Origin of the sequence: Kitasatospora sp. NPDC092948, assembly GCF_044754805.1 — a bacterium.
In the GTDB taxonomy this organism is placed as follows: Bacteria; Actinomycetota; Actinomycetes; order Streptomycetales; family Streptomycetaceae; genus Kitasatospora.
In genome coordinates this window covers 225,852-448,651 of the sequence record NZ_JBIVPU010000003.1, presented here as the reverse complement: position 1 = coordinate 448,651, position 222,800 = coordinate 225,852, and the positions used below count along the sequence as shown (strand labels likewise).

204 protein-coding genes, 4 tRNA genes, 3 pseudogenes and 1 riboswitch (2 of these 212 cut by a window edge) are annotated in these 222,800 nt (G+C 72.6%); of the genes and pseudogenes, 69 read left to right on the top strand and 142 right to left on the bottom strand.

What is annotated here, in order from left to right; all coding sequences use genetic code 11:
• Both ACIQF6_RS11570 and ACIQF6_RS11565 read left to right on the top strand, forming a co-directional pair.
• A protein-coding gene (locus ACIQF6_RS11570; RefSeq protein ID WP_400893149.1) for an ABC transporter ATP-binding protein crosses the window boundary here: on the top strand, positions 1-602 show its 3' portion. Its footprint begins 472 nt before the window's first position; the window shows 602 of its 1,074 coding nt (coding positions 473-1,074); its start codon lies off the left edge, out of view; its stop codon occupies positions 600-602.
• 10 nt (positions 603-612) lie between these two features.
• Positions 613-1,674, top strand: a complete 1,062-nt coding sequence (locus tag ACIQF6_RS11565; RefSeq protein WP_400893147.1) for an ABC transporter ATP-binding protein — start codon at positions 613-615, stop codon at positions 1,672-1,674.
• 51 nt (positions 1,675-1,725) lie between these two features.
• Here the strand turns inward: ACIQF6_RS11565 and ACIQF6_RS11560 are convergent, their stop codons facing one another.
• The 17 genes from ACIQF6_RS11560 to ACIQF6_RS11480 all read right to left on the bottom strand — a co-directional run bounded on the left by ACIQF6_RS11560 (position 1,726) and on the right by ACIQF6_RS11480 (position 23,775).
• On the bottom strand, positions 1,726-2,808 hold the full coding sequence (locus ACIQF6_RS11560) for an ABC transporter ATP-binding protein (protein WP_400893144.1): 1,083 nt from the start codon (positions 2,806-2,808) through the stop codon (positions 1,726-1,728).
• A complete protein-coding gene (locus ACIQF6_RS11555; protein WP_400893140.1) occupies positions 2,798-3,850 on the bottom strand; it encodes an ABC transporter ATP-binding protein in 1,053 nt (350 codons plus the stop codon). Before ACIQF6_RS11555 ends, ACIQF6_RS11560 begins: the two co-directional genes overlap by 11 nt.
• A 17-nt stretch (positions 3,851-3,867) precedes the next feature.
• The gene (locus ACIQF6_RS11550; protein ID WP_400893138.1) at positions 3,868-4,881 is read right to left on the bottom strand and encodes an ABC transporter permease; all 1,014 of its coding nucleotides are present in this window, start codon (positions 4,879-4,881) and stop codon (positions 3,868-3,870) included.
• Positions 4,874-5,800 (bottom strand): ABC transporter permease, encoded by a 927-nt coding sequence (locus tag ACIQF6_RS11545; protein WP_400893135.1) that lies wholly within the window; start codon positions 5,798-5,800, stop codon positions 4,874-4,876. The genes ACIQF6_RS11550 and ACIQF6_RS11545 overlap by 8 nt, the downstream gene beginning before the upstream one ends.
• Before the next feature lie 76 nt (positions 5,801-5,876).
• Positions 5,877-7,502: an ABC transporter substrate-binding protein gene (locus tag ACIQF6_RS11540; RefSeq protein ID WP_400893132.1), complete on the bottom strand. Its 1,626-nt coding sequence runs from the start codon at positions 7,500-7,502 to the stop codon at positions 5,877-5,879.
• 242 nt (positions 7,503-7,744) lie between these two features.
• Entirely contained in the window at positions 7,745-8,761 is a 1,017-nt protein-coding gene (locus ACIQF6_RS11535; RefSeq protein WP_400893130.1) for an ABC transporter ATP-binding protein, read from the bottom strand.
• A complete protein-coding gene (locus ACIQF6_RS11530; protein WP_400893127.1) occupies positions 8,754-9,806 on the bottom strand; it encodes an ABC transporter ATP-binding protein in 1,053 nt (350 codons plus the stop codon). Before ACIQF6_RS11530 ends, ACIQF6_RS11535 begins: the two co-directional genes overlap by 8 nt.
• 16 nt (positions 9,807-9,822) lie before the next feature.
• Entirely contained in the window at positions 9,823-10,752 is a 930-nt protein-coding gene (locus tag ACIQF6_RS11525; protein ID WP_400893125.1) for an ABC transporter permease, read from the bottom strand.
• Positions 10,745-11,671, bottom strand: coding sequence for an ABC transporter permease (locus tag ACIQF6_RS11520; RefSeq protein WP_400893122.1), 927 nt, complete (start codon positions 11,669-11,671; stop codon positions 10,745-10,747). Before ACIQF6_RS11520 ends, ACIQF6_RS11525 begins: the two co-directional genes overlap by 8 nt.
• Before the next feature lie 138 nt (positions 11,672-11,809).
• Positions 11,810-13,438, bottom strand: a complete 1,629-nt coding sequence (locus tag ACIQF6_RS11515; RefSeq protein ID WP_400893120.1) for an ABC transporter substrate-binding protein — start codon at positions 13,436-13,438, stop codon at positions 11,810-11,812.
• Between the two features lie 346 nt (positions 13,439-13,784).
• On the bottom strand, positions 13,785-15,689 hold the full coding sequence (gene typA / locus ACIQF6_RS11510; RefSeq protein ID WP_043915881.1) for a translational GTPase TypA: 1,905 nt from the start codon (positions 15,687-15,689) through the stop codon (positions 13,785-13,787).
• A 238-nt stretch (positions 15,690-15,927) separates the two neighbouring features.
• Positions 15,928-18,468 carry a SpoIIE family protein phosphatase gene (locus ACIQF6_RS11505; RefSeq protein ID WP_400893116.1) on the bottom strand — a complete coding sequence of 847 codons (2,541 nt, stop codon included), beginning with the start codon at positions 18,466-18,468 and terminating at the stop codon, positions 15,928-15,930.
• A 75-nt stretch (positions 18,469-18,543) separates the two neighbouring features.
• The gene (locus tag ACIQF6_RS11500) at positions 18,544-21,333 is read right to left on the bottom strand and encodes a SpoIIE family protein phosphatase (RefSeq protein WP_400893113.1); all 2,790 of its coding nucleotides are present in this window, start codon (positions 21,331-21,333) and stop codon (positions 18,544-18,546) included.
• 267 nt (positions 21,334-21,600) lie between these two features.
• Positions 21,601-22,002: an NUDIX domain-containing protein gene (locus tag ACIQF6_RS11495; RefSeq protein ID WP_400893110.1), complete on the bottom strand. Its 402-nt coding sequence runs from the start codon at positions 22,000-22,002 to the stop codon at positions 21,601-21,603.
• A gap of 57 nt (positions 22,003-22,059) precedes the next feature.
• Complete coding sequence (locus ACIQF6_RS11490) at positions 22,060-22,530, bottom strand: CYTH domain-containing protein (protein WP_400893107.1); 471 nt, start codon at positions 22,528-22,530, stop codon at positions 22,060-22,062.
• Positions 22,531-22,616: 86 nt separating this feature from the next.
• Positions 22,617-22,889, bottom strand: coding sequence for a hypothetical protein (locus tag ACIQF6_RS11485; protein WP_400893104.1), 273 nt, complete (start codon positions 22,887-22,889; stop codon positions 22,617-22,619).
• 82 nt (positions 22,890-22,971) lie between these two features.
• Complete coding sequence (locus ACIQF6_RS11480) at positions 22,972-23,775, bottom strand: methyltransferase domain-containing protein (RefSeq protein WP_400893101.1); 804 nt, start codon at positions 23,773-23,775, stop codon at positions 22,972-22,974.
• 137 nt (positions 23,776-23,912) lie between these two features.
• Here ACIQF6_RS11480 and ACIQF6_RS11475 point away from each other — a divergent pair, with 137 nt between their 5' ends.
• From ACIQF6_RS11475 to ACIQF6_RS11465, 3 genes are all read left to right on the top strand, one after another.
• Positions 23,913-24,500 (top strand): pyridoxamine 5'-phosphate oxidase family protein, encoded by a 588-nt coding sequence (locus ACIQF6_RS11475; protein ID WP_400893098.1) that lies wholly within the window; start codon positions 23,913-23,915, stop codon positions 24,498-24,500.
• A gap of 57 nt (positions 24,501-24,557) precedes the next feature.
• Entirely contained in the window at positions 24,558-25,004 is a 447-nt protein-coding gene (locus ACIQF6_RS11470; protein WP_400893095.1) for a deaminase, read from the top strand.
• A 74-nt stretch (positions 25,005-25,078) separates the two neighbouring features.
• Positions 25,079-25,735 (top strand): HAD-IA family hydrolase, encoded by a 657-nt coding sequence (locus tag ACIQF6_RS11465; RefSeq protein ID WP_400893093.1) that lies wholly within the window; start codon positions 25,079-25,081, stop codon positions 25,733-25,735.
• Between the two features lie 30 nt (positions 25,736-25,765).
• On the opposite strand, the gene ACIQF6_RS11460 is transcribed toward ACIQF6_RS11465, so the two are convergent.
• From ACIQF6_RS11460 to ACIQF6_RS11445, 4 genes are all read right to left on the bottom strand, one after another.
• Positions 25,766-26,461 (bottom strand): alpha/beta hydrolase, encoded by a 696-nt coding sequence (locus tag ACIQF6_RS11460; protein WP_400893090.1) that lies wholly within the window; start codon positions 26,459-26,461, stop codon positions 25,766-25,768.
• A 20-nt stretch (positions 26,462-26,481) separates the two neighbouring features.
• Entirely contained in the window at positions 26,482-26,865 is a 384-nt protein-coding gene (locus ACIQF6_RS11455) for a VOC family protein (RefSeq protein ID WP_400893088.1), read from the bottom strand.
• A gap of 138 nt (positions 26,866-27,003) precedes the next feature.
• Complete coding sequence (locus ACIQF6_RS11450; RefSeq protein WP_400893086.1) at positions 27,004-28,335, bottom strand: MFS transporter; 1,332 nt, start codon at positions 28,333-28,335, stop codon at positions 27,004-27,006.
• Complete coding sequence (locus ACIQF6_RS11445; protein WP_400893083.1) at positions 28,332-28,913, bottom strand: TetR/AcrR family transcriptional regulator; 582 nt, start codon at positions 28,911-28,913, stop codon at positions 28,332-28,334. The genes ACIQF6_RS11450 and ACIQF6_RS11445 overlap by 4 nt, the downstream gene beginning before the upstream one ends.
• 53 nt (positions 28,914-28,966) lie before the next feature.
• Between ACIQF6_RS11445 and ACIQF6_RS11440 the strand changes: the two genes are divergently transcribed.
• A complete protein-coding gene (locus tag ACIQF6_RS11440) occupies positions 28,967-29,542 on the top strand; it encodes a Uma2 family endonuclease (protein ID WP_400893080.1) in 576 nt (191 codons plus the stop codon).
• Positions 29,543-29,557: 15 nt separating this feature from the next.
• Here the strand turns inward: ACIQF6_RS11440 and ACIQF6_RS11435 are convergent, their stop codons facing one another.
• Positions 29,558-29,995: a MarR family winged helix-turn-helix transcriptional regulator gene (locus ACIQF6_RS11435; protein ID WP_400893892.1), complete on the bottom strand. Its 438-nt coding sequence runs from the start codon at positions 29,993-29,995 to the stop codon at positions 29,558-29,560.
• Between the two features lie 122 nt (positions 29,996-30,117).
• On the opposite strand from ACIQF6_RS11435, the gene ACIQF6_RS11430 reads away from it, so the two are divergent.
• Positions 30,118-30,948 carry an alpha/beta fold hydrolase gene (locus ACIQF6_RS11430; protein ID WP_400893078.1) on the top strand — a complete coding sequence of 277 codons (831 nt, stop codon included), beginning with the start codon at positions 30,118-30,120 and terminating at the stop codon, positions 30,946-30,948.
• A 58-nt stretch (positions 30,949-31,006) separates the two neighbouring features.
• Here ACIQF6_RS11430 and ACIQF6_RS11425 read toward each other — a convergent pair.
• The 3 genes and pseudogenes from ACIQF6_RS11425 to ychF form a co-directional block, all read right to left on the bottom strand.
• Positions 31,007-31,108: pseudogene (locus ACIQF6_RS11425) on the bottom strand (type II toxin-antitoxin system YoeB family toxin); the annotation flags it as partial.
• A 28-nt stretch (positions 31,109-31,136) separates the two neighbouring features.
• Positions 31,137-31,391 (bottom strand): annotated as a pseudogene (locus tag ACIQF6_RS11420) (type II toxin-antitoxin system Phd/YefM family antitoxin); the annotation flags it as partial.
• A gap of 178 nt (positions 31,392-31,569) precedes the next feature.
• Positions 31,570-32,643: a redox-regulated ATPase YchF gene (gene ychF / locus ACIQF6_RS11415; protein WP_400893076.1), complete on the bottom strand. Its 1,074-nt coding sequence runs from the start codon at positions 32,641-32,643 to the stop codon at positions 31,570-31,572.
• A gap of 179 nt (positions 32,644-32,822) precedes the next feature.
• Between ychF and ACIQF6_RS11410 the strand changes: the two genes are divergently transcribed.
• The gene (locus ACIQF6_RS11410; protein ID WP_400893073.1) at positions 32,823-33,398 is read left to right on the top strand and encodes a DUF6542 domain-containing protein; all 576 of its coding nucleotides are present in this window, start codon (positions 32,823-32,825) and stop codon (positions 33,396-33,398) included.
• Positions 33,399-33,461: 63 nt separating this feature from the next.
• On the opposite strand, the gene ppgK is transcribed toward ACIQF6_RS11410, so the two are convergent.
• Positions 33,462-34,223: a polyphosphate--glucose phosphotransferase gene (gene ppgK / locus ACIQF6_RS11405; protein WP_400893070.1), complete on the bottom strand. Its 762-nt coding sequence runs from the start codon at positions 34,221-34,223 to the stop codon at positions 33,462-33,464.
• Positions 34,224-34,402: 179 nt separating this feature from the next.
• Positions 34,403-35,377 (bottom strand): 4-hydroxy-3-methylbut-2-enyl diphosphate reductase, encoded by a 975-nt coding sequence (locus ACIQF6_RS11400; protein ID WP_400893068.1) that lies wholly within the window; start codon positions 35,375-35,377, stop codon positions 34,403-34,405.
• 74 nt (positions 35,378-35,451) lie between these two features.
• On the opposite strand from ACIQF6_RS11400, the gene ACIQF6_RS11395 reads away from it, so the two are divergent.
• Together ACIQF6_RS11395 and xseA are read left to right on the top strand one after the other, a co-directional pair.
• Positions 35,452-36,822 carry an APC family permease gene (locus ACIQF6_RS11395; protein ID WP_400893065.1) on the top strand — a complete coding sequence of 457 codons (1,371 nt, stop codon included), beginning with the start codon at positions 35,452-35,454 and terminating at the stop codon, positions 36,820-36,822.
• Between the two features lie 98 nt (positions 36,823-36,920).
• Complete coding sequence (xseA, locus tag ACIQF6_RS11390) at positions 36,921-38,135, top strand: exodeoxyribonuclease VII large subunit (protein WP_400893063.1); 1,215 nt, start codon at positions 36,921-36,923, stop codon at positions 38,133-38,135.
• Positions 38,136-38,142: 7 nt separating this feature from the next.
• Here the strand turns inward: xseA and ACIQF6_RS11385 are convergent, their stop codons facing one another.
• On the bottom strand, positions 38,143-38,622 hold the full coding sequence (locus ACIQF6_RS11385; protein WP_400893061.1) for a GNAT family N-acetyltransferase: 480 nt from the start codon (positions 38,620-38,622) through the stop codon (positions 38,143-38,145).
• 61 nt (positions 38,623-38,683) lie between these two features.
• Between ACIQF6_RS11385 and ACIQF6_RS11380 the strand changes: the two genes are divergently transcribed.
• Both ACIQF6_RS11380 and ACIQF6_RS11375 read left to right on the top strand, forming a co-directional pair.
• Positions 38,684-38,914 (top strand): exodeoxyribonuclease VII small subunit, encoded by a 231-nt coding sequence (locus ACIQF6_RS11380; protein ID WP_380487730.1) that lies wholly within the window; start codon positions 38,684-38,686, stop codon positions 38,912-38,914.
• 125 nt (positions 38,915-39,039) lie between these two features.
• Positions 39,040-39,633, top strand: a complete 594-nt coding sequence (locus ACIQF6_RS11375; RefSeq protein WP_400893057.1) for a malonic semialdehyde reductase — start codon at positions 39,040-39,042, stop codon at positions 39,631-39,633.
• Positions 39,634-39,771: 138 nt separating this feature from the next.
• Here ACIQF6_RS11375 and ACIQF6_RS11370 read toward each other — a convergent pair whose 3' ends face one another.
• Positions 39,772-40,299, bottom strand: a complete 528-nt coding sequence (locus tag ACIQF6_RS11370; protein ID WP_400893055.1) for a DUF4245 domain-containing protein — start codon at positions 40,297-40,299, stop codon at positions 39,772-39,774.
• A gap of 182 nt (positions 40,300-40,481) precedes the next feature.
• Here ACIQF6_RS11370 and glpX point away from each other — a divergent pair, with 182 nt between their 5' ends.
• The gene (glpX, locus tag ACIQF6_RS11365) at positions 40,482-41,522 is read left to right on the top strand and encodes a class II fructose-bisphosphatase (protein ID WP_400893052.1); all 1,041 of its coding nucleotides are present in this window, start codon (positions 40,482-40,484) and stop codon (positions 41,520-41,522) included.
• Positions 41,523-41,679: 157 nt separating this feature from the next.
• Here the strand turns inward: glpX and ACIQF6_RS11360 are convergent, their stop codons facing one another.
• Together ACIQF6_RS11360 and ACIQF6_RS11355 are read right to left on the bottom strand one after the other, a co-directional pair.
• The gene (locus tag ACIQF6_RS11360; RefSeq protein WP_400893049.1) at positions 41,680-42,033 is read right to left on the bottom strand and encodes a WhiB family transcriptional regulator; all 354 of its coding nucleotides are present in this window, start codon (positions 42,031-42,033) and stop codon (positions 41,680-41,682) included.
• Positions 42,034-42,274: 241 nt separating this feature from the next.
• The gene (locus ACIQF6_RS11355) at positions 42,275-43,015 is read right to left on the bottom strand and encodes a DUF1707 domain-containing protein (RefSeq protein ID WP_400893046.1); all 741 of its coding nucleotides are present in this window, start codon (positions 43,013-43,015) and stop codon (positions 42,275-42,277) included.
• A 200-nt stretch (positions 43,016-43,215) separates the two neighbouring features.
• Here ACIQF6_RS11355 and ACIQF6_RS11350 point away from each other — a divergent pair, with 200 nt between their 5' ends.
• A complete protein-coding gene (locus tag ACIQF6_RS11350) occupies positions 43,216-44,877 on the top strand; it encodes a fumarate hydratase (RefSeq protein ID WP_400893044.1) in 1,662 nt (553 codons plus the stop codon).
• A 66-nt stretch (positions 44,878-44,943) separates the two neighbouring features.
• Here the strand turns inward: ACIQF6_RS11350 and ACIQF6_RS11345 are convergent, their stop codons facing one another.
• Positions 44,944-45,162 carry a hypothetical protein gene (locus ACIQF6_RS11345; RefSeq protein WP_400893042.1) on the bottom strand — a complete coding sequence of 73 codons (219 nt, stop codon included), beginning with the start codon at positions 45,160-45,162 and terminating at the stop codon, positions 44,944-44,946.
• Between the two features lie 209 nt (positions 45,163-45,371).
• Between ACIQF6_RS11345 and ACIQF6_RS11340 the strand changes: the two genes are divergently transcribed.
• The 3 genes from ACIQF6_RS11340 to ACIQF6_RS11330 all read left to right on the top strand — a co-directional run bounded on the left by ACIQF6_RS11340 (position 45,372) and on the right by ACIQF6_RS11330 (position 51,285).
• Positions 45,372-48,344 carry a BTAD domain-containing putative transcriptional regulator gene (locus tag ACIQF6_RS11340; RefSeq protein WP_400893040.1) on the top strand — a complete coding sequence of 991 codons (2,973 nt, stop codon included), beginning with the start codon at positions 45,372-45,374 and terminating at the stop codon, positions 48,342-48,344.
• 427 nt (positions 48,345-48,771) lie between these two features.
• Positions 48,772-49,509: a class I SAM-dependent methyltransferase gene (locus ACIQF6_RS11335; RefSeq protein ID WP_400893038.1), complete on the top strand. Its 738-nt coding sequence runs from the start codon at positions 48,772-48,774 to the stop codon at positions 49,507-49,509.
• Between the two features lie 57 nt (positions 49,510-49,566).
• On the top strand, positions 49,567-51,285 hold the full coding sequence (locus ACIQF6_RS11330) for a SpoIIE family protein phosphatase (protein ID WP_400893035.1): 1,719 nt from the start codon (positions 49,567-49,569) through the stop codon (positions 51,283-51,285).
• 18 nt (positions 51,286-51,303) lie between these two features.
• On the opposite strand, the gene ACIQF6_RS11325 is transcribed toward ACIQF6_RS11330, so the two are convergent.
• The 3 genes from ACIQF6_RS11325 to ACIQF6_RS11315 form a co-directional block, all read right to left on the bottom strand.
• Positions 51,304-52,029: an HNH endonuclease gene (locus ACIQF6_RS11325; protein WP_400893033.1), complete on the bottom strand. Its 726-nt coding sequence runs from the start codon at positions 52,027-52,029 to the stop codon at positions 51,304-51,306.
• Positions 52,026-52,895 carry an AAA family ATPase gene (locus ACIQF6_RS11320; RefSeq protein WP_400893030.1) on the bottom strand — a complete coding sequence of 290 codons (870 nt, stop codon included), beginning with the start codon at positions 52,893-52,895 and terminating at the stop codon, positions 52,026-52,028. The genes ACIQF6_RS11325 and ACIQF6_RS11320 overlap by 4 nt, the downstream gene beginning before the upstream one ends.
• Positions 52,896-53,039: 144 nt before the next feature.
• The gene (locus tag ACIQF6_RS11315; protein WP_400893028.1) at positions 53,040-53,981 is read right to left on the bottom strand and encodes a LysR substrate-binding domain-containing protein; all 942 of its coding nucleotides are present in this window, start codon (positions 53,979-53,981) and stop codon (positions 53,040-53,042) included.
• A 167-nt stretch (positions 53,982-54,148) separates the two neighbouring features.
• Here ACIQF6_RS11315 and ACIQF6_RS11310 point away from each other — a divergent pair, with 167 nt between their 5' ends.
• Positions 54,149-54,700: a peroxiredoxin gene (locus ACIQF6_RS11310; protein WP_400893026.1), complete on the top strand. Its 552-nt coding sequence runs from the start codon at positions 54,149-54,151 to the stop codon at positions 54,698-54,700.
• A gap of 5 nt (positions 54,701-54,705) precedes the next feature.
• A complete protein-coding gene (locus ACIQF6_RS11305; RefSeq protein ID WP_400893023.1) occupies positions 54,706-55,236 on the top strand; it encodes an alkyl hydroperoxide reductase in 531 nt (176 codons plus the stop codon).
• A gap of 137 nt (positions 55,237-55,373) precedes the next feature.
• Here ACIQF6_RS11305 and ACIQF6_RS11300 read toward each other — a convergent pair whose 3' ends face one another.
• The 4 genes from ACIQF6_RS11300 to ACIQF6_RS11285 all read right to left on the bottom strand — a co-directional run bounded on the left by ACIQF6_RS11300 (position 55,374) and on the right by ACIQF6_RS11285 (position 60,618).
• A complete protein-coding gene (locus tag ACIQF6_RS11300; RefSeq protein WP_400893021.1) occupies positions 55,374-56,807 on the bottom strand; it encodes an AI-2E family transporter in 1,434 nt (477 codons plus the stop codon).
• 391 nt (positions 56,808-57,198) lie between these two features.
• On the bottom strand, positions 57,199-57,873 hold the full coding sequence (locus tag ACIQF6_RS11295) for a transglycosylase SLT domain-containing protein (RefSeq protein ID WP_400893019.1): 675 nt from the start codon (positions 57,871-57,873) through the stop codon (positions 57,199-57,201).
• Positions 57,874-58,280: 407 nt separating this feature from the next.
• The gene (locus tag ACIQF6_RS11290) at positions 58,281-59,612 is read right to left on the bottom strand and encodes a PhoH family protein (protein ID WP_400893017.1); all 1,332 of its coding nucleotides are present in this window, start codon (positions 59,610-59,612) and stop codon (positions 58,281-58,283) included.
• Between the two features lie 211 nt (positions 59,613-59,823).
• Positions 59,824-60,618, bottom strand: coding sequence for an isoprenyl transferase (locus tag ACIQF6_RS11285; protein WP_400893015.1), 795 nt, complete (start codon positions 60,616-60,618; stop codon positions 59,824-59,826).
• Positions 60,619-60,960: 342 nt separating this feature from the next.
• Between ACIQF6_RS11285 and ACIQF6_RS11280 the strand changes: the two genes are divergently transcribed.
• Positions 60,961-62,568 (top strand): chitinase, encoded by a 1,608-nt coding sequence (locus tag ACIQF6_RS11280; RefSeq protein ID WP_400893013.1) that lies wholly within the window; start codon positions 60,961-60,963, stop codon positions 62,566-62,568.
• 131 nt (positions 62,569-62,699) lie between these two features.
• On the opposite strand, the gene ACIQF6_RS11275 is transcribed toward ACIQF6_RS11280, so the two are convergent.
• On the bottom strand, positions 62,700-63,365 hold the full coding sequence (locus ACIQF6_RS11275) for a prepilin peptidase (protein WP_400893010.1): 666 nt from the start codon (positions 63,363-63,365) through the stop codon (positions 62,700-62,702).
• Positions 63,366-63,484: 119 nt separating this feature from the next.
• Here ACIQF6_RS11275 and ACIQF6_RS11270 point away from each other — a divergent pair, with 119 nt between their 5' ends.
• Positions 63,485-64,699, top strand: a complete 1,215-nt coding sequence (locus tag ACIQF6_RS11270) for a pyridoxal phosphate-dependent aminotransferase (RefSeq protein ID WP_400893007.1) — start codon at positions 63,485-63,487, stop codon at positions 64,697-64,699.
• A gap of 205 nt (positions 64,700-64,904) precedes the next feature.
• Here ACIQF6_RS11270 and ACIQF6_RS11265 read toward each other — a convergent pair whose 3' ends face one another.
• A complete protein-coding gene (locus ACIQF6_RS11265; RefSeq protein WP_400893004.1) occupies positions 64,905-66,731 on the bottom strand; it encodes a phosphoenolpyruvate carboxykinase (GTP) in 1,827 nt (608 codons plus the stop codon).
• Between the two features lie 264 nt (positions 66,732-66,995).
• Between ACIQF6_RS11265 and ACIQF6_RS11260 the strand changes: the two genes are divergently transcribed.
• Positions 66,996-67,664 (top strand): hemolysin III family protein, encoded by a 669-nt coding sequence (locus ACIQF6_RS11260; protein ID WP_400893001.1) that lies wholly within the window; start codon positions 66,996-66,998, stop codon positions 67,662-67,664.
• Positions 67,665-67,723: 59 nt separating this feature from the next.
• Here ACIQF6_RS11260 and ACIQF6_RS11255 read toward each other — a convergent pair whose 3' ends face one another.
• On the bottom strand, positions 67,724-67,996 hold the full coding sequence (locus ACIQF6_RS11255; protein ID WP_400892998.1) for a hypothetical protein: 273 nt from the start codon (positions 67,994-67,996) through the stop codon (positions 67,724-67,726).
• Positions 67,997-68,210: 214 nt separating this feature from the next.
• On the opposite strand from ACIQF6_RS11255, the gene ACIQF6_RS11250 reads away from it, so the two are divergent.
• Both ACIQF6_RS11250 and ACIQF6_RS11245 read left to right on the top strand, forming a co-directional pair.
• Positions 68,211-69,764 carry an MFS transporter gene (locus ACIQF6_RS11250; protein WP_400892995.1) on the top strand — a complete coding sequence of 518 codons (1,554 nt, stop codon included), beginning with the start codon at positions 68,211-68,213 and terminating at the stop codon, positions 69,762-69,764.
• A complete protein-coding gene (locus ACIQF6_RS11245) occupies positions 69,761-70,405 on the top strand; it encodes a TetR family transcriptional regulator (protein ID WP_400892993.1) in 645 nt (214 codons plus the stop codon). Before ACIQF6_RS11250 ends, ACIQF6_RS11245 begins: the two co-directional genes overlap by 4 nt.
• A gap of 7 nt (positions 70,406-70,412) precedes the next feature.
• Here ACIQF6_RS11245 and ACIQF6_RS11240 read toward each other — a convergent pair whose 3' ends face one another.
• Positions 70,413-71,357, bottom strand: coding sequence for an NADP-dependent oxidoreductase (locus ACIQF6_RS11240; RefSeq protein ID WP_400892991.1), 945 nt, complete (start codon positions 71,355-71,357; stop codon positions 70,413-70,415).
• Positions 71,358-71,414: 57 nt separating this feature from the next.
• On the opposite strand from ACIQF6_RS11240, the gene ACIQF6_RS11235 reads away from it, so the two are divergent.
• Positions 71,415-72,431 carry a GlxA family transcriptional regulator gene (locus ACIQF6_RS11235; RefSeq protein WP_400892989.1) on the top strand — a complete coding sequence of 339 codons (1,017 nt, stop codon included), beginning with the start codon at positions 71,415-71,417 and terminating at the stop codon, positions 72,429-72,431.
• Here ACIQF6_RS11235 and ACIQF6_RS11230 read toward each other — a convergent pair.
• Both ACIQF6_RS11230 and ACIQF6_RS11225 read right to left on the bottom strand, forming a co-directional pair.
• Positions 72,428-73,243, bottom strand: coding sequence for a hypothetical protein (locus ACIQF6_RS11230; protein ID WP_400892987.1), 816 nt, complete (start codon positions 73,241-73,243; stop codon positions 72,428-72,430). The genes ACIQF6_RS11235 and ACIQF6_RS11230 overlap by 4 nt on opposite strands.
• 11 nt (positions 73,244-73,254) lie before the next feature.
• Positions 73,255-73,908, bottom strand: a complete 654-nt coding sequence (locus ACIQF6_RS11225; protein ID WP_400892985.1) for a papain-like cysteine protease family protein — start codon at positions 73,906-73,908, stop codon at positions 73,255-73,257.
• Between the two features lie 240 nt (positions 73,909-74,148).
• Between ACIQF6_RS11225 and ACIQF6_RS11220 the strand changes: the two genes are divergently transcribed.
• Positions 74,149-75,081 (top strand): hypothetical protein, encoded by a 933-nt coding sequence (locus tag ACIQF6_RS11220; protein ID WP_400892983.1) that lies wholly within the window; start codon positions 74,149-74,151, stop codon positions 75,079-75,081.
• Between the two features lie 260 nt (positions 75,082-75,341).
• On the opposite strand, the gene ACIQF6_RS11215 is transcribed toward ACIQF6_RS11220, so the two are convergent.
• The 3 genes from ACIQF6_RS11215 to ACIQF6_RS11205 all read right to left on the bottom strand — a co-directional run bounded on the left by ACIQF6_RS11215 (position 75,342) and on the right by ACIQF6_RS11205 (position 79,230).
• Entirely contained in the window at positions 75,342-76,193 is an 852-nt protein-coding gene (locus tag ACIQF6_RS11215; protein ID WP_400892981.1) for a GNAT family N-acetyltransferase, read from the bottom strand.
• A 66-nt stretch (positions 76,194-76,259) separates the two neighbouring features.
• Complete coding sequence (locus ACIQF6_RS11210) at positions 76,260-78,293, bottom strand: thioredoxin domain-containing protein (RefSeq protein WP_400892978.1); 2,034 nt, start codon at positions 78,291-78,293, stop codon at positions 76,260-76,262.
• A gap of 76 nt (positions 78,294-78,369) precedes the next feature.
• Positions 78,370-79,230: an IclR family transcriptional regulator gene (locus ACIQF6_RS11205; RefSeq protein ID WP_400892976.1), complete on the bottom strand. Its 861-nt coding sequence runs from the start codon at positions 79,228-79,230 to the stop codon at positions 78,370-78,372.
• 396 nt (positions 79,231-79,626) lie between these two features.
• Between ACIQF6_RS11205 and ACIQF6_RS11200 the strand changes: the two genes are divergently transcribed.
• Positions 79,627-81,039: a phenylacetate--CoA ligase family protein gene (locus tag ACIQF6_RS11200; protein WP_400892974.1), complete on the top strand. Its 1,413-nt coding sequence runs from the start codon at positions 79,627-79,629 to the stop codon at positions 81,037-81,039.
• Positions 81,036-81,992 (top strand): hypothetical protein, encoded by a 957-nt coding sequence (locus ACIQF6_RS11195; protein WP_400892972.1) that lies wholly within the window; start codon positions 81,036-81,038, stop codon positions 81,990-81,992. Before ACIQF6_RS11200 ends, ACIQF6_RS11195 begins: the two co-directional genes overlap by 4 nt.
• Before the next feature lie 240 nt (positions 81,993-82,232).
• Here ACIQF6_RS11195 and ACIQF6_RS11190 read toward each other — a convergent pair whose 3' ends face one another.
• From ACIQF6_RS11190 to mca, 3 genes are all read right to left on the bottom strand, one after another.
• Positions 82,233-82,877: a hypothetical protein gene (locus ACIQF6_RS11190; protein WP_400892970.1), complete on the bottom strand. Its 645-nt coding sequence runs from the start codon at positions 82,875-82,877 to the stop codon at positions 82,233-82,235.
• Positions 82,878-82,941: 64 nt separating this feature from the next.
• Positions 82,942-83,133 (bottom strand): hypothetical protein, encoded by a 192-nt coding sequence (locus ACIQF6_RS11185; protein ID WP_400892968.1) that lies wholly within the window; start codon positions 83,131-83,133, stop codon positions 82,942-82,944.
• Between the two features lie 55 nt (positions 83,134-83,188).
• Positions 83,189-84,058, bottom strand: a complete 870-nt coding sequence (gene mca, locus ACIQF6_RS11180; RefSeq protein WP_400893890.1) for a mycothiol conjugate amidase Mca — start codon at positions 84,056-84,058, stop codon at positions 83,189-83,191.
• Between the two features lie 158 nt (positions 84,059-84,216).
• Here mca and ACIQF6_RS11175 point away from each other — a divergent pair, with 158 nt between their 5' ends.
• Positions 84,217-84,642: a DUF4307 domain-containing protein gene (locus ACIQF6_RS11175; RefSeq protein WP_400892966.1), complete on the top strand. Its 426-nt coding sequence runs from the start codon at positions 84,217-84,219 to the stop codon at positions 84,640-84,642.
• A 245-nt stretch (positions 84,643-84,887) separates the two neighbouring features.
• Positions 84,888-85,385 (top strand): transcription elongation factor GreA, encoded by a 498-nt coding sequence (gene greA, locus ACIQF6_RS11170; protein ID WP_400892964.1) that lies wholly within the window; start codon positions 84,888-84,890, stop codon positions 85,383-85,385.
• Positions 85,386-85,521: 136 nt separating this feature from the next.
• On the opposite strand, the gene ACIQF6_RS11165 is transcribed toward greA, so the two are convergent.
• The 3 genes from ACIQF6_RS11165 to ilvA form a co-directional block, all read right to left on the bottom strand.
• Complete coding sequence (locus tag ACIQF6_RS11165; protein WP_400892961.1) at positions 85,522-86,382, bottom strand: ABC transporter permease; 861 nt, start codon at positions 86,380-86,382, stop codon at positions 85,522-85,524.
• Position 86,383: 1 nt separating this feature from the next.
• Positions 86,384-87,394 (bottom strand): ATP-binding cassette domain-containing protein, encoded by a 1,011-nt coding sequence (locus ACIQF6_RS11160; RefSeq protein ID WP_400892958.1) that lies wholly within the window; start codon positions 87,392-87,394, stop codon positions 86,384-86,386.
• Positions 87,395-87,562: 168 nt separating this feature from the next.
• A complete protein-coding gene (gene ilvA, locus ACIQF6_RS11155) occupies positions 87,563-88,774 on the bottom strand; it encodes a threonine ammonia-lyase (protein WP_400892955.1) in 1,212 nt (403 codons plus the stop codon).
• Between the two features lie 253 nt (positions 88,775-89,027).
• On the opposite strand from ilvA, the gene ACIQF6_RS11150 reads away from it, so the two are divergent.
• Entirely contained in the window at positions 89,028-89,468 is a 441-nt protein-coding gene (locus tag ACIQF6_RS11150) for a MarR family winged helix-turn-helix transcriptional regulator (protein WP_400892952.1), read from the top strand.
• Between the two features lie 174 nt (positions 89,469-89,642).
• Here the strand turns inward: ACIQF6_RS11150 and ACIQF6_RS11145 are convergent, their stop codons facing one another.
• Positions 89,643-90,797, bottom strand: coding sequence for a cystathionine gamma-synthase (locus tag ACIQF6_RS11145; protein ID WP_400892949.1), 1,155 nt, complete (start codon positions 90,795-90,797; stop codon positions 89,643-89,645).
• A 192-nt stretch (positions 90,798-90,989) separates the two neighbouring features.
• Between ACIQF6_RS11145 and ACIQF6_RS11140 the strand changes: the two genes are divergently transcribed.
• Positions 90,990-91,355, top strand: coding sequence for a cupin domain-containing protein (locus ACIQF6_RS11140; protein ID WP_400892946.1), 366 nt, complete (start codon positions 90,990-90,992; stop codon positions 91,353-91,355).
• Positions 91,356-91,371: 16 nt separating this feature from the next.
• Here the strand turns inward: ACIQF6_RS11140 and ACIQF6_RS11135 are convergent, their stop codons facing one another.
• The 5 genes from ACIQF6_RS11135 to ACIQF6_RS11115 form a co-directional block, all read right to left on the bottom strand.
• Positions 91,372-91,854, bottom strand: coding sequence for a DUF1203 domain-containing protein (locus ACIQF6_RS11135; protein WP_400892942.1), 483 nt, complete (start codon positions 91,852-91,854; stop codon positions 91,372-91,374).
• 137 nt (positions 91,855-91,991) lie between these two features.
• Complete coding sequence (locus tag ACIQF6_RS11130) at positions 91,992-93,341, bottom strand: hypothetical protein (protein ID WP_400892939.1); 1,350 nt, start codon at positions 93,339-93,341, stop codon at positions 91,992-91,994.
• A 143-nt stretch (positions 93,342-93,484) separates the two neighbouring features.
• Positions 93,485-94,750 (bottom strand): Ig-like domain-containing protein, encoded by a 1,266-nt coding sequence (locus ACIQF6_RS11125; protein WP_400892937.1) that lies wholly within the window; start codon positions 94,748-94,750, stop codon positions 93,485-93,487.
• 147 nt (positions 94,751-94,897) lie between these two features.
• Entirely contained in the window at positions 94,898-95,224 is a 327-nt protein-coding gene (locus ACIQF6_RS11120; RefSeq protein ID WP_400892932.1) for a hypothetical protein, read from the bottom strand.
• Between the two features lie 412 nt (positions 95,225-95,636).
• The gene (locus ACIQF6_RS11115; RefSeq protein WP_400892930.1) at positions 95,637-97,037 is read right to left on the bottom strand and encodes a cystathionine beta-synthase; all 1,401 of its coding nucleotides are present in this window, start codon (positions 97,035-97,037) and stop codon (positions 95,637-95,639) included.
• Positions 97,038-97,378: 341 nt separating this feature from the next.
• On the opposite strand from ACIQF6_RS11115, the gene ACIQF6_RS11110 reads away from it, so the two are divergent.
• The 3 genes from ACIQF6_RS11110 (at position 97,379) to ACIQF6_RS11100 (ending at position 100,948) form a co-directional block, all read left to right on the top strand.
• Entirely contained in the window at positions 97,379-98,476 is a 1,098-nt protein-coding gene (locus ACIQF6_RS11110; protein ID WP_400892928.1) for an SGNH/GDSL hydrolase family protein, read from the top strand.
• 56 nt (positions 98,477-98,532) lie between these two features.
• On the top strand, positions 98,533-99,753 hold the full coding sequence (locus ACIQF6_RS11105; protein ID WP_400892926.1) for an acetyl-CoA C-acetyltransferase: 1,221 nt from the start codon (positions 98,533-98,535) through the stop codon (positions 99,751-99,753).
• A gap of 289 nt (positions 99,754-100,042) precedes the next feature.
• Complete coding sequence (locus ACIQF6_RS11100) at positions 100,043-100,948, top strand: hypothetical protein (RefSeq protein ID WP_400892924.1); 906 nt, start codon at positions 100,043-100,045, stop codon at positions 100,946-100,948.
• A 79-nt stretch (positions 100,949-101,027) separates the two neighbouring features.
• On the opposite strand, the gene ACIQF6_RS11095 is transcribed toward ACIQF6_RS11100, so the two are convergent.
• Positions 101,028-101,366, bottom strand: a complete 339-nt coding sequence (locus ACIQF6_RS11095) for a hypothetical protein (protein WP_400892921.1) — start codon at positions 101,364-101,366, stop codon at positions 101,028-101,030.
• Positions 101,367-101,458: 92 nt separating this feature from the next.
• On the bottom strand, positions 101,459-102,322 hold the full coding sequence (locus ACIQF6_RS11090) for a Bax inhibitor-1/YccA family protein (RefSeq protein ID WP_400892918.1): 864 nt from the start codon (positions 102,320-102,322) through the stop codon (positions 101,459-101,461).
• A gap of 172 nt (positions 102,323-102,494) precedes the next feature.
• Between ACIQF6_RS11090 and ACIQF6_RS11085 the strand changes: the two genes are divergently transcribed.
• On the top strand, positions 102,495-103,022 hold the full coding sequence (locus ACIQF6_RS11085; protein WP_400892916.1) for a peptidylprolyl isomerase: 528 nt from the start codon (positions 102,495-102,497) through the stop codon (positions 103,020-103,022).
• A gap of 78 nt (positions 103,023-103,100) precedes the next feature.
• Here the strand turns inward: ACIQF6_RS11085 and ACIQF6_RS11080 are convergent, their stop codons facing one another.
• The gene (locus tag ACIQF6_RS11080; RefSeq protein WP_400892913.1) at positions 103,101-105,659 is read right to left on the bottom strand and encodes an ABC transporter permease; all 2,559 of its coding nucleotides are present in this window, start codon (positions 105,657-105,659) and stop codon (positions 103,101-103,103) included.
• 46 nt (positions 105,660-105,705) lie between these two features.
• Positions 105,706-106,479 carry an ABC transporter ATP-binding protein gene (locus tag ACIQF6_RS11075; protein WP_043915787.1) on the bottom strand — a complete coding sequence of 258 codons (774 nt, stop codon included), beginning with the start codon at positions 106,477-106,479 and terminating at the stop codon, positions 105,706-105,708.
• Between the two features lie 337 nt (positions 106,480-106,816).
• Here ACIQF6_RS11075 and ACIQF6_RS11070 point away from each other — a divergent pair.
• Positions 106,817-106,901 (top strand) — tRNA-Leu (locus ACIQF6_RS11070).
• A gap of 102 nt (positions 106,902-107,003) precedes the next feature.
• Here the strand turns inward: ACIQF6_RS11070 and ACIQF6_RS11065 are convergent.
• The 3 genes from ACIQF6_RS11065 to ACIQF6_RS11055 form a co-directional block, all read right to left on the bottom strand.
• Positions 107,004-107,468: a GNAT family N-acetyltransferase gene (locus ACIQF6_RS11065; RefSeq protein ID WP_400893888.1), complete on the bottom strand. Its 465-nt coding sequence runs from the start codon at positions 107,466-107,468 to the stop codon at positions 107,004-107,006.
• Positions 107,469-107,681: 213 nt separating this feature from the next.
• Positions 107,682-108,461, bottom strand: coding sequence for a hypothetical protein (locus ACIQF6_RS11060; RefSeq protein WP_400892910.1), 780 nt, complete (start codon positions 108,459-108,461; stop codon positions 107,682-107,684).
• 8 nt (positions 108,462-108,469) lie between these two features.
• Positions 108,470-108,676 (bottom strand): hypothetical protein, encoded by a 207-nt coding sequence (locus tag ACIQF6_RS11055; protein WP_400892908.1) that lies wholly within the window; start codon positions 108,674-108,676, stop codon positions 108,470-108,472.
• Between the two features lie 132 nt (positions 108,677-108,808).
• Between ACIQF6_RS11055 and ACIQF6_RS11050 the strand changes: the two genes are divergently transcribed.
• A complete protein-coding gene (locus ACIQF6_RS11050) occupies positions 108,809-109,240 on the top strand; it encodes a DNA-binding protein (protein WP_400892906.1) in 432 nt (143 codons plus the stop codon).
• Positions 109,241-109,403: 163 nt separating this feature from the next.
• Here ACIQF6_RS11050 and ACIQF6_RS11045 read toward each other — a convergent pair whose 3' ends face one another.
• The 7 genes and pseudogenes from ACIQF6_RS11045 to ACIQF6_RS11015 form a co-directional block, all read right to left on the bottom strand.
• A complete protein-coding gene (locus ACIQF6_RS11045; RefSeq protein ID WP_400892903.1) occupies positions 109,404-110,768 on the bottom strand; it encodes an NAD(P)/FAD-dependent oxidoreductase in 1,365 nt (454 codons plus the stop codon).
• A gap of 400 nt (positions 110,769-111,168) precedes the next feature.
• Positions 111,169-112,104, bottom strand: a complete 936-nt coding sequence (locus ACIQF6_RS11040; protein ID WP_400892900.1) for an exopolyphosphatase — start codon at positions 112,102-112,104, stop codon at positions 111,169-111,171.
• A gap of 134 nt (positions 112,105-112,238) precedes the next feature.
• Positions 112,239-112,733, bottom strand: a pseudogene (locus tag ACIQF6_RS11035) (DUF501 domain-containing protein); the annotation flags it as partial.
• A gap of 42 nt (positions 112,734-112,775) precedes the next feature.
• On the bottom strand, positions 112,776-113,213 hold the full coding sequence (locus tag ACIQF6_RS11030) for a septum formation initiator family protein (RefSeq protein WP_400892897.1): 438 nt from the start codon (positions 113,211-113,213) through the stop codon (positions 112,776-112,778).
• A 104-nt stretch (positions 113,214-113,317) separates the two neighbouring features.
• A complete protein-coding gene (gene eno / locus ACIQF6_RS11025; RefSeq protein WP_380467468.1) occupies positions 113,318-114,607 on the bottom strand; it encodes a phosphopyruvate hydratase in 1,290 nt (429 codons plus the stop codon).
• 225 nt (positions 114,608-114,832) lie between these two features.
• Entirely contained in the window at positions 114,833-115,540 is a 708-nt protein-coding gene (locus ACIQF6_RS11020) for a transglycosylase family protein (RefSeq protein WP_400892894.1), read from the bottom strand.
• A 3-nt stretch (positions 115,541-115,543) separates the two neighbouring features.
• A riboswitch (cyclic di-AMP (ydaO/yuaA leader) is annotated at positions 115,544-115,727 on the bottom strand.
• Between the two features lie 252 nt (positions 115,728-115,979).
• On the bottom strand, positions 115,980-117,224 hold the full coding sequence (locus ACIQF6_RS11015; RefSeq protein ID WP_400892892.1) for a cytochrome P450: 1,245 nt from the start codon (positions 117,222-117,224) through the stop codon (positions 115,980-115,982).
• Between the two features lie 155 nt (positions 117,225-117,379).
• On the opposite strand from ACIQF6_RS11015, the gene ACIQF6_RS11010 reads away from it, so the two are divergent.
• Positions 117,380-117,799 carry an SDR family NAD(P)-dependent oxidoreductase gene (locus tag ACIQF6_RS11010; RefSeq protein ID WP_400892890.1) on the top strand — a complete coding sequence of 140 codons (420 nt, stop codon included), beginning with the start codon at positions 117,380-117,382 and terminating at the stop codon, positions 117,797-117,799.
• A gap of 7 nt (positions 117,800-117,806) precedes the next feature.
• Here the strand turns inward: ACIQF6_RS11010 and ACIQF6_RS11005 are convergent, their stop codons facing one another.
• The 8 genes from ACIQF6_RS11005 to ACIQF6_RS10970 all read right to left on the bottom strand — a co-directional run bounded on the left by ACIQF6_RS11005 (position 117,807) and on the right by ACIQF6_RS10970 (position 123,133).
• Positions 117,807-118,805: a MazG family protein gene (locus ACIQF6_RS11005; RefSeq protein WP_400892888.1), complete on the bottom strand. Its 999-nt coding sequence runs from the start codon at positions 118,803-118,805 to the stop codon at positions 117,807-117,809.
• Positions 118,806-118,856: 51 nt separating this feature from the next.
• Positions 118,857-119,732 carry a JmjC domain-containing protein gene (locus ACIQF6_RS11000; protein WP_400892886.1) on the bottom strand — a complete coding sequence of 292 codons (876 nt, stop codon included), beginning with the start codon at positions 119,730-119,732 and terminating at the stop codon, positions 118,857-118,859.
• A gap of 40 nt (positions 119,733-119,772) precedes the next feature.
• Positions 119,773-120,642, bottom strand: a complete 870-nt coding sequence (locus tag ACIQF6_RS10995; protein ID WP_400892882.1) for a JmjC domain-containing protein — start codon at positions 120,640-120,642, stop codon at positions 119,773-119,775.
• Positions 120,643-120,743: 101 nt separating this feature from the next.
• The gene (locus ACIQF6_RS10990; protein WP_400892879.1) at positions 120,744-120,944 is read right to left on the bottom strand and encodes a hypothetical protein; all 201 of its coding nucleotides are present in this window, start codon (positions 120,942-120,944) and stop codon (positions 120,744-120,746) included.
• A gap of 50 nt (positions 120,945-120,994) precedes the next feature.
• Positions 120,995-121,195, bottom strand: a complete 201-nt coding sequence (locus tag ACIQF6_RS10985) for a hypothetical protein (RefSeq protein ID WP_400892879.1) — start codon at positions 121,193-121,195, stop codon at positions 120,995-120,997.
• Positions 121,196-121,245: 50 nt separating this feature from the next.
• Positions 121,246-121,443 carry a hypothetical protein gene (locus tag ACIQF6_RS10980; RefSeq protein ID WP_400892876.1) on the bottom strand — a complete coding sequence of 66 codons (198 nt, stop codon included), beginning with the start codon at positions 121,441-121,443 and terminating at the stop codon, positions 121,246-121,248.
• 84 nt (positions 121,444-121,527) lie between these two features.
• Entirely contained in the window at positions 121,528-121,926 is a 399-nt protein-coding gene (locus tag ACIQF6_RS10975; RefSeq protein WP_400892874.1) for a hypothetical protein, read from the bottom strand.
• Positions 121,927-122,104: 178 nt separating this feature from the next.
• Positions 122,105-123,133, bottom strand: coding sequence for a response regulator transcription factor (locus ACIQF6_RS10970; protein ID WP_400892872.1), 1,029 nt, complete (start codon positions 123,131-123,133; stop codon positions 122,105-122,107).
• A gap of 161 nt (positions 123,134-123,294) precedes the next feature.
• Here ACIQF6_RS10970 and ACIQF6_RS10965 point away from each other — a divergent pair, with 161 nt between their 5' ends.
• Positions 123,295-123,468: a hypothetical protein gene (locus ACIQF6_RS10965; RefSeq protein ID WP_400892870.1), complete on the top strand. Its 174-nt coding sequence runs from the start codon at positions 123,295-123,297 to the stop codon at positions 123,466-123,468.
• Between the two features lie 17 nt (positions 123,469-123,485).
• Here the strand turns inward: ACIQF6_RS10965 and ACIQF6_RS10960 are convergent, their stop codons facing one another.
• Entirely contained in the window at positions 123,486-124,115 is a 630-nt protein-coding gene (locus tag ACIQF6_RS10960) for a SurA N-terminal domain-containing protein (RefSeq protein WP_400892868.1), read from the bottom strand.
• A 358-nt stretch (positions 124,116-124,473) separates the two neighbouring features.
• On the bottom strand, positions 124,474-128,082 hold the full coding sequence (gene mfd, locus ACIQF6_RS10955; protein WP_400892865.1) for a transcription-repair coupling factor: 3,609 nt from the start codon (positions 128,080-128,082) through the stop codon (positions 124,474-124,476).
• Between the two features lie 528 nt (positions 128,083-128,610).
• Between mfd and ACIQF6_RS10950 the strand changes: the two genes are divergently transcribed.
• Positions 128,611-129,918 carry a nucleotide sugar dehydrogenase gene (locus ACIQF6_RS10950; RefSeq protein ID WP_400892863.1) on the top strand — a complete coding sequence of 436 codons (1,308 nt, stop codon included), beginning with the start codon at positions 128,611-128,613 and terminating at the stop codon, positions 129,916-129,918.
• Between the two features lie 4 nt (positions 129,919-129,922).
• On the opposite strand, the gene ACIQF6_RS10945 is transcribed toward ACIQF6_RS10950, so the two are convergent.
• The gene (locus tag ACIQF6_RS10945) at positions 129,923-130,495 is read right to left on the bottom strand and encodes a copper resistance protein CopC (protein WP_400892861.1); all 573 of its coding nucleotides are present in this window, start codon (positions 130,493-130,495) and stop codon (positions 129,923-129,925) included.
• 132 nt (positions 130,496-130,627) lie between these two features.
• On the opposite strand from ACIQF6_RS10945, the gene ACIQF6_RS10940 reads away from it, so the two are divergent.
• Together ACIQF6_RS10940 and ACIQF6_RS10935 are read left to right on the top strand one after the other, a co-directional pair.
• On the top strand, positions 130,628-131,191 hold the full coding sequence (locus tag ACIQF6_RS10940) for a copper chaperone PCu(A)C (RefSeq protein WP_400892858.1): 564 nt from the start codon (positions 130,628-130,630) through the stop codon (positions 131,189-131,191).
• Positions 131,192-131,198: 7 nt separating this feature from the next.
• The gene (locus tag ACIQF6_RS10935) at positions 131,199-132,434 is read left to right on the top strand and encodes a Dyp-type peroxidase (protein ID WP_400892856.1); all 1,236 of its coding nucleotides are present in this window, start codon (positions 131,199-131,201) and stop codon (positions 132,432-132,434) included.
• A 71-nt stretch (positions 132,435-132,505) separates the two neighbouring features.
• On the opposite strand, the gene ACIQF6_RS10930 is transcribed toward ACIQF6_RS10935, so the two are convergent.
• The 7 genes from ACIQF6_RS10930 to ACIQF6_RS10900 form a co-directional block, all read right to left on the bottom strand.
• Entirely contained in the window at positions 132,506-133,918 is a 1,413-nt protein-coding gene (locus tag ACIQF6_RS10930; RefSeq protein WP_400892854.1) for a hypothetical protein, read from the bottom strand.
• A 158-nt stretch (positions 133,919-134,076) separates the two neighbouring features.
• Positions 134,077-136,500 (bottom strand): SUKH-4 family immunity protein, encoded by a 2,424-nt coding sequence (locus ACIQF6_RS10925; RefSeq protein WP_400892852.1) that lies wholly within the window; start codon positions 136,498-136,500, stop codon positions 134,077-134,079.
• Between the two features lie 25 nt (positions 136,501-136,525).
• Entirely contained in the window at positions 136,526-137,527 is a 1,002-nt protein-coding gene (locus ACIQF6_RS10920; protein WP_400892850.1) for an SMI1/KNR4 family protein, read from the bottom strand.
• A gap of 119 nt (positions 137,528-137,646) precedes the next feature.
• The gene (locus ACIQF6_RS10915) at positions 137,647-138,753 is read right to left on the bottom strand and encodes a DegT/DnrJ/EryC1/StrS family aminotransferase (RefSeq protein ID WP_400892847.1); all 1,107 of its coding nucleotides are present in this window, start codon (positions 138,751-138,753) and stop codon (positions 137,647-137,649) included.
• A 154-nt stretch (positions 138,754-138,907) separates the two neighbouring features.
• On the bottom strand, positions 138,908-140,038 hold the full coding sequence (locus ACIQF6_RS10910; RefSeq protein ID WP_400892845.1) for a DegT/DnrJ/EryC1/StrS family aminotransferase: 1,131 nt from the start codon (positions 140,036-140,038) through the stop codon (positions 138,908-138,910).
• 36 nt (positions 140,039-140,074) lie between these two features.
• Positions 140,075-141,169: an NAD-dependent epimerase/dehydratase family protein gene (locus ACIQF6_RS10905; RefSeq protein WP_400892842.1), complete on the bottom strand. Its 1,095-nt coding sequence runs from the start codon at positions 141,167-141,169 to the stop codon at positions 140,075-140,077.
• Positions 141,166-142,275 carry a Gfo/Idh/MocA family protein gene (locus ACIQF6_RS10900; protein ID WP_400892840.1) on the bottom strand — a complete coding sequence of 370 codons (1,110 nt, stop codon included), beginning with the start codon at positions 142,273-142,275 and terminating at the stop codon, positions 141,166-141,168. Before ACIQF6_RS10900 ends, ACIQF6_RS10905 begins: the two co-directional genes overlap by 4 nt.
• Positions 142,276-142,593: 318 nt before the next feature.
• On the opposite strand from ACIQF6_RS10900, the gene ACIQF6_RS10895 reads away from it, so the two are divergent.
• Together ACIQF6_RS10895 and ACIQF6_RS10890 are read left to right on the top strand one after the other, a co-directional pair.
• A complete protein-coding gene (locus ACIQF6_RS10895) occupies positions 142,594-143,049 on the top strand; it encodes a YwqJ-related putative deaminase (RefSeq protein WP_400892837.1) in 456 nt (151 codons plus the stop codon).
• A 43-nt stretch (positions 143,050-143,092) separates the two neighbouring features.
• Positions 143,093-143,596 (top strand): SUKH-3 domain-containing protein, encoded by a 504-nt coding sequence (locus ACIQF6_RS10890; protein ID WP_400893886.1) that lies wholly within the window; start codon positions 143,093-143,095, stop codon positions 143,594-143,596.
• 107 nt (positions 143,597-143,703) lie between these two features.
• On the opposite strand, the gene ACIQF6_RS10885 is transcribed toward ACIQF6_RS10890, so the two are convergent.
• A complete protein-coding gene (locus tag ACIQF6_RS10885; RefSeq protein ID WP_400892834.1) occupies positions 143,704-144,975 on the bottom strand; it encodes a sensor histidine kinase in 1,272 nt (423 codons plus the stop codon).
• A 219-nt stretch (positions 144,976-145,194) separates the two neighbouring features.
• On the opposite strand from ACIQF6_RS10885, the gene ppc reads away from it, so the two are divergent.
• Positions 145,195-147,993 carry a phosphoenolpyruvate carboxylase gene (gene ppc / locus ACIQF6_RS10880; protein WP_400892831.1) on the top strand — a complete coding sequence of 933 codons (2,799 nt, stop codon included), beginning with the start codon at positions 145,195-145,197 and terminating at the stop codon, positions 147,991-147,993.
• Between the two features lie 96 nt (positions 147,994-148,089).
• Here ppc and ACIQF6_RS10875 read toward each other — a convergent pair whose 3' ends face one another.
• From ACIQF6_RS10875 to ACIQF6_RS10850, 6 genes are all read right to left on the bottom strand, one after another.
• Positions 148,090-148,338 (bottom strand): hypothetical protein, encoded by a 249-nt coding sequence (locus ACIQF6_RS10875; protein ID WP_400892829.1) that lies wholly within the window; start codon positions 148,336-148,338, stop codon positions 148,090-148,092.
• A gap of 143 nt (positions 148,339-148,481) precedes the next feature.
• On the bottom strand, positions 148,482-149,057 hold the full coding sequence (pth, locus tag ACIQF6_RS10870; RefSeq protein WP_400892826.1) for an aminoacyl-tRNA hydrolase: 576 nt from the start codon (positions 149,055-149,057) through the stop codon (positions 148,482-148,484).
• Between the two features lie 117 nt (positions 149,058-149,174).
• A complete protein-coding gene (locus tag ACIQF6_RS10865) occupies positions 149,175-149,780 on the bottom strand; it encodes a 50S ribosomal protein L25/general stress protein Ctc (protein WP_400892824.1) in 606 nt (201 codons plus the stop codon).
• 267 nt (positions 149,781-150,047) lie between these two features.
• The gene (locus ACIQF6_RS10860) at positions 150,048-151,028 is read right to left on the bottom strand and encodes a ribose-phosphate diphosphokinase (RefSeq protein WP_400892822.1); all 981 of its coding nucleotides are present in this window, start codon (positions 151,026-151,028) and stop codon (positions 150,048-150,050) included.
• A gap of 155 nt (positions 151,029-151,183) precedes the next feature.
• The gene (gene glmU / locus ACIQF6_RS10855) at positions 151,184-152,629 is read right to left on the bottom strand and encodes a bifunctional UDP-N-acetylglucosamine diphosphorylase/glucosamine-1-phosphate N-acetyltransferase GlmU (protein ID WP_400892819.1); all 1,446 of its coding nucleotides are present in this window, start codon (positions 152,627-152,629) and stop codon (positions 151,184-151,186) included.
• 91 nt (positions 152,630-152,720) lie between these two features.
• Positions 152,721-152,791 (bottom strand) — tRNA-Gln (locus ACIQF6_RS10850).
• 241 nt (positions 152,792-153,032) lie between these two features.
• On the opposite strand from ACIQF6_RS10850, the gene ACIQF6_RS10845 reads away from it, so the two are divergent.
• The 3 genes from ACIQF6_RS10845 to ACIQF6_RS10835 are packed head-to-tail and all read left to right on the top strand — an operon-like array spanning position 153,033 to position 155,622.
• Positions 153,033-153,995, top strand: a complete 963-nt coding sequence (locus ACIQF6_RS10845) for an acyl-CoA desaturase (protein WP_400892817.1) — start codon at positions 153,033-153,035, stop codon at positions 153,993-153,995.
• 26 nt (positions 153,996-154,021) lie between these two features.
• Positions 154,022-154,714 carry a TetR family transcriptional regulator gene (locus ACIQF6_RS10840; protein WP_400892814.1) on the top strand — a complete coding sequence of 231 codons (693 nt, stop codon included), beginning with the start codon at positions 154,022-154,024 and terminating at the stop codon, positions 154,712-154,714.
• Positions 154,715-154,770: 56 nt separating this feature from the next.
• On the top strand, positions 154,771-155,622 hold the full coding sequence (locus ACIQF6_RS10835) for a DMT family transporter (RefSeq protein ID WP_400892811.1): 852 nt from the start codon (positions 154,771-154,773) through the stop codon (positions 155,620-155,622).
• Positions 155,623-155,650: 28 nt separating this feature from the next.
• Here the strand turns inward: ACIQF6_RS10835 and ACIQF6_RS10830 are convergent, their stop codons facing one another.
• Positions 155,651-156,445, bottom strand: coding sequence for a methyltransferase domain-containing protein (locus ACIQF6_RS10830; RefSeq protein ID WP_400892809.1), 795 nt, complete (start codon positions 156,443-156,445; stop codon positions 155,651-155,653).
• 117 nt (positions 156,446-156,562) lie between these two features.
• On the opposite strand from ACIQF6_RS10830, the gene ACIQF6_RS10825 reads away from it, so the two are divergent.
• Entirely contained in the window at positions 156,563-157,057 is a 495-nt protein-coding gene (locus ACIQF6_RS10825; protein WP_400892806.1) for a MarR family winged helix-turn-helix transcriptional regulator, read from the top strand.
• A gap of 203 nt (positions 157,058-157,260) precedes the next feature.
• On the opposite strand, the gene ACIQF6_RS10820 is transcribed toward ACIQF6_RS10825, so the two are convergent.
• The 5 genes from ACIQF6_RS10820 to ACIQF6_RS10800 all read right to left on the bottom strand — a co-directional run bounded on the left by ACIQF6_RS10820 (position 157,261) and on the right by ACIQF6_RS10800 (position 161,961).
• Positions 157,261-158,796 (bottom strand): polysaccharide biosynthesis protein, encoded by a 1,536-nt coding sequence (locus tag ACIQF6_RS10820; RefSeq protein WP_400892804.1) that lies wholly within the window; start codon positions 158,794-158,796, stop codon positions 157,261-157,263.
• A gap of 56 nt (positions 158,797-158,852) precedes the next feature.
• Complete coding sequence (locus ACIQF6_RS10815; protein WP_400892801.1) at positions 158,853-159,761, bottom strand: LuxR C-terminal-related transcriptional regulator; 909 nt, start codon at positions 159,759-159,761, stop codon at positions 158,853-158,855.
• A gap of 142 nt (positions 159,762-159,903) precedes the next feature.
• On the bottom strand, positions 159,904-160,863 hold the full coding sequence (gene galE, locus ACIQF6_RS10810) for a UDP-glucose 4-epimerase GalE (protein ID WP_400892799.1): 960 nt from the start codon (positions 160,861-160,863) through the stop codon (positions 159,904-159,906).
• 187 nt (positions 160,864-161,050) lie between these two features.
• Positions 161,051-161,710, bottom strand: a complete 660-nt coding sequence (locus ACIQF6_RS10805) for a LuxR C-terminal-related transcriptional regulator (RefSeq protein ID WP_400892796.1) — start codon at positions 161,708-161,710, stop codon at positions 161,051-161,053.
• Between the two features lie 178 nt (positions 161,711-161,888).
• Positions 161,889-161,961 (bottom strand) — tRNA-Thr (locus tag ACIQF6_RS10800).
• 181 nt (positions 161,962-162,142) lie between these two features.
• Here ACIQF6_RS10800 and ACIQF6_RS10795 point away from each other — a divergent pair.
• On the top strand, positions 162,143-164,041 hold the full coding sequence (locus ACIQF6_RS10795) for an FUSC family protein (RefSeq protein ID WP_400892794.1): 1,899 nt from the start codon (positions 162,143-162,145) through the stop codon (positions 164,039-164,041).
• A 36-nt stretch (positions 164,042-164,077) separates the two neighbouring features.
• Here the strand turns inward: ACIQF6_RS10795 and ACIQF6_RS10790 are convergent, their stop codons facing one another.
• The 9 genes from ACIQF6_RS10790 to rsmI form a co-directional block, all read right to left on the bottom strand.
• A complete protein-coding gene (locus ACIQF6_RS10790; RefSeq protein WP_400892791.1) occupies positions 164,078-165,892 on the bottom strand; it encodes an ABC-F family ATP-binding cassette domain-containing protein in 1,815 nt (604 codons plus the stop codon).
• A gap of 75 nt (positions 165,893-165,967) precedes the next feature.
• Entirely contained in the window at positions 165,968-166,954 is a 987-nt protein-coding gene (locus ACIQF6_RS10785; RefSeq protein WP_400892788.1) for an aldo/keto reductase, read from the bottom strand.
• A gap of 83 nt (positions 166,955-167,037) precedes the next feature.
• Entirely contained in the window at positions 167,038-167,964 is a 927-nt protein-coding gene (locus ACIQF6_RS10780; RefSeq protein ID WP_400892786.1) for a 4-(cytidine 5'-diphospho)-2-C-methyl-D-erythritol kinase, read from the bottom strand.
• Entirely contained in the window at positions 167,964-168,845 is an 882-nt protein-coding gene (gene rsmA / locus ACIQF6_RS10775; protein WP_400892783.1) for a 16S rRNA (adenine(1518)-N(6)/adenine(1519)-N(6))-dimethyltransferase RsmA, read from the bottom strand. The genes ACIQF6_RS10780 and rsmA overlap by 1 nt, the downstream gene beginning before the upstream one ends.
• Before the next feature lie 16 nt (positions 168,846-168,861).
• Positions 168,862-169,437: a Uma2 family endonuclease gene (locus ACIQF6_RS10770; RefSeq protein WP_400892780.1), complete on the bottom strand. Its 576-nt coding sequence runs from the start codon at positions 169,435-169,437 to the stop codon at positions 168,862-168,864.
• A gap of 54 nt (positions 169,438-169,491) precedes the next feature.
• The gene (locus tag ACIQF6_RS10765; protein WP_400892777.1) at positions 169,492-170,379 is read right to left on the bottom strand and encodes a TatD family hydrolase; all 888 of its coding nucleotides are present in this window, start codon (positions 170,377-170,379) and stop codon (positions 169,492-169,494) included.
• The gene (gene metG, locus ACIQF6_RS10760; RefSeq protein WP_400892774.1) at positions 170,379-172,013 is read right to left on the bottom strand and encodes a methionine--tRNA ligase; all 1,635 of its coding nucleotides are present in this window, start codon (positions 172,011-172,013) and stop codon (positions 170,379-170,381) included. The genes ACIQF6_RS10765 and metG overlap by 1 nt, the downstream gene beginning before the upstream one ends.
• An 84-nt stretch (positions 172,014-172,097) precedes the next feature.
• Complete coding sequence (locus ACIQF6_RS10755; protein WP_400892771.1) at positions 172,098-172,520, bottom strand: hypothetical protein; 423 nt, start codon at positions 172,518-172,520, stop codon at positions 172,098-172,100.
• 188 nt (positions 172,521-172,708) lie between these two features.
• Positions 172,709-173,554, bottom strand: coding sequence for a 16S rRNA (cytidine(1402)-2'-O)-methyltransferase (rsmI, locus tag ACIQF6_RS10750; RefSeq protein WP_400892768.1), 846 nt, complete (start codon positions 173,552-173,554; stop codon positions 172,709-172,711).
• 105 nt (positions 173,555-173,659) lie between these two features.
• Here rsmI and ACIQF6_RS10745 point away from each other — a divergent pair, with 105 nt between their 5' ends.
• The gene (locus tag ACIQF6_RS10745) at positions 173,660-175,483 is read left to right on the top strand and encodes a dolichyl-phosphate-mannose--protein mannosyltransferase (protein WP_400892765.1); all 1,824 of its coding nucleotides are present in this window, start codon (positions 173,660-173,662) and stop codon (positions 175,481-175,483) included.
• 129 nt (positions 175,484-175,612) lie between these two features.
• Positions 175,613-177,319 carry a penicillin-binding transpeptidase domain-containing protein gene (locus ACIQF6_RS10740; RefSeq protein ID WP_400892763.1) on the top strand — a complete coding sequence of 569 codons (1,707 nt, stop codon included), beginning with the start codon at positions 175,613-175,615 and terminating at the stop codon, positions 177,317-177,319.
• 66 nt (positions 177,320-177,385) lie between these two features.
• Here the strand turns inward: ACIQF6_RS10740 and ACIQF6_RS10735 are convergent, their stop codons facing one another.
• The 8 genes from ACIQF6_RS10735 to ACIQF6_RS10700 all read right to left on the bottom strand — a co-directional run bounded on the left by ACIQF6_RS10735 (position 177,386) and on the right by ACIQF6_RS10700 (position 186,925).
• Positions 177,386-178,879 (bottom strand): N,N-dimethylformamidase beta subunit family domain-containing protein, encoded by a 1,494-nt coding sequence (locus ACIQF6_RS10735; protein WP_400892760.1) that lies wholly within the window; start codon positions 178,877-178,879, stop codon positions 177,386-177,388.
• Positions 178,876-180,138: a hypothetical protein gene (locus ACIQF6_RS10730; protein WP_400892758.1), complete on the bottom strand. Its 1,263-nt coding sequence runs from the start codon at positions 180,136-180,138 to the stop codon at positions 178,876-178,878. The genes ACIQF6_RS10735 and ACIQF6_RS10730 overlap by 4 nt, the downstream gene beginning before the upstream one ends.
• A 261-nt stretch (positions 180,139-180,399) precedes the next feature.
• Entirely contained in the window at positions 180,400-181,827 is a 1,428-nt protein-coding gene (locus tag ACIQF6_RS10725; RefSeq protein ID WP_400892756.1) for an APC family permease, read from the bottom strand.
• An 81-nt stretch (positions 181,828-181,908) separates the two neighbouring features.
• Positions 181,909-183,330 (bottom strand): penicillin-binding transpeptidase domain-containing protein, encoded by a 1,422-nt coding sequence (locus ACIQF6_RS10720; RefSeq protein ID WP_400893884.1) that lies wholly within the window; start codon positions 183,328-183,330, stop codon positions 181,909-181,911.
• A gap of 86 nt (positions 183,331-183,416) precedes the next feature.
• Positions 183,417-184,730: an FtsW/RodA/SpoVE family cell cycle protein gene (locus tag ACIQF6_RS10715; protein WP_400893882.1), complete on the bottom strand. Its 1,314-nt coding sequence runs from the start codon at positions 184,728-184,730 to the stop codon at positions 183,417-183,419.
• 105 nt (positions 184,731-184,835) lie between these two features.
• Positions 184,836-185,339: a DUF1269 domain-containing protein gene (locus ACIQF6_RS10710; RefSeq protein WP_400892754.1), complete on the bottom strand. Its 504-nt coding sequence runs from the start codon at positions 185,337-185,339 to the stop codon at positions 184,836-184,838.
• 105 nt (positions 185,340-185,444) lie between these two features.
• A complete protein-coding gene (locus ACIQF6_RS10705) occupies positions 185,445-186,095 on the bottom strand; it encodes an ABC transporter (protein WP_400892752.1) in 651 nt (216 codons plus the stop codon).
• Positions 186,092-186,925, bottom strand: a complete 834-nt coding sequence (locus ACIQF6_RS10700) for an ATP-binding cassette domain-containing protein (protein WP_400892750.1) — start codon at positions 186,923-186,925, stop codon at positions 186,092-186,094. Before ACIQF6_RS10700 ends, ACIQF6_RS10705 begins: the two co-directional genes overlap by 4 nt.
• An 87-nt stretch (positions 186,926-187,012) precedes the next feature.
• Between ACIQF6_RS10700 and ACIQF6_RS10695 the strand changes: the two genes are divergently transcribed.
• Both ACIQF6_RS10695 and ACIQF6_RS10690 read left to right on the top strand, forming a co-directional pair.
• Entirely contained in the window at positions 187,013-188,341 is a 1,329-nt protein-coding gene (locus ACIQF6_RS10695) for a VWA domain-containing protein (protein ID WP_400892748.1), read from the top strand.
• Positions 188,342-188,343: 2 nt separating this feature from the next.
• Entirely contained in the window at positions 188,344-189,216 is an 873-nt protein-coding gene (locus tag ACIQF6_RS10690; protein WP_400892746.1) for a peptidase, read from the top strand.
• 63 nt (positions 189,217-189,279) lie between these two features.
• On the opposite strand, the gene ACIQF6_RS10685 is transcribed toward ACIQF6_RS10690, so the two are convergent.
• Positions 189,280-191,472: a germacradienol/geosmin synthase gene (locus ACIQF6_RS10685; protein ID WP_400892744.1), complete on the bottom strand. Its 2,193-nt coding sequence runs from the start codon at positions 191,470-191,472 to the stop codon at positions 189,280-189,282.
• Between the two features lie 197 nt (positions 191,473-191,669).
• Here ACIQF6_RS10685 and ACIQF6_RS10680 point away from each other — a divergent pair, with 197 nt between their 5' ends.
• Entirely contained in the window at positions 191,670-191,990 is a 321-nt protein-coding gene (locus ACIQF6_RS10680) for a hypothetical protein (RefSeq protein WP_400892742.1), read from the top strand.
• Between the two features lie 42 nt (positions 191,991-192,032).
• Here the strand turns inward: ACIQF6_RS10680 and ACIQF6_RS10675 are convergent, their stop codons facing one another.
• The 5 genes from ACIQF6_RS10675 to ACIQF6_RS10655 form a co-directional block, all read right to left on the bottom strand.
• Complete coding sequence (locus ACIQF6_RS10675) at positions 192,033-192,530, bottom strand: hypothetical protein (protein ID WP_400892740.1); 498 nt, start codon at positions 192,528-192,530, stop codon at positions 192,033-192,035.
• Positions 192,527-193,219: a hypothetical protein gene (locus ACIQF6_RS10670; protein ID WP_400892738.1), complete on the bottom strand. Its 693-nt coding sequence runs from the start codon at positions 193,217-193,219 to the stop codon at positions 192,527-192,529. Before ACIQF6_RS10670 ends, ACIQF6_RS10675 begins: the two co-directional genes overlap by 4 nt.
• Entirely contained in the window at positions 193,216-194,514 is a 1,299-nt protein-coding gene (locus tag ACIQF6_RS10665; protein ID WP_400892736.1) for a hypothetical protein, read from the bottom strand. The genes ACIQF6_RS10670 and ACIQF6_RS10665 overlap by 4 nt, the downstream gene beginning before the upstream one ends.
• On the bottom strand, positions 194,511-194,810 hold the full coding sequence (locus tag ACIQF6_RS10660; RefSeq protein ID WP_400892734.1) for a WXG100 family type VII secretion target: 300 nt from the start codon (positions 194,808-194,810) through the stop codon (positions 194,511-194,513). Before ACIQF6_RS10660 ends, ACIQF6_RS10665 begins: the two co-directional genes overlap by 4 nt.
• A gap of 310 nt (positions 194,811-195,120) precedes the next feature.
• Positions 195,121-195,549 carry a hypothetical protein gene (locus tag ACIQF6_RS10655; RefSeq protein ID WP_400892732.1) on the bottom strand — a complete coding sequence of 143 codons (429 nt, stop codon included), beginning with the start codon at positions 195,547-195,549 and terminating at the stop codon, positions 195,121-195,123.
• Positions 195,550-195,938: 389 nt separating this feature from the next.
• On the opposite strand from ACIQF6_RS10655, the gene ACIQF6_RS10650 reads away from it, so the two are divergent.
• The 7 genes from ACIQF6_RS10650 to ACIQF6_RS10620 all read left to right on the top strand — a co-directional run bounded on the left by ACIQF6_RS10650 (position 195,939) and on the right by ACIQF6_RS10620 (position 202,184).
• Entirely contained in the window at positions 195,939-196,148 is a 210-nt protein-coding gene (locus ACIQF6_RS10650) for a hypothetical protein (RefSeq protein WP_400892730.1), read from the top strand.
• A 32-nt stretch (positions 196,149-196,180) separates the two neighbouring features.
• The gene (locus ACIQF6_RS10645; protein WP_400892728.1) at positions 196,181-196,396 is read left to right on the top strand and encodes a response regulator transcription factor; all 216 of its coding nucleotides are present in this window, start codon (positions 196,181-196,183) and stop codon (positions 196,394-196,396) included.
• A gap of 146 nt (positions 196,397-196,542) precedes the next feature.
• A complete protein-coding gene (locus ACIQF6_RS10640; RefSeq protein ID WP_400892726.1) occupies positions 196,543-197,307 on the top strand; it encodes a lysostaphin resistance A-like protein in 765 nt (254 codons plus the stop codon).
• Positions 197,304-198,581, top strand: a complete 1,278-nt coding sequence (locus tag ACIQF6_RS10635; RefSeq protein ID WP_400892724.1) for a histidine kinase — start codon at positions 197,304-197,306, stop codon at positions 198,579-198,581. Before ACIQF6_RS10640 ends, ACIQF6_RS10635 begins: the two co-directional genes overlap by 4 nt.
• On the top strand, positions 198,533-199,177 hold the full coding sequence (locus ACIQF6_RS10630) for a response regulator (protein WP_400892722.1): 645 nt from the start codon (positions 198,533-198,535) through the stop codon (positions 199,175-199,177). Before ACIQF6_RS10635 ends, ACIQF6_RS10630 begins: the two co-directional genes overlap by 49 nt.
• A gap of 84 nt (positions 199,178-199,261) precedes the next feature.
• The gene (locus ACIQF6_RS10625) at positions 199,262-200,335 is read left to right on the top strand and encodes an acyltransferase family protein (protein WP_400892720.1); all 1,074 of its coding nucleotides are present in this window, start codon (positions 199,262-199,264) and stop codon (positions 200,333-200,335) included.
• Positions 200,336-200,456: 121 nt separating this feature from the next.
• The gene (locus ACIQF6_RS10620; RefSeq protein WP_400892718.1) at positions 200,457-202,184 is read left to right on the top strand and encodes a hypothetical protein; all 1,728 of its coding nucleotides are present in this window, start codon (positions 200,457-200,459) and stop codon (positions 202,182-202,184) included.
• Between the two features lie 271 nt (positions 202,185-202,455).
• Here the strand turns inward: ACIQF6_RS10620 and ACIQF6_RS10615 are convergent, their stop codons facing one another.
• From ACIQF6_RS10615 to ACIQF6_RS10605, 3 genes are all read right to left on the bottom strand, one after another.
• Positions 202,456-204,579, bottom strand: a complete 2,124-nt coding sequence (locus ACIQF6_RS10615) for a tetratricopeptide repeat protein (protein ID WP_400892716.1) — start codon at positions 204,577-204,579, stop codon at positions 202,456-202,458.
• Between the two features lie 796 nt (positions 204,580-205,375).
• Positions 205,376-205,954 carry a PASTA domain-containing protein gene (locus tag ACIQF6_RS10610; RefSeq protein ID WP_400892714.1) on the bottom strand — a complete coding sequence of 193 codons (579 nt, stop codon included), beginning with the start codon at positions 205,952-205,954 and terminating at the stop codon, positions 205,376-205,378.
• Complete coding sequence (locus tag ACIQF6_RS10605; RefSeq protein WP_400892712.1) at positions 205,951-206,499, bottom strand: SigE family RNA polymerase sigma factor; 549 nt, start codon at positions 206,497-206,499, stop codon at positions 205,951-205,953. Before ACIQF6_RS10605 ends, ACIQF6_RS10610 begins: the two co-directional genes overlap by 4 nt.
• A 443-nt stretch (positions 206,500-206,942) precedes the next feature.
• On the opposite strand from ACIQF6_RS10605, the gene ACIQF6_RS10600 reads away from it, so the two are divergent.
• Positions 206,943-207,083 carry a hypothetical protein gene (locus ACIQF6_RS10600; protein ID WP_400892710.1) on the top strand — a complete coding sequence of 47 codons (141 nt, stop codon included), beginning with the start codon at positions 206,943-206,945 and terminating at the stop codon, positions 207,081-207,083.
• A 259-nt stretch (positions 207,084-207,342) separates the two neighbouring features.
• On the opposite strand, the gene ACIQF6_RS10595 is transcribed toward ACIQF6_RS10600, so the two are convergent.
• The 8 genes from ACIQF6_RS10595 to ACIQF6_RS10560 all read right to left on the bottom strand — a co-directional run bounded on the left by ACIQF6_RS10595 (position 207,343) and on the right by ACIQF6_RS10560 (position 213,638).
• Positions 207,343-207,416 (bottom strand) — tRNA-Ala (locus tag ACIQF6_RS10595).
• A gap of 202 nt (positions 207,417-207,618) precedes the next feature.
• On the bottom strand, positions 207,619-208,644 hold the full coding sequence (glpR, locus tag ACIQF6_RS10590) for a gephyrin-like molybdotransferase receptor GlpR (RefSeq protein WP_400892708.1): 1,026 nt from the start codon (positions 208,642-208,644) through the stop codon (positions 207,619-207,621).
• Between the two features lie 163 nt (positions 208,645-208,807).
• Positions 208,808-209,395 (bottom strand): GNAT family N-acetyltransferase, encoded by a 588-nt coding sequence (locus ACIQF6_RS10585; protein WP_400893880.1) that lies wholly within the window; start codon positions 209,393-209,395, stop codon positions 208,808-208,810.
• Between the two features lie 35 nt (positions 209,396-209,430).
• Entirely contained in the window at positions 209,431-209,922 is a 492-nt protein-coding gene (locus ACIQF6_RS10580; protein WP_400892706.1) for a molybdenum cofactor biosynthesis protein B, read from the bottom strand.
• Positions 209,919-210,356: a cyclic pyranopterin monophosphate synthase MoaC gene (gene moaC, locus ACIQF6_RS10575; protein ID WP_043916743.1), complete on the bottom strand. Its 438-nt coding sequence runs from the start codon at positions 210,354-210,356 to the stop codon at positions 209,919-209,921. Before moaC ends, ACIQF6_RS10580 begins: the two co-directional genes overlap by 4 nt.
• Before the next feature lie 116 nt (positions 210,357-210,472).
• Positions 210,473-211,795, bottom strand: a complete 1,323-nt coding sequence (gene glp / locus ACIQF6_RS10570; protein ID WP_400892704.1) for a gephyrin-like molybdotransferase Glp — start codon at positions 211,793-211,795, stop codon at positions 210,473-210,475.
• Positions 211,796-211,821: 26 nt separating this feature from the next.
• Positions 211,822-212,742, bottom strand: a complete 921-nt coding sequence (gene galU / locus ACIQF6_RS10565; protein WP_400892702.1) for a UTP--glucose-1-phosphate uridylyltransferase GalU — start codon at positions 212,740-212,742, stop codon at positions 211,822-211,824.
• A gap of 56 nt (positions 212,743-212,798) precedes the next feature.
• Positions 212,799-213,638, bottom strand: a complete 840-nt coding sequence (locus ACIQF6_RS10560; protein ID WP_400892700.1) for a GGDEF domain-containing protein — start codon at positions 213,636-213,638, stop codon at positions 212,799-212,801.
• A gap of 60 nt (positions 213,639-213,698) precedes the next feature.
• On the opposite strand from ACIQF6_RS10560, the gene ACIQF6_RS10555 reads away from it, so the two are divergent.
• A complete protein-coding gene (locus tag ACIQF6_RS10555) occupies positions 213,699-214,295 on the top strand; it encodes a 5-formyltetrahydrofolate cyclo-ligase (protein ID WP_400892698.1) in 597 nt (198 codons plus the stop codon).
• A gap of 140 nt (positions 214,296-214,435) precedes the next feature.
• Here ACIQF6_RS10555 and ACIQF6_RS10550 read toward each other — a convergent pair whose 3' ends face one another.
• A complete protein-coding gene (locus ACIQF6_RS10550; RefSeq protein WP_400892696.1) occupies positions 214,436-217,180 on the bottom strand; it encodes a penicillin acylase family protein in 2,745 nt (914 codons plus the stop codon).
• A 217-nt stretch (positions 217,181-217,397) separates the two neighbouring features.
• On the opposite strand from ACIQF6_RS10550, the gene ACIQF6_RS10545 reads away from it, so the two are divergent.
• The 4 genes from ACIQF6_RS10545 to mscL all read left to right on the top strand — a co-directional run bounded on the left by ACIQF6_RS10545 (position 217,398) and on the right by mscL (position 221,843).
• Positions 217,398-218,918, top strand: coding sequence for a potassium/proton antiporter (locus ACIQF6_RS10545; protein ID WP_400892694.1), 1,521 nt, complete (start codon positions 217,398-217,400; stop codon positions 218,916-218,918).
• A gap of 210 nt (positions 218,919-219,128) precedes the next feature.
• Positions 219,129-220,424 (top strand): MFS transporter, encoded by a 1,296-nt coding sequence (locus ACIQF6_RS10540; RefSeq protein ID WP_400892692.1) that lies wholly within the window; start codon positions 219,129-219,131, stop codon positions 220,422-220,424.
• A 94-nt stretch (positions 220,425-220,518) separates the two neighbouring features.
• Positions 220,519-220,821 (top strand): FmdB family zinc ribbon protein, encoded by a 303-nt coding sequence (locus tag ACIQF6_RS10535; protein WP_400892690.1) that lies wholly within the window; start codon positions 220,519-220,521, stop codon positions 220,819-220,821.
• Positions 220,822-221,429: 608 nt separating this feature from the next.
• Positions 221,430-221,843, top strand: coding sequence for a large conductance mechanosensitive channel protein MscL (gene mscL / locus ACIQF6_RS10530; RefSeq protein ID WP_400892688.1), 414 nt, complete (start codon positions 221,430-221,432; stop codon positions 221,841-221,843).
• Between the two features lie 18 nt (positions 221,844-221,861).
• Here the strand turns inward: mscL and ACIQF6_RS10525 are convergent, their stop codons facing one another.
• Both ACIQF6_RS10525 and ACIQF6_RS10520 read right to left on the bottom strand, forming a co-directional pair.
• The gene (locus ACIQF6_RS10525; protein ID WP_400892686.1) at positions 221,862-222,026 is read right to left on the bottom strand and encodes a hypothetical protein; all 165 of its coding nucleotides are present in this window, start codon (positions 222,024-222,026) and stop codon (positions 221,862-221,864) included.
• 59 nt (positions 222,027-222,085) lie between these two features.
• Positions 222,086-222,800 carry the 3' portion of a sigma-70 family RNA polymerase sigma factor gene (locus tag ACIQF6_RS10520; RefSeq protein ID WP_400892684.1) on the bottom strand. Its footprint extends 257 nt past the window's final position, so 715 of the gene's 972 nt are visible here — the last part of the coding sequence; the start codon falls outside the window, past its right edge; its stop codon occupies positions 222,086-222,088.

Sequence of the window (222,800 nt, the reverse complement as noted above, 5' to 3'; positions counted from 1 at the left end):
TCCCGCAGCCCACCACCCGGGTCGACGACTACCCGCACCAGTTCTCCGGCGGTATGCGCCAGCGCGCCATGATCGCCATGTCGCTGGTCTGCGACCCCAAGCTGGTGATCGCCGACGAGCCGACCACCGCGCTGGACGTCACCGTCCAGGCCCAGATCCTCGACCTGCTGAAGGACCTGCAGCAGGAGATGGGCACCGCGATCATCCTGATCACCCACGACCTGGGCGTGGTGGCGCGCACCGCGCAGCAGGTCATGGTGATGTACGCGGGCCGGGCCGTCGAGCGCGGCACCATCCGCGAGGTGCTGAAGGCCCCTCAGCACCCCTACACCTGGGGCCTGCTGTCCTCGATGCCGAGCCTGACGGGCGACGTGAACGTGCCGCTGCGGCCGGTTCGCGGCACCCCGCCGAGCCTGATCAACCTGCCGACCGGCTGCCCGTTCAACCCCCGCTGCGACTACAAGGAGCAGGTCATCGGCGGCGGCTGCACCTCGGAGCGTCCGGCGCTCTCCCCGGCCACCGGGCACGCCGCCGCCTGCCACCTGAGCCCGGCGCAGCGGCAGGACATCTTCATCGACCAGATCAAGCCGCGGCTCGGCTGAGAGGGACACCATGAGCAACGAACAGACCCTCAAGAAGCCGGCCGGCGCCGCTGCCGGCTCCGGTGAAGCGCTGCTGACCATCAAGGGCGTGCAGAAGCACTTCCCGGTGACGGACGGCTTCCTGTTCAAGCGTCAGGTCGGCGCGGTGCACGCGGTGGACGGCGTCGACCTGGAGGTCTTCGGCGGCGAGTCGGTCGGCCTGGTCGGCGAGTCCGGCTGCGGCAAGTCGACCCTCGGCCGGCTGGTGACCCGCCTGCTGGAGCCGACCGCCGGCGAGATCCGCTACAACGGCCAGGACATCACGCACGCCTCCCGCAAGGAGCTGGCGCCGATCCGGTCCGAGATCCAGATGATCTTCCAGGACCCGTACTCCTCGCTGAACCCGCGGCACACCGTCGGCTCGATCATCGGCGCGCCGATGGAGATCAACGGGATCAACCCCAAGGGCGGCATCCAGCGCCGGGTGCAGGAGCTGCTGGAGACCGTCGGTCTCAACCCGGAGCACTACAACCGCTTCCCGCACGAGTTCTCCGGCGGCCAGCGCCAGCGCATCGGCGTGGCCCGCGCGCTGTCGCTGAACCCGAAGCTGATCGTCGCGGACGAGCCGGTCTCCGCGCTGGACGTCTCCATCCAGGCGCAGGTGGTCAACCTGCTCCAGGAGCTGCAGCGCGACCTGGACATCGCCTTCCTGTTCATCGCGCACGACCTGTCGGTGGTGCGCCACTTCTCGCAGCGCGTCGCGGTGATGTACCTCGGCAAGATCGTCGAGATCGCCGACCGCAAGTCGCTGTACGAGTCGCCCCGCCACCCGTACACCCACGCGCTGCTGTCCGCCGTGCCGGAGGCCGACCCGGACGACGACCGCGAGCGGATCCGGCTGACCGGTGACGTCCCGTCGCCGCTCAACCCGCCGTCGGGCTGCCGCTTCCGCACCCGGTGCTGGAAGGCGCAGGAGAAGTGCTCGACGGTGGAGCCGCCGCTGATCCAGCTGTCCGGCAACGCCGAGGGCCACCTGACGGCCTGCCACTTCCCCGAGGGGGACACGGTTCCGGCGCCGCGCGCCGAGGCCTGAGCTTCGTGAAGAGGGCCCCCACCGATCCGGTGGGGGCCCTTTCGCGTCCGGTCAGACGTTCTCCCGCTCGGCGGCGAAGTGGCAGGCCGAGTCGTGCCGGGCCCGGCCCTCCAGCCACTCCCGGACGGTCAGCGCCGGATCCTCCCGCTCGCACTTCTCCTGGGCCTTCCAGCAGCGGGTGCGGAACCGGCACCCGGACGGCGGGTTCGCCGGGGAGGGCACGTCGCCGGTCAGCACGATCCGGTCCCGGGACTCCCGCGCGGTCGGGTCGGGCACCGGGACGGCCGACAGCAGCGCCTGGGTGTAGGGGTGGGTGGCGTGGTCGTAGATCTCCAGGTCGGTGCCGATCTCCACGATCCGTCCCAGGTACATCACGCCGACCCGGTCGGAGATGTGCCGGACGATCGACAGGTCGTGCGCGATGAACATGTAGGAGAGCTCGAACTCGCTCTGCAGCTTCTCCAGCAGGTTGATCACCTGGGCCTGCACCGAGACGTCCAGCGCCGAGACCGGCTCGTCGCAGATGATGATCTCCGGCTTGAGGGCGAGGCCGCGGGCGATGCCGATGCGCTGGCGCTGGCCGCCGGAGAACTGGTGCGGGTACCGGTTGATGTACTCGGGGTTGAGGCCGACCACGTCCAGCAGGTCCTGAACGGCCTTGCGCCGGTCGCCCTTCGGCGCCACCTCGGGGTGGATCTCGAACGGCTCCCCGATGATGTCGCCGACCGTCATCCGCGGGTTCAGCGAGGTGTACGGGTCCTGGAACACCATCTGGATGTTGCGCCGCACGGCCTTCAGCGCGGAGCCGGACAGGCGCGAGATCTCCTCGCCCTTGTACTTCACCGACCCGGTGGTCGCGGGCTCCAGGTTCATCAGCACCTTGGCCAGCGTCGACTTGCCGCAGCCGGACTCGCCGACGACGCCGAGGGTCTCCCCCTGCATCAGGTCGAACGACACCCCGTCGACGGCCTTGACCGCGCCGACCTGCTTCTTGAACAGCACGCCCTTGGTCAGCGGGAAGTGCTTGCGCAGGTCGCGCACCTCCAGGATGGGTTCGCCGCGCCGCACCTCCTGGGCGAACGCGGCCTCCTCGGGGGTGGTCGCCCCGAGCGGTGTGGCGCCGTTAACCGTCATGGAGGGTCTCCTTCCAGAAGAAGCACGCACTTCCCCGCCCGGCCAGCGGCGTCCCGTCGTCCTCGGTCACCTGCGCCAGCGGCGGCACCTCCTGCCGGCAGATCTCCTGCGCCCGCGGGCAGCGCGGGTTGAACGCGCAGCCGGCCGGGATCCGCAGCAGGTTGGGCGGCAGGCCCTTGATCGCGTAGAGCTCCTGGCCCTTCTGGTCGAGGCGCGGGATGGAGTCCAGCAGGCCGCGGGTGTAGGGGTGGGCGGGGCGGGCGTACAGCTCGTGCACGGGGGCGGTCTCGACGATCCGGCCGGCGTACATGACGGCGATCTTGTCCGCGACGTCGGCGACCACGCCCAGGTCGTGGGTGATCAGGATCAGGCCCATGTGGTACTCGGCCTGAAGCTCCGCCAGCAGGTCCATCACCTGCGCCTGGACCGTCACGTCCAGCGCCGTGGTCGGCTCGTCCGCGATGATCAGGTCCGGCTCCAACGCCAGCGCCATCGCGATCATGATGCGCTGCCGCATACCGCCGGAGAACTGGTGCGGATAGTCCCCCACCCGTTCCTTGGCGGCCGGGATGCGCACCCGCTCCATCAGGTCGACGGCCTTCTCCCTGGCCTCCTTGCGGCTGCTGCCGCGGTGCGCCCGGAACATCTCGCCGAGCTGGTAGCCGACCGGGAGCACCGGGTTCAGCGAGGACAGCGCGTCCTGGAAGATCATCGCGATCTTCTGGCCGCGGATCCTGCGCCGCTCCTCCTTGGACATCTTCAGCATGTCCTGGCCGCAGAACAGGAGCTCCCCCTCGGGGATGGCGGCCGGCGGCATGTCGAGGATGCCCATCACGGCCTGCGCGGTGACGGACTTTCCGGAACCGGACTCGCCCAGCACCGCGAGGGTCTCGCCCGCGCTGACGCTGTAGTTCACGCCGTTGACGGCCCGGACCACGCCGTCCCTGGTCCGGAACTCCACGTGCAGGTTCCGCACGTCCAGCAGCGGCCCGGTGAACGGCTCCTCGTGGGCCGGTCGGCTCTGGTCGGCGACGGTGCTCATCTGTCTGCTCCCCTCGCTCAGCGCAGCTTCGGATCGAGGGCGTCGCGCACCGCGTCGCCCAGCATGATGAAGGCCAGCACGGTGATGGAGAGCGCCGCGGCCGGGAAGAACAGCACGAACGGCGCCTGCCGGATCACCTTCTGCGCGGAGGAGATGTCCACGCCCCAGGAGATGGTCGGGTCCTGGAGGCCGATGCCGAGGAAGCTCAGCGTCGCCTCCGCGGTGATGTAGCCGCCCAGCGCGATGGTGGCGACCACGATCACCGGGGCGATCGCGTTCGGCAGGATGTGCCGGAACATCAGCCGCCCGGTCCCGGCGCCCAGCGCCCGCCCGGCCACCACGTAGTCGGCCTGCTTGACGGTGATCACCGAGCCGCGCATCACGCGGGCCAGCTGGGTCCAGCCGAGGAACGCCAGCGCGATCACCACCGACCACACGTTGCGGGTGGCGAACGCGTTCAGCAGCACCAGCGCGCCGAGCAGCAGCGGGATGCCGAAGAAGATGTCGGTGATCCGGGAGATCACCGCGTCCAGCCAGCCGCCGAAGAACCCGGCGGCCATCCCGGCCAGCCCGCCCAGCAGGGTCACCGCCAGGGTGACGCAGATGCCGACGGTGATCGAGGCCCGCGCCCCGTAGATCACCCGGGCGTAGATCGACCGGCCCTGCCCGTCGTAGCCGAACCAGCCGCCCCCGAAGAAGTCGGTCCAGTTCGGCCGCCGCAGGTAGTTGTTGAGCAGGTCGGACGCCCGCGGGTCGGTGCTGGTGAACAGCTGCGGGAAGATCGCGATCAGGATCAGCAGCACGATCAGCACCGCCGACAGGATGAAGATCGGCCGCCGCCGCAGGTCCCGCCAGGCGTCGCCCCACAGGCTGCGTGCCTGCTCCCGCTTGCCCGGGTCCGGTTCGAGCAGCGTCTGCTGCTCCACCGCCAGGCCCTGCTGTCCGACGTAGTCCAGGTGGTCGCTGTCGGTGGGGTTGATGTTCCGCAGCGGGTCGTGGTCGTCCGGGATGGACTCGTTCCGGTCAGGCATAGCGGATCCTCGGGTCGAGGACGGCGTACAGCAGGTCGACGACCAGGCTGGCGACCAGGTACACGATCACCAGCACGGTGACGATGCCGACCACCGTCGGGCCTTCCTTCTGGTTGATCGCCTTGTAGAGGACGTTGCCGACGCCGGAGATGTTGAAGATGCCCTCGGTGACGATCGCACCGCCCATCAGCGCGCCCAGGTCGGTGCCCAGGAACGTCACCACCGGGATCAGCGAGTTGCGCAGCAGGTGCCGGCCGACGACGGTCCGCCGCGGCAGGCCCTTGGCCACCGCGGTGCGCATGTAGTCGGCGCGCAGGTTCTCGCCGATCGACGTCCGGGTCAGCCGGGCCACGTACGCCAGCGACAGGGACGCCAGCACCAGGCCGGGCAGGATCAACTGGCTGATGTCCCGGGAGTCCTGGACCGTCGCCGTCACCCAGCCCAGGTTGATCGCGAACACCGTCTGCGCGATGTAGCCGAGCACGAACACCGGGATCGAGATCACCACCAGGGTCACCACCAGCACCCCGGTGTCCCAGACGCTGCCCCGCTTCAGACCGGCGATCAGGCCCAGCGGCAGGCCGATCACGATCTCGAAGAAGAACGCGACCAGGGCGAGCCGGATGGTGACCGGGAAGGCGTCCTTCATGATCTCGGAGACCGGGCGGCCGGTGAAACTGGTGCCGAAGTCCAGGTGGAAGATGTTGTTCATGTAGTGCAGGTACTGCTTCCACAGCGGCTGGTCGAGGTAGTACTGGTGCTTCAGGTGGGCCACGGTCGCCGGGTCGGCGGCCTTGTCGCCGAACATCGCGGCGATCGGGTCGCCCGGCAGGCTGTACACCATCAGGAAGATCAGCAGCGTGGCGCCGAAGAACACCGGGATCATCTGGAGCACGCGCCGCAGGATGTAATGGCCCATCAGGGCCCTCCCTCCGAGAGGTGACTGACGTGGCCCCGCCCTCCGTGCGGGGAGGGCGGGGCCGACATCGGACGGATCAGCTCTTGACCTCGACCTGGGTCCAGGCCGGGTTGCCGAAGGAGTCGAACGACACGTTCTGCACCTTGGTGGAGTAGCCGGAGTTCGTCCGGTAGTACCAGAGCGGAATGGCCGGCATGTCCGTCGCCAGCTGCTCCTCGGCCTTCTGGTAGCCGGTCGCGGTGTCCTGGATCGAGGCGGCCTCGTCGGCCTGGCCGGCGAGCTTGTCGAACTCCGGGCTGGAGTAGCCGGTGTCGTTGGACGCCGCGCCGGTGCGGTACACGTCCGCCAGGAAGTTCGCGTTCAGCGGGTAGTCCTGCACCCAGCCGGTGCGGAACATGCCGTTGAGCTGGTGCCCGGTGATCGCCGCCCGCGCCGTCTTGAAGTCGGTCTTCGGGTCACCGGCGCAGTTCACCCCGGTCGCCTGCCGGATCGAGTTGCAGACCGCGTCCACCCACTCCTTGTGGCCGCCGTCCGCGTTGTAGGTGATCTTGACGGAGTTCCCGGGAACGCCGCCGCCCTGCTGGATCAGCTGCTTCGCCTTGTCCGGGTTGTAGGTGCAGAAGTCCCCGCAGGTCCCCGCCTTGTAGCCCTCCACCCCCTCGGCGACCCACGCCGACGCCGGCGCCCGCGAGCCCTGCAGCACCGTCTTGGTGATGGTGTTCCGGTCGATCGCCATCGACAGGCCCTGCCGGACCAGGTTCTTGTTCGCCCCCTGCCAGTCCGGCTGGTACAGCGTGAAGCCGACGTTCTGGATCGCACCCTGCGGAGCGTCGATCGCCCGGTCGCCCAGGTCGCTCTTGTAGTTCGCCAGATCCGACGGCGGCACCTGGTCCATCACGTCCAGGTTGTTCGACTGCAGGTCCGCGTAGGCCGCCTCCGCCGTGGTGTACATCTTGAACACCACGCCGCCGTTCTTCGGCTTGTCCACACCCTGGTAGTTGGCGAACGTCTTGGTGACCACCTGCGAGTTGTGGTCCCAACTGACGAACTGGTACGGCCCGTTGCCCACCGGCTTCTGCCCGTAGCCCGCCGGGTCCTGGTAGAACCCCTCCGGAAGCGGCGAGAAGGCGATGTACCCCAGCTTGTACGGGAAGTACGAGACCTTGTTCTTCAGCTTGATCGTGAAGTGCGTGTCGTCCTGGACGCTCAGCCCCGACATGGTGTCCGCCGTCGGGCTGCCGCTCTGCGGGTGGACGTCCGAGTAGCCCTGGATGTCCTCGAACCACGAGCTGTTGATCTGGTTGTTCTTGGTGTCCGCCGCCCAGTTCCACGCGTCCACGAAGCTCTTCGCCGTGACCGGCGTCCCGTCGTGGAACGTCCAACCCGACTTCATCGTCACGTTGTACGTCTGCGCGTCACTGGTCTCGATCTTGTCCGCGACCTGCATCCGGAGCTTGCCGTTGGACGGGTCGTAGTCCGCGAGGCCCTTGAACAGGTTCTGCACGATGCGCCCGCCGCCGACCTCGTTGGCGTTCGCCGGCTGCAACGGATTCTGCGGCTCGCTGCTCTGATACGTGAACGACTTGCCGGCGTCCGACGGTCCGCCACCTGAGCTGCTGCCGCCCCCACCACAACCCGTGGCCATCAGGGCCACGGACGTCGCACTGACAACGGCCCAGCGCACACGGGTACCTGTGGGCATGGAGCCTCCTCCTCGAGGGCGTATGACGGCATCTCACCTCATGAGAAGTGCGAGGCCGCTCCGACGCGACCGAGAGGGGGCCGTCCGGCCCAAGGGGGCGGCGGCCGGGAGAGCACCGGCAGGGGCGCGGGGAACCGCGCGAAACGGAAGGCACCCGCCGGCCGGATCGCGATGCGGGCAATGACTTGCCGTTGATCGCGACCTGGCCGGCGGGTGCCCGGTTGCTCGCCCCCTGGTTCGCGCTAGGCGGCAGCGACCTGACGCTCCGCCGCGAAGTGGCACGCCGAGTCGTGCTTGGCCCCTCCGGTGAGCAGCGTCGGCGCGGCCAGCAGCGGCACCTCCGTCGCGCAGCGCTCCTCCGCCTTCCAGCAGCGGGTGCGGAACCGGCACCCGGACGGCGGGTTCGCCGGGGAGGGGATGTCGCCGGTCAGGATGATCCGCTCGCGGCCCTCGCGGCCGGTCGGGTCGGGCACCGGGACGGCCGACAGCAGCGCCTGGGTGTACGGGTGGGTGGCGTGGTCGTAGATCTCCAGGTCGGTGCCGATCTCGACCATCTTGCCGAGGTACATCACGCCGACCCGGTCGGAGATGTGCCGGACGATCGACAGGTCGTGCGCGATGAACATGTAGGAGAGCTCGAACTCGCTCTGCAGCTTCTCCAGCAGGTTGATCACCTGGGCCTGCACCGAGACGTCCAGCGCCGAGACCGGCTCGTCGCAGATGATGACCTCCGGCTTGAGGGCGAGGCCGCGGGCGATGCCGATGCGCTGGCGCTGGCCGCCGGAGAACTGGTGCGGGTACCGGTTGATGTACTCGGGGTTCAGGCCGACCACGTCCAGCAGGTCCTGAACGGCCTTGCGCCGGTCGCCCTTCGGCGCCACCTCGGGGTGGATCTCGAACGGCTCCCCGATGATGTCGCCGACCGTCATCCGCGGGTTCAGCGAGGTGTACGGGTCCTGGAACACCATCTGGATGTTGCGCCGCACGGCCTTCAGCGCGGAGCCGGACAGCCGGGAGATGTCCTCGCCCTTGTAGAGGACCTGGCCGGCGGTCGCCCGCTCCAGGTTCATCAGGACCTTCGCCAGGGTGGACTTGCCGCAGCCGGACTCGCCGACGATGCCGAGGGTCTCGCCCTTTTCGAGGGTGAAGGAGACGCCGTCGACGGCCTTGACCGCGCCGACCTGCTTCTTGAAGAGGATGCCCTGGGTGAGCGGGTAGTGCTTGACCAGGTCGCGGACCTCCAGGATGGGCTCAGCCATGGAGGGTCTCCTTCCAGAGGTGGCAGGCGCTCTTGCGGCCGGCGAGCTCGGCCCCGTCCCGGTCGGTGACCTGGTGCAGGGCGGGGATCTCGGTGCGGCACCGGTCGGTGGCGACGTCGCAGCGCGGGTTGAACGCGCAGCCGGCCGGGACCTTGTAGAGGTTGGGCGGCAGGCCCTTGATCGCGTAGAGCTCCTCGCCCTTCTGGTCCAGTCGCGGGATCGACCGGAGCAGGCCCTTGGTGTAGGGGTGGGCGGGGCGGGCGTACAGCTCGTGCACGGGGGCGGTCTCGACGATCCGGCCGGCGTACATGACGGCGATCTTGTCCGCGACGTCGGCGACCACGCCCAGGTCGTGGGTGATCAGGATCAGGCCCATGTGGTACTCGGCCTGAAGCTCCGCCAGCAGGTCCATCACCTGCGCCTGGACCGTCACGTCCAGCGCTGTGGTCGGCTCGTCCGCGATGATCAGGTCCGGCTCCAGCGCCAGCGCCATCGCGATCATGATGCGCTGCCGCATACCGCCGGAGAACTGGTGCGGATAGTCGTTCACGCGCTGCGCGGCGGCGGGGATGCGGACCCGGTCCATCAGCTCGATGGCCTTGGCCTTGGCCTCCTTGCGGGAGGCGCCCTGGTGCACGCGGAACATCTCGCCGAGCTGGTAGCCGACGGAGAGCACCGGGTTCAGCGAGGACAGCGCGTCCTGGAAGATCATCGCGATCTTGCGGCCGCGGATCTTCCGGCGCTCCTCGCCGGACATCTTCAGCATGTCCTGGCCGCGGAACAGGATCTCGCCGGCGGTGACCCGGCCGGGGGGCATGTCGAGGATGCCCATGATGGTCTGCGCGGTGACGGACTTTCCGGAACCGGACTCGCCGAGGACGGCGAGGGTCTCGCCGGCCGCGACCGAGTAGTTCACGCCGTTGACGGCCTTGGCGACGCCGTCGCGGGTCTTGAACTCGACGTGCAGGTCGCGGACGTCGAGCAGCGGGGTGCCGGGGACCAGGCGGTCCTTGCCGGCTGCGGTCTTCTCGGGTGCGGTGGTCATGTGCGGGCCGCCTCTCTCAGCGCAGCTTCGGGTCGAGGGCGTCGCGCACCGCGTCGCCGAGCATGATGAACGCCAGCACGGTGACGCTGAGCATGCCGGCCGGGAAGAACAGCGCGAACGGCGCGGAACGGATGACCTTCTGGGCCGAGTTGATGTCGATGCCCCAGGAGATGGTCGGGTCCTGGAGGCCGATGCCGAGGAAGCTCAGCGTCGCCTCGGTGGCGATGTAGCCGCCGAGCGCGATGGTGGCGACCACGATCACCGGGGCGATCGCGTTCGGCAGGATGTGCTTGAACATGATCCGGCCGGTCCCGGCACCGAGCGCCCGGGCCGCGGTCACGTAGTCGGACTGCTTGACGGTGATCACCGAGCCGCGCATCACGCGGGTCATCTGGGTCCAGCCGAGGGCGACCAGGGCGAACACCACGGACCAGACGGTGCGGGTGGTGAAGGCGTTCAGCACGACCAGCGCGCCGAGCAGCAGCGGGATGCCGAAGAACATGTCGGTGACCCGGGAGATCACCGTGTCGACCCAGCCGCCGTAGTAGCCGGCGACCATGCCGGCCAGGCCGCCGAGGATCGTGACGCCGGCGGTGACGCAGATGCCGACCACCACGGAGGCGCGGGCACCGTAGATCATCCGGGCGTAGATCGAGCGGCCCTGGCCGTCGTAGCCGAACCAGTCCGCCTGGAAGAGGTGCAGGTAGTTCGGCTTGGACAGGTAGTGGTGCTGGAGGTCGCCGGCCCGCGGGTCCACCGAGGTGAACAGGCTGGGGGCGATCGCGAAGGCGATCAGCAGCACGATCAGCGCCGCCGAGATGATGAAGACCGGGCGCTTGCGCAGGTCGTGCCAGGCGTCCACGCCGAGGCTGCGGGGCTTCTCCGGCTTCGGCTCGGCGGAGCCGGCGGCCTGCGCGGGGGTGTTCGTCTCGATCAGGTCAGGCATACCGGATCCTCGGGTCCAGGACCGCGTAGAGCAGGTCGACGATCAGGCTGGCGGCCAGGTACACCAGCACCAGCACGACGACGAAACCGGAGACGGTCGCGCCCTCGTTGAGGTTGATGGCGTGGTACAGCGCGTTGCCGACGCCCTTGACGTTGAAGATGCCCTCGGTGACGATCGCGCCGCCCATCAGCGCGCCGAGGTCGGTGCCCAGGAAGGTCACCACCGGGATCATCGAGTTGCGCAGCAGGTGGGTGCCGATCACCTTGCGGCGGGGCAGGCCCTTGGCGATCGCGGTGCGCATGTAGTCCGACTTGATGTTCTCCGCGATGGAGGTACGGGTCAGTCGGGCGACGTAGGCGAGCGAGATCGAGCCGAGCACGATGGCGGGCAGCATCAGCTGGCCGAGGTTCATCGAGTCCTGAACGGTCGGGGTGATCCACTTGAGCTGGATCGCGAAGATGTTCTGGAAGATGAAGCCGAGCACCGGGACCGGGATCGAGATCAGCAGCAGGGTGAGGACCAGGGCGGTCTTGTCGAAGGCCTTGCCGCGGCGCAGGCCGGAGAACAGGCCGATCGCCACACCGACGACCACTTCGAAGACGAAGGCCAGCAGGGCCAGCCGGATGGTGACCGGCAGGGCCTCGCCGATCACGTCGATGACCTTGCGGCCGGCCATGGTCTCACCGAAGTTTCCGGTGAACAGGTTCCCCATGTAGTTCAGGTACTGCTGCCCGGTGGAGACGTCGAGTCCCATCCGGTGCTTGAACGCGGCCAGCTGGGCCGGGTCGGCGGCCTTGTCTCCCCACATTGCCGCCGCCGGGTCGCCGGGCAGCATGCGGGTCATGAAGAAAATGATCGTGACCGTGCCCAGGAACACCGGGATCATCTGGAGCAGTCGCCTAACGACAAAGCGCCCCATTGTGCCTCCAATTTACTGCTCTGACGGGCCGTCATCCCGATCAGAGTTCTTGGCGTGACAACGGCCGGTGCCGGTCCGCCCGGTGGGGCGGGGACGGGCACCGGCCGTGTCGGTTCGAGCCGTGCGGTGCCGGCTCGGTTACTTCTGCTTGACCTCGACCTGGGTGAAGACCGGGTCGCCGAACGAGTCGTACTTCACGTTCTGCACGTTCTTCGAGTAACCGGCGGTGGTCTTGTAGTACCAGAGCGGGATGGACGGCATGTCCTTGGCCAACTGCTCCTCGGCCTGCTGGTACAGCTCGGCGGTCTTCTCCACGGTGGTGGCCTTGTCCGCCTCGGCCGCCAGCTTGTCGAACTCCGGGCTGGAGTAGCCGGCGTCGTTGGCCGCGGCGCCGGTGCCGTACACGTCGCGCAGGAAGTTGGCGTTCAGCGGGTAGTCCTGCACCCAGCCGGTCCGCATCAGGCCGTCGGCCTTCTTGTTCTTGACCAGGTCACGGGCCGACTTGAAGTCCGGCTTCGGGTCGCCGACGCACTCCACGCCGGTGGCCTGACGGATGGAGTTGCAGACCGCGTCCACCCACTCCTTGTGGCCGCCGTCCGCGTTGTACAGAACGGTGATCTTGTTGCCGGGGACGCCGCCGCCCTCGGCGATCAGCTGCTTGGCCTTGGCCGGGTCGTAGCTGCAGGCCTCGCCGCAGGTGTTGTCCTTGTAGCCCATGGCGCCCGGAGCGACCCAGGAGTTGGCGGGCTGGCGGGAACCCTGGAGCACCGTCTTGGTGATGGTGTCGCGGTCGATCGCCATCGACAGGCCCTGGCGGACCTTGGCCTTGTCCTGGCCCTTCCAGGAGTCCTGGTAGAGCGAGAAGGAGATGTTCTGGATGGCGCCCTGCGGCTGGTCGACGGCGCGGTCGCCCAGGTCGCTCTTGTAGGAGGACAGGTCGCTCGGGTCGACCTGGTCCAGCACGTCCAGGTTGTCGGAGACCAGGTCCTTGTAGGCGGCCTCGGCCTGCGAGTAGTTCTTGAAGACGATGCCGGCGTTCTTCGGCTTGTCGAGGCCCTCGTACTTGTCGTACGCGGCGACGGTGATCGCCTTGTTGTGCTCCCACGAGACGAACTTGTAGGGGCCGTTGCCGATCGGCGACTGGCCGTACTTCGCCGGGTCGGTGAAGAACACCTTCGGCAGCGGCGAGAAGGCGGTGTAGCCGAGCTTGTACTCGAAGTACGACACCGGGCCGGTCAGCGCGATGGTGAAGTGGGTGTCGTCGACGACCTTCAGGCCGGACATGGTCTCGGCGGTCGGGTCGCCCTTGTCCGGGTGGACCGCGTCGTAGCCCTGGATGTCGGAGAACCAGTCGGAGTTGATCTGGTTGTTCTTGATGTTGGCGGACCAGTTCCAGGCGTCCACGAAGGACTGCGCGGTCACCGGGGTGCCGTCGTGGAAGGTCCAGCCGGACTTCAGGGTGACGGTGTAGTTCTGCGCGTCGGTGGTCTCGATCTTGTCGGCGACCTGGTTGCGCAGCTTGCCGTCGGCCGGGTCGTAGTCCACGAGGCCCTTGAACAGGTTCTTCAGGACGCGACCGCCGCCGACCTCCATGGCGTTGGCGGGCTGGAGCGGGTTCTGCGGCTCGGAGCTCTGGTAGCTGAACGTGCCCTGGGCGTTGACCGGACCGTCCGAAGCGCCGTCCGACGAGCTGCTGCCGCAAGCGGTAGCGGCGAGGGCGACCGCGACGGCTGCGACAACCCACTTGGCCTGGCTGGCACCGCGCATGGGTGTGCCTCCTGAAATCGTGTTGCAGATCGCTCGCGGCCTGGCGCGCACCCCTGCGCTGAAGCCTCGACCCGAGCTCGACTGCACCCACTATCGGTCACCCACGGACACGGAATTGACCAATCCGGATTTCAATTTGGTCACATGAACGGTGTATGAATCTCAAAAATCGGACATTGCAGACATACCCAGACAGGGGCGAAACGGACAGTTGTCACACATGACGATCGGTGACGTCCGATTAACGAACATCCGCCCTCCAGCTATTTGTGACGGAGCGTCACCAAAAAGCCGACCGGCCGGTACCCCGAAGGGCACCGGCCGGTCGGCCGAAAACAGGCGGGCGTCAGCTCTTCTTGGCGCGCGACGCGGTGCGGCCGCGCTCCTTGGCGTCCAGCACGACCTTGCGGATGCGCACGGTCTCCGGGGTCACCTCGATGCACTCGTCCTCGCGGCAGAACTCCAGCGACTGCTCCAGCGAGAGCTTGCGCGGCGGGACGATCGACTCGGCCACGTCAGCGTTCGAGGAACGCATGTTGGTGAGCTTCTTCTCCTTGGTGATGTTCACGTCCATGTCGTCGGAGCGCGAGTTCTCGCCGACGATCATGCCCTCGTACACCTCGGTGCCGGGGTCGGTGAACAGCACGCCGCGCTCCTGCAGGTTGGTCATCGCGAAGGCGGTGACCACGCCGGAGCGGTCGGCGACCAGCGAACCGTTGTTACGGGTCGTCAGGTTGCCGAACCACGGCTCGTAGCCCTCGTGGATCGAGTGCGCGATACCGGTGCCGCGGGTGTTGGTGAGGAACTCCGTCCGGAATCCGATCAGGCCGCGGGACGGCACCACGAACTCCATCCGGACCCAGCCGGAACCGTGGTTGGACATGTTGTCCATCCGGCCCTTGCGGATGCCCATCAGCTGGGTGACGGCGCCCATGTGCTCCTCGGGGACGTCCACCGTGAGGCGCTCGACCGGCTCGTGGGTCTTGCCGTTGACCTCGCGGGTGACGACCTGCGGCTTGCCGACGGTCAGTTCGAAGCCTTCCCGGCGCATGGTCTCGATCAGGATGGCCAGCGCCAGCTCACCGCGGCCCTGCACCTCCCAGGCGTCGGGACGCTCGGTCTCCAGCACGCGCAGCGAGACGTTACCGATCAGCTCGCGGTCCAGGCGGTCCTTGACCTGACGGGCCGTCACCTTGCGGTCGACCTTGCCGGCGGACTTGGCGTCCGCGCCCTTGCCGGAGCCGCCCTTGCCGACCAGCGGCGAGGTGTTGGTGCCGATGGTCATCGAGATCGCCGGCTCGTCGACGGTGATCAGCGGCAGCGCGATCGGATTCTCGGTGTCGGCGAGGGTCTCGCCGATCATGATGTCGCCGATGCCCGCGACGGCGCAGATGTCACCGGGGCCGGCCACCTCGGCGGGCTTGCGGGTGAGCGCCTCGGTCATCAGCAGCTCGGAGATGCGGACGTTCTGGATCGAGCCGTCGCGCTTGATCCAGGCCACCGTCTGGCCCTTGCGCAGCTCGCCCTGCTCGACGCGGAGCAGCGCGATGCGGCCGAGGAAGTTGTCGGCGTCCAGGTTGGTGACGTGCGCCTGCAGCGGGGCGTCCTCGTCGTAGGTCGGGGCCGGGACGTGCTCCAGGATGGTGGAGAAGAACGGCTCCAGGTTCTCGGAGTCGGCCGGCACGGTGCCGTTCTCCGGCTTGGTCAGCGAGGCGACGCCGTCACGGGCGCAGGCGTAGACGATCGGGAACTCGATCTGGTCCTCGTCCGCGTCCAGGTCCAGGAACAGGTCGTAGGTCTCGTTGATGACCTCGTCGATCCGGGCGTCCGGGCGGTCGGTCTTGTTGATGCACAGGATGACCGGCAGGCGGGCGGAGAGCGCCTTGCGCAGCACGAAGCGGGTCTGCGGCAGCGGGCCCTCGGACGCGTCGACCAGCAGGACGACCGCGTCGACCATCGACAGACCGCGCTCGACCTCGCCACCGAAGTCGGCGTGGCCCGGGGTGTCGATGATGTTGATGGTGATCGGCGCGCCGCCGTCCTTGGGGTGGTACTTGACCGCCGTGTTCTTCGCGAGAATGGTGATGCCCTTCTCGCGCTCCAGGTCGTTCGAGTCCATCATGCGGTCGTCGAGCTGCTGGTGGGCCGCGAAGGCGCCGGCCTGCTTGAGCATGGCGTCGACCAGGGTGGTCTTGCCGTGGTCGACGTGGGCGACGATGGCGACGTTGCGGATGTCGTTGCGCGTGGGCATGCGGCGCTGATTCTCCCGGAATCGTGGGTCACGGTGCCCGGCCCGCGTCAGCATTCACCGGTCCACCCGCCGGGCACGGCACATGCCTCGGCTTCTCCCCATCGTACGGGGAAGGCCGCAATGGAGCCGAAACGGGCGTCCGGTGGCGGTGAAGATCACAACTGCGCAACCGGCCGAAGCCACTGCTGCACGCGTTCGGGGTCGGCCGCCGCCGGTCCTCGTGGTGGACCGGCCGGCCCTAGAGCGACAGCTCGAACCAGACGATCTTGCCCTTGGGGGTGCGGCGGCTGCCCCAGCGTTCGGCCAGCAGGGAGACCAGTTGGAGGCCGCGGCCGCCCTCGTCGGTCTCCTGGGCGCGGCGCTGGCGGGGCTGGGCGTAGGCGTCGTCCCAGACCTCGCAGACCATGGTCTTGTCGCGCAGCAGGCGCAGCCGGATCTCGCCGCGGCCGTGCCGCAGGGCGTTGGTGACCAGTTCGCTGACCAGCAGTTCGGAGGTGTCGACGAGTTCGTCCAGGCCGCGTTCCAGCAGCCAGCCGCAGGCGGCCTCGCGGGCGCGGGCGACCGAGGTCGGCTCGGGCGGCAGCCGCCAGTCGCCGACCGAGCCCTTGGGCAGGCCCTTGACCTTGGCCATCAGCAGGGCGATGTCGTCCTCGCCGTGGTGCGGGTTGAGCTCGTCCAGCACCTGGTCGCAGAGCTCCTCCAGGCGGTCGGAGCCGTTGGTGAGGGCGGTGCGGAAGGCGTTCAGGCCCTCGTCGAGCTGGTGCTTGCGGGACTCCACCAGGCCGTCGGTGTACAGGCCGAGGACGGCGCCCTCGGGCAGGTCGACGGTGACTTCCTCGAACGGTTCGCCGCCGACGCCGAGCGGCAGGCCGGGCGGCACGTCGAGCATCCGGGCGCTCCGGCCGGGGGCGAGCAGCACCGGCGGGAGGTGGCCGGCGTTGGCGAAGGTGCAGCGCTGCTTGACGGCGTCGTACACGGCGTACACGCAGGTGGCGAGGTAGACCTCGGCGCCGGAGCGGTCCGGTTCGGCGTCGTCGTTGCCCAGGCCGCGGGCGATCTCGTCGAGGGCGGTGAGCACTTCCTCCGGGTCCAGGTCGAGCATGGCGAGGGTGCGCACGGCGGTGCGCAGCTGACCCATCGCGACGGCGGCGCGCAGGCCGCGGCCCATCACGTCGCCGATCACCAGGGCGGTGCGGCTGCCGGGCAGCGGGATGACGTCGAACCAGTCGCCGCCGACCTCGGTGTTGTTGTTGCTGGGCAGGTAGCGGCGGGCGATCTCCAGGCCGGAGGCGGCCGGGTTGCCCGGGGGCAGCAGGCTGCGCTGCAGGATCAGGGCGCGCTCGTGCTCGCGGCGGTACAGCCGGGCGTTGTCGACGCAGACGGCGGCGCGGGCGACCAGCTCCTCGGCGATCGCGACCTCGCGGGCGTCGAACGGTTCGCTGCCGATCGCCCGGGACAGCTGCACCAGGCCGAGCACCTGGTCGCGGGCGACCAGCGGCACCACCAGGGTGGAGCGCAGCAGCGGGTCGGGCCCGGGCTGCGGGACGACGCTGCGGCCGGTGCGCAGCGCGCGGGCGTGCGGGGAGCGCGGCGGGTAGCAGAGCGTGCCGCCGGCCTCGGCGACCCGGACGCCGCCGCGTTCGGTGCCGAGCACCGACGGGGCGTTGCCGACCACGCTGGAGACCGCGACCCGGCGGAGTTCGCCGTTCTCCGGGTTGGCGGTGAGCGAGGAGTCGCCGGTGAGCAGCGCGGTGTACAGGTCGACGGTGGCGACGTCGCAGAACTGCGGGACGATCACGTCGAGCAGTTCCTTGGCGGTGGTCTCCAGGTCGAGGGTGGAGCCGATGTGGGTGGACGCCTCGTTGAGCAGGGCGAGGCTGCGGCGCACTCCGGCGGCCTCGCGTTCGGCGATGTTCCGGCTGGTGACGTCCTGGACCTGCCCGGCGACGCCGATCGGGCGTCCGCCGGCGGCGGTGAGGCGGTACAGCGAGACGGCCCAGGTGCGTTCGTCGTCGCGGCCGGCCGGGCGGCCGGGGCGGGTGGGGCCGGACAGCCGCAGGTCGAGGATCGGCTCCTGGCCGGTGAGGACCTTGCGCAGGGCGAGCAGCAGCCGGTCCGCGTCGGAGGGCCGGAACACGTCGCCGGGGGCGAGGCCCTGGAGTGCGGCGGGGCTGCGGCCGACGCCGGTGGCGAAGGCGGCGTTGACGCGCTGCAGCTTCAGGTCGGTGTCGAACAGGAAGAACCCGGTCGGGGTCTGGCCGATGACGGCCTCGGAGGCGGCCAGGTCGGTCTCGATGGCGCGCAGCCGGCCGAGGTCGACGGCGAGGCAGGTGGCCGAGCCGTCGGCGCTGTCGGGCATCGCGTAGACCTCGGCGAGGCTCTCCGCGCCGGACAGGTCCCGGTAGGGGGCGGTGCCCACCCACTCCTCGCCGGCCAGGATGCGCTCCAGCCGGGCCCGGCCGCGCTGCCAGAGTTCGCGCGGGACGAACGCGGTGATCGGGTCCGCGCCGACCGCCTCGGCGGCGGGCACTCCGAAGAACCGGGCGGCCCGGTCGCTCCACTGCGCGATCCGGCCGTCGGGGCCGATCGCGAAGGTGGCGACCCGGATGTAGTCGTAGATGGTGCCCGAGGAGCCCTGTTCCCAGCCGTCCGGGAGGGTGGCAGGCACCGTCGGGGCACCCGGCTGCTCCGGCAGCGCGGCCCGGCCGCTGCTGCCGTGCGTCGTGTTCCGTGCCGGGAAGCTGTTCAACGGACCGACCCCTCCAACCCGCGCGCCCATCCGGTGTCGAGACGACCGAGTATTTCGATGTCCGAGTATTCATCATCCGGGCGTGGGCGCACACGCCCTTCAACGTCACAACATCGACTCGGGTGGTTGAACGTCCGAGTCTGCCAGTTCGAACCAGACGACCTTGCCGAGCCCCTCCGCCCTGGTTCCCCACCGCAGGGCGAGCCGGCGGACCAGTTCGAGGCCGCGGCCGCCCTCGTCGCCGGCGCTCGCGTGCCGTTCCCGGGGCGGGTCGGGCAGCGGGTCGGAGATCTCCACCAGCAGCAGGTCGCCGAGCGTGAGGCGGACCCCGATCGGGGCGCTGGCGTACCGGACGGCGTTGGTGACCAGTTCGCTGACCAGCAGCTCCGCGGTGTCGGTGAGGGCTTCGGCGCCCCAGTCGGCGAGCGTGTGGCGGACCAGTCGGCGGGCCCGGGAGACCGCGGTCGGTTCGGCGGGCAGCGTCCAGCCGGCGGTGGGGGCGTCCTCCCGTTCGCGGCCCAGCCGGGCCAGCAGCAGGGCCACGTCGTCGGGCTCGCGGCCCTGCTCCATGGTGTCGAGGACGGCCTCGCACGCCTGCTGGATCGAGGCGTACGGCTGTTCGAGCACGCTGATCAACCTCCCCAGTCCCACGTCCAGATCCTTGTCCCGGGACTCCACCAGCCCGTCCGTGCACAGGGCGAGCAGGCTGCCGTCCGGGATCTCCATCTCGATGGACTCGAACGGCACCCCGCCGACGCCGAGCGGCGCGCCGGAGGGCAGGTCGAGCACCTGGCCGGCGCCGCCGGGCAGCGGGCCGCCGGAGCGGGCCGGCTCGGCGTCGGCGCCGGGCACCACCAGGACCGGCGGGATGTGGCCGGCCTTGGTGACGGTCAGGCTGCGCCGCGCGGGGTCGAACACCGCGTAGACGCAGGTGGCGAGCAGGGCCTCGTCGGGGCCCTGGGCGAGGTCGTCGGCCAGTTCGTGGACGTGCCGCAGGACCACCTCGGGCGCCAGGTCGAGGGCCGCCAGCACCCGGACCGCGGTGCGCAGCCGGCCCATCGTGGCGGCGGCCCGCAGGCCGTGGCCCATCACGTCGCCGACCACCAGCGCGGTGCGGTCGCCGGGCAGCGGGATGACGTCGAACCAGTCGCCGCCGACCTCGGTGCCGCTGGAGCCCGGCACGTACCGGTAGGCGACCTCGACGCCGGCCGGCTGCGGCACCTGTTGGGGCAGCAGGGTGCGCTGAAGGGTGAGCGCGGCCGTCCGCTCCCGGGCGTACAGGCGGGCGTTGTCCAGCGAGCTGCCGGCCCGGTCGGCGAGTTCGACGGTGAAGGCCAGGTCGTCGCGGTCGAAGCCCTCCCGGTAGCCGGCCCGGCTGACCACCAGCAGGCCGATCACGATGCCGCGGGCCCGCAGCGGCACCACCAGCCGGGAGTGGATGCCCAGGTCGCGGGCGGCCTCGACCTTGGGGTCGTCGGGGAAGGACAGCGCGTCCAGCTCGCTGCCGGTGAGCAGTTCGGGCACGCCGCGGCGCAGCACCCGGCCGAACGCCGAGTCGTCCTCGAAGGTGATCCGGGCGCCGTGCCGGAGCATGGTCTCCACCGCCGGGCCGTCCTGGACGGCGGCGACGCCGAGTTGCAGCAGCGAGGTGCGCCGGTCGTGGGCGTGCCGGGGCAGGTCGTCGCCGTGCGCGACGGCCTGCAGCAGGATCACCGCGGCGTAGTCGGCGAGCCGCGGGACCACCGCGCCGGCCAGCTCCTGGGCGATCATCGAGGCGTCGAGCAGGTCGCCGACCCGGGAGCCGAACTCGTTCAGCAGCGAGAGCCGCCGCCGGGCGCCCTCGACCTTGGCCACCGCCCGGTAGCGCTCGGTGACGTCCATCGCGGTGCCGGAGATGCCGAGCACCCGGCCGGACCGGTCGGTCATCCGGCTGAACGAGATCGACCGGAAGCCGGCCCGGCCGGACGGCGAGGCCAGCGTGACGTCGATGACGGGCTCGCCGGTGGCCAGCACCTGGCGCTGCAGGGCGGTGATCTCGTCGGCGGAGCGCTCCGGGAGGGTCTCGCCGGTGGTGCGGCCGATGTGCGCCTCGGCGGGCAGGCCGTTCATCTCGGCCAGCGTGCGGTTGACCGCGGTGTAACGCAGGTCGGTGTCCAGCACCGCGATGCCCAGCGGGGACTGCTCGAACAGGGCGTCGCGGACCGCCAGGTCGCGTTCGACGGCGCGCAGCGCGGCGGCCTCGGTGAGCGCGGCCTGCACGTACGGGGCGCCGTCGCCGTCGACCAGCAGCGACAGCCGGACCTCCACCTCGACCGGCACGCCGTACCGGTCGCTGATCCCGGTGAAGCCGTGCCAGGAGCCGCGGCGCAGCGTCTCCTGGAGCGCGGCCCTGGCCCGCTGCCGGTCGTCCGGGTCGGCGAGCAGCTCCTCCAGCGCGCGGCCGACCAGCACCTCGCTGGGCCAGCCGAGCATCTCCTCGGCGGTCGGGCTCCACAGCACCACCCGGCCCGCGGTGTCCAGGATGACGACCGCCACCCGCACCACGTCCAGCAGGCTGCCGCCCTCGGTCCGACGGCTGGGGTGCAGGGTGGTCGGCGCCGTGTCGGAGCGGGCGGCCGGGTGCAGGCCGGGCCCGCCGGGGAACGCCCGGGCCGGGCGGCCGCGCGTCCCCGGGGTGCCCTGGACGTGCGGCTCGGGGGGCTCGGGCCCGGCGGACGGCCCCGGGGTGGGGGGCGGCGGTTCGTGGCCGGGGCGGCGGCGCAGACGGGCGCGGGCGGCCGCGCTGCCGGACCGGCCGGCGCCTATGGGCAGCGAGGGGCCGCTCGGCCGACCCGGCCCGCGCGGGGACAGGCCGGACGCCTCGCGCTCTCCCCCGCCGTCACCCGGCTTCGCCACCTACGGGGCCTCCGGCCGTCGCTGGAACGCGCCGCCGGCGGGCCGCCGGGGCGCGGGCCGTCGCCACGTCGCGCCGTGCCCGGCTACTGATGGTGACGAATGCTGCCGGACACTGCCATACCCAGGGAAACGCGAAGCTATCCCGACATACGGGTCGTCTGTCCGATTGGCGTACAGAACGGGCATTTTCGGGGGGCGGGGCGGTCTGGCTTCGGGCTTCGCGGCTTCGGGGGCTGGGGTACCGGTGACCGTCAGCGCAGGTGACCGTCAGCGCAGGTGACCGTCGCGGTGCAGGTCGTCGAAGAGCAACTGGTCGACCGGGGGGACGCGGTCGCGGTCGGCGTAGCCGAACCACTCGACGTCCTCGATCTCGCTGCTGGCGGCGAGGGTGCCGGTGTACTCGGCGCGGTAACAGGCCATCCGGACGGTCGGACCGCCGCCGGTCGGGTGGGCGTCGGCGTGGTAGGTGCCGACGTGGGCGACGGTGTCGGGGCGGATGGCGACGGTGAGTTCCTCGGCGATCTCGCGGGTCAGCGTCTGCAGATCGGTCTCGTCGCCCTCGCGCTTGCCGCCGGGGATGTAGAACACGTCCTTGCCGCGGGGGCGCGCGCAGAGGATCCGGCCGCCCTCCAGTCGGACCCACGCCACCGTGTCGATCAGCTCTGCCATGTGCCGCCCTGCCGCCCTTGCCGTTTCGCGTTCCGCCCGTCGGCTCCCGACCCTATGTCAGGGGCGGGGCGGCTCGGCGGCGGTGGCGAGGCGCTGGTTCTTCAGGTCGGGACGGTCGGTGACCTCGGGTCCGAACCAGGGCGGCGGGGTGAAGGCGGCGGCGTCCTGCCGGTCGGTGAACTCGACCTCGACGGTGCGCAGGCCGGCCAGCCGGCCGTGGAAGGTGTCGACCACGGCCTCGTACCGGCCGAGTTGCACCACCCGGCGGGTCTTGGCGATGCGGGCGGGCTCGGTGGCGGGCCACAGCGCCTCGAACTGCTCGGCGGCGAGCGGGGTCTCCCACTCGCCGCGGACGAGCCCGGTGCCGCGCTTGACGGTCAGCGAGCACGCCCCGCCCTGGTCCCGCACCCGGGCCTCGGCCCCGTCCGGCCCGATCGCCAGATACCCCTGCCGGACCTCGAACTCCCGCCCGTCGGGGACGGTTTCGCCGTCCGGGACCAGGAACTTGCGCTCGATCTCCACCGCCATCGCGGGTCCTCCTCGCTCGGCACGCCTGCCCCGCCACGCTACGCGGCTGCGGGCGGGCCGGCGCGGAACCGTTGCGCGCGTGCGGCCTACTGCGCGCGGTTCCCCTCGGACTGTGCGGGCCGTCCGGGCTCCCCGGAACCCTCGGGCTCTCGGGACGCTTCGAGTTCCTCGGGCGGTTCGGGTGCTTCGGGCTCTTCGGGCTCGACCCAGTACAGCTGCTTGTGGCCGCGGGCCTCGAACTCGGCGGCCAGGGCCTCGGCGGCGGGGCGGGTGAGGCCGCGGGCGAGCAGGAAGCGGTTGCCGTTGTCGTCCTGTCGCATCACGCGGTGGGCGCGGGGCGTGCGGTCCGGGTGCTCCATGGCAGCACACAGTAGCGGTCCGGCCCGATGGGGGGCGGGCCGGACCGGGCCGCGGCCGGCAGAGCTGGCCGCAGCGGGCCAACTAGCTTACGCGCAGCAGTAGTTCACCGTGCAGGACGGCGAACCAGGCGTCCGGGTGGGCGGCCCAGCGGGGCCAAACGGCGGCGATCCGGGCCAGGTCGGCGGGGGTGGCGAGCCCCTCGGCCACGGCGGTGGCGGCGGTGTTGGAACGCACCGTCCGCTCGGCCCAGCTCTCGGACCACCAGGCGCGCTCCTCGTCGGAGGCGTACGTCCAGGCGGCGGAGGACGCCCGGACGTCGGTCAGGCCGGCGGCGCGCGCCCAGGACAGCAGGCGGCGGCCGGCGTCGGGTTCACCGCCGGAGGCCCGGGCGGTCTTCCGGTAGAGCGCCAACCATTCGTCCAGTTCCGGCAGTTGCGGATACCAGGCCATCGCGGCGTAGTCGGCGTCGCGGACCGCGATCACCCCGCCGGGGGCGGTGACCCGGCGCATCTCGCGCAGCGCGGCGACCGGGTCGGCGAGGTGCTGGAGCACCTGGTGGGCGTGCACCACGTCGAACGAGGCGTCGGCGTACGGCAGTCGGTACACGTCGGCGGCCTCGAAGGTCAGCTGCTCCAGGCCGCGTTCGGCGGCGAGCGCGGCGGCCTCGGCGAGCACCTCGGTGGACGGGTCGATGCCGATCACCCGGCCGGTCGGGCCGAGCCGGTCGGCCAGGTCGGCGGTGATCGTGCCGGGCCCGCATCCGACGTCCAACAGCCGCTGGCCGGGCCGCAGTTCGGGCAGCAGGTAGGCCGCGGAGTTGGCGGCGGTGCGGGTACGGTGCGAGCGCAGGACGGCGGCGTGATGCCCGTGGGTGTAACCGGCCACAGTGGTTCCCTCTTCCTCGAAGGCGACCCGCCCAGCATAGGAACTCGTTCCACTGCTCGGACAAACATGTCTTGCCTATTGAGACGCTGGCGAAACCCCCTCGCCCGCCGACCCGGCCCGGGCGCAGAATCACCGCCATGGGAAAGACCTACGAACGCATCGACGACCGGCTGCGCGCGTTCATCGACAGGCAGCCCGTGTTCTTCGTGGCCACCGCCCCGCTGTCGGGCGACGGGCACGTCAACCTCTCCCCCAAGGGCCGCTCCGGCACCCTCGCGGTCCTCGACGAACTCACCGTCGCCTACCTGGACTTCGGCGGCTCGCACGCCGAGACCATCGCCCACCTGCGGGAGAACGGCCGGATCACCCTGATGTGGTGCGCCTTCGAGGGCCCGCCGACCGTCCTGCGGGTGCACGGCCGGGGCGAGCCGGTGTTCCGCGACGACCCGCGGTTCGCCGACCTGCTCGGCCGCTTCGACCCGGCGGCCGACGGCACCGCGCTGCGGGCGATCGTCCTGGTGCGGGCCGAGAGAATCAGCGACTCCTGCGGGTACGCCGTCCCGTTCATGGACTACCGCGAGGACCGGGAGATCCACCGGCAGTACTTCGACCGCAAGGGCGAGGAGAACTTCAGCGCCTACTGCGAGGGCAAGGACCACGTCGCCGTCAGCATCGACGGCCTGCCCTCGCTGCCGCTTCCGCTGGCGCCGCGCTCCGGCGCCTGAACCCGCGGACCCGCCCGTACCGTGGGAGCGTCGCCCCGTCTCCGAAGGAGCCCCACGATGACCACCGACCACGAGTGGCTGCGCCGCGCGATCGAGCTGTCCCGGCGCTGCCCGCCGTCGCGGACGGCGTTCTCGGTGGGCGCGGTGATCGTCAGCGCGGACGGGGAGGTGTTGTCCGAGGGCTTCAGCCGGGAGGTCGACGCGGTGAACCACGCCGAGGAAGCCGCGCTCGGCAAGCTCCCCGCCGGTGATCCGCGCCTGCGCACCGCCACCGTCTACAGCACCTTGGAGCCGTGCGGGCAGCGCGCCTCCCGCCCGCACCCCTGCGCCGAGCTGATCGTCGCCGCCGGGGTGCCGCGGGTGGTGGTGGCCTGGCTGGAGCCCGCGCTGTTCGTCGAGGACTGCCGGGGCGTCGCGCTGCTCACCGCGGCGGGCATCGAGGTGGTGGAACTGCCGGAGCTGGCCCCGGAGGCCCGGGCGGTCAACGCGCACCTGCTGGGGTGAGCCCCCTCGGCGGGCACGACGGGTTTTGTACTCTTGTGGAACAAACACTCGCCCGAGGCCCCCGAGGAGCCCCGATGCCCGTCCTCACCCCGCCGGTCCGGGCCGTCCTGCTCGACATGGACGGCACCCTGGTCAACTCCGACGCCGTGGTCGAACGCTGCTGGCGCGCCTGGGCCCACCGGCACGGCCTCGACGGCGACACCGTGATGCGGACCGTCCACGGCCGGCAGGGCCACCTCTCCATGGCCCTGCTGCTGCCCGACCGCCCGATGGAGCAGAACCTCGCGGAGAACCGGCAGATGCTCGCCGAGGAGACCGCCGACACCGACGGCGTGGTCGAAGTCCCGGGCGCCCGACGGCTGGTCGAGTCGCTGGCCGGACTGCCGCACGCCCTGGTCACCTCCGCCGACGAACGCCTCGCCCGGGTCCGGATGGCCGCCGCCGGCGTCCCCCTGCCGCCACTGATGATCACCGCCGAGCAGGTGTCCGCCAGCAAGCCCGACCCCGAAGGCTTCCTGAAGGCCGCCGCCGAACTCGGCATCACCCCCGCCGAGTGCCTGGTCCTGGAAGACTCCGAAGCCGGCATCACCGCCGCCCGCACCGCCGGCATGCCAGTACTCGGCATCGGCCCCCGCGCCGCCGCCCACCGACCCGACCACCTGGTGGACGACCTCACCAACGTCACCATCACCGCCGGCCCGAACGGTGAACTGGTCGTCCAACTGCCCTGACGGCCGCCAGGGGCGCTGTCGCGCGGGCGTTCAGGCCTCGGCGAGGAGTGCGGCGGCCACCAGGGTGCGGTGGTCCGGGTGGGTGGCCAGCCAGTGGCCGAGTTGGTGGTCGGCGCCCGGCAGGACGAGGCGGGTGTACGCGGCGCGGGTGCGCAGGGCGGCGTCCACTGTGTCCGTCACCTCCGCCGGGATCACCGCGTCCGTCTCCGGCAGCACCAGCACCGCCCGGCCGTCGAACGCCGCGAAAGCGTCGAACGCGGTGCTGCTGCGCCAGCTGCCCGGGGTGCGCAGGGTGGCGGTGAACTCCGGCTCGGCGAAGGGGAGTTCCCGCACCTCGCGGGCGTACGCGGCCGGTGCGCCGAGTGCCACCGCCCGGACCCGGCCGCCGATGTCCGGCTCGCCGAGCAGGTCCGCGACGGTCTGGCCGCTCATCGAGAACCCGACCAGCAGCAGCGGCCCGTCCGGCACGTACCGGTCCAGCACGGCGCGGGCCTGACGCGAGCGGCGCGCCAGCGAGAGCCGCCCGAGTTCGCCCGTGCTGGCGCCGTGCCCCGCGAAGTCGAACACCACCGCCCGGCAGCCGGCCGCCGCCAACTCCCGCGCCAGCGGCAGACACCGGCCCCGGTCGGCGTCCCCCGCCCCGTGCAGCAGCAACGCCGTACCGGGGCGGGCCGGCCCGGCGGGTTCGACCACGGTGCACGCCAGCCGCTCACCGTCCGCGTCCACGCGCGTGTCCGCGGCCGTCGTCACTCCGGGATCGCCAGGCAGAACGGGTGCCCGTCCGGATCGAGCAGCGTCACCCAGTGGTCGCCGCCCGCCTGTTGCTCCGGCTTCGTCGCCCCCGCCGCCAGCAAATCGGCCACCGCCGGCCCCAACTCCGGTACCGTGAAGTCGAGATGCGCCCTGGCGCCGTCGGACGGCCAGGCGGGCGGGCGGAACCCGCCGACCCGCTGGAACCCGATCCGCACCGGCCCGTCCCCGATGAACACGTACGCCTCGCTGCGGTACGTCACCTCCCAGCCCGTCAGCCGCCGGTAGAACGCCGCCAGCCGCTCCGGGTCCGGACAGTCCAGCACCGTCGAACTCAGCACCCCGATCGGCCGACGCACCGCCGTTGTCTCTTCTGCCATCTGTCGCTCCGTCACCGCTCCAGCCTGCCAGCCGCCGGTGACACCGGCTTCGCGGGGCGGCGCGTGTCGCGCGGCGGGAGCCCACCGGCCTGACGGCAGCACCTTCCGGGCGCGACAAGTTCGGCGCCCCGGCCCGTCTCACCCGTTGGCGGCAACAACTCCCCGGCGCTTCACCGGCCGCGCGGCCGGGAGCGTGGCGGCCGGGAGCAGGCCGACGGCCGCCAGCACCGCCAGGGCCGGGAGGGCTCCGTGCGGGCCGGTGCTGGAGGCGGCGGCGATGCCGAGGGTGGGGCCGATGTTCATCGCGGTCTGTTTGAGGCCGCCGACGGCGCCCGCGTGGCCCGGCGGGGCGTCGCCGACCACGCTGCCGGTGGCCGTCACCATCACCGCCGCGAATCCCGCCCCCAGCAGGGCGGCGGCCACCGCCGTGGCGACCGGTGCCGACCCGCCGCCGCCCGGGCCGGCGAGCGCGGCAACTCCCGCCACCAGCAGCAGGGTTCCGGCGAGTGCGGTGCGGCGCGGACCGTACCGGCGCAGTGCCCGTTCGGCGGCCGGGGCGCCCAGCACCATCAGCGCGGTGAGCGGCAGCATCCGCAGCGCGGCGCTCAACGGGCCGAGGTGCAGGGCGTCCTGGAGGCGGAAGGTGGTGCTGAACAGCGTGCCGAACAGTCCGGCGGAGGACGTCAGGAGCAGCACCAGCGAGGCGATCACCGGACGCGACCGGGCCACCGGGCGCGGCACCACCGGTTCGGGGGTGCGCCGCTCGTGGCCGATCAGGACCGCCAACAGCCCGGCGCCGAGTGCGAGTTCGGGACCGTTCCAGCCGTCGTCCGGCACCCGGGCGAGCGCGTGCACCAGGACGGCGAGCGCGGCGGCGAGCAGCACCGCGCCCGTCAGGTCGAGCCTTTGGCGGATCCGTTCGACCTCGGGCGGGCGCAGCGCGACGGTCATGGCCGCGATCAGGACGGCGACCGGCACGTTGATCCAGAACACCGCCCGCCAGCCGAACTGCGCCACCAGCACACCGCCGAGCAGCGGGCCCGCGCCGGCCGCGACCGCGATCGCGCCGGTCCGCACCGCGATCGCCCGGCCGAGCCGCTCCGGCGGGCAGCACAGCCGCAGCAGCGCGAGCGTCCCGGGCTGAAGCAGCGCGCCGAACGCGCCCTGGACGACCCGCAGTCCGATCACCCAACCGACCGTGGGAGCGAGCGCGATCCCGGCCGACGCGGCACCGAACCCCAGCACCCCGGCCAGCAGCGTCCCCCGGTGCCCGTACCGGTCGCCGAGCCGGCCGGCCACCACCAGCAGGGCGGCGACCGCGACCAGGTAGCCGGTGCTGGTCCACTGCAACGCGGCTGCGCCGGCCCCGAGTTCGCGCCGCATACTGGGCTGGGCGATCAGCAGCACCGTGCCGTCCAGCGCCACCAGCATCGCGGCGGCGGCGCTCACCGGCAGCGCGAACCGGCTCACCGCTCGCCCAGGTGTGCCGTCAGAACCGCCTCCAGCAACGCGTCCTCGCGCCCCGCCCCCAGCATCAGCTCGACGCTCCCCCACCCCTGCAACTGCGCCAGCCCGTGCAGGTTCGCCCACAGCGCCGCCGCCACCACCGGCGCCCGCTCCCCGTCCCCCGTGCACTCCCCCACCAGTCGCGCCATCTCCCCGAACAGCGGCCCCGTCGCCTCCCGCAGCCTCGGACCGTCCGTCTCCCGCCCGTCGCTGCTCAACAAGTCATGACGGAACATCAACTCGAACATCCCGCGCCACTCCCCCGCGAACGCCAGGTACTCCCGCGCCACCCCCTCCAACCGTCCCCGGGCCCCCTCCGCCCGCACCCCCGCGAACCGCCGCCCCAGCTCCTCGAACCCCCGCCGCGCCACCGCCGACAGCAACTCCCGATGCGTCACGAAATACCGCCGCGGCGCCCCGTGCGACACCCCCGCCCGCCGCGCAATCTCCCGCAACCCCACCGCCCCCGACCCCTCCGCCAGCACCAACTCCACCCCGGCATCCACCAGGCGCTCGCGCAGGGACGTCTGTTCGTCATCCATAGACAGTGTCTACCAGCCCCGAGTAGACAGCGTCTACCCACTACCCTGAGGACGTGACCTCACTGCCCGACTGGATGCGCCCGCCACGCGCGGAGGGCTGGTTCGCGGAGGATCTCGACCGCCTCCCCGAGGCGCCCCGGCACACCGAACTGATCGACGGAGCGCTCGTCTTCACGATGTCGCCGCAGCGGTGGCGGCACGGCCACCTCGTCACCATGCTCACCGTCGCCCTGATGGGCCAGTGCCCGCAGGGGTTCAAGGTGGGCAGAGAGATGACCGTCCGGCTCGACTCCCGCAACCGGCCCGAGCCGGATCTGGTGGTGACCGACGCCCCGGTCGACCGCGACCGCACCTGGCTCGCCCCCGAAGAGGTCGTCCTGGCGGTCGAAGTGGCCTCCCCCGAGTCCGCCCACCGCGACCGCACCGTCAAGCTCCACAAGTACGCCCAGGCCGGCATCCCGCACTACTGGCGGATCGAGGACGAGGACGGCCACCCCGTCGTGCACGTCTACGAACTCGACACGCCGACGCGAACCTACGTCCCGACCGACATCTTCCGGGGCACGCTCACCCGCCCGGTGCCGTTCAGCATCGACCTCGACCTCGACCAACTCGTGGCCGACCTCTGACCAGGAGCGACAGCGCTAACAGGGCGGCTCCGCGCCCGTCAGATCCACGTCCTCGAACAGCTCCAGCATCCGCCCGAGTACCCGGACGGTGGTCGCCAGGTCGGCGTCGGTGAGGTCGCCGCCGGCCTGACGCAGCAGCGCGTGTTCGCGGGTGGTCACGGCCTCGATGGCGGCGCGGCCGGCGTCGGTGAGCCGGATCAGCGAGGAGCGCGCGTGGGCCGGGTTGGGGACGGCCTCGACCAGGCCGGACGCGGCGGCGTCGTTCACCATGCGCTGGACGAACTGGCGACTGAGCGACTGGGCCCGGCCCATCTGCGGCACCGTCATGGGGCCGTGCTGACTCAGCAGGTCCAGCACGGCGCGCACGCCGACGGAGAGGCCCTGGGCGGCGTCCAGTTCGATCCGGCGCTGGACGCGGCGGTACAGCGGGCCGACGAGGGCGAAGACCTCCATGAGACGCCCCGGCAGCTCTTCGGGGGTCAGCGGGACGGGCGCGGCGGGGGAATCGGTCACCACACCACTATGGCATGACAACTCAGTTGCCATTCTTTTCGGACTATGACAACTTGGTTGTCATGATTGATTCCGGGTCCAAGACCTTCCAGTCCTCCGACGGCCTGCTCGCCTACCGCGACGAGGGCCCGCGCGAGGCCGAGACCCTGGTGCTGCTGCACAGCGTCTTCGTCGACCACACCCAGTTCGACAACCTGATCCCCGGCCTGGTCGAGCTCGGCCACCGGGTCGTCGCACCGGACGCCCGCGGGCACGGCTGGTCCGCGAACGCGAGCGGGCCGTTCCGGAACGCGGACGACCTCGCGGAGCTGCTGCGGCACCTGGGCCTGCGTCAGGTCACGCTGGTGGGCGTGTCGATGGGCGCGACGATCGCCGTCGACACGGCCGTCGAGCACCCGGAGCTGGTGCGGGCCCTGGTCGTCAGCGGCCGCGGGCTCGGCGAGCCGGACCTGACCGACGCCTGGTCCGTCCGCACCGCCGAGCAGCAGGCCGCGGCACTGGCCGGCGGCGACCTGCCGGGCTACCTCGACGGCTTCGTCCAGTGGATCGCCGGCCCCACCCGGAGCCTCGACGAGATCGACCCGGCCATCGTGGCCCACGTCCGCGAAATGGCCCTGCGCACCCTCATGAAGCACACCCCGGACGAGCCGGACCACCGCATCCCGGTCGAGAATCTCGCCGCCCGCGCCAAGGAGATCGCCGTACCGGTCCTCGCCATCAACGGCGCCCTCGACGCCCCCGCCCTGCTCGCCACCGCCGATGCCCTGATCCGGACAGTCCCGAACGGCCGCACCGTCCTGCTCCCGGATGTCGGCCACTACACGACGCAGGAGGCCCCGCAGGAGTTCACCCGCGCCCTGGTCGCCTTCCTCCGCGAGATCGACGCCGCTTGAGCGGACGGAAAGCAGAACGGGCCCGCCCCGGGGGAGGCGGGCCTGTTCTGTCCGGCCGTCAGTAGTGGCAGCGGGCGGCCAGAACGATGATCTCCCGGTCCGTCACCAGGTGGACGAGGCGGTGCTCGCCGTCGATCCGCCGCGACCAGGCACCGGGCAGGGCACTCGGCACCCTTCTCGCCGTCCGCCGCGTCAGGGTCGATGAGCTCTCGCTCGGAAAGCCCTGTGCCGCCGAGGGCGTTCTCGTACGCCTTGAGCAAGCGGCGGGCGTTCACCGGCGAGCGCAGCAGGTAGGAGCCTTCGCGCAGAGCGGCATAGTCCTCGGCCGAGACGAGTACGGCATTTCCATGCTTGGAGACGATCTCGATGGCCTCGTGATCGTCATTGACCTTCTTGATCAATGGAAAGAGAGCCTTGTGCGCCTCGCCGGCAGTGATCGACATCGACTGAACTCCCTCCGCGACCGGTACCGCATGACGTACCGGTCAGGCGAGCACGGCGGGCCGGAGAAGTCAGCACCGAGTCAGCACGGAAAAAGAAGTCGGGGCCCGCCTCAAGGGAGGCGGGCCCCGCACGACCTGCACATTTGACAGATCAATCCATCTCAAAGCAATCAAACGATCACACGTTGAAGCGGAACTCCACCACGTCGCCGTCCTGCATGACGTAGTCCTTGCCTTCGATGCGGGCCTTGCCCTTGGCGCGGGCCTCGGCGATGGAGCCGGTGGCGACGAGGTCGTCGAAGGAGGTGACCTCGGCCTTGATGAAGCCCTTTTGGAAGTCGGTGTGGATGACGCCGGCGGCCTCGGGGGCGGTGGCGCCCTGCTTGATGGTCCAGGCGCGGGCTTCCTTGGGACCGGCGGTGAGGTAGGTCTGGAGGCCGAGGGTGGCGAAGCCGACGCGGGCGAGGGTGGCGAGGCCGGGCTCGTCCTGGCCCATGGACTGGAGGAGTTCGAGGGCCTCGTCGTCGTCGAGTTCGATGAGCTCGGACTCGATCTTGGCGTTGAGGAAGATGGCCTCGGCGGGGGCGACCAGGGCGCGCTGGGTGTTCTTGAAGTCCTCGTCGGAGAGGGCGTCCTCGTCGACGTTGAAGACGTAGAGGAACGGCTTCGCGGTCATCAGGTGGAGGTCGCGGACGAGGGTGGTGTCGAAGCCAGCCTCGAAGAGGGTCTTGCCGGTCTCCAGGACGGCCTGGGCGGCCTCGGCGGCGGCGAGGACGGGGGCGGTGTCCTTCTTGAGGCGGGCTTCCTTCTGGAGCCGGGGCAGCGCCTTCTCGATGGTCTGCAGGTCGGCGAGGATCAGCTCGGTGTGGATGGTGTCGATGTCGTCCTTGGGGGACACCTTGCCGTCGACGTGGACCACGTCGGGGTCGGTGAAAGCGCGAACGACCTGGCAGATCGCGTTGGCCTCGCGGATGTTGGCGAGGAACTTGTTGCCCAGGCCCTCGCCCTCGCTGGCGCCGCGGACAATGCCGGCGATGTCGACGAAGTCGACCGTCGCGGGGAGGATGCGCTGCGAGCCGAAGATCTCGGCGAGCTTGTCCAGCCGCGGGTCCGGGACGCCGACGACGCCCACGTTGGGCTCGATGGTGGCGAACGGGTAGTTGGCCGCCAGCACGTCGTTCTTGGTCAGGGCGTTGAACAGGGTCGACTTGCCGACGTTCGGCAGGCCGACGATTCCGATCGTGAGCGACATGGAGAGTGGTGTCCCGTGGCTTGGAGGGCGTCGAGGTGGCCCGGTGCGGGCCGATCCCCCAGTCTACGGGGCGTGCGGGGGCCCGGAGCAGCGCGGTGGGGCGCGCACCGGCCGGACACGGACCAATTGGTCGGGAGCCATTACACACGGTGTCGATGATCGGACCGTACGTTGGTCGGGTGGAGCAGAGCATCCGTACCCAGCCGCCAGGGCCGAGAAGACGAGCGCCGGGGCGCGGCGCCGACGAGGCCGCCGTTCCGGGGCAGAGCCGGCCCCCCGAGTCCCGGTTGCGGACGGCCTCCGACGGCCGGTCCGGACCCCTTGCCCAGCAGTTGCTGCACCGGCTGCTGACGGCCCGTCGGCAGCGGGCCGGCGGCCCGCCCGCCCGGCTGACGGCGGTCGGCACCGGGGTCGTCGCGGCCGCCGGGACGCTGGCGTTCGCCGGGCTGGACCGGCTGATGTTCGGGGGGCTCGGGGTGCTGTTCGGGCTCGGCTATCTGGTGGTGTGCTTCCAGCTGGCCGTGCGGGTGCGGTACCCGGACCTGCCGGCCGCGCCGATCTGCGGTCCGATCGCGTTCGCGGCGGCGCTGGTGGTGCTGCAGCCGGGCACCACCAGCGGCATCACCGGCCAGGTGGTGGCGCTGGCCGGCGGCCTGGCCCTGCGCGCGGGCTGGCTGTTCGCCGGCACCGGCCTGGCCACCGCGATCGTCACCGCCCGTTACATCGCCCAGCGCCGCCGCCACCGCTCCCGGTAGGCCCGACGGGCATCGGCGCCCGACGAGCCTCAACGCCCGGCAGGCCTCCGCGCCCGACGGGCATCAGCGCCCGGCAGCCGCCGGAAGCGCGCGGTGCGCCGCCATCGCCGCACCGACGATGCCCGCGTCGTTGCGGAGTTCGGCGGGGACGACCTCGGCCCGGCGGTCCTTGAGCAGCGGCAGGAACTTCTCGTGCTTGCGGCTGACGCCGCCGCCGACGATCACCAGCTGCGGGGAGAAGAGCATCTCGACCAGGTCGAGGTACTCGTCGACCCGCTCGGCCCACTTGGGCCAGCTGAGGTCGTGGCGTTCCTTGGCGGCGGAGGAGGCGCGCCGTTCGGCGTCCTTGCCGCGCAGTTCGAGGTGGCCGAGTTCGGTGTTGGGGACGAGCACGCCGTCGGAGAACAGCGCGCTGCCGATGCCGGTGCCGAAGGTGAGCAGCAGGACCACCCCGGAGCGCCCGCGGCCCGCGCCGTGGGTGACTTCGGCGAGTCCGGCCGCGTCCGCGTCGTTGACCACGGTGGCGGGCATGCCCATCGCCTCGCCGAACCGGGTGGCGGCGTCCAGGCCGATCCAGGCCTTGTCGACGTTGGCGGCGGTGCGGGTGTGCCCGTCGACGACCACGCCGGGGAAGGTCAGGCCGACCGGTCCGTGGTGGTCGAAGTACCGGACGACCTCGCACACCGCGTCGATCACCGCGTCGGGGCCGGACGGGTGCGGGGTGAGCACCTTGTGCCGCTCCTGCGTGAGCACGCCGTTGTCCAGGTCGACCGGTGCGCCCTTGATGCCCGAGCCGCCGATGTCCACGCCGAAGACCGTCGTCACTGCCGTCGCCTTCCGTACCGCCGGGGAACGTCCGCTGCCCACCGGCTCTCGCACCAACGTACGGGCGCGCGGGGGCGGGCGCAGCCGTTCCCGGACGGCCGACGCCCGCACGGCGGACGCCCGGGCCCCTCGGGAGGGGGATCCGGGCGTCGGCCGTACGGGCGGAGGTTGACGGGCGGTCAGAGCTTGCCGGCGGCCTCGGCGCGCAGGTCGCGGCGGAGCTCCTTGGGGAGCGAGAAGATCAGGTGCTCCTCGGCGGTCTTGACGATCTGCACGTCCTCGAAGCCGTGCGCGGCGAGCAGCTGCAGCACGCCCTCGACCAGGATCTCCGGCACGGACGCGCCGCTGGTCAGGCCGACCGTCTGGACGCCCTCCAGCCAGCCGAGGTCGATCTCGTCGGCGAAGTCGACCAGGTGCGCGGCCTTGGCGCCGTACTCCAGGCCGACCTCGACCAGGCGGACCGAGTTGGAGGAGTTCTTGGAGCCGACCACGATCAGCAGGTCCGCCTCGGGGGCGAGCTGCTTGACGGCGACCTGGCGGTTCTGGGTGGCGTAGCAGATGTCGTCGCTGGGCGGCGAGACCAGCAGCGGGAAGCGTTCCTTGAGGGCCCCGACGGTCTCCATGGTCTCGTCCACGGAGAGGGTCGTCTGGGAGAGCCAGACCAGCTTGGACTCGTCGCGGACCTTCACGTTGGCGACGTCCTCGGCGCCGTCCACCAGGTGGATCCGGTCCGGGGCCTCGCCCATCGTGCCGACGACCTCCTCGTGGCCCTCGTGGCCGATCAGCAGGATGTCGTAGTCCTCGTCGGCGAACCGGCGGGCCTCCTTGTGCACCTTGGTGACCAGCGGGCAGGTCGCGTCGATGGTGGCGAGCTTGCCGGCTTCGGCCTCGTCGTGCACCGACGGGGCGACGCCGTGCGCGGAGAAGACCACGATGGCGCCCTCGGGCACCTCCTCCGTCTCGTCGACGAAGATCGCGCCCTGCTTCTCCAGGGTCTGCACGACGTACTTGTTGTGGACGATCTGCTTGCGGACGTAGATCGGCGCCCCGTACTGCTCCAGGGCCTTCTCCACGGCGATCACGGCGCGGTCGACGCCCGCGCAGTAGCCCCGGGGGGCGGCGAGCAGGACACGGCGCTGAGCAGTGGTGGACATGGCTCCATCGTACGGGCGAGTCCCGCCCGCGTGGACGCGCGTCGCCACTGTCGGGGCGGGTGCGGCCGGGTGGAATGGCGAGGGTGAGCACACAGCCAGGGACGACAGAACTGCGGCGCACGCTCGGGGTGCGCGATCTGATGGTGTACGGGTTGCTGTTCATCGCCCCGATGGCGCCGGTCGGCGTGTTCGGCGTGCTGGACGCGAAGAGCCACGGCGCGGTGGCCGCCGTCTACCTGGTCGCCACTCTGGCGATGGGGTTCACCGCCCTGTCGTACGCCGAGATGGTCCGGGCGGTGCCCCGGGCCGGGTCGGTGTTCGCGTACGCGCGGGCCGGGCTGGGCGAGGGGCCGGGGTTCATCGCCGGGTGGATGGCGATGCTCGACTACCTGCTGATTCCCGCCGTCGCGTACCTGTTCTCCGGCATCGCGCTGAACTCGCTGGTGCCGGACGTGTCGCGGTGGGTGTGGACGGTGCTGGCCGTGCTGGTCACCACCGCGCTCAACCTCAGCGGGGTGCGGACGGCGGCCGTGGTCGGTTTCGCGGTGCTGGCCATGGAGATCGTGGTGCTGACGGTGTTCGTGGTCGCGGCCTCGGTGGAGCTGGCCCTGCACGGGGCGGCCCGGGACTGGGGGTCCCCGTTCGGGGGAGTCGGCGGCTTCTCGTTGACGGCGGTGCTGGCGGCGGTGTCGGTCGCGGTGCTCTCCTTCCTCGGCTTCGACGCGATCGCCTCCTTCGTGGAGGAGGCCGTCGGCGCGTCGGCGGCGGTCGCCCGGGCGGTGCTGTGGTGCCTGGCCGTGGCCGGCCTGCTGTTCGTCGCCCAGACCTACCTGGCGGCGGTGCTGGAACCCATGACGCCCGATCAGCTGGCCGCCGACCCGGCCGCGCAGGGGTCCGCGTTCTACGACACCGTCGAAGCCGCGGTCGGGCACTGGCTGCACGTGCTGATCGCCGCCTCCAAGGCGATCGGTGCGGCGTTCGCCGCGCTCGCCGGGCAGGCCGCGGCCGGCCGCCTGGTCTTCGCGATGGGCCGGGCCGGCCGGCTGCCCCGCGTGCTCGGAGCCGTCGACGAGCGCACCGCCGTCCCCCGCCGGGCCCTGCTCACGGCCGCCGTCATCACCCTGTTCGCCGCCGTCTGGGCCGCCCGCCGGGACGACGGACTCGACCAGCTCACCTCGGTGGTCAACGTCGGCGCCCTCACCGCGTTCATCCTGCTGCACGCCTCGGTGGTCGGCTGGTACGTCGTCCGCGGCCACTCCCGCGACTGGCTGCGCCACGCCGTCGTCCCGATGCTGGGCGTCGCCGTGATCGTCGCCGTCCTGGTGGAGGCCTCGCACACGGCGCTGATCGTGGGCGGGATCTGGCTGGCGGTGGGGTTGCTGATCCTCTTCGCGGGCGGGGGGAACCGGCTGCGCGATCGGCCGGATCGCGACGCGGGGCGGTGAGCTGCCCGTGGGCGCGGCCGCACCGACGGGCGTGGGCCGGTCGCGCCGTCCCCCGCGCCCCTGCTTGTGCTGTCCCTCCGTTCGCATAGCCTCTGGGAATGGCTAATGCGAGCAGTCCCGAAGCCCCCCTGCCCGTGGCAAAGGTCTCGGCGCTGATCGGCGGGTGGGTCGATCGGCTGGGCGAGGTGTGGGTGGAGGGACAGATCGCGCAGCTGTCCCGGCGGCCGGGGGCGGGGATGGTGTTCCTGACGCTGCGGGACCCGGACCGGGACGTCTCGTTGACGGTGACGTGCTTCCGTTCGGTGTTCGAGCAGGTCGCGGACGCCGTGCAGGAGGGCTCGCGGGTGATCGTGCTGGCGAAGCCGGAGTGGTACGCGGCGCGCGGCACGCTCTCGCTCCGGGCGTCCGAGATCCGGCTCGTCGGGCTGGGTGAACTGCTGGCCCGGCTGGAGCAGTTGAAGCGGAAGCTGTTCGCCGAGGGCCTGTTCGAGGACTCCCGGAAGAAGCCGCTGCCGTTCCTGCCGGGCTGCGTGGGCCTGGTGACCGGCCGCGGTTCGGCGGCCGAGCGGGACGTGCTGGAGAACGCCCGGCGGCGCTGGCCGGCGGTGCGGTTCGAGGTGCGGAACGTGCTGGTGCAGGGGCCGCAGGCGGTGTCGCAGGTGAGTGCCGCGGTGCGCGAGCTGGACGCGCACCCGGAGGTCGAGGTGATCGTGGTGGCCCGCGGCGGCGGCAGCGTGGAGGACCTGCTGCCGTTCTCCGACGAGGAGTTGGTGCGGACGGTGGCGGCGGCCCGGACGCCGGTGGTGAGTGCGATCGGCCACGAGCCGGACCAGCCGCTGCTGGACTTCGTCGCGGACCTGCGGGCGTCCACGCCGACCGACGCGGCGAAGCGGGTGGTGCCGGACGTCGGCGAGGAGCTGGCGAAGGTGCGTCAGCTGCGGGACCGGGCACGGCGGTACGTGGTGCACCGGGTCGACCGGGAGGCGGCGGGTCTGGCGTCGGTGCGCAGCCGGCCGGCGCTCGCGGCGCCGACCGAGGCGGTGGCGGCCCGCGGCGCGGAGGTGACGGCGCTGGTGGAGCGGGCCCGCCGGGTGCTGGGGCACCGGCTGGACCATGCGCAGACCGACCTGGGCCATGCGCTGGCCCGGGTGGTCGCGCTGTCCCCGCTGGCCACCCTGGAGCGCGGGTACGCGGTGCTGCAGCGCGAGGACGGCACGGTGGTGACGGACCCGGGCCAGCCGGCCGCCGGCGAGGCACTGCGGGCCCGGGTGGCGGGCGGCGCGTTCGAGGTGCGGGTGCCGGAGCAGGGCTGACGGCGGCTCAGTCGGCGAGCAGCCGCTGGCGCGAGAGCGCGGTGGAGTGCTCGTGGAAGCCGAGGCTGCGGTAGAGCGCCTCGCCGCCCTCGGTGGCGTGCAGGTCGATCCGGGTGGCGCGGCGCTCGTCGAACCAGCCGAGCAGGGCCTCGGTGCAGGCCCGGGCGTGGCCCCGGCCGCGGTGGGCGGGGTCGGTGCAGATGTTGAAGACGAACCCGAACAGGCCGTCGGGGTGGCCGGGGGCGGGCAGCCGCTGCTCCAGGGTGCCGACGGCGCAGCTGGCCAGTCGGCCGGGGCGGTCCGGGTCGTCGACGACGTACGCCTGGAGGCGGCGGTCGGGTTCGGCCAGCTGACGGGCCACCAGGTCGTGTGCGGTCTGCTGCCAGTCGCCGGGGCGGGTTTCGCCCTGCATGGCGGCGAACATCAGGGTGCGCAGCCGGACCAGTTCGGCGGCGTCCTCGGGGCGGGCGGGGCGTGGGGTGCTCATGTGCGGCAGCGTAGGCGGGGGCGCAAGGGGTTTGTCCGGGTCAGCCCCTAGTCTGGGCGGCATGGCTGATCAGCAGGGTGCGGGTGTCGAGCAGGTGCTCGGGTACGAGCAGGCGCGGGACGAGCTGCTGGAGGTGGTGCGGCGGCTGGAGACCGGCGGCACGACGCTGGAGGAGTCGCTGGCGCTGTGGGAGCGCGGCGAGCAGCTGGCGAAGGTGTGCCAGCGCTGGCTGGACGGCGCCCGGGCCCGGTTGGACGCGGCGCTGGCGGCCGAGGAGTCGGCGGGCGAGTAGCCGCGCCGGGCTGTGGCGCACATCACAGGCAGGCCGGGGAATGGTTTAACTTTCACCGAAGTTGGACCGGTGTGTACGGCACCCGCCGTGCCCGACCGCCCCACAGCTTGAGGTAGGACACCGTCATGACCCTGGCCCTCGACGCCGCCGCCCAGGACCTGCTCTTCCGCGAGGCCCGCACCGCCAACACCTTCTCGACGGAGCCGGTCAGCGACGAGCAGATCCAGGCGATCTACGAGCTGGTGAAGTTCGGCCCGACCGCCTTCAACCAGCAGCCGCTGCGCATCGTCCTGGTCCGCTCCGAGGAGGGCCGCGCCCGCCTGGTGCAGCACATGGCCGAGGGCAACCAGGCCAAGACCGCCGGCGCGCCGCTGGTCGCGATCCTGGCCGCCGACAACGAGTTCCACGAGGAGCTCCCGACCCAGCTGCCGCACTTCCCGCAGGCCAAGGACGTGTTCTTCAGCGAGCGCCCGGTCCGCGAGGCCTCCGCCACGCTGAACGGCGCCCTGCAGGCCGCGTACTTCATCATCGGCATCCGCGCCGCCGGCCTGGCCGCCGGCCCGATGACCGGCTACAACGCCGAGGGCATCAACAAGGAGTTCTTCGGCGACGGCGAGCACTCGGTGCTGGCCGTGGTCAACATCGGCAAGCCGGGCGAGGACGCCTGGTTCCCGCGCAGCCCGCGTCTGGCCTACGACGAGGTCGTCACCACCGTCTGAGCCGCCGCACCCGAGTCACCGCCGTCCGGGTCCGCTCCGACGCCGTGACAGCGAAGGCCCCCGCCGTTCCCGGCGGGGGCCTTTCGCGTGCCGTGGCACAGGTGTCGCTTCAGCGACGGTGCCGCTTCAGCGGCGGTGTCACTTCAGCGACTGGGCGAGCTGCGCGAGTTCCTCGTAGGAGGCGGTGCCGGTGAGCACCGTGGTGCCGGTGCTGCCGGCCGGGCGGGTCAGCGCCCGGTAGCGGTCGCCCTGCACCCGCTGCCACTCCTGGCCGTCCACCGTGGAGCTGCCGTCCGGCTTGCCGCCGGGGACGTTCTTGGCCACCACGTCGTCGGCCTTGCCGTCGCTCTGCTCGATCGCCGCGTACTGGCCGGAGGCGGTGCTGAAGCCCAGGTGCCACACGGCGTGGCCCTTGTCACTCGGGCTGTAGCTCACCGAGGTCGCGTGCCAGCCCTCCGGCAGCGGCTGCGGCCCGACCAGCGGGTACGGGGCGGCGCGCTTCGCCGACGCGAGTTCCACCTGGTACTGCACCGGATGGACGCCGCTCTTGCCGTCCGCGCTGGGGATGCTGAAGTACGCGACCGTCACCACGACGCCGACCGCCGCCATCGACAGGACCATGTCCCGTACCGTCTGGCGGCCCTTCTTGCTGCTGTCTCCTGCCACCCGCCCATGGTAGGCGGCGCTTACGGAACGCCGACGACCGGCCGCCCCGTCGCGGTGCGCGCGGAGTGCGCCGCAGACGCCCGTCCCACCTGCCGATACGATCGCATCAACCCTCGTAGCAGCGCCGGTGACCCTCCGTGACCCGATGCTGACTTGTCGTCGCGTACAGAGAGGTAACGACGATGACCACGCAGTACCCGCACCACCTTCCCAGCGCCCTGGAGGTCGCGCCGGAAGCCCCCGACCGCAACCTGGCCCTCGAACTGGTCCGGGTCACCGAGGCCGCCGCGATGGCCGCCGGCCGCTGGGTCGGCCGGGGCGACAAGAACGGCGCCGACGGCGCAGCCGTGAAGGCGATGCGCACCCTGGTGTCCACCGTCTCGATGAACGGCGTGGTCGTCATCGGCGAGGGCGAGAAGGACGAAGCCCCGATGCTGTACAACGGCGAGCGGGTCGGCGACGGCACCGGCGCCGAGTGCGACGTGGCGGTCGACCCGGTGGACGGCACCACGCTGACCGCCAAGGGCATGAACAACGCCGTCGCCGTCCTGGCCGTCGCCGACCGCGGCACCATGTTCGACCCCAGCGCGGTCTTCTACATGGACAAGCTGGTCTGCGGCCCCGAGGCGGCCGACTTCGTCGACATCACCGCCCCCGCAGCCGTCAACATCCGCCGGGTCGCCAAGGCCAAGGGCTCCGCCGTCGAGGACGTCACCGTCGTCGTCCTGGACCGGCCCCGCCACAACGACCTGGTCAAGGAGATCCGCGAGGCCGGCGCCCGGATCAAGTTCATCTCCGACGGCGACGTGGCCGGCGCGATCATGGCGGCCCGCGAGGGCACCGGCGTGGACCTGCTGATGGGCGTCGGCGGCACCCCCGAGGGCATCATCGCGGCCTGCGCGATGAAGTGCATGGGCGGCGTCATCCAGGGCCGGCTGTGGCCCAAGGACGAGGCGGAGAAGCGCAAGGCGCTGGACGCCGGCCACGACCTGGACCGGGTGCTGCACACCGACGACCTGGTCAGCGGCGAGAACGTGTTCTTCGTCGCCACCGGCATCACCGACGGCGAGCTGCTGCGCGGCGTCCACTACCGCTCGGAGACCGCCACCACCTCGTCGCTGGTGATGCGCTCCAAGAGCGGGACGATCCGGCGGATCGACTCCACCCACAAGCTGTCCAAGCTGCGGGCCTACAGCGCGATCGACTTCGACCGGGCCAACTGAGGCACCGCCGGACCAGGTCCGCACGCACATTCGGGGCCGCCGGGGAATCGCTCCCCGGCCGCCCCGGCCTCGCGGCCTTCCCGGGCCCGTTCCGCCCGCTCAGCGCGTTCGGCCGGCTCGACGCGTTCGGTCCGCCGGCTCGTCCGGCTCTCCCGGCTCAGCCCGCTATCCGTGCCGTCAGGCGCCGGGCGTCCAGCAGTTCGGCGTCGCGGCGGCGCCGGCGGGCGAGCACCACGCGGCGCTCGGCGGCCGTCAGCCCGCCCCAGACGCCGTACGGCTCGGGCTGGGCCAGCGCGTGCTCGCGGCATTCGATCAGCACCGGGCAGCGGGCGCAGACGCGCTTGGCGTGCTCCTCGCGGGAGAGCCGGGCGGCCGTCGGCTCCTTGGAGGGAGCGAAGAACAGCCCGGCCTCGTCGCTGCGGCAGGCGGCGGAGGTGTGCCAGGGGTTGTCGTCCGGATCCGGGGCCGCGGGGCGGCGGGCGGCGGCGGTGGACTCGATCGGATGCAGCACGGTGACTCCTGACCAGGCTCAAGGCTCGGGGATCGGTCGCCTCCTGCCCGACTGCCCCGTGCTCCCTCGCCGTGGCACCGTCGCCGACCCGCGGGGTCACAGCCGTACAGGAACGATGTGCGATTGGAACTACCCCGCCACCCCCGGATTCATGCACACCGCACGCAATCGACTACCCGCTGCACTCGCCGCAACGGCGAGTGCCGCCAAGCGAGTTGACGATCCAGGAGATCGCCGCAGGTCAGCCCTCCAGCTGGCGGCGGACCCATTCCTTGAGCTTCTTGCCGCGCCTCGCCTTGGCGTCGCAACCGCCGAACACCGCCGCGCCCTTGATCCGCACCACCGGCGCGTACGGGTCCGGCGAGGTCTGCTCGCGGACGTCGAAGCCGCCGAAGATGCCGGCGCCGCTGCCCTGCAGGGTGACGTTCTCCGGGACCCGGACCTCGACCCCGCCGAACACCGCGATCACCTCGATGACCACCTCGGGCGACTCGAACACCGCGTCGGTCAGGTCGATCTCGACGCCGCCGAACACCGCGATCGCCTTCAGGTGCGAACCCACCCGCCAGCGGCCCTTGCGGGCGGCGCCGCCGAACACCGCGACCATGGTGGGCGCTTCGGCCCGGGCCGGCGGCAGCGGCGGCTGCGGGGCGGGGGCCGGCGCGTCCAGCGGCGGCTTGGTCAGGTTGTGCCGGATCGGCCCCGGGTGGCTGGGCAGGTCGCGGGTGAGCGGCTCCAGTTCGCCGAACGTGCGGGCGTTGTAGGCGGCCTCGATCCGTTCGGCGTGCTCGTCGACGGTGAGCCGGCCCTCCGCGTAGGCGTCACGCAGCAGGTCGGCGACGCGTTCGCGGTCGGCGTCGGCGGCCCGGAGCTCGGCGGCCGGGCCGGTACCGGGGGCAGGGACGGGAGCCGGCGTGGGCTCGGTCTTCTTCATCGGGGCGGGCGGCTGGCCCTGCGGCTGCTGGGCGGGAGAGTTGTCCACGTCACAAGCCTAGCGAGCCCGCTCAAGGCCCGAACGCCGGTTCGACGCAATGCGCGTGGCGCACAGCGGGCGGAGCGGGCCCGGGGAGCGCAGGGTGACCCGCGTCACGCAGGTCGACCTGAGCGCCGGGGGCGCGCGCCTTGCGCCTAACCTGGAGGGTGCCTCGTCGACGACGCCGAAAGAACTGAAGGATCTCCCCCATGGCTTCAGAGTTCGCCTACCGCGACCTGCTCCCGCTCGGTGCGGACACCACCCCGTACCGCAAGCTCACCTCCGAGGGCGTCTCCACCTTCGAGGCCGGCGGCCGCACCTTCCTCCAGGTCGAGCCGGAGGCCCTGCGGCTGCTCACCGCCGAGGCGATGCACGACATCTCGCACTACCTGCGCCCGGCCCACCTGGCCCAGCTGCGCCGCATCCTGGACGACCCGGAGGCCAGCCCGAACGACCGCTTCGTGGCGCTGGACCTGCTGAAGAACGTCAACATCTCGGCCGGCGGCATCCTCCCGATGTGCCAGGACACCGGCACCGCGATCGTGATGGGCAAGCGCGGCCAGAACGTGCTGACGTCCGGTCAGGACGAGTCGGCGATCGCCCGCGGCGTGTACGACGCGTACACCAAGCTGAACCTGCGCTACTCCCAGATGGCCCCCGTGACCATGTGGGACGAGAAGAACACCGGCAACAACCTGCCGGCCCAGATCGAGCTGTACGCCACCGACGGGGACGCCTACAAGTTCCTGTTCATGGCCAAGGGCGGCGGCTCGGCGAACAAGTCGTACCTGTACCAGGAGACCAAGGCGATCCTCAACGAGTCGTCGATGCTCACCTTCCTGGAGCAGAAGATCCGCTCGCTGGGCACCGCGGCCTGCCCGCCGTACCACCTGGCGATCGTGGTCGGCGGCACCAGCGCCGAGTTCGCCCTGAAGACCGCGAAGTACGCCTCCGCGCACTACCTGGACAACCTGCCGACCGGCGGCGACGCGAAGACCGGCCACGGCTTCCGTGACCTGGAGCTGGAGCAGAAGGTCCTCGAGCTCACCCAGAAGATCGGCATCGGCGCGCAGTTCGGCGGCAAGTACTTCTGCCACGACGTCCGCGTCATCCGCCTGCCCCGGCACGGCGCCTCGCTGCCGGTCGCGATGGCCGTCTCCTGCTCGGCCGACCGCCAGGCGCTCGGCAAGATCACCGCCGAGGGCGTGTTCCTGGAGCAGCTGGAGACCGAGCCGGCCAAGTACCTGCCGGAGACCACCGACGCCCACCTGGACGGCGACGTGGTCCGCGTCGACCTCGACCAGCCGATGGCCGCGATCCGCGAGCAGCTCTCCAAGTACCCCGTGAAGACCCGGCTCTCGCTCTCCGGCACGCTGGTCGTCGCCCGCGACATCGCGCACGCCAAGATCAAGGAGCGGCTCGACCGCGGCGAGGGCATGCCGCAGTACATGAAGGACCACCCGGTCTACTACGCGGGCCCGGCGAAGACCCCCGAGGGCTACGCGTCCGGCTCCTTCGGCCCCACCACGGCCGGCCGGATGGACTCCTACGTCGACCAGTTCCAGGCCGCCGGCGGCTCGATGGTCATGCTCGCCAAGGGCAACCGCTCCAAGCAGGTCACCAAGGCCTGCAACGACCACGGCGGCTTCTACCTCGGCTCGATCGGCGGCCCGGCGGCCCGACTCGCCCAGGACTGCATCAAGAAGGTCGAGGTCCTGGAGTACCCCGAGCTCGGCATGGAGGCCGTCTGGCGCATCGAGGTCGAGGACTTCCCGGCGTTCATCGTGGTGGACGACAAGGGCAACGACTTCTTCGCCGAGGTGACCGACGGCCCGCTGATCACCAACCTGCGGGTGCGCTCGGCGCAGTGACCCGCTGAAACGGGACGAGCCCCGGCCGGTGAGGGTCGGGGCTCGTTCTGCGGGTGCGGGCGTCGGTCACGGGGTGTTCGGGATGGTACCGAGCGGCTCGAACTTCTCGTCGTCGTCCGGCGAGACCGGCTGCTCGATCCGCTCCACAGCCGGGGCGGCCGGCTGCCCGGCCAGCACCTCGAAGGCACGCTCGATCGCGCTCTGGTCGGTGGGCTCGGCGATGTGCTCGACCGGGGCCGGGGTTTGCCCCGCCTCGGGAGCGAGGGTGGTGGTCTCGTCGGCCATGGGGTGGGCCGCCTTTCAGCTGAGGATGGATCACCCGGACGACTAACCCCGGGTGCGCGGCCCAGTATCGTAGGGACCGCTAAATGTCTCATAAACGTTGCACCTCGCATCCGCTTGGTGGACGTTTGCTCGCACCCTCATAAGCTGACGCCCCCACACGACCGGCGGCAGCGTGGGGAACAGACGGTTCATCGGCCACAGGGGAGGACATGGAGCTTCAGAGCACGCGCTCCGCCGAGGCGTTGCGCTTCCAAGTGCTCGGCCCTGTCCAGGCATGGCGTGGTGACGCACCGCTGGCGCTCGGATCGCCGCAACAGCAGGCGGTCCTGGTCGCCCTGCTGCTCGGCGAGGGCCGCCCGGTGACCACCGACGACCTGGTGGACGGCATCTGGGGCGACCGGACCCCACCGCAGGCGGTCGCCGCGCTGCGCACGTACATCTCCCGGCTGCGCTCGGTGCTGGAGCCGAACCGCGAAGTCCGCAAGCCCGCCGAGGTCCTGGTCTCGGTGAGCGACGGTTACGTGCTGCGGATCTCGCCGGAGTCCCTGGACCTGGCGGTCTTCGAACAGCGGGTCGCGGAGGCCGCGAACGCGCGTGCCGAGGGAACCTTCCGCGCCGCTCACGACGGGCTGGTCTCGGCGCTCGACCTGTGGAGCGGCCGCCCGCTTCCGGGGGTGCCGGGGCCCTACGCCGAGTCGCAGCGCAGCCGGTTGACGGAGCGCCGGCTCGCGGTGGCCGAGGAGCGCTGCGCGATGGCGCTGGAGATCGGCCTGCACGCCGATGTCGTCTCCGAGCTCAACTCGCTGTCCACCGCCCACCCGCTGCGCGAACGGCTGCGCGAGCTGCTGATGCTGGCGCTCTACCGCAGCGGCCGGCAGGCCGAGTCCCTGGGCGTGTACGCGGACACCCGGAAACTGCTGATCGAGGAGCTCGGCGTCGAGCCCGGCACCGCGCTGGCCGCGATGCACGCCCGCATCCTGGCCGGCGACCCGGAGCTGATGGCGGTCCTCGCCGTGCCGCAGAAGGCCGCCTCCGAGGAGTCGACCTCCTTCGTCCCGCCGGCTCAGCTCCCGGCCGACGTATCGGACTTCAGCGGGCGCAGCAAGGTGGTCAGCGAGCTCCGGGACGTGCTGAGGGCGGGTTCCGGCCAAGCCGTGGTCGTGACGTCGCTGGCCGGCATCGGCGGCGTCGGGAAGACCACCCTCGCGGTGCACGTGGCACACCTGCTGCGGCCGGACTTCCCGGACGGGCAGCTGTACGTGGACCTGCGCGGCGCGGGCGCGTCCCCGGCCGATCCTGCGGTGGTGCTCGGTGACTTCCTGCACGCGCTGGGCGTACCCGACGCCCCTGACTCGTTGGACCAGCGCGCCGCGATGTACCGCTCGCAGCTGGCCGACAAGCGGATGCTGATCCTGCTCGACAACGCCCGCGACGCCCAGCAGTTGAGGCCGCTGATCCCGGGCGTCTCCGGCAACGCCGTGATGGTGACCAGCCGTTCGCGGCTGGCGGAGATCCCCGGCGCACACCTGGTGGACATCGAGGAGCTGACTCCGGACGAGGCGCTGGCGCTGTTCTCCGCGATCGTCGGCGTCGAGCGGGTGGCCGCCGAGCCCGAGGCCGCGCTCCAGGTGGTGACCTTCTGCGGGTTCCTGCCGCTGGCGGTCCGGATCGCCGCCGCCCGGCTGGCCAGCCGTCCGCGTTGGAGCGTCTCGGACCTCGCCCGCCGGTTAGCGGACCAGCGCAACCGGCTCCAGGAACTCCAGCTCGGCAACCTCGCCGTGGAGACCACCCTGGGGCTCGGTTACGCCCAGCTCCAGCCCGAGGAGGCCCGGGCGTTCCGGCTGCTCGCGCTGGTGGACTCGCCGGACCTGCCGCTGGCGGCCGTCGCCGCCCTGCTCGGCACCGCCGAACGGGAGGCGGAGGACCTGGCGGAGGCCCTGGTCGAGGCGAACATGCTGGAGTGCTTCACACCCGGCCGGTACCGCTACCACGACCTGCTGCGCCTCTACGCCCAGCGGCAGAACGTCAAGACCGGCGACGCGGAGAACCAGCACGCGGCGCTGCTGCGGCTGCTGGACCTGCTCCACGCCACCATCCGGAACGCCGTGCACGTGCTCGAACCCGACGACGAGCCGGTGGAGCCGCTGCACACCGCGCAGGCGCCCGGGCTGCCGTTCTCCGGCACGGCCGCGGCCCGCGAGTGGCTCCGGTCGGAGGTCGTGGTGCTGCTCGGCACGGTCGAGGCGGCGGCCAGTGGCCCGCTGGACCTGGTGCAGCCCGCCGTGGAGGTTCTCCAGAGCATGACCAGCGTGGTCGAGGACCCGTCGCTCGCACCGCGCATCCGCGGTGTGCTGCACGCCGCCGCGGCGAATCCTGCGGCCCGGAACGACGCGGGGACCCTGGCCCGGGTGCACTACGCGCTCGGCCACATGCACCAGGTGGCGGCCGAACTCACCGAGGCCGAGGAGGCGTTGGCGGCCTGCCTGGCCCTCCAGCCGGCCGAGCCCGCCACCATGCTGCGGCTGGCCACGACCAGCACCATCGCGACCGTCCTGATCATGGCGGGCCGGCCGGCCGAGGCGCTGCCGTTCTACGAACAGGCCCGCCTGCTCGTGTCCGAACTCGACGCGCCGATCAGCGAGGCACGGCTGCTCGGCAACATGGCACGCGCCTACGTCGGACTGGACCGGCACGAGGAGGCGGTGGAGGCCGCCCAGGCGGCGGTGACGGCGGCTCGGGCCTCCGGCAACGCCTCCTGCGTGGCCGACACCCTCTACCAGTTGGGCGTGGTGCTGCGGTCGACCGGCGATCCCGGCGAGGCGGCGATACACCTCCGTGAGGCGCACCAGCTGTACCGGGCCCATCAGCACCCGATCTGGGAGGGCTACTCCCTCGCCCGCCTCGCCGCCTGTCTGCTCGCGGACGGCCGGTTCGCGGCGGCGGCCGAGGCCGCGGAGGAGTCGCTGTCGATCGCGCAGGAGATCGAGGCCGCGTACTGCCAGGGCATGGCCAACGCCGCTCTCGGCGAGGCGCTGCTCGAACTCGGGCAGCCGTCGCGTGGTCTGGCGTGTCTTCAGGAGGCGTTGACGGTGTTCACGCGGCTCGGTGTGCCAGAGGCCCAGCCCGTGCAGGACCTCATCGACTCTCGGCACACCGAGCCTTCCCCTCCCCCCGCGCCGTAGGCCTTCGCTCCCCCCGTGGTACCCCCCTGGTCCCCCCATGGCGAAGGCCTGTCCCCCTGGGGCGTCAGCGTCCCCGCAGCCCCCCGGCTGCGGGAACGCTTTGACGCTTCCCCGGCGCTGAGGAAGACTCTGCCAGGCCGCGATTGACGTTCAATAAACGTCCGAAGCAATTGAATTGATCGGACATCAGGGCAGGTCAAGGGCGTGGCGTGGACCTGGCGGGCGGGGCGCGGGCGGTGGGCGTGCTCCGTTGCGGGCGACGGTGCGCCTCGGCCGGCGGACGATAATCGCCCAACGGCGCACGAGTTGGCCGGAAACGGACTCCACAGTGCGGTGATCGCGTTTATTCTCATAGGCCAGGGTCGGGAGTGGTGTGCGGACCACGACAGGTGGGGCAGGACGCGCGCGGGAGAGGTGCCCAGATCAGGTGACGGACGAACAGACTGCTGTCCCCGCCGACGCCGAACGGGCGTCCGCGGGTGAGGGCCGACGGGCCGAGCGGGCCGGTCAGGCCGCCGCGTTCGATGCGATGGGTGAGCGGTACCAGGAGGTGTTTCCGGCCAGGTCGGGCCAGTTGACCTGTGCGGGGTGGCTGCTGGAGCAGCTGCCGGCCGGGGCCCGGGTGGTGGACGTGGGCTGCGGCGCGGGTGAGCCGACCGCGCGTCAGCTGGCGGACGGCGGCCTGCGGGTGCTCGGCGTGGACCTCTCGGAGGGCATGCTGGAGCAGGCGCGGAAGGCCGTGCCGGAGGCCGAGTTCCGCCGGTTCGACGTCGTCGACCTGGCCACCGGGAACGCCGGGGAGCTCTGGGGCGTGCCCGAGCTGGGGCCGGCCGGGGCCGGCGCCTGGGACGGCGCGGCGGCGTTCTTCTCGCTGCTGATGCTGCCCCGGACGGAGATCGCCGAGGCGCTCGGCCGGATCCGCGAACTGCTGCGCCCGGGCGGCCTGCTGGCGCTGGGCATGGTGGAGGCGGACCTGGACAACGCGCCGTTGCCGTTCCTGGAGCAGGAGATCCGGGTCAGCGGCTACCTGCGCGAGGAGCTGACGGCGCTGCTGGAGCGGTCCGGCTTCGCCGTGGAGGCGGTGGACAGCCAGTCGTACGCCCCGGCGGGGTCCACGCAGCCGCCGGAGACCCAGCTGTACCTGCGCTGCCGGCGCACCGGCTGACCCGGCGGCAGCCTCCGCCCACGACGTCCTCCACATCTGCACAGAATCGGGCAGCCCGTGCGCGACCACCTGGAGCCCCTGGCGGGGCAGCAGCCCGCCGTACCCGTCCAGCGGCATCCGCCGCCGGACGGGCCGCCGCGGCTTGCCGAGCGCCTGGCGTACTTGGACGGCGCGGCCCGGCGGATCAACAGCTCGCTCGATCTGACGGCCACGCTGCGCAATCTGGGCCGGGTGCTGGTGCCCGAGCTCGCGGACGCCCTGGTGGTGCTGGTCCGCGACCCGCTGCCGGACGTCGAACGCGACCTCGGGCGGCCGCGCGCGCTGCGGGTGCTGCACACCGTCGGGACGCGGCTGGGCCGCCGCGGCGGGCTGCGCCCGGTGCCGCCCGGCAGCGCGCTGGAGCGTGCCCTGGAACGGCGGGCGCCGCACGGGCCGCTGGTGCTGGACGAGGGGCGCGGCGGCCTGCCCGCCGAACTGCTGGGCGCCCGGGCGCTGGGCCGGCTGCCCGCGGGGACGGCGCTGCTGGCGCTGCCGCTGCACGGGCGGCAGGCGGCGCTGGGCATGCTGCTGCTGATCCGGCGCCCGGCGGCGGACGGGCAGCCGGTGTCGTTCGACCCGGCGGACACCGCGACGGCCGCGCACCTGGCGACCCATGCGGGCCTGGCCGTGGACACCGCGCTGCGCTACACCCGCGAGTGGGAGATCGCCGACGAGTTGCAGCGCTCGATGCTGCCCGCGCACCTCCCGCAGCCGCACGGCGTGCGCCTGGCGCACCGCTACCTGCCGGGCGAGCGCGGGGCGCAGGTCGGCGGCGACTGGTACGACTCGATCCCGCTGCCGGGCAACCGGGTGGCGCTGATCGTCGGCGACGTGATGGGCCACTCGCTGACCTCGGCCGCGGTGATGGGCCAGCTGCGCACCTCCGCGCAGACCCTGGCGGGCCTCGACCTGCCGCCGCACGAGGTGCTGTACCACCTCGACGAGCAGGCCCAACGCCTGGGCCGCGAGCACCACTTGGCGACCTGCGTGTACGCGGTGTACGACCCGATCGCGGGCCGGGTGGTGATAGCCAGCGCCGGGCACGTGCCGCCGGTGCTGGTCGCCCCGGACGGCTCCAGCGAGCTGCTGGACCTGCCGCCGGGCGCGCCGATCGGCGTCGGCGGCGTGGACTTCACCTCGGTGGAGCTGGCCGCCCCGCCCGGCTCGGCGCTGCTGCTGTTCACCGACGGCCTGGTGGAGACCCGCCGCCGCCCGCTGGGCACCGGCCTGGAACTGCTGCGGGCCCGGCTGGAGGGCGCGCACCGGCTCGCCCCGGAGCAGCTCTGCCAGGAGGCGCTGCGGATCCTGCCGCCGGGCGACCGGGCCGACGACATCGCACTGCTGGCCGCGGCGTTCGACGGCATCCCCGCCGCCGACGTCGCCTACTGGTACCTCCAGCCGCGCCACGAGACGCCCGGCCGGGCCCGCCGGCTGGCCGGGCACGCGCTGCACAACTGGGGCCTGGACCATCTGCGCGAGAACTGCGAGTTGATGGTCAGCGAGCTGGTCACCAACGCGATCCGGCACGCCACCCGCCCGGTGACGCTCCGGCTGGTCCGCACCTCCCGGCTCCGCTGCGAGGTCGGCGACGACTCGGCCGCCCTCCCCCGCACCCGCCGGGTCGGCCCGGACGAGGAGCGCGGCCGCGGCCTGCAGATAGTCGCCCGCTGCGCGGACCGCTGGGGCGCGACCCGGTTGGGCGCCGGCAAGGTGGTCTGGTTCGAGCAGCGCATCTGAGCCCGGGCCGGACGCCGGTCAGACGGTGAACCTGCCGTCGGTGGCGGTGAGTTCGTCCAGTGCGGCGAGGACGTCGGGGCCGAGGACGGCGAGGGCCAGGGGGCGGGTGCGGTGCAGGCCGAGGACGGTGCGCAGGACGTCGGCGTGGTGGATCTCGCGCAGCGCCGCCGCGTACTCGTCGGCCTCGGTGGGGCCCGCGGCGTGCCAGGTCAGCAGCAGGGCCTTGACCACGGCGAACATCATCCGCCGGCCGCGCACCAGTTCGGGCCGCTCGTTGAGACCGAACACCTCGATGGTGGCCTCGCCCCGGACGGTGAGCGGGTCGTACGCGCCGGAGTCCAGGTAGAGCACCAGGTGGTCGGCCGGATCCTCCCGGCACGGGTCGACCAGCAGGCCGTCGCCGGTGGCCGGGTCGCGCGGGAAGCGGTCGCGTTTGCGGTTGCTGTTGCAGTGCGCGCACGCCAGCAGGTGGTTCTGCCAGTCGAAGGTGCGCAGCGGCGCCTGGGCGATCGGCTCGAAGTGGTCGATGTCGGTGCCCAGGTTGTCCCCGCAGTACATGCAGCGTTCCAACCCCGGCGCCATCTGCCGCAGCATCAACCGCAGTTGGGCCTTCGGGCGGACGGCCTTGCGCCACGCGGCGCGGCCGGACGCGGTGGACGGGCCGGCCGCCCGGATGCCGGCGGTGGCACGGTCGAGGTCGGCGGCCAGCCTGGGCTGCAGGGCGGGCCGCCGGAGCGGGATCACCGGTCGCGGCCGAGCAGCCGCGCGGTGACCTCGTCGACCCGGGCGGTCAGCGAGCTGTTCAGCTTCGCCCCGAGCTCCCGGTACTCGGCGAGTTCCGCGTCGGTGGCCCGGCCCGCGTACATCTTGCGCTCCAGCCTCACCAGCAGCCGGCGTTCGGCCTCGGCGGCCGGCGAGTAGGCGCTGGGCAGGCCGAACAGTTCGGACAGCACGGTGTCCTCGCCGCTGCCGTACAGCACCCGCTGGCGCAGGTCCTCGTCCAGCCGGTGCGGGGCGAAGTCCTCGGCGGGGCCGGGCAGTCGGATCAGCGCGCCCGGATCGGCGGCCTGGCAGACGTAGGGGCTGTGGGTGGCGACCAGGAACTGGGCGTGCGGGAAGTGCTCGGTCAGCCACGGTCCGATCCGCTGCTGCCACACCGGGTGCAGGTGGCGGTCCACGTCGTCGATCAGCACCGGGCCGGTTCGCGGGGCCGCCGCGAGACGGCCGACCAGCCGGGCCAACGCGGCGACGCCGTCGCCGAGTTCGTCCAGCGGCAGCTCCAGCGTCCCGTTCGCCACGTACTGCCGCCGCGCATCGCTGACCCGCCAGCCGGCGGGCAGCACGCCGTCCACCGGTTCGGCGTCCAGCGCGACACCGCGGCCCTCGGCGGGATCCACGAACAGCGCCTGCGGCGCGGGCGTCACCTCCACCCGGCCCCCGGGGTCACCCGGCAGCGCCCCGAGCGCCACCCCGACCGCCCGGAGCAGCGTGCTCTTCCCGCTCCCGTTCGGCCCGGCCACCACCGTCCACCCCGGCCCCGGCGGCACCGTCACATCGACGGCCCGCGCACCGGCGAAGCACTTCACCCCGTCGATCCTGATCCGCGACACGTACACCCGGCCACCCCCTGGCTCGCTCCCGCAGGGTAGTTATGCCCACCGCCGGCCCACCCACCCGTGCCCCGCCACGCCCCGCGCAGCGGGTTGTCCGGCGTGCGCCCGGGCGGCGGGGCCACGGGTCGGCGGGCGCAGGGGTCAGGCGGCGATGCGAACGGGGAGGCCCCGGAGGGCGTCCCGGAGGGCGGCCGCGAAGCGGTCGTACTCCGGGGTGCGGGCGGAGCCGGGGCGGTGGGCGAGGCCGATGCGGCGGCCGGGGGTGGGGGCGGCGAAGCGGACGGCGGCGAGGCGGTCGCTGCGACCGGTCTCGACGTCGAGCGCGGTGGCGGGGAGCAGGGTGACGCCGAGGCCGCCGGCGACCAGTTGGACCAGGGTGGAGAGTCCGGCGGCGCGGGTGCTCCCGCCGGAGACGTCGGCGCCGACCTCGCGGCAGATGTCGAGGGCCTGGTCGCGCAGGCAGTGGCCCTCCTCCAGCAGCAGGACGTCGAGGTCGAGCAGGGCGTCCCGGGGTACGTCGATCCGGCCGGCGAGTTCGTGCTCGGGCGGCACGATCAGCACGAAGTCCTCGTCGAACAGCGGGATTTCGGCCACCGGCGCGCTCCCGCCGGCGGGCAGGGCGAGCAGCAGCAGATCGAGCCGTCCGGTGGCCAGGCCGTCCAGCAGGGAGGGGGTGCGTTCCTCGTGGACGTGCAGTTCGAGGTCGGGGTAGGCGTCGCGGACCAGGCGCAGGACGGTCGGCAGCAGGTAGGGCGCGACGGTCGGGATCACGCCGAGGTGCAGCGGCCCGGTGAAGGGGCGGCGGGCGGCCTCGACCTCCTCGGCGAGGGCGTGCAGCGCGGACAGCACCTCCCTGGCGTGGGCGGCGACCCGCTCCCCGAGCGGGGTGATCATGACGCGTCGGGTGGTGCGTTCCACCAGCTGCGCGCCGAGGGCCTCCTCCAGTGCGGCGACCGCGCCGGACAGCGCGGACTGGCTGGTGCCGATCGCGGCGGCGGCCTCCCGGAAGTGCAGGTGTTCCGCGACGGCGGCGAAGGCCCGCAGCTGGGAGACGGTGGGGGTGCGTTGCGTAGGGTGCTTCACGGCCGCGCTTCCTGAGTGGATCCGGTGCTGCCACCAGTGTGCCGCACTGATCGGGATTGCCTATCGGGCAAAGCAGCAGATCCGATTTCACTGATCAGTAGCCCCTGTGCGACGCTGGGAATGTCCGCAATTCGGACAACCCTCATCTCAACCCCTGGAGAAGCGACGTGCTGACGATCGGTGACAAGTTCCCCGAGTTCGAACTCAACGCCTGCGTGGACCTCGACGCCGCGAACGCCTTCGCCGAGATCAACCACAAGTCCTACGAGGGCAAGTGGAAGGTCGTGTTCTTCTGGCCGATGGACTTCACCTTCGTCTGCCCGACCGAGATCGCCGCGTTCGGCAAGCTGAACGATGAGTTCGCCGACCGTGACGCCCAGATCCTCGGCGTCTCCGGCGACTCGGAGTACGTCCACCACGCGTGGCGCAAGGACCACAAGGACCTGCGCGACCTGCCCTTCCCGATGCTGGCCGACGTCAAGCACGAGCTGATGCGCGCCTGCGGCGTCGAGGGCGCGGACGGCACCGCCCAGCGTGCGGTGTTCATCGTGGACCCGAACAACGAGATCCAGTTCGTCATGGTGACCGCCGGCTCCGTCGGCCGTAACCCCAAGGAGGTCCTGCGGGTGCTGGACGCCCTGCAGACCGACGAGCTGTGCCCGTGCAACTGGAACAAGGGCGAGGACACCCTCGACGCCCAGGCCCTGCTGGCCGGCTGACCGCCATGGCTCTCGACGAACTCAAGGCCGCCCTGCCGGACTACGCCAAGGACCTGAAGCTCAACCTGGGCTCGGTCATCGGCAACTCGGACCTGCCGGAGCAGCAGCTCTGGGGCACCGTGCTCGCCTGCGCGATGGCGACCGGCTCCTCGGCCGTGCTGCGCGAGCTGGAGCCCGAGGCCAAGTCGCACCTGACCCCGGAGGCCTACCAGGCCGCCAAGGGCGCTGCCGCGATCATGGCGATGAACAACGTCTACTACCGGACGCTGCACCTGCTCTCCGACAAGGAGTACGGGACGATGCGGGCCGGTCTGCGGATGAACATCATCGGCAACCCGGGCGTCGACAAGGTCGACTTCGAGCTGTGGTGCTTCGCGGTCTCCGCGATCAACGGCTGCGGCCAGTGCCTCGACTCGCACGAGGGCGTGCTGCGCAAGGCCGGTGTCGAGCGTGAGGTCATCCAGGCCTCCGTCAAGATCGCCGCCACCGTCCAGGCCGTCGCCTCGGTGCTGGACGCCGAAGCCCAGCTGGCGTAGCGCACCACCCGCGACGCGCCGCTCATGACGCGTCGGCCACGACGCGCCGGCTGCGACGCCCGGGGCGCGACGTACCACGACGAGGCCCCGTCCGGGAGGAGTTCTCCTCCCGGACGGGGCCTCGTCGTGTTCTCCGCCTACTGCTTCCGGGCCGCCTCGATCGCCTGGAAGACCTCCTGGCCGGCCGCATTGCGCTGCCGCAGGTGCCCGGTGACGGTGTTGGTCACCGCGATCAGCGGCACCGCCACGATCGCGCCCGCGATGCCGCCGACGATGGAGCCCGCGGCGACGCCGAGCACCACGGCCAGCGGGTGGACCCGCACCGCCCGGCCGAGGATCAGCGGCTGCAGGATGTGGCCCTCCAGCTGCTGGACGAGGACCAGCACCACCAGCGCCATCAGCGCCTTGAACGGTCCGACGGTCACCAGCGCGATCAGCACGGCCAGGGTGCCGGTGACCAGCGCGCCGACCAGCGGCACGAACGCGCCCAGGAAGATGATCACCGCGAGCGGCATCGCCATCGGCACGCCGAGCAGTTGGAGCCCGATCCCGATGCACAGCGCGTCGATGAAGGCGACGACGACGGTGCCGCGGACGTAGGCGGTCAGCGTGGTCCAGGCCTTGGGCCCGGCGCCGGCCATCGCGTGCCGGGAGTGCCGGGGCAGCCCGCGCAGGATCCAGCTCCAGATCCCGGCGCCGTCGTACAGCAGGAAGAAGATGGTGAAGGCGGTCAGCGCGATGCCGGTGAGCAGCTCGACGGCGATGCTGACGCCGGTGAAGCCGGCCGAGGTGAGCTGGTCGGAGTTCTTGCCGATGGACGTGGTGATCTGGTTGGTGAAGTTGTCCAGCTGGTCCTGCGTCAGGTGGAACGGCCCGTTGACCAGCCAGTCGCGCAGCTGCCGGACACCGTCCTGGGCCTTGACGGTGACCCGGTCGAGGTTGGTGGACACCTGCCAGAACACGAACCAGCCGACCAGTCCGATGCCGGCCAGGCCGGACAGGAAGGTGCCGGCCGCGGCCACCGAGCGCGGGACGCCGTGCCGGCGCAGCCAGGAGACGGTGGGCTCCAGCAGCGCGGAGATCAGCAGCGCGGCGAGCACCGAGAAGGCGACCAGTCGCAGCGTGTCGATGACCCGGAAGACCACGTACAGCGCGACGCCGAGCAGCAGCAGTCGCCAGGTGGACTCGGCGGCGACCCGCAGCGTCCACGGCACCGCGTCGACCGGGTTGGCGGGCCGGCCGGGCGGGGCGGCGGGCGGCTGTTCGGCGCTGCGCGGGGCAGGGACGGTCGGTTCGGTCCGCACGGCCGCTCCTTCCGGGGGCGCGACGGCGGGCGCCCGGCCGTCGGCCGAATCACCACCGTGCTCGGCAAGTTGACGGGCCGTCTGTTCGACGGTGCGCTGCGCGGCCCGCTCGGCGGCGAGTTCGACGGCCTGCTCGGTGGCGAGGGCCTGCGCCTCGGCGGTGATGGCCGCGCGGCGGCGGCGTTCCGCGGCGGCGAACAGGCCGGCCGCGACGGCGCCTATCTTGGCGAGGCCGCGCCAGCGGCCTCCGCTCGTCTCTTCCGTCACTGCACCGGTCTCCCCCGCGTTCGTCCGCTGTTCCGCGGCCGCAGGTCGCGCGGCCGTCGGTGAGGAACGCTACCTGCCCCCGGGTCCCCCGGTCGCCGGAGATACCCGGACCGCTTCCAGGAGGTTCCGGGCAAATCATCACCAATACGCCCGTTTCGTCCGCCAGGATCGGGGAAGGGGCCTGGCAGACCTTCTGTCGGCGGACCGGCCGGGAGCGGAGAAACCAGGACCCGCTCCGTTCCCCCGCGTCCGCACCGGACCGTCGCCGCCCGCAGCGCACTGGTCAGCGCCGCCCGGGCGGCGCGGCCCGTCCGAAGGCCGCTGTCTCGCGGCAGCACGAAGGGCCCCGTCCTCGACCGTGCGAGAACGGGGCCCTTCCGCGAGCTGTGGCCTAGTACCAGTGGTGGGACTGCCAGAACGACCAGGCGCCGCAGGGGCTGCCGTAGCGGCTGTTCATGTAGTTGAGGCCCCACTTGATCTGGGTGGCGGGGTTGGTGCGCCAGTCCGCGCCGGCCGAGGCCATCTTGGAGCCCGGCAGCGCCTGGACCAGGCCGTAGGCGCCGGAGGAGGCGTTGGTGGCGGTGTAGTCCCAGCCGCTCTCGCGCTTCACGATCTGGCTGAAGCACTGGAACTGGTTGGCGTCGCCGACGATCTGCAGCGCCATGTCCTGGACCGAGCCGGGGCTGACGGTGGCGAGCACGCTGCGGGCGGAGGCACGGTTGGCCTCCTCCTTCACGCGCTTCTCCTCGGCCGCCTTGGCGGCCTTCTCCGCGTCGGCCTTCGCCTGGGCGTCGGCGGCGGCCTTCTGCCGGGCGTTCTCCTCCGCGGCCTTCTTGGCGGCGGCGTCGGCGGAGACCTGCTGGGCGTTGGCCTGGCGGCTGATGCCGTCGCTGACGTTCTGGGCCTGTGCGCCGGTGGGCGCGTCGGCGAGCAGGGTGGCGCTCGCGACGTCGACCGTCTGGACGGTCTTGCCCTCACTGCCAGAGGCCGCACCTACGACGGCACCGACGGCGGTCACCGCGGTGGCGGAGGCGACAGCGACTCCCCGGACCGAGATCCGAGTCACATGGTTTCCTTCCAGCGTCGCCCGGCGTGTGACCGTCCGGGCGCAATCTGCCCCTGGTCACTGGCCTCCGTCGAGCTCTGGTCACGGGAGGCGCTGGCTCGGCCGTCCCCCCGGGCGGGCCCGGAGCGGCGGTGGATTCGAGCGGCGTACGGCCTTGCGGTGTTCAGTTGTCCGCCCGCCAACCGGAGTTGCCGAGCGCGGAATTGCCGTACGCGGGGCCTGACAGAACCCTCACCATGCCGCAAGCGACGGTGTCTACGCAATTCCCTGTGCCGTGGCGGATCTCACAAACTTTCGCCACCTGGGCATTTGGCGGCCGGGTGGCCGAGGGGTCGTCAGTCGGGCCGACAGCGAAGGGGCCTGACGGTCGACGTCAGGCCCCTTTGCCCCGGTGTGTCCGGTTATGCCTACGGCTGGATGTCCTCCAGCATTTCGGTCACCAGTGCGGCGATCGGCGAACGCTCCGAACGCGTGAGCGTGACGTGGGCGAACAGCGGATGCCCCTTCAGCTTCTCCACCACCGCGACCACGCCGTCGTACCGGCCGACCCGCAGGTTGTCCCGCTGGGCGACGTCGTGGGTGAGCACCACGCGGGAGTTCTGGCCGATCCGGGAGAGCACCGTGAGCAGCACGTTGCGCTCCAGCGACTGCGCCTCGTCCACGATCACGAAGGCGTCGTGCAGCGAGCGCCCGCGGATGTGGGTGAGCGGCAGGACCTCCAGCATGCCGCGGGAGATGACCTCCTCGATCACGTCCTGGGTGGTGACGGCGGAGAGGGTGTCGAACACCGCCTGCGCCCAGGGGCCCATCTTCTCGGCCTCGCTGCCGGGCAGGTAGCCGAGTTCCTGGCCGCCGACCGCGTACAGCGGGCGGAACACCATCACCTTGCGGTGCTGGCGGCGCTCCAGGACGGCCTCCAGGCCGGCGCACAGGGCGAGCGCGGACTTGCCCGTGCCGGCCCGGCCGCCCATCGAGATGATCCCGATCTCCGGGTCGAGCAGCAGGTCGAGGGCGATCCGCTGCTCGGCGCTGCGGCCGCGCAGGCCGAACGCCTCGCGGTCGCCGCGGACCAGCCGCACCCGGCCGTCGGGGGCCACCCGGCCGAGCGCACGGCCGCGTTCGGAGTGCAGCACCAGGCCGGTGTGGACCGGGAGTTGCTCGGCGCCGTCGACGGAGAGGGCGTGCTCCTGACCGGTGAACAGCTCGTCCACCTGGTCGGCGGGGACGTGCAGTTCGGTCATGCCCGTCCACCCGGAGGTGATCGCCAGCTCGGCCCGGTACTCCTCGGCCAGCAGACCCACCGAGCTCGCCTTGATCCGCAGCGGCAGGTCCTTGGACACCACGGTGACGTCGTAGCCCTCGGCCTGCAGATTGCGGGCGACCGCGAGGATCCTGGTGTCCGCCTCGCCGCCCCCGGCCCGGTAGCCGGCCGGCAGGATCGACAGGTCGGAGTGGTTCAGCTCGACCCGGATGGTGCCGCCGAACTCGCCCACCGGGATCGGCTCGTCGAGCCGGCCGTGGCGGATCCGGTAGTCGTCCAGCAGGCGCAGCGCCTGGCGGGCGAAGTAGCCGAGTTCCGGGTGGTGCCGCTTGGCCTCCAACTCGGTGACCACGACGACCGGGAGGACGACCTCGTGCTCCTCGAAGCGCGTCATGGCGAGAGGGTCGGCCAGGAGCACGCTGGTGTCGAGGACGTACGTGCGCCGGTCAGGTGTCCGGCGGCTCTTGGTACTGACCACTAGCCCTCCAGAGCGGGTGACCCGACGTCACCCGCGGCCCACCGGTCCCCGCGGCCCCGCTGGCCGGGGGGACGGTCTGAGGGGAGTCTTCCCAGGCGAGGAGGGCTGCATTCGCGCCGGAGCGAACGGCGGGAACACACCTGGTGAACGTTTTCCCGACCGACGGACGGGGAAAGTGAGTTGACCGGACGTCAGCGTCAACAGGCCGGAGTCAGCGGCCCATTCGCCGGTTGCGCAGCTGGTAGTCGCGCAGCGCCCGGAGGAAGTCGACCCGGCGGAAGGCCGGCCAGTAGGCCTCGCAGAAGTAGAACTCGCTGTGCGCGGACTGCCAGAGCAGGAAGCCGGACAGCCGCTGCTCGCCGGAGGTGCGGATCACCAGGTCGGGGTCGGGCTGGCCCTTGGTGTAGAGGTGCTCGGCGATGTGCTCGACGTCGAGGATTTCGGCCAGTTCCTCGATCGACGTGCCTCGGCCGGCGTGCTCCTGGAGCAGCGAGCGGACGGCGTCGGCGATCTCCTGCCGACCGCCGTAGCCGATGGCCACGTTGACGGTCAGTCCGTCGATGTGCGCGGTCTCCTGCTCGGCGCGCTTGAGCACCTCGGCGGTGGGGGCGGGCAGCAGGTCGAGCGCGCCGACGGGGTGGACCTTCCAGCGGCCGGCGTCGACCAGGCCCTGGACGGCGTCCTCGATGATGCCGAGCAGCGGGACGAGTTCCTCGGCGGGGCGGGCCAGGTTGTCGGTGGAGAGCATCCACAGGGTGACCACCTGGACGTCGGTCTCCGCGCACCAGCCCAGGAACTCGCTGATCTTGTCGGCGCCGCGCTGGTGGCCGTAGGCGGTGGTGCCGCCGGTGGCCTTGGCCCAGCGGCGGTTGCCGTCCAGGATCACGCCGATGTGGTGCGGGGTGTTGGCCAGGTGCAGCTCGACCCGGCGGCCGTACAGCCGGTAGGCCCTGTCCAGCAGGGTGCGCAGCACCGGCGTGCGCTCCACCACATCGCGCAGACCCATCGTGAACGGCCCCTCCGTGCTGATTGCTCCGGGTGCGAAATCCCTGCGGCAGCCTACTCCGCCAGGCATTGACGGATGTAAAACCGCAGGTACCGGTCTTGTCACAGTGCCTGCCCGGGGTGGGATACGGAACGGTCTCCGAATCCTTAAACGGTCCCTAAACCGGATTCCGGGTCTTGACGCTTGCCATTGGTCTAGTCCAGCGTGTGGTCAGCACCACAGCGGACCCACCCCCACAGCGGAGCCGCCGCGACCCCCACCGCGGCGGCTCTTCCTTCCCCCGCCACGTCTGCTCTCCCCCCACACCCCCCCACGCCCCCACTCCCGCCCTGGAGCCTTGTCATGGCCCGTACCCTGCAGCAGCCGTCCCACCGGCGCCGCAACAAGTTCCCGGCGGTGCTTGCCACCGCGACCGCACTGGCCCTGGCCGGCACCGGCCTGGCCCTGTCGGCCGGCGGCGCGAACGCCGCGGTCGGCAACCTGGTCACCAACGGCGGCTTCGAGTCCGGCCTCGCGGGCTGGACCTGCACCGGCAGCGCCACCACGGTCTCCACGCCGGTCCACTCCGGCACCGGCGCGCTGGCCGCCACCCCGGGCGCCGGCGACACCGCCGAGTGCACCCAGACCGTCTCGGTGCTCCCCAACACCGCGTACTCGCTGAACGGCTGGGTGCAGGGCTCGTACGTCTACCTGGGCGCCCGCGGCACCGGCGGCACCGACCCGTCCACCTGGTCGGCGCAGAGCACCTGGAACCAGCTCAACACCAGCTTCACCACCGGCGCCAACACCAACAGCGTCACCCTGTACATCCACGGCTGGTACGGCCAGCCCACCTACTACGCCGACGACATCCAGCTGATCGGCCCGGGCGGCACCGCCTCCCCGTCGCCGTCCGCCACCTCGGCCTCGCCGAAGCCGTCCACCTCGGCGTCCGCGTCCCCGTCGCAGAGCGCCTCGCCCTCCGCCTCGGCCTCGCCGTCGCAGAGCGCCTCCCCGTCGGCGTCCAACTCGCCCAGCCCGTCCGGCTCGGCGACCACCCCGCCGCCGAACACCGGCCTGCCCAAGCACGTGCTGACCGGCTACTGGCAGAACTTCGACAACGGCTCGACCGTGCAGAAGCTGCGTGACGTGCAGTCCGCGTACGACATCATCGCGGTCTCCTTCGCCGACTCGACCACCACCCAGGGCGCGATCTCCTTCACCCTGGACCCGGCGCTGGCCACCAAGCTGGGCGGCTACACCGACGCCGACTTCAAGGCCGACATCGCCGCCAAGCACGCGGCCGGCAAGAAGGTCGTGCTCTCCATCGGCGGCCAGAACGGTGCGATCTCGGTGGGCAGTTCGGCCGCCGCGACCGCGTTCTCCGACTCGGCGTACAAGCTGATCCAGCAGTACGGCTTCGACGGCATCGACGTCGACCTGGAGAACGGCGTCAACGCCACCTACATGTCGCAGGCGCTGCACACCCTGCAGGCCAAGGTCGGCTCCGGCTTCGTGCTGACCATGGCGCCCGAGACCATCGGGATGTACTCCACCGCCGGCGCCTACTTCCAGCTGGCGCTGGCCACCAAGGACATCCTCACCGTCGTCAACACCCAGTTCTACAACTCCGGTGGCATGAACGGCTGCGACGGCAAGGTCTACACCCAGGGCACCATCGACTTCATCACCGCGCAGGTCTGCACCCACATCCAGGGCGGCCTGCGTCCCGACCAGGTCGGCATCGGCGTCCCGGCCTCCACCCGGGCGGCGGGCGGCGGCTACGTCAACTCCACCGTGGTGAACAACGCGCTGGACTGCCTGGCCACCGGCAACCACTGCGGCAGCTTCGTCCCGCCGGCCAAGTGGCCGACCATCCGCGGCGCGATGACCTGGTCCACCAACTGGGACGCCAACAACGGCAACGACTTCTCCAACAACGTCGGCGCCTTCGCCCACAACATGCAGTGACCTCCCGCCGGTGCGCCGCTCCTTGAGGGTGGGGCAGGCGCACACCGAGGGGCCCGTCGTACCGCTGGGGGTACGACGGGCCCCGCCCCTTTCTCCGGGCGCCGCCCCTCTTCCCGGGCGCCGACGGGGCGTCAGGCGGTGGCCAGCACCGCCGCCAGGGTGCCCAGCAGCATCGCCGGGCCGAAGGCCAGTTCGGTGCGGCGGCCGGCCCGGCGCAGCACCAGCAGGGCGACCGCCCACACCGCGGCGATCAGCCACATGTAGAGGAGGCCGGCGTAGAACGTCCGCCAGCCGACCAGGCCGAGCACGGCACCGAGCGACGGGGCCAGCTTGACGTCGCCCAGGCCCATCGGCGCGAACAGCGCCAGCAGCAGGAACAGGCCGCCGAGCGCGCCCGCCGCCAGGGCGCAGCGCAGCCACACCGCCGGGCGGTGGTCGGCGAGCGGGATCAGCAGGGCCGTCCCGGCCAGCAGCGGCAGGGTCAGGGCGTCCGGCAGGCGTTTCACCGCGGCGTCCACGAAGGCCAGCGCCACGCCGAACAGCGCCACCCACACCAGCAGCGGCAGCCAGCGCGCCGGGACGTCCGCGGCGAGGGCGGCCCCGACGGCCGCGGCGGCCGCCTCGACGGTCAGCGGCGGCGGACCGACCCGTTCGCCGCAGCGCACGCAGCGGCCGAGCGGCGCGGGCGCGCAGGTCCGCCACGGCTCGCCGGCCGGCACCGCGTACCGCACCGCCACCGGGCGCAGCAGCGCCCCCGCCAGCAGACCGAGCACCGCTCCCAGCACTGCCCCGAACATCCGGCACCTCCCCTGACGGCCCGCCGCGACCCTACCGCCGCACCACCGTTCCCCCGTCCGTGTCCAGGTGGCGAACACCACGCGGGCGACGGCCCCGGCCGCCCGTAAAGTACTCGGGCATGCAGGTCATCCAGTCCAGCAAACTCGCCAATGTCTGCTACGACATTCGCGGCCCGGTGCTCGACGAGGCGATGCGGCTGGAGGAGCAGGGCCACCGCATCCTCAAGCTCAACACCGGCAACCCGGCCGCGTTCGGCTTCGAAGCCCCGCCCGAGATCCTCCAGGACATCCTCCGCAACCTGTCGTCCGCGCACGGCTACGGCGACTCCAAGGGCCTGCTGTCGGCCCGCCGCGCCGTGGTCATGCACTACGAGGACCGCGGCCTGCACGGCCTGTCGGTCGAGGACGTCTACCTGGGCAACGGCGTCTCCGAGCTGATCCAGCTCGCCATGACCGCCCTGCTCGACGACGGCGACGAGGTGCTCGTCCCCGCCCCCGACTACCCGCTGTGGACGGCCTCGGTCTCGCTGGCCGGCGGCACCGCCGTCCACTACCGGTGCGACGAGCAGGCCGAGTGGTACCCGGATCTGGCCGACATCGCCGCGAAGATCACCGACCGCACCCGGGCGATCGTGGTGATCAACCCCAACAACCCCACCGGTGCGGTCTACCCCCGCGAGCTGCTGGAGGGGATCGTCGAACTCGCCCGGCAGCACCAGCTGGTGGTGTACGCGGACGAGATCTACGACAAGATCCTCTACGACGGCGTGGAGCACGTCCCGCTCGCCACCCTCGCCCCGGACCTGTTCTGCGTCACCTTCAACGGCATGTCCAAGGCCTACCGGGTAGCCGGCTTCCGCAGCGGCTGGATGGTGCTCTCCGGCGACCGGCAGCGCGCCCGCTCCTACATCGAGGGCCTCAACGTGCTCGCCTCGATGCGCCTGTGCGCCAACATGCCGGCCCAGCACGCGGTGGCCGCGGCGCTGGGCGGGCGCCAGTCCGTCCGCGACCTGATCCTGCCGGGCGGGCGGCTGCTGGCCTCCCGCGACGCGGCGTACCGGCTGCTCAACGAGATCCCCGGCGTCTCCTGCGTGAAGCCCAAGGGCGCGCTGTACGCGTTCCCGCGGCTCGACCCGCAGGTCTACAAGATCAAGGACGACGCCCGGATGGTCCTCGACCTGCTGCGCGCCGAACGGATCCTGATCGTCCAGGGCACCGGCTTCAACTGGCCCGACCCCGACCACTTCCGCCTGGTCACCCTCCCCCACCCGGACGACATCACGGACGCGGTGACCCGCATCGGCAACTTCCTGTCCGGCTACGTGCAGCAGTAGCGGAACGCGGGCGGGCGCGGAAACAGGGCCGCGTGGGGGCACCTCCCGGCCCGCTGGGGCCGGGGGAGAACTGCGCGGGCAACCCGGAACGCACAGCAAGGTCCGGCCGAGGACGGGACTTCCCGCTCCGACCGGACCTTGCCGTACGGGTCTTCCGCTTCGCGCAGTTCTCCGTGCCCCTGCCGGGGCACGGAGTGCCGACGTATCAGCCGAGACGCTTGACCAGGGACTGGTACTCGTCCCACAGCTCCTTCGGCGTGTGCTCGCCGAACATCTCCAGGTGGGCCGGCACCAGCGCGGCCTCCTGCTTCCAGATCTCGTTGTCGACCGAGAACAGCAGCTCCTGGTCGGCGGCCGGGATCTCCAGCCCGTCGAGGTCGAAGCCCTCGACCGTCGGCAGCACGCCGATCGGCGTCTCGACGCCCTCGGCCGAGCCCTCCAGGCGCTCGACGATCCACTTCAGGACGCGGCTGTTCTCGCCGTAGCCCGGCCACACGAACTTGCCGGCGGCGTTCTTGCGGAACCAGTTGACGTAGTAGATCTTCGGGAGCTTCGCGGCGTCGGCCTCGGCGCCGATCTTCAGCCAGTGCGCGAAGTAGTCGCCCATGTTGTAGCCGCAGAACGGCAGCATGGCGAACGGGTCGCGGCGCAGCTCGCCGACGGTGCCCTCGGCGGCAGCGGTCTTCTCGGAGGCGATGTTCGCGCCGAGGAAGACGCCGTGCTGCCAGTCGAAGGACTCGGTGACCAGCGGGACGGCGGTGGCGCGGCGGCCGCCGAAGAGGATCGCCGAGATCGGGACGCCGGCCGGGTCCTCCCACTCGTCCGCGATGGTCGGGCACTGCGCGGCGGGGACGGCGAAGCGCGCGTTCGGGTGGGCGGCGGGGGTGCCGGACTCGGGGGTCCAGTCGTTGCCGCGCCAGTCGGTGAGGTGCGCGGGCGCCTTCTCGGTGAGGCCCTCCCACCAGACGTCGCCGTCGTCGGTGAGCGCGACGTTGGTGAAGACCGTGTTGCCCCAGAGGGTCTTGATGGCGTTGGCGTTGGTGTCCTCGCCGGTGCCGGGGGCGACGCCGAAGAAGCCGGCCTCGGGGTTGATGGCGTAGAGCCGGCCGTCGGCGCCGAATCGCATCCAGGCGATGTCGTCGCCGATGGTCTCGACCTTCCAGCCGGGGACGGTCGGCTGGAGCATGGCGAGGTTGGTCTTGCCGCAGGCGGAGGGGAACGCGGCGGCGACGTACTTGGCCTCGCCGGACGGCGGGGTGAGCTTGAGGATCAGCATGTGCTCGGCCAGCCAGCCCTCGTCGCGGGCCATGGTGGAGGCGATCCGCAGCGCGTAGCACTTCTTGCCGAGCAGGGCGTTGCCGCCGTAGCCGGAGCCGAAGGACCAGATCTCGCGGGTCTCCGGGAAGTGCGAGATGTACTTGGTGCTGTTGCAGGGCCAGGCGACGTCCGCCTCGTCCTCGGCGAGCGGGGCGCCGACCGTGTGCACGGCCTTGACGAACTCGCCGTCCTCGCCCAGCTGGTCCAGCACGGCCTGACCCATGCGGGTCATCACGCGCATCGAGACGGCGACGTAGGCGGAGTCGGTGAGCTCGACGCCGTACGCGGCCAGCGGGGAGCCGACCGGGCCCATGGAGAACGGCACCACGTACATGGTGCGGCCCTTCATCGCGCCCCGGAACAGGCCCTTCTCACCCTGGAAGATGTCCCGCATCTCGGCGGGCGCCTTCCAGTGGTTGGTCGGGCCGGCGTCCTCTTCCTTCTCCGAGCAGATGAAGGTGCGGTCCTCGACGCGGGCGACGTCGGACGGGTCGGAGGCCGCGTAGTAGGAGTTGGGCCGCTTGGTCTCGTCGAGCTTGGTGAAGGTGCCCTGGGCGACGAGCTGCTCGGCGAGGCGGTGGTACTCCTCCTCGGAGCCGTCGCACCACACCACACGGGCGGGCTGGGTGAGGTCGGCAATCTCGTTGACCCAGTCCACCAGGCGCTGGTGACGGGTGGGCGCGGACTCGGTGAGCGCAGAGATCTGAGGCGACACGATCGCTCCGTTTCACACCATCTCGGCCAGGAGACGGCGTCGCGGGGGTTGAGGGTCCTTACACGGTAGACCCGGCAACCCGGCCTCCATTCGTCGAAATGGCGTCATTGACGAGATCTTTACTACGGAGTGTCTGATTTGGCGGCCCGGAACCCTCACTCGAACGCCTCGGATGGACCTTGATCATGCCCGCCGAACACTCCAGAACGTCTAAAAGTGAGGATCACCACTTTCCTACGAGCCAGTAACCTACGGTTCCGTAAGATGCTGCCCATGAGCGCGGAAGCCATCGAACTCGTCAAGCCCAAGTGGCGCGGCTGGCTGCATGCCGGCATGTTCCCGGCCTCGCTGGCCGCCGGAATCGTGTTGATCTGCCTGGCCGATTCGACGGCGGCGCGAGTCGCCTGCGTCGTCTACTCGGTGAGCGCCTGGATGCTGTTCGGGGTGAGCGCGGTGTACCACCGCTTCACCTGGGGGCCGCGCGGCGAGGCGGTGCTGCGCCGGCTGGACCACGCCAACATCTTCCTGATCATCGCCGGGACGTACACCCCGTTCACCATGCTGCTGCTGGACGGCGCGCGGCAGCAGGTGCTGCTGTGGCTGGTGTGGGGCGGCGCGCTGGCCGGCATAGCGTTCCGGGTGTTCTGGGTCGGCGCCCCGCGCTGGCTGTACACCCCGTGCTACGTGGCGCTCGGCTGGGCGGCGGTGTTCTTCCTGCCGGACTTCCTGCACAAGGGAGGCGCGGCCGTCCTGACGCTGATCGTCGTCGGCGGCGCGCTCTACACCATCGGCGGAGTGATCTACGGCCTCAAGCGCCCGAATCCGTCACCGCGCTGGTTCGGCTTCCACGAGGTGTTCCACGCGTTCACCCTCGGCGCGTTCATCGTGCAGTACGTGGGGGTCTCGCTGGTGGCGTACACCGTGGCCGGCTGAGCCCCGCAGGAACGTTCCCCCGCTCGGTACCCGGCGCCCTGACGCCCGGTACCTCGCGGTCAGTACCGCACCGGCTGGCCGGCCCGCGCCTCCAGCCGCTCCCGGGCCCGACGGCAGCGCTCGCAGTGCGCCGCGTCGGGCCCTTCGCCTGCCGCGCGCTGGTGGGCCCGGCCGCGGAAGCGGTAGGCGACCCAGGCCATCACGATCAGCACTTCGACCGCGGAGACCACCCAGACCAGGCGGGCGCCGCCGATCAGGTACCCGGCTATGACGGCCAGCGCGGCCAGCACACCGACCACGCCGCTCCAGAACCCGGTCGCTCCGTACTCCATTGGCAAACCTCCCGCCGGCCGACAGGTTCTCTGACGGATCGTCAGAGAACTCCCCACCTACAGTGACACGTTCGGCACTCAGCGCGGGCGAACAGGGGATCAACAGCGCATCAATTCCAGAAGTGGGGATCCCGCAGCGCGGGCTTCGGTTGACACTCACCATCTTTTGATAGTTACTCTCACTTGAGAGAGACTACCGGGTGGGGGTTCCGCCATGCCTGCTCCGCACCCGCGGCGCTGGGTCGCGCTGATCGCAGTCGCACTCGCCGTACTCGTCATCGGCTTCGACACCACCGTGCTGAACGTCGCCCTGCCCGACCTGGCCCGGCAGCTGGACGTCGGCACCGGGCAGCAGCAGTGGATCGTCGATGCCTACACCGTGGTGTTCGCCGCCGTCCTGCTCCCGGCCGGGCTGCTCGGCGACCGGTTCGGCCGCCGCCGCACCCTGGTCCTCGGGCTCGGACTGTTCGGCGCGGCGTCCCTGCTCGGCGCGCTCGCCTCCGGCCCCGGGCCGCTGATCGCCGCCCGCGCCGCGATGGGCCTGGCCGCCGCGTTCGTGATGCCGATGTCGATGGCGGTGATCCCCGCGGTCTTCCCGGCCGCCGAACAGCGCCGCGCCACCGCACTGCTGACCACCATGACCGCGCTCGGCGTGCCGCTCGGGCCGATCGTCGGCGGGCTGCTGCTGCGCAGCTACTGGTGGGGCTCGATCTTCCTGATCAACGTGCCGCTGGTGGCGCTCGGCGTGCTCGCCTGCCTGCTGCTGCTCCCCGAGTCCGCCGACCCGGCCGCGCCCCGGCTGGACCTGCCCGCCGCGGCCCTCGCCGCGGCCGGCCTGTCCGCCCTGACCTGGGGCATCATCGAGGGCGCCGAACGCGGCTGGGGCGACGCCCCGGTGCTCGGCGCGCTGGTCGGCTCGGCGGGCGCGCTGACGGCGCTGGTGCTGCGCAGTCGCCGGCAGGACCGCCCGATGCTCGACCTGGCGCTGTTGGCCGAGCCGGTGTTCCGCTGGTGCGCGATCGCCGTCACCCTGGTCTCGGTCGTCCTGTTCGGCGGGTTCTTCGTGCTGCCCGCCTACTTCCAGAGCGTGCTGGGCACCGACGCGCTCGGCAGCGGGCTGCGGCTGATGCCGATGATGGGCGGCCTGCTGGTCGCCGCCCGGCTGGGCGAACGCCTGGTGCGCCGGTTCGCCCCGCGCACCGTGATCGCCGCCGGCCTGGCACTGACCGCGCTCGCGCTGCTGCTCGGCAGCCGCACCTCGGCCGGCGACGGCTACGGGTGGACGGCGCTGTGGCTGCCGCTGTTCGGCGCCGGGCTCGGACTGGTGCTGATCACCGCGACCGCCTCCGCGCTGCTCCTGCTGCCGCCCGCCAAGGCCGGGGTCGGCGCCGGGCTGGTGCAGACGCTCCGCCAGGTCGGCGGCGCGGTCGGCGTCGCCGTGTTCGGCAGCCTGCTGGCGGCCGGGTACCGGGGCCGGCTCGACCTCTCCGCGCTCCCGGCGGACGCCGCGCAGCCGGCCCGCGGTTCGGTGATCGCCGCCGACGCGGTCGCCGGGCGGCTCGGCGACCCGGCGCTCGCCGCGGCCGCGCACGGCGCGTACGTGCACGGCATGGGCCTGGTGACGCTGGTCGCCGGCATCGTCGCCGCGCTGTCCGCGGTGCTGGTCGCGGCCCGGATGCCGGCCGCCGGCGACCCGGCCGCCGCGGACGCTCCGGAGCCGCGGACGCTGGCCGCGACGGTCGGCGATCCCGGAGAATCGTCCGCATGACCACCCCGCGCAGCGCCCGGCCCCGCCCGTCCGACTCCTCCGGTTCGCTGGAGGATCTCGTCGAAGCCCCGCTGTCGCTGCGCGAGCGCAAGAAGCTGAAGACCCGTCAGGCGCTGCGCCGGGAGGCGTTCCGGCTGTTCGCGGAACAGGGCTGGGAGGCCACCACCGTCGACCGGATCGCGGCGGCGGCGGAGGTCTCCCCGTCCACCTTCTTCCGGTACTTCCCGACCAAGGAGGACCTGGTCCTCACCGACGAGTACGACCCGCTGATGGCCGCCGCGATCCGGGCCCGGCCGGCGGACGAGCCGTTCCTGACCTCCGCCCGGGAGGTGCTGGTCGGGCTGGTCCGCCGGATCGCCGAGCAGGAGCGGGCCGAGCTGTACGAGCGGATGCGGCTGACGGCCTCGGTCCCGGCCCTGCGGATCCGGATGCTCGACGGCACCGGGGGGCCGACCGGGATGCTGCTGGACCTGCTCACCGAACGGGCCGGCCTGGACGCCCCCACCCTGGAGCTGCGGATCACCGCCGCCGCGATCGGCGCCGCGCTCACCGAGACCTCGCTGTACTGGGCGGACAACGGCGGCCGGGACGACCTCGCCGACCTGCTCGACCGCGCCCTGGCCCACCTCCAGAGCCTCTGACGCAGGGTCAGTTCACCAGCACCAGCTTGCCGGTGGTGCGGCCGGTGTCGCCCAGCGCGTGCGCCTTCGCGGCCTCCTCCAGCGGGAAGGTCCCGGCGATCTCGGCGCGCAGCAGGCCGCGTTCGGCCAGGTCGGCGACGGCGGCCATGCCGGCGTGGTCGGCCTCCACCAGCATCATCGCGGTGCGCACGCCGAGCCGGTCGGCCTCCTCGGCCAGCCCGTCGAACGGAACGGGCAGGATCGACACCAGCACGCCGCCCGGGCGCAGGGTGCGCAGCGAACGCAGCTGGTTCTCACCGCCGAGGGTGTCCAGCACCACGTCGACGTCGCGGACCGCCTCGGTGACATCGGTGCTGCGGTAGTCGATCGGCTCGTCGACGCCGAGGCCGCGCAGGAAGTCGTGCTTGGCGGCGCTGGCGGTGCCGATCACGTACGCGCCGCGGCTCTTGGCGATCTGCACGGCGAGGTGGCCGACGCCGCCGGCCGCGGCGTGCACCAGCACCCGGTCGCCGGCCTTGACCTGCGCGGTGTCGACCAGCGCCTGCCAGGCGGTCAGTGCGGCCAGCGGGAGCGCGCCGGCCTGGACCAGGTCGACGCCGGCGGGCCGGGGCACGAACGCCCGGGCGGGGCCGGTCGCGTACTCGGCGTGGGCGCCGACGCCGTGCGGGTAGGGCAGCATGCCGAAGACCTCGTCGCCGGGCCGGAACAGGGTGACGCCGAGGCCGACCGCCTCGACGGTGCCGGCCACGTCCCAGCCGAGCACGAACGGGGGCTCGCCGAGGAACAGCCCGCCGGCCCGGTGCTTCCAGTCCGTCGGGTTGAGGCCGGCCGCCCGGACCCTGACCAGGATCTCGCTCACTCCGGGCGCCGGGCGCGGGAGTTCCACCACCCGGAGGACTTCGGGGCCGCCCAGGACGTCCTGCCTGATCGCACGCATCGTGTTCGTCGTCATGCCTCCAGCCTTGCCCGTCGGGGACGCCCCCGGCAGTGGCATGATGGTCACCGTCCGATGGGATCCTGCCAGGAGGCCGCCGTGCCGAACCCCGCGAAGACGCCGCCGCACCGGATCGCGGTGCTCGCCCTCGAAGGCGTCTACCCTTTCGAACTCGGCATCCCCCGGCGGGTCTTCGCCGCCGCCGGGGACCGCTACGAGCTGGCCACCTGCACCGTCGACGGGCAGCCGGTGCGCTCGGACGCGGACTTCGCCATCACCGTCGCGCACGGCCCGGAGATCCTCCGCACGGCCGACAGCGTGGTCGTCCCGCCGTTCGACCTAACCCTCGCCACCGGCACCCTCGCGCCCGGCGTGGCCGAGGCGCTGGCGCTGATCCGGCCCGGCACCCGGCTGATCTCGATCTGCACCGGCGCGTTCGTGCTGGCCGCCGCCGGCCTGCTGGACGGCCGGCGCGCCACCACGCACTGGGCGCTCGCCGACCACTTCCGCACGCTCTTCCCCCGGGTACGGCTCGACCCGGACGTGCTGTTCGTCGACGACGGCGACATCCTCACCTCGGCCGGCGCCGCCTCCGGCGTCGACCTGTGCCTGCACGTGCTGCGCGGCGACCACGGCTCGGCCCTCGCCAACCACGCCGCCCGGCTGGCCGTCGTCCCGCCGTGGCGCGACGGCGGCCAGGCCCAGTACATCGAGCACCCCGTCCCGGCGGCCGGGGCCACCGGCACCGCCGCCACCCGCGAGTGGGCGCTGGCCCGGCTGCACCTGCCGCTGACCCTCGCCGAACTGGCCAGGCACGCCGCGATGAGCGCCCGCACCTTCGCCCGCCGCTTCCACGACGAGACGGGCCAGAGCCCCGGCCGCTGGCTCACCCAGCAGCGCGTCGCCCTGGCCCGTCACCTGCTCGAAGCCACCGATCTGACGGTCGACCAGATCGCCGGCCGGGTCGGCTTCGCCAACGCGGTGTCGCTGCGTCAGCACCTGCACTCCGCGATCGGCGTCTCGCCGCTCGCCTACCGCCGGACCTTCGCGGAGCGGGCCGACCCCGGCGCGGCCCTCTCCGGCGCCGTCTAGGCCTTCCGGCGGCGGCTGCGCACCCCGATCACCACGCCCGCCAGGGCGGTCGCGCCCAGCGCGGTGCCCGCGGTGAGCAGCGGCGCGGCGCGGCCGGGCGCGGCCGCCGGGTCGGCCTGGAAGCCGCCCGCCCGGCCGGCGGTGTCGTACGCGGAGCCGGGCAGCTTGTCGCCGTACCGCTGGTGGACCAGCTGCTGGTAGGCGGCGACGGTGGCACCGTGCGCGCCGACCGAGCGGCGGGCGGTGTCGTCGAGCGGCAGGACCCGGCCGTCCTTCAGCTCGTACCAGGCGCCCAGCTGCGGTTCGCGGAAGGCGGTGCCGCCATCGGCGGCGGCCCGGGCCGCGTAGTCCGTCTCGTCGCTGCCGGAGGCGATGTTGACCACCTGCCAACTGCCGTTCTGCCGGGCCGTCCAGACCGAGGCGCTCTGCCCGTCGGCGGCGACGGCCCTGGTGGCGGTGAACTCGACGGTGGCGACCGGCGCTCCGGGCCGGCCGGCCACGAACCCGGCGTCGAGGGTGCGGACCGGCACCGTGTCGCCGGTGAGGCGGGGCGCGGCGGCGCTCGCGGCCTGCGCCTCCTGACTCGGGCTCAGCGCCAGCGGCTGGGTCGGCGGCACTCCCTTCCGGGCGAAGAAGTGCCCCAACCGGTCCAGTACGGCCGGGTTCTGGGCGGCGGCCCGGGCGGCGGCGAGATCGCCGGCGCCCGGCTGCTGGTCGGTGGCCTGCGCCGACGGGGCGACGGCGAGGCCGAGGGCGGCGGCCGCGGCGAGAGCGGCGGCGGCGCGGGCGAGTCGGACGCGGTGGCTGCTCATGACGGGGCTCCTCACGCGCCGATCCGGTACAGGGAGTGGGTCCACGAGAACGACCCGTTGCTCACGTAGTAGTTGTAGTCGCCCCAGTTGTAGCGGTAGTCGGACGGCCACGGGTCGCCCCAGTACAGCCAGTTGTTGCCGCTGTCGTAGCCGTACAGCACGTTCATGTGGCCGCCGCCGGAGCTCCACTGGATCCGGGTCTCCACCGGCCGGCCGGCGTCGATCTCGCCCTGCACGGTGGCGTACCGCAGGTACCCGCTGACGTACGAGCCCGGGCTGATGCCGATCGCGTACAGCGCGTTCTGCACCTCGGCCAGGCTGGCCTGGCTGTTCGGGCAGGTGGAGCTGGTGGAGCGGCCGAACGCGGCGTTGCAGAACGCGTTCTGGCTGTAGTTGTAGCCGTAGTACGCGGCGATGGTGTTGCCGGACGCCGCCCAGCACCAGTTGGTCTGCTGCTGGGCCTGCATGGTGATGTTGAGGGTGCGCGCGGTGCCGGCCAGTACGGGGGCCTGCGGCTGCACCGCGGCGGCGGGCCGTACCGCGACGGGGACGGGGGCGGGGGCGGCCGCGGCGGGAGTGGTGGCGGCGACGCTCAGCGCCGGGGCGAGGACGCCCAGGGCGAGTGCGGCGACCGTCCGACGCAACCGCATCGGGGTGGGTGACATGGGGGATGTCCTCCTGGCAGGGGCGAGGAGTGGATGTGGGGGCGGCGTCCGGACCCGCTGCCGACGAGCATCCGACCGTTGACACCGGACGGTCAACGGCCTTACCGCGCACCGGAGTCGAGCTGTGAACGGCCCCCGCGGGGTGTGAACGCGGCCCTGCTGGGCAGCGCGGATATCGACCGGGGCGGTGACAAGCCGTCCACAAGGTGTGAATATTCACGCTCAGTTGAGGAGGTGGACTTGCCGCAGCCGACCGCACCGTCCGAACTGGCCCTCGCCCTGCGCACCGGACCGTTCCACCTGGCCCTGCGGGCCGCCATCGCCGCCCGCGGCCTGACGCTGCACCGGCTGCGCCAACGCCTCGCACAGCGCGGCGTGCACGTCGGCGTCACCAGCCTCAGCTACTGGCAGCAGGGCCGGCGTCGCCCCGAACGGGCCGAGTCGCTGCGCGCCGTCGCCGTCCTCGAAGAGGTCCTGGAGCTGCCCGAGCACTCGCTCACCCGGCTGCTCGGCCCCCGCCGCAGCACCCCCGACCCGGCCACCCCGCCGGTCCGCCCCTACCGCGACCTGATCTCCCCCGCCGAGGCGGTGGACAGCCTGCTCGCCGTCCTCTCCGGCCCGCCCGACACCGGCCTGCACACCGTCACCCACATCGAACGGATCCGGGTCGGCGCGGACCGGCGGGTGCAGCGCCGCGACTCCCAGCACGTGCTGCGCGCCCACCGCGACGGCATCGACCGCTACCTGGCGATCTACCAGGGCGACCCTGGCTGCGACATCGACCGGGTCCGGGTCCGGGCCGAGGAGAACTGCCGGCCCGGCCGGATCCGCCGCGACCCGGCCGCACACCTGCTGGTCGCCGAACTCCTGCTGGACCGCCGCCTGCGCACCGGCGACACCCACCTGCTGGGCTACGGCTTCGACGAGTCGCCGTCGCCGCAGCCCAGCCGCGAGTACGTGCGCGGCTTCAACGCGGGCGCCGGGCAGTACGTCCTCCAGGTGACCTTCGACCCGACCGCCCTGCCCGTCCGCTGCGACCGCTTCACGGTGCGCGCCCCCGGCCAGTCCCCCATGGAGACCGAGGAGTTGACCCTCGACGGGCACCACTGCGCCCACCTGGTCGCCGAGGGGCTGCCGCCCTGCCTGCTCGGGCTGCGCTGGGACTGGGAGTGAGACCGCCGCGGCCCACGAGCAGGACGTCACCCAGGCCCTCACCCCCGAGGAGCACGCCCAGCTCACCGCACTCACCGCGCTGCTCGGCCGGATCGCCGCCCAGCAGCTCACCCCCGGCGTCCACCCGGGCTACCGCACCCTGCCGCGCCCGCCGACACCGCGCCCCTGGCCGGCGACCCGTCCGCGACCCGTCCGGGTCCGGGCAGGCGGGCAGGTGAAAGGCCCCGGGAGGGACTCTCCGGGGGCCCTCGCTCCGCGCCCTACCGGAAGGCGACCTCGGCCGCGTCGCTGACGGGCCGGTAGCCGAGGCGCTGGTAGATCGCGTTGCTGACCGGGTTGGACAGGTCGGTGTAGAGCAGCACCTCGTCCGCCCCGCGGGACTGCGCGTGCCGGGTGACGGCGGTGGTCAGGGCACTCGCGTAGCCGCGGCCGCGGTCGGCGGGCGGGGTGTAGACGGGGCCGGTCCGGGACATCCCGGCGACGGCGGGGCTGGCCCCGGCGAGCGAGACGACCCGGTGGTCCTCGGTCTCCCACAGCAGCAGGGTCTCGGCGGCGATCCGCTGGTCGGCGTCGGCCGCCGGGTCGGCGGGCGGCCGGATCTCGGCCTCGACGCAGAAGTCGACCAGCCACCGGGCGACGGTCTCCCGGTCGGCGGGCCCGGCGAGCCTGGCGCGGCCGGCGGGCGGGGTCGGCGGGGGCGTCAACTCATCGAGCCGGAACAGCCGTTCGTTCCGCTCCAGGTGCCAGTCGATGCCGGTGACCCGGTGCCATTCGGCGGCGAAGGCGAGGGCGGCGACGCTCCCGCCGGCCGCCGAGTCGAGCTGTTCGCCGTCGGCGGCGAGCCGCCGGGCCAGCTCCTCGGCGGCGGCCACCGGCATCGGGCCGAGCCGCTGCCCCCACGGCGGGGTGCGCACGCAGGCCCCGGCGACGGCCCCGTCCGGGCCGTGCCACCAGCCGAAGACCGGCGGCCGGCCGCCGTACGCGTCCAGGCCGTCGCGGGTGAGGCGGTCGAGGATGGTGAGCAGCACGGTGTTCTCGACGGGGTCGGCCGCGAGGAACTCCCCGGCTGCGCTGCGGAAGTCGTCCAGTGATGTGGTCAGTGTCCAGCCCATGGCGCATCCTCCCCCACCGGCGGCGCCGCCGACCACCGCTTTCCGGCCGACGGCGCCGCCCTTCCGTCAGTGCGCGCGCAGCCGCTCCGTCAGCTCGGCGACGTCCGCGGTGGGCCGCTCGCAGGCGAAGTGCCGGCAGACGTACGCGGCGGACTCGCCGTCCAGCAGCGGACGGTCGGCGAGCAGCGGCACCTCGGTGTCGCCGACCTCGCCGACCGCGACCGCCGCGCCGGGGGCGGTGGAGCGCAGCGCGGCCAGGTGCAGGGCGGCGCGTCCGGCGTCTCCGGCCGGGCCGACCACCGCGACCTCGCGCGGCCCGTCGAGCAGCGCCTCGGTGACGGCCAGTCCCCAGCCGATGAACCGGGGCGCGCGGGTGCCGAGCGTCGAGACGATGCCGAGCGCCCGCTCCGCGGCGGTGCGGTGCCGCGCGGAGCCGGTGTACGCGGCGTACGTGAGCAGTGCTCCGGCGGCGGCCGTCCACCCGGACGGGGCGGCGTTGTCGGTGGGGTCCTGCGGGCGGCGGATCAGCTGCTCGGCGTCGTCGGCGGTGTCGTACAACGCGCCCGACGCCTCGTCGGTGAAGTGCAGCAGCACCAGGTCGAGCAGCTCCCCGGCGAGTTGCAGCCAGGACGCCTCGCCGGTGACCGCGTACAGCGCGAGGAAGCCCTCGGCGGTGTCCGCGTAGTCCTCCAGCACGCCCGCGTTGGCGCCCGCGACACCGTCCCGGGAGGTGCGCAGCAGCCGGCCGTCGGCGGTGAGGTGGACGGCGATCAGCAGGTCGGCGGCCCGTTCGGCGGCCTCCACCAGGTCGGGGCGCTCCAGCAGCGCGCCGGTCTCGGCGAGGGCGGCGATCGCCAGGCCGTTCCAGGCCGCGACCACCTTGTCGTCGCGGGCCGGGGCGGGACGCTGCGCGCGGGCCTCCGTCAGCTTCTGCCGGATCTCCCCGTACTTCGCCGCGTCCTCCGGGTCGCGCGGGAGCTGCAGCACCGAACTGCCGTGCTCGAAGGTGCCGGTGACGTCGAACAGCTCCACCGCGAGGGCGGCGTCCGCCTCCCCCAGCACCTCCGTCAGCTGCCCGGGCGTCCACGCGTAGTACGCGCCCTCGGCGGTCTTCCCGCTCGCCTCGTCCAGCGAGTCGGCGTCCAGCGCGGAGGCGAACCCGCCCTGCTCGGTGCGCAGTTCGCGCAGCAGGAAGTCGGCGGTCTCCAGCGCGACCCGGCGGGCCTGCCGGTCGCCGGTGGCGCGCCACAGGTGCAGGTACACCCGCAGCAGCAGCGCATTGTCGTACAGCATTTTTTCGAAGTGCGGCACCGTCCAGGTGGCGTCCACCGCGTAGCGGGCGAACCCGCCGCCGAGCTGGTCGTAGATCCCGCCGCGGGCCATCGCCTCGCAGGTCCGCTGCACCATCTCCAGCGCGGCCTCCGACCCCGTCCGGGCGTGGTGGCGCAGCAGGAACTCCAGCACCATCGACGGCGGGAACTTCGGCGCCCCGCCGAACCCGCCCCGCCGATCGTCGAACGACCGCGTCAACTCCACGACCGCCGCGTGCAGTTCCCCCTCACCGGCCGGCTGGGCGATGCCGCTCCCGACCCCGTACACCGAGGCCCGCTCCGCGAGGTCCTTGCTGATCCGCCCCGCCACCTCCGAAACCTCGGCCCGCCGCCCCGTCCACGCCGTGTCCACGCCCTCCAGCACCTGCCGGAACGACGGCATCCCGTGCCGCGGCTCCGGCGGGAAGTACGTCCCGAAGTAGAACGGCTCCTTCTCCGGCGTCAGAAACACGGTCATCGGCCACCCGCCCCGCCCCGTGGCCGCCTGCACCGCCTCCATGTACACCGCGTCGACGTCCGGCCGCTCCTCCCGGTCGACCTTCACCGCCACGAACCGCTCGTTCAGGAACCCGGCGGTCGCTTCGTCCTCGAACGACTCGTGGGCCATCACGTGACACCAGTGACAGGCCGCATAACCGACCGACAGCAGCACGGGCACCCCGCGCCGCTCCGCCTCCTCGAACGCCTCGGGGCCCCAGGGCCACCAGTCGACCGGGTTGTCGGCATGCTGCAGCAGATACGGCGACGTCGCGCCCGCGAGACGATTCACGCTGGCATCGTCGCACGATCACGACCGCCGACCTGTCAACGGCTTTCGGGTGGGTCATGGGGGTTTGGCGTCAGCTCTACGGCTCCGGCGGTGCGGAGCACGCGCGGCCGGGGCAGCGGGATGTCTGCACCGTCCGCCGGGTCTGCGGCGGGTCGGCCGGGGCCGCGAAGCCCTTGACGGTCCGGTTCAGGGCCGGCCTGGCGGCCCTGCGGGGCTTGGGTGCGGGCTCCGGGCGGCGGACCAGCCTCCCGCTGATCATCGACGCCGCGCGGCTCACGGCGTCGGCCAGCGGGGGGATCAGCTTCGCGTCGAGGGCGGTCGCCGCGACGGCGGCCACCACCTCGCCGGACGCCGAGTACACCGGAGCCGCCACGCACGACAGCGAATCCACGCACTGCTCGTAGTCGAACGCGAGCCCCCGGTCCCGGACTCGGGCGACCTCTCGCGCCCAGGCGGCCTCCGTCCACCCGGCGGGCCGCTTCGGCACCGGGGCGGCCGCCGCCAGGGCCAGTTCGGCCGCGCTGCCGGGCGGCAGGACGACCCCGGAGTACAGCGGGAAGACCTCGTCCACCTCGCCCCGCATGCCCCCGACGACGATGATGTGTCCCGCTTCGGGCACCGACAGGCTCAGGCTCACCCCGCCGCCGACCGCCGCGAGTTCCCGCAACGGCTGGGCCGACGCGGCGCGCAGCGTGCGCGCCGGATGCCAGGCCTGCCCGAGCCGGAACGTCCGCGGGCCCAGCCGGTAGCGGCCTTCGTGACTCTGCACCGCGCCCAGCGCGACCAGCTGCCCGAGCAGCCGGTGGGCGGTGGCCTTCGGCAGTGCGGCGTCGCTCGCCAGCCGGGTCAGCCCCACCTCGTCGTTGTGCGCGAGTACCTCCATGAGTGCGAACGCGCCGTCCAGCACGCCGCGCCCCTCGGCGCCGGATCTCGCCATGAGGGCCCCCCTCCAATGCCGGGCCGCCGATCGGACGGCCCCACAACTCCCCGTTCGGACCAGGTCAGTTGGGGTTTCGGAATCGATTCCCTTCAGTCACCGGTCCGTTGAACGGACCCGATCATTGCCCGCTCGCGATGATCGCGCCACTGTGTTTTTCATCCGGGAACGGAACGCCGGAGCTCCTGCGGAGATCAGGCGGCCGTCCACTCGCACCACACAAGGAGGCAGATATGAGCTCCATCAAGACGAGCGCCAAGCAGTTCAAGTACGTCATGGGCGCGCTGACGGCCGTCTTCTTCGGCGCCTGCTCGGCCAGCTGACGTAGACCCCGGGGGTGGGGGCGGCTCGCCGCCCCCACCCCTTCGTCCTGTTCGAGGTGCGAGGGAGGCATCAGTGCTGGAGACCGCTGTCCGGCAGGTACAGGTGGCCACGGCCATGGTGTTCGGCCGCCGGCTGAACGTACGGGCCGTGGAACGGCTGGTCGCCGACGCGCTCGTCACGCTGGAGGAGTTCGGCTCGCTCGGCGATGACGTCGACGAACTGGCCGACGGACCGTTCACCGATCCGGCCGAGCGCCGCGACCTGCAGAACCGGGCGCTCCAGCGCACCGTGCGCAGGCTCGCCGCACGCTCGCCCTTCTACCGGGAACGGCTCGCCGGCGTGGACCCGGCCGGGATCACGACCGAGACGCTCACCCGCATCCCGGTGACCCGCAAGGCCGACCTGATCGCCCGCCCCGCCGACTTCCTCTGCAGCGATCCATACCTGGCGACGCAGACCACCGGCACCACCGGCGCGCCGGTCCAGATCTGGCTCTCCCGATACGAGATGGAGCTGTGGCCCGCCCTGATCGCGCTGTCCCTGGTGCTCCGCGGCGACCTCGGCCCCGGCGACCGGATGCAGATCAACCTCAGCTCCCGGGCGACCGCCGCCGTGCAGGAGGACGTCGAGGTGTGCCGCCTCGCCAACGCCGCCTGTCACGTCGTCGGGCAGATCCCGCCCGAGGAGTCCGTCGAGCACCTGCTCGGCCGCTCCGGCCCCCGACCGACGGTGCTCACCGGGAACCCCAGCTACCTCGCCCGCATGGTGGGCGTCGCCCGCGAACGCGGATACGGCCCGCAGGACTTCGGGCTGCGCGCGGTCTACGCGGGAGGGGAGATGCTGTCGCGGAACCTGGCGGCCGCCTTCCGCGAGACCTTCGGAGCACGCACCGTCGGCGACTCCTTCGGAATGACCGAGCTGCTGCCCGTCAGCGGCCGCACCTGCACCCACCACCACCTGCACATCGACCCCAACATGGGGTACACGGAGGTCCTCGACCTGGAGACGGGCGAGCCCGCCGGGCCCGGCCGCCTCGGCGAGCTGACGGTCACCCCGTACTTCCCCTACCGGGAATGCATGCCCGTCCTGCGGTACAACACCGGTGACGTGGTCCGCACCCTGGACGGCGAACCCACCTGTGAACTCGCCTCGGTCCCCGCCGTCTCCCACATCCTCGGCAAGGCCGGACAGCTCCACCGCACCGGCGACGCCGTCGTCACCCCGCGCGACCTCGTCGAGGCGCTGGACGGCACCCCCGGCCTGCCGTGGCCGCTGCGGCACCGGGCCGAAGTCACCGCCCGGGGCCGACTGCACGTGGAGGTCGTCTCCAAGGAACTCGGCGCGGCCGACGTGACGATGCGGCTGCGGGCCGAGGGCATCGACGCCGACGTCACCGTCCTGCCACTGGACGACGCGGAGGCGGCGCTGCGCTTCCCGCTCCGCTGCGACCTGCTGGAGCACACCTTCACCCGGAGCCACGCATGACGGTCTTCTTCCAGCTCGCGGTCAGCTGCGCCCTGGCGCTCGCGGTTTGCGCCGGCGCCGTCGGCTACTTCCGCACCGTCCGCACGCCCCGGCCGCCGATCGGCGTCTTCAACGGCGCCGACATCTTCATGATGATGGGCTTCGTCCTGGCGCTGCCGTACCTCTACCTGGCGCTGCCCGGTGCGGTCCTGCCGGTGGTGCTCGCGGTGGCCTTCGCAGGCGGGCTGTCCGTCGGCTACCAGCCCGTCATCGGCAACGGACGGCTGCGCTGGGCGCTGATCGCCACGCTGATCGCGGCCGTGCTCGGCACCCACCTCGCCTTCGGCGACACCGCCGCGCCCTACTGGATCGCCAACAGCTGCGTCGTCGGCCTGGTCGTCGTCTCCGCCACCAACATCAACGTCCAGGGCGGGATGCGGCTGAAGAACGTCGCGTGGTTCCTGCTCGCGCTCGCCGCCTACGACGCGTTCTTCGCCTGGGTCGTCCCGCTGACCGAGGAACTGTCCGACGCGATCCAGGGCTACCCCTTCGCCCCCGCGGCCGGGCTCCGCGTCGGGGAGAACCTCGGCGCCGTACTCGGCATGGGCGACCTGCTGGCCTACGCCCTCTTCACCACCGCCGCCTACAAGGCCTACGGCAAGGCGGGGCTGCGCACCGGGATCGCGCTGGTCGTGCTCTTCGGCGCCGTGGCCCCGGTGGCCACCCTGCACATCATCGACGCGGTCACCGGGCACCCCGCCGCGCTGATCCCCGCCCAGGTGTTCTTCGGTCCGGCCGCCTTCGTCGGCCACCTGCTCCTGCGCCGCCGGGGCCCCGAGCGGCGGATGGCCGAACTCGTCTTCCGCCACGCCCGGATCGGCGCCCCGGAGCGCCGGCCGGCCCGCAGGTCACTGGACCCGGTGGCCCCCGGCGGGCGCGGCCCGGCGGGGCGGAGCGAGAGCCTCACCTCGTAGCACCCCCACCGTGGATCGGGACTCCCGACCTCTGGCCCCAGGAGCTCGGCCCGCATCCGGACCCGACGACTCGCCGACTCCTCGGCCGCCCGGCGCTGCTCAAGGGCGTCACCGATCGACGCGCCCACATCCGGGAGGTCCTCGAACTCGTCCCGCTCGGCGATGTCGCCAACCGGAAGCCGAAGGGGGTTACTCGGGCGGCATGAAGCGCCGCGCCGGCATCGCCGAGGCCCTCCTCAGCTACCTCCGGCTGCCGATCGTCGTCGAACCACCGCGGGTCTCGGCTTCGAAGAACAGGCTGCGCTTCCGTGGCCTGCTCACCACCCGGGCCGGCGACCGCACGGTGCTGGGCACGGCGCCGCCTACGCGGTCGGGGAGGTCGGCTTCGCCGCTTCGCGGCGGAACCGCTCCGTGGTCTTGAAGCAGGCCATCAGCCAGTGCGCCTCTGCGGTGATCCCGCCCACCTTCGGGACCGGTCTCAGCACCGGTCAGGGGTCGAAGTACCGGCTCGCCGCAGTCGTTGACGAAGGACTTCACGATGTCGCTCTTCGCGAACTCGACGTCAGCCATGTCCGCCCACCTGGCGACGCCTTGCCGTTCCCAGGGGAGACAGGTGCGAATGCCCTCCACGAAGGCGGGGAGGGAGTCGTCGTCGAGCCGTGATTCGGCCTGGACGACGATCGACTTCGGCGTGTTCCTCAGCGCCTGGGCACGGCGGAGCCGGCGAGTGGCATGCGCCCGGAACAGCCCGCCCCGATCGGGGTCGTGAACAACGCACAGCACGGGCGGAATGCCGTCGCGCCAGTTGTCCCCGTGATCACCGGCCCTGACGCGGTGTCCCCGGCGCGTGCGGGTCGCGACCCCGTCCTTGATCTGGATCGCCACGGCGTCCGCCGTGCGCCGACCGGCCCGGACGAACGTGACGTGCAGGTCCTCGCCGAAGCCGTGGTCAGTCGTCCTTGGGGTCGGGCTGCTCGGTGAAGTCGATCTTCTTGAAGCGGGCGTTCATCGACTTCAGGAGGAACCAGGTGGCGATGCCGAGGACCGCGAAGACGACGAAGCCGAGGAGGCCGGGGGTGACCTTGGTCTCGTCGAGGGCGAGGTCGGCGGCGAGCTGGGTGACGTTCACGGGGGTGCTCATTCATCCATGGTGACCCGGCCCTACGCGGGCCGGGTCACCGGGGGGTGGTACGGGGCTACTTGCGGAGGCCGGCGAACAGGTCGGTCTCGGGGAGGTCGGTGTCGACCAGGGACTTCGCGAGTTCGTAGTCCTCGGTGGGCCAGACGTCGCGCTGGATGTCGATCGGGACGCGGAACCAGGGACCGTCGGGGTCGATCTGGGTGGCGTGCGCGATCAGCGCCTTGTCGCGGATCTCGAAGTACTCGCCGCACGCGACCTGGGTGGTGATCTCGCGCTCGGCGCGGCCGGACTTCTCCCAGCCTTCGATCCACTCGCCGTAGGGCGAGTCGTGGCCGTGCTCGGTGAGGTAGGCGTGCAGGGCGCGGATGCGCCCCATCGGGAAGCCGTGGTTGTAGTAGAGCTTGAGCGGCTGCCAGGGCTCGCCGGCCTCGGGGTAGGCGTCCGGGTCCCCGGCTGCTTCGAAGGCCGCCATGCTGATCTTGTGGGTCATGATGTGGTCGGGGTGCGGGTAGCCGCCGTTCTCGTCGTACGTGGTGATCACGTGCGGACGGAACTCGCGGATCAGCTTGACCAGGGCGCCCGCGGCCACGTCCACGTCCTCGAGGGCGAAGCAGCCCTCGGGCAGCGGGGGCAGCGGATCGCCCTCGGGGAGGCCGGAGTCGACGTAGCCGAGCCAGGCCTGCTGGACGCCGAGGATCTCCCGGGCGGCGTCCATCTCCTTGCGGCGGACCTCGTGGATGTTCTCCTCGACCCACGGGTCGCCCTGCAGCTTGGGGTTGAGGATCGACCCCCGCTCGCCCCCGGTGCAGGTGGCGACGAGGACCTCCACCCCCTGGGCCACGTACATCGCCATGGTGGCGGCGCCCTTGCTGGACTCGTCGTCCGGGTGCGCGTGCACCGCCATCAACCGCAACTGCTCGCTCAACGCCTGGGTCCCTTCCAGGTACAGGTGTGTCCGGTTCATCGGGCCGGCTCCCCCGCCGCCTGTGGCGCGGACGTGCCCCTCCTATAGTGACGGACTGGAGGGCGCGTCCATTCCCGCGGACGGCCGAACGTTCCTCCGCGAAAGGACCGAGCCGCACCATGGACCAGAGCCCTACGCCCCAGCCGCCCCTGGCGCCCCCGGCGGGCCGCTACAGCCGGGCCGACGACCGCACCGCCGACCGCCGGCTGCGGATCGCCGGCGTGGTGTTCGGCGTGCTGATGGTGGGCCTGATCGCCTGGCTCGGCGCCTCGTACCTGCTGCGCGAGACGAAGCTGAACGGCGCGGTGCCGACCTTCCAGTCGGTGTCCGACAGCGAGGTGCAGCTCCAGCTGTCGGTCCGCAAGGGCGAAGGCGTCTCGGGCGTGTGCACGGTCCGCTCGCAGGGCACGGACGGCGCGGTGGTCGGCCAGTCGGACTTCCAGATCCCGGCCGAGGGCACCAGCTACGACAAGGTCGTGACGCTCCGCACCACCTCCCGCGGCACCACCGCCGAGCTGCTCGGCTGCACCCCCGACAAGAAGTAGCCCCTGCCCCGACAGGCCGAAAGGCCTTTGCTCCGCTCACCCTTTCGAGCGCATAGTCGAGGGAGCGGGACGCTCTCGGCGCCCGCAGCCCTTCCCGCCCACGCGGGGAACTTGTTAGGCTCGTGATTTCGCCCCTTCCCTGCCGAATGGCACGGAAGCGGGCGTTGCTTTGCATCTGCCCAGAAAATCGACCACTGCTGCCGAACCACCCTCGCAGCAGCGCCAGCACCGACGAGGAGCACCCTGTGACCCAGACCAACGATGACGTGACCTGGCTCACTCAGGACCACTACAACAAGCTCAAGGCCGAGCTTGACCACCTGACCGGGCCCTGGCGCATCGAGATCGCCCAGAAGATCGAGGCGGCGCGCGAGGAGGGCGACCTCAAGGAGAACGCCGGCTACCACGCGGCCAAGGACGAGCAGGGCAAGACCGAGGCGCGGATCCGCCAGCTGTCGCAGCTGCTGGAGCGGGCGAAGGTCGGCGAGGCTCCGGCCGACTCCGGTGTGGTGGCTCCCGGCATGCTGGTGAAGGTGGCCTTCGACGGCGACCTGGACGACACCATGGAGTTCCTGCTGGCCTCCCGCGAGGTCACCGACGGCGACATCGACGTGTACTCGCCGCAGTCCCCGCTGGGCCGCGCGATCACCGGCAAGTCGGTCGGCGAGGACGCCCAGTACGAACTGCCGAACGGCAAGAAGGCCAGTGTGAAGATCGTCGACGCCAAGCCGTTCTCCGGCTGACCGACGGCACGCACCAGGACGGCCGCTCCCCCGGGTGGGGGGAGCGGCCGTCCGCCGTTCTTCCGGCGGCGCGCCGGTGCTCGCACACCACGGACCGTCGGTCGGCGGCGCGCCGGCACTTGCGCACTGCGGAGCGTCAGCCCGCGGCGCGCCGGTACTTGCGCACCGACAGCCAGGAGAACACCGCCATGATCAGCAGCGACCAGCCGATCGACACCAGCACGGCGTGCTGCATCGGCCAGGCGTCGGGGGCGGGGCCGAGCTGGTTGCCGAACAGGCTGCGGCAGGCCTGCACGGTGGCGGAGAACGGGTTCCAGTAGGCGATCGGCTGAAGCCAGCCCGGCATCGAGCTGACCGGCACGAAGGCGTTGGAGATGAAGGTCAGCGGGAACAGCCAGATCAGGCCGGCCGAGGTGGCCGCCTCGGGGCTGCGCACCGACAGGCCGATCAGCGCGCCGATCCAGGAGAACGCGTAGCCGAGCAGCAGCAGCAGGCCGAACGCGGCGAGTGCCTTCAGGAAGCCGTCGTGGATCCGCCAGCCGACCAGCAGCGCGACCAGGGCGAGCACGACCACGGTGAACGCGGTCTGCACCAGGTCGGCGAGGGTGCGGCCGGTGAGCACCGCGGCCCGGGACATCGGCAGCGAGCGGAACCGGTCGACCAGGCCCTTGGTCATGTCCTCCGCGATGCCGGCCGAGGCGCCGGCCACCGCGAAGGTGACGGTCTGCGCGAAGATGCCGGCCATCAGGTACTGGATGTAGACGTCGTGGCTGGGCGGCGCGCCGGGGATGGCGATCGCACCGCCCATCACGTACGAGAACAGCAGTACGAACATCACCGGCTGCATCAGCCCGAAGACGACGATCTCGGGGATGCGGGTCATCCGGCGAAGGTTGCGCTTGGCAACCACCCAGGAGTCGTGCAGGGTGGCGGAGACGCCTCGGCGGGGGGTGACGGGGGCGGGGCCGATCGCCGCGTCGGGCAGGGCAGTGGTCATCTCAGGCGTCCTTCCCGTGGCCGCGCCGGCCCTTCTTCGCCGCCTGCCCGCCCTCGTCGGCGACGGTCTCGTCCTCGGTGGCGTGCCCGGTGAGGGAGAGGAAGACGTCGTCGAGGGTGGGGCGGCGCAGGCCGATGTCGTCGATCTCGATGGAGCGGGCGTCCAGTTCGCGGATGGCGTCGGCGAGGACCTTGGCGCCGCCGCTGACCGGGACGGTGATCCGGCGGGTGTTCTTCTCCACCGCCGGGTCGCCCTTGGCGAACGGGGTGAGCGCGGCGACCGCTTCGGGGATCAGGTCGGGGCGGTGCACGACGACCTCGATGCGTTCGCCGCCGATCTGGGCCTTCAGCTCGTCGGCGGTGCCGCGGGCGATCACCTTGCCGTGGTCGACCACCGCGATGTCGTGGGCGAGGCGGTCGGCCTCCTCCAGGTACTGGGTGGTGAGCAGCAGGGTGGTGCCCTGTTCGACCAGGGTCTCGATGACCTCCCACAGGGCGAGCCGGTTGCGCGGGTCGAGGCCGGTGGTGGGTTCGTCGAGGAACATCACCGGCGGGCGGACCACCAGCGCGGCGGCCAGGTCGAGACGGCGGCGCATGCCGCCGGAGTAGGTCTTGGCGGTGCGGTCCATGGCCTCGGAGAGGTTGAACCACTCCAGCAGTTCCAAGGCCCGCTTCTTCGCGTCGCGGGCGCTCATCTGGTAGAGCTCGCCGACCATCTGGAGGTTCTCCCGGCCGGTGAGGTACTCGTCCACGGCGGCGTACTGGCCGGACAGTCCGATCAGGCTGCGCACCCGGTTGGGGTGCTTGAGGACGTCGAGGCCGGCCACGGTGGCCCGGCCGGAGTCGGGTTGGAGCAGGGTGGTCAGGACGCGCACGGTGGTGGTCTTGCCGGCGCCGTTGGGGCCGAGCAGTCCGAGCACGGTGCCTTCGGGGACGTCGAGGCTGACGCCGTCGAGGGCGCGTACGTCACCGAAGGTCTTGACCAGGTTCTCGGCTTCGATGGCTGCCGCCATGGTCCTGCCTCATCTCCCTGGAGTCGGGTGGCGAAGTCGGTGGACGAGTCTGTTTTGGGCGCAGATCATCCACTTTGTTACCCGAGCCCGCCGGCGGCAAGCTCGCGATACATCGCAAGATGCTGCCACTCGCGATATATCGCGTCAACCGGAAGAGTGAGCCGGGCCTCAGTGCGAGACCACGTAGCCGTCCTCGCGCAGCTCCCCGATCACCGCCGCGCAGTGCTCCGGCCCCTTGGTCTCCAGGTGCAGGTCCACCTCGACCTCGGTCAGGCCCAACTGCGGGTCGATCCGCACGTGCGCGACGTCCAGCACATTGGCGTCGACCCTGGTCAGCACGCCCAGCAGGTCCGCCAGCGCGCCCGGCTTGTCGGCCAGGCGCACCCGCAGCGACAGGTAGCGGCCGGCCGCGGCCAGTCCGTGCCGCAGCACCCGCTGCATCAGCTGCGGGTCGATGTTGCCGCCGGACAGCACCCCGACCACCGGGCCCTCGAACCGGCCCGGCTCGGCCAGCAGCGCGGCGATCGGCGCCGCACCGGCCGGCTCGACCACCAGCTTGAGGCGCTCCAGGCCGACCAGCAGGGCCCGGGACAGCTCGTCCTCGGAGACCGTCCGCACGCCGTCCGCAAGGGAGTTGACCACCTCGAACGGGATGTCGCCCGGGCGGCCGACCATGATCCCGTCGGCCATGGTGGAGAACCGCTCCAACGAGACCGGCCGGCCCGCGGCCAACGACAGCGGGTACGCCGCCGCGGTGGCCGCCTGCACGCCGATCACCCGGACGTCCGGCCGCAGCGCCTTGATCGCGATCGCCACGCCGGCCAGCAGCCCGCCGCCGCCGGTGCCGACCAGCACAGTGCGCACCTCGGGGCACTGCTCCAGGATCTCCAGGCCGACGGTGGCCTGGCCGGTGATCACGTCCCAGTGGTCGAACGGGTGAATGAAGACCGCGCCGGTGGCATCGGCGTACTCGCGGGCCGCCTGCAGCGCCTGGTCGACGTTGGCGCCGTGCAGCCGCACCTCGGCGCCGTACTCGCGGGTGGCGGCGACCTTCGGCAGCGGCGCGGCGAGCGGCATGAAGACGGTGGAGCGCACCCCGAGCAGCGCGGCGGCCAGCGCCACGCCCTGCGCGTGGTTGCCCGCACTGGCGGCGACCACCCCGGCGGCCCGCTCCACCGGCAGCAGCCCGGCGATCCGCAGGTAGGCGCCGCGCAGCTTGAACGAGCCGGTGCGCTGAAGGTTCTCGCACTTCAGGTGGACGGGGGTGCCGGCCACCCCGGAGAGGTGGCGGCTGCTCTGCATGGGCGTGACCCGGGCCACCCCGGCAAGCATCTTCTGTGCGCCCCGGACGTCGTCCAGCGTGATCGGCCAGTTCTGCATGAAGATCAGCCTAGGTCCTCTCTTCCGGATCTTGCCGGGCGCGCGACGCCGGATCATCCCGCCTGGACGCACCGCCGAAACATCCAAGTACACCCAGTACGAGGACGTTCCGGCGGCACGCCCAGCCGGGCGCCCGCCGCCGCGCGCTGATCCGACAAGATCCGCAAGAGAGGGCCAGGTCCCGACGGTTCCGGTGTTCGCCCGGCGCGCGTACGCTGCTGGGCACGAGTCGCCCGCACCCCCGTGAGCCGCGATGAGCCTTCCCCCGCCCGACGTGCCCGACGCCCCCGACCCCGATTGCCGACTCCCCTACCAGGTCGCGGTGTTCGCCCGGCGGCTCAGTGCCGTCGGGGAGCTCGACCGGGCCGCGTTCCTGCTGCTGGACCAGCTCGCCGCCGGCGGGCCGGCCAATGTGAAGACCCTGGCGGCCGCGCTGGGCGTGGACTCCTCCACGGTGACCAGGCAGGCCGCGCCGCTGCTGCGCGAACGGCTGCTGGCCCGGGTGCCGTTCCCGGCGGACCGGCGCACGGTGCGGCTCGCGCTGACCCCGCTGGGGGCCGGCCGGCTGGCGCAGGTGCGCGAGCAGCGGCGGCGGCTGATCGCCGAACTGACGGCGGGTTGGACGCCGGACGAGCGCGCGGTGTTCTGCGCACTGCTGGCGCGGTTCAACGACGGCCTGCGCAACCGGCGCTGACCCCGGCCCGGCCCCGCCCGGATCCGCAGCTCGGAGCCGCAGCCCGCGCCCGGCACTGCCCGAGCCGCAGTCCGCGCCCGTCGGCGGGGCAACGGCGGCCCGGGCAGCCGCCGTTGCCCCACCCGCGGCTCGACGGCGGTCCGCACCGCCGCCGTCGAACCGCCCGTGGGCGGGTCAGCCGAGCGCCTGCTCCAGGTCGGCGAGCAGGTCGGCGGCGGACTCGATGCCGACCGAGATGCGCACCAGGTCGGCGGGCACCTCCAGCGGGGAGCCGGCCGCGGAGGCGTGGGTCATCCGGCCGGGGTGCTCGATCAGCGACTCGACGCCGCCGAGCGACTCGCCGAGGGTGAACAGCTGGGCGCGGTTGCACACCTCGACGGCGGCCTCCTCGCCGCCGGCGACGCGGAACGACACCATGCCGCCGAACGCCTTCATCTGCTTGGCGGCGATGTCGTGCCCGGGGTGGGTGGGCAGGCCCGGGTACAGCACCTGCGTCACCTTCGGGTGGGCGGAGAGCAGTTCGGCGATCCGGGCGGCGTTGTCGGAGTGCCGGTCCATCCGGACGCCGAGGGTCTTGATGCCGCGCAGCACCAGCCAGGCGTCGAACGGGCCGGACACGGCGCCCATCGAGTTCTGGTGGTAGGCGACCTCCTCGGCGAGGCCGGCGTCGGCGACCACCAGGGCGCCGCCGACCACGTCGGAGTGGCCGCCCATGTACTTGGTGGTGGAGTGCACGACGACGTCCGCGCCGAGCGACAGCGGCTGCTGCAGGTAGGGGCTGGCGAAGGTGTTGTCGACGATCAGCAGGGCGCCGGCGGCGTGCGCGATCTCGCCGACCGCGGTCAGGTCGGTGATGCCGAGGAGCGGGTTGGACGGGGTCTCCACCCACACCGCGCGGGTGTTGGGGCGGATCGCCTCGCGCACCTTCTCGGGGTGCTGGGTGTCGGCGACGGAGAAGTCGACGCCCCAGCGGCTCAGCACCTTGGCGAACAGCCGGAAGGTGCCGCCGTAGGCATCGTTGGGGATCACGATGTGGTCGCCGGGCTTGAGGACGGTGCGCAGCAGGGTGTCCTCGGCGGCCAGGCCGGAGGCGAAGGCGAAGCCGCGGGCGCCGCCCTCGATCGCGGCCAGGCACTCCTCCAGGGCGGTGCGGGTGGGGTTCGCGGAGCGGCTGTACTCGTAGCCCTCGCGCAGTCCGCCGACGCCGTCCTGCTTGTAGGTGGACACCTGGTAGATCGGCGTCACGACAGCCCCGGTCCGGGGGTCCGCTTCCTGACCCGCGTGGATGGCGAGGGTTTCGAAGCCGTGGGAAAGCTGGTGCTCGGTCATGCGGTCGAGCCTAGTGCGGCGAACGGATCATGGGTGGCGGTTGTGCGGGACGTCGTGGTGCCGGCCGCCGCCGAGGTGGCCGCCGTGCCTGGCGCGGAGGGCGCCGGGTCACCAGGATGGGAAGCGTCAGCCGTGCCCCGCCGCCGAGCCGGCGACGGGGGTGCGGGTGCTGTCGGCCGGAGGTGAGCGGTGATGGCCGGAATGAAGCGGATGAGCCTGGACTCCCCCGAGGAGGTCCGCCCGTTCGAAGGCGGCAAGGGGCAGGTGGCGCTGGTGAACCTTGAGGCCGGCGGGGTCGGTCGGGGCGTGTTCGAGCCGGGCTGGCGCTGGTCGGAGCACGTGAAGCCGATCGCCGGGACGGACAGTTGCCGGGCCTCGCACGCCGGGTACGTGATCTCGGGCCGGATGCGGATCGAGATGGACGACGGCCAGGCCGAGGAGTTCGGGGCCGGCGATGTGATGATCTGCCCGCCCGGCCACGACGCCTGGGTGCTCGGCGACGTGGCCTGCGTGGTCGTCGACTGGCAGGGCTTCGTGGACTACGCCAAGCGGCGCTGATCCGGCCCGAAGGGGCTCAGCCGGCCCGTCGCACCTCGTGCATGAAGCAGCCGAACTCGACGGCCCGCACGTGCACCAGGGCGGTCTCCGGATCGGCCAGCAACTCGGCGGCGAGCTTCGGCAGTTCGTCCGGCCGGCCGCTGCGGCCGCCGAGGATCCGGCCGTCCGCGGAGTAGGCCCGGACGACCCGCGGCCCGCCGTGGAAGTCTTCCGGCCAGCCGCCGGCGAAGCCCTGGCACGGGTCGGCGTGCACGAACACCGGCCCGGTCTCCAGGTAGGCCCCCGGGTCGCAGCCGGTCTCCTCGGCCCAGCGGCGCAGCGGCGCGTAGGACAGCAGGGTGATCCGCTCGCCGGCCCGGGCGCGGGTGAGGCAGCAGCGCAGGGGCGCACCGGCGTCCTCGGTGACGGTGACGGGGTGGCAGCGCCCGCTGTCGTCGAGTCGGCGCAGTTCGGCGAGCGTCCCGGCGGGTATCGCCCGCACCTCAAGGGTGGTGTTCATGCGCCTCAGCCTGCGCCCGCCGTCCGCCGCGTTCCGGCGGGTTCCGGACGTCGCGTTGGGGGCGGGGGCGGGACGGCGACGGCCCGCCGCAGCCGGGGCTGCGACGGGCCGTGGGGCAGTGCGAAGTTGACCGGCCGTCAGCCCTTGAGGGCGGCGGCGAAGTCCTTGATGTCCTGGAAGGACAGGCCGGCCGCGTTCAGGCTGGTGGCCTGCTCGTGGTCGATGCCGGCGGCGGCCAGTTCGGCGAACTGGGCGTCGGTCAGCGGGGCGGCCGGTCCGTCCGGGCCCGAGTCGGCGGCGCCGGCGCCGGCCTCGTCGGCGGCCAGCTTCGCGAAGGTCTCGCCGAGCTTGGCCAGGTCGAGCTCGGTGGCGCCGCTGGGCGCGGTGACGGCCTGGGCGTCGGAGACAAAGCCGAGCCGCAGCGGGAAGTGCGCCGTCGCGTCGGGCTTGTCGGCGAACTGCGCCAGGTCGAGGGTGATGGCCTGCGCCTTGCCGTTCTTGATCTGCACGTCGGCGGCGATCTTGCGGTCCGGCACCTTGGAGAAGTCGTCGCCGGACGGGATCGACGGGAAGGCGGGGAGGCCCTTGCCGGCCGGGAGGCCCTTGCCGGCGGCGTCGGCGGCACCGGGAGCCAGCTTCTCGAAGGCCTTGACCAGGCCCTCGACCAGCGGACGCGCCTGCGCCGAGACCTGGATGACGTCGGCGTCGCCGGACTTGCCCTTGTCCTCCAGGGTGACGTTCTTCGAGAAGACGTCCTTGACGGCCTTGCCGAAGCGCTTCACCTCTGCCGGGTCGATGCCCGCCATCCCGTCGAGCGCCTGGCCGCTGCCGGCCGCGGGGGACTTCTCCTTGTCCCCGAGGTCCTTGAGCTTCTTCAGGTCCAGCGAGACCCACTTGCCGTCGACGACGTCCTTGATCGGCCCGGCCTCGGCGGGCAGCGCGGCGGCGAAGTCGTCGATCTCCTTGGCGTCCTGGCCGGCGAGCTGGGCGATGCCGCGGGCGTCGGCCTTCAGGTACATCTTCTCGCCGACCATCCGGATGTCGGCGTAGGTCTTGTCGCCCTTCTTGGTGCCCAGCGTGTAGGCGTACGCCACGCCCTTGAGGTCGAAGTCCTCGTTCACCGCGCCGGTCGCGTCCTTGGCCTTGAACGCCTCGGTGTCCTTGAGCGGCTTGTCGGAGCTCACCGACACGTTCAGCGTCAGGCTGGAGAGCAGGTCGGCGTCCTTCTGCTCGATCGGGTCGTCCATCGCCTTGCCGAAGGCGACGAGCTGGTCCGCGGTGGCGTCGACGGAGAGCTGGATGCTGAGCGACTTGGCGTCGCCGAGCTTGCCGAACGCCCCGGAGAGCTTCTCACCGGCGCTCAGCTGCTTGACGGTGCCACAGGCGGTGGCGCCGGCGGCGATCAGGACGGCTCCGGCGGCGACGGCCGTACCGACGCGGACGGAACGGCGAATGGCGGTATTGATGGCTGAACTCCCCTGCCTCAAGGCGGATCCGGGCCATGATCGGCCCTGCCGCGGAGGCAAGCTCAACACATCGATGCGTCCCCCCGCACGCGAATATTTTTACCATTCATTTAGGCCGCTCTCACGAGCGCCCCCATCTTTCCCCGCATCGCCCCCACATGACGTCAGATCGCGCTGCCGGCCTTCCAGTCCGCCCAGGACATGTTCCAGCCGTTCAGGCCGTTGGACGGGTTCACCGTGCGGTCGCCGGAGTTGACCACCTCGACCACGTCGCCGAGCATCGAACTCGCGTAGAACCGGGCCGCGTTGGTGTTGGGGTTGTTGCCGCCCTGCGAGTCCTGCAGCGCGATGCAGCCGTGGCTGGTGTTGGCGTTGCCGAACTGCGAGGCCGGCGACCAGTAGTTGCCGTGGATGAAGGTGCCGGAGGTGGTGAGCCGCTGCGCGTGCGGCACGTCCGGGATGTCGTACTCGCTGCCGAGGCCGACCGTGCTGGAGTTCATCCGGGTCTGCTGGAAGCGCTCGGAGATCACCATCTTGCCGCCCCAGGTGCGGTGCTCGGGCGAGCCGCCGATCACCGGGTAGGTGGCGGTGACCTTGCCGTCGGTGGTGACGGTGAGGGTGTCGGCCTTCAGGTCGGCGACCGAGACCTGGCTGCGGCCGACGGTGAAGGTGACGTCCTTGGACTGGGTGCCGTAGACGCCCTTGGCGCCGGCCACGTCCTTCAGCCGCAGCTTCAGCGTGACGGTGGTGCCCTTCGCCCAGTACTGCTGCGGGCGGAAGTCCAGCCGGGTGGCGTCGAACCAGTGGCCGACGATCTCCACCGGCGGGTCCGCGACCACGGTGATCGCCTGCTGCACGGCCTTGCGGTCGGTGATCGGCTTGTTGAAGTTGATCGACACCGGCATGCCGACGCCGACCGTGGAGCCGTCCTCGGGGGTGAAGTAGCCGACGAAGGTGTTGGCCGGGGAGGCGGTGGAGAAGATCGCGTTGGCGTCCGCCGGCCGCTTGTCCTTGTCCTCGGCGGAAGCGGCGACGGTGTACTTGGTGCCGGAGGAGAGCGCCGCGGTGGAGGTCCAGCTCGCGCCGTCGTCGGCCGACTTTCCGGCTATCTGCTTGCCCGCGCTGTCGGTGACGGTGACCGAGGTGAGCGTGCCGTCCTGCACGGTGACGGTGATCGGCTCGGCGAACGGCGCGGCGGTCGCGCCGTCGGCGGGCGTGATGGTGATCTGCGCGACGGACGCCTTCGGGCTGACCGACGGGCTCTCGCCGCTGCCGGCCGCGCCCGTACCGCCGGCGGCGGGCTTGCTGCCGCCGCCCTGGCAGGCGGCCAGCAGCAGCACCGGAGCGCCGAGCAGCCCGCCGAGCACACCGCGTCGGCTCCAGTTGCCGCCGAGCGGCCGCTCCTGCTTGTCGGCTGCGGTCACGTCCACGCTCCTCGGTCCCGGGACCACTCAAGGCCACTCAAGATCACTCAAAAATGTGCAGATCATACGAGAGTACTCAACTGATCCAAAGAACGGACAAAAAGGCCCGGTCCGGGGTTCCGGACCGGGCCTGTGCGCGGATCGCGCCGGGGCTCACTGCACCTCGTACTCGTCCCAGCCCTCGTCGTCCGGGTCGTAGTCGGTGGTGGCGGACTCCCAGGTGGCGGAGGCGAGCTCCACCCCGGGGACCTCGCCGAGCAGCGCCACCGGGTCGACGAAGTGGGCGAGCGAACCCGTCGGGTCCACCTCGATCGCCTCGACGGCCTGGGCGCGCTCGTCGTCGTCCAGGTACTCGTCGTCCGCGACCTGGGTCAGGGCGGCGGCCTTCAGGGCGTTCTCGTCGGTGATCTCGGCGATCAGCTCGATGGTGAGGCGAACGTAGCGCGGTGCGTCCTGCTCGGGCAGTTCAGTGCTGGTCATGACAGCGAGCGTAGGGGGTCGCCCGGCCATCGGGAAACGGCGGCCCCGGGCGGGAACGCGGCGAGGGCCGGTCCGGGCGACGCCCGGACCGGCCCCAGCTGCCCCCGCGCGCTCCCCCACCCGGGAACGCGCAGAGACCGCGCCTCGCGACGCGTGATCCGCCACGGGCGCCGTCGACACCCTGGACGGGCCAGGGGCGGGACGACGACGGCCCCGCGGAGCGGAGCCGACGGCCGGGTCGGGCCGGTCGTCGGATCCCCGGTGACCGCGGAGGTCGGAGAGCCGCTCCCGCCCCCGCCGTCACCGTGTGCGGCTGTCTTGCCGTGCCCACCACAATGCCGGAGCCGTGTTAACCCGATGCTGCGCGCTTGTGACGTCCACGTACCGGCGGCCGGGCCCGGCCGACGACGTGTCAGTGGCCGGCCCGGGAGGTCAGGAAGGCCAGCAGGTCCTGACGGGTGACGATGCCCTGCGGCTTGCCCTCCACCAGCACCACCACCGCGTCGGCCTTCTCCAGCACCGACATCAGGTTGGTCACCGACTCGCCGGAGCCGACCACCGGCAGCGGCTTGGACATCGCCCTGTCCAGCGTGTCGGTCAGCTCGATCCGCCCGTTGAACAGGCCGTCCAGCAACTCGCGCTCGACCACCGAGCCGACCACCTCGCCGGCCATGATGTCCGGGTGGCCGGCGCCCGGGGAGACCACCGGCATCTGCGAGACGCCGAAGTCGCGCAGCACCCGCACCGCCTCGGCGACCGTCTCGCCCGGGTGCATGTGCACGAACTGCGGGATGCCCTCGTGCTCCACCGCGTCCTTGCGGGCCAGCACCTCGCCGATGTGCGCCTCGTCGGTGGCGGTCGGCAGGAAGCCGTAGTCGGCCATCCAGTCGTCGTTGAAGATCTTCGACAGGTAGCCGCGGCCGCCGTCCGGCAGCAGCACCACGACGACGTCGTCCGGGCCCAGCTCGCGGGCCACCTCCAGCGCGGCCACCACGGCCATGCCGCAGGAGCCGCCGACCAGCAGGCCCTCCTCCTTCGCCAGGCGGCGGGTCATCTGGAACGAGTCCTTGTCGGAGACCGCGACGATCCGGTCCGCGACCTCGCGGTCGTAGGCGGTCGGCCAGAAGTCCTCGCCGACGCCCTCCACCAGGTACGGCCGGCCGGTGCCGCCCGAGTACACCGAGCCCTCCGGGTCCGCGCCGACCACCTGGACCTTCCCGCCGGACGCCTCCTTCAGGTACCGGCCGGTGCCCGAGATGGTGCCGCCGGTGCCGACGCCCGCCACGAAGTGGGTGATCCGGCCCTCCGTCTGCTCCCACAGCTCCGGGCCGGTGGAGTGGTAGTGCGAGGCCGGGTTGTCCGGGTTCGAGTACTGGTCCGGCTTCCAGGCGTTCGGGGTCTCACGGACCAGCCGGTCCGAGACGTTGTAGTACGAGTCCGGGTGCTCCGGGGCGACCGCGGTCGGGCAGACCACGACCTCCGCGCCGTACGCCCGCAGGGTGTTGATCTTGTCCGTGGACACCTTGTCCGGGCACACGAAAATGCACTTGTAGCCCTTCTGCTGGGCCACGATCGCCAGACCCACACCGGTGTTGCCGCTGGTGGGCTCGACGATGGTGCCACCCGGCTTGAGGGCACCGGAGGCCTCCGCCGCCTCGATCATCCGCATCGCGATCCGGTCCTTCACCGAACCGCCCGGATTGAAGTACTCGACCTTCGCCAGCACGGTGGCGCTGATGCCCTCGGTGACCTTGTTGAGCTTCACCAGCGGGGTGTCGCCGACCAGCTCGATGATCGAATTGTGGTACCGCACGGAGATCCTCCCGGTAAATGGCAGCCCTGGTTGCCGAAAACCCCAGCCTAGGGCCCCCTTCGTACCCGCTGCGCCCATCCGCCCCATGTCTCCCGCGCCACCCGAACAAACCACTTCCGGCGGGTGCCGGCACTCCACCGCGACCGAACAACCGCCCTCGAAGAAGGCACTTCGCCACACAGAATTCGGAATGCCGGCCGGAGCCCCGCCGCCACCGGGGCGTCGCCCCTTCGCCCCGCCCCGGGCGGAGGGGCTCCGGGCGGGTGGTCGGCGGGGGCGGGCGGTAGGGGGTCGGGGTGAGCGGGTACGAGTGTGGGTGGAAGAGGAGAGGGGGTGGCCGGATGGCCGGCTCGCAGGCATCGAGGGCGCGGGTGGCGCGGCGGATCGCGACCGCGGCGGCGTACGGGGGCGGTGGGCTCGGGCTGCTCGGGGTGGGCCTGGCCGGGGTGCTGCTGACCGAGAGCCGGATGGCGGTCCGGGCGATCGGCGTGCTGGGCGGCGACCCGCCGCGCGCGGACGGCCTGCACGGGGAGGCGTTCGCCGATCCGGCGGATCCCCGGCCGCCGCTGGTGATGGCGTTCCTCGGCGATTCGACGGCCGCCGGCCTGGGCGTGCAGCGCGCGCAGGAGACCCCGGGCGCCCTGCTCGCGTCGGGGCTGGCCTCGGTCGCCGAGCGTCCGGTGCGGCTGCTGAACGTGGCGAAGTCGGGCGCCCGCTCGGGCGACCTCGCGGGGCAGCTGGAACGCGCGCTGCCGCACTGTCCGGACGTCGCGGTGCTGATGATCGGCGCCAACGACGTGACCAGGCACGCCCCGGCCGCCCGCAGCGTGCGGGAGCTGGGCGAGACGGTGGGCCGGCTGGTCTCGGCGGGCTGCGAGGTGGTGGTCGGCACCTGCCCGGACCTGGGGACGATCAAGCCGGTGCGCCCGCCGCTGCGCTGGGTGGCGCGCCGGTTGAGCCGGCAGCTCGCGGCGGCGCAGACCATCGCGGTGGTGGAGGCCGGCGGCCGGACGGTCTCGGTGGGCTCGCTGCTGGGCCCGGAGTTCGCGACCCGTCCGGAGCTGTTCTCCGCGGACCGCTACCACCCGTCCGCGCAGGGGTACGCGACGGCGTCGATGGCGATGCTGCCGTCGGTGTGCGCGGCGCTCGACCTGTGGCCGCAGGACACGCCGTCCGCGGTGGGCGGGCCGGTGGAGCCGCAGGCGGTGCTGCCGGTGGCCGTGGCGGCCGCGGCGGCGGCGGGGCGTTCGGGCACCGAGGTGACGGCGGCGGGCCCGTCGAACGGGACGTGGCGGTGGGCGACGCTCAAGCAGCGGTTCCGGCTGGCGCTGCCCGGTGCGGAGGACGCCAAGGCGGTCGTGGACGGCGAACGGCCGCGGGCGATCGCGTCGGCCAACTCACATCCGGAGGCGGATGACGCCGGAGCTACCAAGCGGTAACTTTCCCCGGAGATCCACCGGATCGCGTCCCGAGGTCACTCAGCGAGGAGCCCGCCATGCCCGAAGCCGTCATCGTCAGCGCCGCCCGTTCGCCGATCGGCCGGGCCTTCAAGGGCTCCCTCAAGGACATCCGCCCGGACGACCTGACCGCGCAGATCATCGGCGCCGCACTGGCCAAGGTGCCGCAGCTGGACCCGCGCGAGATCGACGACCTGATGCTGGGCTGCGGCCTGCCGGGCGGCGAGCAGGGCCACAACCTGGCCCGGATCGTCGCCGTCCAGATGGGCATGGACTACCTGCCGGGCGCGACCATCACCCGCTACTGCTCGTCCTCGCTGCAGACCACCCGGATGGCGCTGCACGCGATCAAGGCCGGCGAGGGCGACGTCTTCGTCTCGGCCGGCGTGGAGACCGTCTCCCGTTCGATCAACGGCACCTCGGACGGCATGCCGGGCACCATGAACCCGCTGTTCGACGAGGCGCAGGCGCGCACCAAGCACCGCGCGGAGACCGGCGGCGGGGCGTGGCACGACCCGCGCGAGGACGGCCTGCTGCCGGACGCGTACATCGCGATGGGCCAGACCGCGGAGAACCTGGCCGCGCTGAAGGGCATCACCCGGGCCGAGCAGGACGAGTTCGGCGTCCGCTCGCAGAACCTGGCCGAGGCCGCGATCAAGGCGGGCTTCTGGCAGCGCGAGATCACCCCGGTGACGCTGCCGGACGGCACCGTGGTGAGCGCGGACGACGGCCCGCGCGCGGGCGTGACGCTGGAGGGCGTGTCCGGCCTGAAGCCGGTGTTCCGCCCGGACGGCACCGTGACGGCCGGTAACTGCTGCCCGCTGAACGACGGCGCGGCGGCGCTGGTGATCATGTCGGACACCAAGGCGCGCGAGCTGGGCATCACCCCGCTGGCCCGGGTGGTCTCCACCGGCGTCTCGGCGCTGTCGCCGGAGATCATGGGCTACGGCCCGGTGGAGGCGTCCAAGCAGGCCCTGAAGCGGGCCGGCCTGTCGATCGGCGACATCGACCTGGTGGAGATCAACGAGGCGTTCGCGGCGCAGGTCATCCCGTCCTACCGGGACCTGGGCATCGACCTGGACCGGCTGAACGTCAACGGCGGCGCGATCGCGGTGGGCCACCCGTTCGGCATGACCGGCGCCCGGATCACCACCACCCTGATCAACTCGCTGCAGTGGCACGACAAGCAGTTCGGCCTGGAGACCATGTGCGTCGGCGGCGGCCAGGGCATGGCCATGGTCGTCGAGCGGCTGAGCTGACCGCGGCGGCGACACCGTGACGGGTGTCTCACCCGTCCGGAGTCACCGTCCGTAATTGAGGGCCGGATCACACTCCAGGTGCGATCCGGCCCGATTTTCTGCCTTCCGGGACCGAAATGTCGACGCACCGGAATGGATCAACTCCGCTGCGTGGAGCGGCATTACCCAACAATTTAAGGACAAGTAGGAAAGTCACTGGCAAATCGGACATCCGCCTCTGCAGTAACGGGCGCGGATACGGCAGTGTGGAGCCGTAACCCCGTTCCGCTCCTCGTTGGGAGTACGTTCCGTGAGCGTCGTCTACACCTCCCTGCTGCTGGCCCTGATCGCCCTGACCGCCGCCGTCCTGCTCCACCTCCGCGCCTTGGGGCGGAAGTTGGACGCCGCGCAGCCCACCGCGCAGCCCGCCCCGCAGCTCGACGAGGCGCTGATACGCCGCGCCGTCGCCGAGGCGCTCGCCGCCGACCGGGAGCGTGAGATCACCGAGGCCCGGGCGTTCTGGGCGGAACAGGAGGCGCGCGCCACCGAGGACGCGCCGCTGTTCGACACCCCGTTCACGGCGGCCGGCGAGGACTGGCCGATCTTCTTCCCGCGCCCGACCGGCCCGCAGGAGGCCGCCGACAACCACGGCGTGATGGACCCGGAGTTCGGCGAGGCGCTGCGGCACGCGCTGGAGGACCTGGTCAAGGACGGCCCCGCGGACGGCGGTTCGGTCGCCCCGGGCGGCGCCGGCCTGCCCGTGCCCGGCGACAACGGCGACGTGAAGGCCCGCCGGGAGGCCGACCTGCTGGCCACCGGCCTGGAGGCCGGGCTGCTGGACGCCGACAGCGAGCCCGCCGCCGTGCCCGACCCGCGCCGGCACCCCTCGCACCCGGACTTCGTGCCCAGCCCGACCCCGTCCCGCGAGTGGACCGACGACCGGCTCGCCGCGCTCGCCGAGGACCGGATCGCCCTCACCGACGTCCGCCCGGGCCCGCTCGGCACGCTGGACGTGTACGCGTTCGCCGACGGCACCACGCTGTGCGTGGCGCCCGGCGACCGGGAGGCGGCGTACCGGCTGATCGACGCCGTCCGGGCCGGCGAGGACGTCCGGCTGCTGGGCGGCTCCCGGTTCTCCGGGTCGTACTCGCTGACGTTCTCCACCGACGGCGACACCGTCTACGTGCTGGCCGACCGGGTGGTCGCCTCGATCTGATGCGGGCCCGACGGGGCGTCGACCGCGCGGCAAGGGGTTGCCCGGGCGGATCGGCGCCCCGCTCTTTTTTGACGCGGCGTCAGGCGGTCCGGCGGTCGGTGTCCGCGAGGTCGGCGAGCGCGGCGGCCAGCGCCTCGGGGCGGTCGGCGGCGGCAGCGGCCAGGTCGTGGCCGGTGACGGCGAGCTGGTCGCCGACCGCGAACGCCCCGCAGTCGGGGACGGGCAGCGGCGGCAGGCCCTGCTGGGCGCGGGCGGCGTCGGCCAGCCGGCCGGCCAGCGCGAGTACCGCGGCGGCCCGCGAGGGGTGGCCGGGGACGGCGGCCAGCAGGCGGCTCTGCGGCATGGCCCGGAAGCGGTCGGCCAGCCGGTCCACGGCGGCGGTCAACTGGGCGGGGGTGGCGGGGTGGTGCTCGGACATGGCCCCGAGGGTAGCCAAGCCGGGGCCGGACGGAACGCGGCGGGCCCCGGAGGAGCATCCTCCGGGGCCCGCCGCGACTGCCGGCGCCGCGATCAGTCGTCGCCGCGCAGGATGGCGATCAGGCGCAGCATCTCCAGGTAGATCCACACCAGCGACAGCGTCAGACCGAAGGCGGCCCGCCAGGACTCGCGCTCGGGGGCGCCGTGGCGGATGCCCTCCTGGATCTCGTTGAAGTCGAGAGTCAGGAAGAACGCGCCGAGGGCGATGCCGACCAGGCCGACCACGATGCCCAGCGGACCGGAGCGGAACCCGAAGTCCGCGCCGAACATGGTGGCGATCAGGTTGACGAACATCAGGATCACGAAGCCCATCGCGATCGAGATGCCGATCCGGGTGTACCGCGGGGTGACCCGGATCTTTCCGCTCTTGTAGGCGATCAGCGTGGCCGCGAACACCGCGGTGGTGCCCAGCACGGCCTGGACGGCGATGCCCGGCAGCAGCGTGTTGAAGGCCTTGCTGATCGCGCCGAGGAAGAAGCCCTCAAGGCCGGCGTAGGTCAGGATCAGCGCGGGGTTGACGCTGCGCTTGAAGCTGATCACCAGGCCGACGATCATCGCGGCGACCGCGGCGACAACGGCGATCGCGTACTTCTCGACCGGGACCACGAACCAGGCCACCGCGCCGGTGGCGACCAGCGTGAGCAGCGTCATCGCGGTGCGGGCGACCACGTCGTCCAGCGTCATCCGGCCGGTCTGGGCCGGGCCCGCGGCCGGGGCTCCGTACATCTCGGCGAGCTGCTGGTCGGTCAGCGACTGCCCGCCGGCCTGCGCGTAGGCGTTGTTGGCGTACGGGTTGCCGTAGGCCTGCTGCCCGGCCGGCTGCGTGCCGAACCCCGCGTACTGGTTGTCGCGGGTGAAGGACCCCTCCCGCGAGAAGACCGGGTTTCTGCTTCTCATCACATTCCTTCCGGGGCGGCACGGCACCACCCATACAGAGCATAAGAGTAATGGTTTGGCAAAGTATTCCGCGTCAGCCGTGAGGAGGATCCCGTGTCGGCTGCGCGCAGGGCCCCCGAGAGGGCAGGGTGGGGGGCGCAACTGACACACGATCAGAAAGGCGGCCCCCCGGATGGCCGAGGAGCTGTACGCCACGCTCAAGACCAACAAGGGCGACATCGTGATCCGGCTGCTGCCGAACCACGCCCCCAAGACGGTCAAGAACTTCGTCGAGCTGGCGACCGGTGAGCGCCAGTGGATCGACCCGAACACCGGGCAGCCCAGCAACGCTCCGCTGTACGACGGCACGGTGTTCCACCGGGTCATCGAAGGGTTCATGATCCAGGGCGGCGACCCGCTGGGCAACGGCACCGGCGGCCCCGGCTACAAGTTCGCCGACGAGTTCCACCCGGACCTGGCGTTCACCAAGCCGTACCTGCTGGCGATGGCCAACGCGGGCCCGGGCACCAACGGTTCGCAGTTCTTCGTCACGGTCGGCCCGACCACCTGGCTGACCGGCAAGCACACCATCTTCGGCGAGGTCGCGGACGAGGCCAGCCAGAAGGTCGTGGACGCGATCGCCACCACCGACACCAACCCGCGCAACGACCGCCCGGTGCAGGACGTGGTGATCGAGAAGGTCGTGATCGAGACCCGCTGACCGCGGGCGCCCGGAAATGCCGCACCGCCCGCCCCCGGTGGTCCCGGAGGCGGGCGGTGCGGCGTTCCCGACGCCGGATCAGTCGGTCTTGATGCTGCTGAGGATGTCCATCCGGGAGGCCCGGCGGGCCGGCCAGAGGGCGGCGACGACGCCGACCACCGCGGCCAGCGCGAGGAAGAGCAGCACGCTGCCGTAGGGGATCGAGGTGGTCAGCCCGGTCAGGTCCGCGGCGAGCACCCGGGTCGCCGACCAGGCCAGGAAGACGCCGAGCCCCACGCCGATCAGGGCGCCGAAGAGCGAGATCACCACGGACTCGATGCGGACCATCCGCTTGATGCCGCGCCGGTCCAGGCCGATCGCCCGCAGCATGCCGATCTCGCGCTTGCGCTCGAACACCGACATCGCCAGCGTGTTGATCACACCGAGGACCGCGACCAGCACCGCCATGCCGAGCAGGCCGTACATGATGTTCAGCATCATCGTGATGATCCGGCTGAACTCGGCGACCTTGTCCTTCTCGGTCAGCACCTCGATCACCGGGTTGCTGCCGGTGGCCTCCTTGACGGCCTGCTTGAGCGCGGCGGTCTCGCCGTCCTTGCCCTTGACCAGGATCTCGGAGACGAACGAGTCGGGGTCGTGCTGGTCGATCAGCGCGTTGGGCGCGATGACCGGCGACAGGGTGGGGTTGCGCTCGAACACGCCGCCGACGGTGAGGTCCAGCGTCTTGCCGTCGGCCACCTCGGCCTTGACGGTGGAGCCCTGGCTCAGGTTGTGCTTGCCGGCGTACTCGTCGTCGACCAGGATCTGGCCCTGCTTCAGCGCGCCGGTCGAGCCGGACGCCATTTTCACCGTCACCAGCTGGTCGAAGGCGGCGGCGTCGAAGCCCTCGATCGCCCGGCTGTCCCCGTCGATCGTCCACATCACGTTGCCGACCGGGCTGACCGCGGTCACGCCGTCCGCCTTGGCGATCAGCGGCGCCAGGTCGTGCGAGAGCGAGTGATGGTTGGCCATCGAGACCGTGTAGTCGGCCTTCATCGAGCCGCTGACCAGGCGGGTGACCGTGCTGGTGACCGAGCTGCCGATCACCGTCACGGCGGTGACCAGGGTCAGGCCGATGGTCAGCGCGGCCGCGGTGCTGGCGGTGCGGCGCGGGTTGCGGACGGCGTTGCGGCGGGCCAGCTTGCCGGGGGTGCCGAAGACCTTGGCCAGCAGCGGGCCGACCAGGGCGACCACCGGCCGCGACAGCAGCGGCAGCAGGATGAACACGCCGATCAGGGTGAACGGGGCGCCGAGCTCCAGGAAGGCCTTGGCGCCGCTGCCCTTGGAGAACGCGCCGAGCAGGATCAGGGCGATGCCGCCGCCGGCCACCAGCGTGCCGATCGAGTTGCGGATCACCAGGCCGCGCTGGGTGCTGGGGAGGTCGCCGCTGCTCATCGCCGCCACCGGGGGAATCCGCGAGGCGCGGACGGCCGGGATCAGCGCGGACAGCACCGTCACCACGATGCCGATCACCAGGGTGCCGATCACGGTGACCGGGGCGATCACCAGCGAACCGGTGGGCATGCCGTCGTTCATGGCGTGCAGCAGGGACTGCATGCCGGCGCCGATGCCGATGCCGAGCAGCAGACCGGCCACCGAGGCGATCACGCCGATCAGCAGCGCCTCGATCAGCACCGAGTCGGTGACCTGCACGCGGCTCGCGCCGACCGCGCGCAGCAGGGCCAGCTCCTTCAGGCGCTGGGCGATCAGCATGGTGAAGGTGTTGACGATGATGAAGATGCCGACGAACAGCGAGATGCCGGCGAACACCAGCAGCATGCTCTTCATGCCGGTGACCGACTGGGCCACCATCTTGGACTGCTCGTCCGTGAGCTGCTGACCGGTCTCCAGGTCGAAGACGTCGCCGGGCAGCTTGGCCTTGGCCGCGTCCAGCAGCGCGCTCTCCGCGACGCCGGGCTTGGCGGTCAGCGCGATCGAGTTGTAGTGGCCGGGCTCCAGCAGCCGCTGCTGGGCGGTGGCGGTGTCCATCAGCACCAGCGTGCCGCCGGAGGTGACCTGCGGGTCGTCGGAGGTGAACACGCCGGTGAGCGTGGTGTCCTCGGCGGCGCCGTTGCCGGCCACCCGGACCTTGTCGCCGACCTGGTAGCCGGCCTTGTCGGCGGCCTGCTTGTTCAGCGCGATCTCGCCGGCCGCCTTCGGGCCGCGGCCCTGCACCATCTGGTAGCGCGAGTCCTGGCCGGAGGCGTCCGGGGCGAAGTTGGTGCCCTGGGAGCTCCACGCCTCGCCGATCAGGTTGCCCTTCTTGTCGGCGACGGCGGTGAAGCCGGTGACCACGCCGCGGACCCGCGCGGCGCCCGGCAGCGCGGTGAGGTCCTTCACGGTGGCGTCGGTCAGTGCGTCGCGCTTCTTCTGGTCGGCCGCCTGGGGGCCCTCGTCGGCGTTGCGGGACCACTTGTCGGAGACGAGCACCGAGACGTCGGAGTAGCTCTTGGAGTAGCTGTCGCGGACGGCCTGGCCCATGGTGTCCGAGAACACCAGGGTGCCGGCGACGAAGGCGGTGCCCAGCATGACGGCGAGTGCCGTCATCAGCAGTCGGCCCTTGTGGGCCAGCACGTTGCGCAGTGCGGTGCGATACATGGGGTCAGTCCTGGGGTGGTGTGGTCGGTCGGCTGCTGAGGGACCGTCAGCTGGTGCGGCCCTTGGCGTCGAAACGACGCATCCGGTCGAGGACCGAGTCCGCGGTGGGGTTGGTCAGCTCGTCGACGATCCGGCCGTCGGCGAGGAACACCACGCGGTCCGCGTAGGAGGCGGCCACCGGGTCGTGCGTCACCATCACCACGGTCTGGCCGAGCTCCCGCACCGAGTTGCGCAGGAAGGAGAGGATCTCGGCGCCGGAGCGGGAGTCCAGGTTGCCGGTGGGCTCGTCGGCGAAGATGATCTCCGGCTTGGAGGCCAGCGCGCGGGCGCAGGCGACGCGCTGCTGCTGGCCGCCGGACAGCTGCGCGGGGCGGTGCGAGAGGCGGCCGGACAGGCCGACCGTCTCCACCACGCGGTCCAGCCAGGCCTTGTCGACCTTGCGGCCGGCGATGTCCATCGGCAGCGTGATGTTCTCCAGCGCGGTCAGGGTCGGCAGCAGGTTGAACGCCTGGAAGACGAAGCCGATCTTGTCGCGGCGCAGCTTGGTGAGCTGCTTGTCCTTCAGGCCGACCAGTTCGGTCTCGCCGATGGTCGCCGAGCCGGAGCTGACCGTGTCCAGGCCCGCCATGCAGTGCATCAGGGTGGACTTGCCGGAGCCGGACGGGCCCATGATCGCGGTGAACTCGCCCTGGCCGAAGGAGACCGAGACGTTGTCGAGTGCGACGACACGGGTGTCGCCTTCGCCGTAGACCTTGTTGAGACCGGTGGCGCGGGCCGCCGCCAGACCGGTGTGGGCTGCGTACGCGGTCGAGGTGCTCACGAAGGGACTCCTGTCCGGGAGGTGCTGGGATCGTCACTGGGCGCGGTCCGCACAGGGCGTCGACCGCTACCTCATCCTCTCCTTTGTGATCATGGAAATTCGTCGCTCCGTCGAACGGTTGCCGCCCCGCCCGCAGGTGTACGACCGCCCCGGGGCCCTCCTCCTGCGGTATGACACCGTCCCCGAGAGCAGGGGGTGGCCGAGAACCGTCGAACGGTGGCCGAAATGACAGACGCTTCGTCAGATGGCATGGAAGCATGACAACTTCCGTCCCGGGAAATATGCGAAACCGTCGCCCGGCCGACTAGGCTCAGTAACCGAGCTCACGCGCTCCCAGGCCCAGATGGTGGAACGCAGACACGGGCAGCTTAAAACTGCTTGGCCGGAAGGCCGTGCCGGTTCGAGTCCGGCTCTGGGCACCAGTCTGCATATATGCCGTGACCTGCGGTGATGGCCTGACTACGATGCCCCCCGCGAGCCGGACGCCGGCAGGCGGCTGCGGCCGACCGCGCCGCGGGGGGAGGTCAGGCGGCGGAGAGGGACCGCACCATGACCGCGTAGACCGGACTGTCGGCGAACGGCTGCCGGTCGCCCACCTTCCGGTATCCCCAGCGCTCGTACAGGGCCTGCACCTTGGGGTGTTCGGTGTCGACCAGGAGCACGGCCAGGTGCTCCGGCCGGCCGCCGAGCAGTTCGTCGTGGAGGCGGGCGGCCGTACCGGTCTTGCGCCACCGCGGGCGGACCATCAGTTCGGAGACCGCGTACGTGCTGGACGCTCCGGGCGTCGGAGCCATGTGGTCCCGCCACCATTCGCGGCCGTCGGCGAGGGGCGCCCCGTAGGCGAAGCCGACGGGCCGGTCGTCGTCGTGGGCGACCACGCAGCTGAACCCGTCCATGCCGGTCCAGTGGTCGACGAACCAGGGGAAGCGCCGGTTGAACTCGTCGTCCATCGCGTCGGCGTAGGCGTCCGCGTGGACGGTGATCAGCATCTCGCGGAATTCGGCGGTCACTTCGTCGGCCCGGTAGTGGCGGAGGTGGATCACGTGGGGCTCCGTTCGGCGCGGCGGCGGTCCGCCCACTCTCGCGCGGCGGGGGCACCGGCGGAAGGGTGCCGGCGGCTCCGAGAACCGGGCCGTCGCGTCAGGGCTGTCGCCGGACCGTCACCACCCGGGCCGCACCGCGGCGAGTGGGCGCCGAGGCCGTCACCGGCGGACGTAATGGGTCAGGGCGTCGTGGTTGCCGAGCCAGCGGAGGGTGAGCGGGCAGCGGGCCACGGGGCGCCAGTGGGCGGCGAGTTCGGCGAAGAAGGCGTCGTCGGCGCAGAGGCCGCCGGGGCGGTCGCCGAGGTAGAGCAGGTGATCGCCGCGGTGGGCGCGCAGGGCGTGCCGGGCCATCGGGTCACGGTGCGGGGGCCAGATCAGGGCGAGGACCCGGTCGGGGTGCGCGGCGGCGTCGTCGGCGGCCCGGCCGGGGCGGACGTCCGTCCAGCGGAAGCGGTCGGTCCAGCCGTTGAGTTCGGTTCGGGCCTCGGCGTCGGTGGCCAGGACGTCGACGCCGCGGGCGCGCAGCCGTGCGGCCCAGTAGCCGCTGCCGGCGCCGACTTCGAGCAGGCCGCGGCCGGCCAGCCGGTCGGCGATCCAGTCGAGGGCGGTGCGGGTGACGGGGGCCCAGCTGTAGATCCGGGACAGCTCCTGGCGGCGCGGCAGCGGCGGGCCGACGTCCGCCGGGAGGTGGTCGAAGACCTCGACGACGGTGCCGTGCGGGGTGTCCCGGCGCAGGGCCGGGTACCAGAGCAGCGGCACCATCTGCGGGTTGTGGACGGCGAATTCCACGTCCGGTGCGGGCAGCAGCTCGCCGAGCTGCCGGAACGGCCGGCCCCAGCCGGGGTGGTGGAGCTCCCCGCGCTCGGCCCAGAGCCGGATCAGCCGCTCGGCGGTCCGCGCGACCAGCTGCGCCGCCGGCTCGTCGGCCGCTGCCCGCACCGCGGGCGTCAGAGCGCGACGTGGTCGGTGACGGACAGCGCCATGTGGTCCGGCACCACGAGGTCGCCCGCGGACTGCTGCACGGAGCCCTGCGCCACGGCGGCCGGGTCGGCCGGGGCGACCGTCCACTCCAAGCCGGAGCCGACGACGGCCGCGGCGGCCAGCGCGGTGGTGGCGGCGGCGATCAGGGCCGATTGACGGATGGTCAGTTCCATTGTGGTACCCCCAGGTTGACTGCTGACAGAGATCGCCATGCTAGGCGGCCGCACGGGTACGATCAATATCATAAACAGAACGTTCAACGTAATCCGTTGACGCCATACCGTTCACCGGCGCATGCTGGCCCGATGACCGACACCGACCCGTTCGCCCTCCCGGACCCCGAAGCCGCCCGCACCCAGCGCGTCTACGCCTCGCTGTTCCGGATCGCCGAGCGCCATGCCGCCACCGACGAGCAGCGCCGCCGCCAGACCAACCCCGCGATGCCCGCCCCGCACGAGGCGGTCCGGCTGGTCGCCTTCCTGCTCAGCGGCGCCGCGCTCGCCGAGGACGGCGAGCCGGAGGTGGACCGGGCCGACCTGACCGCCGCCCTCACCCTGCTCCCCCTGGTCCGGGCCGAACTCGACGAGCTGGAGGCCGGGTTGCTCACCATGGCCCGCGGCCGCGGGATGACCTGGCAGGAGATCGCCTTCGGCCTCGGCCTGGGCACCCCGCAGGCCGCCCGCCAGCGCCACGAGCGGCTGAACGACCGCACCGCGCCCGCCGAGGAGACCCGGTAGAACGCCCGAAGGCCCCCACCCGGCGGGGGTGGGGGCCTTCGTCAACCGATTGCTGTACTCCGCCCGGCACCAAGGCCGGCTGAGCACCACGGAGGACGTGGTCCGGCGGCGTTGCCGGGCGGAGGGCCTCCGACTCGTAACCCGAACTGGCGGGTCTGGTCGCCTACTTGCTGGACGCAAGCTCCTTCTTCGGCTCGGCCGCGGCGGCCGGCTTCGGCGGAGCGGTCGCCTCCTGGAAGGCGTCGAACGGCTTCTCCATCTCGGAGAGACCGACGGTCTCGCGCTTGAGGAACATCGCCAGCGTCCAGTCGGTGAAGACCCGGATCTTGCGGTTCACGGTGGGGACCATCGCACCGTGGTAGGCGCGGTGGAAGTACCAGGCGAGGCGGCCCTTGAGCTTGACCTTGCCGAACAGGATCGCCACACCCTTGTGCAGGCCGAGGCCGGCCACCGCACCGAGGTTCTTGTGCTTGTACTCGGCCTGCGGGAAGCCGCGCATGCCGGCCACCACGTTGTCGCCGAGGACGGCGGCCTGACGGACCGCGTGCTGCGCGTTCGGCGGGCACCAGGCGCCCTCGCCGGAGGCCAGGTCGGGGACCTGGGCGTTGTCGCCGGCCGCCCACACGTAGTCGAAGCCCTGGACCTGCAGGGTCGGCTTGGTGTCGACGTGGCCGCGCGGGCCGAGCGGCAGACCGAAGCGGTTGACGATCGGGTTCGGCTTCACGCCGGCGGTCCACACGATGGTGGAGGCGTCGAACTCCATGCCGTTCTTCAGCACCACGTGCTGGTCGACGCAGGAGTCCATCGAGGTCTCGATGTAGACCTCGATGTTGCGCTCCTCCAGGCGACCCTTGGTCCACAGACCCAGGTCGGGACCCATCTCGGGGAGGATGCGGTTGGCCGCCTCCACCACGACGAAGCGCATGTCGTCACGGCTGACGGTCTTGTAGATCTTGGCGGCGTCGCGCGCCATGTCCTCGATCTCGGCGACCGTCTCGATGCCGGCGAAGCCGCCGCCGATGACGACGAAGGTCAGCGCCTTGCGGCGGACGTCCTCGTCGGTGGTCGACTCGGCCTTGTCCAGCTGCGCCATGACGTGGTTGCGGAGGCTGATCGCCTCTTCCACCGTCTTCATGCCGATGCCGTGCTCCGCCAGGCCCGGGATCGGGAAGGTGCGGGAGACCGAGCCGGTCGCCACGACCAGGTACTCGAAGGGCAGTTCGTAGGAGTCGCCGGCCGCGGGCTGGATGGTGGCGACCTTGCGGGCGTGGTCCACCTCGGTCACGTGACCGGTGAGCACCTCCGCCTTCTTCAGGGCGCTGCGCAGGGGCGCGACGAGGTTGCGGGGGGCGACGTTGCCGCCGGCCGCCTCCGGGAGGAAGGGCAGGTACGTCATGTACGACCGCGGGTCGACGACCGTGACGGTCGCTTCGCCGTAGCGCATCTTCTTGAGGATGCGCATCGCGGCATACAGGCCGACGTAACCACCGCCGACAATGAGGATGCGAGGACGCTCCGTGGTGCTCATATCCGAAAGTATCCACCCCCGCCTGACGGGCCATTCGTGAGGCCCATCACAAGCTTCTGGACACCGGCTGCTACACTGCGCGCCCACACTTCCGGCCCGTCAGCTCCCGCCCGGCTCCGCCGGCCGCCGGCCGCGACCGCCGCGGCACTCAGTGCCGCGCTGAGCAGCAACGATCCTTGCGCCGCACGGGTTCCCGAGTGTGCTTTCGATTTCTGCGGCGTGAACGGCGGGTTGCCTGCGATCCCATGAACCACCCGCCCCGGACGCCTTCGGTCCCACATATCGGACGAACCGATCACCTCGCTGGGCCGAAAGGCCCGATCGCCATGTGAAGAAATTCACGAAGCTTCTTCCGGCGACACGCCGGGAGACCCGTTCCGGGCCTCCCGGCGCACCCGGATCAGGCGATCGACCAGGCGATGCCGTCGAGGATGTCGTGCTCGGAGACCAGCAGCTCGGCGGCGCCGGTGCGCTCCATGATCTCCAGCAGGACCAGCGCGCCGGCCGCGATCACGTCGACCCGGCCGGGGTGCATCACGGGGACGGCGGCCCGCTCGGCGTGCGAGGAGTGCAGCAGCCACTCGGCGGTGTCCCGGACCTGCTGGACGGTCAGCACCGCGTGGTGGATCCGCTCGGAGTCGTAGCCGGGCAGTTCCAGCGCGATCCCGGCGACCGTGGTCACGGTGCCGGCCAGGCCGACCAGGGTGGCGCCCCCGGTCAGCGGGACGCTCCGCTCGACGGCGTCCAGCGCGGCCCGGATGTCGACCCGGGCGGCGGCGATCTGCTCCTCGGTGGGCTGCCCGCTCGCGAAGTGACGCTCCGTCATCCGCACGCAGCCGATGTCCATCGAGTGCGCCGCCCGGACGTCCTGCTCGCCGAGCACGAACTCGGTGGAGCCGCCGCCCAGGTCGAACACCAGGTAGGGCGGGCGGTGCGGGCCGCCGAGCAGCTCGCGGGTGGCGCCGGTGAAGGACAGCCGGGCCTCCTCGTCGCCGCTGACCACGCTCGGGGTGATGCCGAGGATCTCCTTGACGCCGGCGGTGAACTCGGCGGCGTTCTCGGCGTCCCGGGAAGCCGAGGTGGCGACCATCCGGATCCGCTCCGGGCCGACGCCGTGCGCGGCGATGATCTCCGCGTACTCGCGGCAGGCCGCGAAGGTGCGGGCCAGCGCCTCGGGGTGCAGCCGGCCGGTGCGGTCCACGCCCTGGCCGAGCCGGACGATCAGCATCCGCCGGTCCAGGTCGACGATCTCGCCGGTCTCCGGGTCCAGGTCGGCGATCAGCAGGCGGATCGAGTTGGTGCCGCAGTCGATCGCGGCGACCCGGGTCGTGCTCACGATTCCTCGCTCTCCACTGCCTTCTTGGCCGCGCGCTCGGCGGTCAGCGCCTCCTTGGCCGCGATCACCGCGGCGTGGTCCTCGGCCTTGGCCCGGTTGCGGGCGACCCGGTCACCGGCCGCCTCGACCTCCTCGGGGCTGACGCAGGGGCCCTTGGCCCACCAGTCCTCCAGCATCCCGATCGCCTCGTCGCCGAGCGGGTTGACGCCCTCGCCGGCCGCCAGCGAGTGGCCGACCAGCACGTGCAGGCACTTGACCCGGTCGGGCATGCCGCCGGCGCTGGGGAAGCCCTCCAGCACCTCGATGGCGTCCCGGCGGGCGATGTAGTCCTCGTGCGCGGCCCGGTACGCGGCGGCGAGCTCCGGGTCCTCGGCGAGGCGGGCGGACTGCTCCTTCATCACGCCGTCCGCCTCCAGGGTGCCGATCAGCGAGGCGGCCTTGGGGCAGGTCAGGTAGTAGAGCGTCGGGAACGGCGTGCCGTCGGGCAGCCGGGGCGCGGTCTCCACCACGTCCGGGTTGCCGCACGGGCAGCGGTGGGCGACGGCGCGCAGCCCGCGCGGCACCCGGCCGAGCTGGGCGGCGATGGCCGCGACGTCGTGGTCGGAGACAGGAGGGTTCTGGTTGCTCATCAGCAGTCTGTTCGTCAGGTGGGGGCGGGTGGAGGGCGGGGATCAGGGGGCGGCGGGCGGTGCGGCGAGTGCGGTGTCGGCGGCGTCCACCGAGTCCCAGAAGGCGGAGTACCAGGGGCGGGCGGCCTTGGGGTGTCCGGTGGCGTCCGACCCGGACTGCTTCTCTCCCGGCGCGGGCGGCGGGGCGACCGAGACGAACGGGGTCTCGCCCGGCAGCGCGTAGTGCAGCCGTTCCCGGGCCTGGGCCTTTATGTACTCCGGGTCCTGCCAGCGGGCCCTGGCCCGGCGCAGCTCGTCGACCTGCTGGCGGGCGTGGTCGGCCTTGGCGCGCTGGTCGGCGATCTCACCGCGCTGCGCGATGTACTGCCGGGCCGGGTAGGCGAGTATCGCCACCAGTGAGCACAGCACGAGCACCAGCACGGTGGCCCGGCTGGTGAAGCGCGGGCGCGCCGCCAGTCCGGGGATCCTCCACTTGGCCATCTGGTCGCCCCTCCTGCGCATGCCGGTGCCCCGGCCCACCCTACGCGGTGGAGGCCGGGGCACCGGTCACAACAGGCGGCAGTACTCGTCAGCCGTTGCCGTGCCTACTTGTCCGCAGAGCGGAACCGGGGGAACGCGCCGCGGCCGGCGTACTCCGCGGCGTCGTCGAGGATCTCCTCGATGCGCAGCAGCTGGTTGTACTTGGCGACGCGCTCGGAGCGGGCCGGGGCGCCGGTCTTGATCTGGCCGCAGTTGGTGGCGACGGCGAGGTCGGCGATGGTGACGTCCTCGGTCTCGCCGGAGCGGTGCGACATCATGCAGCGGTAGCCGTTGCGCTGGGCCAGCTCGACGGCGTCCAGGGTCTCGGTCAGCGAGCCGATCTGGTTGACCTTCACCAGCAGCGCGTTGGCGGTGCCGGTCTCGATGCCCTTGCGCAGGCGCTCCGGGTTGGTGACGAACAGGTCGTCGCCGACCAGCTGGACCTTGTCGCCCAGCTTGTCGGTGATGGCCTTCCAGCCGTCCCAGTCGGACTCGTCCAGCGGGTCCTCGATGGAGACCAGCGGGTAGTCGGCGACCAGCTCGGCGTAGTACGCGATCAGGTCGGCGGCGGAGAGCGCCTTGCCCTCGAACTGGTAGGCGCCGTCCTTGTAGAACTCGGACGCGGCGACGTCCAGGGCGAGCGCGACGTCCTTGCCCGGGGTGTAGCCGGCCTTCTTGATGGCCTCGGTGATGAGGTCCAGGGCCTCGCGGTTGGAGTCCAGGTTCGGGGCGAAGCCGCCCTCGTCGCCCAGGCCGGTGGAGAGCCCGCGCTCCTTCAGCACGCCCTTGAGGGTGTGGTAGACCTCGACGCCCCAGCGGACGGCCTCGGAGAAGGACTCCGCGCCGATCGGGGCGATCATGAACTCCTGGATGTCGACGTTGGAGTCCGCGTGCGAGCCGCCGTTGAGGATGTTCATCATCGGGACCGGCAGCACGTGGGCGTTCGGGCCGCCCAGGTAGCGGAACAGCGGCAGGTCGCTGGCCTCGGAGGCGGCGTGCGCGACGGCGAGCGAGACGCCCAGGATGGCGTTGGCGCCGAGCGAGGACTTGTCCGGGGTGGCGTCCAGGTCGAGCATGGCCTGGTCGATCAGGCGCTGCTCGGTGGCGTCGTAGCCGACCAGCTCCGGGCCGATCTGCTCGATGACGGCGAGGACGGCCTTCTCGACGCCCTTGCCGAAGTAGCGGTTCTTGTCGCCGTCGCGGAGCTCCAGCGCCTCGAAGGCACCGGTGGAGGCACCCGACGGGACAGCCGCACGACCGGTGCTGCCGTCGTCGAGACCGACCTCGACCTCGACCGTGGGGTTGCCGCGGGAGTCGAGGATCTCACGGGCTACGACGACATCAATGGACGGCACGAGGCATCTCCTAGCGGAAGCGGATGTGTGGTCGTTACGCCCAGAGCCTAGCCGCAGACATGCCCACGGCCACGCCGGGCCGGGCCCCGTCTCACCGTGTGGCCCGGCTACTCACTGGTAGTTCACCTGTTTGCCCGCCGACGGGCCGTTCCGGGCGGCGCGAACTGCGCGGCGCGCGCCCGGAACGGACGGATCGTCAGCCCTGCCGGGCCCGGACGGCGGGCGTCAGATCGCCAGCTCCTGGCCGGGGACGATCAGGTCGGGGTCGGCGCCGATCACGCCCTGGTTCGCGCGGAACAGCTGCTCCCAGCCGCCGGACAGGTTCCGGGCGGCGGCGATCCCGGACAGCGTGTCGCCCTGCTGCACGGTGTACTTCCCGCCGACGGCCTGCTGCGTGGTGGCCGGCTTCGGGGTCTTGTAGCCCTGCTGCGGCTGCTGGGCCTTCGGGGCCTGCTGCTGAGCCTTCGGCGTCTTGGCCGCCTTGGTCGACTGCTGCTGCGGCGCGGTGGAGCGCTGCTGCGAGCGGGAGGCGGTGTCCTGGGAGGAGCTGCTGCCGCCCTTGGTCAGACCGGCCTTGGCCGAGCAGACCGGCCAGGCGCCGGGGCCCTGGGAGGCGAGCACCCGCTCGGCCACCGCGATCTGTTCGGCGCGGCTGGCCCGGTCGGCGCGGGACGCGTAGTCGCCGCCGCCGTAGGCGCGCCAGGTGGAGGAGGAGAACTGGAGGCCGCCGAAGTACCCGTTGTCGGTGTTGATGGCCCAGTTGCCGCCGCTCTCGCACTGGGCCACCCGGTCCCAGACGTCGGCGGAGGCCGCGTGCGCCCCGGTGGCGGACAGCAGCGGCAGGGCCAGGCCCACGGACGCCACGCCGGCGGCGGCGACGACCTTCTCGGCCTTGGTGCTACGGCGGTGGCGGCCAGTACCGGTGAACAGCATGGAACTTCCTCTCCGCACGCCTGCGAGGTGAGCTGTCGGGTTCGGACCGGGAGGCTGGCCCGGCCGCCGGGGAGGCGGGACGCGACTGCGTCCGCTCCCGGGCGGCTTCACCCCAAGCCGTCGGAACTGCTACGGCGTTCACACCTGGTTCCCCCGCTCCTGTCCGAGTTCCTGGTCGGTGTCCCGAGGGCGCGGCGGACAGGACTCGGCGTGCCGCGTTCGGGGCCCACAGCTGCGGGCAAATCGGAGAGTAAGCAGAGCTGACGAGCAATCACAAGCTCATATCACCGGTATCACGTCGAAATTACTGACCTTCACTTCTCGTACACAAACCGTCCATGTATGTCCGAATTTGCCCGGCCCGGGGGCGCACCACGCGCCCCTGCCAAGGCAGTTGACGCTTCCGTGCAGGAGCGGGGCGGCAGCGGTCGAAACCGGGTCAGCGGGGCGTGAAGGAGACCGGGAGCTCGCGCAGCCCGCGCATGATCAGCCCGCCCCGCCAACGGAGTTCGGCCGGGTCGGCGGCAAGTCGGAGATCCGGCAGCCTGGTGAGCAGTGTGCCGATCGCGCGCTGCCCTTCGAGCCGGGCGAGCGGCGCACCGATGCAGTAGTGGATGCCATGTCCGAAACCGAGGTGCGGATTGTCCGCGCGGGCCAGGTCCAGGGTGTTCTCGTCGGAGAACCGGGCCGGGTCGCGGTCCGCCGCCGCCAGCACCACCAGCACCGGATCGCCCACCGGGATGTCCACCCCGCCGATGCTCAGCGGCCGGGTGGCGAACCGCCAGGTCGCCAGCTCCACCGGGCCGTCGTAGCGCAGCAGTTCCTCGATGCCGGTCTCCAGCAGCCCGGACTCGCCGCGGGCCAGCGAGTCCTGGAGCAGGGTGCGCTGGTCCGGGTTGCGCAGCAGGGCGTAGACCCCGTTGCCGATCAGGTTGATGGTGGTCTCGAAGCCGGCGAACAGCAGGATGAAGGCCATCGCCGCGGCCTCGTTCTCGCTCAGGTGCTCGCCGTGGTCACTGGCCCGGATCAGGCCGGAGATCAGGTCGTCGCCGAGGTCGGCCCGCTTGCGGTGGATCAGGTCGGCGAGGTACCCGCGGATCTGCTTGACGGCCCGCCCCACTCCCCCGCGCTTGCCGCCGGTGTGGCGGATCATCATGCCGGCCCAGTCCCGCAGGTCGTCCTGGTCCTCGGGCGGGACGCCCAGCAGGTCGCAGATCGCGTAGATCGGCAGCGGGAAGGCGAACTCGTGGATCAGGTCGGCCTCGCCGCGGGCCGCGAAGGAGTCGATCAGGCGGTCGGTGAGCTGCTGCACCCGCGGTTCGAACTCGGCGACCCGGCGCGGCGTGAACGCCTTCGACACCAGGCGGCGCAGCCGGGTGTGGTCCGGCGGGTCGATGTTCAGCAGGTGGGTCATCAGGTCGGCCTGCCGCTCGCCCGGGATGCCCACCCGGCCGGTGCGGTGTGCCTGTTCGCTGTGGTGGGCAGGGTTCTTGGAGAGCCGGGAGTCGGCCAGCGCCTGCCGGGCGTCCGCGTACCGGGTGACCAGCCAGGCCTCCACGCCGCTGGGCAGCGTGGTGCGGTGCACCGGGGAGTGCTCCCGCAGCCAGGCGTACGCCGGGTACGGGTCGGCCGCGAACTCCCAGGTGAAGAGTTGCGGGTGGGCGGCGTGGGGCTGATCTGGCATGTCTTGACCGTATCTGGAACCGCCGTCGCGTGAGTCTGGTCACCTGGCGGGTAATTGCTGTTGCGGAGTATCGGGGCGAGCCTACGATCCTCCGCATGAACCACAGTGGGCGGCGTGCGGACCGTCCGCGGTTCGCTCTGAGAGGGGAGCAGACCATGCGAGTAGCCGGTGCAGTGGTGGTCATCGCGGTGCTCGACGGAGGCGAGGGGGCCGACCTGGCCCGCCGGTTCTCCGCCGCCGGAGCCGCCGGCCTGCTCATCGCCGACCTCCGGCCCGGTGTCGCCGAGGACCTGGCGGCCGAACTCGACCGCCCCGGCTGCCCGGTGGTCGGGGTGTCCGGTGACATCCACCACCCTGCCGACATCGCGGCGCTGGTCGACACCGCCGCCAAGCACCTCGGTCCGATCGACCTGTTCGCCGTGGCCGGCCCGGACGGCGAGCGGATCGTCCAGCTCGACGAGCTGACGGGCCACCTCGACCCGCTGGCCGAGGTGCTGGCGCTGGTCGGCGAGGCGATCGGCGAGGTCGTCCCGGCCCGGCGCCGCCCCGTCACGGACGTCCCGCTGGCGAGCTGAGGCCCGGTCAGTCCGTTCCGGGCAGGCCCTCCGCGGCCCGCACCGACCGGCGGTAGCGCCGGGCCGCCGCCCGCAGCGCCGCGTCCACGTCCACACCCTGGTCGTAGCCGCGCTGGGCGACCGCCAGCAGCAGGTCGCCGGCCGACTCGGCGGTGAGCTCGGCGGGCAGTTCGTACGGCGCGTCCGGCACGCCGGTGAACTTCGCCCGGCGCACCCGGGAGACCAGCTTCGCCGCGTAGGCCAGTGCGGGCAGGCCCGCCGGCACGCCGTCCAGCACCGATTCGCGCTGCTTCTCGGCGGCCTTCAGCTGCTCCCAGTTGGCCTCCGTCTCGGCGGAGTCCCGGACGTCGACGTCGCCGAACACGTGCGGGTGGCGGTACATCAGCTTCTCGACGATGTCGCCCGCCACGTCGTCGATGGAGAACGGGTCCTCGCCGTGCTCCTCGGCGATCCGGGAGTGGAAGAACACCTGGAGCAGCACGTCGCCGAGCTCCTCGCGGAGGGTCGGCCGGTCGTCCTCCTCGATCGCCTCGACCAGTTCGAACGCCTCTTCGACCAGGTACTTCACCAGGCTCCGGTGGGTCTGCTCGGCGTCCCACGGGCAGCCGCCGGGCGAGCGCAGGCGGTCCATCACCGAGACCAGGTCGAGCAGCCGGGCGCCCGGCAGGTCGTACGAGCCCGGCAGCACCTCGATCTCCGGGTGCTCGCCGGCCTCCTCCACCGCGATCCGGGCCAGCGCGTCGGTCAGCCCCGGGTCGCCGTCCGGGCTCTCCAGCCACACCGCGGGGGCCTCGGCGAGCAGCTGCCGGGCCAGCGCCGGGGCGGTGCCCCGTTCGATCACCCGGGGCTCGACGCCGGCGGCGCGCAGCGCGGGCAGCTGCGGGTGGTCGGCGGTGCCGACCAGCACCGCGGGCGCCGAACGGAGGGCCTCCCAGGCGGGCCAGGCGAGCAGGCCGGGGGCGACGCGGTGGGTGGTGGTGAGCAGGATCAGCTTCGGAGTGTCCACGGTTCCGAACCTACAGCGCCGCGGTGCGGGGTGGACCAGCGGTTTTCCCGGTCACGCCGCGGGCTGCAGCATGATCTGGCGGGTGACGGCCAGCAGGTCCGCGGGGGTCAGCTCGGCCAGCAGCGCGGCGGCGTGCTCGATCAGCGCGGTGGCGGCCGCGGTGAGCGCGGCGTCGTCCAGCGGGCGGCCCGGCAGGGCGAGGCTGTCGGTCAGCAGGCTCTGCGCGACGGTGTACAGGTTGGCGCTGGCCGCCTCCCGAACGGTCAGCGACAGGTGGGTGGACGGCGCGCCCTCCTCGGCGCGGGCGCGGTGCGCGAACCCGCGCGGCACGTACAGCACCTCGCCCGGCCGCAGCACGGTGTCGAGCAGCACCTCGCCCGGGTCGCCGTCCTCCCGGTCGGGCACCCAGTTGCCGTCCGCGGGCCCGCCGTGCACCCACCAGCGCTTGGCCCCGGAGATCTGCACCACCAGCACGTCCGCGTCGTCGCGGTGCACCGGGCGGCCCTGGGTGCCGGGCGGGGTGTGGAACCAGAACGCCTCGACCGGCCGGCCGAGCTCGGCGGCCAGGCCGCGGGCCAGCGTGCGCACCCCGTCGTGCCACTGGTCGACGTAGCGCAGCAGCAGCGTCGCCCGCTCGTCCCGGATCAGCGCCCGCACGGCCGCGCCGTCGGCGTACCCCCTGACCACTTCGCCGAGCACCACCCGGGGCGGGCAGAACCGCTCGGCGGGCAGGTGGGCGTCGCGCTGCACCAGGCCCAGGTACGGCACCTGCAGCAGGCCGTGGTCGAGCAGCCGGTCGAGTTCGGCGGCGGGCAGCACGTCCACCGGCGGGTGCGCGGGGCGCAGCACGGCGGGGGTGGTGCGCCACAGCTCGGTGCGGAACTGCTCCTCGTCCGCGACGAAGCGGCTCAGCCAGGTCTCGGTCATGGTCGGGTCTCCCTCGGGTGCGGTCTGCTCGGGCGGTGGCTCAGGCGGTGGGGCGGCTGCTGTACGCGGCGTGGCGGGCGGCGGCGACCAGCTCGGCGGGGTCGGCGGTGGCGATCCGGGTGCGCAGGTGGTCGAGCAGGTGCGCGCCGGTCTCCAGCAGGTCGTCCTCGCCGTGCGGACGGGCGGGCAGTTCGAGGCCCGCGGCGAGCAGGGTGCTCAGCTGGGTCCGCAGGTGGACGGTGCAGGCCTCGCGCAGTGCGATCGTCAGGTGCAGCGAGGGGCCGTCCTCGGTGGCGCGGGCGGTGTGGGCGTAGCCGTTGGGCACGTACAGCACCTCGCCGGGGTGGACGACGGTGTCCAGCAGGCACGGGCCCGGCTCCGGCTCGCGGACCGGCTGCCAGTCGGGGTCGGTCGGCCCGCCGTACACCTGCCAGTGCTTGTGGCCGCTGAGCTGGACGACCAGGATGTCGCCCTCGTCGCGGTGCACCGGGCCGTGCCGGCCGGGCTGCGAGTAGAACATGAACGCCTCGGTGAGCCGGCCCAGGCTCTCGGACAGGCCGGTGGTGAGCGCCCGCACCTCCGGGTTCCAGTGGTTGAGGTAGCGCAGCTGCAGCGTGGCGTTGCGGTCCTCGATCAGTGCCCGCACCCGCGCCGGGTCGAGGCACCCGTCCAGCGCCCGGCCGGCGATCACCCGCGGCGGGCAGTACTCCTCCTCCGGCACGGCCCCCTCGGCGGTGAACAGGCCGGCGTACGGGTTGCGCAGCGTGCCGGTGTCGATGATGTCGAACAGCCCCTGCACGGTGAGCACTTCGGTGGGCGGATCGAGGGGGCGGAGCACCACCGGGCCCCGGCGCCAGTGCTCGCGCAGGAAGGTCTCGGGGTCGTCGACGCAGCGTGCCAGCCAGTCCATGGCGAGTTCCTCTCCGATGTCCGTGCGGGACGGGGAAGTTGGGGTCTGACGCGGGGCGCCGGCAGCGACAGTGCCGACGGCGCCCCGGGGCGATCGGTCGATCAGATGACGTCGGGGTGGCACTCCTGGCAGCGGTCCGGCGTCACATGCCCGGCACTCAGGTGCGACACCGTCGCCGCCTGGGCGGAGGCGGCCGGCGCGAACACCGCACCACCCACAGCGGCGGCGACCGCCACCGACAGCGCGGCCTGACGGGCCAACGCAACGAACTTCGACGCGGACTCGGTGCTCTGAACACCCATGACACAACTCCTCTACGAGAAACGGAACTTGACGGGGACGGGGCGGTCGATCAGATGACGTCGGGGTGGCACTCCTGGCAGCGGTCCGGCGTCACATGCCCGGCGCTCAGGTGCGACACCGTCGCCGCCTGGGCGGAGGCAGCCGGCGCGAACACCGCACCACCCACAGCGGCGGCGACCGCCACCGACAGCGCGGCCTGACGGGCCAACGCAACGAACTTCGACGCGGACTCGGTGCTCTGAACACCCATGGCAGAACTCCTCTTCGAGAAACGGGACTTGACGGGGACGGGGCGGTGGGTCAGATGGCGTCGGGGAAGCAGCCGTCGGGGCCCGGGCAGATCTTCTGCGGCGTCGTGTGGCCGGCGGTCGCGGCCTGGGCGGAGGCGGCCGGCGCGAACACCGCACCGCCCACGGCGGCGGCGACGGCCACCGACAGCGCGGCCCGGCGGGCCAGCGCGGCGAACTTCGACGCGGACTCGGTGCTCTGAACACCCATGACGGGGCTCCTTCTCCGGGGTGGATGAATCGGGATGAATCGGGCTCTCCGGGGCGTGCTTCGCCCCGCGGCGCGGCGTGGAGGTCAGGCGGTCGGGATCCGCAGGGCCAGGGGTTCGGCCCCGGGCCGGCACTGGAGGTCGCAGCCGCAGCCCGGGGGCAGCAGCAGCCAGTGGCCGGAGAGCAGCCGGACGCCCGGGTGGGCCCCGGCACCGGCGGGTCGGACCCGGCTTCCGCCGCGGTGCTGGAAGAGCAGCAGGCTGCTGCCCTCCGCCGCCGCGAGCCGCCGGACGGGCCGGCTCGGGGCGGGCTCCACGGGGCGGCCGAGACGGTGGCGCAGGGTCTCGGCCCAGTGGTCGGCGCCCGACGGGCTGCGGCCCTCGGTCCACAGCAGGGCCGGGCCGGTGCCGAGGCGGCGGTTCAGGAAGGCGACGACCTCGTGCTCCGGGTCGGTCGGACGGTCCTCGTCCTGTCCCCACTGCACTGCGCCACCCCCGTTCCCGCTGTCCGGTGGGGCCCGGTGTGCCCCGCTGACATCCATACTGCGGGGCACGGGAGTTGACCGACAGTCACGCGATGACGGTCCCGGGGCGGCGGTAACGGGCTGCCGGTAACGGGCTGCCGGTAACGGGCTGCCGGTAACGGGACCGCGTGACACGCGGTCAGTCGTCGAGCAGGCCGGCCCGTGCGGCGGCCACGCCCGCCTGGAAGCGGCTCTCGGCGCCCAACTCGACCATGATGTCGGCGATGTGGCGACGCGCGGTGCGCAGCGACATGCCGAGGCGGCGGGCGATCGCCTCGTCCTTGAGGCCGGCGGCGAGCATCCGGACGATGGTGCGGTCGAGTTCCTGGGAGACCTGTTCGAGGCCGTCCTCGGCCGCGGCGGCGAACGGGCGGGCGAGCGACCAGGCCTGCTCGAAGATGCCGCAGAGGTAGGCGAGCATCGCTTCCTGGCGGACCACCAGTGCGCCCCAACTGCCGTCGCTGAGGGGCAGGAAGGCGAGTTCGCGGTCGAAGACGATGAGCCGGCCGAACAGCTCGTGCGCCGTGCGGTATTCGGCGCCGAGCGCGGTCGCGGCCTCCACGTAGGCCTGGCTGGGGCCGTTGAAGCGCGCGGTGTGGTGGTACAGGGTGCGCATCCGGACGCCGCGGCCGAGCAGGGCGCGGTCGCGGCGGAGGGCTTCCTCCATCGCGTCGGGCACCCGGGAGCCGCCGCCGGGCTGGCTGGTGATCACTTCGCTGCGGCACTCGGCGGAGGCCCGGTCGAGCGCGGCGCGGACGTTCAGCAGGTCGGCGATCACCTCGATCTCACCGGTGCTGCCGACGGTTTCCCGCGCGGCCTGGTAGTGGGACAGGAAGCCGGCCACCTGGGCCTGGCGTTCGGCCAGGTCGGCGCGGCTGCGCTGGATCGCGGCCTCGACGGGGGCGGCGAGGGCGGCGATCGCGGCCTGCGGGGGCATCGCCCGCCAGCGTCCGGCGTCGGCGGGGTCGGGCTGGAGGAGCTGCCAGGCGGTCAGCCGGCCCAGGGCGTCGGCGGCGTCGGCCGGGTCGAGTCCTTGGCAGGTGAAGTGTCCGGCGAGGGCGGCGGCGTCGAGGCGGCCGTTCTCCAGCACCCAGGCGTACGCGGCGGCGTCGGCCGGGTCCGGTACGAACTCGGCTCCGGTGCACGGAGTTTGGGCCGACAGGTCCATTTTCGTCCCCCGGTCATCTTGCTGCCAGAGCAGTTGGTGAGGTGGCCGCGCAATGGTTCGGGCACCCGGCGCTCGCCATGCTGGTTCCAGGCGCGGAGCCCCGGATCGGGGCTCCGGCGCCGAGATCCCTTCATTCTTCCCGTTCCCAGGAGGACTCCGCCATGAAGCGTTTCGCCCGTACCGTCGCGTTCGCCGGTCTGCTGCTCGCGCTGGCCGGCGCGGCGCCCGCTGTCGTCGCGGCCGCGCAGTCCGGGCCGTCGACGGTGGTGCGGGCGGGCGACACGTCCTGGGGCGGCGGCTGCGAGCTGCCGCTGTGCCAGCCGTACCCGTACTGAGCGCGGCCGGCCTCCGGTCAGAGCGGGCGGACGTTCATCGGCAGCCAGTTGTCGGTGGTGTCGGTGAGTCCGATCCGGGCGGTGTCCCACGTCCCGTAGCGCGGGTTGACCTTGATGTGCAGGGCGGTCCCCGCGTCCACCAGGGCCTTGCGGATCGCGGCGTCGCCGGCGGGGCCGGCCGGGTCCTGGCCGTCGGCCAGCTTGGCGAGGCCCAGCTGCTGGCGGTAGAAGTCGTCGATCCCGTTCGCCGGGACGCCCTGCTTGACCCGCAGCAGTTCGGCCAGCTTGGCGTCGCCGCCCACGGTGCGGCTGTCCGCGGTCCGGGCGGTGCCGATCTCGCTCGCCTCGACCGTCAGCCGGCGCTCCGTCAGGGCCCGGGCGATGACCTTGTCGAGGATCAGGTCGTTGACGGCGTGCCGGGCCAGCCCGGGCTGCTCGTTGGCCGCCGGGGCGCCGGCCTGCGCGGTGCCGCCCTCGCGGACCGCCGACATTCTGGCCTGCACCTCGGCGATGGTGATCCGCTCGTCGCCGACCACGGCGGCGGCGCCCTGGTGTGCCGGCGCCCCGCCGCAGGCGGTGAGCGCGGCGGCGGCGACCGCCACGCCGATGGCGGCGCGAAGTCGTCGGACGGAGCTGGTGCGGATCACTGGGGCCTCCTGGTCGATGGAGCGCTTTCCGGTGGTGCGTACGTGGCTGGGACGAACAATAGGGAGCCCCGCCCCGGGGTGCCAGACCCCACGCACACCGGAGAAGCATCAGGGGCGCGGGGAGAGCTGCTCGGGTGCGGAACCGGGGGCCCGTGGGGGCGCCGCCCGGCCCGCCGGGGCGGGGGGAGAACCGCGCGACAGGCGCACGTCCGGTCCGCAGGGCCGCGATCACGCGCAGGTCGTTGCCCTGCGTCGCGGTCCTGCGGTGGGGTGCCGTCCGCTGCGCGCGGTTCCGCCCGCTCGGCTTCGCCCGGGGTACCCCGGGCGATCCTGCTTGTGCTCTCCGCGTCCCTCCGCGCTACCGCTTGAGGTCGTCGAACATCGTGCTCAGGAACTCCGTGGACCACGACAGCAACTCCCGCCCCACCAGCGGCTTGCCGCCGATCCGGCCGCCCGAGCTGGGGCGCGGGACCAGGAGCTGCTGGGCGGCGGACTTGATCTGGGTGCGGGGGTAGAGCCGGTTCAGCCGCAGTTGCTGGGACTCGCGCAGGTCGACCGGGCCGAAGCGGACGAAGTTGCCCTGCAGGGTGATGTCGCCGATGCCGCAGCGGCGGGCGAACAGTCGCAGGCCGGCCACCAGCAGGAGGTTCTCCACCGGCTCGGGGAGCTTGCCGTAACGGTCCGTCAGCTCCTCGCGGACCTGGACGATGTCGTCCTCCGAGTTGACCGCCGCGATCGAGCGGTACGCCTGGAGCCGCAGCCGCTCGCCGGGGGCGTAGTCGTGCGGGACGTGCGCGTCGACCGGCAGCTCGATCTTGACTTCGAGCGGCTCCTCCTCCGGTTCGCCGCCGCCGGCCTCCAGCGACTGGCGGAAGTCCGCGACGGCCTCGCCGACCATCCGCATGTAGAGGTCGAAGCCTACGCCCGCGATGTGGCCGGACTGTTCGCCGCCGAGCAGGTTGCCCGCGCCGCGGATCTCCAGGTCCTTCATGGCGACGTACATGCCGGCGCCCATCTCGGTGTGCTGGGCGATGGTGGCGAGGCGTTCGTGCGCGGTCTCGGTGAGCGGCTTCTCCGGCGGGTACAGCATGTACGCGTAGCCGCGCTCACGGCCTCGGCCGACCCGGCCGCGGAGCTGGTGGAGCTGCGAGAGCCCGAACGTGTCGCCGCGCTCGACGATCAGGGTGTTGGCGTTGGAGATGTCGATGCCGGACTCGACGATGGTGGTGGAGACCAGGACGTCGAACTCCTTCTCCCAGAAGTCGACGACGACCTTCTCCAGCTGGGTCTCCCCCATCTGTCCGTGCGCGGTGGCGACCCGGGCCTCCGGCACCAGGTCCTTGAGCCGCGCGGCCGCCTTGTCGATCGACTCGACCCGGTTGTGGATGTAGAAGACCTGTCCCTCGCGCAGCAGTTCGCGCCGGATCGCGGCGGCGATCTGCTTCTCGTCGTACGGGCCGACGAAGGTCAGGACGGGGTGACGCTCCTCCGGCGGGGTGGTGATCGTGGACATCTCGCGGATGCCGGTGACCGCCATCTCCAGGGTGCGCGGGATCGGGGTGGCGGACATGGTGAGCACGTCCACGTTGGCCCGCAGCTTCTTCAGCTGCTCCTTGTGCTCGACGCCGAAGCGCTGCTCCTCGTCGACGATGACCAGGCCGAGGTCCTTGAACCGGGTCTCCGAGGAGAACAGCCGGTGCGTTCCGATGACCACGTCCACCGAGCCCTCGAACAGGCCCTCCAGGACGGCCTTCGCCTCGGTGTCGGTCTGGAAGCGGGAAAGCGCTTTCACGTTCACCGGGAAGTTCGCGTACCGCTCGGCGAAGGTCGAGAAGTGCTGCTGCACCAGCAGGGTGGTCGGCACCAGCACTGCCACCTGCTTGCCGTCCTGCACGGCCTTGAAGGCCGCCCGCACCGCGATCTCGGTCTTGCCGTAGCCGACGTCGCCGCAGATCAGCCGGTCCATCGGGACGGACTTCTCCATGTCCGACTTGACCTCGCCGATGGTGGTCAGCTGGTCGGGCGTCTCGGCGTACGGGAAGGCGTCCTCCAACTCCCGCTGCCAGGGGGTGTCCTGGCCGAAGGCGTGGCCGGGGGCGGCCATCCGGGCCGAGTACAGCTTGATCAGGTCGGCGGCGATCTCCTTGACGGCCTTCTTGGCGCGCTGCTTGGTCTTGGCCCAGTCCGCGCCGCCGAGGCGGTGCAGCGTCGGGGCCTCGCCGCCGACGTACTTGGTGACCTGGTCGAGCTGGTCGGTGGGCACGAACAGCCGGTCGCCGGGGTGGCCGCGCTTGGCGGGCGCGTACTCCAGCACCAGGTACTCGCGGGTGGCGCCCTGCACGGTGCGCTGCACCATCTCGACGTACCGGCCGACGCCGTGCTGCTCGTGCACCACGTAGTCGCCGGCGGCCAACGCCAGCGGGTCGATGGCGTTGCGGCGGCGGGACGGCATCCGGCGCATGTCCTTGGTGGAGGACTTCTGGCCGGACAGGTCGGTCTCGGTGATCACGGTGAGCTTGAGGGCCTCGTCGACGAAGCCGTGCTCGATCGAGCCGCAGGAGACGTACACGACGTCCCGGGTCGGGGCCTCGCCGAGGTCGGCGACCAGCCGGGCCGGGATGCCCTCGTTGCCGAGCACCTCGGCCAGCCGGGCGGCCGGGCCGTGGCCCTCCGTCACCAGCACCACGCGCCAGTCGGCGGCCAGCCGCTCCCGGGCGTCGGAGATCGCCCGCGCGGTGTCGCCCCGGTACGCCTCGACGGCGTGCATGCCCAACGTCAGTGTGTCGGCGTCGAATTCAAGGATCTCGGAGACGGTCGAGTCGCTGGTGGCGAACGGGCTGACCGACCACCAGGGCAGCCCGATCCCGGCGGCGTGCTCGCGCACGTCGGCCAGCGGCCGGAGCGACGCGGCGGAGACGTCGATCGCCTCCAGGTCGATCGGCCGGTCGGCGCCCGCGGCGGCGGCCACCCAGGACGCGGCCAGGAACTCCTGGCTGGTGGCGACCAGGTCGGCGGCCCGGGTGCGGACCCGCTCGGGGTCGCAGACCACCGCGATCGAGCCGGTGGGCAGCACGTCGAGCAGCAGCTCCATGTCGTCGACCAGCACGGGGGCCAGCGACTCCATGCCCTCGACCGCGATCCCCTGCGCGATCTTGTCCAGGATCTCGCCCAACTCCGGGTGCCGGGCGGCCAGTTCGGCAGCCCGGGCACGCACCTCGCCGGTCAGCAGCAGTTCACGGCAGGGCGGCGCCCACAGTCCGTGCTCGGCGATTTCGAGCGACCGCTGGTCGGCGATCTTGAAGTAGCGGATCTCCTCGACGTCGTCGCCCCAGAACTCCACCCGCAGCGGGTGTTCCTCGGTCGGCGGGAAGACGTCCAGGATGCCGCCGCGGACGGCGAACTCGCCGCGCTTCTCGACCAGTTCGACCCGGGCGTAGGCGGCGGCCGCGAGCTTGCGGGCGACCTCCTCCAGGTCGTGCTGCTCACCGCGCTGCAGGGCCACCGGCTCCAGCTCGGCCAGGCCCTTCACCTGCGGCTGGAGCACGCTGCGCACGGGGGCGACCACCACCTGCACCGGCCCCGCGGCGGGGTCGTCGGCCCGGGGGTGGACGATCCGGCGCAGCACGGCGAGGCGGCGGCCGACGGTGTCCGAGCGCGGGGAGAGCCGCTCGTGCGGCAGCGTCTCCCAGGCCGGGAACTCGGCGACCGCGTCGGGCGGCAGCAGGGAGCGCAGCGAGGCGGCGAGGTCCTCGGCCTCCCGGCCGGTGGCGGTCACCGCCAGCACCGGGCGGCCGCTCTCGCCGGCCCGGGCGGCCAGCGAGCGGGCCAGCGCCGCGATCGCGAACGGCCGGGCGGCGGGCGGGCCGACCAGGTCGAGGTGCTGCCTGTGCCCCGTGGCCGCCGCTTCGATCGCCTCGGCGAGGGCGGCGTCCCGTACGACGACATCGAGCAGTCCGGACAGGCTCATACGTCAAGTTCTCCACGGCGGGGAGTGGCCCGGCAGCAGAGGGCCGGGGCAGCGCGACAGTCCCGGAACGCGGTGCGCCCGGGGGGTGTCCAGCCTACGCCGCGCGGGGGCCCCGCACGTGGCGTGGCGTCCCGGACCGGCGGGCCTGGGCGACTTACCGGCATTCGTACAGGCTCGTCCAGAGATCATGCAGCCGACACACTCCTGTCACTGTCCGTCCATGGTGGCCGCGCAGGATGGTGTGCAGCGCAGGCCGCATCCAACCGTGGGGGATGGCTGTGGAGGCGCGATCGCACCTCGATGGGGGTCGGGAGTGCGAAGGCCGGGCGACCCTGGGTGGGGGCGCCCGTGCCACTCACGCCGGGACTCGCGGCGTCCGCCTGGGGCGGGCGCCGCGAGATCTCGGCGTCGGCGTGCTCCGGGCCGGACCACTTCCCGCGAAGCGCCACGCGCGGCGGCCGAGGCTCCGTACTCTCATGTGAAGAAGGTGTGGGGACACCGGGTCTTTTCCAGGGGGTTGGGTTCGTCATGCGTGTCGTCATCGCAGGTCAGGGCTATGTCGGTCTCCCGCTCGCGGTCCGCGCCGCGGAAGTGGGGCACCAGGTCGTCGGGTACGACGTGGACGAGCGCCGGATCAAGCGGCTCGCGGTCGGCGAGTCGTACGTCGAGGACATCCCGGGCGAGCGGCTGCGGCCGCTGCTGGACGGCGGGCGCTACCTGCCGTCCGCCGATCCGGGCGACGTGGCGGGCTTCGACATCGCGGTGATCACCGTGCCGACGCCGCTGCGGGACGGGGTGCCGGACCTGTCGTTCATCGAGGCGTCCGCGAGGCTGCTGTCCCGGCACCTGAAGCGCGGGGCGACGGTGGTGCTGGAGTCCACCACCTACCCGGGCACCACCGAGGAGCTGCTCGCCCCGCTGCTGGAGGCCGGCTCCGGACTGCGGGCCGGCACGGACTTCCACCTCGGGTACAGCCCGGAGCGGATCGACCCCGGCAACCCGCAGTGGAAGCTGGAGAACACCCCGAAGGTGGTCTCCGGCACCACGCCGGAGGGGCTCGCGGCCGTCGACGGTTTCTACGGGCAGTTGGTGGAGCGCACCGTGCCGGTCTCCTCCTGCAAGGAGGCCGAGCTGACCAAGCTGCTGGAGAACACCTTCCGGCACGTCAACATCGCGCTGGTCAACGAGCTGGCGATGTTCGCGCACGACCTCGGCATCGACGTCTGGGAGGCCATCGACGCGGCCTCCACCAAGCCGTTCGGCTTCCTGCGCTTCACCCCCGGCCCGGGCGTCGGCGGCCACTGCCTGCCGATCGACCCGTCGTACCTGTCCTGGCGGGTGGAGCGCGCCCTCGGCCAGTCGTTCCGGTTCGTCGAGCTCGCCAACGACGTCAACAGCCACATGCCGGACTACGTGGTCCGCCGCCTCGCCGACGCCCTCAACCGGCGCCGCCGCAGCGTGAACGGCTCCCGGGTGCTGCTGCTCGGCCTGGCCTACAAGAAGAACACCGGCGACGCCCGTGAGACCCCGGCCGCCCGGATCGTCGAACTCCTCACCCGCCAGGGCGCCGACGTCCGCGCCGCCGACCCGCACGTGGTCGCCGGCGTGCACATCGCCGAACCCCACGTCCCCGGCCGGAGCGCCCCCGACCACGACGCGGGCCCGCTCGCCACCGTCCACCGCGTCGAAGCCACCCCCGAGGAACTCGCCGCCGCCGACGCGGTGATCCTGCTCGCCGACCACGACGAGTTCGACTACGACGCCGTCACCGCCCACGCCCAGTACGTGCTGGACTGCCGCCGCCGCCTGACGGGGGCGACCGTCGAGGTGCTGTGACGGGCTACTGCTCCGGGGACGGCCGGCGCACCAGGACGGCCACCACGACCACCGCCACGACCGACAGCCCGCCGGCCGCCGCCCACCACGGCCAGTCAGCGGCCTCGCCCGCGCCGACCGTGCCCACCGGGGCGGCCTGGGCGGCCGGTGCGGCCGACGGTCGCGGCGGCGGCTGGACGGGGGCGGCCCGGTCGTCGTTGGTGAAGGTGAAGCGGCCCTGGAGCGGCGCGCCGTCGGCGGCGACGGCCCGCCAGACCACCTGGATCGCGCCCCTGGGCAGGCGGGTGACCTGCTGCTGCACCTCGCGGGCGGTCACCGTCGGCACGCCGTCGGTGTACGACGTCCCGTCGGTGCCGAGCACCGCGACGGTGGTGTAGCCCGCCTGCACCGGGCTGTCGAAGCTCAGCGTGATCGAGGTCGGCGACTCGGCCGTCACGGAGTCCGCGGCCGGGCTGGAGTCGAGCAGCTGCGCATGCGCGGCCGCCCGGGGCGCGGAGACCAGGACGGACAGCGCGGCCAGCAGCAGTGCGGCGAGGAACGGCAGCACCGCCGGGCGGGAGAGGGCTCGGGGCTTCACCTCCCAGTGGTCGGCGCCGGCGGGAGGGAAGTTCCCACGATGTGCCGGGAACTTCCCGGACGCCCGGCCCGACCACTGCGGTAACTGCGGGACGCAACGACCCCGCGACCGAGCCGAAAGCCGATGCATCCCATGTCGACCACCACCACCGTCCCGGGCCGCTCCCACCGTCTGCGCCGCCTCGTCGCCGTCACCGCGGTCGGGGCGATAGCCCTCACCGCCCTGGTCGCCTGCGGCTCCGGCGGCTCGTCCGCGGAGAAGGCCTCGCCGAGCGCCGCCGTCACGGCCGACGCGGCGCCCGTGACGGTCAAGGACCCGTGGGTGAAGGCCGCCGACTCCGAGATGACCGGCGTGTTCGGCACCCTGGTCAACACCACGGGCGGCAAGGTCACCGTGGTGTCCGGCACCTCGACCGTGTCGGAGAAGACCGAGCTGCACGAGGTCGCGGACGTGGACGGCAAGCCCACCATGCGCCAGAAGGCGGGCGGCTTCGAGATCCCGGCGGGCGCGAGCCACGAACTCAAGCCGGGCGCCGACCACATCATGCTGATGGGCCTGACCAAGCCGGTGAAGCCGGGCGACGAAGTCACCGTGACGCTGACCCTCGACGACGGCCGGACGGTGAAGTTCACCGCCGTCGCCAAGGCGTTCGCGGGCGCCAAGGAGGACTACAACTCCGGTATGACGAAGGGCTGATCCCGCCATGGACACGAGCCCCACCGCCACCGCCGAGGTCGGCCGCCGCCGCCTGCTGGCCGGCGGCGCGCTCGCCCTCGGCGGGGCGCTGGCCGGAGCCGGTGTCGGCGCCGCCGTGGGCGACGGCCCCCGCCGACCCGGCGACGACCGGTCGCAGCCGCCCGCGTACGGCGTCCAGCAGATCCCGTTCCACGGGCCGCACCAGGCGGGGATCGACACCCCCGCCCAGGCGCACGCCGTGTTCCTCGGCTTCGACCTCGACGGCGGAACCGACCGGGCGGCCCTGGGCCGGATGATGCGGATCCTCACCGACGACGCCGTACGGCTCACCCGGGGCGAGCCGGCGCTCGCCGACACCGAGGCCGAACTCGCCGAGCTGCCGGCCCGGTTGACCGTCACCTTCGGGTTCGGCCCGGGCTTCTTCACCGCCGCCGGGCTCGACGACCGGCGGCCCGCCTCGCTCCAGCCCCTGCCGGTGTTCTCCATCGACCGGCTCCAGGACCACTGGTGCGGCGGCGACCTGCTGATCCAGATCTGCGCCGACGACCCGCTCACCGTGGCGCACGCCCAGCGGATGCTGATCAAGGACGCCCGCACGTTCGCCCGGCTGCGCTGGGCGCAGCGCGGTTTCCGCCGGGGCCGCGGCGTCCAGGACGACGCCACCACCCAGCGCAACCTGATGGGCCAGATCGACGGCACCGTCAACCCGGCCACCGGCAGCGACGTCTTCGGCCGGGCGGTGTGGACCGAGAACGGCCCCGAGTGGCTGCGCGGCGGCACCACCATGGTGCTGCGGCGCATCCGGATGGAGCTGGAGACCTGGGACGCCGCCGACACCAGGGCCAAGGAGTTCAGCGTCGGCCGGACCCTCGCCACCGGTGCCCCGCTCACCGGCGCCGCCGAGACGGACCCGCCCGACTTCGAGGCCCGGGACGACTTCGGCCTGCCGGTGATCTCCGAATTCGCCCACGTACGGCGCGCCCACGTGAGCGACCCCCGGCAGCGCATCTTCCGCCGCCCGTTCAACTACGACGACGCCCCGGCCGCGGACGGCACCCCCGACACCGGTCTGCTGTTCGCGTCCTTCCAGCGGGACATCGCCGAACAGTTCCTGCCCATCCAGCGCGCCCTCGCCGCGTCCGACCTGCTCAACCAGTGGACCACCCCGATCGGGTCCGCCGTCTTCGCGATCCCGCCCGGCTGCGCGCCCGGCGGCTGGATCGGCGAGAGCCTCCTGGGCTGACCGGAGAACGCAGAACACCTCCGCCCCGAGTGAGAGGGCGGAGGTGTTCTCGTGTGCTCGCGACGCGGGCCTCAGCCCCGGCGCTGAATGCGGTCGCGGTTCGGGCGGGTGTCGTGGTTCAGGCCGTCGTCGACGATGACGATCTTGGGCACGATCCGGGTCTCCGCCTCCGGCGCCGTCTCGGACCCGGCCGGGGCCGGGGCCGTCGCAGAACCGGTCGTCGAAGAACCGGCCGGGGCGGCCGCAGAACCGGCCGGCGCCGTCGCGGACCCGGGCGCAGCGACCGGCACGGGCTCGGGCTCGCGCGCGGCCTCGGACGACGCGGCGGGCGGGGTCTCGGGCTTGGGCGGCAGCGGGTCCTTGGCGAAGCCGGCGGGCTTGGCGGGCGGCGCCGGGGGCTCGGCCACGGTCGGGGTGTAGGGCTTGCGCGGGTCGGCGGCCTTCGGCGCGGTGTCCTCCGGCTGGTCCTTGACGCGGCCCAGCACGGCGGTCGGCCGGTCGACGGCCGGCTTGGCGGCGGTGACCGTCGCGGAGCCGGCGGGGCCCTTGCCGAGGTCGGCCTTCTTCGCGGCGGCCGGCTTCTCGTCCTCCGGCTCCTCCTCGATCGCGCCGACGGCGGCACCGGTGAGGGAGGCCAGGGTGCCCTTGATGTGGTCGAGGTGGGTCTGGACCTTGTCGAGGCGCTTGGTGAAGTCGGCCTGCTCGCGCTCGCTGGCGACCTTGATCCGGGCCGCCTTCTCCTTGGCGGCGGCGAGCTCGGCGTCGGCCTTGACCTGGGCCTGGGTGTCGAGGCGGCGGGCCTCGGCGAGCATCGCCTCGCGGTGCTGCTCGGCCTCCTTGACCTTGGCCTCGGCGGCCGCGGTGATCTTGGCGACGACGGCGTCGGCCTCGGCCTCGGCGGTGGCGAGCTCGGTGTCGGCCTTGCGGCGGCGCTCGGCGAGCGTGACCTCGGACCGCTCGGAGGCGTCCGCGGCGGAGACCCGGATCCGGGCGGCGTGGCCGGTCGCGGCGTGCACCACGGCGCGGGCCTCGGCGTCGGCCTGGGCGCGCACCCGCTCGGCCTCGGCGCGGCTGCGCTCCTCGGTGCTGCGGGCGAACCGGTCGGCGTCCTCGCGCTGCTTGGCGGAGTACTGCTTGGCGTCCTTGGCGGCGGACTCGCCGGCCTCGTGGGCGGCGTCCCGGGCGTCCTCGCCGGAGCGCTTGGCCTTGGTGTGGATCGCCTCGGCCTCGTTCTGCGCGATCCGCAGCAGGATCAGGGCCTGCTCGCTGAGCTCGGAGAAGTCGGGGTCGGGGGCGTCCTCGGCGGCCTGCTGGATGTCGCCGAGGCGCTTCTCCATCTCCCGCAGGCCGGAGCCGAGCACGCTGAGGCGTTCCCAGGCCTCGTCCCGTTCGCGGCTGAGCGCGGTGACGGCCGCCTCGACCTGCTCGGGCGCGTAGCCGCGCCGGGAGACGGTGAAGCCGTACTGGGACACGGCGTCGCTCATTCGGCTGTTCTCCTCGTGCTCGCGGGCTGCGCAGCCCCGCCGGGTGCGTGGTTCGGTGGGACGGAGGACCCGTCCCATTGACCTATTTTGCGCAGATACGAACGCAAACCAAACAGGCCGCCGCCGCGCGACCGGGCGAACCGGTCGCGCGGAAGGGGCTAAAGGAGCCCGTCCCAGAGCTGTTCGACCAGGACGGCCCACCAGCTCTCGGGCGTGTGAACAGCCGCCGGGTCGGCGGCCAGCAGCTGGGCCTGGAAGTCCGTGGTCCAGCGACCGGCCTGCTCGGGCGTGAGGCCGTGTCGCAGATGCCACATCCGGGCCAGCACGGTCAGGCAGCGGACGAACTCCGGGACGCCGGTGTTCACGAACCGCGGCGGCTCGGCCGGGTTCTCGATGTCCACGGCGACCACCGCGGCGGTGCCGTACTGGACGCACAGCTGCCGGCCGTAGTCGTTGCCGAGCACCAGATAGCCGCCGAAGTCCGGGCCGGGCGGCAGGCCGCGCTCGGCGGCCAGCTCGGCCAGCGTCGGGATCGGCCGGCCCTCCTGGGCCTGCGCCCAGAAGAACGGCGGGAACTCGCGCGGCAGGCCGACCCACATCAGGGTCTGCGCGACCGGGTCCGGCACGCCCTGCCGGGCCACCGCGCGCTGCTCGAACCGGAACACGCCCGGACCGAACAGTTGGCCCAGTTCGGCGGCCAGCTGCTGCGGCACCATCGGCGGCAGCGGCGGCACCGAGCCGGGCGGCGGCAGCGGCACCCGCTGGGTGCGGGTGCGCGGCGGCGCGGACACCAGCTGGTGCAGCTGCTCGACGTGCTCGTTCAGCACCGCCATGCCGGCCTGCCGGGCAGCGGTGTCCCGGCCGTAGGGCGCGGTGTGGCTGATCCGCGCGTTCGGCCAGGACGCCTTGACCATCCGGGCGCAGTAGCCGCCGGGCAGGTCGCACAGCTCCAGCTCGGTGTGCACCTCCAGCACCTGGTCGGCGGGCACGCCGATCCGGCGCAGCTCCTGAAGCGCCTTCCACTCCGGGTGCGGGGTGCCGGGCTCGGACGTCATCACCAGGCTCCGCTCGGAGCCGTCGGGCGCCCGGTAGTTGACCACCGCGGTGGTGCCGGGGCCGATGGTCGGCACGCCGGGCGGCGGCACCGGGGCGGCCGGCGCGGGGCCGGGGCCGGGCGGCGGGAAGCCCGGACCGGGCTGCGGCGGCGGGAAGCCCGGACCGGGCTGCGGCGGCGGCACGGGGGCGCCCGGGAACGGCCCCGGCGCCTGCGGCGGCATGCCCTGCGGCGGGCCGGGGAACGGCGGCGGGGCCTGGAACGGCGCGCCCTGCTGCGGACCGGGCGGCGGGAACGGCGGCGTCATCGGACCGCCCGTCGGCGGCAGCTCGATCGCCGGGGCCAGCTGGGTCGCCTGGTACGCGACCGCGGCAGCCTCGGGCGCCGAAGCCGGCGGAGCGACGGGCGGCACTCCGCCGTCGCCGCGCAGCCCGTCGGGCGCGGGCGGCGGCGGGGCACCGGGGCCGCCACGGCCGCCGGGGTGCTGCGCGGGGCCGCCCGTGGGCGGCAACAGGTCGTTCGGCGGGGGCGGCGGCGGGGCGGTCGGACCGGACCGGCCGAGCCCGGCGTGCGCGGGGCCGCCCGTGGGCGGCAACAGGTCGTTCGGCGGAGGCGGCGGCGGGGCGGTCGGACCGGACCGGCCGAGCTGCACCCCGTGCGCGGGCGTGCCGGGCGCACCGGGCAGCCCCATCAGCCCGGGCGGGCCGTCGGTGGCCAGCATGGTCGGCGCGTAGTCGATCGACGGCGCGGGCCCGTCCGGCGGAACGGGCGTGCCGGGCACCGGCGTCGACGGCCCGCCGAGCGGGAACGGCGGCGTCGAACCGACCGGCGCGGGCATCTCCGGCGGCACCGGCATCCCGGAGACGGGCACCCCGGGCACCGGCGTCGACGGCCCGCCGAGCGGGAACGGCGGCGTCGAACCGACCGGCGCGGGCATCCCGGACACCGGGCCCGGCTGCGGAACGGGCACCCCGGGCACGGGGGTCGACGGACCGCCCACCGGAGCGGGCGCGGGCGCGGCGGGGACGGGCGTGCCGGTCGGCGTGAAGTGACCTTCCGCCACCGGCGCGGGCGGCACCGGCGCAGCGGGCGGTACCGGCGCAGCGGGCGGCACCGGCGCGGGCGGCGCGGACAGCTGCGCGGCCTCGGCGGCCACCGCGGCGGCCCCGGCGTCCTGCAGCCACTGCGGGGGGCTGAGCAGGAACGACGTCGCCTCGACCGCCCCGCGCACCGGCTTGGCGGCGCCGGCCGGGTTGGGCTCGGCGGGGGTGCCGTACAGCTCCTCGAACTGCCGGACCACCTCGTTGATCGGCAGCGGCGGCCAGAGCATGCTGGCCCCGCTGTCGCGGGCGATCACCAGCCGCGGCGCGCTGCCCGCCCCGCCCTCGTGCTCGCTGCCGTCGACCGCCCAGCAGACGTAGCCGAGGTCGAACTCCCGGACCCGCACCTCGCGTTGGAGCGAGCGCGGCACACCGGCGTTGATCCAGTCCTCGGCGGTCTCCTGCGCCTGCGCGTACGTGGTCACCACGTCTCGTCCCACCCCTGTCGTTCGGTCAGTTCACCGGGACGGCGCGCGCGAAGCCGCCGTCCACCATGAGTTCGGCGACGGTCTCCAGCTCCGGGGGGCTGCCCGCGAGCCGCAGCAGGAAGGCGTCGAAGCTGTCGCCGCAGGGCAGCAGCAGCCGGGCCACCCGCTGCTCCGGGGACTCGTCCTCGCCCTGGTCGCGGGCGTCGTCGTAGGGCAGGAACCAGACCGAACCGGTCTGCTCGCCGCGGACCTTGAGGGCGATCAGACCGCCCTGCTGGTAGGCGATCGCCAGGTAGTCCTTGGTCAGGTGGTCGCGCAGGCACTTGTTGGCGTACACCAGGTCCTGGGTGCCGTACTCCTCGCTGAGGGTGAGGAACGGCTGGTCGACCAGCAGGCCGAGGTCCGCGTCCAGCGCGGCGCCGGCCGGGCCGCGCCCGCCGGCCAGCTTCAGGAAGTCGCGGTAGGCCGGCGGCAGCGGGTGGGCCAGGCGCTGCTCGGCGCGCTGCACCAGGTCCTCGGTGACGACCAGCGGGTCGCCGCCGTCCTTCGCCAGCGGGAAGTGCACGGGGCGGCGTTCCTGGAGCGGGCGGGTGCCGCGCCGGGAGTGGTCGGCGGTGGAGATCGCCAGGCCGCCGTGGTGCCGCAGCAGTGCCTTCACCTCGACCGGGACCAGCTCCATCCGCCGCCAGCCCGCGGGGGCACGGCCGGCCACGTGGTGCCACGTCCAGCCGGGCGGGGTGGCGACGGCGGTGTCCAGGTCGGCCCACAGCTGGTGGCCCTGGGTGTAGAGCGCGGCGTTCGCCGACACGTAGTCGGTGAGCCGCAGTTCGTCCACGCCGAAGCCCTCCGGCGGGTCGGCGACCTCGGCGGCGGCGGCCGCGTACGGCGAGAAGTCCGGGTACCCGTGCTCGTCGACACGGACGCCCCCGGGGTGCCGCTCGGCCCGGACCGGGTCCGGGAACTGCACCACCTGGCCCGCGTACGCCGCGTTGGGCACGGCGGCGGTGCCGGGCCGACCTGTCGTCATCTGGGGTCCCCCACAGCAGAAGCCGAAATCCTCGGGGACCAGCGTAGGGCAACGACCGACCGCGTTCAGGGTCACGGGGGTACCCGACCGAACCTGCCCGGCCGGGTACCGACGCCGTGTCAGCTCCGACGCGCCGCGGCGGCCAACGTCTCTGCCACCCGCACCTGTCGGCCCTCGGTGAGCTGGGGGAACAGCGGCAGCGTGAGCAGCTGCCCGGCGGCCCGCTCGGTGACCGGGAACGCCCCCTCCGCGTACCCCAACTGCCGGAACGCCGGCTGGAGGTGGACCGGCACCGGATAGTGCACGCCCGCCCCGATCCCGGCCTGCTGCAACGCCGCGAGCACCTCGTCCCGGCCCCGCTCGATCCGCACCGCGTACAGGTGCCAGACATGCTCGTTGCCGGGCAGCGTCCGCGGCAGCGTGACCCCCTCCAGCCCGCCCAACAGCTTGTCGTACCGCTCGGCCGCCGCCCGCCGGGCCTCGTTCCACCCCGGCAGCCGCCGCAGCTTGCTGCGCAGCACCACCGCCTGCAAGGTGTCCATCCGCGAGTTGAACCCGAACCGCTCGTGCACGTACTTGCGCGCCGACCCGTGATCCCCGATCAGCCGCACCGCCTCGGCGAGTTCCGCGTCGTCCGTCACGACCGCGCCCGCGTCCCCGTACGCGCCCAGGTTCTTCCCCGGGTAGAAGCTCGTCGCCGAGATCCGCCCCCAGCTCCCGGAGACCCGTCCGTGCCGCGCCGCCCCCTGCGACTGCGCCCCGTCCTCCACCACCGGAAGCCCGCCCGCGACCTCCAACACCTGCTCCATCGGCGCGAGTTGCCCGTTCAGGTGCACCGGCATCACCGCGACGGCCCCCGCCACCTGCTCGGCCGCCCGCTCGACGTCGATCAGCAGATGCTCCTCGTCCACGTCCACCAGCACCGGCCGCAGCCCGGCCCGCACCACCGCCTCCGCCGTCGCCACGAACGTGTTCGCCGGCAGCACCACCCCGCCGCCCGGAGTCAACTCCAGCGCCCGGAGCGCCAGTTCGAGCGCATCCGTCCCGTTCGCCGTCCCCACGGCGTGCCCGACCCCGCAGAACGCCGCGAACTCGCGCTCGAACGCGGCCACATCGGGGCCCTTGATGTAGGCCCCACTCGCCAGCACCGCCTCGAAGCCCGCACGGACCTCGTCGGCGATTTCCGCGTGCGCGGCGTGCAGATCGACCAGCGGAATGTCGTTCACGTCGGGTCACCAACCATTCGGGTCATCAACCAGGGGCGCGTGGGGGCACCTCCCAGCCCGCTGGGGCTAGGGGGAGAACTGCGAGAAACGGAGGACGAACGCCGGAAAGATCGCGTCACGGAGAGCGAGTTGCACGTGCGGGCGCCGCGAGCAATCAGAGCGCTCCCTTCAACGCCGCCACCACCCGCTCCTGCTGCTCCCCAGTCAACGAGTGGTACAGCGGCAGGATCAACGTCCGTGAGGTGAGCAACTCCGTCACCGGCAGCCCCACTCGGGCGGAACCCTTGTACGGCGCCTCCAGATGCGCGGCCATGATCCCCCGCCGCGCCGACACCCCGTCCGCCGCCAGCGACGCGAGCACCTCGCCCCGCGACGGCGCGTCCTCCGGCAGCAGCAGCCACAGCGACTGGAAGTTGGACGTCCCGTACGCCGGTTCGACGACCAGCCGGCCGGCCAGCTCCTCCCCCAGCAACTCCCGGTACCGCGAGGCGAGTTCACGTCGCCGAGCGACCATCGCCGGGAGTTTCCCGAGCTGCACCAGCCCGATCGCCGCCTGGACGTCCGTCATCCGGTGGTTGAAGCCGATCTCGTCGTAGGTCTCCAGGACGGCCGCCCCGCCCGCCCCGGAGTGCCTCTCCGCGGCCGAGACGCTCATCCCGTGCTCCCGCAACCGCCGCAGCCGGGCGGCGAGTTCGCCGTCCTGGCAGGTGACCATGCCGCCCTCGCCGGTGGTGAGCAGCTTGCGCGGGTGGAAGGAGAACGCGGCGATGTCCGCGCCCGCGCCGACCGGGCGGCCCCGGTAGACGGAGCCGGCGGCGCACGCGGCGTCCTCGATCACGGCGATGCCGCGCGGCTCGGCCAACTCCTTGATCGCGTCCAGGTCGACGGGGATGCCGCCCTGGTCGACGGCGATCACGGCGCGGGTGCGGTCGGTGAGCAGGGGGGCGACGGTCTCGGGGGTGAGGTTGCCGGTGGCCGGGTCGACGTCCGCGAAGACGGGGGTCGCGCCGACGTAGGTGACGGCGTTGGCGGTGGCGATGAAGGACAGCGACGGGACGACGACCTCGTCACCGGGACCGAGACCGGCGCCCACCAGCGCCAGGTGCAGGGCGGTGGTGCAGGACGAGACCGCGACGGCGTGCGGGACGCCGACGGCTTCGGCGAACGCGCGCTCGAACTGGGCGACGCGCGGGCCCTGGGCGACCCATCCGGAACGGACGGCTTCGGCGGCTGCGAGGGCCTCTTCCTCACCGAGCCACGGGATCATGACGGGGATGGTGGACATCGGGTTGCTCCTCTGCTGGGTCGCGTCCACGTGCAACTAGTTCCCTCCAGCGCGATCTTTCCGACGTGTCCCTTCCGATTCGCGCAGTTCTCCCCCTAGCCCTGGCGGGCTGGGAGGTGCCCCCACGCGCCCCTGCCTTCGCGCCCACCCGCTCTCGTTCGCCCACCAGGAGACGAGCTTGCGCAGCCCGTCCGTCAGCCCCAGTTCCGGCTTCCAGCCGAGGTCCCGCTCGGCCGCCGAGATGTCCGCGAGTCGCCGGACCACGCCGCCGGCGGTGTCGCGGGCAGGTCCGTGTTCGACGGCGAGGTCGGAGTCCATGGCTTCGAGCAGCGCGTCCGCGAGGCCGCGCAGCGAGACTTCGGTGCCGGAGGCGATGTTGTAGACGCGGTCGGTGACGGGGGCGGTGGCGGCGAGCAGGTTGGCCCGGGCGATGTCCTCGGTGTAGACGAAGTCCATGGTCTGGGCGCCGTCGCCGAAGATCAGCGGGGGCTGTCCGCCGGCGATGCGCTCCATCCAGCGGATGAACACCTCGGTGTAGCGGCCGTGCACGTCCATCCGGGGGCCGTACACGTTGAAGTACCGCAGGGCGACGTAGTCGAGGCCGTACATGGCGTGGAAGCTGCGCAGCAGGCCCTCGTTGAAGACCTTGGCGGCCCCGTACAGCGTGTCGTTGCGGTACGGGTGCTGGGTCTCCGGCGTCGGGAACACGTCGGCCAGCCCGTACACGGACGCGGTGGAGGAGGCGATCACCTTCCGGACACCGGTCTCGGCGGCGGCCTCCACCACGTCGAAGGTCCCGTCCACCATGACCTCCAGGGCGAGCCGGGGTTCGGCGGCGCACTGGGTGATCCGGATCGCGGCGAGGTGGAAGAGCGCGTCGGCGCCGGGGGCGAGGAGTTCGCGCAGCAGGGCGCGGTCGCGGATGTCGCCGTCCACCACGGTCAGTTGGCCCGGCGCAGCGAGTTCGCGGGCGCGGGCCAGGTTCTCGGCGCGGCCGCGGACGAAGTTGTCGAGCACGACGACCTCGCGGGCGCCGGCCTCGATCAGCTGGTCGACGACGGTGGAGCCGATGGTGCCGGCGCCGCCGGTGACCAGGCATCGGGAGCCTTCGAGCGGAACGGCGGCGTTCATCGGACGGTGGCCTTCTCCTGGGCGAACGGGACGGCGGAGGGTTCGACGGGCACGGTCGCGCCGCCGAGTTCGAGGCTGCGGGAGGCGGCGTGCAGCAGGCGCAGCACGCGCAGGCCGGCCCGGCCGTCGGTGAGCGGGGCGCGGCCCTCGTCGATCGCGGCGGCGAATTCGGCCATCACGTTGCGCAGCGCTTCCTGTTCGACCAGGGCGGGGGCGACCATGTCGCCGACCCGGTAGGAGATCAGGGCGCGGTGCCGGATGGCGTCGGTGAGTTCGTCGGGCGGGGTGAGGTCGACGCCGCGGTCGTGGATCGCCAGCCGGGCCTGCGGGTTGAGGTCGTCCCAGACCAGGGTGCGGCGGGAGCCGCCGATCAGGGTGGTGCGGACCTTGGTCGGGGAGAGCCAGTTGACGTGGCAGTGGGCGAGCGCGCCGTTGGACAGGCGCAGCGTCAGGTAGGCGACGCAGGCCCGGCCGGCGCCGATCGGGTCGGCGGCCTGGGCGCTGACGCCGACGGGTTCGACGCCGGGCGGCAGGACGAAGTCGAGGATGGACAGGTCGTGCGGGGCGAGGTCCCACAGCACGTCGACGTCGGGCTGGACGAGTCCGAGGTTGATCCGGACCGAGTCGAAGAACTGGATGTCGCCGATCCCGCCGTCGTGCACCAGTTCGCGGATGCGGCGCACCACGGGGGTGTAGCAGAAGGTGTGGTCGCACATCAGGACCAGGCCGCGGTCCTCGGCGAGGGCGACCAGGTCGGCGGCCTCCTCGACGGTGGTGGTGATCGGCTTCTCCACCAGGACGTGCTTTCCGGCCTCCAGGGCGGCCCGGGCCAGGCGGTGGTGGGAGCCGGCGGGGGTGGCGATGGCGACGGCCTGGACCCGGTCGTCGGCGAGCACCTGCTCGAAGGAGGTGGTGGCGGCGACGGTGGAGTACTCGCCGAGGACCTTGCGGGAGCGCCGTTCGTCCAGGTCGCACAGCCAGTGCAGGTGCAGGGCGGCGGTCTGTTGGGCGTTGCGGACCAGGTTCGGGCCCCAGTAGCCGGCGCCGATGACGGCCAGTCCGATCCGCCGGTCGGGTTCCCGGTCGGTGCTGCCCGGTGTGGGCACGTGTTCCCCAGGCGCCTCGTGCGCCACGACGTTCGACCCCATTGCAAGACCCCCCTTGCCGCCGCGTCGCTCGAACGGTACCGGCCCGGCCGGGCCTGCCGGGGCACAATCGGAAAACCGGGTCAACGCCATCAGGGGCGTGCGGGGCGGGAGTTGGGCCCTCCGTACACCCCGGTGCGCCCCCGTGTCGCACCCCGGCGCGGCGAATGACGGATCGGTTTGGCAGGCTGGATGCTTCGGGGTGAGGATTCACCGTCCGTCAGCAGACCCCCGGCAGCGGAGAACTGCCGGTGCGCCGCACAACGTCGAGGAGCAGTCATGGAACGGTCGGGCCCGCCGCCCGTGTTGCGCCACCAGCGCGACAGCCTGCTGCCCGCGGTGGCCGCGGCGCTGATGCTGCGCGGCGGCGAGGTGCACACGCTGGCCGGGGAGAAGTCCGAGCTGTCGCCGATGCTGCACCCGCTGGTCGGCGAGTTCCTGGCGGCGCTGCCGGTCGACAAGCGCGAGCGCTTCCTCGGCCGCTGCCCGGAGCCGGCGCTGCTGTCGCAGTACCTGGGGCAGGTCGACTCGGCCCGCTCGAAGCGGGCCGCGCGCAAGCCGATGACGGTGCACGAGGCCCGCAAGGCGCTGAAGGGGGCCCGGATGACCACGGTGCGGATCCGCGAGGAGGGCGATCCGGCGCACGGCACGCACGCGCCGCCGTGCCGTTCCTGCGCTCCGCTGCTGGATCATCTGAACGTGACCCTCGTCGAGGTCGGGCCGCCCGGCCGCTGACCCCGCCGCGACGCCCCCCGTCCCCCAGCCCCCGGAGCACGTCCTGAACGCCAGCACCGTCCGCACCCAGCCCCGTTTCCCGGCCGATGTCGCCGCCGCCCTCAAGCAGGCCGGCTGGCACCCGGGCCGGTGGGAGATCCGCCAGGCCGAACAGTGGGCCGATGCGATGGTCGCGTACGGCGGTCCGCAGGACCCGCAGCACTCGGTGTTCCCGGCCGCGATCGAGGCCTGGGCCGAGTTCGGCGGCCTGGCCTTCGAGGTGCCGGGCCCCGGCCGCACACTGGCCCGCACCCCGTTCCTGCTCGACCCGCGCTGCGGCCTGCACTCCCCGCGCACCCTCGCCGACCTGGGCCGCGCCCTGGACACCCGGCTCGCCCCACTCGGCGAGGAGCTGTACGGGCAGGCCCTGCTGGCCATCGACGAGCAGGGCCGCGTCTACAGCCTCGACCACGCCGGAGAGTGGTTTCTCGGCCACAGCGTTGACCAGGCGCTGGCCACCCTGGTGCTCGGCCTGGCCCCGCACCGGCTGCGCACCGCGGAGGACTGACCGGCGGTCGGCCCAGCGGCCCAGTGGCTCGGCGGCTCGGCGGTCGGCCCAGCGGCCCAGCGGCACGGCGGCGCATCGGTCGGCCCAGCGGCCCAGCGGCTCGGCGGTCAGCCCAGCGGCTCGGCGGTCAGCCGCAGCCGGGACGGCAGCACCGCCTCGACCCGGAAACCGCCGTCGTTCTCCGGCCCGGCATGGAACATCCCGCCCAGTGCCAGCACCCGCTCGCGCATCCCGACCAGGCCGTTTCCGCCGCTCGGCAGCGCCACCGGGACGGCCGCGCCGCCGGGGCAGTCGTTGACCACCGACACCCGCACCCCGTTCGGCACGTGCGCCAGCAGCACCGCGACCCGCGCCCCGCCGGCGTACTTGTGGGCGTTCGTCAGCCCCTCCTGCACCACCCGGAACGCGGTCTGCTCGGCCTCGGCGACGTACACGTGCTGTTCGCCGCTGACGGTCAGCGAGACCGCCATGCCGGCCGCCCGGGACTGCTCCACCAGCTCCGACAGCTCCCCGAGGCCGCCGACCGGCGCCTCCACCTGGTCCTGCGCCTCGGTCATCCGCAGCACGCCGAGGATCTCCCGCAGCTCGTCCAGCGCCTGCCGGCCGACCTCGCCGATCAGCTTCGCCGACTGCTGGGCCTTCGCCGGGTCCTTGGGGATGATCCGCTCCACCGCCGCCGCGTGCACCACGATCAGGCTGACCCGGTGCGCGACCACGTCGTGCATCTCCCGGGCGATCAGGGTGCGCTCCTCGACGCGGGCCCGCCAGGCCCGCTCCCGGGCCTGCTCGGCGAGCAGCGTCAGCTCCGTCTCCAGGCCCTCCGCGCGGTCCCGCAGCGACAGCACCAGCCGCCGCCGCGCCCCCACGTACAGGCCGGTCACCACCGGGGCGACCGCCATGCCGACCGCGACGAACGCGGACCCGATCACCAGCACCCAGCCCGGCGGCAGCGGTTCCGCCGGCGGCGACGGCGTCGGCGCGAACATCGCCAGCAGCACCATGCCGAACGTCTCGGCCGTGGCGAACGCCGACAGCCCGATCACCCGGGCCCGCCGGGACGGCCACTCCCACGTCGCCGCCAGCGTGTACAGCGACACCACCAGCAGCGTCACGCCGAAGAAGCCCGGCACGAACACCAGCGCCACCACCACCGGCAGCGCGGGCCACCTGCGCCGCACCACCAGCGAGAGGCCGGCCAGCGCCCCGAGCACCACCGCGATCACGGCTGCCGCGAGGCCCAGCCCCAACCGCACCTGGATCAGGCCGTACGCCCCGGCCGCGCACTCGGCCGCCGCCGCCAACGCCAACCCGACATCGAGCACCGCGCTGCGTCTGCGCGCCCACCACCACAGGCCGTCCCCCGCCGGCTTCTTACTCATGGCTCACACCTTACGCAGTACGGAGGTGAGGACAGGGGCTCGGGGAACGGCGAGAGTTCGTGGCGGACGGCATTGTCCGCCATCCGGCCACCTCTCCGTTCTGGCACCGGGTGCCACCTATGCTGTTGCCCGTCGGACAGCGCGGTCCGCACCCGTCACCCGTACTGCGGTGATGCCAGAGCCGTTGCCGAACACCCCCACCACCACAGGGAGCCAGCCGTGACCGCTCCGATCCACGCTTCGGCGGACAACCCATCCCAGAGCACCGACCCGGCGGACAATGCCGCGCTGCGTGCGGACATCCGCCGCCTCGGCGATCTGCTCGGAGAGACTCTGGTGCGTCAGGAGGGCCCGGAACTGCTGGGCCTGGTCGAACAGGTGCGCCTGCTGAGCCGGACCGACGGCGAGGCGACGGCCCAGTTGCTGGCGTCGATCGACCTGGACACCGCCGCGAAGCTGGTGCGCGCGTTCTCGACGTACTTCCACCTCGCGAACGTCACCGAACAGGTGCACCGCGGCCGGGAGTTCGCGTCCCGCCGGGCCCGGGAGGGCTCGGTGCTGGCGCAGACCGTCGACCAGTTGACGGAGGCGGACCCGAAGCACCTGTCGGACACGCTGGCGAACCTCGCGGTGCGTCCGGTGTTCACCGCGCACCCGACCGAGGCGGCCCGCCGCAGCGTGCTGAACAAGCTGCGCCGGATCGGCGAGCTGCTGGAGCGGATCCACCGCGAGCAGGCGGCGACCGGCCAGGTGGACTCGGCCCGGCAGACGTCGGCGCGCCGGCAGGCGGACCGCCGGCTGGCCGAGGTGATCGACCTGCTGTGGCAGACCGACGAGCTGCGGATCGCCCGCCCGGAGCCGACCGACGAGGCCCGCAACGCCGTCTACTACCTGGACGAGCTGTACCGCGAGGCGGTGCCGGCGGTGCTGGAGGAGCTGCACGAGGAGCTCGCCCGGGTCGGCCTGACCCTGCCGGAGGGCGTGCGTCCGCTGACCTTCGGCACCTGGATCGGCGGCGACCGCGACGGCAACCCGAACGTCACCCCGCAGGTCACCTGGGACGTGCTCAATCTGCAGCACGAGTACGGCATCAAGGACGCGCTGGCGGCGATCGACGACCTGCGGGCGTCGCTGTCCACCTCGGTGCGGCTGGCGGGCGCGTCGGAGGAGCTGCTGGCCTCGCTGGAGGCCGACCTGACGCACCTTCCGGAGCTGAGCCCGCGCTACAAGCGGATGAACGCCGAGGAGCCGTACCGGCTGAAGGCCACCTGCATCCGGATCAAGCTGGAGAACACCCGCGACCGGCTGGCCGCCGGCACCCCGCACGTGCTCGGCCGCGACTACGTCGGCACCCGGGACCTGATCGCCGACCTGAAGCTGATCCAGGACTCGCTGCGCGCCCACCGCGGCGGCCTGATCGCCGACGGCCGCCTCGCCCGGGCGATCCGCACCATCGAGGCGTTCGGCCTTCAGCTGGCCACCATGGACGTCCGCGAGCACGCCGAGGCGCACCACCACGCGCTGGGCCAGCTGTTCGACCGGCTCGGCGAGGAGGCCTGGCGCTACACCGACATGCCGCGCGAGTACCGCCAGCGCCTGCTGTCGAAGGAGATGCGCTCGCGCCGCCCGCTGGCCCCGACCCCGGCGCCGCTGGACCCGGCGGGCGCGAAGACGCTGGGCGTGTTCAGCACCATCCGGCAGGGCTTCGAGCGGTTCGGCGACGAGATCGTCGAGTCGTACATCATCTCGATGTGCCAGGGCGCGGACGACGTGTTCGCGGCCGTGGTGCTGGCCCGCGAGGCGGGCCTGATCGACCTGCACGCGGGCATCGCCAAGATCGGCATCGTGCCGCTGCTGGAGACCACCGACGAACTCCAGCAGGCCGACCGGATCCTGGAGGAGATGCTCGCCGACCCGTCGTACCGGCTGCTGGTGTCGCTGCGCGGCGACATCCAGGAGGTCATGCTCGGCTACTCGGACTCGTCGAAGTTCGGCGGCATCACCACCTCGCAGTGGGAGATCCACCGCGCCCAGCGCCGGCTGCGCGACGTCGCGCACCGGTACGGGATCCGGCTGCGGCTGTTCCACGGCCGCGGCGGCACCGTGGGCCGCGGCGGCGGTCCCTCGCACGAGGCGATCCTCGCCCAGCCGTGGGGCACCCTGGAGGGCGAGATCAAGGTCACCGAGCAGGGCGAGGTGATCTCCGACAAGTACCTGCTGCCGTCGCTGGCCCGGGAGAACCTGGAGCTGACCCTCTCCGCCACGCTGGCCGCGTCCGCGCTGCACACCGCCCCGCGCCAGGCCCCGGAGGAGCTGGCCCGCTGGGACGCCGCGATGGACCAGGTCTCGGAGGCCGCGCACACCGCGTACCGCGGGCTGGTGGAGCAGGACGACCTGCCGAAGTACTTCTTCGCGTCCACCCCGGTCGACCAGCTGGCCTCGCTGCACCTGGGCTCCCGCCCGTCCCGCCGCCCCGACAGCGGCGCCGGCCTGGACGGCCTGCGGGCCATCCCGTGGGTGTTCGGCTGGACCCAGTCCCGGCAGATCGTCCCCGGCTGGTACGGCGTCGGCTCCGGCCTGGCGGCGGCCCGTGCGGCGGGCCTGTCGGACGTGCTCGACGAGATGTACGGGAACTGGCACTTCTTCCGCAACTTCCTGTCCAACGTCGCCATGACGCTGGCCAAGACCGACCTGCGGATCGCCCGCCACTACGTCGAGCAGCTGGTGCCGGGCGAGCTGCGGCACGTGTTCGACCAGATCGTCGCCGAGCACGACCTGACGATGCGTGAGGTGCTGCGGCTGACCGGCGAGTCGGAGCTGCTGGAGCACAACGAGGTCCTGAAGCAGACGTTCACCGTCCGCGACGCCTACCTCGACCCGATCTCCTACCTGCAGGTGGCGCTGCTGCGCCGCCAGCGCGAGGAGGTCGCGCTCGGCCGCCCCGAGGACCCGCTGCGGGCCCGCGCCCTGCTGCTGACCGTCAACGGCATCGCGGCCGGCCTGCGCAACACCGGCTGACCCGCCCGAAGACACCACGAGGTCCGCTCCGCGCGGGGGACATCCCCCGCGGGGCGGACCTCGTCCGTATTCTGCTTCGCAGGGCCCGGGAGGGCTTCAGGCCTTCTTGCGCTTGCGCAGCCAGGTCGCCGCACCGCCGGCCACCACCACCAGGCCGCCGCCGACGGCGTACACGCCGGCCGAGCCGACGGAGCCGGTGGGCGGGGCGAGCTTGGCCGCGGCCGGCTCGGGCGTGACGGAGCTGACGGGTTCGGCGGCCAGCACGGGCGAGGCGGCCCATCCTCCGGCGGCCAGGCACAGCACGGTGCCGCCGACGACCTTGCCCACGCGCTTCGAGCGGATCACGCTCCATACCCCCAGTGACAGCACTTCAATCCTTGTGGATCGGGACCGACGCTATCCGATTCCACGCGGGTTCTGACCACCAGTCAGCTTCCACGGGGCAAGCGTTGTATGAATGTTGTGTACGGAGGGTGGCCGAAGGCCGGTCAGGAGTTGTAGTTCTGCTGGGCCCGTTCCAGACCGTCCGCGAGCAGTGCCTCGACGGCGTCCGCGGAGCGGTCGACGAACCAGTCGAGGTCCTTGCGCTCGGTGGACGAGAAGTCCTTGAGCACGAAGTCCGCGACCTCCATCCGGCCGGGCGGGCGGCCGATGCCGCAGCGCACCCGGTGGTAGTCGGGGCCGAGCGACTTGGTGATCGACTTCAGGCCGTTGTGGCCGTTGTCGCCGCCGCCGAGCTTGATCCGCAACGCCGCGTAGTCGAGGTCGAGCTCGTCGTGGACGGCGACGATCGCCGACGCGGGCACCTTGTAGAAGTCGCGCAGCGCGGTGACCGGACCGCCCGAGAGGTTCATGAAGGTCATCGGCTTGGCCAGGATGGCCCGCTTGCCGGAGAGGCGTCCCTCGGCGACCTGGGCGCGGCTCTTGTGCGCCTTGAACTTGGCGCCCATCCGCCCGGCCAGCAGGTCGACCACCATGAAGCCGATGTTGTGCCGGTTGCGGGCGTAGCCGTCGCCGGGGTTGCCGAGGCCCACCACCAGCCAGGGGCCGTCGTACTCGCTCATGCCGCTCCTCACGCGGGTGTCGTTGCGTCGTCCATCATCCCGGACATGCCGCTGCCCCGGCTGCCCGCCGGAAGGGCGGGAGCGGCCGGGGCAGCGGTTCTGCGAAGGCTTCGAGGATCAGGCCTCGACAGCGGCCTCTTCGCCCTCGACGGCCTCGGCGGCCTCTTCCTCGGTGGCCTCCGGGGCCTGGGCGCCGATGACCTGGAGCACGACGGCGTCGGCCTCGACGGCCAGGGTGACGCCGGCCGGCAGGGCGATGTCACCGGCGGTGATGGAGGCGCCGGCCTCCAGGCCCTCGACGGAGACGGTGACCGACTCGGGCAGGTGGGTGGCCTCGGCCTCGATCGGGAGGGAGTTCAGCACGTTCTCGATCAGGTTGCCGCCGGGGGCCAGCTCGCCCTCGGTGTGGACCGGGATCTCGACGGTGACCTTCTCGCCGCGCTTGACCAGCAGCAGGTCGACGTGCTCGATGGTGCGCTTGATGGCCTCGCGCTGGACGGCCTTCGGCAGCACGTACTCGTCCTTGCCGTCGATCGGCAGGACCAGCAGGGCGTTCGGGGTCTTCAGGGCCATCATCAGGTCGTGGCCGGGCAGGTTCAGGTGAACCGGGGCGTGGCCGTGGCCGTAGACGACACCGGGGACGAAGCCGGCGCGGCGGGCGCGACGGGCGGCACCCTTGCCGAACTCGGTGCGGGACTCAGCGGCGATGCGGATCTCGGACACGACTGCACTCCTCGGAAATGCGAAGGGGTGCAGGAACGACAGAACCGCCGGGCCACACCCTCAGTACGTTTGGGGGGACACTCGGCGGTTCGATCAAAGCGCATCGTTCTCGCGCGTCGATCACGGAGCACCAAAATTGGGCATCCCTCGCCGAGCAGTCTCCCCAGACTAACCGGGCGGTGGCGCGGACGTGAAATCGGCCCCCGGTTCCAGGGCGGAACCGGGGACCGATCAAGGGTCTGACGAGGGGTCAGCGCCCCTGTTGGATCAGTGCACGCCCTCGAACAGGCTGGTGACCGAGCCGTCCTCGAACACCTCGCGCACCGCGGCGGCGATCGACGGGGCGATCGACAGCGTGGTGATCTTGTCCAGCTGGAGCTCGGCCGGGGTCGGCAGGGTGTTGGTGAACACGAACTCGCTGACCCGGGAGTTCTTCAGGCGGTCCGCGGCGGGGCCGGAGAGCACGCCGTGGGTGGCGGCCACGATGACGTCGGCGGCGCCGGCGTCGAACAGCGCGTCGGCGGCGGCGCAGATGGTGCCCGCGGTGTCGATCATGTCGTCGACCAGGACGCAGGTGCGGCCGCGCACGTCACCGACGACCTCGGCGGACAGGATGGTGTTGGCCTGCGTCATGTCGCGGCGCTTGTGGATGATCGCCAGCGGGGCGTCCAGGCGGTCGCACCACTGGTCGGCGACCTTCACGCGGCCGGCGTCCGGCGAGACGATGGTCAGCTTGGACCGGTCGGCGACCCGGTCGCCCACGTAGTCGGCCAGCATCGGCAGCGCGAACAGGTGGTCCACCGGGCCGTTGAAGAAGCCCTGGATCTGCGCGGTGTGCAGGTCCACGGCCATCAGGCGGTCGGCGCCGGCCTGGCGCAGCAGGTCGGCGATCAGGCGGGCCGAGATGGGCTCGCGGCCGAGGTGCTTCTTGTCCTGGCGGGCGTAGCCGTAGAACGGGAGGATCGCGGTAATGCTGCGGGCCGACGCGCGCTTCAGCGCGTCGATCATGATCAGCTGCTCCATGATCCACTGGTTGATCGGAGCCGTGTGGCTCTGGATCACGAAGCAGTCGGCGCCGCGCGCGGAGTCCAGGAAGCGGACGTAGATCTCGCCGTTGGCGAAGTCCAGGGCCTTGGTCGGGACGAGTTCGGTGCCCAGCGAGCGGGCAACCTCCTCGGCAAGTTCCGGGTGGGCTCGACCGGAGAAGAGTTTGAGCTTCTTCTCGCCGGAGGTCGTGATCCCGCTCACTGCACCGTCTCCTCGTGTTATTGCCACTCAGGGTGAGTACGCCGAGGCACGGCCCAGCAGGCCCAGTGGCGCACGTATGTACTTCAGGTTACGCGCCCAGGACCGCTGCCGACGGCCGGGGACCTCCGTTCCAAGATCCCCGGCCGCCGGTCCGGCTACTCCGCGGCGGACGCCTCGGCGGCCGCGCGGGCGGACGCCGAACCCGGCCGCTTCCGCTCAACCCAGCCTGCGATGTTGCGCTGCTGGGCCCGCGCGACGGCCAGCGAACCGGCCGGAACGTCGTTGGCGATCACGGATCCGGCGGCGGTGTAGGCGCCGTCACCGACCGTCACCGGGGCGATGAACATGTTGTCGGAACCCGTGCGGCAGTGGGCCCCGATGACCGTGCGGTGCTTGTTCACGCCGTCGTAGTTCACTGTGACCGACGCCGCACCGACGTTGCTGCCCTCACCGATCGTGGCGTCCCCGATGTACGACAGGTGGGGCACCTTGGCACCCTCGCCGAGCTCGGAGTTCTTGATCTCCACGTAGGTGCCGGCCTTCGCCTTCCGGGCCAGCACGGTGCCCGGCCGCAGGTACGCGTACGGGCCGACCGAGGCCTCCGGTCCGATCTCGGCGCGGTCCGCCGTGGTGTTGCTCACACGGGCGCCCGCGCCGACCGAGGTGGCGGTCAGCGTGGTGTGCGGGCCGACCTCGCAGCCCTCGCCCAGGTGGGTCGCGCCGTGCAGCTGGGTGCCGGGGTGCACCAGCGCGTCCGGCTCGTAGGTGACCTGGACGTCCATCCAGGTGGAGGCCGGGTCGACCACCGTCACGCCGGCCCGCATGGCCCGCTCCAGCACCCGGTCGTTGAGCAGCCGGCGGGCCTCGGCCAGCTGCACCCGGTCGTTGATGCCGACGATCTCCCGGTGGTCGGCGGCCACCACGGCGCCCACCCGGTGGCCCTCCCGGCGGAGGATCTCCAGGGTGTCGGTCAGGTACTCCTCGCCCTGCGAGTTGTCGGTGCCGACCAGCGACAGGGCGTGCGCCAGCAGCTTGGCGTCGAACGCGAACACCCCGGAGTTGATCTCGGAGATGGCCAGCTGCGCGGGGGTCGCGTCCTTGTGCTCGACGATCGCGGCGACCGCGCCGTCCGCCTCGCGCAGGATCCGGCCGTAGCCGGTGGCGTCCGGGACGAGCGCGGTCAGCACGGTGACGCCGTTGCCCTGCTCGGCGTGCGCGGCGGCCAGCGCGGACAGCGTGCCGCCGGTCAGCAGCGGGGCGTCGCCGGTGGTGACCAGCACGGTGCCGTCCAGCTCCACGCCGTCGGCGGCCAGCGCCTGCAGGGCGGTGCGCACCGCGTGGCCGGTGCCGAGCTGCTCGGTCTGCACGACCGGACGGGCCGCCGGGTAGTGCTCGGCGAGGTGCGCCTGCACCAGCTCGCGCAGGTGGCCGATCACCACGACCAGCTGACCGGGCGTCAACTCCTGGGCGGCGGTGACCGCGTGGCCCACCAGCGAGCGGCCGCAGATCTCGTGCAGCACCTTCGGCAGGGCCTTGGACTTCATCCGCGTACCGCCCCCGGCGGCGAGCACGATCACGGCAGCGGACTGGTTTGCACTCACGCGGGAAGACTCCTCGGTCGATGCGGGGTGAGGGTGCACCGAGAATACCGAGACGAGATGGACGGGCTGCGACCGAAACGGTCGCCAGGGGCTCCGCCGCTAGGATTCGAACCCAGACAAAGGCCTCCAAAGGGCCCTGTGCTGCCATTACACCACGGCGGAAAAGCGCGGTTGCCGCGCCCAGCACAGCCTACGGGTTGACGGCCCGTAGCTCCACCACCTTCCGCGAAGCATGCGAACGACGCTCCGGCTCCCGGCCGTCGTCCGGCCCGGATCCGGCGGATGAACACCGCGACACGTCCGCACGCAAGCCTTCCGCCTTCCCCGGTCCGGTACCTACGATGCCGTAGGTTACGGAAACGTAGGTATCCGCTGGCACCACCCTCCTCCCCCGGGACGCGCCATGACCATCCAGGCCGGGCAGGCGCCGCCGAGCGCCGCCGAGGACCATCTCCCCCAGCTCTCCGCCACCAGGGGCGGCGAGAAACAGGGCCCACTGGAACGCATCACCCTCGCCCTGTTCATCGCGGTCCCGTTCCTCGCCCTGCTGGCCGCCGTCCCGCTGGCCTGGGGCCGGGGCCTGTCCTGGCTGGACGCCGGCCTCGCCGTCGCCATGTACTTCCTCACCTGCCACGGCATCACCATCGGCTACCACCGCTACTTCACCCACAGCGCGTTCAAGGCCAACCGGCCGCTGCGGCTGGCGCTCGCCGTGCTCGGCTCGTTCGCCGTCGAGGGCCCGCTGGTGCGCTGGGTCGCCGACCACCGCCGGCACCACCGGTTCTCCGACAAGGACGGCGACCCGCACTCCCCGTGGCGCTACGGCGAGAGCCTGCCCGCGCTGATCAAGGGCCTGTGGTGGGCGCACATGGGCTGGATGTTCGACGAGGAGCAGACCCCGCAGCTCAAGTACGCGCCGGACCTGGTCCGCGACCCGGCCATAAGGCGGATCTCCCGGCTGTTCTGGCTCTGGACGACGCTGTCGCTGGCGCTGCCCGCGGTGATCGGCGGCCTGGCCACCTGGAGCTGGCAGGGCGCGCTGTCCGCCTTCTTCTGGGGCTCGCTGGTCCGGGTCGCACTGCTGCACCACGTCACCTGGTCGGTCAACTCGATCTGCCACGCCGTCGGTTCGCGCCCCTTCCGGTCCCGCGACAGGTCCGGCAACGTGTGGTGGCTGGCCGTGCTGTCCTGCGGCGAGTCCTGGCACAACCTGCACCACGCCGACCCGACCTCGGCCCGGCACGGCGTGCTGCGCGGCCAGGTCGACTCCTCGGCGCGGGTCATCCGCTGGTTCGAGAAGGCGGGCTGGGCCACCGACGTCCGCTGGCCGGGTGCGGAGCGGATCGCCGCCCGCCGCGCCGCATGAGGCAGCGCCTACAGCATGATGGGGGGGTGAACGGGACCAACGGAGACAGCGCCGGCCATCAGCAGCCTTCTCAGCGCGGCGGGGCCGGCGGCAGGAGGAGCGGCGGCCGGGTGCGGATGACCGGCAAGCAGCGCCGCGAGCAGCTGCTGGAGATCGGCCGGGCGGTCTTCGCCGAACGCGGCTACGACGGCACCTCGGTGGAGGAGATCGCCGAGCGCGCCGGGGTCTCCAAGCCGGTCGTCTACGAGCACTTCGGCGGCAAGGAGGGCCTGTACGCGGTGGTCGTCGACCGCGAGATGCAGCTCCTGCTGGACATGGTCACCGGCGCGCTCACCGGCGGGCACTCCCGGGAGCTGCTGGAGCAGGCCGCGTTCGCGCTGATGGACTACATCGACACCTCCACCGACGGCTTCAAGATCCTGGTCCGGGACTCGCCGGTGGCCCAGTCCACCGGCTCGTTCGCCTCGCTGATCAGTGACATCGCCACCCAGGTCGAGGACATCCTCGGCCTGGAGTTCAAGTCCCGGGGCTTCGACGCCAGGCTGGCGCCGATGTACTCGCAGATGCTGGTCGGCATGGTGGCGCTGACCGGCCAGTGGTGGCTGGAAGTGCGCAAGCCCGCCAAGGCGGAGGTCGCCGCCCACCTGGTCAACCTCGCCTGGCACGGCCTGGAAGGCCTGGAGCGGCACCCCAAGCTGGTCGGCGACCGCAAGAACTGACCGGCCCGACCCCGCCACCGGGGCCACCGGGCCGACACGCACGACAGGGGAACCCGTTGGCGGTCTTCCTGCTGGCCCTCGGCGCGGCCTGCTGCCTCGGACTCGGCTTCGTCCTGCAGCAGCACGCCGCCCAGCGCGCGCCCAAGGGCGACATGCTCCGCTGGCGGCTGCTGCTCGACCTGATGCGGATGCCCGACTGGCTGCTCGGCATCGCCTTCATGATCGCCGGCCAGGTGCTCTCCGCACTGGCCCTCAGCCAGGGCGAGGTCACCCTGGTGGAGCCGCTGCTGGCCACCAACCTGGTCTGGGCGATGCTGCTGGCCCGCCGGATCACCGGCACCCGCCTCGGCCGCTCCGGCTGGATCGGCGTCGCGCTGATCGCCCTCGGCGTCACCGCGTTCATCGCCGCCGGCCGGCCCGAGGGCGGCGGCCCCGGGGTCGGCGCGCTGCGGCAGTGGCTGGTCATCGGCACCGTCACCGGCCTCGCCCTGGCGCTGGTCTCGACGGCCCGCCGCCTCCCGCTGTTCGAGGAGGCCACCCTGCTCGCGCTGGCCGCCGGTCTGCTCTACGGCCTTCAGGACGCCCTCACCCGCGCCACCTTCGACCTGATCGACGAGCACGGCGCCCACGCCGCGTTCGTCTCCTGGCAGCCGTACTGCGTGCTCGCCATCGGCGTGGTCGGCCTGCTCCTGGTGCAGTCCGCGTTCGAGGCCGCCCCGCTGCGGATGTCGCTGCCCGCCCTCACCGCCGCCCAGCCGCTGGCCGGCATCGCCTGCGCGGTCGGCTTCCTCGGCGACCGGGTCCGGGTCACCCCCGGCGCGCTGGCCTGGCAGAGCGCCGGGCTGGCCGCGATCGTGGTCGGCGTGGTGGTGCTCGGCCGCCACCCGGCGCTGCCCAGCGCCAAGTGACCTTCCGTCGACCGCCCCGTCTCCCCCGTCAGTTCTTCACGGCCACCGCGAAGACCCGGCGGAACGGGAACACCGTGCCGTACTCGGTCGCCGGGTACGCCTCGCGCAGCAGCGCCCCGTAGTCCGCCAGGAACGCCTGCTGCTCGACCGGGTCCGGCAGCCGCTCCAGCACCGGGCGCAGCGCGGTGCCCTTGACCCACTCCAGCACCGGATCCGGCCCCGGCAGCACCGTCAGGTAGGTGGTCTCCCAGACGTCGGCGGTGCAGCCCGCGGCGAGCAGCGCCTCCAGGTAGCGGGCCGGGGCGTGGCAGGAGGCGTCCGGGCGGACGGTGCCCAGCCGCTCGCGCCAGCGGGCGCCGTGCCGCAGTTCGGCGAGCAGGGTGTGGCTGGGCGCGGCGAAGTTGCCGGGCAGCTGGAAGGCGATCACCCCGCCGGGGCGCAGGGCCGCCGCCCACCGCGGCAGCAGGGTGAGGTGGTCGGCGGTCGGGGTGTCCATCCAGTGCAGGGCGGCGTTGGACGCGATCAGGTCGGGCCGCTCCGGGGCCGGGTCGTACCCGGCGACGTCCTGCTGCCGGTACTCGGCGGTGGGCTCGCCGGTGGTGCGGGCGGTCTCCAGCAGGGCGGGCGAGGTGTCCAGGCCGAGCAGTCGGGCGTCCGGCCAGCGGCGGCGCAGCACGGCGGTGGAGTTGCCGGGGCCGCAGCCGAGGTCCAGCACGGTGGGGCGCTGCGGGAGTTCGGGGACCCGGGCGAGCAGTTCGTTCAGCGGCCGGATGCGCTCCTCGGCGTAGCGCAGGTACTGGCGGGCGTCCCAGTCGGCGGACATGGCGGACCTCCAGAGGTATCTCGACGTCAAGATATCTTTCGAAGGCCGAGCGTTCCTTTGTTATCTCTTGATGTCAAGAGACTTCACATCGACACAACCCCCGATACACTGATCGTCATGGAGGACGAGGTCGACCGCCTGGTCGCAGCATGGCGCCGTGAGCGCCCCGACCTCGACGTGGAACCCCTTGAGGTCCTCAGTCGGGTGAGCCGACTCGCCCGCCACCTGGACCGCGCCCGCCGCACCGCCTTCGCCGAGCACGGCCTCGAACCCTGGGAGTTCGACGTCCTCACCGCGCTGCGCCGGGCCGGCGACCCCTACCAGCTCTCCCCCGGCCAGCTCCTCACCCAGACCCTGGTCACCTCCGGCACCATGACCAACCGGATCGACCGCCTCACCACCAAGGGCCTGGTCGTCCGCCTCCCCGACCCCGACGACCGCCGCGGCGTCCTGGTCCGCCTCACCGACGCCGGCCGCGACAGGGCCGACCAGGCCCTGGCCGGCCTGCTCGCCCACGAACGCGAGATCCTTGCGCAGCTGGCGCCCACCCAGCGCGGCGAACTCGCTTCGCTGCTGCGGCAGTTGGTCATCCCCTTCGACCGCGCAGGCTAAGACTTCCGCTGGGGTTTTTCAGGGGCTCGGGGAACGGCGAGGCCGGGTCTGCGGTTGGTCGAACCCTGAGATGCGGTCATGCTGCTTCGGGTGTCCTGAGGTACCGGGAGACCGGAAACGCCCGCCCGCCCAGTGCCCCCATCCGCCCAGTGCCCCCATGACCGTCCGCCACGAACCCTCGCCGTTCCCCGGGCCCCTGGTGGTCAGAACCCGTCCGGATAAAGGCTGGCGAGGGCCGGAGGCCGTGTCGGGGCGCTCCGGTAGCCGGGCAGCAGTGCCGTCAAGCAGTCGCGGACCGTCGCGTCCGCGTTGCCGCTCGCGGCGGCGTAGAGCGTCGTGAGGCCGCCGGCGAGGTCCGCGGTGACCTGGCCCGCCACTGTCGCGTAGATGCGCGGGTGGGCGGTGGGGAGTCGCTCCTCGGCGTCGGAGAACAGGGCCTCGTTGAGCTTCTCGCCGGCCCGTAGGCCGGTGTAGCGGATCTCGACCTCGTCCGGCCCCAGTTGGACCTGTTCGGCGAAGTTCTTCACCAGGTCCACGATGCGCACCGGCTCGCCCATGTCCAGGACGAACACCTCGCCGCCCTCGGCCATCCGCCCGGCCTCCAGGACCAGGCCGACGGCTTCCTCGATGGTCATGAAGAAGCGGGTGACGTCGGGGTGGGTGACCGTCACCGGCCCGCCGCTGCGCAGCTGTTCCTCCAGGACGGAGAGCAGCGAGCCGCGGGAGCCGAGCACGTTGCCGAAGCGGACGGCGGCGAACACTCCGGTGCCGAGGTTGCGGGCGTCCCGGGCGTTCGCCTGGACGATCAGCTCGGCGAGGCGCTTGCTGGCGCCGAGGACGGAGGTCGGGTCGGCGGCCTTGTCGGTGGAGATCAGGACGAAGCGTTCGACGCCGGTGGCGAGTGCGGCCTCCACCAGGTGGTCGGTGCCGAGGACGTTGGACTTGACCGCTTCGCTGGGGTGGCGCTCCAGCAGCGGCAGGTGCTTGTGCGCGGCGGCGTGGAAGACCACCTCGGGGCTCAGGTCGCGGAAGATCTGCTGGATCCGCGGGCGGTCCCGGATGTCGGCGATCACCAGGGACTCGTCGGTGAGCAGCGCCTCGCCCCAGATGTCGAGTTGGAGCCGGTGCAGGTTGGACTCGTCGTGGTCGAGCATGTAGAGCGCGGCCGGCCCGAACGCCTGGACCTGGCGGCAGAGTTCGCTGCCGATGGAGCCGCCCGCGCCGGTCACCAGGACCCGGCGGCCCTCGATGACGGTGCGTACGTCGGGTGAGACGACGTGCACCTCGTGGCGGCCGATCAGCCGGTTGACGTCCAGGGTGCGCAGATCGGAGCCGACGACTTCGCGGCGCAGCGCGGACAGGAAGGACGGCAGGTAGCGGACGGCCGCGCCGGCCGCCGCCGCCGCGGTGGCGAGTTCCCGGACCCGCTGGTGCGGCAGGCCGGGGATGGCGAGGACGACCACCTGGGCGCGGTGCGCGAGGGCCAGCGCGGTGAGGTCGGCGAGCGGGCCCAGGACGGGGCTGCCGGAGACGTTCCGGCCGGCCTTCGTGGGGTCGTCGTCCAGCACCCCGACGGGGGTGAGGCCGAACTCCGGGGTCCGGTCCAGGTCGCGGACCAGGGCCGTGCCGGCCGCGCCGGCCCCGACGACCAGGGTGCGCAGGCCGGACGAGTCGGCACGCTGCTCGGGGATGCGGGTGCGGGCTGCCTGCAGGCGTGCGGAAGTACGGTTCGGCGACATCTGACCTCCGGTCTCGCTGACGCACGGAGTGGAACCTGCTCGGAAGGCGGGGCCGGTCAGCCCGCGCCGGGGCCTGCGGTCGAGGCGACGGTCGGCGGTGGGGCGGGGGCGGGTACGGCGAGCGGGCCGGGCGGCTCCGAGGGGGCGATCCCGGCACGGCGGGCGACCGCGACCGCCGCGAGAGTGGAGTGCACTCCCAGCTTGCCCAGGACGTTCTGCATGTGGGTGCGGACGGTGTGCGGGGACAGGAAGAGCCGCTCGGCCACCGCCTGCCGGCCGAGGCCCGCCACCATGCAGCGCAGCACCTCCTCCTCGCGGGGGGTGAGCGCGGCGACCAGGCGTTCGCTCTCCGAGCGGTCCCGCCGGGCGGAGGTGAGTTCGCGGACCACGCCGGTCAGCAGGGCGGGCGGCAGGTGGGTCTCCTCGCGCAGCACGCCGCGGATCACGGCCATCAGCGCGCCGAGTGAACTCTCCCGCGCCACCCAGCCGTTGGCCCCGGCCTGCAGGGCCCGGACGGCCCGCTGCGGGTCGTCGGCGGCGGCCAGCATCACGGCCCGCAGCGCCGGGTGGGCCCGACAGGCCCGGCCGACCAGGGCGATCCCGTCGCCCGGCGGCCGGGCGGCGTCGGCGGGCGCCCGGGCGGCGTCGGCGGGCGGGCGCCCGACGGCGGCCTGTGGGCGCACCAACTGCCCCACCGCGGGCCGCTGTTGGGGCGTCGCAGGGGCCTGGCGGGGCTGCGGCAGGGCACCCCGGGCCGGTGGCGGCGGGGCGACGCCGAGATCGGCGTCGACCAGCACCACGTCGTAGGGGCGGCGTTCGGCCGCCGCCCGCTCCAGCGCGCGTTCGGCCGCGGCGGCGCTGCCGGCCGCCCCGACGTCCACATCGGGTTCGGCGGCGAGTGCCGTGGCGAGCGCCTCGGCGAAAATGCGGTGGCCGTCGACCACCAGGACGCGAATCCGTCCCATCGTCCTGCCCCCCTGCTCGTGGCCCGACCCCCACCGGTGCCTCACTCAGCGTACGGGCGGCCGCCGGTACGGCGTGGGGATTTGGTGAAGTTCCTGTACGCAGGGACTTCGGGGGTGGTGATCGGGCCGGGAGCGGGGCTGGTCAGGCGCGGTGGGCGAGGGTGAACTCCCAGGCGTCGGCGACGATCCGGTCGAGCTCGGGGCGCTTCGGCGTCCAGCCGAGGGCCTCCCGGGCCCGGTCCGCGGCGGCCACCAGCACCGCCGGGTCGCCCGGCCGGCGGTCGGCCATCTGCACCGGGATCTCCCGGCCGGTGACCCGCTTGACCGACTCGATCACCTCGCGCACCGAGAAGCCGGTGCCGTTACCGAGGTTGCAGATCAGGTGCTCGCCCGGCTTGGCCGCGCCCAGCGCCAGCAGGTGCGCCTCGGCCAGGTCGGCGATGTGGATGTAGTCGCGGATGCAGGTGCCGTCCGGGGTCGGGTAGTCCTCGCCGAACACCGCGATGTACGGACGCTGGCCCAGCGCCGCCTGGAACACCAGCGGGATCAGGTGCGACTCCGGCTCGTGGCGCTCGCCGTAACGGCCGTACGCCCCGGCCACGTTGAAGTACCGCAGGCTGACGGCGGCCAGGCCGTGGGCGATCGCCTCGGAGGTGATCAGGTGGTCCACGGCGAGCTTGGTGGCGCCGTAGGCGTTGGTCGGCGAGGTGCGCGCGGTCTCCTTGATCGGCACCTCCTCCGGCTCGCCGTAGGTGGCCGCGGTGGAGGAGAACACCAGCTTGCCGACGCCGGCCTTGCGCATCGCCGACACCAGCTCCAGCGAGCCGGCCACGTTGTTGCGCCAGTACTTCTCCGGGTCCGCCACCGACTCGCCGACCTGCGAGGACGCGGCGAAGTGCAGCACCCCGTCGAAGGACGCGTCGAGCACGTCGCCGGCGTCCTGGACCCGGCCGCGGACGAACTCCGCGCCGTCCGGCACGGCCTCCGCGAAACCGGTCGACAGGTCGTCCAGCACCGTCACCTGGTGCCCCGCCTCCAGCAGGTGCGCCGCCACCACGCTGCCCACGTAGCCGGCTCCGCCCGTGACCAGGTACTTGCTCATGCCCTCGACCTCCGCAACCACTCGGTGTTCTCGTCGGGAGCATATGGCACCTGGCGGCCCGCCCCGGCCAGCCGGCGACCGGCCCCGGGGGCGCCGACAGCGGCCGCGCCCCGCCCGACCCGCGGGTTCCCCCGCACCGCCGGCATCCCGCCGCCCGCCCGCGCGGCACGCCGAACGCCCGCCGTTCTCACGCCAGTTGATCCAGCAGACCGGTCCGGGCGGCCAGCGCCGCGGCCTCCAGCCGGGAGCGCGCGCCGAGCTTGGTCAGCACCCGCTGCACGTGGGTGCGCGCGGTGGACGGGGCGATCCGCATCGCGGCGGCGATCGCCGCGGTGTCCTCCCCGTCCGCGATCCGGGCCAGCACCTGCACCTCGCGGCGGGTCAGCAGCCGCAGCAGCCGCACCGCCTCGTCGTCGGGCTCGGCGACCGGCCACAGCAGGTGCTCGAACGCGGCGCGCAGGACCTCCACCGCGACGGCGGCCTCCCCCGCCCGGACCCGCGCGATCGCCCGGTCCACCACCTCGATCCGCTCGTCGCTGCGCACATAGCCCGCCGCGCCCGCGGCGAACGCCGCCGCCACCCGGCCCGGCGCACCCAACGGGCCCAGCACCACCACGGAGATCTCCGGGCGCTCCCGGCGTAACCGGCGCAGCACCTCGAACGGGTCGTCCGGCCCGGCGGCCGTCCCCAGCAGGCAGACCTCCGGACGGCGCCCGACCACCAGGTCCAGCACCGAGCCGCACGGCGAACCCACCCCCAGCACCCGGTGGCCGCGCTGCTGCAGGGCCGTGCCCAGTGCTTCGGCCATCAGCCGGTGATCGTCCGCGACCACGAGCCGCACGCTCATACCGTCCCTCCCCGGTCCGGCCGACAGACGCACCATCACAGCGCATCCGTGCGCGGGCCGCCAGGGGACGTACCGGGCCGACCCCGGGTTTGGTGAAGAGTTGGAAAAACCGGCGAAGCGCCGAGGAGCCCCCGAAAACGCCGAAGGCCCCGCCGTGAGGCGGGGCCTTCGTCTGCTGAGCCCCCATGCGGAATCGAACCGCAGACCTTCTCCTTACCATGGAGACGCTCTACCGACTGAGCTATAGGGGCTTGTTGCTCCGGGCGCCCTGCGGGCTCCCCTTGCGACGAGGGAAACATTACATGCTCGGCGGACCCCATGGGAAATCGGCTCCGCGCAGGTCCGAGGGCTAAACTGCCCGAGAAGACCCGATCTGCCGTGCAATGTCGCCAGCAGCCGCGAACCTCTCGTGCAGCAAAGGCGCGTGATTCCGTGTCAGCCCCCGGCCGCAGCCCCGCATCCGGTTCCTCCTGGTGGGCGCTGGCCCTGCGGCCCGCCCGGCCGCCGGTGCCGTGGCGGCAGACCGTACGGGCCGCGGTCGGAATGGCGGTCCCGCTGGTCGCGGGGCTGCTGACCGGGCGGCTGGACCTGGGGGTGTTCGCGGCGCTGGGCGCGATGCACGCCACCATGAACGACCGGGTGGAGCCGCTGCGGCTGCGCGCCCCGCGGATCGCGCTGGCCCTGACCGCCTCCACCACCGGCATGCTGATCGGCACCTCGCTCCAGCACCGCGGCGCGGACGGGCTGCAGGTCGGCCTCGCACTGACCGCGCTCGGCTTCGTCGGCGGCGCGCTGTCCGCGACCGGCCCGCGCGGCTCGGCGGCCGGCATGCTGCTGCTGGTGTCGGCCTCGCTGGGCGGCGGCATGGCGCTGCCGCACCCGTGGTGGGCGGCGCCCGCGATGATGCCGTGCGGCGCGGCGCTGGTGCTGCTGCTGGGCCTGCGCTACCGCACCGACGTACGGACCGACCCGCGCACCGTCGCCCTCGCCGAGGTCTACCGGGCGCTCGGCGCCATGCTGACCGCCCTCGGCACCCCCGACGGGGCGGCGGCCCGACGGGTGCTCACCGCGCGCCTCAACCTGATGCAGGACCTGCTGCCGGCGGCCCGCCCGGGCCGTCCGGAGTCGCAGCGGCTGCGCAGGCTGCGCCGCTCCTACGAGGCCGCGCTCGGCGCCACCGAGGCCGCCGCCGGGCTGCTCTGGGCATGGCGTCCGGTGCCGCCCGAGGTCGCCGGGTTCCCGGCCGCGCTGGCCCGGCAGATCACCGGCGGCCCCGAGCCCGACTACCCGGACTGGCAGCCCGACACCCCGTCCCGGACGGCGTTCGACACCGCGCTGCGGGCTGCCGCCGACACCGTCGCGGGCCGCTGGGCCCCGCTCGACACCGCCGCCCCGCCCCCGCCCGACCCGTGGCGGCTGCGCGCCCGCCTGCTCTCGCGCGGCTCGGTGCGCTACGGCCTGCGGGTCGCGCTGTGCGTGGCGGTCGCCGAGGCGGCCGTCAACGCGCTGACGCTGAGCCGCAGTTACTGGGTGCCGCTGACGGTGGCGTTCGTCCTCAAGCCGGATCTGGGCTCGGTGTTCCAGCGGGCCGTCAGCCGGGTGCTGGGCACCGTGCTGGGCATCGCCGTCACCGCGCTCCTGCTGGCCGTCACCACGAACTCCTGGGCGCTGAGCATCGCGGTCTCGCTCTGCGTGGCGCTGCTGCCGTACTCCACCGCCGCGCACTACGGGCTGAACACCGCCGTGATGACACCGGTGGCGCTGATCCTGGTGCAGCTCGGCGGGGAGAGCGGCGCCGCCGAGTTCTGGCCGCGGGTCCTGGACACCACGCTGGCCAGCGTGATCGTGCTGGTCTTCGGCTACCTGCTGTGGCCCGAACGCGCCCCGCACCGGATCGAGCCCGGCATCGTCACCGCCGCCGCCACCGTCCGCGAATACCTGGCCACCGTCGCCCGCGGCGAGGCCGTCGCCGAGGTGTGGCTGCGCCGCACCGCCTACCGGGCGCTCGCCGACGCCCGCAGGCAGGTCCAGCTCGGCCTGACCGAGCCCCCGCCGGCCGGCCGCCTCGCCGAACAGTGGCTGCCCGCCACCGCCGCCCTGGAGCGGCTGGCCGGCGCCGTCGCCGCCTACGCCGCCCAACTCCGGTACGGCGGACCGGAACCCGAGCCGGAGGCGGTCGAGCGCGTGCTGCACTCGCTCGACCGACTCACCGACGCCGCCCGCGCCCACCGCCCGCCGTCCGGCCGCGCCGCCCGCCCGACCGGCCCGCACGACCCCACCCGCAGCGCACTGGCCCGGGCCGCGGACGAGCTGGACGTCCTGCTCGACTGACCGCCCCGGCGCCCGGTCAGGACCTCAGAACCCGACTCAGACCTGCTCGGCCAGCTCCAACCAGCCCATCTCCAGCTCCTCCTTCTCCTCGCGGACCTTGCGCAGCTGCCCGTCCAGCTCGGCGACCTTGGAGAAGTCGGCGGCGTGCTCGGCCAGCTGGGCGTGCAGCTTGGACTCCTGCTGGTCCAGCTTGGCGATCTGCCGCTCCAGCTTCTGCATCTCCTTCTTCGCCGCCCGCAGGTCGCCCGCGGACAGGCCGGAGGCGGTCTCCGCGGCGGCCGGGACCTGCGCGGCCGCGGCCGCGGCGGCGGCCTCCGCCATCGCGGTGCGGCGCTCCAGGTACTCGTCGACGCCGTTCGGCAGCATCCGCATCCGGCGGTCGCCGAGCAGCGCGTACGCGGTGTCGGTGGTCCGCTCGATGAAGAACCGGTCGTGGCTGATCACGACCATCGAGCCGGGCCAGCCGTCGAGCAGGTCCTCCAGCTGGTTGAGGGTCTCGATGTCCAGGTCGTTGGTGGGCTCGTCCAGGAACAGCACGTTCGGCTCGTCCATCAGCAGCCGCAGCAGCTGGAGCCGGCGGCGCTCACCACCGGACAGGTCGCCGACCGGCGTCCACTGCTTGTCCTTGCCGAAGCCGAACTGCTCGCACAGCTGCCCGGCGCTCATCTCCCGGCCCTTGCCGAGGTCGACCCGGCCGCGGACCTGCTCGACCGCCTGCAGCACCCGGGTCGTCGGGTCGAGCTCGGCCACCTCCTGCGAGAGGTACGCCAGGCGCACCGTCTTGCCGACCTTGATCACACCGCCGGCCGGCTGCACGTCGCCCTCGGTCGCGTACGCGGCCTGCATCGCCCGCAGCAGCGAGGTCTTGCCCGCGCCGTTGACGCCCAGCAGGCCGATCCGGTCGCCCGGGCCGAGCTGCCAGGTCAGCCGCTCCAGGAGCAGCTTCTCCCCCGCCTTGACCGTCACGTCCTCCAGGTCGAAGACGGTGCGGCCCAGCCGCGCGTTGGCGAACTTCATCAGCTCGGACTTGTCGCGCGGCTCCGGCACGTCCGCGATCAGCGCGTTCGCCGCCTCGATCCGGTAGCGCGGCTTGGACGTCCGGGCCGGGGCGCCGCGACGCAGCCACGCCAGCTCCTTGCGGGCCAGGTTCTGCCGCTTCTGCTCCTCCGTCGCCTCGATCCGGGAGCGCTCGGCGCGGGCGAACACGTAGTCCGAGTAGCCGCCCTCGTACTCCCGCACCTCACCGCGCTGGACGTCCCACATCCGGGTGCAGACCTGGTCCAGGAACCACCGGTCGTGGGTGACGCAGACCAGCGCGGAGCGCCGGTTCTGCAGGTGCTTCGCCAGCCAGGCGATGCCCTCCACGTCCAGGTGGTTGGTGGGCTCGTCCAGCACGATCAGGTCGGGCTCGCCGAGCAGCAGCTTGGCCAGCGCGATGCGGCGGCGCTCACCGCCCGACAGCGGGCCGATCACGGTGTCCAGGCCGTTCGCGAACCCGGGCAGGTCGAGGCCGCCGAACAGGCCCTGGACGATGTCGCGGATCCGGGCGTCGCCGAGCCACTCGTGGTCGGCCCGGTCCGCGATCACCTCGTGCCGGATGGTCGCCTCCGGGTCCAGCGAGTCGTGCTGCGTCAGCACCGCCATCTGCAGCCCGCCGGAATGGGTGATCCGGCCGCTGTCCGGCTCCTCCAGCTTCGCCAGCATCCGGATCAGCGTCGTCTTGCCGTCGCCGTTGCGGCCCACCACGCCGATCCGGTCGCCCTCGCTGACGCCGAGGCTCACCCCGTCCAGCAGGGCCCTGGTGCCGTACACCTTGGTGACGGACTCGATGGTGGCGAGGTTGACGGCCACGAAGCTGCACTCCTGTGAGGAAGGGGGTGGAACGAACCCCAAGCCTAGTGCGGACGTGCACCGCCGCTGTTCGTCCTACCGCGCCCGGTCCAACCGGGCCCGCTGCCCGTCCGTCAGTTCCAGGTCCAGCGCCCCCAGGCTCTCCTCCAGCTGCGCCACCGAGGACGCCCCCACCAGCGGAACCACCGGGATCTCGCCGCCGAGCAGCCACGCCAGCACCACCTGGTTGCGGGTCGCCCCCGTCTCCCGGGCCACCGCGTCGAGCACGGCGAGGCGGGCCGGGGTGCCGGCGTGGTCGAAGGACGGGCCGAGCGGCTTGTCGTCGCGGACGTAGCCGCCGCCGAGCAGCGGGGAGTAGGCGACCAGGGTGAGTTCGGGGCTCTCCCTGAGGTACGAGAGCAGGTCGCCCTGGACGGCGGCCTGGTCGCCGTCGGGGCTGAGCAGGCCGGGACGGTCGCTGCGGCGGCGCAGGTAGGTGTGGGCGTACTGGAGCACCTCGTAGCCGGGCAGGCCGGCCTGCGCGGCGAGGTTGCGGGCGCGTTCGACCCGCCAGGACCAGTGGTTGGAGACGCCGAGCAGCCCGACCGTCCCCTCGTCCACCAGCTCGCCGAAGGCGTGCACGGTCTCGGCGAGCGGCACCGCGGTGTCCTCGATGTGCGCGTACAGCAGGTCCAGCTTCTCCACGCCGAGACGCCGCCGACTGGCCTCCGACGACGCCCGGACCACCTCCGCCGACAGCCCCTCGCCGTTCTCGACGAACCCGGTGCCGGGGGCCTTCGGGCGGGCGCCGAGCTTGGTGGCGATCACCACCTCGTCGGTGATGCCGCGGCTGGCCCGCCAGCGTCCGATGACTTCCTCGCTGGCGCCGCCCTGGCTGCCGTCCTGCCAGTACGCGTAATTGTTCGAGGTGTCGACGAAGTTGCCGCCGGCCTCGACGTACCGGTCCAGCACCGCGAAGGAGGTGGCCTCGTCGGTCAGCGTGCCGAACAGCATCGCGCCGAGGCTGAGCACACTGACCTCGCGACGGGTGCGCGGATCGGTTCCGATGGTGCGCTTGCGCATCCGGGTTCCCCTCGTCCCGCGACCCGCCCGGTGCGGGCCGCGCAAAACGAGTCTGGAACCTGGAGTGCACTCCAGGTCAAGCGTCAGCCGGCGGCCCGGACCACCTGCGCGCCCGGGACCGGGCCGTACGTCGCGTGGGCGGTGCGGCAGGTGCCGGAGGCCCGGAGGGCGGTGGCGATGTGGGCGGCGGCGTCGGCGTCCTTGGCGAGGAAGGCGCAGGTCGGGCCGGAGCCGGAGACCAGGGCGGCCAGGGCGCCGGCCTCGGTGCCGGCGTGCAGGGTGTCGGCGAGCGAGGGGCGCAGCGAGACGGCGGCGGCCTGGAGATCGTTGCTGAGGGCGTCGGCCAGGGCGACGGGGTCGCCGTCGGCGAGGGCGGCGAGCAGCGCGGGGTCGGCGTCCGGGGTGGGGACGTCGTCGATGGTGGCGCCGGTGCCGGACTCCTCGCGGAGCCGGTCGCACTCGCGGAACACCGCCGGGGTGGAGAGTCCGCCGTCGGCGACCGCGAAGACCCAGTGGAAGGTGCCGGCGACCGGCAGCGCCTCCAGGATCTCGCCGCGCCCGCGGCCCAGCGCGACGCCGCCGAGCAGCGCGAACGGGACGTCGGAGCCGAGTTCGGCGGCGAGTTCCAGCAGGGTGTCGAGGGGGGTGTCGAGGCCCCAGAGGGCGTCGCAGGCGAGCAGGGCGGCCGCCCCGTCGGCGCTGCCGCCGGCCATGCCGCCGGCCACCGGGATGGCTTTGGCGATGTGCAGGTGGACCCCCGGGTCGGGCAGGCCGTGGTGGGCGGCGAGCAGGCGGGCGGCGCGGGCGGCCAGGTTGGTGTCGTCCAGCGGGACGGCGTCCGCGTCGGGGCCGGTGCAGGTCAGCGTGACGCCGTCGGCGGCGGTCGCGGTGACCTCGTCGCCGAGGGCGACGGCGAAGAACACGTTCGCCAGGTCGTGGTAGCCGTCGGGGCGGACCCCGCCGACGCCGAGCTGGACGTTGACCTTGGCGGGAACGCGGACCGTGACCATCACTGCTCCGGAGTCTTCGGCTTGTGCTCGGCGATCGCGGCGAACTGCTCCACGGTCAGCATCTCGCCGCGCAGCGTGTGGTCGATGCCCGCACCGCGCAGCGCCTCCTCGGCGGCGGCCGGCGAACCGGCCCAGCCCGCCAGCGCGGCCCGCAGGGTCTTGCGGCGCTGCGCGAACGCGGCGTCCACGACGGCGAACACCTCGCGGCGGGTGGCGGTGGTCGACGGCGGGTCGCGGCGGATCAGCGAGACCAGCCCGGAGTCGACGTTCGGCGCGGGCCAGAACACGTTCCGCCCGATCGCGCCGGCCCGCTTCACGTCCGCGTACCAGTTGGCCTTCACGGACGGCACGCCGTAGACCTTGTTGCCGGGCTTGGCGGCGAGCCGGTCGGCGACCTCGCTCTGCACCATCACCAGGGTCCGCTCGATGCTGGGGAACGTCTCCAGCATGTGCAGCAGCACCGGCACGGCGACGTTGTACGGCAGGTTCGCCACCAGCGCCGTCGGCGCGGGGCCGGGCAGCTCGGTGACGTCCATGGCGTCGCTCAGCACCAGGTCGAAGTTGTCGGCCTTGCCGGGCATCCGGCCCTTGACGGTGTCCGGCAGGTGCCGCGCCAGCAGCGGGTCGATCTCCACCGCCGTGACGTGCCGCGCCACCTCCAGCAGCGCCAGCGTCAGCGACCCGAGCCCCGGCCCGACCTCGACCACGGCATCCTGCTCCGTCACCTCCGCCGCCCGCACGATCCGCCGCACGGTGTTCCCGTCGATGACGAAGTTCTGCCCGCGCTGCTTGGTCGGCTTCACGCCGAACGCCTCGGCCAGCGCACGAATGTCGGCGGCCCCCAGCAGGTGGCCGTCGGAGGTGGGTTCGGTGGTGCTCACCCGCCAAGGATACGGGTCAGAGTTCCACCAACTGCTTGAGATCGATCTCGACGGGGAACGGCAGGTCGCTACGGAGCAGTCCTTCGTGCACGGCGACCGGGAGGTAGATGCCCTGCACGTCATCGCGGCGGAACTCGTGCACGACCGGAAGATCGTCGTCACCGCGCTCGACCCGCCAGTAGGACGGGACGCCTTTCTCGGCGTAGAGGCCGGGCTTGGCGAAGCGGTCGGCCGTCCGCGAACCGCAGGAGACGACTTCGACGGCCAGGGCCACCGACTCGATCGGGGTGCACGCCAGCTCGCGCATGCTCAGCCCGACCTTGTCGAACACGACGACATCGGGCAGGAGCGCGGTGCGCTCGTCGATCAGAACACAGCGCTCGGCGTTCACCGCGTACTGCTCCGACCGGGCCTCACGAAGTGCGGAGCGAAGTTCGTCCCGCACCTGGTCGTGCCACCACACAGTCTGTCCCTTGACCACGATCGCTCCGTCCACCAGTTCCCACTTGAACGGCAGATCGAGCTCACTGACCTGGTCAAACGTCCAGCCATTGGCCGGCGGATACACCCAGTCGATCGGTTCGGCGCTCATCACAGCCTCCTCACTGCCTGCATGCTAACGAGCAGGCCCCACGTCCGGATGCGGTCAGTAACCGAACGCCTTGGCCGTGTTCGCGGCAATCGCCGTCGCCAACTCGTCCTCGCCCAGCGCCAGATGGGCCGCCATCGCACGCAGTGTGACCGGGATCAGGTAGGGGGCGTTGGGGCGGCCGCGGTAGGGGTGGGGGGTGAGGAAGGGGGCGTCGGTCTCGATCAGGATGCGGTCGAGGGGGGTGGCGGCGAGGGCTTCGCGCAGGGGGTGGTTGGCCTTGTAGGTGACGGGGCCCGCGAAGGAGAGGTACCAGCCGTGTTCGGCGCAGGTGCGGGCCATCGCGGCGTCGCCGGAGTAGCAGTGGAAGATCGTCCGTTCGGGGGCGCCTTCCTCCAGCAGGACGGCGATGACGTCCTCGTGGGCCTCCCGGTCGTGGATGACCAGGGCCTTGCCGTGGCGCTTGGCGATCTCGATGTGGCGGCGGAAGGACTCCTTCTGGAGGTCGACGCCCTCGGGGCCGGTACGGAAGTAGTCGAGGCCGGTCTCGCCGACGGCGAGGACGTGCGGGAGGGCGGCGAGGCGGTCGATCTCCGCGAGGGCGGCGTCGAGCGCGTCCTGCCCGCCGGGCGAGCGGCGCCGGCCGGACCAGCCGTCGGGGTCGCCGAGGAAGATCCGCGGGGCCTCGTTGGGGTGCAGCGCGACGGCGGCGTGGACCTGCTCGTACTCGGCGGCGAGGTCGGCGGCCCACTGCGAGCCGGGCACGTCGCAGCCGACCTGGACGACGGTGGTGACGCCGACCGACGCGGCGCGGGCCAGCCCTTCGGCGGGGGTGCCGGACTGCATGTCGAGGTGGGTGTGCGAGTCGGCGACGGGGACGGCGAGCGGCTCGGGGAGCGGCGGCGGGGTGGAGCGGTCGTCGTTCTTCTTGGCGTTGGCGGCCATCAGGAGGCGGTCTTCTCTTCGGGGGCTTCGGGGGCTTCGTGGGCTTCGAGGCGCGGGAACAGGATGTCGCCCTTGGTGACGAGGGCGCCGGCGGGCAGGCGTCCCCAGTCGGCGACGGCGGCGAGGCGCTGCTCGGCGAGCGGGCCGAGCGCGGCCTCCGCGCCGAGGGAGTCCCAGAGCTTCGCGGCGGCGGACGGCATCACGGGGTTGAGCAGCACGGCGGTGGCCCGCAGCGCTTCGGCGGCGGTGTACAGGACGGTGGCGAGCCGGTCCCGGTGCTCGGGGGACTTGGCGAGCTTCCAGGGTTCCTGCGTGGTCAGGTAGCCGTTGACGGTCTTGATGAACTCGAAGATCGCGGCGATGCCGCCCGCGAAGTCCAGCTCCTCGCCGATCCGCCGGTCGGCTTCCGCCACCGCCCGGGTCAGGGCGTCCGCGACGGCCTGTTCGGCGGCGCCGGGGGCAGCGGCCGCGGGCAGCACCCCGTCGTAGTACTTGCCGATCATCGCGGCGACCCGGGAGGCCAGGTTGCCGAAGTCGTTGGCGAGTTCGGAGGTGTAGCGGGCGGTGAAGTCCTCCCAGGAGAACGACCCGTCGGTGCCGAACGGGATGGCCCGCAGGAAGTAGTAGCGGTAGGCGTCGACGCCGAAGTGCGAGGTGAGGTCGGTGGGCGCGATGCCGGTCAGGTTGGACTTGGACATCTTCTCGCCGCCGACCATCAGCCAGCCGTTGGCGACCACCCGCTTCGGCAGCGGCAGCCCGGCGGCCATCAGCATGGCGGGCCAGATGACGGCGTGGAAGCGCAGGATGTCCTTGCCCACCAGGTGCACGGAGGCGGGCCAGAGCCGGGCGAACCGCTCGGGGTCGGCGCCGTACCCGGCCGCGGTGATGTAGTTCTGCAGGGCGTCCACCCACACGTACAGGACGTGCTTGTCGTCCCAGGGCAGCGGCACGCCCCAGTCGAAGGTGGAGCGGGAGATCGACAGGTCCTTGAGGTCCTGTTCGACGAAGCGCAGCACCTCGTTGCGGGCGGCGGCGGGCTGGATGAAGCCGGGGTCGGCGGCGTAGAACTCCAGCAGCTTCGGGCCGTACGCGGAGAGCTTGAAGAAGTAGTTCTCCTCCTCCAGCCACTCGACCGGCCGCCGGTGGATCGGGCAGAGCTTCTCGTCCTCGGTGGCGCCGGGCAGCAGTTCGCCGGGGAGCTTGTACTCCTCGCAGCCGACGCAGTACGGGCCGGTGTAGCTGCCCCGGTAGATCTCGCCCTTGTCGTACAGGTCCTGGACGAACTCCTGGACGCGTTCGGTGTGCCGCGCCTGGGTCGTCCGGACGAAGTCGTCGTTGGCGATCTCCAGGTGCTGCCAGAGCGGCTTCCACGCTTCCTCGACCAGCCGGTCGCACCACTCCTGCGGGGTGACGCCGTGCGCCTCGGCGGTGCGCAGGATCTTCTGGCCGTGCTCGTCGGTGCCGGTGAGGTACCAGACGTCCTCGCCGCGCTGGCGGTGCCAGCGGGTCAGCACGTCGCCCGCGACGGTGGTGTACGCGTGGCCCAGGTGCGGGCGGTCGTTCACGTAGTAGATCGGCGTGGTGACGTAGTACGCGCCGGCGCCGGGGTGCTCTGCGAAGTCGAAGTGCGCCATAGCCGGGAATCCTAGTCAACGCCACGCGCCGCGGCCCCGGACCGCGGCCGCGGTCCGGGGCCGCCGGGGCCTCGACGAATCGGGTCAGGCGACCCGGTGGCGGCGCAGCAGCCGGTTCCACCAGTGCCTGACGTGGGGCTTGTGGGGCTTCTGCGGGCCCTCGGGTTCGGCGGTGGGGGCGTATCCCGGGGCTGCGGCCATGGCGGCCACGCCGGCCACCCGGCCGGCCCGCATGATCCGGACCCGTTCGCCGCCGCAGCCGGGGCAGACCAGTTCGCGCAGCGGGGACGGGACCTTGACCCCGTTCGCCTTGTACTCGACCACGGTGTGTCCGTCGCGGCCGGTGTGGTGCTCGATGTCGTACGCCTGCTCCCAGCCGTAGCCGCAGTTGAGGCAGACGAAGGAGTAGGCCTCGCGGACCGTCTCCACGGGGATGCGCGGCCGGGTGGTCAGCCCGAGGCCGCTGGGCGCTCCGCCTTCCAGGGGGCCGTCGATCGTGTCGCTCATGCGCCACCTCGCTTCGCTCGGAGCCCGTCGCCCGACCTGGCGGGCCCGGCGCGGGTCTTTCCATCCCAGGGAATGCCCGGGAGGGTCCGTCCGATGCCCGGCTTGCCAAGTCTTGGTTCCGAATTGGCCCTCCGCTGGGGTTGCTCATTCCAACGTACGACCGATTCCGGCCATGGGCACACGTCGGGTCAGCCGGCGTGCTTGGCGGCCACCACGGCGTCGAAGACCACGGACTTGCGCAGGCCCAGTTCGGCGGCGACCGCGGCGATCGCCTCCTTGCGGCGCTCGCCGGCCTCCTCGCGGACGGCGACCCGGCGGGCCAGCTCGGCGGGGCCGACCTCCTCGGGGGCGGCGGGCGGGGCGCCGGCCACCACCACGGTGATCTCGCCCCTGACGCCGTCGGCGGCCCAGGCGGCGAGGTCGGCGAGCGGGCCGCGCTTGACCTCCTCGTAGGTCTTGGTGAGTTCGCGGCAGACCGCGGCGGGCCGGTCGGCGCCGAACGCCTCGGCCATCGCGGCGAGGGTCTCGGCGATCCGGTGCGGGGCCTCGAAGAAGACCATGGTGCGCGGTTCGGCGGCGATCTGGGCGAGCTGCCGGGAGCGGTCGCCGGCCTTGCGGGGCAGGAAGCCCTCGAAGGTGAAGCGGTCCACGGGCAGCGCGGACAGCGCCAGCGCGGTGAGCACCGCGGACGGGCCGGGCACCGCGGTGACCTTGATCCCGGCGGCGACGGCCGCGTCCACCAGCCGGTAGCCGGGGTCGGAGACCGAGGGCATGCCGGCGTCGGTGACCAGCAGCACCCGGGCGCCGCCCTGGAGGGCGGCGACCAGTTCGGGGGTGCGGCCGACCTCGTTGCCCTCGAAGTAGGACACCACCCGGCCGGTCGGCGTCACCCCGAGCGCCTGGGTGAGCCGGCGCAGCCGCCGGGTGTCCTCGGCCGCGATGACGTCCGCCTCGGCCAGTTCGGCGCGCAGTCGGGGCGGCGCGTCCTCGACGTCGCCGATGGGGGTACCTGCCAGTACGAGAACACCAGTCACGGGACCATCCTCCCCTACCGGCAGGGGTCCTCACCGGGACGGACGCGTCGCGGTGCGGCGCGGACCGTGCGGGGACCCCTTGTGACTTCAGCCATTGCCCCTACGATGTGGCCCGTGAGCGGCGACATGGACAGTGGTATGGACCACCCTGAGCGGGGTGGCGTGACCGTGCTGGAATCGGCCGATCCGGCCGCTGTTCCGGGGCCGCGTGCCGAGCCCGAACCGGCGTCCCGGTGGGCCCGGGCGCTGTCCGGCGCGGGCTATCGCGCGCCGCGGCGCACGCCCCTGGACGAGCAGTTGGTGCCGCCGATGCCGGACGGCCCGGGCGTCACCCCGGAGCAGGTGGCGCCGTCGCCCCTGCTGGTCCGGCTCGGCATCCGGCTGCCGGACGCGCTGTGGTCCTGGCTGGTCCGCTGGTCCGGCTGGCTCGGCCCGATCGCGGTGGCGCTCTTCGCGGGCGTGCTGCGCTTCGTCAACCTCGGCGGGCCGCACGCGCTGATCTTCGACGAGACGTACTACGCGAAGGACGCGTACGCGCTCTGGCAGGTCGGCTACGAGACCAACTGGTCGGACGACGCCAACAACCTGATCACCGGGGCGAACCCGAGCGTCCCGTTCCGCACCGACCCGGCGTACATCGTGCACCCGCCGGTCGGTAAGTGGATCATCGGCCTGGGCGAGCAGATCTACGGCATGAACCCGTTCGGCTGGCGGTTCATGATGGCCGTGCTCGGCACCCTGTCGGTGCTGATGCTGGCCCGGATCGGGCGGCGGCTGTTCCGCTCCACCCTGCTGGGCTGCGTGGCCGGGCTGCTGCTGTCGGTCGACGGCCTGCACTTCGTGCTCAGCCGGACCGCGATCCTCGACCTGATCGTGATGTTCTGGTTCCTGGCCGCGTTCGGCCTGCTGCTGATCGACCGGGACCGCACCCGGGCGCTGATCGTGAAGCGGCTGGACGCCGGGCTGGGCACCGACTGGTGGCAGCTCGGCTGGCGGCCCTACCGGCTGGCGGCGGGCGTCAGCCTGGGCCTGATGATGGGCACCAAGTGGAGCGGCGGCCCGGCGATCGCCACCTTCGTCGTGCTGGTCGCGCTCTGGGACAACTCGGCCCGCCGGCTGGTCGGCGGGGTCCGCGCCGCGGCGGGCCTGCCGCCGATCGACGAGGCCTGGCGGTTCCTGCGCTACGTCTGGGACTGGATCTGCTCCGGTCTCGCCCTCAGCATCACCGCGTCGGTCACCTACCTCGCCACCTGGACCGGCTGGATCCTGTCCTCGGCCGAGCCCGGCAAGGGCGGTTACTTCCGTGACTGGGCGGCGCAGCACCCCGGCGGTTTCGGCCCGGACTGGTGGCGCAGCCTGTGGCACTACCACTTCACGATGTGGGACTTCCACACCAACCTGCACAGCCCGCACACCTACCAGTCCAACCCGTGGAGCTGGCTGTTCCTGGGCCGCCCGGTGTCGTTCTTCTACGAGTCGCCGAAGAACGGCCAGGCCGGCTGCACCGCCAACGACTGCGCCCGCGAGGTGCTGGCGATCGGCACCCCGCTGCTGTGGTGGGCGGGCATCGTCGCCCTGGGGTACTGCCTGTACCGCCTGGTGCTGCGCCGGGACTGGCGGGCCGGGGCGCTGCTGAGCGGGGTGTTCGCCGGCTACCTGCCCTGGTTCATGTACCAGGAGCGGACGATCTTCCTGTTCTACGCGGTGTGCTTCGTGCCGTTCCTGGCGCTGGCGGTGACCATGATGATCGGTGCGATGCTGGGCCCGGCCCAGGCTTCGCCGGACCGCAGGCTGGCGGGCGCCACCGGGGCGGGGCTGTTGATCGCGGCGATCATGTGGAATTTCCTGTATTTCTATCCGATCTACACCGGTCAGACGATTCCGATGACGGACTGGAACGGCCGGATGTGGCTCTCCACCTGGATCTGAGCCACACCGGAAAGCGTGTACCGGAACTGTCACAAACCGGTGATGTGTCGTGAGTGTGCGGATGGTGTCTGTCTAAGGTGTCGTGGCCGCTGAATCCTGGCGGCCACGACACTGTATGGGGGTCCCGACGTGAACAACGGTGCGAAGATCGGCATCGCCTCGCTCGCCGCGGTGGTGCTCCTCGGCGGCGGCTACGGGGCCTACGCCCTGGTCTCCGGCGACTCCGGCAGCAAGGACGCCGCCAAGAAGCCGCGCACCGTGGTCGCCGAGCCCCCCAGCCCCGAGCTCGCCGCCTCCGGCGCGAAGGCGTTCCTGGACGCCTGGGCCAAGGGCGACCTGTTCGAGGCCGCCAAGCTCACCGACGACCCGGACAAGGCGCAGGCCGCGCTGCAGGCCTTCCAGACCAACGTGAAGCCCTCCGCCGTCCACCTGACCGTCGGCGGCCCCACCACCGCGCCCAGCCCGTCTCCCTCCAAGTCCGCCACGGCGTCCGCCTCCGCCTCGGCGTCGGTGTCGGCGTCCTCGACGGCGCCCGCCGCGCCGACCGGGGTGCTGGAGGGCTTCAAGGCCTCGCTGGAGTTCGCCGAGACCGGCACCCCGTGGAACTACGACGGCGTGCTCGGGGTGGTGAAGATGAGCGACGGCACCGCCGCCGTGCACTGGGCGCCCAGCGTGATCCACCCGAAGCTGGACGCCAACGAGACCATCGGCATCAAGCCGGTGTTCGCCGCGCCCGCCGCCGTCACCGACCGCAAGGGCAAGCCGCTGGCCGGCTACCCCTCGCTCACCGGCCTGCTCAACCAGATGAAGTCCGCCGCGCCGGCGGGCGGCGCCCCGGAGGACGCCGGCAGCGCCGTGGTGATCTCCCCCGCGTCCGGCAACGGGGCCGCGGAGAAGGTCTTCACGCTGAAGGAGCCCAAGCCCGTCCCCAACCTGAAGCTGACCCTGGACGCGGACCTCCAGGCGGCCGCCGAGTCCGCGGTCTCCGCCCAGGGCAAGCCTGGCTCGCTGGTGGCGATCGAGCCCAGCACCGGCGGCATCCTGGCCTACGCGTTCTCCCCGGTGACCGGTCAGAACCGGGCGTTCTCCGGCGCGACCGCGCCCGGCTCCACCATGAAGGTGCTGACCGCCGCCGCGCTGCTGGAGGCCGGGGTCACCCCGACCACCAACATGCCCTGCCCGGAGACCACCATGGTCACCGGCCGGTCGATCAGCAACGACTTCAAGGGCGCGCACCCGGAGTACACGCTCACCGACGCGTTCATCAACTCCTGCAACACCTCGTTCATCGAGAAGGGCAAGGACGTCCTCAAGCCGGACAGCCTGCCCTCGCTCGCCAAGGACGTGTTCGGGATCGGGCTGGTGTGGAAGACCGGCCTGTCGAACTTCGACACCCAGATCCCGGTCGAGTCCAACATGGCGGGCGCGGCCAGCGAGTTCATCGGCCAGGGCAAGATCCGCGCCAACCCGCTGGGCATGGCGTCGATCGCCGCGACCGTGCAGTCCGGGGTGTTCCGGCAGCCGATCCTGGTGCCCGGCATGGACCAGGTGAAGGCGGCCCGGACGCTCTCCCCCGACGTGCTCACCAGCCTGCGGTCGCTGATGACGCAGACCGTCAAGTCCGGCACCGCCGCGAGCGTGAAGCCGGCCCTGCCGGTCGGCTCCGGCGCGAAGACCGGCACCGCCGAGGTCGACAGCAGCGCCGACGCGAACTCCTGGTTCACCGCGTACTCGGGCGACCTGGCGGTCGCCGCCGAGTTCGAGGGCGCCGGGCACGGCGCGGCGGCGGCCGGACCGGCCTCGTCCAAGGTGCTCGGGGTCGGCAACCGCAAGTAACGCCGGCACGACCGACGCGGCCGCAGCCGACGCGAGGGGCCCCGGGGACGGGGCCCCTCGCCGCGTTCACTGGGCGAAGCGCCGCAGCAGGTTCTCGGTGACCTGGCGGGTGAACGCGCCCGCCTTCCCGTCGATGCCGTGGATGCCGCCCTGCCCGGTCGCCTCCAGCGACTCCACCCACCGCATGGTGCCGGTGGCGAAGACCAGCGCGCCGCTGCCCGCCGTGTACAGCGCGGTGTCGGCGAACGAGTGCCGTCCCTCGCAGACCACCGGGGAGTGCGACAGCACCTCGATGCCCTGCGGGGTCGGGTACGACGGGTTGACCCGGTCGTACTCGACGCCGACCAGGTGCGGGAAGCTGTCGCCGGCCTTCGCCCCGGTGCCCGCGAGCAGCCAGTGGCCGGGCTCGGTGACCACGTACGGGGCGTCCACGGGGTAGCCGTCGTAGATCACGCCGAGCAGCGAGGACTCGGGGTCGGCGCCGGGCGACGCGCGGAAGTCGGTGGTCGCCGGGTGCCCCGCCCTGTAGCCCGGGTCGTCCTTCCAGGCGCCCTTCCAGCACACCACGGTGCGGTCCGGTCCGGTCGGCGACGGCTCGTAACGGACCCGCCGGAAGCAGCAGTTGGCGCCCAGGACGGCCAGGTGGGTGCCGGCGTCGCGGGCCGCGGTGAAGTGCGCGCGCTGCTCGGGCGACCAGTACTCGTCGTGGCCGAGCGAGAGCGCCGCCTTGGCGCCGTGCAGCAGGTTCGGGTCGGCGGCGACGTCGATGCAGGTGGTGTACGACAGCGGGATGCCGAGCTTCTCGGCGAGCGCGACCAGCGGGGCCTCGTAGACCAGGAACAGGCCCGCGCCGTCGTCGTACTGGTACGGCCGGTCGAAGCTGACCTGGTACGAGCGGGTGGGCAGCCCGCCGGACGGGCCGTTGTACAGGTTGTAGCCGCCCCACTCGTTGTAGGCCTGCCAGGTGGCGACCGAGTTGACCACCACGGTGGTGCCGGCGGTGCTGCGCGAGCGGACCGTGAGCGGCACGTAGCGCTGCCCGGCGCCGCCGTCCGCGTCCAGTCGCAGCAGGTAGCAGCCCTCCGGCCAGCCGGTGGTGTCGACGGCGGTGGTGCGCGGCCAGGACGTGATCACCATCCGGGTGGCCGGGTCGACGGTGAACGGCTGCTGCTTGGCGCCGGGCAGCCGCTCGGACTTCCACACCTGCCGGGCCCGCGCCCCGCCGTACCAGCCCATCCGGTAGGCGGTGACGGTGAAGCCGGGCGCGGTGGTGGAGACGTGCAGGCCGACCTGCTCGCCGGGCAGCGCGCTGACCCGGTCCGCCCAGCCCTCGATCGCGCCGGCCGGGCCGGCGTTGGTGATCGCCCAGTCGGCGTTGCCCGGTCTGGCGTTCTCCACCGCGGTGGCGGACGGTGCGGGGCTCGGCGCGGTGCCCGCACCGCCGCCGGCGGGCGCGGCGGAGCCGGTGGCGGTGCGGCCGGGGCCGCAGGCGGTGAGCGAGGCGGCCGCGCCGGCGGCCAGGCCCAGGAAGCGGCGTCGTCCGGTGGCGCCCAAGATCACTCCCGTGTTCGAACGGTGTCCCGGGACACGATAGGCACTGCGGCGGCCCGGCGTTGCGTCGCCCGCCGCCGGGGCACCGGAACCAGCCTTCCGGGTGGGCTCGCCAGTCGCGGCCACACCACCAGCACGGCGGGCAGCGCCAGGTATCCGAACCGGCCGGCCGGGGCCAGCGCGAACGCCACCGTCAGGCCCGCCGCCAGCAGGTCGCAGGCGGCGACCGCGGTGGCCGGCGGGTGGGTCGGCAGCCACAGCGCGACGGCCAGCGCACCGACGGCCAGCAGGGTCAGCGACAGGGTGTGGCCGAGCGGGCCGAGGCCGGCCAGCACCTTGCCCGGCAGCGGGCTGCCGGCCGGGGTGTGGACCGCGGTGAGGCCGAGCGGGAACCGCACCACCTGCTCGTACACCTCGCGCGGGTGCAGCGCCGCGAACGGGCCGATCACCGCCGCGCCGACGGCCAGCGCGGGCGCGGCGGCCCGCAGCGCCGGCTTCGGGCCGTGGCGGCGGTGCAGGAGCAGCAGCGCCACCGGGAGTGCCGGCCAGGCCGTCCACTTCAGCGTGCAGGCCAGTGCCAGCACCAGGCCGGTGCGCAGCGGGTGGCCGCGGTCGGCGAGTGCCATGGCCAGGCAGCAGACGCCGATCAGCGGCAGGTCGACGCCGCCGACGGTCAGCGCGAGCGCGACCAGCGGCGAGGCGGTGAGCACCGTCAGCGGCAGCGCCGCCGTCCGCAGCGGGCGGCCGGGGCGCAGCAGCCGCCACCCGGCCAGCAGGCAGGCCAGGAACGCCGCCGCGAACCACAGCCGGGCGTCCCCCAGCACCCGGGCCGCCGGGCCGGCCGCGCCGAGGGCCACCCGGGGCAGGCCGAACAGCGCCATCGCGGGCAGGTACGGGTTGAAGTCGACGACGTGCGTCGGGTCGGTGAGGTACGGGCTGCCGGTGTGCAGCAGCAGCGTCGCCGACCGTTCCACCACCGTCACCTCGGACTGGTGGTGGCCGGTCAGGGCCAGCGCGCCGAGCGGCAGCAGCACCGCGCACAGGGCGGCCGCCGCCGCGGCCGCCCGGGCGGCGGGGCCGTGCGGCAGGGTCAGCGTCAGAACGGCGGCGAGCAGGTACCCCGGCGCCGCGAAGCGCCCCCAGGCGACCTGGTTGGCCAGGTGCGACACCAGCGGGAAGGCCGCCGCCCAGCCTGCGGCCGTCAGCCACCCGCCGGCCTGCACCACGGGATGTCCGACCACGCGCAGGGCCCGTCGGGTGCTCGCCATGGCTCGAAGGCTAGGGCGCGAGGCGGGCTCCGCTGCGGAGATCCGGCCGGGTTTCCCGGTTCTGTCGGATTTTCGACACCGGTGGTCCTACGGAGCGTCAGCTCCCGGAGGGACGCCGACGTTCCGTGCCGGACCTCGGGAAGCGGGGACGTGCGCCCTTGCCGGTGGCGGCGTGCGGGAGGTCCACCGGCATCGTGCCGTCGTCGAACGGCATCGCGCCGGTCGGCCGGAGGTCGCCGCTGTCGGCGCGGGCCCACCGGCTCAACGGGGCTGCGCGTCCTCCTCGGGGCGTGCGGCCAGCTGGGAGTGCTTGGCGCTGTACGTGAAGTACAGGACGGCGGCGAGGGCCAGCGCGACGGCGAAGGCGACGAAGGTGTCGCGGTGCAGCTTGGTGATCAGGTAGACGCAGAAGCCGGCGCTGAGCACGGGGGTGACCGGGTAGAACGGGACCTTGAAGCCGCGCGGCAGGTCGGGGCGGGTGCGGCGGAGCACCACGATGCCGACGGACACCGCGGTGAACGCGACCAGGGTGCCCATCGAGGTCATGTCGGCGAGCAGCCGGAGCGGGAAGACGGCGGCCAGCAGGGCGACGGCGGCGCCGACCACGACGGTGTTCCAGACGGGGGTGCCGGTGCGCGGGGAGACCCGGGTGAAGCGGCGCGGCAGCAGGCCGTCGCGGCCCATCGCGTAGAGGATCCGGGTCTGGCCGTAGATCACCACCAGGGTGATGGAGAAGATCGAGACGATCGCGCCGCCGGCGAACACCAGGGCGGGCCAGGACTGGCCGGTGACGTCCTGCAGGATCTGCGCGAGGCCGGCCTTCTGGCCGTCGAACTTCTGCCAGGGCTGGGCGCCGATCGCGGCGACGGCGACCGCGATGTAGAGCAGGGTGACCACGGCGAGCGAGATCAGGATGGCCAGCGGCATGGTGCGGCGCGGGTTGCGGACCTCCTCGCCGGCGGTGGAGACGGCGTCCAGGCCGATGAACGAGAAGAAGATCGTGGAGGCGGCCATCTGCACGCCGTTCCAGCCCATGGGGGCGAACGGGGTGAAGTTGCCGGCGTGGAAGCCCGTCAGGGCGATGGCCACGAACAGCACCAGGATGGCCAGCTTGATGGTCACCATCACGGCGTTGACCTTGGCGGACTCGCCGACGCCGCGGATCAGCAGCACGGTGACCAGGGCGACCAGCACCACGGCGGGCAGGTTGAGGACGCCGCCGTCGCCGGGCGGGGCGGTGAGCGCCGCGGGCAGGTGCACGCCGAACGCCAGGTTGGCGAACTGGTCGAGGTACTCGCCCCAGGTGACGGCGATCGCGGACGCGGAGACGCCGTACTCCATCAGCAGGCAGACGCCGACGCCGAACGCGACCACCTCGCCCATGGTGGCGTACGCGTACGAGTAGGAGGAGCCGGCCACCGGGATGGCGGAGGCGAGTTCGGCGTAGCAGAGCGCGGTGAGGCCGGCCGTGACGGCGGCGATCACGAAGGACATCACGACGGCCGGTCCGGCGACCGGGACGGAGGTGGTGAGCACGAAGAAGATGCCGGTGCCGACGGTGGCGCCGATGCCGATCGCGGACAGCTGCCACAGGCCGATGGAGCGGCGCAGGTGTCCGGCTCCGGTTCCGCCCGCTTCGGCGATCAGGGTGTCCACGGGCTTGCGCCGCAGCAGGCGGGTGGTGCTCATCGGTGTCCTTCTGGTGGGGATCAGGGAGGAACTGTATCAAATACGCCGATATGCATACCTATGCGATCTTGGTGGCGGCCGTCACCGGTGGAGGACGGCCTCCATGACGGCCTTCGCGATCGGCGCGGCCAGCCTGCCGCCGGTGACGTCGGTGGCCGTGCTGTCGGCGACCACCACGGCGACCGCGACCGGCGGGACGGCGGTCGACCCGGCGGGCCGGGCCCAGGCGATGAACCAGGCGTACGGGGTGCCGCTGTTGTCGACGCCGTGCTCGGCGGTGCCGGTCTTGCCGCCGACCTCGGCGCCGGGGATCTGCGCGTTGCCGCCGGTGCCGCTGTTCACCACGTCCACCATCAGCCGGCGCAGCTGCGCGGCGACGCCGGGCCCGAACGCCTGCCGGTACAGGGCCGGGCGCATCAGCTGGACCTGGGCGCCGTCGGACTTGGTGAGCCTGTCCACAAGCTGTGGATACATCACCCGCCCGTCGGCGGCGGCCCCGGCGGCGACCATGGCCATCACCAGCGGGGTGGCGGCGGTGTCGAACTGGCCGATCGAGGACAGCGCCAGCTGGGAGCTGTTCATCGCGGTGTCGAAGTTGGAGCGGGCGGCCCGCACCGGGACGTCGAGCCTGGCGTCGTCGAAGCCGAAGTTCTTCGTCATCGCGACCATCCGGTCGAGGCCGGTCTGCACGCCGAGCCAGCCCATCACGCTGTTGCAGGACATCGTCATCGCGTCGTCCAGCGACAGCCCCTCCTGGTTGCAGGCGGCGGTGTCGTTGTTGAGCGTGGTGGTGGTGCCGGGCATCACGTACGGGTAGGGCGCGCCGGTGGGGGCCTGAATGTCCGTCACCGTGCCGTTGGCGAGCGCGGCCGCGGCGGTGACCACCTTGAAGGTGGAGCCGGGCGGGTAGATCTGCCGCAGCGCCCGGTTGAGCATCGGCTGGTCGGGGTCGGCCTGGAGCTTCTCCCAGGCGGCCTGGTCGGCGGGGCCGGCGCCGGCGATCGAGCCGGGGTCGTAGCTGGGGGTGGAGGCCAGCGCGAGGATCCGGCCGGTGGCGGGTTCGATCGCGGCGACGGCGCCCTGCTGGCTGCCGAGCCCCTGCACGGCGGCGCGCTGCACGGCCGGGTCGATGGTGGTGACCACGTCGCCGCCGGGCTGCTGCCTGCGGGTGATGGCGTCCCAGACCGCCCAGCCGGTCAGCCGCGGGTCGGTGCCGGTGAGCAGGTCGTCGTAGACGCCCTCCAGCTGGGTGTTGCCGTAGATCTGCGAGGAGTAGCCGGTGACGGCGGCGTACAGCGGCCCGTCGGTGTAGGTCCGCTTGTAGGCGAGCCGGCCGCCGGTCGCGACCGAGCCGGTGACCGGCTGACCGACGATCAGGTTGCCGCGCGGCTGCGCGTACCGCTGGATGGTGGCGCGCTGGTTGGCGCTGTTGCGGTCCAGCTCCTGCTTCTGGAAGACCTGCACCCGGGTGCCCTGGACGGCCAGCAGGACGATCAGCAGCATGCAGAAGGTGGCGGCCCGGCGGCCGGTGGTGGAGATGCCGGGCAGGCCCTGCGGCCCGCCGTTGGTGCCCTCGGGCCGGGTGAGCCTCACGCCGCCTCCGCGGGGTCGGGGCGCCGGGCGAGGTCGCTCATCCGCACCAGCAGCGCCACGATGATCCAGTTGGTGACCACCGACGACCCGCCCTGGGCGATGAACGGCAGCGTCATGCCGGTCAGCGGGATCAGGTCGAGGACGCCGCCGGCCACCACGAACACCTGGATCGCGACCAGTGCGGCCAGGCCGATGGCGAGCAGCCGCCCGAACGGGTCGCGCAGCGCGATGCCGGTGCGAAAGCCCCGGGAGACCAGCAGCGCGTACAGCAGGAACACCGCAAGCAGCCCGGTCAGGCCGAGCTCCTCGCCGATGGTGGCGAGGATGAAGTCGGACTTGGTGGCGAAGCCGATCAGCGCGGAGTGGCCGAGGCCGAGGCCGGTCCCGAGCTGGCCTCCCCAGGCGAACGCGAACAGCGACTGGGCGATCTGGTTGGCGCCCTGCCCGGCCTCGATCGACGCCAGCGGGTGCAGCCAGTCGGTGACCCGGCTGTGCACGTGCGGCGACAGCCAGCCCACCCCGACCGCGGCGACGGCCGACAGCAGCAGGCCGATGACGATCCATCCGGTGCGGGCGGTGGCCACGTACAGCATCACCACGAACAGGCCGAAGAACAGCAGCGAGGTGCCGAGGTCGGTCTCCAGGACCAGCACGCCGACGAACGCCGCCCAGATCAGCAGCACCGGCCCGAGCACCCGGCCGAGCGGGAGCCGGAACCACAGCACCCGGCGGCCCGTCAGGGCGAGCGCGTCGCGGTGCGCGGCCAGGTAGGCGGCGAAGAAGATCGCCAGCAGGACCTTGGCGAACTCGCCGGGCTGGAAGGACAGCGGGCCCAGCGTGATCCAGATCCGCGAGCCGTACACCGGCGGGAAGAACACCGGCAGCACCAGCAGGACCAGGGCCACGAACGCCCCGATGTACGCGTAGCGCTGGAGCCGGCGGTGGTCGCGCAGCAGGAGCAGCACCGCGATGAACAGGCCCACTCCGAGGGTGGACCAGAGCAGTTGGGTGGGGGCGGCCTCGCGGTTCGGGGTGTTGCGGTCGAGCCGGTAGATGACGACCAGTCCGATGCCGTTCAGCAGCACCGCGATCGGCAGCAGCAGCGGGTCCGCCCACGTCGCCCGCCAGCGCACCGCGCCGTGCGCGAGCAACGCCAGCACCCCCAACGCGGCGCCGTACTGGGCGGCGTCCGGCGGCGCCTTGCCGTCGATGTCGACGCCCACCTCGACGTAGCCGAACACGGCCAGCCCCACCGCGGCCACCACCAGCACCAGTTCGGTCCACCGCCGGGGCCGGCGGGCGCCGGGCATCCGGGCGGCGCGGGTCGCGGAGTCTGTGGCCACCAGCCGTCCTCGCCAGCTCGATGACGGGCGGGGTGCCGGCCGGCACCCCGCCGAGTACAGCCTGAGGGGACGTCAGAGCGTGGATGCGGGGTTCGCCGCGCGGGCGATCTCCCGCAGGTGCTCCTCCTCCTGGTGGCTGAGCGAGGTCTGGAGCAGCTCGCCGCCGAACTGCGCGACCGCCGGGATCACCTTGTCCTGGGTGGCGGTGCGCACCAGCGCGAACACCGCGGCGCTGCCCGGGGCCAGCTTCTCGCCGACCTGCCGCATGAAGTTGTCGTCCACGCCGGTGTCGGTGGAGGCGCCGACGGCCGCGCCGGTCGCGCCGCCGATCGCCGCGCCGAGCACCGGCATCAGGAACAGCAGGCCGATCACGCCGCCCCACAGCGCGCCGGAGGCCGCGCCCAGGCCGGTGTTGGAGACGGCCTGGTGGAGCTTGATCTTCCCGTCCTCGCGGCGCTCGACCACCACGATGTCCTCCAGGTCGATCAGCCGCTGCTTCTGAAGGCCGATCAGCTCGTCCCGGACCTTCTGCGCGGTGGCGGCGTCGGGGTAGGCGATCGCAAACAGGTTGCTCACAGCGGGGGTTCCTTCCGGCGGGGCTTCGGGCACGTCCCCCAGCACCCTAGCCAGAATTCGCCATATTTAATCCCATCTCCGGCGGTGTGTCCGGTTCGCCGCCGCTCACTCCCCGCGGCGCACCGCGACCGCCACCGCCGCCCACCAGGCGGCCGCCGCCAGCGCCACCGCGCCGGGCAGCGTCCACCACGGCACCGACAGTTCGTGGTTCCGCGCACCCAGCACCAGCGCCCGCACCATCGCGTTCGCCGGCGACCCCGGCACCAGCAGCACCAGCACGATCGCGCCCAGCCCCAGCGGCACCGCGTACTGCGCGGCCGACACCACCGGGCGGTTGCACACCGCGCCCACCGCCGCGCCCGTCAGCACGCACACCACGGTGGCCGCCAGGCCCCCCGCCAGTGCCTCGCCGTCCTGGCCGCTGCCCATCAGCTGCACCGCCGTCAGGCCCGCCAGGCCCAGCGCCAGCCCGGCCAGCGCCGCCGCCAGCAGCGCCGACAGGTGCACCCGCCGCCAGCCCGCGGCCGCCACCAGGCAGGCCCGGGACTGCGCGGGCTCCGCCGTCACCGCCGACCGCACCAGCCAGCCCGTCACCGGCACCAGCAGACCCGCCGAGAACGCCGCCGCCGACAGCACGTCGTCGCCGCCGGACAGCCCCAGGCCCAACAGCACCAGGTACGCCAGCCCGGGCGCCAGCCAGCGCTGCGAGCGCAGCAGCAGCTCCAGGTGGTAGCGCGTCAGCATCCGCACCGTCATGACGTGCTCTCCCCCCGGACGGACCTGATGTGCACCGGCGGCTGCGCGGCCAGCAGCCGGCGCAGCAGCGCGTCGGAGTGGGCGGCCGGCACGTCCAGCCGGGTGGCGCCGTCGGCCAGCGGCTTGCGCTCGGGGCGGCCCGGCAGCCATTCGGGCAGCGCCTCGGCCTCGACCACGACCGCCGTGCGCGGGCCGTCCTCGTCGACGCCCGGCACCGGGACCTCGTGCAGCGTGCCGCCGTCGACCCGGTGGACGGCGGTGGTCAGGCCCGCCAGCCGGGTCGGGTCGTGGTCGACGAACACCACCAGGCCGCCGGCCGCGGCGCGTTCGGCGGCGGCGGCGTCGAGCTCGCCGCGGGCGCCCTGGTCGAGCCCGGTCCATGCCTCGTCCAGCAGCAGCAACTCGGCGTCGGCGAGCAGCGCCTGGGCCACCGCGACCTTCTGGCAGGTGCCCTTGGACAGCTGCCCGATCGGGGTGCCCGCGAAGCCGGTGATACCGAACCGCTCCAGCCAGTGGTCGGCCCGCCGGCGGGCCTCCCCGGCGGCCAGGCCGCGGATCCGGCCCAGGTGGCACAGGTAGTCGCGGGCGTCGAACGGCAGCGCGGGCGGGAACCGCTCCGGGACGTACGCCCGGCTCTCCGGCGCCTCGACCGTTCCCCGTTCGGCGCGCTCGATCCCGGCGAGCAGCTTCAACAGCGTCGACTTGCCGCTGCCGTTGGCGCCCTCGATCCGCACCAGGCCGCCCGGACGGAGCGTCAGCCCGACCTCGCGCAGCACCCACGGACCGCCGCGCCCGTAGCGTTTCCCGACCCCCGCCAGACGCACCGTCATACGCTCTCCCCGCCTGCTGTGCCGACCAGTTCAGGGTACGTGGCGCCCACCACCCGCATTGGGAGATTCGAACTGACGGTCCCTAGGATGCGGTTGGTGATCACCCTTACCAAGAAACGACGGACGGCCCGCGGCGCCGCCCTGATCGGGGCGCTGACGATAGTCGGCGCCACGGTGCTGGTCGGCTTCCCCGCGTACGCCGACGAGCCCGGGGCCCCGCCCGCCGCGACCGAGGCGCCCAAGGTCGACCTGATCCTGGACGGGTCGGGGTCGATGCGCACCACCGACATCCAGGGCAAGAGCCGGATCGCGGTCGCCCAGCAGTCCATCGACGAGGTCATCGACGCGCTGCCCGCCGAGACCGAGTTCGGCCTGCGCACCCTCGGCGCGACCTACCCGGGCAACGACCAGAAGGAAGGCTGCAAGGACACCAAGCAGGTCTTCCCGGTCGGCAAGACCGACAAGGTCGAGGCCAAGACCGCGGTCGCCACCATCCGCCCGACCGGCTGGACCCCGATCGGCGTGGCGCTGCGCGCCGCCGCCCAGGACCTCGGCACCGGCCCGACCACCCGCCGGATCGTGCTGATCACCGACGGCGAGGACACCTGCGCCCCGCCCGACCCGTGCGACGTGGCCCGCGAACTCGCCAGCCAGGGCATCCACCTGGTGATCGACACCCTCGGCCTGGCGCACGACGACAAGACCCGCCAGCAGCTGCTGTGCATCGCCAACGCGACCGGCGGCACCTACACCGACGTCCGCTCCCAGGAGCAGCTGACCACCCGCGTCAAGCAGATCGTCACCCGCGCCCAGGACACCCACACCGTCACCCCGGCGGCGGTGACCGGCGCCGAACAGTGCACCAACGCGCCGATCCTCACCCCCGGCGTGTACAGCGACCGCGAGAAGTTCTCCGAGCACCGGGTCTACCGGGTGCCGGTGAAGGCCGGCCAGGAGCTGCGCGCCTCGGTCAGCGTCACCCCCGACCGGGCCGTCGCCCGTGACTACGGGGTCCTGCTCCAGGCCACCGACAGCAGCGGCCAGGAACTGGTCCGCGGCAGCGACGCCGGCTCCGGCCGCACCGACGTGGCGTCCACCGGCGTCCGCTGGTCCGCGCCCGACAGCAACTCGGCCTCGCCGTCGCCGAGTTCCGTCGCGGCGAGCACCGACCGCACGGTCTGCCTGATCGTCAGCAACTCCTTCGCGGGCCAGGGCGCCGCCCAGGCCAACGACCCCGGCCTGCCGCTGGAGCTGACCGTCGACGTCGCCGCTGCCTCCCCCGCGCCCGACGGACCCGCGATGGGCCTCGGCCGCGGCTGGATCCTGCTCGGTGTGCTCACCCTGGCCGGCCTGCTCGCCGGTCTGATCTTCGGCTGGCTGGCACGCTGGCGGATCGCCGTCTGGCGGGAGAACTGACGATGCGAAAGCTCTTCACCCTCGCGGCCCCGGCCGCCGCGCTCACCGGCCTGCTCCTGCTGGCCCCCGCCGCGAGTGCGGCTTCGCCGTCGCCCTCGCCGTCGCCGTCCGCGAGCGGCAGCGTGAAGCCGGTCCTCAACTCGGTGGGCACCAGCTTCCTCACCGCCACCACGCTGGCCGCCGGCCAGGACGCGGACGTCCCCGTCTCCACCGGTGACTATCTGTACTGGGCGTTCCCGGCCTCCGAGGGCCAGACCGCCACCGTCGAGGTCAAGGTCACCCTGCCGGACGCCGCCGACCGGCACGGCCCGCAGACCTGGACCGTCGAACTCTTCGACGGCCTGCGCCGCCGCCAGGCCTGCACCGCCGGCCCGCAGAACGGCACCGCCGAACAGAGCGCCACCACCGTGGCCCTCAGTTGCAGCCTGCGGCAGATCCGCTCCTGGGCCGAGCCCTGGTCCGGCGACCCGCTGCCCGGCACCTACTACATCCGCCTCTCCACCAGCGACATCCAGCAGCAGGACCTCGGCCTCGCCACCCAGGTCCACGTGCACGTCGCCACCAAGGGCGGCGTCAACGACGCCCAGCCCGAAGGCGGTTCGCTCAAGGCCCCGCTGGTGCCGCCGGTGAACGCCGGCTCCACCGCGAGCGGCGCCGCGACGGCGCCCGCGCCCAGCGCGAGCGCCACCTACGCGGCCGCCCCCGTCGCCGAAGAGACCCACTGGTACTCGGACCTCTTCTCCGGCTGGAACACCCGCTGGTGGTGGACCATCGCCGGCGGCACCCTCGCCGCCCTCGCCGGCGTCGCCGGCTACACCCTCACCCGGCACCCCCGCGGCCAGCGGCCGCGGTACCACTCGGTGCCGCCGCAGTAGGGGCGGCAGCCAGGGCGAGCACCACCAGGGGCGCGTGGGGGTACCTCACGCGCCCCTGAGCGCTCACGTCCTGAGCGACGCGAGGATCCGCACTGCCGACATCCCCAGGTCCGGCGAGACCGTGAGCTCCGGGGCGAAGTGCCGCTTGAGGACGTCCTCGGTGTACCGCCGGCACTGCTGGTGCCAGTGGAGGACGGCGGCCATCCAGTCCTCCAGCTCGTGGACGTATCCGTCGAGCGCCTCCGCCGCCTCCCCCTCCAGCCCGAAGTCCTGCTTCAGCAGCGGGAGTTCTCCGTTCACCACGTGCTGGAACTGGTTCAGCCGGGAGCCCATCAGGTCCGCGACGATGTCCACGGCGACGGGGTAGTCGCAGGAGAAGAAGTTCTCCACCACCCGGACCAGGTTGTGGAACTCGCCCTCGTACTCGACCTCCTTCTGGTACGAGTGCAGGTCGTTGACCAGGCAGGCGTAGTCCGCCGCGGAGTTCTCGATCGCCCGCATGGTGCCGCTCCGGTACACCTCGTCGGGGATGGTCTCGCCGCGGCCGAGCCGGGACAGGCTCATCGTCAGGTCGGAGCCGAAGGTGGCGCGGCGCATCTCGATGTAGTCGACGGGATCGGGGATACGGTTCTGCGCGCCGTTGGCGAGCTCCCACAGCCAGCTGTCGATCATGTCGCCGACGGCCTTGCGGAACTTGGCCCGGGCGGCGGTGGAGAAGGGCTCGATGGTGCGCTGCCAGAGGTCGGCGAGGCCGGCTTCCAGGGCGTTGCGCGGTTCGAACGGGAGGCTGCCGTCGAGCGTCATCAGGGCGTACAGCCGCTCGTTGGCGAGCTTCGCGCCGGCCAGGTCGCGGGGGCGGCCGAAGACCGGGGGGTAGTAGTCGTCGGCGTAGGTGCCCCAGGTGAGCCAGGCGGAGGAGAGGTCGAGTTCGGCGGCGGTGCCGTCGGGGTCGATGCCGGCCGCGCAGAGCGGGAAGTCGTAGTCGCGGAGCTGCTGTTCGTTCCAGATGTCGGAGGCGGGGACGCCGGGTTCCGGGTCGAGCAGGCCGAACTCGCGGGCCCAGCGGACGACGTACTCGCGGGACGCGTCCAGGTGCTGGTTGATCGAGACGGTGTACGGCATCGGGAAGTCGGGCATCAGCGAGGGCCCGACCTTGCGGTGCGGGGTGTAGGCGAAGCTGCGCAGGCCGCGGATGCCCGCCGCGAGGCGGATGTTGGCGGCGGAGGTGCCGAGGCCCTTGGGTCCGAGGACGGGGGCGGCCGCGCCGCCGCCGTTCATGTAGCGGCTGGAGCGCATGTGCCACTCGTGGCCGCCGGACTGCCAGTCCTGCATGCCCTTGACGTAGGCCAGGACCCGGGCGATCTCCTCCGGGTTCAGGGCGTGCTCGGCGAACAGGCCGGGGAGTTCGGTGAGCGCGGTGTTCTCGAACTGCTGGAGGCGGGACGTCAGCAGGTCGTTGACGGCTTCCGCGGCCTGCTGCGTCGAGCAGCCGAGGAAGGTCTCCAACACCAGGACGCCGTTGGAGAGTTCGCCCTCCTCGCAGATCTCGCGCTCGTACGAGAACAGGTCGTTGCGCAGGTGGACGCCGTCGGAGAAGGCGTCCCGGAGGACCCGCAGCGGGCGGGAGTACGCGACCGACTCGGGCACCTCGGCGTGCGCGGCGTACTCGACCAGGCCGGCCGACCAGGGGGCGCCGCCGACCTTGCGGCGCATCTCGATGTACTCGACGGGGTTGGAGACCCGGCCCTCGTTGATGTTGGAGAGCTCCCAGAGGGACTCGTTCAGCAGGTTCCGGGTGGACTCGGCGAACCGGGCCCGCCAGTCGGCGGACATGTGCGGGACGGTGCGCTGCCACAGGTCGGCCAGGCCGGCCTCGACCGGGTTGGTGGGCTCGGGAAAGCCGTCGGCGAGGTCCATCGGCATGAAGGCGGGCAGGCGGTCCAGGTAGGCCTTGCCGCCCTCGCGGTCGAGGGTGCGCTTGAAGATCTCCAGGAAGTGGTCGTCGAAGAAGAAGACCCAGGTGTACCAGTCGGTGACGAGGTCGAGTGCCTCGCTGTCGCAGTCGGGGTGGGTGTAGGAGCAGAGCAGCGCATAGTCGTGGGAGTCGAGATCGTGCTCCTCCCAGATGCCCGAGCCCTCCAGCATGCCGAAGTCGCGTGCCCACTCCTTGGTGTGCACCCGCGCCTTCTCGTAGTGCGGGTTGATGCGCGCCGGGTACGGCACGTAGAAGTCCGGCAGTTCGAACGGCTGAGCCACTGGGTCCCGCCCCTTTTTCGACGACTGAAGATCGGCGCGATGCCTAACGAGCCTTCCGACCCTCGGTCACCGGCGCCCAACTCCGGAGCCCGCCCGCCACAATCCACCCGAACGAGTGAACTCCTCGCCCCACGGGACGGTGTCGGACCCCTCCGGCACACTGTCACCGTCCGTCCCCCGCCCCCGAGGAGCCCTGCATGGCGTTCACCGACGAGACCTGGCGTCTGCTGCGCGGCACGGAGCTGGTCGGCGAGATCCGCATCACCGAGGCCGACTTCCCGTGGCTGAACGGCGACTTCCTGCCCGGCCCGGGGTGGCCGGCCGCCGAACCCGCCTTCGCCGAGAGCCTTCGGCTGGTCGAGGCCGAGGAGTGGGAGGCGTGGGAGCCGGTTTACACCGCGCTGGAGAAGACCTACACACTGCACGCCCCGAAGGGCCCCGTCGCCGAGCACCTGCTGCACATCGAGCCGCCGCACGCGTGGTTCCGCTTCAGCGAGGAGCCGTTCGAGGACGGCTGACGCCCCGTCGGCGGCGGGCGGGCGCCGACGGGGCGGGACGGGTCAGGGCTGCTGAGCGCGCAGGTGAACCTCACCGAATACGGCGCTGTCCCATTCGACTTGCCAGCCCCGGTCGGCAGCGAGAGCCGCAAGGCCTTCCAGCCCGATGCCCCGGTAGTAGCGTCGGTGCATGGTCGTCTTCGGCACCAAGTAGTCGCCCTTGAACTTGTAGCGGTACTTCGCCTTGTTGAAGTTCTCGGCCGACCGCACCGGCTCGCACCCCCGTTCGATCCCCCGGTCCAGCGCCCGCGCGGCCCAGGCCACCCACTCCTCCCGGGTTCCGTGCCTCTCCAACCGGTAACGGCTCGGTGTGAGAACGAACTTGGACATGCCGGGCTCGGCGTTCCCGTCCGACGGCGAGTCGGACAGGACGGCATAGGTGATTCGAAACGGCAGCCAGAACCACTGCAACCCGAACTGGAGCCACAGCCCGAGCACTGAACGCCTTCGCAGCGGCCCGGTGTTCAGGCCGGCCGGGGCCGGCGGGTGCCAGGTGCTCATCCGAACGCCTCCAACATCTTCGCGGTGTCGGGCCCCGGCAGCGCCGTCGCGGGCTGCGCGCCGGGGCGGTCGTACTCCACCGTCTCGACCAGGGCTGCGAGCATCGCCACGTACTCGGGGAAGTCGGTCAGCGTGGGCGTGCTGATGGTCATGGTGACCAGCGTGTCGCTGTCCGGGACCGGGATGTACGCGGACGCCTGGGCCAGTTCGAGCTTGGCCGTGTTGCCTTCTTCGTCGCTGACTTCGGCGAGCGACCCGGCGATGCTGACCACCACGGGGCCGACGGGAGCGACCGTCCGGAAGACCTCGTTGGCGGGGTCGAGGGACAGCATGTCCTGGATCGCGGCGGAGGCCGCCTCGGCATCCGAGGTGTCCGCCTCGTCGGCCTGGATGACCAGCGTCGCGACGGTGACCCGGTCGTCCTCGGTGCCGGCCAGCAGGAAGCCGGAGTAGACCGCGCCGTCCTCGGCGGCGGTGGCTGCGATGTCGCTGTACCAGGAGGCGACAGTGGTGCGCTGGAACTCGGTGCCGCCGCACCAGACCTCGGAGGCCACCTCGGCGATGTGCGCCTCGCGTTCCTGTTCGGGCAGGTCCACCCCGAGCGAGTGGAACTGGACGGGCAGGCTCCAGCGAATGTCGAGCGGCTCGTCCGGGTAGATTTCGGCGGGGCCGGGCTGCTGGGTCGTCACGAGGTCACCTGCTGATAGAGGTTGGGGGCGTGCATGATCAGGCCGCTGCCCTTCATGGCGATCTGGGTGCCACGCGACCACCAGGACTCGACCGGGAGCGAGAAGACCTTCTGGCCGTCCTCGCCGATCGAGGCAATGCCGGGGAGGTTCCGCAACGGGGTCTTGGTGAACACCCGCGTCAGCACCTCGCTGTGCAGGATGCCGCCTTCAAGATGCTTCGCCTTGATCGCCGTCCCCGCCATGGCGAGCTTGGATCCCCCAGCCGCCAGGCCCTTGCCCGTGGCCACCGCCTTGACACCACCGGCCACGCCCTTGACGCCCTTGCTGGCTGCGCCGACGAACGGCAGTGCACCGACCCCGTCCAGCGCGATGGTGCTCCAACTGACGTCCGCACCACCGAGCTTCGCCATTCCGTGCGCCCCGAACGCGACCGCCGAAGCACCACCTGCCGCCACACCCAGCGCAGCGGACAGCGGCGGGCACCACAGGGTGGCCAGTGCCGCGATGCCGAGCACCGCCGACACCCCGCCCGCGATGTCGCCGATCTTCTTCAGCAGGTCGGCGTGCTTGGTCGCCCAGGCCTTGATCTTCTTGCCGACCGACTTGAAGCCGTTGCCGATCTTCTCCCAGGCACCGATCTCGGGAGCGTTCTGGTTGGCCCGGCGGAGCGCCTTCGCGGTCTTGTCGGCGTCGTCCTGGTGGTGCCCCAGCAGTTCCTTCGCCTGCTTGACGATCGCTTCCAACTCGTCCTTGATGCCGCGCAGTTCGCGGTTGGCACCCTCCAGCGCGGTCTCCGCGGACTGGTACTCGGCGGTCGCGACGTCGATCCGGCGCTGGGCGTCGGCGAGGGCCGCGTCGTTGTCGAAGCGCTTGCCGATCAGGGCGAACGCCGGGGAGTCGGAGGCCAGGTCGAAGCGCTCGATGGCGTTCTGCCGGGTGGTCTCGGCGTTCTGCATCCGGCGCTTGGTCTCGGCCGCCTCGGCCTCGTAGCGCCGGGCGATGTCCTGGTAGGAGACCAGCTGGTTCCTCCACCCGTCGAGCTGAGTGGAGGCCTGCCGCATCGCGTCGACGCTGTCGGCCAGGTAGCGCGGCAGTTCGCCGACCTTGCCGGCGAACGCCCGGGCGGCGTCGCCCTCCCAGATGCTGCCGCCCTGCCCGACGGCGACCAGGGTGCGGTGGGCGCTCTCCATCGCGCCGGACGCCCGGTTGAGCTTGGCGACCAGGCCGTCGACGTTCTCGGGGCTGCCCGGCGCCGGGTCGAAGCCCAGGGTGGGGAAGTCGGCCTTGCTGCTCATGCGGACGCCCCCGCGGTGAACATGCCCCGGATCGCCTCGTCGGTCTCCGCGTAGCCCTTGCCGGTCTCTTCGAGCTTGCCCTCCAGGGCCTCGACGCCCTGCGAGATCCGGGTGATGGCGTCCTGCCAGCTGTCGTTGAAGTCGTCGCAGGCGTGGTCCAGGTTCTTGCTCCCGGTGGTCTTCGGACCGGTGTCGCGCATGGCGCGGAGCGCCTCACGCATGTCCTGCTGGCTGCTCTTCAGCTGCTTCACCAACCGGTCGAGTTCGCTGACTTCGACGCGGAAGTACTCCCCCATGCTGTGTCGATCCCCTCTGGGCCCGGGCGGGTGCGCGCGACGCCCACTCCCGTGGCCGTGCGCACATTCCGCAAGGATGCCTTCGCTGTTTCTTCACATAAGGCGTCCGAGCGGCCGGAGACCGCACGCCGGCACCGGTATTGACCTGCACATCTGCGGGGTGCGCAACCCGCCGGTACCCGGTGACGGTCTTTGCCGAACCACAGTTCGACGCTCGAACACCAAGCGCAGGGTACCTTCCGCCACCGCACAGAGCGCCCGTCGGGGCGTCAGCACCTGCCCCCGACCGCGAGAACTGCCGGACGGGACGTCAGGGCAGGATCAACGTGAACGGCTGCGCGGAGCTGCGGGGGTCGAGGCGGTAGCTCCAGTCGGCGGGCACCAGCAGGGACTGCGAGGCGCGCAGGCGCAGCGTGCTGCGGCGGGCGGCGGAGCCCGGGGGCGGGCACAGCTGGATCTCGGCGGCGGCACGCCGCTGCACCAGCAGGGCCGCGAACCGGGCGCGCTGCCACAGCCCGGCGGGGCGGTCGGGGACGACCACGACGGGACGGGCCAACTCCCGTTCCAGGGCGGCGGCCAGTGCGTCGGCGGAACAGCCGGCGTCCGGGTCCGGCTCCTGCTCGCTCCACAGCAGTACCGGCCCGGACCGGGCGGTGCCGCCCCGCAGGAACGCCGCCAACTCGGCCACCTGGCCGTCATGTTCCAGGGGTGGCCGGTCCTCCCCCTCGTACCAGTGCACGACTTGCCGTCCTTCCCGGCGCCGAATCGTTCCGGGCGCCGCGCGACCATCCTGGGCGGCCGGGCGGAGAACGACCAGTCACGGGATCACGCCACACCGGTGTGGACGGCCGGGCGGCGATCCGCACCCGCTCCGGCCCGTCCTGGCCCCCTTGCCCCCTCTGTCCCGACGTCACGCCACACCCGTACCGGCCCGACCGGGAGCGATTCATGCCGGTTCGACCCGTTCCGTCCCCAGGTCACTTTGCTGCCAGCGCAGTTGATGAGGTGCTCACCCCGTGGTCGCCGGGCGGTCGGCCCGGACATGCTGGATGCAGGCCGAACAACGCCGGGCGACACCGCCGGCAGAGGCCGGCTCCCCCCACCCCACCACCGCCCTCGGAGGCCTCCATGAAGCGTGCCCTCGCCCTCGTCGCCGTCACCGCCGCCGCCCTGTTCGCCGCGGCTCCGCTGGCCTCCGCCCACACCGCGCCCGCCACCCCGTCCGCCGCGCCGAACGCCGTCGCCTCGCAGCTGCCGGTCGACCTGCCGGTCACCGCCTTCGACGACACCTCGTGGGGCGGCGCCTGCGAGACGCCCCACTGCCAGCCGTGGTCCTGACCGCCTCCCCACCGACCCGCCCGGGAGTTCCGATGCACACCACCAGCACCGCGTTCAGCCGCCGCGAGCTCCAGGTCCTGCACCTGGTCGGCGAGGGCGCCAGCTACGCGACGATCGCCCGCCGACTGGGGCTCAGCCCGCACACCGTGGACACCTACCTGCGCCGGATCCGCGCCAAGTCCGGTGTCACCTCGCAGGTCCAGCTCGCCCTGCTGGCCTCCCGGCTGCCCGCGCAGGCAGCGGCCTGACCGCCGGGGGTGCAGCTGGGTGCACCCCGGCCGGGCAGGTGGATGCAATGGCACCGGGGCGTCCACCCGGAATCGTCAGGGGCAACACGAGTCGTGGACGGCACGAGTCGTGGGACCCGACGATCCGGACCGAGAGGCGAACCCCCGTGCGAACAGAACGACCCGGCTGGCTGGGCCCGGCCGCGCTCTTCCTGACAGTGACCGTGATGGCCGCCGGCCTGCTGGTGGCGCTCCAGCCGTTCACCGGGCTGTCCGGCGAAGTCCTCGAACTGGTGCAGTTCGGACCGGCGTTGGGCGTGGCGGCGGTCGCCGTGGTGTGGCCGTCGCAGGTGCGGGACCTGCTGGCGTCCGGTACGGCACGCGGCCCGCGCGTGGCGGTGCTGCTGAGCGCCCCGGCGCTCGTCGCGCTGGCGGTGGCCGGCTCGCTGCTGCTGCACGGCAGCGTCCCGACCCGTGACCCGAACAGCCTGGCCGCCCCGTTCTGGGTGGTGGTCGTGGCCCAGTTCGTCGGCGCGTGCGGCGAGGAGATCGGCTGGCGCGGCTTCCTCCAGCCGCTGCTGCGGACCAGGTTCGGGGCGCTCGGCTCGTCCGCCGCGGTCGGGCTGCTCTGGGGCTGCTGGCACGTGCAGATCTTCGTGCAGGCCCCGGGCTGGGCGGCCGGGTTCCTGGCCGCGACGGTCGCCATGTCGGTGCTGCTGGGCCTGGCCTGGGAGCGGATCGGCGCCCACCGGCTGCTGATCGCCGGCGGCTTCCACACCCTGGTGAACCTGGGCATGCTGCTGTTCCTGGACGAGGAGTCCGGCGCGGTGGAGCCGATGGTGCTGTTCGGCGTGGCGAGCGTGCTGGTCGCCCTGCCCTGGGTCCTGGCCGCAGGGCGGCCCGCCCGCACGGATAGGCTCGCGACGACATGACGGACCGACAGAAGCGCGTCCGGGGGCCGCTGCTCGCCCTCGCCCGCTGCCAACTGCTCTCGCTGGCCGCGCTGGTGACGTCGCTGCGGGCGCTCGCGGCGCTCGGCGCGCTGGCCCTGCTGCCGATCGGCGCAGGCCTGCCGCTGCTGCCGTCCGCCGCCCGCCTGCTGCGCCGCGGCAGCGACCTCGAACGCGACCGCACCGCCCGCTGGACGGGCACCGTCATCGACGATCCCGAACCGCTGCCCACCGCAGCCACCGCCACCGGCCGGGGGGTGGCGGTGCTCGGCTCGACCTCGTTCTGGCGCGACGTCGCCTGGGCCTGCCTCGGCCCGTGGAGCACCGGCCTGCTGGTCGCCGTCCCGTCGACGCTGGTCGGCTACGGCCTGTTCGGCGCCCTGGTGCAGCCGTTCCTGTGGCAGTACCTCGGCCCGGACAACTGGTACGCCTTCGTGCCGGTCGAGTCCGTCGCCACCGCGCTCGCCGCCGCCGCGCTCGGCCTGGCCTTCGTCGCGGCGGGCCTGTGGCTGGCCGTCCCCGTGCTGGTCCGCTACGGCGAATGGACCGGGCGGCTGCTCGGCGCCCCGTACGCGGCCCGGCTGGAGCGGCGGATCGGCCAGCTGACGGACAGCCGGGCCGACGCGCTGGACACCCAGGCCGCCGAACTGCGCCGGATCGAACGCGACCTGCACGACGGCGCGCAGGCCCGGCTGGTCGCCCTCGGCCTGACCCTCGACCAGGCCGACCGGCTGGTGGACAGCGACCCGACCGCCGCCCGCCGGCTGCTCGGCGAAGTCCGGGCCAGCTCCGAACGGGCCCTGCAGGAGCTGCGCGACCTGGTCCACGGCATCCTGCCGCCGGTGCTCGCCGACCGCGGCCTGACCGACGCCGTCCGCTCGCTCGCCCTGGACGCCTTCCTGGACGTCGAGGTGGACGCCGACCTGCCCGGCCGGCTGCCCGCCGCCGTCGAGGGCGCCGCCTACTTCGCCGTCGCCGAGCTGCTCGCCAACGCCGGCAAGCACTCCGGCGGCAGCACCGTCCGGATCCGGCTGCGCTGCGCCGACGGCCTGCTCCGGGCCACCGTCACCGACGACGGCCGGGGCGGCGCCGACCCGGCCCGCGGCTCCGGCCTGGCCGGGGTGCGCCGCCGACTGGCCGCCTTCGACGGCACCCTCGCCCTGGTCAGCCCGCCGGGCGGACCGACCACCGCGACCCTGGAGCTCCCGTGCGCGTCGTCCTCGCCGAAGACCTCTTCCTCCTCCGTGACGGCCTGAGCCGCACCCTCGCCGAGCACGGCTTCGAAGTCGCCGCCGCCGTCGAGACCGGCCCCGAACTGCTGCGCGCCCTGCGCGAGCTGAAGCCGGATGTGGCCGTGGTCGACATCCGGCTGCCGCCCACCCACACCGACGAGGGCCTGCAGGCCGCGCTGACCGTCCGCCGCGAACGCCCCGCCCTGCCGGTCCTGGTGCTCTCCCAGTACGTCGAGCAGCTGTACGCCCAGGAACTGCTCGCCGACGGCCGGGGCGCGGTCGGCTACCTGCTCAAGGACCGGGTCACCCACACCGCGCAGTTCGTCGACGCCGTCCGCACCGTCGCCTCCGGCGGCACCGTGATGGACCCCCAGGTGATCGCCCGCCTGATGGCCCGCTCCACCGCCCGCGGCACCACCGCCGACCTGTCCCCCCGCGAACTCGACGTCCTGCGCCTGATGGCCGAAGGCCGCTCCAACGCCGCCGTGATGGCCGAACTGCACATCGGCGAGAGCGCAGTGGCCAAACACACCGCCGCGATCTTCGGCAAGCTCCGGATCGACAACACCCCCGACGCCAACCGCCGGGTCCTGGCCGTCCTCGCCTACCTGAAGCGCTGACGCCCGCCCGCCGCCGGGCCCGGAGCAGCCGGGATCGTAGAGTCCTGAGGGTCTGTCCCCCACCCTCTGACCTCGGAGTTCCCCTTGCTCGCCGAACCGCCGCCCCTGCCGTCACCGCCGCCGCCCGTCGACGGCGAACGGCAGAGCGACCGCCAGAACGGTCCGGGCCGGGAGGCGTTCTTCGACAACGCCAAGCTGCTGGCCCTGATCCTGGTGGTCTGCGCCCACTTCTGGGAGCCGCTCGCCCGACAGCCCGGACACCGACCGGTGCACGCCGCGTACCTGCTGGTGTACGCCTTCCACATGCCGGTGTTCGTGTTCGTCTCCGGCTGGTTCTCCCGGTCCTTCACCGCCCGGCCGCAGCAGGCGAACCGCCTGATCGGCGGCGTGCTGGTGCCCTACCTGCTGTGGACGACGCTGCTCGGCGGGTACACCGCCTGGCTGAACGGCCGCCCGTTCGCCCTGGACCTGCTCACCCCCGCGTGGGTCACCTGGTTCCTGCTGTCGCTGTTCCTGTGGCGGCTGAGCGCCCCGCTGTGGCGGCAGCTGCGCGCGCCCGTCACCGTCGCCGTCGCAATCTCGCTGCTCGCCGGGGCGCTCCCGCTGACCCCGCAGCTCTCGATCGGCCGGACCCTGCAGTTCCTGCCGTTCTTCGTCGCCGGTCTCACCCTCGACCGCGACCGGGTGCTCGCCCTGCGCGGCAACCGCACCCTGCGGGCGATCGCCGTCCCGCTGTTCGCGTGTGCCGCCGTCGCCGCGTACTGGGCGGTGCCGCGCCTCGACGCGCTGTGGCTGTACCGCAGCGCGAGCGCCGCCGGCCTGCACACCGGCTACCTGCACTGGGCGGTCCTCTCGCTGGCCGTGAACGCCGCCGGGGCGCTGCTCGGCGCGGCCTTCCTCGCACTCACACCCACCCGCCGCAGCTGGTTCACCGCGCTCGGCGCGGCCGGCATGTCCGCCTTCCTGCTGCACCCGTTCCTGCAACTCGCCCTGGTCCACCGCGGCACGTACTCCGGGGCGTTCCTCGGCTCCCCGACGGGCCAACTCGCCCTCACCGCCGGGGCCGCCGCGCTCACCCTGCTGCTGTCCGCACCCCCGGTCGCCCGCCTGCTGCGACCGCTGCTGGCCCCGCGACTCCGCCTGCTGCTGCGCCAGTAGGCACTCGACAACCTCCCGCGGCCCCTTACGGACCGAGGCCGTCGGCGGAACCGGGCCGCCGGCGTCCCCGTGATCGCTAAGCTGCCGGGACGGCTGATGGAGCGATCACGGAGGCGACGGCTTGCTGGGCGAGTGGATCAGGGTGCCGGTCGGCGACGACTCCGCCCGGTGGGCCACCCGGGGCGAGTGCCGACGGGTCCTGCTGGTGGTGCACAACGTCACCTCGGCGACCCGGCTGCTCGACGTGGTCGGGGTGTTCCGCGACGACCTGCGGATCCAGCTGCTGGCCACCTGCCCCGGCAGCTCGCCGTTCCGCTCCGGCCTGTCCGAACTCCTGGCCGCACTGGGCATCCCGGTCGTCCCCTGGGAACAGGCCCTCGACCTCGCGCCCGAGTTGGCGGTCTCCGCCAGCTTCGGCGGCCAACTCCACGAACTCAAAGGCCCGTTGACCGTCCTTTCGCACGGCGTTGGCTACAATAAAAGGCTCGCAACGCCGGACGCCGGACGCCGGACGCCGGACGCCGGGGAGCCCGGGGCCGGGGTTGTGGCCGGGACCGGGGCCGGAGCGCCGACGTTCGGGATGTCGCCGGAGTGGCTGCTCCACGACGGAGTGCCGATCGCCGATGCGCTGGTGCTGTCCCATCCCGATCAGCTCGACCGGCTCGCGGCGGCCTGCCCGGAGGCGGCAGGCACGGCGGTGCTCGGCGGTGATCCGTGCTTCGACCGGATCCTCGCGGCCCGGCCGCGCCGGGAGGCGTTCCGCCGGGCGTTCGGGGTGCGCTCCGGCCAGCGGCTGCTGGTGCTGAACTCGACCTGGAACCCGACCTCGATGTTCGGGGACGGCGGGCCGGAGGACGTCCTGCCGCTGCTGCTGTCCCGACTCCCGGAGCTGCCGCTGGACGAGTACCGGGTCGCCGTGGTGCTGCACCCCAACGTGTGGCACGGCCACGGGCCCGGCCAGGTCCGGCTGTGGCTGGACGGGGCGCGCCGGGCGGGCGTGACCCTGGTGGACCCGGTCGCGGACTGGCGGCAGGCGCTGATCGCCGCGGACGCCGTGATCGGCGACTTCGGGTCGGTGAGCTACTACGCGGCGGCGCTCGGCACCCCGGTGGTGCTGGCCGCCGCCGGACGGTCCGTTCTTGACGTCGACTCACAGGTCGCCGCGTTCGTCCGGGAGGCCCCGAAGCTCGACCTCCACGCAGCGCTCGGCCCGCAGCTGGCGGAGCTGCTCGACCGGGGCCGGGTGCCCGCCGGGCCGGCCGAGCTGACCACGTCCCGCCCGGGCGAGTCGGCCGGACTGCTCCGCACGCTGTTCTACCGCTTCCTCGGCCTTCCCGAACCGACCGCACCCGCGCTGCTGGACCCACTGCTGCTGCCCGACCACCAGCCGCCCGTGGTGACGGCGCCGGTCCGGGTGCTGGCCCGTGACCTCGGCGACGGCACGGTCGAGATACGCCGGTTCGCCGGCCCCCGGTACGAACCGGAGGGCCCCGGCACCGGGCAGCTGGTCGTGCACGAGGACACCCTGGACCCGGGCGTACTGACCCTCGCCGACGTGATCGTCCGGCACGGCAGCGCGAACGACCCCCGGCTCGGCCCGCCGCTCGCCTGGGCGAAACAGACCCTGTCCCGCCACCACGCCTGCACCCTGGCCGTCCAGGCCACCGGCCCCACCACCGGCACGGCCCTCCACCGCTCCGGCGCAGCACTGGAGTTGAGCTCCGACTTCGACGGCCTCGACCCGATCACCGCCGCCTCCGCGCTACTGGCCGCCACCCCCTCCCCCGGAGTACTGACGGTCCGCACCGGCGGAGCAGTCCACCGGGTGACAGTCACCCGGCCCCACTGACACCCCCGAACACACAACGCACACCACGCGACGCACCGCCGACGCCCAACCAGCCAAGCCCGAGCCGTCCCCGAACCGATCGCCCACACACGCCGCACACGTCCCCACCGCGGCCGCCCCGCCCCGCCCCGCCCCGATCCAGCCGACCCTCGCCGTGCGGCCCCACTCACCCCCGCCACCGCAGTGCGTGCGCAGCACCGCCGACACCCAACCACCGCGCCGACCTGCCCGGCCCCAACCCCGGCCGACACCACCACCCGCCGCACGACGGTCACGCGCCCCCGTCACCGCACAGCGTGCGCAGCACAGTGATCGGCATCAGCTGGAACACCGCGCCGCCCCGCGCCAGCAGCGCCTCGGCCTCGTCCAGCAGCGGCAGCGCCTGCGGCCCGTTCCCCTGGTCGACCAGGGTCTGCGCCAGGTCGGTGAGCGCACGGGCGGTGTTGTACGCCTCGCCGGTGCCGCGGAAGAACTCCACCGACCGTTCGATCGACGCCCGGGCCTCCTCGAAGCGGCCCGAGCCGCGCAGCGCCCGGCCGCGGTGGCGGTCGAGCAGGGCGCGGGCCCGTGGCAGGTCGGCCTGCCCGCTGTCCTCGGCGCCGATCCCGTCCAGCAGCGCGGTAGCTCCGTCGAAGCACTCCAGGGCTTCGACGTACCGCCATTGACGGAGCCTCAGCAGTCCGAGCGTCTCCACGGCGGTGGCCTGCCCGCGCAGGTGGCCGTCCGCCCGCTCGGCGTCGGCGGCCAGCACCAGCTGCTGCTCGACCTCGTCGTACTCCTGCAACTCGGTGAGTGCCAGCGCGAGTTGGACGTGCATCCGGGCCGCCGTCCGGGCGTCGGCAGTGGCTGCGGCCCGGGTGCCGGCCCGCAGGGCGGGCAGCAGTTCGTCGTGGCGGCCGGCCTTCAGCTGGACCGCCCACAGTGCCTCGACCAGCTGGCAGACCACCTCGGGGGCGCCGAATTCCTCGGCGGCGCCCACGGCTTCCACCAGGTTGGGCAGCTCGGCGCCGAGCGCGGCCAGCGCCTCGGCCTCGCCCGGGTAGCCGTCGGGGCCGAGTTCCGCGTACAGCGGGCCGAGGTGCCAGCGCTGCGGGAGCGCCGCGAAGTCGGCGCGGACGGCCAGCCGCAGGTAGTGGTCGACGGTGCGCCGCACGGCGGTGGCGCAGGCCGCGAGGCCGTCCTCCCGGACGGCGAGCTCCTCGGCGTGCCGGCGGACGGCCGGGCGGTAGCGGTGGCGGCCGTCGAGGGCGGTCTCCAGCAGTCCGGCGGCGGCGAGTTCGTCCAGCGCCTCGGCGGCCTCCGGCTCCGGCAGGCCGGTGGCGGCCGCCGCCGCGGCCGGGCCGATCGCGGGCCACGGGCGCAGTGCGCAACGCCGGTACACCAGCGCGGCGTTCGGGCCGAGTCGGGCGTACCGGTCGGCGGTCGCGGCCTGCACCGGATCGGCGGGGAACGTCCCGACGAGCGCCCGCGGCGCGGCGTCGCCGAGCACGGGGGCGGCGGCCCGCAGCGCGAACGGCGAGCCGGCGCAGCGCTCCAGCACCCCGGGCAGGGCTGCCTTGGCCGCGCTGACGGCGTGTTTGCCTGCCAGGTCGGTGAGCAGGCGGCGGGCGTCCTTGTCGGCGAGCGGGCCGACGGGGATGTTCAGCGCGTCCAGTCCGGCCAGCGGACGGCGGGCCGTGACGACGGTGACCACGCCGGGGGCGGCGGTGAGCAGCGGCCGTACCTGGGCGGCCGAGCGGGCGTGGTCGAGGACGACCAGCAGCCGTCGGCCGGCGAGCAGTTGGGCGAACCGCTCGGCCCGGTCCTCGACAGTGGCCGGCATCCGGTCGGCGGGCACGCCGAGCCGTTGCAGGAAGCGGCGCAGCACGGTCGCCGGGTCGGCCGCGCCCTGCGGTCCGGCCGCCCGCAGGTCGGCGTACAGCTGGCCGTCGGGGAAGCGGTGGGCCTCCCGGCCGCCCCAGTGGATCGCGATCGCGCTGGTGCCGATGCCGTCCGGTCCGTGCAGCAGCACCTGCCGGGGCCGACCGTCGGCCTTCCGTCCGGCTTCCTTGTCGAGGGCGGCGAGCGGCCCCTTGCGGTCGGTGAAGTACCGGGTGGAGGCGGGCAGCAGCCGCGGCACCTCGCCGCCCGGCTCGTCCTCCCCGCCGGCCAGGCCGGTCAGCCAGGCGGCCAGCGCCCGGGCGTGGGCCGGGTCGCGCCGGGCGCCCTCGACCAGCAGCCGGGCCAGTTCCTCACGTTCCTCGGCCCCGGCGGGCGCGGCGAGCTGACGGCCGGTCACCCGCTGAACCAGGTTGCCGACCGACTCCCACGCCCACTTCCCGGCCTCCCCGGCCACCGCCGACCCGACCGCGCCCAGCACCCCCGTCACCGCCGAGACCGACAGCGGATCGATCATGCCCACCCCTCAGAACCGTGTGCGCCGTCTGCACCCTCCACCCGACGCGCCCAACGGTAGCCTGCGCACCACCCTCCGTCAGCACGCCTTCCGACCCGCCGCGCGGTACCGGCCGAACCGGCGGACCCCCGCCCCGAACGCAAGAAGCCCCGCCCGGACCATCCGGACGCGGCTTCTGCCGGTGTGCTGTTCACGGCCGGCACCGGCCAGGAGTGATCTGCGGGTGTCGCAGATCGCTTCCCGCATCAGCTGTGATCGTCTCCCGGGCGGGCTCCGCGGATGCCACTCGCCCGCTTGGACATGGTCGACGAAGATGCGCTGCTGAGCCTCGTCGGCCCCGATGTACGGGTGTTTCCAGTGCCGGGGGCCGTGGTGGCCCTCGGCGCGTCGGGCACGGCGATCGTTGCGGACGCCGGCGACGACCCTGCGGTGAGCGGGGTGTGGAACGCCGGGGAGTTCCGGTTGATGGGCCCTGTACCGGAGCCTGTCGGAACGCGGCTCATGGGCCCGATGCCCTTCACCACCCACCTGTCGGACGCCGTGGGGCTGCCGGTCCACCTTGCGGTCCGGGTCGAAGGCCGGTGTCTCTACCTCGGCGTTGTCCAGGTCGGCGCCTGTGAGGGCATCGGCGACGAGCTGATCGGCTGCGACCTGTGGATCGACCCGCCGCTGAGCCGTGGGACGCTCGCCGCGGTCCGGAGGGGCGGGCGTCCGGCCGGTGCGCCGCGGTCGACGGACTGCCCGGCACCGGCCCCTGGGTCATTCGGCCGGTGCGCGGGCCGAAGGGCCCGGTCGCTCAGGTTCTGCCGGGCTTGCCCGTCGAGACCAGCAGGAGGACGGACGAGCCCGGTGCCACCGGTTCTGCGCCGCCCCGGGGCTGACTGCTGATCACCTGCCCGGCAGGAGCGTTCCAGTCCGTGTGCTGCATGACCGTGCAGCCCAGTCCGAGTCCGCGCAGCAGGCTTTCGGCCTGTTCGACCGGCATGCCGGCCAGGTCCGGCAGCGCGATGCCCGCTCCCGCGGTCTGCTCCTGCCGCTGTGTCGGAGTCGCATCGCCGCTTCCGCTCTTGGGGGCGCCGGTGGCGAGCGGGGTGCACGCCCCGTTCGCCGGTGGGGACAGGGACGGGGAGGCGCCGGGCGCGAGCGGCACGGGCTTCAGCGCGAAGAACCCCACCGTGGCGCACGCCAGCACGCAGCACGCCGCTGCGGCGCCGAGGAGCGCCCGGCGGGTGCGGCTGCGGCTGACGGCTCGCTCGATCGCGGCCGCGTCGACGACCGGCGCCGTCGGCCCGTCGGCGAAGGAGGCCACCGCGGCACGCAGCTCGGCTTCGAGGCCCGGCTCGAACGGGGCCGGTCCAGACGACGTGTTCCTCACTTCGTACCTCCGAAAGCGGCCGACGGCGTGTGCGGCGCCTGGGCGCCCGATACGGAATCGCGCAGCTTGGTCAGGCCGCGGGCGAGCTGGGACCTCACCGCACTCGAAGAGATGTCCAGGACGTCGGCGACCTGCCGGGCGTCCAGATCGTGCAGGTAGTACAGGACCACCACGCTGCGCATGCCCATCGGCAGCCCGAGCAGTGCCTCGATCAGTTCCGCGCGCAGATCCACCTGCCCGAACCGGTCCCGGGGGTCGGCCGTCTCGGGCACCCCCGACAGCCCGGGGCTCTCGCCCCGGCGCGACAGCCGCCGCCAGCGGTCGTTGGCCAGGTTGACCAGCACTTTGCGCACGTACGCCTCCGGCGAGTCCGCCACCGCGACCTTCCGCCACTGTCGGCACGCCCGCTCCAGCGCCTCCTGCACCAGATCCTCGGCCACGTGCACGTCACCGGTCAGCGCATACGCGGTGCGGAACAACGCTCCCGACCGCTGTGCGACGAACTCCGTGAATCCGTTGCCCGGACCGCTCCTGCGAAACCTCACCCGCCGACCTCCTCTCCTCGTCCCGTCCCGATCACTGCCCCCATGACGGCGGAACGGGGCCGAGTGCTGCACCGAGCCGCCGGAAGTGACGTGAATCACAGCTGGGACGGAAGGGTGTCCCAGAGCCTCGCGCCGCTGCCGCCCGGGGTGCGGGCGGGGCCCGGCGAAGCGGAGGGCCGCCACCGGCCCCGAGCGAGCTGCCGAGGATCTGCCGCAAACCGACCGTCACCCTCCACCCCGGCGACCTGGGCAAACTCGACAAGTTCCGCCAAGACCGGCGCTACCTCAGCTCCGCCTGGCACGACGCCTACCGGCCCGTCCGGGCCAACAACGAAGGCCTCAACGGCCGCGCCAAGGGCCACCGCATCGACATCTCCGAGCCCAAGAAGCGTCTCGCTCACGGCCGCACGGCACAAACCACCCTCGTCGCTCTGATGATCTGCATGATCAACCTGCAGATCCTCGACGACTGGCACCGCACAACCGGCGAACAACCACCGGAGACCAACTACCCCGCCGAAGACAGCGGAGATCTCATCCCGGCTGCCGCCACACCGAACGGACGACCGCCACCACCCCGCTGACGAGTTGTCCCCCGCCTCCCGAAAACCTCATCCCCACGCCGCCGTTGGTCGTCCGTCCAGCGGCGGCCTCGGCATGCCATCCGCACCCCGGCTCACCTCCGAACCACCGCCACAGACCGCCGGCCACCACACCTGCAGGCCCTCCGAGTTCGGACAGTGCCTCGAACAAGCCCGCACAACGCAGAAATCCCGCCCGATCACATGGATCGGACGGGATTTCGTCAACCGCTCTCGAGCTAACTCGAGAACAGCTGTTGGGTGGAGCTGAGGGGATTCGAACCCCTGACCCCCTCGATGCGAACGAGGTGCGCTACCGGACTGCGCCACAGCCCCAACAAGAAGAACTCTATCACCCCTGGAGGGGTACTCATGACCATGGTCGCGGGGGCCCGGTGACTGGACGTTCGAGCCTGCTTTCGAGGCCGCTTTCGACCGCACTTCCGGCCGCCTCTTCGACCGCACTTCCGATCGGCTGCCGCCGGAAAGCGCGGACGCCCCGCGCACGACGTGGTGGCGGGGCGTCCGGGGGTGCGGGCTACTCGTTGGCGGCCCGCGGCGGCCGGTACTCCTGGGCCGCCTGCTGGCCGGGCTCGCCGTACTGGTCGAAGAGCGGGGTGGCGGGGCGGCCGGAGTCCCAGGTGCCGGGGGCGGAGAGGTCGAGGCCTCGGGTGACCCGGGGGGCCACGGGGGCGGTGACGTAGGTGGGCAGCGGGACGGGGACGGGCTCCCAGGAGTCGGGGCCGGCCGCGGCCCGGGCCCGGACGCCGTCGACCCACTCCTCGTGCTCGGTGGCGTCGGCGAGGACGCTGGCCCGAGTGGCGGGCTCGGTCGCCACGTCGACGGGGTGCGGCGCGGTCGCGACGGGCTCGGCCGCCCGGGCCCGCTCGCGCTCCCGCAGCCGCTCGGCGGCCTGCGCGGCCCGCGCCCGGTCGAACTTGACTTCGTAGCGCTGACGTTCGAGCCGGCGCAGGTGTCCGATGTAAAGAGTGAGGAGGATGCCGGGCACGGCCGGCACCCAGAGGAAGGCGAAGCCGGCCACCGCAGCGACGACCGCGCCGAGTGCGAAGGCGAGGAACAGCAGGGTGACCATCCGTCGCCGTCTGGCCAGCAGCCGGGCCCGCCGCTCGGCGGAGCGCCGCTCGTCCTGCTCGCCCCGGTCGCGCTCGCGCTTCCCGGCCCGCTCCGCCCCCGCCACCGCCGCAGGCGCGACGGGCTCGGCGGGCCTGGCAGGCACGACCGGCTCGGGCGCGGGCTCGGGCTCGGGCTCGGATGCGGGTTCCGCCGGGACCGCGGCGGCGGGCCGGGTGGGCACGTCCGCGGGGTCGTCGAGGGCCCCGTCCGGTTCACCGGCGGGGTGCTGCTGGTCGGCGGTCTGTTCGCCGAGGGCTCGGGCCGCGCGCCGCTCCATGGCCGATCGCCCGGCCAGCAGGCGGATCGCGGTACTGAAGCGTTCCGTCGGACGCGACTCGTTGAGCTCGTCCTGCCTGCGGAGCCACATCGGCACCAGATAGGCGGCCCAGGCCCCTACGATGACCGCGTAGATAAGGCCGCTGCTGCTCACGTTTCACACGGTACGGGCGCGGGGTAAGGCGCTGCAGCAATTTGGGACGGCGTGTCGTGCGATCAAGCTGATTCTCAGACTATTTTGCCGCTATTTGTGACGGCTCGCCCGGCCCCCGGCGACCCGCCGATGCCAGATTGATATCAACTATTCGAACATGCATTCAATTCCCTTGTGGAGGGCTGCTCCTGAGGGCGCGCCAGCGCCGCAGCAGCCCGTCGGCGGCCTCGTCGGCGGTGAGCGCGTAGACCAGGTGGTCGCGCCAGTCGCCGTCGATGTGCAGATAGCGGGGGCGCATTCCCTCCGAGCGGAAGCCGAGTTTCTCCACCACTCGCCGGCTGGGCCGGTTCTCGGGGCGGATGCACACCTCGACCCGGTGCAGTCCCAGGTCGCGGAAGCAGTGGTCGACGGCGAGCGCGACGGCGGTGGGCGTGATGCCGCGGCCGGCCACCGCCTCGTCCACCCAGTAGCCGACGTTGGCGGAGCACATCGAGCCCCAGGTGATCCCGCCGACGGTCAACTGGCCGACCAGGCGGCCGCGGTGGAGCACCACGAAGGGCAGCATCCGGCCGGCGGCGGCCTCCGCGCGCAGGTAGCGGACCATCTGCCGGAAGGTGGGCCGGGGCAGCGGGGCGCGGCCGGGCGGGGCGGGCGGGACGGTGGCCTCCCAGCGGCGCAGCCACTCCCGGTTGCGCCGGCTGACCTCCTGCCACTCGGCCTGGTCGCGGCGGCGGATGGGCCGCAGCACGATGTCCCCCTCGGCCAGTTCGACCGACCAGCCCGCGTTCAGTGCGCACCGCCCGCGGCTCGCGGATGGTCGCCGCCGGCCAACTGGTCGACGGCGTGCGGCAGCAGCGGAGCGAGCACGGCGAGGCCGTCGCGGACGCCGCCGGTGGAGCCGGGCAGGTTGACGATCAGGGTGCGCCCGGCGCAGCCGGCCAGGCCGCGGGAGAGCACGGCGGTGGGGACGTGTTCCCGGCCGTACGCGCGGATCGCCTCGGGGATGCCGGGCAGTTCGCGGTCGATCACCCGGGCGGTCATCTCGGGCGTGAGGTCCTGCGGGGAGATGCCGGTGCCGCCGGTGGTGAGCACCACGTCGTACCCGGCGGCGACGGCCTCGCGCAGCACGGCCTCGACCGGGTCGCCGTCGGGGACGACCGTCGGGCCGTCGACCGCGAAGCCCAGCTCGCGCAGGCCGGCGACCAGCAGCGGCCCGCCCCGGTCCTCGTACACGCCGGCCGCGGCCCGGTTGGAGACGGTGACGGCGAGCGCCCTCATCGGGCGTCCTCCCGCACCCAGTCGCCGCTCTTGCCGCCGGTCTTGCTGAGCACCCGGACGTCCTCGATGGCGGCGGCCTTGTCGACGGCCTTGACCATGTCGATGACGGTGAGGGCGGCGGTCGCGACGGCGGTGAGCGCCTCCATCTCGACGCCGGTGCGGTCGGCGGTGCGGACGGTGGCGGTGATCTCCACGGCGGTGTCGGTGACCGCCAGGTCGACGGTGGTGCCGGTGAGCGCGATCGGGTGGCAGAGCGGGATCAGGTCGGGCGTCCGCTTGGCGCCCATGATGCCGGCGATCCGGGCGACGGCGAGCGCGTCGCCCTTGGGAACGCCCTCGCCGCGCAGCAGTTCGACCACCCGGGGGGCGACCCGGACGCGTCCGGCCGCCACCGCGACCCGGGTGGTGGCGGCCTTCTCGGAGACGTCGACCATCCGGGCGGCGCCGGTGTGGTCGACGTGCGTGAGGCGGTCGCCGGGGGGTGTGTCGGTCACGAATGGGCTCCAGTAACACGGTGCGAATCTCGCGCTACCGTACCGCCCCGTCCGGGTCAGTCCGTGAGAAGGACCACATCGACGGCGCTCCCGGCGGGCAGGGCGGTGGTGTCCTCGGGCACCGTGATCAGGCAGTCGGCCTGCGCCAGCGCCCCGACCAGGTGCGACCCCTCGCCGCCCACCGGGCTGACGGTGCCGTCCGCCGGACGGTACCGGCCGCGCAGGTACTGCCGCCGCCCGGCCGGGGAGCGCAGTGACGCGGTGGTGGCCGCGCGCACCACGGGGCGGTGCACGTCGGGGGCGCCGAGCATGGTGCGGATGACGGGGCGGACGAACAGCTCGAACGAGATGTACGCGCTCACGGGGTTGCCGGGCAGGGCGAGCAGTGGCACGCCCCGGTCGCCGCCGATCCGGCCGTAGCCCTGCGGCTTGCCGGGCTGCATCCGCAGCCGCCGGAAGTCCACCCCGGCGTAGTCCGCGAACACCTCCTTGACCACGTCGTACGCGCCGACCGAGACGCCGCCGCTGGTGACGATCAGGTCGGCCCGGCCGAGCTGGTCCTCCAGCACCGCCCGCAGGGTTGACGCCTCGTCGGGAACGCCGCCGACCCGGTAGGCGACCGCGCCGGCGGCGATCGCGGCGGCGGTCAGGGTGAAGGAGTTGGAGTCGTGGATCCGTCCGGGGCCGACCTCCTCGCCGGGCTGGACGAGTTCGCTGCCGGTGGAGAGCACCACCACCCGGGGCCGCGGGCGGACCCGGACGGTGGCCCGGCCGATCGCGGCCAGCAGGCCCAGCTGGGTGGGGCCGAGCACGGTGCCGGCCTCCAGCACGGTGTCCCCGGCGGTGACGTCGCTGCCGCGGCGGCGGATGAACGCGCCCTCCGCGACCGGGCGCAGCACCCGGACCTCGTCGCCGAAGTCGGCCTCGGCGCCGCCGCCCATCGCGTCGGCGGCCTGCCCGGTGCCGGTGCCGCCGTCGGTCCACTCGACCGGGGCGACGGCCTCGGCGCCGGGCGGGACGGGGGCGCCGGTCATGATCCGGGCGGCCTGGCCGGGGCCGACCTTGGGCAGCTCACCGGCGCCGGCGGCGATGTCGCCGACCACCGCGAGCACCGACGGGTACTGCTCGGTGGCGCGCACGGTGTCGGCGGTGCGCAGCGCGTAGCCGTCCATCGAGCTGTTGTCGAACGGCGGCAGGTCGGCGCCGGCCCGCACGTCCTCGGCGAGCCGGCAGCCCTGCGCGTCGAGCAGGCGGAGTTCGATGGGCGGCAACGGGGCCGCGGCGAAGAGCACGTCGGCGAGGTGCTCGTCGACGCTCCACAGGCGCGGCGAGGCCGGGGAGCCGGCGCCCTCTCCGCAGGGGTCGTGCTTCCCGGTCATCGCCTCACACTCGCCTTCGTGGTGGGTCAGCCCTGCATCTCGGTGGCGACGAACTGCCGCAGCCAGCTCCGGAATTCGGGGCCGAGGTCGTCGCGCTCGGCGGCCAGCCGGACGATCGCGCGCAGGTAGTCGGCGCGGTCGCCGGTGTCGTAGCGGCGGCCCTTGAACAGCACGCCGTAGACCGGGCCGCCGGTGCTCTCGTCGCGGGTGGCGAGCTCGCGCAGCGCGTCGGTCAGCTGGATCTCGCCGCCGCGGCCGGGCGCGGTGTCGCGCAGCACGTCGAAGACGGACGGGTCGAGCACGTAGCGGCCGATGACCGCGTAGTTGGACGGGGCGTCGGCGGTGTCGGGCTTCTCGACCAGGTCGGTCACCTGGAAGATGTCCTCGCCGAAGCCGTTCGGCTTGACGGCGGCGCAGCCGTACAGGTGGATCTGCGCGGGGTCGACCTCCATCAGCGCGACCACGGAGCCGCCGAGTTCCTGCTGCACCTCGATCATGCGGGCCAGCAGCGGGTCCCGGGGGTCGATCAGGTCGTCGCCGAGCAGAACGGCGAACGGCTGGCCGGCGACGTGCTGTTCGGCGACCGAGACGGCGTGGCCGAGACCCTTCGGGTCGCCCTGGCGGACGTAGTGCATGTTCGCCAGCTGCACGGACTCCTGGACGCGGCGGAGCCGGTCGTGGTCGCCCTTGCGGGTGAGCAGCTCCTCCAGCTCGTAGGCGCGGTCGAAGTGGTCTTCCAACGCACGCTTGTTGCGGCCGGTGACCATCAGTATGTCGGACAGTCCGGCCGAGGCGGCCTCCTCCACGACGTACTGAATGGCCGGCTTGTCAACGACCGGGAGCATCTCCTTCGGCGTGGCCTTGGTGGCCGGGAGGAACCTGGTACCGAGGCCGGCAGCGGGGACCACTGCCTTGGTGACCGCCGTGCGGGCGTGCGTGTTCGTCATGCGTCGACCTTACTAAGGCAAATGTTCCGCCCGGCTGAGAGGCGGAGGATCGGTGGTCAGGGCCGGTCACCGGTCGCGTGGGGTCCGACGGTGGTCGCGTGCGGAGTGAGGGTTTCCCCGCCGGGGCCGGGAGACACCCTACCGGGCAGCGGTGAAGCCCCCGGACCGCTCGACGGGGACGGTCCGGCCGGAGCGGGGCGCCAGCAGTCGCCACCGGCCGCCCTGGCCTCGGCGAGTGCGCGGTCGGCGGCCCGCAGCAGGACGGCGGCGTGCGCGCCGTCCCGGGGCAGCACGGCCAGGCCGATCGCGGCGGTCAGCCCGCTGCGGGCCTCCGGATCGGCGGGCTCGCCGGGGTGACGGTCCGTCAGCCGGTGCCTGCGCACCGACCAGCAGAGCCGCTCGGCGACCTGGGCGGCGCCCTCCGGGGCGGTGTCGGGCAACAGCACCAGGAACTCCTCGCCGCCGTATCGGCCCAGCGTGTCACAGCTGCGGATCTCCACCGCCAGCCGCTGGGCGAGGTCGCGCAGCATGCCGTTGGCGCGGGACCTGCCGTGCTCGGCAACCAGCGCCTCGAAGCCGACGAGTTCCACCATCAGCACCGACAGCGGGCGCGGCTCGGCGGCGGTCGCCTCGGCCCGCCGGGCCCGTTCGATCTCCTGGTCCAGGGTGAGCTGGAGGTGCCGGTAGTTCCACACCCCGGTGAGCGGGTCGCAGGACGCGGTGCGGCTCAACTCGTCCCGTTCGGCCGTGAGTTCCGCGATCTTCGCCAGAAGTTCCGCCTCCCTGCCGCCGACCGCGGCCCCGGCCCGGCGGCGGCGCAGCGCGGTGACGCCGGCGGCGACCGGGGTGGCCGCGCCGAGCACGGCCAGGGCCTGGAGCAGGAGCGGGGTGGACATGCGGCGGCCTCGACGTGTCAGGCTCGTGTCACTGTGCATGACGGAGCCGAAGGGATACGGATGGTGTCTGCGGATCAGTTGTCCAACGACAAGGCGGCACTGAGGTCACGGCTGCTGGCCGAACGGCGGGCCCTCACCGCGGAGCAGCGCGCCGCCGCGGCCGAGCGGCTGGCGGCCCACGCCGCCGCGCTGGTCCCGCCGGGCGGCACGGTCGCCGCGTACGTCTCGGTCGGCTCCGAACCCGGCACCCGCCCGCTGCTGGCCGCGCTGGCCGCCGCCGGGGCGCGGGTCCTGCTGCCGGTCCTGCTGCCGGACAACGACCTCGACTGGGCGCCCTACGAGAGCGAGGCCCGGCTCGCACCCGCCACCCGCGGCCTGCTCGAACCCCTTGCCGACCGCCTCGGCCCCGACGCCGTCCGCACCGCCGACGTCGTCCTCCTCCCCGGCCTCGCCGTCGACGCCCGCGGCATCCGCCTCGGCCGCGGCGGCGGCTCCTACGACCGCGTCCTGGCCCGCCTCGCCCGCGCCGACGCCCACCCCCTGCTCGCCACCCTCCTCTACCCCCACGAACTCCTCCCCACCGTCCCCGCCGAACCCCACGACCACCCGGTCCACGCCGTCATCACCCCCGACGCCATCACCCGCTTCCCGACCTGACCCGAGAAACCCCGACGATCCGCTCCGCGAACCCAGACCCGACAAACGCAGAAGAGGAACCGCAGGAGGTGGATGGCCCGGAAACGGGCGGAGGCGGACTCCCCTTGTCGGGGAGTCCGCCTCCGGCGGTGGTTCCGGGGTCAGCCGGCGGTGAGGGTGAGGGTGTTCTTGCCGGACTTGGTGACTGCGTCCTTGGTGTAGGCCCAGGGGAGCAGTTCGCCCTTCGACCAGAGTTCGGTCTGGTCGTTGTAGTTGGCGTGGAAGGCGTGGCCGGACGCGCCGCCGACGTTGATCCAGCGGGAGGCGTCGAAGTCGTCGAGGTTGACGATCATGCGCATCGAGGGGATCCAGTCGACGTCGTAGCCGGCGGCGGCGTTCCAGCCGGAGGCGTTGACCGCGGCGCTGCCGCCGGAGACCTTGAAGGGGCCCCGGTTGAGCAGCTTGCGGATCGCGGGGGACGCGATCGAGGAGTCGTCGCTGCCGAGCGTGGGCTCCTGCAGGGTCAGCTGGTGGAGGCGGCCCCAGCTCCAGGTGGAGATGTCCTTGCCGAGCCGGGAGGTGAGGTCCTGGCGGGCGTCCTTGAGCGCCTCGGCGAGCAGGTTGTTCAGGCCGTGCTGCTGCTGGTGGTTGGAGTCGATGTAGTCCCACCACGGCGACTTGGGGTCGGTGAGCTGCTGGCGGACGACCTCGGTCCAGCGGTCGCCGCCGTCCGGCTGGGCCAGCGAGGGCTTGCGGGTGCCGCACTCGGTGACGGCCTGCGCGGCGCCGCCGAGCGCGTCGTCGGGGAGCGTGTTGTCGCGCTTCTGCCGGACCAGCAGGCAGTCGCCCTCGACCCGCAGGTCGGCCGGGAACTTCTGGCCGAAGGCGAGCGTGAGCAGGGCCCGCCAGACGCCGTTGTAGTACGCGGCGGCGGCCGAGTCGGCGTCCTGGTGGTAGTTCCAGTTCTTCAGCAGGTCCTGGGCCTCGCGCACGTACGGGTCGTCGATCTTGACCTGGAGCAGCAGCGGGACGAGGTCCTTGGCGAGCACGCTGGTGTTCTCCAGCTGCATGGACTGCATGTCGTCCAGGGAGATCTTGCCGCCGTTCTTCAGCTTCGCCTGGATCTGGTCGGTGATCGCCTTGGCGCGGGTGCCGTACTCCCAGTCCTTGGTGAGCATCGGCTTGTAGGTCTCGTCGACGACGGCCTGGTTGGCCGTCACGATGTAGCCCTCGGGCGGGTTGTACGCGTAGGGCAGCGACTTGAACGGCAGGTAGTTGGCGTTCCAGGCGTAGGCGGAGTCCCAGCCGGGGGCGGGGTAGCGGCCGTCGCCCTTGCCGCGGACCGGGATCAGGCCGGGGGCCTGGTAGCCGATGTTGCCCTTGGTGTCGGCGTAGATGAGGTTCTGCGCGGGGACGGCGAAGTCCTGCGCGGCGCCCCGGAACGAGGCGAAGTCGGTGGCCCTGTCGAGCTTGAAGACGGCGTCCATGGTCTTGCCGGGGACGAGCGCGGTCCAGCGCAGCGCGACGCCGTAGCCGGTCGCCCGGTCGGGGGCGGCGTTGCCGGCGGGCGCGTTGCTGCCGACCTTCTGCTCCTCGGAGGACTGGTCGGAGATCATCGGCATGCCGTCCTGCGTGGTGCGGACGGTGATGGTGCGGTCCTCGCCGCCGGCGACCTTGATGGTCTCCTTGCGGACGTTGAACTTGGTGTCCTTGCCGTCGAGCAGGTACGTGTCGGGGCCGGTGACCTTCTCCAGGTACAGGTCGGTGACGTCGGCGCCGAGGTTGGTGAAGCCCCAGGCGATGTCCTTGTTGTGGCCGATGACCACGCCGGGCATGCCGGAGAAGGTGTAGCCGGCCACATCGTAGGTGCAGGCCTTGGAGGCGCTGCGGCAGTGCAGGCCCATCTGGTACCAGATCGACGGCATGCCGGGGCCGAGGTGCGGGTCGTTGGCCAGCATCGGCCTGCCGGTGGTGGTGTTGGTGCCGGCCACCACCCAGGAGTTGGAGCCGATGCCCTGCCCGTTGGGGCCGAGCAGCTGCGGCAGCGCGCCGACCTTGTCGGACAGGTCGCCGAGCAGCTGCTCGGTCACGGCCCGGGCCTGGGAGCTGCTCGCCGGGGTGGTGCTGCCGGCCGGGGCGGGCGCGGTGACGCCCTCGCCGGGGGTGTAGGTGCCGTCCGCGCCGAGCTTGCCGGTCTTCACGATGGTGCCGTTGCGGTCGTACGGGTAGTCCGGGTAGAGCTGGGCGATCTGCTCGGCGCTGAAGTTCTGCGTCAGCAGCGAGCGGTCGATCTCCTCCTGCATGTTGCCGGACAGGCTCCAGGCCATCGCCTTCAGCCAGGCCACCGAGTCGACCGGGTCCCACTTCTCGGGCTTGTAGCCGGAGTTGACCGCGCCCAGCAGCGCGTACTCGAGCGAGGCGCCGGCCCCGCCGGGGTGCTCGGCCAGCCAGGCGTTGACGCCCTCGGTGTAGGCCGTCAGGTTGCGCTTGGTGTCCTCGGACAGCTGGGTGTCCCACTCCTTCTGGGCGACCTGGCGCCAGCCCATGGTGCGCAGGAAGCTGTCGTTCTCCACCGCGCTGGAGCCGAACATCTCGGCGAGCCGGCCGGAGGTGATGTGCCGTCGGACGTCCATCTCCCAGAACCGGTCCTGGGCCTGGACGTAGCCCTGGGCGCGGAACAGGTCGGCGTCGGTGTCGGCGTACAGCTGCGGGATGCCCTTGTCGTCACGCACCACGTCCACCGGAGCGGACATGCCGGGCACCTTGACAGTGCCGCTGACCTGCGGGAACGAGGAGCGGACGGTGTCCACCGCCCACCAGCCGCCGCCGGCCAGACCCGCCACCAGCAGCACGGCCAGCAGCATCACGATCAGACGTGCGCGCCGGAACTTCTTCGAGCGGGGCATCCGAGTCCTTGTATGAGGGAGCGTGCGGCGGTGACAGGTCACCACATTAGGGCGACAGCACCGGCAGCTGTGCACGGGGGACACCGCCGGGGCTCCACCGGCCCGTTCGGACCCTACCGGGCCGGGAGGAAAGGAGGGACTAGCGTAAAGATCAAGTAAAATGTTAGACTGAGTAACGATCCGTCAGCCGCCCCTTCCCTGCCAGAGGTGCCCCTGCGTGACCGTTGACCACCTGAACGAGCTGCTTCTCGAGTCCGCCGTCATCCTGCTCGTCGCCGTCGGAGCCGTCCGGCTCTCCACCCGAACCGGGCTTCCGTCGCTGCTGCTGTACCTCGGCATCGGCGTCCTCCTCGGCCAGAACGGCATCGGCATAAGTTTCAACAACGCCGAACTCACCCAGGTCCTCGGCTACGCGGCCCTGGTGGTCATCCTTGCCGAGGGCGGACTCAAAACCAGCTGGAAGGCGATCAAACCGGTCGTCCCGGCCGCCGCCGTGCTCGCCACCGTGGGCGTCGCCGTCTCGGTGTTCGTCACCGCCGCCGGCGCGCACTGGCTGGTCGGCCTGGAGTGGCGCACCTCGCTGCTGCTCGGCGCGATCGTCTCCTCCACCGACGCCGCCGCGGTCTTCTCGGTGCTGCGGACGGTCCCGCTGCCCAAGCGCCTCACCGGCCTGCTGGAGGCCGAGTCCGGCTTCAACGACGCGCCCGTGGTGATCCTGGTGGTGGCCTTCGCCACCGCCGGCGAACTCGACTCCTGGTACGTGCTGCTCGGCACCATCGCCATGGAGCTGGCGATCGGCGCGGCCGTCGGCCTCGCGGTCGGCAAGCTCGGCGCGTACGCGATGCGCCGGATCGCACTGCCCTCCTCCGGCCTGTACCCGATCGCGGTGCTCGGGCTGATCGTGCTCGCCTACGCGGGCGGCGCGCTGCTGCACGCCTCCGGCTTCCTGGCCGCGTACCTCGCCTCGGTGATCCTCGGCAACTCCAAGCTGCCGCACGGCCCCGCGGTGCGCGGCTTCGCCGACGGACTCGCCTGGATCGGCCAGATCGGCATGTTCGTGCTGCTCGGCCTGCTGGTCACCCCGGCCAGCATGGGCTCGGCGATCGTGCCCGGCCTGGTGGCCGGCACCGTGCTGGTGTTCGTCGCCCGACCGCTGTCGGTGATGGTCAGCATGACGCCGTTCCGGATCCCCTGGCAGGAGCAGGCCCTGCTGTCCTGGGCCGGACTGCGCGGCGCGGTCCCCATCGTGCTCGCCACCATCCCGCTGGTGTCCGGCGCGGCCGACGCCGAACAGCTGTTCAACGTGGTGTTCATCCTGGTCGTGGTCTTCACCCTGCTCCAGGGCCCGACCCTGCCGATGGTCGCCCGCTGGCTGAAGATCGGCGAGGGCGACATCGGCCAGGACCTGGACATCGAGTCCGCCCCCCTGGAGAAGCTGCACGGCCACCTGCTGTCCGTGCAGCTGGCCCCCGGCTCCCGGATGTCCGGCGTCGAGGTCTCCGAACTGCGCCTGCCCAAGGGCGCGGCGGTCACCCTGGTGGTCCGCGAGGGCTCCAGCTTCGTGCCGGAGCGGACGACGGTGCTGCGCGAGGGCGACGAACTGCTGGTGGTCACCACCGACGAGGTCTCGGAGGCCGCCGAACGCCGGCTGCGCGCCGTCGACCTGGGCGGCAAGCTGGCCGGCTGGCTGCACAATGCGGAAGCTTCACCTTCCGTTCCCAGAAGGAAAGCGGGCTGAACCGCTAAACTCGAAGGCTGACAACCCGATTCCCCGCATCTGCCTGATGCAGAGTCGGCGCGACCGCTCGGCGGCCGGGCCCCGAGGCACCCCCTGGTGCCGGGCCCGGTAACAACCCCGGTCGACGCGCGAGAGGACGACTCTCGGCGCCGGTCCCGGTTCCAGTTGCGTGCCCGGTCCCGCGCTACCAGGCAGCAGAGAGGACCGACCGTGGCGGCTCGCCGACCGGTCGACGACCCCACCGCCCGCAGCGGCTACGGAGCCCTGCTGCGCACCCCCCGCGCCTGGACCTTCCTGCTCCCCGCCCTGGTCGCCCGACTGCCGTACGCCATGCTCGGCCTCGGCATCGTGCTGCTGGTGCGCGACACCACCGGCTCCTACGGCCTGGCCGGCGCGGTCGCCGCGACCGCCGCCGTCGCCCAGGCCCTGATCGGCCCGCAGACCGGCCGGCTCGCCGACCGGCACGGCCAGGCCGCCGTGCTGGTCCCCGCCGTCCTGGTGCACGCCGCCGCGGTGGGCACGCTGATCGCGCTCGCCCACGCCGGCGCCCCCGACTGGACGCTGTTCCTCGCCGCCGCCCCGGCCGGCGCATCCGTGCCGCAGGTCGGCGCCATGGTGCGGGCCCGCTGGGTGCACCGGCTGAACGAGCAGCCCGCGCTGCTCAACACCGCCTTCGCCTTCGAGTCCGTCACCGACGAGTTCACCTTCGTGATCGGCCCGGTGCTGGCCACCGGAGTCGCCACCGCGGTCGACCCGTCCGCCGGACTGATCGTCGAGGCCGCCCTCACCGTGCTCGGCGGCCTGCTCTTCGCCGCCCGCCGCGGCACCGCCCCCGCCCCCACCGGCCCCGCCGCGCCCGGCCGCCGCCAGGCCTCCGCGCTGGCCTCCCCCGGCGTGCGCCTGCTGGCCGGCGGCTTCCTCGGCCTCGGCACCGTCTTCGGCGCGCTCCAGGTCTCCATCACCGCCTTCGCCGAGGACGCCGGCACCCCGGGGCTCAGCGGCGCGGTGTACGGCCTGTTCGCGGCCGGCTCGATGGTCGCCGGCGTGCTCTACGGCCTGATCCCCTGGCGCAGCTCGGCCCGGCAGCGGATGCTCGCCTGCTACGCGCTGCTGGTGCTCGGCTGCTCCACCCTGTGGGCGATGCCGAACCTGGTCTCGCTGGCGATCGCCGGCCTGTTCTGCGGCCTGGCCATCGCCCCCACCCTGATCACCGGCTACACGCTGGTGGAGACCCTGGTCGCGGACGGCGCCAAGACCGAGGCGTTCACCTGGCTGACCGGCGCGATCGGCCTCGGCCTCGCGGTCGGCTCCACCGCCGCCGGGCAGCTGATCGACCACTCCGGGCCCTCGCTGGGCTTCACCGTCCCGCTGATCGGCTCCGGTCTGGGCCTGGTGGCGCTCGTCACGATGCGGGGCCTGCTGCTCGCTCCGGCCGCCGCCGCCCGTACCGTGGCCAGGGGCGGCGGCGCGGTCGAACAGCCCGCCGGCGCCGCCCGGCACGGCTGAGCCGCTGGACTCCATCAGCGGAATGGCGCATCATGGACCGTCGTTAGCACTCATAGCGTGAGAGTGCCAGGGGGAGTGCAGGAGGAAGCGGAAAGTGCCCACGTACCAGTACCAGTGCACCGAGTGCGGCAACGGCCTCGAGGCGGTGCAGAAGTTCAGCGACGACGCGCTGACCACGTGCCCCGACTGCCAGGGGAAGCTCCGTAAGGTCTTCTCGGCCGTGGGCGTGGTCTTCAAGGGCTCCGGCTTCTACCGCACCGACAGCCGCTCCAGCTCCAGCAGCTCGGTGGCCTCGTCCTCCTCGACCTCCAGCTCCTCGACCTCGTCCTCGTCCTCGACGTCGTCCTCGTCGTCCTCGTCGAGCAGCAGCTCCTCCTCGGCCCCGGCCGCGAGCTGACCTTCAGAGGCATCGCAGCAGGCCCCGCCCGGTCCGACCGGGCGGGGCCTGCTGTCTTTCCGGGCCTTTCCGGGCCTTTCCGGGCCTTTCCGGGCCGGTTGCGCGGGTTCGTCCGGACGGTCGGGCGGGGTGGCGGCGGGATGTGCTCCGAACGGCGCAGGGCGTCAGCCCTGCGGGTGACGGCGGTTTTCCACAGGCCGGGGTTTTCCACAGGCTGCGGACAACCGCGGGCGGGGGCGGCCGGGTGGTCGCAGGATGGCTGCCGCGACCCCGGCCGGGGCCGCCGCCCCCCCCAGGAAGGGCCTGCCGCCATGACCGCCTTCGTGCTGCCCCCGCTGCCCGCCGCGCTGGTGCCGCCGCGCCGCGAGGTGCCCGATTTTCCGCCGATCCGGGGCACCGCGCGGGGCCGCCACCGGTTGCGACAGGCCGTGCGCCGGCGTCCGGGTCTGCTGGCAGTGGCCTGTCTGGCGCTGGCCGCCGCGTTCGGCTCGGGCCCGCCGCGGCCCTCCCCGCCGCCCGGCCCCGGGGCCGCCGAATGCCCCCGGGCGTCAACCGGAGGGTCGGAGATTCACCCGTGACCTCTACGTGCGGCCGCCGTTCGACGCGGCATGAAAGGCTTCAAGGAATTCCTGCTCCGCGGCAACGTGGTGGACCTCGCCGTCGCCGTCGTCATCGGCGCGGCCATCACCAACGTCGTCAATGCGTTCGTCAAGGGCATCATCAACCCGCTGCTCGGGCTGATCGGCACCAAGGACCTGAACAGCTACGCGTCCTGCCTCCGGGGGCCGTGCTCGATGGACGCGAGCGGCAACGTGACCTCCGGGATCTTCATCCTCTGGGGCTCGGTGATCAGTGCCGTGATCAGCTTCATCATCATCGCGGCCGTCGTGTACTTCCTGATCGTCCTGCCGATGAACCACTTCCTGGAGAAGCGGAAGACGGTCGAGGAGGAGGTGCTGGAGGCCGAGGAGAGGGAGGTCCGGCTGCTCACCGAGATCCGCGACGCACTGGTCCGCCGCTGACGGCCGGCACTCCCCCGGCTACTTCTCCCCGTGGTGCGGGGGCCGCTGGTCGAGGTACCAGTCCAGCCCCCGCCCGCCCTGCGACTCTCCCCAGCCGCGGTCGGTGTCGTCACTGGTCTGCTGGTCGAACGGGTCCTTGAAGACCAGTCGCGGCTTGGGCTTGTTCTCGTCCTGCTCGGTCATCCGTCCACTGTAGAACTGCCGGGCGCCCCCGCAGGGGCGCCCGGCAGGCCGGTTCGGGTTCAGGCGGCTTCGAAGCCCGCGTGGTCGGCGATCTTCTTGAGCTCGGCCAGCGCGTGCTTCTCGATCTGCCGGATCCGCTCGCGCGTCAGGCCGTGCTGCTTGCCGACCTCGGTCAGGGTGCGCTCGCGGCCGTCCTCCATGCCGTAGCGGCTGCGGATGATGGACGCGGTGCGGTCGTCGAGGCGGCCGATCAGGTCGTCCAGCTCCTCGCGGCGGAGCATCACCAGCACGGCGTCCTCCGGCGAGACGGCTCCGGTGTCCTCCACCAGGTCGCCGAACTGGGTCTCGCCCTCGTCGTCGACCGCCATGTTCAGGCTGACCGGGTCGCGGGCCCAGTCCAGCACGTCCTTGATCCGCTGCTCGGTGGTGTCCAGCTCGGCGGCGATCTCGGACGGCTCGGCCTCGCGGCCCAGCTCCTTGGACTTCTCCCGCTGGACCCGGCGGATCCGGCCGAGCTCCTCGACCAGGTGGACGGGCAGCCGGATGGTGCGGGACTGGTCGGCGATCGAGCGGGTGATCGCCTGGCGGATCCACCACGTCGCGTAGGTCGAGAACTTGAAGCCCTTGGAGTAGTCGAACTTCTCCACCGCGCGGACCAGGCCGGCGTTGCCCTCCTGGATCAGGTCGAGCAGCGGGAGGCCGCTCCGCGGGTAGCGGCGGGCGACGGCGACCACCAGGCGCAGGTTGGAGCGGATGAAGACGTCCTTGGCGCGC

What these genes read in the sequence shown, in the direction of transcription:
- ACIQF6_RS11565 (WP_400893147.1), top strand. Translation starts at nt 613, where the DNA reads ATGAGCAACGAACAGACCCTCAAGAAGCCGGCCGGCGCCGCTGCCGGC.
- ACIQF6_RS11560 (WP_400893144.1), bottom strand. Translation starts at nt 2,808, where the DNA reads ATGACGGTTAACGGCGCCACACCGCTCGGGGCGACCACCCCCGAGGAG.
- ACIQF6_RS11555 (WP_400893140.1), bottom strand. Translation starts at nt 3,850, where the DNA reads ATGAGCACCGTCGCCGACCAGAGCCGACCGGCCCACGAGGAGCCGTTC.
- ACIQF6_RS11550 (WP_400893138.1), bottom strand. Translation starts at nt 4,881, where the DNA reads ATGCCTGACCGGAACGAGTCCATCCCGGACGACCACGACCCGCTGCGG.
- ACIQF6_RS11545 (WP_400893135.1), bottom strand. Translation starts at nt 5,800, where the DNA reads ATGGGCCATTACATCCTGCGGCGCGTGCTCCAGATGATCCCGGTGTTC.
- ACIQF6_RS11540 (WP_400893132.1), bottom strand. Translation starts at nt 7,502, where the DNA reads ATGCCCACAGGTACCCGTGTGCGCTGGGCCGTTGTCAGTGCGACGTCC.
- ACIQF6_RS11535 (WP_400893130.1), bottom strand. Translation starts at nt 8,761, where the DNA reads ATGGCTGAGCCCATCCTGGAGGTCCGCGACCTGGTCAAGCACTACCCG.
- ACIQF6_RS11530 (WP_400893127.1), bottom strand. Translation starts at nt 9,806, where the DNA reads ATGACCACCGCACCCGAGAAGACCGCAGCCGGCAAGGACCGCCTGGTC.
- ACIQF6_RS11525 (WP_400893125.1), bottom strand. Translation starts at nt 10,752, where the DNA reads ATGCCTGACCTGATCGAGACGAACACCCCCGCGCAGGCCGCCGGCTCC.
- ACIQF6_RS11520 (WP_400893122.1), bottom strand. Translation starts at nt 11,671, where the DNA reads ATGGGGCGCTTTGTCGTTAGGCGACTGCTCCAGATGATCCCGGTGTTC.
- ACIQF6_RS11515 (WP_400893120.1), bottom strand. Translation starts at nt 13,438, where the DNA reads ATGCGCGGTGCCAGCCAGGCCAAGTGGGTTGTCGCAGCCGTCGCGGTC.
- typA (WP_043915881.1), bottom strand. Translation starts at nt 15,689, where the DNA reads ATGCCCACGCGCAACGACATCCGCAACGTCGCCATCGTCGCCCACGTC.
- ACIQF6_RS11505 (WP_400893116.1), bottom strand. Translation starts at nt 18,468, where the DNA reads ATGGGCGCGCGGGTTGGAGGGGTCGGTCCGTTGAACAGCTTCCCGGCA.
- ACIQF6_RS11495 (WP_400893110.1), bottom strand. Translation starts at nt 22,002, where the DNA reads ATGGCAGAGCTGATCGACACGGTGGCGTGGGTCCGACTGGAGGGCGGC.
- ACIQF6_RS11490 (WP_400893107.1), bottom strand. Translation starts at nt 22,530, where the DNA reads ATGGCGGTGGAGATCGAGCGCAAGTTCCTGGTCCCGGACGGCGAAACC.
- ACIQF6_RS11485 (WP_400893104.1), bottom strand. Translation starts at nt 22,889, where the DNA reads ATGGAGCACCCGGACCGCACGCCCCGCGCCCACCGCGTGATGCGACAG.
- ACIQF6_RS11475 (WP_400893098.1), top strand. Translation starts at nt 23,913, where the DNA reads ATGGGAAAGACCTACGAACGCATCGACGACCGGCTGCGCGCGTTCATC.
- ACIQF6_RS11470 (WP_400893095.1), top strand. Translation starts at nt 24,558, where the DNA reads ATGACCACCGACCACGAGTGGCTGCGCCGCGCGATCGAGCTGTCCCGG.
- ACIQF6_RS11465 (WP_400893093.1), top strand. Translation starts at nt 25,079, where the DNA reads ATGCCCGTCCTCACCCCGCCGGTCCGGGCCGTCCTGCTCGACATGGAC.
- ACIQF6_RS11455 (WP_400893088.1), bottom strand. Translation starts at nt 26,865, where the DNA reads ATGGCAGAAGAGACAACGGCGGTGCGTCGGCCGATCGGGGTGCTGAGT.
- ACIQF6_RS11445 (WP_400893083.1), bottom strand. Translation starts at nt 28,913, where the DNA reads ATGGATGACGAACAGACGTCCCTGCGCGAGCGCCTGGTGGATGCCGGG.
- ACIQF6_RS11435 (WP_400893892.1), bottom strand. Translation starts at nt 29,995, where the DNA reads ATGGAGGTCTTCGCCCTCGTCGGCCCGCTGTACCGCCGCGTCCAGCGC.
- ACIQF6_RS11430 (WP_400893078.1), top strand. Translation starts at nt 30,118, where the DNA reads ATGATTGATTCCGGGTCCAAGACCTTCCAGTCCTCCGACGGCCTGCTC.
- ychF (WP_400893076.1), bottom strand. Translation starts at nt 32,643, where the DNA reads ATGTCGCTCACGATCGGAATCGTCGGCCTGCCGAACGTCGGCAAGTCG.
- ACIQF6_RS11400 (WP_400893068.1), bottom strand. Translation starts at nt 35,377, where the DNA reads ATGTCCACCACTGCTCAGCGCCGTGTCCTGCTCGCCGCCCCCCGGGGC.
- ACIQF6_RS11395 (WP_400893065.1), top strand. Translation starts at nt 35,452, where the DNA reads ATGGCGAGGGTGAGCACACAGCCAGGGACGACAGAACTGCGGCGCACG.
- xseA (WP_400893063.1), top strand. Translation starts at nt 36,921, where the DNA reads ATGGCTAATGCGAGCAGTCCCGAAGCCCCCCTGCCCGTGGCAAAGGTC.
- ACIQF6_RS11385 (WP_400893061.1), bottom strand. Translation starts at nt 38,622, where the DNA reads ATGAGCACCCCACGCCCCGCCCGCCCCGAGGACGCCGCCGAACTGGTC.
- ACIQF6_RS11380 (WP_380487730.1), top strand. Translation starts at nt 38,684, where the DNA reads ATGGCTGATCAGCAGGGTGCGGGTGTCGAGCAGGTGCTCGGGTACGAG.
- ACIQF6_RS11375 (WP_400893057.1), top strand. Translation starts at nt 39,040, where the DNA reads ATGACCCTGGCCCTCGACGCCGCCGCCCAGGACCTGCTCTTCCGCGAG.
- glpX (WP_400893052.1), top strand. Translation starts at nt 40,482, where the DNA reads ATGACCACGCAGTACCCGCACCACCTTCCCAGCGCCCTGGAGGTCGCG.
- ACIQF6_RS11350 (WP_400893044.1), top strand. Translation starts at nt 43,216, where the DNA reads ATGGCTTCAGAGTTCGCCTACCGCGACCTGCTCCCGCTCGGTGCGGAC.
- ACIQF6_RS11345 (WP_400893042.1), bottom strand. Translation starts at nt 45,162, where the DNA reads ATGGCCGACGAGACCACCACCCTCGCTCCCGAGGCGGGGCAAACCCCG.
- ACIQF6_RS11340 (WP_400893040.1), top strand. Translation starts at nt 45,372, where the DNA reads ATGGAGCTTCAGAGCACGCGCTCCGCCGAGGCGTTGCGCTTCCAAGTG.
- ACIQF6_RS11305 (WP_400893023.1), top strand. Translation starts at nt 54,706, where the DNA reads ATGGCTCTCGACGAACTCAAGGCCGCCCTGCCGGACTACGCCAAGGAC.
- ACIQF6_RS11285 (WP_400893015.1), bottom strand. Translation starts at nt 60,618, where the DNA reads ATGGGTCTGCGCGATGTGGTGGAGCGCACGCCGGTGCTGCGCACCCTG.
- ACIQF6_RS11280 (WP_400893013.1), top strand. Translation starts at nt 60,961, where the DNA reads ATGGCCCGTACCCTGCAGCAGCCGTCCCACCGGCGCCGCAACAAGTTC.
- ACIQF6_RS11275 (WP_400893010.1), bottom strand. Translation starts at nt 63,365, where the DNA reads ATGTTCGGGGCAGTGCTGGGAGCGGTGCTCGGTCTGCTGGCGGGGGCG.
- ACIQF6_RS11270 (WP_400893007.1), top strand. Translation starts at nt 63,485, where the DNA reads ATGCAGGTCATCCAGTCCAGCAAACTCGCCAATGTCTGCTACGACATT.
- ACIQF6_RS11260 (WP_400893001.1), top strand. Translation starts at nt 66,996, where the DNA reads ATGCTGCCCATGAGCGCGGAAGCCATCGAACTCGTCAAGCCCAAGTGG.
- ACIQF6_RS11255 (WP_400892998.1), bottom strand. Translation starts at nt 67,996, where the DNA reads ATGGAGTACGGAGCGACCGGGTTCTGGAGCGGCGTGGTCGGTGTGCTG.
- ACIQF6_RS11250 (WP_400892995.1), top strand. Translation starts at nt 68,211, where the DNA reads ATGCCTGCTCCGCACCCGCGGCGCTGGGTCGCGCTGATCGCAGTCGCA.
- ACIQF6_RS11245 (WP_400892993.1), top strand. Translation starts at nt 69,761, where the DNA reads ATGACCACCCCGCGCAGCGCCCGGCCCCGCCCGTCCGACTCCTCCGGT.
- ACIQF6_RS11240 (WP_400892991.1), bottom strand. Translation starts at nt 71,357, where the DNA reads ATGACGACGAACACGATGCGTGCGATCAGGCAGGACGTCCTGGGCGGC.
- ACIQF6_RS11235 (WP_400892989.1), top strand. Translation starts at nt 71,415, where the DNA reads ATGGGATCCTGCCAGGAGGCCGCCGTGCCGAACCCCGCGAAGACGCCG.
- ACIQF6_RS11230 (WP_400892987.1), bottom strand. Translation starts at nt 73,243, where the DNA reads ATGAGCAGCCACCGCGTCCGACTCGCCCGCGCCGCCGCCGCTCTCGCC.
- ACIQF6_RS11225 (WP_400892985.1), bottom strand. Translation starts at nt 73,908, where the DNA reads ATGTCACCCACCCCGATGCGGTTGCGTCGGACGGTCGCCGCACTCGCC.
- ACIQF6_RS11215 (WP_400892981.1), bottom strand. Translation starts at nt 76,193, where the DNA reads ATGGGCTGGACACTGACCACATCACTGGACGACTTCCGCAGCGCAGCC.
- ACIQF6_RS11205 (WP_400892976.1), bottom strand. Translation starts at nt 79,230, where the DNA reads ATGGCGAGATCCGGCGCCGAGGGGCGCGGCGTGCTGGACGGCGCGTTC.
- ACIQF6_RS11195 (WP_400892972.1), top strand. Translation starts at nt 81,036, where the DNA reads ATGACGGTCTTCTTCCAGCTCGCGGTCAGCTGCGCCCTGGCGCTCGCG.
- ACIQF6_RS11185 (WP_400892968.1), bottom strand. Translation starts at nt 83,133, where the DNA reads ATGAGCACCCCCGTGAACGTCACCCAGCTCGCCGCCGACCTCGCCCTC.
- ACIQF6_RS11175 (WP_400892966.1), top strand. Translation starts at nt 84,217, where the DNA reads ATGGACCAGAGCCCTACGCCCCAGCCGCCCCTGGCGCCCCCGGCGGGC.
- ACIQF6_RS11165 (WP_400892961.1), bottom strand. Translation starts at nt 86,382, where the DNA reads ATGACCACTGCCCTGCCCGACGCGGCGATCGGCCCCGCCCCCGTCACC.
- ACIQF6_RS11160 (WP_400892958.1), bottom strand. Translation starts at nt 87,394, where the DNA reads ATGGCGGCAGCCATCGAAGCCGAGAACCTGGTCAAGACCTTCGGTGAC.
- ilvA (WP_400892955.1), bottom strand. Translation starts at nt 88,774, where the DNA reads ATGCAGAACTGGCCGATCACGCTGGACGACGTCCGGGGCGCACAGAAG.
- ACIQF6_RS11150 (WP_400892952.1), top strand. Translation starts at nt 89,028, where the DNA reads ATGAGCCTTCCCCCGCCCGACGTGCCCGACGCCCCCGACCCCGATTGC.
- ACIQF6_RS11145 (WP_400892949.1), bottom strand. Translation starts at nt 90,797, where the DNA reads ATGACCGAGCACCAGCTTTCCCACGGCTTCGAAACCCTCGCCATCCAC.
- ACIQF6_RS11140 (WP_400892946.1), top strand. Translation starts at nt 90,990, where the DNA reads ATGGCCGGAATGAAGCGGATGAGCCTGGACTCCCCCGAGGAGGTCCGC.
- ACIQF6_RS11135 (WP_400892942.1), bottom strand. Translation starts at nt 91,854, where the DNA reads ATGAACACCACCCTTGAGGTGCGGGCGATACCCGCCGGGACGCTCGCC.
- ACIQF6_RS11120 (WP_400892932.1), bottom strand. Translation starts at nt 95,224, where the DNA reads ATGACCAGCACTGAACTGCCCGAGCAGGACGCACCGCGCTACGTTCGC.
- ACIQF6_RS11110 (WP_400892928.1), top strand. Translation starts at nt 97,379, where the DNA reads ATGGCCGGCTCGCAGGCATCGAGGGCGCGGGTGGCGCGGCGGATCGCG.
- ACIQF6_RS11105 (WP_400892926.1), top strand. Translation starts at nt 98,533, where the DNA reads ATGCCCGAAGCCGTCATCGTCAGCGCCGCCCGTTCGCCGATCGGCCGG.
- ACIQF6_RS11095 (WP_400892921.1), bottom strand. Translation starts at nt 101,366, where the DNA reads ATGTCCGAGCACCACCCCGCCACCCCCGCCCAGTTGACCGCCGCCGTG.
- ACIQF6_RS11090 (WP_400892918.1), bottom strand. Translation starts at nt 102,322, where the DNA reads ATGAGAAGCAGAAACCCGGTCTTCTCGCGGGAGGGGTCCTTCACCCGC.
- ACIQF6_RS11085 (WP_400892916.1), top strand. Translation starts at nt 102,495, where the DNA reads ATGGCCGAGGAGCTGTACGCCACGCTCAAGACCAACAAGGGCGACATC.
- ACIQF6_RS11080 (WP_400892913.1), bottom strand. Translation starts at nt 105,659, where the DNA reads ATGTATCGCACCGCACTGCGCAACGTGCTGGCCCACAAGGGCCGACTG.
- ACIQF6_RS11065 (WP_400893888.1), bottom strand. Translation starts at nt 107,468, where the DNA reads ATGCTGATCACCGTCCACGCGGACGCCTACGCCGACGCGATGGACGAC.
- ACIQF6_RS11055 (WP_400892908.1), bottom strand. Translation starts at nt 108,676, where the DNA reads ATGGAACTGACCATCCGTCAATCGGCCCTGATCGCCGCCGCCACCACC.
- ACIQF6_RS11050 (WP_400892906.1), top strand. Translation starts at nt 108,809, where the DNA reads ATGACCGACACCGACCCGTTCGCCCTCCCGGACCCCGAAGCCGCCCGC.
- ACIQF6_RS11045 (WP_400892903.1), bottom strand. Translation starts at nt 110,768, where the DNA reads ATGAGCACCACGGAGCGTCCTCGCATCCTCATTGTCGGCGGTGGTTAC.
- ACIQF6_RS11030 (WP_400892897.1), bottom strand. Translation starts at nt 113,213, where the DNA reads ATGGCCAAGTGGAGGATCCCCGGACTGGCGGCGCGCCCGCGCTTCACC.
- ACIQF6_RS11020 (WP_400892894.1), bottom strand. Translation starts at nt 115,540, where the DNA reads ATGCTGTTCACCGGTACTGGCCGCCACCGCCGTAGCACCAAGGCCGAG.
- ACIQF6_RS11015 (WP_400892892.1), bottom strand. Translation starts at nt 117,224, where the DNA reads ATGCCAGATCAGCCCCACGCCGCCCACCCGCAACTCTTCACCTGGGAG.
- ACIQF6_RS11010 (WP_400892890.1), top strand. Translation starts at nt 117,380, where the DNA reads ATGCGAGTAGCCGGTGCAGTGGTGGTCATCGCGGTGCTCGACGGAGGC.
- ACIQF6_RS11000 (WP_400892886.1), bottom strand. Translation starts at nt 119,732, where the DNA reads ATGACCGAGACCTGGCTGAGCCGCTTCGTCGCGGACGAGGAGCAGTTC.
- ACIQF6_RS10995 (WP_400892882.1), bottom strand. Translation starts at nt 120,642, where the DNA reads ATGGACTGGCTGGCACGCTGCGTCGACGACCCCGAGACCTTCCTGCGC.
- ACIQF6_RS10990 (WP_400892879.1), bottom strand. Translation starts at nt 120,944, where the DNA reads ATGGGTGTTCAGAGCACCGAGTCCGCGTCGAAGTTCGTTGCGTTGGCC.
- ACIQF6_RS10985 (WP_400892879.1), bottom strand. Translation starts at nt 121,195, where the DNA reads ATGGGTGTTCAGAGCACCGAGTCCGCGTCGAAGTTCGTTGCGTTGGCC.
- ACIQF6_RS10980 (WP_400892876.1), bottom strand. Translation starts at nt 121,443, where the DNA reads ATGGGTGTTCAGAGCACCGAGTCCGCGTCGAAGTTCGCCGCGCTGGCC.
- ACIQF6_RS10970 (WP_400892872.1), bottom strand. Translation starts at nt 123,133, where the DNA reads ATGGACCTGTCGGCCCAAACTCCGTGCACCGGAGCCGAGTTCGTACCG.
- ACIQF6_RS10965 (WP_400892870.1), top strand. Translation starts at nt 123,295, where the DNA reads ATGAAGCGTTTCGCCCGTACCGTCGCGTTCGCCGGTCTGCTGCTCGCG.
- mfd (WP_400892865.1), bottom strand. Translation starts at nt 128,082, where the DNA reads ATGAGCCTGTCCGGACTGCTCGATGTCGTCGTACGGGACGCCGCCCTC.
- ACIQF6_RS10950 (WP_400892863.1), top strand. Translation starts at nt 128,611, where the DNA reads ATGCGTGTCGTCATCGCAGGTCAGGGCTATGTCGGTCTCCCGCTCGCG.
- ACIQF6_RS10940 (WP_400892858.1), top strand. Translation starts at nt 130,628, where the DNA reads ATGTCGACCACCACCACCGTCCCGGGCCGCTCCCACCGTCTGCGCCGC.
- ACIQF6_RS10935 (WP_400892856.1), top strand. Translation starts at nt 131,199, where the DNA reads ATGGACACGAGCCCCACCGCCACCGCCGAGGTCGGCCGCCGCCGCCTG.
- ACIQF6_RS10930 (WP_400892854.1), bottom strand. Translation starts at nt 133,918, where the DNA reads ATGAGCGACGCCGTGTCCCAGTACGGCTTCACCGTCTCCCGGCGCGGC.
- ACIQF6_RS10920 (WP_400892850.1), bottom strand. Translation starts at nt 137,527, where the DNA reads ATGACGACAGGTCGGCCCGGCACCGCCGCCGTGCCCAACGCGGCGTAC.
- ACIQF6_RS10910 (WP_400892845.1), bottom strand. Translation starts at nt 140,038, where the DNA reads ATGTCCACCATCCCCGTCATGATCCCGTGGCTCGGTGAGGAAGAGGCC.
- ACIQF6_RS10905 (WP_400892842.1), bottom strand. Translation starts at nt 141,169, where the DNA reads ATGAACGCCGCCGTTCCGCTCGAAGGCTCCCGATGCCTGGTCACCGGC.
- ACIQF6_RS10895 (WP_400892837.1), top strand. Translation starts at nt 142,594, where the DNA reads ATGGAACGGTCGGGCCCGCCGCCCGTGTTGCGCCACCAGCGCGACAGC.
- ACIQF6_RS10885 (WP_400892834.1), bottom strand. Translation starts at nt 144,975, where the DNA reads ATGAGTAAGAAGCCGGCGGGGGACGGCCTGTGGTGGTGGGCGCGCAGA.
- pth (WP_400892826.1), bottom strand. Translation starts at nt 149,057, where the DNA reads ATGAGCGAGTACGACGGCCCCTGGCTGGTGGTGGGCCTCGGCAACCCC.
- ACIQF6_RS10845 (WP_400892817.1), top strand. Translation starts at nt 153,033, where the DNA reads ATGACCATCCAGGCCGGGCAGGCGCCGCCGAGCGCCGCCGAGGACCAT.
- ACIQF6_RS10830 (WP_400892809.1), bottom strand. Translation starts at nt 156,445, where the DNA reads ATGTCCGCCGACTGGGACGCCCGCCAGTACCTGCGCTACGCCGAGGAG.
- ACIQF6_RS10825 (WP_400892806.1), top strand. Translation starts at nt 156,563, where the DNA reads ATGGAGGACGAGGTCGACCGCCTGGTCGCAGCATGGCGCCGTGAGCGC.
- ACIQF6_RS10820 (WP_400892804.1), bottom strand. Translation starts at nt 158,796, where the DNA reads ATGTCGCCGAACCGTACTTCCGCACGCCTGCAGGCAGCCCGCACCCGC.
- ACIQF6_RS10815 (WP_400892801.1), bottom strand. Translation starts at nt 159,761, where the DNA reads ATGGGACGGATTCGCGTCCTGGTGGTCGACGGCCACCGCATTTTCGCC.
- galE (WP_400892799.1), bottom strand. Translation starts at nt 160,863, where the DNA reads ATGAGCAAGTACCTGGTCACGGGCGGAGCCGGCTACGTGGGCAGCGTG.
- ACIQF6_RS10805 (WP_400892796.1), bottom strand. Translation starts at nt 161,710, where the DNA reads ATGAGCGTGCGGCTCGTGGTCGCGGACGATCACCGGCTGATGGCCGAA.
- ACIQF6_RS10785 (WP_400892788.1), bottom strand. Translation starts at nt 166,954, where the DNA reads ATGCGCAAGCGCACCATCGGAACCGATCCGCGCACCCGTCGCGAGGTC.
- ACIQF6_RS10780 (WP_400892786.1), bottom strand. Translation starts at nt 167,964, where the DNA reads ATGGTCACGGTCCGCGTTCCCGCCAAGGTCAACGTCCAGCTCGGCGTC.
- ACIQF6_RS10770 (WP_400892780.1), bottom strand. Translation starts at nt 169,437, where the DNA reads ATGAGCGCCGAACCGATCGACTGGGTGTATCCGCCGGCCAATGGCTGG.
- ACIQF6_RS10765 (WP_400892777.1), bottom strand. Translation starts at nt 170,379, where the DNA reads ATGGCCGCCAACGCCAAGAAGAACGACGACCGCTCCACCCCGCCGCCG.
- metG (WP_400892774.1), bottom strand. Translation starts at nt 172,013, where the DNA reads ATGGCGCACTTCGACTTCGCAGAGCACCCCGGCGCCGGCGCGTACTAC.
- ACIQF6_RS10755 (WP_400892771.1), bottom strand. Translation starts at nt 172,520, where the DNA reads ATGAGCGACACGATCGACGGCCCCCTGGAAGGCGGAGCGCCCAGCGGC.
- ACIQF6_RS10745 (WP_400892765.1), top strand. Translation starts at nt 173,660, where the DNA reads ATGTGGCCCGTGAGCGGCGACATGGACAGTGGTATGGACCACCCTGAG.
- ACIQF6_RS10730 (WP_400892758.1), bottom strand. Translation starts at nt 180,138, where the DNA reads ATGGCGAGCACCCGACGGGCCCTGCGCGTGGTCGGACATCCCGTGGTG.
- ACIQF6_RS10725 (WP_400892756.1), bottom strand. Translation starts at nt 181,827, where the DNA reads ATGAGCACCACCCGCCTGCTGCGGCGCAAGCCCGTGGACACCCTGATC.
- ACIQF6_RS10720 (WP_400893884.1), bottom strand. Translation starts at nt 183,330, where the DNA reads ATGCTGCTGATCGTCCTGCTGGCCGTCCAGGGCACCCGGGTGCAGGTC.
- ACIQF6_RS10715 (WP_400893882.1), bottom strand. Translation starts at nt 184,730, where the DNA reads ATGCCCGGCGCCCGCCGGCCCCGGCGGTGGACCGAACTGGTGCTGGTG.
- ACIQF6_RS10705 (WP_400892752.1), bottom strand. Translation starts at nt 186,095, where the DNA reads ATGACGGTGCGGATGCTGACGCGCTACCACCTGGAGCTGCTGCTGCGC.
- ACIQF6_RS10700 (WP_400892750.1), bottom strand. Translation starts at nt 186,925, where the DNA reads ATGACGGTGCGTCTGGCGGGGGTCGGGAAACGCTACGGGCGCGGCGGT.
- ACIQF6_RS10695 (WP_400892748.1), top strand. Translation starts at nt 187,013, where the DNA reads ATGCGGTTGGTGATCACCCTTACCAAGAAACGACGGACGGCCCGCGGC.
- ACIQF6_RS10690 (WP_400892746.1), top strand. Translation starts at nt 188,344, where the DNA reads ATGCGAAAGCTCTTCACCCTCGCGGCCCCGGCCGCCGCGCTCACCGGC.
- ACIQF6_RS10680 (WP_400892742.1), top strand. Translation starts at nt 191,670, where the DNA reads ATGGCGTTCACCGACGAGACCTGGCGTCTGCTGCGCGGCACGGAGCTG.
- ACIQF6_RS10675 (WP_400892740.1), bottom strand. Translation starts at nt 192,530, where the DNA reads ATGAGCACCTGGCACCCGCCGGCCCCGGCCGGCCTGAACACCGGGCCG.
- ACIQF6_RS10665 (WP_400892736.1), bottom strand. Translation starts at nt 194,514, where the DNA reads ATGAGCAGCAAGGCCGACTTCCCCACCCTGGGCTTCGACCCGGCGCCG.
- ACIQF6_RS10660 (WP_400892734.1), bottom strand. Translation starts at nt 194,810, where the DNA reads ATGGGGGAGTACTTCCGCGTCGAAGTCAGCGAACTCGACCGGTTGGTG.
- ACIQF6_RS10650 (WP_400892730.1), top strand. Translation starts at nt 195,939, where the DNA reads ATGAAGCGTGCCCTCGCCCTCGTCGCCGTCACCGCCGCCGCCCTGTTC.
- ACIQF6_RS10645 (WP_400892728.1), top strand. Translation starts at nt 196,181, where the DNA reads ATGCACACCACCAGCACCGCGTTCAGCCGCCGCGAGCTCCAGGTCCTG.
- ACIQF6_RS10635 (WP_400892724.1), top strand. Translation starts at nt 197,304, where the DNA reads ATGACGGACCGACAGAAGCGCGTCCGGGGGCCGCTGCTCGCCCTCGCC.
- ACIQF6_RS10615 (WP_400892716.1), bottom strand. Translation starts at nt 204,579, where the DNA reads ATGATCGATCCGCTGTCGGTCTCGGCGGTGACGGGGGTGCTGGGCGCG.
- ACIQF6_RS10600 (WP_400892710.1), top strand. Translation starts at nt 206,943, where the DNA reads ATGATCAACCTGCAGATCCTCGACGACTGGCACCGCACAACCGGCGAA.
- ACIQF6_RS10580 (WP_400892706.1), bottom strand. Translation starts at nt 209,922, where the DNA reads ATGAGGGCGCTCGCCGTCACCGTCTCCAACCGGGCCGCGGCCGGCGTG.
- moaC (WP_043916743.1), bottom strand. Translation starts at nt 210,356, where the DNA reads ATGGTCGACGTCTCCGAGAAGGCCGCCACCACCCGGGTCGCGGTGGCG.
- glp (WP_400892704.1), bottom strand. Translation starts at nt 211,795, where the DNA reads ATGACCGGGAAGCACGACCCCTGCGGAGAGGGCGCCGGCTCCCCGGCC.
- galU (WP_400892702.1), bottom strand. Translation starts at nt 212,742, where the DNA reads ATGACGAACACGCACGCCCGCACGGCGGTCACCAAGGCAGTGGTCCCC.
- ACIQF6_RS10560 (WP_400892700.1), bottom strand. Translation starts at nt 213,638, where the DNA reads ATGTCCACCCCGCTCCTGCTCCAGGCCCTGGCCGTGCTCGGCGCGGCC.
- ACIQF6_RS10555 (WP_400892698.1), top strand. Translation starts at nt 213,699, where the DNA reads ATGGTGTCTGCGGATCAGTTGTCCAACGACAAGGCGGCACTGAGGTCA.
- ACIQF6_RS10550 (WP_400892696.1), bottom strand. Translation starts at nt 217,180, where the DNA reads ATGCCCCGCTCGAAGAAGTTCCGGCGCGCACGTCTGATCGTGATGCTG.
- mscL (WP_400892688.1), top strand. Translation starts at nt 221,430, where the DNA reads ATGAAAGGCTTCAAGGAATTCCTGCTCCGCGGCAACGTGGTGGACCTC.
- ACIQF6_RS10525 (WP_400892686.1), bottom strand. Translation starts at nt 222,026, where the DNA reads ATGACCGAGCAGGACGAGAACAAGCCCAAGCCGCGACTGGTCTTCAAG.